This is a genomic window from Cuneatibacter caecimuris (assembly GCF_004216775.1).
GTDB classification, from domain to species: domain Bacteria; phylum Bacillota; class Clostridia; order Lachnospirales; family Lachnospiraceae; genus Cuneatibacter; species Cuneatibacter caecimuris.
The window spans coordinates 916,321-1,147,006 of record NZ_SGXF01000001.1 but is presented as its reverse complement, the minus strand read 5'-3'; the positions used below and the strand labels follow the sequence as shown (position 1 = coordinate 1,147,006).

The window sequence follows — 230,686 nt, the reverse complement described above, 5'->3', positions numbered from 1 at the left end:
AGCTGTACACGGTAGCCGGTATACGGAACAGTGTCTGGGTGATGGAAGCGCAGACTGCAATGGAGGGGTACCGGTATCTGGATGAGTATATCGAGTATTGGTTAGAACAATGCCGTGGGGCAGCCGAGTATTATCACGCCCAGCGCAGCCGGAAATATTCAGCCAATGTGCGAAGGGCTCTGGACTATATTGACCAGCATTATACGGAAGATATTGGGGTGGAACAGGTTGCAGGGGCCATAGGAAAAACCCCCAATTACTTCAGCAGTATCTTTAAACAGGAGGTGGGGATCGCTTTCCGGGAGTATTTGAACCGTTACCGCATTGACCGGGCCAGAGAGATGATCGATCAATCTGATCTGTTGATTTATGAAATAGCGGAAAAGGTGGGATATAAGGACTATACCTATTTTTCCCAGGTGTTCAAAAAATTGACCGGGAAATCTCCCACCAGCCTTCGCGGGAGAAAAGATGAATGATAATAATTACAGGGCTTGACTTGCGGAATAAGTTGTGCTAATATAATCGCACGCAATGCGTGTAAAAACAGGACGGAGGGATTATGGAAACCAGAGAATTTTTGCGAAAACTCAGGGAACAAACCGGTATGAACAGAAGACAATTTGCGGAGTATTTTGATATTCCCTACCGGACAGTGCAGGAATGGGAGCTGGGAAACCGAAGGATGCCTGATTATCTGCTGCGGCTGATGGTATATAAACTTAAAACAGAGCGGCTGATAGAAGAGGGAGCGGAAGAAAGGAACCAGGGAGCCTGACAGGAGCAGCAGTATGAAAACACTTGAAGAGAGGATGGGGAGCATATGCAGGAAGACGTAGTTTTAGAGTATTTGATAAAAATTGATGGTAGGGTGACGAAGCTTCAGGAAGAAATGCAGGGTAGTCTGGGACAGCTTGACGAAAAGGTTGTAAAGTTTCAGGAAGAAATGCAGGGAAATCTGGATCGGCTTGAAGGAAGGGTGACGAAGCTTCAGGAAGATATGCAGAGTATGAGAACAGAACTTTCCGGGTTACAGGAAAGAATTGCGGCTCTGGAGCAGGGGCAGGAGGCAATTCGTCAGGAGCTTCATGTACTACGCGAAATTCAGCAGGGAGTTATTCTGGAGTATGAAGACAGAATTTGGGATTCCATCAAAATTATTGGGGAAGGACATGAGATCTTGAATGAGAAGCTGGACCGGACGGTGGAGGAATGCAGCATCGACGAAATGGACAAGCTTTTTATCAACAAGATTAGGATGGATACGGCATGCCTTAAAAAGAAGGTTCTCCTGGAAGTTGAGGAAATCCGGAAGCAGCTGGAGGATTGGAAGAGGCCCGCATCCTGAAGGATTTTGAGTTAGATAATAGAGGAAATACCGCGCAGCTTTGTGGAAATTGATGTTTTCATGGAGCTGTGCGGTTTTTGTTTCATAGGAAACTGCGTTCCCTATGAAACAAAATCCTCCGGGGGGATCGCACTGCGGCGTAAGGAATCGCGTCGCTAAAGCGACACGCCGCAGGCGGAGAATCCCGCGAGAGAAAACCTCCTCACAGAGGATCGCGCAGAATCAGGTTTTCACCCGCATCGTAGTTTTTTAAATTTTACAGTAGTTTTATAGAATGTTTATAAGCTTTGTTTTTGTTTATGATTACATTACAAAGTAAAACGAGAAACGTTTTGAGAAGGAGGATTAAGTCATGAGGAAAAGAGCGAAACAATTTGTCGCGGCAGCGATGGCAGGAGTAATGGCCCTGGGGATGGCGGCCTGCGGGTCCGGAGATGATTCCAAGACAACGGCAGCCGGAACAGAAAAAGGGACAGAAGCAACCAAAGATGCCGGTACCACAGAAGGAAATTCCGGCGAAGAGGTGAAGCTGGTAACGATCATCGAAGAACCGAATGTGGAATATTATCCGGTATTCTTTGAGAAATTGAAAGAACTGTATCCCAACTATAAGATCACCTCTAAAACCTGGGACCAGGGCCAGGTAGAGAAGACAGTGAAAACTGCATTTGCGGGCGGTGAGTCCATTGATATTGTAAAATGGTTCCCCAATCAGATGGAAAGTTTCCTGAATTCTGATATGGCGCTGGATCTGACCCCTTACCTGGACGATGAATGGAAGAGCATCTGGGTGGACAACGCGCTGGATATCGGAACTTATGACGGAAAGACGTACTGTCTGCCCATCACTACAGTTTATCCTGATATCGACGTGAATGTGGATCTGATGGAAAAAGCCGGTGTTGAGGTGAAAGACGAGTGGACCTGGGAAGAATTCGTGGCAGCCTGCGAGAAGATTAAAACAAATCTGCCTGACGTGTTCCCCTTCGGAATTAAAGATACCCGCTGCGGATGGTTTATGAGAAATGCTTTCCTGCAGATCTGGGATACCAAAGCAGAGATGGAAGATTTTATTGCAGGAAATATTTCCTTTAAGGACGAGAGAGTAGTAGCAGCTATGGATGAAATTACAGACCTGTTTGTAAAGGGTTATGCTTATCCCGGCGAGGGCGCGTTTTCTCAGACAAATGATCAGATCAAAGCTGCATTTACACAGGGTAAGATTGCAATGATGTTTGATGTAAATAACGGCGGACAGCAGATGCATGAACAGATGGCGGAAGCAGGATATAAGAATGTGCGCACAATCGGATGGCCTACCATGGCAAAGGGCGAATGCGAATACGTTCTGGGCGGCTGCGACGGTTACTTTATCCCGGCAAACTGCAAAAATGTGGATGCGGCAGTCAACGTGCTGAAATATCTCACCAGCGAGGAAGCTTTCAAGCTGCAGGTGGAGAGAGGCGATGTGGTGCCTGCCAATGTTTCTGCCGGGGACAATAAGGATGCGGAACAGTTCGCAAGAGATTCCTCTAAGGTATACCCGAAGGAGATCATGCAGCTGTCTTCTGAACTGGGCACCTATGTGGACCTGAGCCTGGCGGCAAACTATTACTATGATAAAGAAAGTACGCTGAACGAGCTGGAGGACCTGAGAGAGGCGGCTCTGGCAGCAAAGTAAACCGCAGGGAAATCAGCGGGACGTGCTTGAAATTTAGGGACTGGCCCGAATAACGGCCAGTCCCTAAAAAAACCCCGAAAGGCGGAGAGAGAGGCGATATTGTGAGTAGGACGACGACAAAACCAGCAAAAAAGAAATATGGCAAGCTGGATAAAAAATTAATGTTCATCGGAATTTTATTTCTGATGCCGGCCACCATCCTGGTAGCCTTTACCACCATTATTCCAGTAGTGTGGAACATTGTGCTTTCCCTCTGCAAATGGAATGGAAATGGCCCCATGGAATTTGTAGGGCTGGAAAACTTCACAAAACTGTTTACAGATACCCCAACGCTGAAAACCATTGGAAACTCGTTGTTTATTGCGGGAGTGTCCACCATCTTTACCATGGTGCTGGGAATTTTGCTGGCGCTGATGATTTACAAGACAGGAAAAAAGGAAGGCGCATTCTTCCGTTTCGTATTCTACAATCCGAACATTATGCCCATGACGGTTGCCGGCCTGCTGTTTGTATTCGTACTGGCGCCGGATGAAGGCCTTTTAAATAACATATTCGCGGCAATGGGGCTGGAAAGCCTGCAGCATGCCTGGCTGGCAGAGCCCGGGCTGGTGCTGTGGACGTTGGCGATCGTAGCAGGCTGGAAAGGCAGCGGCTGCATCATGATGCTGATCTATACCGGCGTTCTGGCTATCCCGGATTCCCTGTTTGAATCCGCCAAACTGGACGGGGCCAATTATTTTAAAGAGGTCAGGATGATCATCCTGCCGCTGATAAAGCCTACAATCTGTATGGTTTTCTCGATGGAGGTGATGTGGTCTTTCAAGACCTACGACATTGTATGGACCATGACCCAGGGCGGCCCGGGCAGTCTGTCCAAGACTGCTCCCATATCTATGATACAGCAGGCATTTACATACAATAAATTCGGCTATGCTTCTGCGATCGGCCTTGTCTTCTCAGTAATCGTGCTGATCTGTATTGGAGTTGTAAGACGGATGTTAAGGAGTGAGACATATGAGTACTAAGGTAAAAGCGGTTACAAGAAGAAAGTGGACGGGAGACAGAACCCTGACCTGGGTAATCCGCGTTATTCTGCTCCTGCTGACAGTAGTATATATTTATCCGGTGATTTTCGCGGCCCTCACCTCCTTCAAGGATCTGACAGAGTTTTACAGCGACATTTGGGCGCTGCCGAAACAGTTCCTCTATATGAACTATGTGGATGCGTTTACTACAGGTAAGATCGGGGAGTATTTCCTGAACAGTGTGATCATTGCAGTGGTTTCCCTGGTGGGAATTCAGATCATCTCTGTAATGGCGTCTTACGCGCTGACCCGCCTGCGCATTCCCCATACCAACATCATCCTGATGGTTCTGTTCGCCCTGCAGATCCTGCCCACAGAAACCATCATCATCCCGCTGTATGTGGAAATGTCCAAAATGGGCTTCCTGCATTTGGAATACGTGCCGATTTTCCTGGCCTATATCGGCTGGTCCATCCCAGGTTCCACGATTATTCTGAAAAACTTTTTCGAGACTGTGCCAAAAGAGCTGCTGGAGGCAGCCCGCATTGACGGCAGCGGGGAAATCAAAAGCCTGTTTCTGATCGTACTGCCTCTGATGAAGAGCGCGATGTGCACTGTGGCAGTGATGAACCTGAACTTCGTATGGGGCGAACTGATGTGGGCGCAGATCACCACGCTTCTGTCTGACAAGGGAATCCCGCTGACAGTAGGCCTGTTGAACTTCAAAGGTCAGATATCCACAAACTGGCCGCAGCTGTGCGCGGCGATCTGTATTGTGATTATCCCTCTGTATATCATCTTTATCTGCATGCAGAAATATTTTATCGCAGGCATGACAGCCGGCGGCGTAAAAGGCTGAGGGGAGGAGCAGAGTGATGGCGGGAAACAGAAGTCTTCAGAAAGATCTGACCCAGGGCAATGTACGGAAATGTATCCTGGCATTTGCTGTTCCGCTGATGATTTCCAATCTGATCCAATCCGCATACAATGCAGTGGATATGTATTTTGTAGGCGCGTACACCGGCACTGCCAGCCTGGCGGCAGTATCGGTGTGCGGCCCCATTCTCAATGTAATGATCATTACACTTTCCGGCATGTCCGCCGGAGTGACTGTTGTGATCGGATCATGGGCCGGAAAAAAAGATATGGAAGAGATCAAAAAGGCCGGTAATACGGCCTTTGCTTTATATGCGCTGCTGGCCCTGGTCACAACTGTGCTGGGCCTGGTCTGTGCGGATTGGATTCTGACAGCGGTACAGACGCCGGCAGAGGCGTTTGAAGAGGCCAGACAATATTTAATGGTTGTATTTGCAGGCCTGATTTTCATGTTTGGTTATAATCTGATCGGAGCCCTGCAGAGAGGAATGGGGGATTCTGCCTCGTCCATGTACTTTGTCATGGTGGCGGCGCTGGTGAATGTGGCGCTGGATTATCTGCTGATTGCGGTTTTCCGGATGGGTGCATTCGGAGCGGCAGTGGCCACAGTGGCTGCGGAAATGGTATCTTTTATGCTGGGTTTATGGCAGTTCCGGAGACAAAAGCATGTGATCCGTTTCGGCATACGAAACCTGAAATTTGATAAAAAACATCTGAAATCCATCCTGTATTTCGGGGTGCCCACGGCAGTCAATGAAGTGATGGTGAATGTGGCGATGCTGACAGTCAGCGGAGTAGCCAATTCCTTCGGCCTGGCCCAGAGCGCAGCCTACGGCGTCGGAGGAAAAATAAACGGGTTTGCGATCTTTTCAGACGGCGCGATGAATCAGACCATGTCCTCCTTTGCTTCCCAGAATATCAGCGCGGGTAAACAGGAAAGAGCTATCAAAGGGCTGAAGGAATCCATGCTGATTTCTGCCTGTATTGCGCTGGCGACAACTGTGGCGGTATATTTTTTTGCTCCCCAGCTGGCGGCGCTGTTCGACAAAAACCCGGAAGTAATCCGCTGGACTGTCCAGTATCTGCATATCACAATTTTATCCTACGTGCTGTTTGCCATGGTGGGCCCGCTGATCGGATTTATCCGGGGCACCGGAAATATTGCAGCCAGCGTGGGCGTGGGCTTTGTGGCCCAGTGCTGCCTGAGAATCCCTTTTTCCTTTATTTTCGGGCATCTCTGGGGCTTCCCAGGGGTGGGAATGGCAGTGCTCATCGGGCCGCTGTCCTCCGTTACTATGTATAGTTTTTATATTTTTACGGGAAGATGGAAACGAGGGCTGGAATATCTGAGAAAAATGTGAGGTGAAATGAGATGGCGCTGGTTCAGAGCAAAATGAAAGCGGCGGACTATATCCGTTTTCTGTTGGGAACGCTGATTATGGCTTTTGCCACAAAAAACCTGTTTGACCCGCTGGGACTTGTAACAGGGGGAGTTTCAGGGTTATCGATTGTTATAAAAGATGTGACAGGCGGACTTTTTGACGGAGGCGTTCCGCTGTGGCTTTCCAATCTGGCGCTGAACATTCCTCTGTTTCTGTTTGCGGCAAAGGTAAAGGGACTGAAAGGGCTGCGCCGCACAGCACTGGTCTGGGCCCTGTTTACAGCGGAGCTGTACCTGATCCCGGAGTTTTCATTGCTCAATGGCAATGTGCTCCTTACCGCTGTCTACGGCGGCGCATGCTATGGCGCGGGAACCGGCCTTCTGCTCCTTGGCGGGGCCACCACCGGCGGCACAGACATGCTGGCGGACACCCTGCATCATTATATCCGCCACTATTCCGTAGCACAGATTCTCCTGGTGCTGGACGGGAGCGTAGTGCTGCTGGGCAGCATTGTCTTCGGCATAGAGCAGACACTGTTTGCCGTGATTTCTGTTTTTATCGCCGCAAAAGTGACAGACGCGATCCTGGGGAGCTGCAAATTCGCCAAGCTGGCCCTGGTCATCTCCGACAGGAGCGAGGAGATCGCGAAAGAAGTGCTGGAAGATATGGAGCGGGGCGTAACCGGGATTTACGCAAAAGGCATGTATTCTGGAGAAGAAAAGAAAATCCTGTTCTGCGTGGTGTCTAAAAAAGAGATTGTGCAGGTAAAGGATATCGTTCATCAGTACGATCCCCGGGCGTTTCTGATCGTCAGTGATGTGCGGGAGGCTCTGGGAGAAGGTTTTTTTGAGCAATAATGTTTGAGTTTTGTTGGCTTTATACGATGCCCTCAGTTTACAGGGGAACATGCCAAACTGCGTATGAGAAATAGCAGTTTAAGCATGAAAACCCTTGTTTACTGGGGGTTTATTATGTTAAAATGAATATATGATTGAGGTGCGGAAAATACAGTGACAGGAGAGGAGAACAGTATGAGATTTGGAATAAACGGAACGCCGGATCACAGGACTCCTGAAGAATGGGGGGACCGCCTGGCGGAGATGGGATTTAACGCAGCAGCTTTTCCGGTGAATTATCAGGCGCCGGTCCACCTGATCGACGGCTACGTGAAAGCGGCGGAAGAACGGGATATTATGATTGCGGAAGTGGGGGTCTGGAAATCCCCATTCTCTTCAGACGCTGAAAAAGCGAAGGAAGCGGCTGTATTCTGTGAAGAGCAGTTCCGGCTTGCGGATTATGTGAAGGCCAAATGCTGCGTGAATGTCTCCGGTGCAGCGGGAGAAACATGGTACGGATGCTACCCGGAAAATTTTACGGAAGAGCTGTATCAGAAAAATGTGGAGTTCATACAGGCTCTCTGCGACAAAGTGAAGCCCAGGCACACCTTTTACACCCTGGAACCCATGCAGTGGATGGCGCCCGACTCCCCGGAACAATATCTCAGGCTTCTGAAGGACGTGGACAGGGAACGTTTTGCGGTACATATGGACCTGACCAATTTTATAAAAGATCCTTACACTTATACCCATAAAAAGGAACTCATCGAGAAATCCTTCCGGTTGCTGGGAGCTCAGACGAAAAGCTGCCATCTGAAGGACTGCCTCCTGGAGGACGGGACCACTGTTGTGATCCGGGAAGTGCTCATGGGAGAAGGGACCATGGAGGTGGCAGAGTATCTGGATGCAATCGCGGGATTGAACGGCGAAATTCCGGTTCTGCTGGAACATCTGCCGGATATGCACGCTTACCAAAAGGCGGCGGAACAGGTCCGGGCAATTTATCCTCCCCTGCGCAGGAGATAGCAGAATCAACTAGGAAGGAAACTGAACCAGGGTGTAGGGGGAGCATATGAAACAAAAAAGAAAGTATGAAATCATCACCAGGCAGCAATGTGACGCAGAATGGGGCCCGCCGCTTTTTGCAGCTGAAATTCCCAAAAAGAGAAAAGATTTATTTCGTAAATACTATTTTACATTCAGAACAAAGAAATTAAATAAGACTTGTATAAAAGGAATTGCTGTATCCGTAATTTCAATTGGCATGTTTTTTTGGCTGGGTAAGTTTCTTTTGTCTTGGATTATGCTGATAGCTGCAATCTTTTTACTTATGCTTTGTTTGTACAAACTGTTGCTGCCATTTGTCCTGGCTTTTATTGTCTGCTGTAGGCTTTGCAAAATGCATGAAACAATGGAGCTGGCGTTTTATCGTGACTGTGTCATCATGTATATTGGCGGCAGGGAATTGGAAACTTTTATGTATGAGAATTTAGAGGAAATCTATAATTTTCCGGATGAGGCATGGCTGTTTTTTAAAAAACGTGGGGTGGTTCTTTTGCCGCAATTTTCGTTCGCTGTGGAAAAGCGGAAGGATATTTTAGAGTATTTACATGAAAAAATGCCGGATGTAGAGATCCATAACAATAAGGAGGTAAGGTGAGGGGGGAATCAGTTATTTATGGTGAGTGAACGTGAAACGGAAAGAAAAGTGAGCGATACTACGAAACAAGACAGGGAGGCGGAATGGGGAAAACCGTTATTTTCAGCTGTAGTGCAGGGGAAAGTAAAGGAAATATTTCGCAGCTTATGTTATACATTTATAAATATCAAAGGAATGAAGGTTGAGATTTTTGGAATAATGTTTTCAATTTATGAGATTATTCGTGCCTCTAGGAGTAATAAAGTTCAATGGATACATTGGCTGGTGCTTTTTTTGGCTATATTTTATCTGATATTAGTATGTGTAAAAACTATTTACCCACTGTCGGTGGCACTTTTTTATTGTCATGTTCTGTATAAATCGAAAGTAAAATTGGAGATAGTATTTTATGCGGATTGCCTCGGCGTGTATCTTGGCGAGCATGAAGTGTGGAATTTCCACTATGAAGATTTGAATGAAGTAAGAGTTAAACCAAAGGAAATATGGTTTATTTTTAAAAAACGAATACAAGTATTACTGCCAAAAAAATCAATTCCGCTGGACCAGCAGAAGTATATTTTGGATTATTTACGTGAAAAGAGACCAGAAGTAGAGTTTACGAATAAAATAAGGTGACCAAGGTATATTTAAGTTGGGAGTAAATATGACACGAAAAAAGAAATATTCAGTTAAAATTACGAAACAAGTACGTGAAGCAGAATGGGGAATACCTATATTTTCTGCTGTTATGCAGAGAAAGGTAAAAGAAATATTTCGTAGCTTGCGTTTTCAATTTTTATCGATGAAAGTTATTATACTTGGAATTGTAGGAATGGTTTTATCGATTGCTGAAATAATTTTTTTCTTGTTATATAAGAAAGATTCTTGGATATACTGGGTCCCTTTTTTCTTGGCAATTCTTTTGATGTTCCTTGTAATAAAAAGAATTATTGTACCACTATTGCTTATGTTTTTAATGGCCTATTTTATTTGCAAATCCCGTCAAGTAGAAGAAATAGAATTTTTCGAGGATTGTGTCAGTGTATTTATAGATGAGCAAGAATTGGAAAATTATTTATATGAAAATTTAGATAAGGTAAGGATTTTACCAAAAGAGACTTGGCTGATTTTTAGAAAGCACAAAGTGCTTTTATTGCCGGAATATTCGATTGTGAAGGACCAGCAAAATATTTTGAATTATTTGCAGGGAAGAAGGCCAGAAGCAACGTTTTATTATGGTGATAAAATAGTTGATTAATTAGTCTCTTAAAGTTTAAGGACACTTTGTTAAAATGTTTTTTCAGGAATACGTTTAATTATATAAGGTGGAATCATGAAACGTAAAAAGAAAGATGTAGTCACTATTACGAAACAGGATCGGGAAGCTGAATGGGGTAAGCCGGTATTTTCTTTTATTATTATGCAAAGAAAGGTCAAAGAAATATTTTGTTGTATGTGTTTTGATTTTTAAAAATGAAAGTAATCAAAGTGGAGATTACAGGAACATTTTTAGCAATTGGTGGAATTGTATTCTTTTCTTTAAGTAATAAGGAATTTTGGGGAATGTGGCTTATGCTAATTTTGGCTATCTTTTTGCTGTATCGCTACTTAAAAGGGACCATACTGCCAATATTATGGATGCTTTACTGTTCTTATATTATTTCTAAATCAAGAGAAACAATAGAAATGGAGTTTTACATAAATAACTTGAGTTTATATATTGGAGGCAGGGAATTTAAAAATTATCCATATGCAGAATTAGAGGAAATAAGTATATTGCCGAAAGAGACATGGTTGATTTTTAAAAACCGGAAAGCTGTGTTATTGCCGGAACATTCCATTACGGCAGGGCAGCGGGAGGATATTCTGGATTTTCTAAGGGGTATAGGGCTCGGCATAAAATTTCATAATAATTAGATGCTTAATGAAAAATAGATTATTTATGCTGAGCAGACATTAAAGCATTCGACTTCTCTGGATAGAGAAAAATTCTTGGGGAATTTTGAGGCCGAGAAGCATGGATATTGAGATTCTTAATAATTTTTGGTAATATAATGGTAACGTATGTAATTTTTGCTTGGGGGTTATATGAAAAAAACAAAAAAAAGAGGAAGTTATATTACCAAACAGGAAAGAGATGCTGAGTGGGGAAAACCGTTATTTTCAGCAGTAGTGCAAGGAAAAGTAAAGGAAATATTTCGAAGCTCATGTTATGTTTTTCCTAATATTAAAGCAATTAATTATGATATTGTAGCTATAGTATTATCAGTTGGTGAAATAATTTTTTTCTCTTTAGTTAATAAGGATCATTGGATACATTGGCTGGCGTTTTCATTAGCTGTTATTTTGTTAGCTTTAATTTTCAAAAAGACTATTTACCCACTATTGGTAATTCTTTATTATTGCCATGTTATCTGTAAATCGCGTAAAATTATAGAATTAGGATTTTATATGGATAGTCTTAGTGTGTATTTTGGGGTGAATGAAGTATGGAACTTTCCCTATGAAGATTTGGATGAAGTGAGTGTTATACCAAAAGAAACTTGGCTTATTTTTAAAAAAAGAAAGGCAGTTTTACTGCCAGAACGTTCTATTACACCGGATCAACAGAAGAGTATTTTGAATTATTTACAGGAAAAGAGACCAGAATTAAAGATTCTACATGAAAAAATAGTGAAATAAAATATAAATGCATGCTAGGAATAGGCAAAGCTAATGTATGAAAAGAAAACATAAAAGTGATACCGGTTGCGAAGTGATTCTGTTGAAAGACTATTTATTATTTTGGAACGGATTGTATCTATTAGCGATTGTCAAAATCACATTTGACCATATTAAACTTATTACTGACGATAAAGACTGATAGGCAGAGGCTGTTAGGATTTAGCCATAACCTATCAGTCCATATACATCAACTATAGAAGTTCCGTTGCAAAACGGTATTCCAGTGCCATGAGAGGATGTGAGCTTGTTACATTTCCTTCCTTAATTTGAACCTTGAGATTATACTTCTTTTAGACAATTATTATGAAAGAAAGAACTTTTTTCTGCTTTAGATAGTGTTGATTTCAGCAATTTATTTTTATAAATAATAACGCTTGTGATTTTGCTTGGAGGTTAAATGAAAAAAACAAAAAAAAGAAGAAGATTTATTACTAAAACGGAAAAAGAAGCCGAGTGGGGAAAACCGTTATTTTCAACTGTTGTGAATGGTAAAGTAAAGGAAATATTTCGTAGTTTATTTTTTGCTTCTGTAAATATGAAAGGAATTATAATTGAAGTTTTAGAAATAATGTTATCAATTGGTGCAATAATTATTTTCTCTTTTAGCAAAAAGGAAAGCTGGGTATATTGGCTTGTGTTTTTTTTAGGGATTTTTTTGTTGGTATTAATATTTATTAAAGATATATATCCAATATTGGTATCTTTTTTTTATTGTTCTGCCCTTTGCAAATCAAAAACACCAATAGAGATGGCCTTTTATATAGATTGTCTCAGCGTGAATATAGGAGAGATTGAGGTGTGGACTTTTGCTTATGAAGATTTAGAAGAAGTGAGTATTGTGCCAAAAGAAACCTGGCTTATTTTCACAAAAAGAAGAGCGGTTTTACTGCCGGAGCGTTCATTTGCGCTGGACCAGCAGAAAGGAATTTTGGATTATTTGAGGGAAAAGAGACCAGAAGTAGAGTTTACATATAAAATAAGGTGATCAAAGTATATTTATGTCAGGAGTAAAATATGAGACGAAAAAAGAAAGATTCAGTCACTATTACTAAACAGGATCGGGAAGCTGAATGGGGGAAGCCGGTATTTTCTTTTATTATTATGCAAAGAAAAGTCAAAGAAATATTTCGTTGTATGTGTTTTGAATTTTTAAAAATGAAAGTAATCAAAGTGGAGATTACAGGAACAGTTTTAGCAATTGGTGGAATTGTATTTTTTTCTTTAAGTAATAAGGAATTTTGGGGAATGTGGCTTATGCTAATTTTGGCTATCTTTTTGCTGTATCGCTATTTAAAAGGGACCATACTGCTAATATTATGGATGCTTTACTGTTCTTATATTATTTCTAAATCGAGAGAAACTATAGAAATGGAGTTTTACGATAATAACTTGAGTTTGTATATAGGAGGCCGGGAATTTAAAAATTATCCATATGCAGAATTAGAGGAAATAAGTATATTGCCGAAAAAGACATGGTTAATTTTTAAAAACCGGAAAGCTGTGTTATTGCCGGAACATTCTATTACGGTAGAGCAGCGGGAGGATATCCTGGATTATCTGAGGAATATCGGGCTCGGCATAAAATTTCATGAAAATTTAGTGATTAATGAAAATAGATTCTTTATGATGAGCAGACATTAAAGCATTCGACTTCTCTAGATAGAGTAAAATTCTTGGGGAATTTTGAGGCCGAGAAAAATGGACATTGAGATTCTTAATAATTTTTGGTAATATAATGATAACGCATGTAATTTTTGCTTGGAGGTTATATGAAAAAAACAAAAAAAAGAGGAAGTTATATTACCAAACAGGAAAGAGATGCTGAGTGGGGAAAACCGTTATTCTCAGCTGTAGTGCAAGGGAAAGTTAAGGAAATATTTCGCAGTTTATGTTTCACATTTATAAACATGAAAGTAATAATGGTTGGGATTTTTGGAATAATGTTGTCGATTTATGAGATTATTCTTGCCTGTAGGAGTAATATAGATCAATGGATAGATTGGCTTGTGCTTTTTTTGGCTATATTTTTTCTGATATTAGTATGTGCAAAAACTATTTACCCACTATTAGTGGTACTTTTTTACTGTCATGTTCTGTATAAATTAAGATTAAAATTGGAGATAGTATTTTATGTAGATTGCCTCGGCGTGTATGTTGGCGAGCATGAAGTGTGGAATTTCCACTATGAAGATTTGAATGAAGTAAGAGTTAAACCAAAGGAAATATGGTTTATTTTTAAAAAACGAATACAAGTATTACTGCCAAAGAAATCAATTCCGCTGGACCAGCAGAAGTATATTTTGGATTATTTACGTGAAAAGAGGCCAGAAGTAAAGTTCTTAATAAAACATAGATAGAGACTTTAAGAATTTAACCAAGCCTATTAGTATTTACCTATCTTTTATAAAATATATTATGTACCAAACCGTATGGGTGGTGTCATGAGAGGATGGGAGGTGCCTATACTCCTTTCAAAAAATCAGAATCAAAGGTAATTTGGATTTATCACTCATTAACCTCTGATTCTGATTTTTGTTAAGTTAGGATCAAAGTCTTTAAACTTTAGATGAAAAAGTTTGGTGTTCCTTTAACCAAAACTAGGAATGAAATATTTTATTGTATCTACAAGTTTTTCCCAAAGGCTGGGCTCAATACGTCCTGTTAACCAAAGAAGTACGATAATCAAGATTACTAAGACTATAAATCCAACGATTTTTTCTAATGCCGCCCAATCAAATCCCGGTGACATGCTGGCATCCAAAATCTCCCAAAGTTCATCATAAGCAACATCAGAGGGATTAAAGTCATCGCTCTTTTTAAACGTAAACCTCAAAATGTAGGTCAGATCGTTGAGCTCATTTGAATAAACCTGAAAGAGGAATGCAATATCAATCTTCTTCTCAATCGGATCATATTTCACCTCAATGCTCATCTCGCCTTCGCCGATTACATGGGTTATTTCTCCAAAATTGATGAGATCAGCGTCCAGGTTCTTTTTTACGAGTTCAATTACCAAAGATGCAAATTGAACCTCAAAAGAAGGATCAGAGAATTCCCCGGCAGTAATAGCAATATTCTTGGTATAAATAAGCTCATCCTGATTCGGAGGGGTATAGTTTGTCTGGACGGAATATTCCAAGCTGATAATCCCCAGATCAATATTGAATAAAGGAACTTCATAAGAAAATCCAACGGACTGATAATCCGGAAGCTCTTTAAAGCAGTTGTAGATCTCGGTAGCCATCAATTTTGCCCGTATCGTCTTATCAGAGAGGCCCTGCACATAGGTTTCCAGAACATATCCGAAATGCCGGTTAGAAATAATAATGCCGTACCAGTTCCGGCCTTCGCTGGTAAATTTCCCCACCACCTGAACCAATTCTCCGTCCGAAACCTTAGGGCAGCTGCTGATATAATCGCTGGCGTAGGTGGGCTGTTCATAAACATATACATAGCCGCCTTTTATATTGGCGAGGATTTCCCCGATCCATTTTTCATAGTGTTCCGGGACTACAGGCCTTCCGTTATCGGTAATGCCGGGCGTACTGACTAAGAGTAAGCTCTTTTTCATATAGCCGGCATAACCTCCGGAAATCGTTACGGAACACCAGGGAGTACCGTCTGAACCAGGCACTTCTCCGGTTACCGTGACCAGTGAACCATTATCCAGGGAAGGCTTTCCTGCAATTTGGGGATATTCCGTTCCCGGGCCGCTGCGCACATTAACATATCCGGCGCCGTTTACGATGCCGGTCCAGGTCTGATAACCGGAATTATCCGGCGCGGCGGTAGCAGGAAGGGTCAAATCGGACCGGACATAACCCTGATAAGTCCCTACGATTAAAATGTGATACCATACATAGCCGTCGGAGCTGTTCACTTCCCCGATAACGGTGAACCGTGCGCCATTATTCAGCCTGGAATAATTCTCAAGCAAGCCGTAGTTGGTGCCGGGGCCGGTCCGGACATTGATATAGCCCGCGCCGTTGGCGATCGCTTCCCATTTCCGATAAGCTGTTCCGCTGTCCCTGATAATTTTGTCGGACCGCATATAACCGGTATACTGATTGCTGATTTTTACCTTATACCAGACAAAGCCGTCAGAACCGGACGCTTGCCCGATAATTGAAATCGAGACTCCGTTATTGACGGTAGGGCATCCGGCAATATTGTCATACTCAATTCCGGGGCCGGAGCGGACATTTACATAACCGTCCCTGCCGTTTGCCTTTCCGGTCCAATTATGATAACCGCTGGGGGAATCGGAGCTTAAAACGAAGTCGGAGCGGACATAACCGCTGTATTTTCTGGCAATCTTAATATTATACCAGATGTAGCCGTCTTTTCCTGCCGCTTCGCCGATCACTTCTACACCGTCTCCCGTATTCAGACGGGGATAGGCGCTCAATGTGCCGTGTTCCGTACCAGGGCCTGTCCGCACATTTACCCAGCCGGACTGGTTGTAAATCTTGGCGTTCCAGACAGGATAACCGGCGCTGCTCTGTCCTTCCTGCAGGACCAGGTCAGAGCGGATAAACCCTTTTTTGCCGTTAATGCTTACCCGGTACCAGCGGAGGCCGTCCGTGCCCTTTGTTTCTCCCACAACGAGAAAGGCGGAGCCGTTATTCAGTGTAGGGCACTCCGGTAACAGGGCATATTCTGTGCCTGCGCCGGTCCGTACGTTGACAAACCCTAACCCATTGGCAATGCCGGTCCATGATGCGTAATAAGAAGCGGTCTGACGGGTGACCAGGTCTCCCCGGACATAACCCTCATAAGCCCCTGCAATTCTGATTTTATACCAGGTATATTGGTCTGTTCCTGCTGTTTCGCCGATCACCTGAAAACTGTTCCCGTTGTTCAGGCGGGGCCAGGCGGACAGGAGATCGTAGTTGGTGCCGGGGCCGGTACGCACATTAATATATCCCGCGCCGTTGGCAATGCCGGTCCAGGCGCTGTATGTATTGGTATAGTCTGGAGAAGAAGGATTGCCCACATAGATTTTTTTCACGTATCCAATATTTTTTCCGGCCAGTTTGACTTTATAGAAAATATTTTCTTCGCCTACAACCAGAAAACTTTCTCCGTTTTCCAGCTGCCTGGTCCCGCTGAGGACGGCGCTGTTTTCAGAGGGATTCATATAAACGGCAGCGTAATCGATGTTGATGATTTTCCCGACCCAAACATTGTAATCGTCCGGGAAAAATGATTCTGCTTTTTTGCCGAAAAAGCAATAGCTGTCTACGGTTCTGGCTTCTTCCGTCAGAAGAAGATAACCGGCTTTCTTGACTGTATCATCGGAACGGCAGTAGTAATAGAGATGATAGTCTGCAAAAGCCCGTTTTCCGAACTGGAAAACTTCATCCACAGCATTTTGACAGCCGGTTGTTGCTGTAATTGCCGGTGCAGGAAACATGGGGGCGCTCAGAACATCGTCTGTGTTGATGCCAAAAGAACCGTTTGCGTCATTGAGACGATTATAAATGACCTGTGCTATAGCCATCTGGGTCAGATAGGATTCGGTTTTTGCAGCGGCTGTGACTACTTTGGCGATCTGATCAGTATGAACAATCGGCGCGCCGCTGTAATCAACTCCCCGGATTAAAAACCAGTTTGTAAATTCAACGGGGTTTGTGCCTAAGCTGCGGATCCGCAGATCCACTTCTTCACTGGACGCTTCCGCTACCTGCCCGGAACCGATGTAGATGCCTACATGTCCGTTTTTCCAGAGCCCGGCGCCGATTGGTATCCGGCTGTAATCCCCCAGAGTCAGAGGATGCTTTTCAGTGGCGTCTGTAAAAAGCTTGGCAGAGCCTGCGTGAGGGATGTTTGCGCAGATGCAGACATATCCGGAACAATCTGTGCAGGGATAACCGGCTTTATTCCTGGCCAGATCGTCATATCCGGGATGCTTGGAGAAATAGGTTGTCCAGTAGGCCTGGATCAGCTGATTGATCCGCGCTAAGCTGCAGACCTCTCCTTTTGCTCCAAATACATACTTGTATTTGGAAATTCCATTGATTGCATTTTGTGCTACTTCTTTTGCTGTTAACAATTATTGTACCTCCTGTAAATTCTATTTGGCAGCTTTATTCCTTGCCGGGGATACTATAACACTTAAACAGTATATCATTCTATTTCATAAGAACATATATTCGAAAAAATAATTGACAAATGCAATATTATGGAGTATATATAATATACATTCGAAATATAAGAAAACAAATGTTCTGCACGGAGGAAGTCATGGAACAGGATATGGAGAGGAAAAAAGACATATTAAAAGGCTGCAGCCGTTATGACCAAGATATGAAGGTATTAGGAAAGCAGCTGGAAAAATTAGAGCAAGACAAGGATTTTCAGGATGGAAAATATAATTCTGCAGATTATTTAAGGACCTATCAAAAATTGAGGAGTGAGATAGAGAAAATACGGGAGCAAAAAATACATCAATACAGTGTAATATTCCAAAGCATAAACCGCCTTATAGATGAAAATGAAAAGCAGGTTCTCTACCTGCATTACATAGAAGGCATGACATGGGAACAGGTATGTACAGAAATGAACTACTGTTGGTGCCAGGTGCACAGATTCCACAGAAAGGCGTTGGGGAATTTATATATTTAACAACCAGTTCGGGAATCAGGCGATTGATGAAGCCCCTGATCTTGACAATCCAACATTTGTATAGTATACTAAAAAAACCGCGCAGCCGGGGAATTAGCGGAGCCTTGTACCTGCAACCCGCTACAGCAGGGGTGATATTCCGTCTGAGGGCTGCCTTCTGTGGGGCTGCCCCTGGTAAGTGGCGTTGAAGCCTGGGTCTTGCGCAACGGAAATCCATGAACCGTGTCAGGTCAGGAATGGAGCAGCACTAAGTGGAACCTTCCGTGTGCCGTGAGGTCGCCTGGGCAGAGTTAACTGCCAGGGTAACGCCTGTGGAAGCAGTTCGAAGCGGAATGCGCGGTAAAAAAGAAAAAGACAGAAGCTGTCTGCAGATGCGGAGGCTTCTTTTTTTGTTACATAGGAAACTGTGTTCTCTATGTAGCAAAACCCTCCGGGGAATAACCTTTCACTTTTGTAATGTTAGGAAGAAAAATGAAAGTCAAAGCAATGGCAGCCCCGGCGCTCCTCTGGTACAATATAGCCATAATGCAGGAGGGATGAAACGATGAGATTAAAAATAAACCTGAAAATGGCCTGGGAAGGCATGACGAAAAACAAAAAGACCTATCTGCCCTATCTGCTGACCTGCGCAGGGATGGTGATGATGTTCTATATCATATCTTTTCTGTGCGCAAGCAGCATTGTGGGAAAAATGCCCGGAGGAAGAACCATGCAGGGAATCCTCCAGCTGGGCCAGGGAGTGATAGGGATATTTGCAGCAATATTTTTATTTTATACAAACTCGTTTCTGGTGCGGGGAAGAAAAAAAGAATTCGGCCTGTACAATATTCTTGGGATGGGGAAAAAGAACCTGGGAGTGATACTGTTTTTGGAGACAGTGATCACAGCAGTATTTTCTCTGGGCACAGGACTGCTCAGCGGCATTTTATTTTCCAAAATATCTGAACTTTGCCTGGCGCATGTGCTGAAAGCAGAGATTGTTTTTGGGTTCAGCATATCCTTTGAATCCGTACAAAACACAGTGCTGATTTTCTGCATAATATTTTTCCTGATTTTTCTGAATGCGCTCCGCCAGATCCATCTGTCAAAGCCGGTGGAACTGCTGCACAGTGAAGTGTCAGGAGAAAAACCTCCTAAAGCCAACTGGATCGCAGCCGCGGCCGGAGGGCTTTTGCTGGCCGGAGCATATTATCTGGCAGTGACGATAGAAGAACCTCTCGCTGCAACCCTGATCTTTTTTGCGGCTGTAATCATGGTGATTGTGGCAACGTATCTGTTGTTTATGGCAGGTTCCGTGGTTTTATGCAGGATTCTTCAGAAGAATAAGCGCTATTATTATAAAGTAAACCATTTTATTCCTGTATCTTTTATGGCTTACAGAATGAAGAGGAACGGGGCCGGGCTGGCTTCCATCTGCATCCTGTCCACAATGGTACTGGTAATGATATCTTCTACGGCCTGCCTTTACATTGGCTCGGAAGACAGCCTGCGCAGCCGTTATCCCAGAAACATTGTGGTGGACGCCCTTACAGATGACCAGAATCATGCAGGTCTTGTCCGGGAGACGATATACGGTGTCCTTCAGGAGCGGGGCGCCGAGGCAGAGAACATTTTACATTACAGGTATTGGGGCAGCCCTGCCTATCTCACCGGCAATCTGCTTCAGTTTAATCATAAGGAGATGAATAATGTCCAGCTTTTATCCACCAGCGAGGTACGTCAGTTATTTATTATTCCGCTTGCTGATTATAATGCAGTGATGAAAACGGATATAGAACTGGAGGAAAATCAGGCCCTGATCCATACAACAAAGGGAGATTATCCCCATGCTGCAATTGAAATAGAGGGGGTGGGCGCAATAGAAGTGAAGAAGGCGGACGCAGGCTTTGTTGACAATGGAGCGGACGCCATGCAGATGGTTTCATCAATTTTTCTGTTTGTGCCGGATATGGAAAAAATAAAAAACAGTCTGCTGCAGGATGTGGGAGGAACAGTTCATGATTACTATGGTTTTGATCTGAAGGCCGAGGATGATGCGCAAAGAGAAATTTCCGGACTGATTCGGGACAGAATCAATCGCCTGAGTTTGGAACATACCGGATTTCCGCCGGTATCTGTAGAAGGAGCCGCGGAGGAAAGAGAAGAATTCTATGGCCTTTACGGCGGGCTGTTTTTCCTGGGAATTCTGCTGGGACTGGTATTTATCTGCGGAGCGGTTTTGATTATGTATTATAAGCAAATTATCGAAGGATATGAGGACCAGGCTAGATTTGAAATCCTTCAAAAGGCGGGCATGACAAAGAAAGAGATCAAAAAGAGCATTAATTCCCAGATCCTTACAGTGTTTTTCCTGCCGCTAGCGGCAGCCGGGATCCACGTTGCCTTTGCTTTCCCAATGATCTCCAGGATACTGCTGCTGTTCAATCTGGTCAATACCGGCCTTCTGATTGCAGTGACTGCGTGCTGTTATATGATTTTTGCTGTCTTTTATGTGGCGGTTTACCTGATGACCTCCCGCTCTTATTACCATATCATCAGCGGGATAAAAACAGACTGAAAGAGAGGAAAAAATGTACGGGATTTCCGGTGAACGCCGGAGGACGGGCACAGGATTTCAGATCATGCTTCTTGTCCTGATGTTTCCGGTATGGATTGTATTTACTGCAGCCAGTGTATTGATTGATGTGTTTTTCGGAAAAATACTTGCCTGCTTTCGGAGCTTGTTATATAATTGATACGTTGGGGAGATTTCCCTGCGTATCGGAATGACAGGGTTCCGGAAGGAGGACAATAGATGAGAATAGGTATGCTTACCAGCGGAGGAGATTGCCAGAGTCTGAACGCTACCATGCGGGGCGTGGCCAAAAGTCTCTACAATATGTTTGACGATGTGGAGATAATTGGATTTGAAGAAGGTTATAAGGGACTGATGTATGCGGATTACCGTATTATGAAGCCCAGCGACTTCTCCGGGATTCTTACTGAGGGAGGCACGATTCTGGGGACGTCCAGACAGCCCTTTAAGCTGATGCGCGTTCCGGATGAAAAAGGCCTGGACAAGGTGGAGGCCATGAAGGAGACATACCGGAAACTGCGGTTGGAATGCCTGGTGGTGCTGGGCGGCAACGGCAGCCAGAAAACTGCTAATCTGTTGTCCGAAGAGGGGCTGAATGTGATCGGCCTGCCCAAAACGATTGACAATGATCTGTGGGGAACAGACATGACCTTTGGCTTTCAGAGCGCAGTGAATATTGCCACAGATGCCATTGACTGCATCCATACCACGGCAGCTTCTCACGGCAGAGTGTTTATTGTAGAAGTCATGGGGCATAAGGTGGGGTGGCTTACACTGCACGCCGGGATTGCCGGCGGAGCGGATATCATCCTGATTCCGGAGATTCCATATGATATTAATATCGTGGCGGAGGCCATCAAGAAACGCGCCAAGGCAGGAAAGCGGTTTTCCATTCTGGCGGTGGCGGAAGGCGCTATTTCAAGAGAAAATGCCAGCCTGAGCAAAAAGGAACTGAAAGAAAAGAAGAAGAACAGCCCCGTGTATCCGTCCATCGCCTATGAGATCGGCGCAGAGATAGAGCAGCTGACAGGACAGGAGATCAGAGTGACGGTACCCGGACATATGCAGAGGGGCGGCAGCCCGTGTCCTTATGACAGAGTGCTGTCCAGCCGGCTTGGAGCATCAGCGGCGAAGATGATCGCGGATGAAAAATACGGCTATCTGGTGGGTATTAAAAATAATGATATCGTGAAAGTTCCGCTTTCTGACGTGGCGGGCAAACTGAAAACCGTATCCCCGGACGCTTCTATTATCAAAGAGGCCAAACGTATGGGGATCAGTTTTGGAGATGAATAATCAAAATGAAACAGGCCCCGGAGGCAGACGCCGCCGGGCTGTTTTCAGGAGGTGAATACATGGCTTATACGGCGCTGTACCGCAAATGGCGTCCGGATACCTTTGAAGCGGTCAAGGGCCAGGAGCATATTGTTACCACATTAAAAAACCAGATGAAGTCCGGGAGGATCGGCCACGCGTACCTGTTCTGCGGAACAAGGGGGACCGGCAAAACTACAGTGGCTAAAATTTTTGCCAGGGCAGTGAACTGCGAACATCCTGTGGATGGGAATCCCTGCAACGAATGTCCTGCTTGCAGGGCAATTCTTTCCGGATCTTCGATGAACGTGGTAGAGATTGACGCCGCGTCCAATAATGGCGTGGATAATATCAGAGAGATCCGGGATGAGGTGCGCTATTCTCCCACAGAAGGCAAATACCGCGTATACATCATTGACGAGGTGCACATGCTGTCGACGGGAGCGTTCAACGCTCTGCTGAAGACTTTGGAGGAGCCGCCTTCCTATGTGATTTTTATACTGGCGACCACGGAAGTCCATAAAATTCCGATCACAGTGCTGTCCAGATGCCAGCGGTATGATTTCAGGAGGATCGGCAGCGAGACTTTGTTCGCCCATCTGAAGCACCTGACGGAAGAAGAAGGGATCGAGGCAGAGGATAAAGCGCTGCGCTATGTAGCCAGGGCGGCGGACGGGTCCGCCAGAGATTCCCTGAGTCTGATGGAACAGTGCATTGCGTTCCATTATGGCGAAAAGCTGACCTATGAAAAAGTACTGGACATACTGGGAGCGGTGGACACGCAGGTATTCAGCCGTTTGCTTCGCTGCATCCTCTCCCGCGATGTGGCAGGCGCTATCCGGCTGCTGGATGAGGTGACAGTCCAGGGAAGGGAGCTGGTGCAGTTTGTCACAGATTTCACCTGGTATCTGCGCAATCTTCTGCTGCTGCAGACAACTGCAGAAGGGGAGGATGCCCTGGAAATGTCCGAAGAGAGCCTGAAAGCTCTGCGAGAAGAAGCGGAACAGGTGGATATTGATTCCCTGATCCGCTATATCAGGATCTGTTCTGAACTGATCGGCCAGGTGCGGTATGCCGCTGCAAAGCGGGTGCTGATTGAAATAGCGTTGATAAAATTGATGAAGCCTGCGATGGAACAGAATTTGGAAAGCCTGCAGGCCAGAGTGTCTGAACTGGAAGCCCGTCTGGACGGAGGGGAGACAGTGCAGCACAGCGCCGCCCGGCCCGGGAATACAGGCGTCGAGCCAGGCAAACAGGAACCGGCGTCAGGAGTTCCCCTAGAATCTGTTGCGGAGCAGCCAGCCGGACCGGTGGTGGAACTGACGGAGGCAGAATATGAGGATTATCAGCAGCTGATCCGGGAATGGGATCAGATCGTTGCAGGCCAGGGCAGGCTGATAGGCAGCCTGCTGCATGGAACCAGGCCAAGTTTTGAAGCAGGAAAGGGATTCTGCATTATTTTCAGAGACGGTTTTGCCTGTGAAATGATGCAGATACAAGAGCGACTGGAAGAATTTTCTAAATCGGTGTCCGAGAGATACGGACATAAATTTACATTCCAGGCAGTATTGTATGCCCAGGGGCAGCAGGAACCGTCCATTGTACGGGGCAGCAGACTGCCGGGAATAGAGATGGAAATACAGGAAGCAGAATCATAACAGGAGGTTTTAATCATGGCAAAAAGAGGCGGTTTTCCGGGCGGCATGCCGGGCAATATGAGCAATCTGATGAAGCAGGCGCAGCGCATGCAGAAGCAGATGGAAGAACAGCAGAAGGAAATGGAAGAAAAAGAATTTACGGCCAGCGCCGGCGGCGGAGCAGTGGAAGTGACTGTGACAGGAAAGAGAGAAGTGACTGCCGTGAAGCTGCAGGAGGAAGTTGTGGACCCAGAGGATATCGAAATGCTCCAGGATCTAATTGTGGCAGCGGTGAATGAAGCCCTTCGCAAGGTGGAAGAAGAGACAACAGCGAATATGAGCAAGCTGACCGGGGGCATGGGCGGCCTGGGCGGAGGCTTCCCGTTCTGATGGATTATTACAGCAGTCAAATCAGCAAGCTCATTGAGGAGCTGGGAAGGCTTCCGGGCATCGGAGCAAAATCCGCTCAGAGACTGGCATTTCATATTATCAGAATGCCCGAGGAGCAGGTGAAGCAGCTGGCAGGAGTTCTGGTAGAAGCGCGGAAAAATGTCCGTTACTGCAGCCAGTGCTGTACGCTCACGGATCAGGAGGTCTGCCCGATCTGCTCCAGCCCCCGCCGGGACCACAGCATGATCATGGTGGTAGAAACCCCCAGGGATCTGGCGGCTTATGAAAAAACAGGAAAATATGACGGCGTGTATCATGTGCTGCATGGAGCCATATCTCCCATGCTGGGCATCGGCCCGGGAGATATCCGCCTGAAAGAGCTGATGCAGCGGCTCCAGTCAGAAGAAGTAAAAGAAGTGATCATTGCAACAAATTCCAGCCTGGAGGGCGAGACTACAGCCATGTATATCAGCAAGCTGATCAAGCCCACAGGGATCAGAGTCTCACGGATTGCCAGCGGCGTACCGGTAGGAGGGGACCTGGAATACATTGACGAGGTGACACTGCTGCGGGCCCTGGAGGGGCGTGTGGAATTGTGAAGCCGCAGAGAAAGCGAGGAAATACACATGACAGAAGAAAAGAAAGAAAAATTGAGCGGCAGCCTGGTCTGGAAGCAGCCTAATATCGGGGACGCCGCACCGGAACAGATAGAAGCCGCGCAGGATTTCTGCGAAGGCTATAAGGCATTTTTAGATGCCGGTAAAACAGAAAGAGAATGCGTGAAAGCGGCAGTGGCAATTCTGAATCAGGCGGGCTATGTGCCTTTTGATCCGGAAAAAAAATATCAGGCCGGGGATAAAATTTATCAGGTGAACAGAGGAAAGGCTCTGATAGCCGCCACAATTGGACAGAAACCAGTGGACGAAGGGGTGCGGCTGAACATTGCGCACATTGACTCTCCCAGGCTGGATCTGAAGCCCAATCCGCTGTACGAGAGCGGAGAGCTGTCCCTGTTTAAAACGCATTATTACGGCGGTATTCGGAAATACCAGTGGGCCGCAATCCCTTTAGCCATGCATGGCGTGGTAATTAAAAAGGGCGGGGAAACTGTAGAGATCCATATCGGCGACAAGCCTGGCGACCCGGTATTCTGTGTAACCGACCTGCTGCCCCATCTGGGCGGAGAGCAGTCCCAGAGAAAACTGTCAGAAGGCATCAAGGGAGAAGAACTGAACGTAGTGGCAGGCTCTCTGCCCTATCAGGATAAGGACGAGGAAAGCCGCATTAAGCTTCAGGTTCTGTCTTTGCTGAACCAGCAGTATGGTATAACAGAACGGGATTTTCAGAAAGCTGAAATTGAAATTGTGCCTGCATATCCGGCAGTGGATGTGGGTCTGGACCGCAGCCTGATCGGCGCTTACGGTCAGGATGACCGTGTGTGCGCATATACCGCGCTGATGGCGGAAAAAGAATGTGTAAATCCGGCATATACCAGCATCTGTGTGCTGACAGACAAAGAGGAAATCGGTTCTGTAGGGAATACGGGTCTGGACTCAGATTACGTATTCCACTTTATGGGATATCTGGCAGAGATGCAGGGTGTAAATGAAAAGACCATGCTGCGAAATACCAAGTGCCTGTCGGCAGACGTGAACGCGGCGTATGATCCCACTTTTGGATCTGTCTATGAACCTGGAAATTCCTGCTATATGAATAAGGGATGCGTGCTGACCAAGTACACGGGCAGCCGCGGCAAAGGAGGCAGCTCTGATGCCAGCGCGGAATTTATTTCTTATGTGGCAGATATTTTTGATAAAGAAAATGTTTATTGGCAGACCGGAGAACTGGGCGCAGTGGATGCCGGCGGCGGAGGAACAGTGGCTCTGTATGTGGCCCGCCACAATATAGACGTAGTGGACCTGGGCGTGCCCATTCTGTCCATGCACTCGCCCTTTGAGCTGGCATCCAAGCTGGATGTTTACAATACATATGCGGCGTTTGGCGCGTTCCTGAAATATTAAGAAGAATAAAAGACAACGGTCCCCGGCCTTTTCCGAGCAGTAATGCAGGAGAAGGCCGGGGAAGTTCTTGAAAAATATTTTTAAATTCAGCGCAATTCAAAATATTTAAAAAACTGTTTTGTTTTCATAATAACCATGAATATTAAAACAATTATAAAAATTTAAACAATTAAAACAGTTTAAACGTCGAAAAAATTAAAAATATTTCAAAAAACCTATTGACAGAGGAAAAAAAATATGATATTCTTTAACCAGAAACAAAGAACAAAAGGAATACAGAAAAACGTCAGAGGTGACGAGAAAGCTTCTGAAACGAATCTGGCCAGTAAAAGAAAAGGAGGTCGAGTCCACTGGATATATTCGAAGGGTCTATGGAACATCAGTATCCGCAGTGCAAGGCTGTATCCTGTGAAGCAGGCCTTATGAGAGGCCGCAGATAAGTAGCCGAGAATCAGTCGATGATAAGCATTCGGAGCAGATGCGTCGGACATGTGAGTGGCAGTACGCACTGCAGATATTGATGAATTCCCAAAAACCATAGATGCCCGAAAGGGACAGGAGCAGAAATCCATCAAAGAACTCCTGAGGGGACAAATTCCGTAAGGAAGTATCCGGACAGGAAAAATGCAGGATGGAATACCTGAAAACCAGTTGCAGTAAAATGAAAGAAACTGATTAGAGCAGTAACAGATGTGTTGTTTGACAATCAAATCAGTTGAAGTAATTTGAAATACAACGATTGTAACAAGCGTGATGACAGGAAATCGACAGTGGGAAGAAGATCGTTTTAAGGCAGCATAGTAAATGCTATTTTGGAAGGGTATATATCCGGGCGGGAGGAGGATCCGCAGGAACGAAACTGTTGAGAGTACAGAGAAAGGGATAGGCCGTTGGGTTTAGAACTTACCTGAAAAGCAGGAAATCACATAAGCAGGCTCCGAGATAAAATATAAATAAAAACTGAATACAAAACAATAAGCTAAGGCGGTTGGAGATATTTCCAGCCGCCTTTTTAAGGTGCTGAAGCGAGCCTGCCCGGTTTACTGAAATGAGATTTTCTAATTGTATGTAAAAGAGATAAAACAGTAATAGAAATTCACACATTCTGACGGGAAGAAAAGAAAATAAGGTAAAAATTGTAAAAAAATGGTGAATCAAGGCTTTTCTTGCGTTTATCTTTGACATTAAATGTAGATTGTGTTACACTGGAAATATTCAATAATAGCGGGAATATGCGCAATTGCAGAGCGAGCATGAGGTGGACACAATGGATAAATATGAATACAGGCTGAAAACAGATCAGATGAAAAAGCTGGCGGACAAAAAGGATACCTTTTCTGCGATAAAAGTGGCCGACACCATTGATTGGCGGAAGGTGCGTGATGTGAAGACTCTGACTTCCGCTGCTGAGGTTTATGTGGCGAACGGCAGATATGATACTGCTATTGATTTGCTGCTCCAGGCTTACGAATATGCTCCGATCGGGAGAAGAATTATGTATCGGCTGACGGAAATTGCCATAGAAGCGGGGAATTTTCAGGATGCCAGGAGCTACTACGAAGAATTTCAGGAGATTGCGCCTCATGATCTGGGACAGTACATTCTGCGGTATCAGTTGGAAAAGGCGAAAGGCGCGCCTGTTGAAGAACTGATCCAAATTCTTGAGGAGTACAGAGTTCAGGATTTTGATGAGAGATGGTCTTATGAGCTTGCTGAGCTGTATCATAAGGCAGGCCGCAGGGAAGACTGCGTGAAACTGTGTGATGATATCATTTTATGGTTCAGCCTTGGCAAGTATGTGGAAAAAGCAATGAAGCTGAAGATGGTGTATGAACCATTGACCGCCAGCCAGAAAGAAAAGGCTGAGAATCAGACAAAATATGCGGAGAAGCTTCGGAAGATTCAGGAGGCTTCTGAGTTTACAGGGAGAAAAGAGGACGCAGCTCCGGCGGCTCCCGCAAACCAGGCAGCGGAAGAAGCGGCTGAAGAGAGCGTGCGGGTCTGGGCAGAACGCGAGGAGGAAGTGGCAACAGCCAAGACAGTAGGAGAACTGGAAGTGGTGAAGGCTGAACCAGCCCGCCAGGAAACAGTTCAGGAAGAACAGGAGCCGGTGGTCAGAATGCCGAAGCCGCCAGTTTTAGCAAGAGAACCAGTGAAGGAGGAGACAGTGGCAGCTCCCGCACAGAATCGGCAGAACAGAGATACAGAGCATACGTTTTTGGATGTGAAGCTGGAGCCGTATACCCATCAGTTTATAGATGGGGCAGGCGAGAAAATCCACGTAAAATCTCTGGATGAAGAAATGCAGAGAAGTGAGTCTGAAACAACCAGCCAGGCTGTTTCCAGAGAAGATCTGGGAGCTGCCAGCCTGAAGCAGAGCACTACCTGGGTTAAGGAGGCTGGGGAAGAAGCAAGGGCCGCCATATTGGAAGGGTTTGAAGCAGAACCTCAGGTTACCGTAGAAGGGGCAGGGATAGCGGAAGAACCGGTATACAGAAACGATTCCGATACGTTACATGATTTTGAAGAAAACATCAGGAGTACGCTGAAAAAAATCGCATCAGAGCCTGAAGCGGCAGATGAAGTAAAAGTGCCTGCAGTTGAAAGTGAGCCTAAAGAGAGAAGTACGGGTTCAGTGGAAGCGGCAGAGAAAACCTATGAAAGAGCCCGCACTCAGTTGAAGAGCTGGAACTTTCTGGTAACTGCCAGAGATGAACAGGCAGGCTTTGATCTGGCGGTGGCGAAGCTGAAATCAATGCCCAAAGAAGAAACTGGTAGGCCTTCCAAGGTAGCGAGGATTGATGGCGAGAAATTAAATAAGCGGGGAATCCTGGCTGTACTGGATAAACTGAGGGATAAAGTTCTGATTGTGGATCATGCAGGAAAGCTTCTGGATTCGATATTAGAGGAACTGGAAAAGGTAGTCAATGATCCTGAAATAAATATTATGGTGGTGCTGATTGACACCCCCAAAGAGATTGACAATCTGATGAATTACAGCGTGCTGCTGTCTTCCAGATTCCCCAACAGATATGACTGCGATGCAGTTACTGCTGATGAGCTGGCTGAATATGCCCTTCAATATGCGGACGAGCAGGAATGTGTGCTGGATGATGTTGCTGTGCTGGCACTGTATGTAAAGATTGACGAGATCATGCAGAACCCGGATGGCCAGGAAAAAGAACACGTTCAGGAGATCATGGATGAGGCGATTGACCGCGCGGAACATAGAGGAGGGCTTTTCCGGGGGCTGTTTGGCAATAAACTGGATGAGCAGGGGCGTCTGGTCCTGAAAGAGGATCATTTTAAATAGGCGGTTCGTATAAGTAATTATTGGCGATAGAGCGGAGAGACTCTGTCGCCTTATTTTATTTAACAGACAGACACGCAGTAGGCAGCCTTCTGCCTGACGGCTTTAATAGGGCATGCAGGAGCCTGGCCTGCAGCTGCACTGTGTTTCTTTGCAGCAGCAATGATTCGGGAGCGCAGATAAAAACCCCAGGAGAATAAAATTCTAAGTCCTCCTGGGGTGATTTGCCTCAAATGAATGCGCTCCTGTCCAATATCATTTCTGGTTGCGGTACTGAAGGGGGGTCAGGCCATAAGCTTTTTTAAATTGGCGGTTAAAATGCTCTACGTTCTGATATCCCACCGACGAAGCCACATTCTCAACAGCAATGCTGCCGTTTTTCAAAATTTTTGCGGCCTGCTCCAGCCGGATTTCTTTCACATGGTCTCCAAAGGTTTTTCCGGTCTGATCCTTGATGTATTTGGACAGATAGGGTTTGGAGAGGAAGTATTTCTGAGATAACTCATCCAGTGATACAGTCAGGTAATTCGTGTGGATGTAATTCAATATATCTGTAATCCGCTCATTTTTTTCTTCTGTACCCTTGGACATTGCCTCCAGCTGGTTCACGGCGGATACCAGGGCGTTGATAGAGGAATTGATGATATCTTCTGCAATGCCCACTCCCCAGTACTGGCGGTCCATGCCCAGGATTCCTACATAAGTCACTGCTTTGGAGGAGGAGCCTGTGGTCAGAGAGTGCTCTTCATAGGTAGTCAGTTCATAGCTGATTCCAAAATAATTTTTGATAGCCACGCTCACCGCATCCAGACGCCCGTTTCCGTTTCCTACTATCACACGGCTTTTGCCGGCGTGCTGAATGGTGACAGAGACCTGGATTCCATCCGGCTGCTGTTTAAAATGGCATTCCGGAACCTGGAAAATATCGCTGCGGTTAATATATTTGTCTGAAAAAATCTGGTATACCCAATCGGGAGACAGTTCTTTATGTTCCTTGTCGGAAACTCCTTTTACAGTATAACCTACCTGCTCCTTCATTTTTTCCGGCAGGGACAGGCCAAAATTCTGCTTCAGGATATAGGCTACGCCGCCCTTTCCGGACTGGCTGTTAATGCGGATCACATCTGAACCGTATTCCCGCCCCACATCTTCCGGATCAATCGGCAGATATGGCACGGTCCAGGTTTTGCACTTCTTTTCCTCTCTCCAGTTCATGCCTTTCGCAATGGCGTCCTGATGGGATCCCGAAAATGCTGTGAAGACCAGTTCCCCCGCATAAGGCTGGCGCATGCCCACCTTCATGCCGGTGAGCCGTTCATAAATGGAAACGATCTCAGGCATGTTGGAGAAATCCAGTTCGGGGTCCACGCCGTGAGAGAACATATTCATTGCCATGGTGATAATATCCATATTTCCGGTGCGTTCGCCGTTACCAAAGAGAGTGCCTTCGATCCTGTCCGCGCCGGCCAGAACGCCCAGCTCGCCGTCAGCCACGCCGGTTCCCCGGTCATTGTGGGGATGAAGGGAAAGCATCACTGCATCCCGGTACTTCAGATGTTTGCTCACATATTCCACCTGGGTGGCAAATACATGGGGCATGGCACATTCCACAGTGGCGGGTATATTGATGATGGCTTTATTCGCTTTTGTGGGTTTCCATATATCCAGGACAGCATTGCAGACATCCACGGCATAATCCACTTCTGTTCCATGGAAGCTTTCGGGGCTGTATTCAAAAGAGAAGTTTCCGCCATCTTCCTCTGCCAGCTCTTTGAGCAAAACAGCTCCGTCAGTGGCAATTTTTTTAATTTCTTCCTTACTCTTTCGGAAGACCTGTTCACGCTGCGCCACAGAGGTGGAGTTATAAAGGTGAATGACAGCATGGGGTGCGCCTTTTACAGCCTCGAAGGTCTTTCGGATAATATGCTCTCTGGCCTGGGTGAGGACCTGAACAGTAACATCATCCGGGATCAGATGATTTTCGATCAGGGTGCGCAGAAAACGGTATTCTGTATCTGAGGCAGCCGGAAAACCTACTTCAATTTCCTTAAATCCGATATCCACCAGAAGCTGAAAGAATTCCAGCTTCTCATCCAGGCTCATGGGTTCGATCAGGGCCTGATTGCCGTCGCGCAGGTCCACGCTGCACCAGGCAGGAGCACGGTCAATAGAATCCTTTTTTACCCAGTCATATGTAATTTCAGGGGGCATATAATAAAGCTTTTCATAATTATTGTAATTTTTCATATGTGGTCTCCTTTAAAGTGATGTTAAAATAGATTCTAACACGATTTGACCAGAAAGAAAAGGGATAAAATTAATCAGTTTTATTGATCTTTTTTAACATTCAAATAAAAATTGCTCTTATAGCAGAAAAATAGATGCATATGGTTTAGAAACAGCTTGCATGGAAACCGTGTTTCCTTTATGATGGAAGAAAACAGAAGAAAGGACTGAGCCAATGTACCAGGCAGATGAAAATAGATATAAAACCATGAAATATAACAGGTGCGGCGCCAGCGGGCTGAAGCTTCCGGCCGTGTCTCTGGGTCTGTGGCACAATTTTGGAAGCAGGGATTGCTATGACAATATGAAGGAAATGTGTGAGACAGCGTTTGACGCAGGAATTACGCATTTCGATCTGGCCAATAATTATGGCCCCGTACCGGGGAGCGCTGAGGAAAACTTCGGGAAGATTCTGAAAGACAGCCTGGCCCCTTACAGGGATGAGCTGGTGATTTCTACTAAGGCAGGGTATGAAATGTGGGATGGCCCTTATGGCAACTGGGGTTCCAGAAAATACCTGACCGCCAGCCTGGATCAGAGCCTGCGGCGGATGGGGCTGGATTATGTGGATATTTTCTATCATCACAGGCCCGACCCGGAAACGCCTCTGGAGGAAACCATGCTGGCCCTGGACGCTGCGGTGCGCAGCGGAAAGGCGCTTTATGCGGGAATTTCCAATTATAACCGGGAGCAGACGGAGTCGGCAGTGAAAATACTGCGGGAACTGAGGACCCCTTTTATTATCAATCAGCGCAAGTATTCAATGTTTGAGCGGAATATTGAAGAGGACGGCCTGAAGGGCTGGGCTGCTTCCAACGGACTGGGCATCATTGCATTTTGCCCCCTGGCGCAGGGGCTTTTGACGGACAAATATCTGAATGGGATTCCGTCGGACAGCAGGATCATGCGGGACGGCCGTTTCCTCAAAGAAGGGGACGTTACTTTGGCGCGTTTGGAGCAGATCCGGGCGCTGAATGAAGTGGCGGCCGGCAGAGGGCAGAGCATGGCCCAAATGGCGCTTTCCTGGGTCCTTCGGGACGGAGAGGTGACCAGCGTGCTGATCGGCGCATCAAGGCCTGCTCAGATTCTGGAAAATATAAAAATAACCGCCGCTCCTGCTTTTACTGCAGAAGAGCTGGACACGATTGAAAAAATTCTCAGGAATTAGCTTTGAGGATCGCTTCCCAGAGACCATTTAAATAGGCGGCGCCCAGGGCCCGGTCATACAGGCCGTATCCCGGCATTGCAGCCTCATTCCAGATCATCCGTCCGTGATCCGGGCGCACAGGCCCCTGAAAACCGATCTCATATAGCGCTTTCATGATTTCGTACATATCGAAGCTGCCGTCTGAAGAGAGATGGGCAGCTTCTTCAAAATCTCCCGGGCAGTTGTGGCGTAGATTGCGCACATGGGCAAAATGGATGCGGCCTTTCAGCGCGCGGATCATGCCGGGAAGATCGTTGTCCGGATTGCTTCCGTAGGAACCGGCGCAGAATGTGACTCCGTTGTGGGGATTATCCACCATCTTCATCAGCCGCTGCAGGTTTGGCAGGCTGGTGATGATGCGGGGCAGCCCGAATACGCTCCAGGCCGGGTCGTCCGGGTGAATGGCCATATTGATGTCATATTGATCGCAGACAGGCATGATGGCTTCCAGAAAGTATTTCAGGTTGAGGAACAGCTTTTCTTCATCCACATCTGCATACATGGCGAACAGCTCTTTTACCCGCGCCATCCGTTCCGGTTCCCAGCCGGGCAGCACAAAGCCGTTGGATTCTTCGGAGAGAGAGTCAAACATGGCAGATGGGTCCGCCCGGTCGATATCTTCCTGGCGATATGCCAGGACAGTGGAACCGTCAGGCCGGACCCTGGCCAGTTCGGATCTGGTCCAGTCAAAGACAGGCATAAAATTATAGCATACCAGGCGGATACCCTCTTGCCCCAGACGTTCAAGGGTCTTAATATAATTGTCAATATACATGTCCCGGTCGGGAGAACCGATTTTAATGGAATCGTGAATATTCACGCTCTCAATCCCGGAAATGTGCAGCCCGGAAGCCGTGACTTCGTCTTTTAAAGCCCCAATGGCTTCTGCACTCCACAGTTCGCCTGGGGCGGTTTCATAAAGCGTGGTAATCACGCCGGTAACGCCCGGGATCTGCCGGATTTGTTTCAGTGTTACAGAATCGGATTTGCTGCCAAACCAGCGGAATGTCATTTCCATAAGAAGCCCTCGCTTATCTAAAAATTTTACCAAACGATATTTATTCTGATTATACCTGACCCGGCAGCTTCTGGAAAGATTAAGATTTGCTTGAAGCATTGCAAATATTGCTGTAAAATAGACAGAAGGAGGCTGAAATGCAAAACAGTTACTCATATTACTGCAACATGGCCTGTCAGTATTTCCCATGCCATAAGGGCCTGGAAGGCGAAGATTTCAACTGCCTTTTCTGTTACTGTCCGCTGTATGCGTTGGGCGACAGTTGCGGAGGAGATTTTAGCTATCTGAAAAACGGAATCAAAGACTGCAGCGCCTGCCTATTTCCGCACAGGCCGGAGAATTACGAGGAGATTGTCCGGCGGTTTGGGGAGATTGCGGCGCTGGCTAAGAAAAGAGAATAAAATGAATCAGGACTTTTTACCGATCAGCCGGGCGGATATGGAAGCCAGAGGCTGGGAACAGGTGGATTTTGCATATGTGACAGGGGATGCCTATGTGGACCATCCCTCTTTTGGCACGGCCATCATCAGCCGTGTGCTGGAAGCCCATGGATATAAAGTGGGGATTATCCCTCAGCCGGACTGGAAGGACGAAAGGAGCGTTCAGGTATTCGGACGTCCCCGGCTGGGATTTCTGGTTTCTTCCGGCAACATGGACTCTATGGTGAACCACTACAGCGTATCTAAAAAAAGGCGGCAGACTGACGCTTATACTCCAGGGGGAGTGACCGGAAAACGCCCGGACTACGCGGTGACAGTGTATTGTAATTTGCTGCGGAGGGTTTATGGGCAGGTGCCTGTGATCATCGGAGGAATTGAGGCAAGCCTGCGCAGGCTTGCTCATTACGACTACTGGTCCGACAGCCTGAAGCGGTCTGTCCTGCTGGATTCACAGGCAGATCTGATTTCTTATGGGATGGGAGAGCGGTCTATCATAGAGATTGCGGAGGCGCTGGACGCCGGAATTGACATAAAAGATATTACTTTTATTGACGGGACAGTTTTCAGGGCCAGTACACTGGAAAACGTATATGATTACGAGCTGCTTCCTTCTTATGATGTAATAAAAGCGGATAAGAGAAAATTTGCGGAAAGCTTTTATACACAATACAGCAATACGGACCCCTTTTCAGGAAAACGCCTGGCTGAACCTTATGGAAAGCATCTTTTTGTGGTTCAGAATCCGGCGGCCAGGCCGCTGACGCAAATAGAAATGGATGATGTTTACGCCCTGCCTTACGCAAGGACATACCATCCTGTGTATGAGGCAGCGGGGGGGATTCCGGCGATCCGGGAAGTGAAGTTCAGCCTGGTGAGCAACAGGGGGTGCTTCGGCGGCTGCAGCTTCTGCGCGCTGACTTTTCATCAGGGAAGGATTGTGCAGACCAGAAGCCATGAATCAATTCTGGAAGAAGCTGCCCTGATGACGGAGGATAAAGATTTTAAGGGCTATATCCATGATGTGGGAGGCCCCACCGCCAATTTCCGCCATCCGTCCTGTAAAAAACAGATGGAAAAGGGCGTATGTCCCGGGCGGCAGTGCCTTTTTCCCAAACCCTGTAAAAATCTTCTGGTGGATCACCAGGATTATCTGCAGCTGCTGCGCAGGCTGAGGGCCCTGCCAAAGGTGAAAAAGGTCTTTATCCGTTCTGGCATCCGTTTTGACTATGTGATGGCGGACCAGGACGATACATTTTTGCGGGAGCTGTGCAGGCATCATGTCAGCGGCCAGCTGAAAGTGGCGCCGGAGCATGTGGCGCCGGGAGTGCTGTCCAGGATGGGAAAGCCGGAGAACAGTGTTTATCAGGCTTTTGTGAAAAAATATCAGAAGGTGAATGAGCAGCTGGGGATGAAGCAGTACCTCGTCCCATACTTGATGTCTTCCCACCCGGGGTCCACGCTGAAAGAGGCGGTGGAGCTTGCGGAATATCTCCGGGATCTGGGCTATATGCCGGAACAGGTGCAGGATTTTTATCCTACGCCCTCCACAATTTCCACGTGTATGTATTACACCGGACTTGACCCCAGGACCATGGAGCCGGTATACGTGCCGAAAAACCCCCATGAAAAGGCCATGCAGCGGGCGCTGATTCAGTACAGGAATCCCAAACTGTATGACCTGGTGAAGGAAGCTTTGATCAAAGCGGGACGTCAGGACTTGATCGGATTTGACAGCCGCTGCCTGATCCGGCCCAGGCAGCTTTCTGGGGAAAAAAGGAGCGGAGAAAAACCGCAGGCAGACAGGCGCAGAGCCGGAAGCCGAAACCGGAAGAGACAAAAACCAGGAAGGTGATTTTGGCTCTGCTGCCCCTAACAGGAGTCAAAGCTTTCTTGCTTTGAAGCATACGGATATGGGAAGCATTTTTGCCTTTTTTGTTTTATCGCTGTTATCTTCAGCAGATTCCATAGTTTTTTGGTCCGTCTGCTCAATCATCTGCTCAATGACAAAGCCTGCCTTGGCTAACGCATTTACGTATGTTGATATTTTCCTGTTGCATAAAATTATCTCGCTTCCACTCCCCACAACTCAGCGGCGTTCCTGTCCGCATGGTATTTTAAGGAATGCCCGCTGCCGCAGCAGATTTCCAGCATTTTTTTGTCGGAAACGTCTCCAAATAGATGCAGGTCGTCCTCTGTGACAAATTTTACTCCGTATGTAGGAAGCGCAGTTGTTCCAAACCATAAATCCGCATTTTCGTTCCAATATGTTTTATTTGTTTTTATAATTTCTTCCTTCTGCATAAAAACCCCTTCTGATTTCTTCTAAGTTGTACTAAAACGCATACTTTGTTCCATGTGAAAGCAACATTCCGTCTGTTAATTCTATACATAAAATTATGGTGTTTTTATCATCAAAGTCATTATGCCCATTGTCAATCCATTCGGCGAAGACATTTTTCAATTTATCAGCAATCATTTTATTTTCTTCTTTTCCGAAATAACCTAAGTTGACACCCTTTCCATGTGCGGTAAACCACTCACTGGCTATCGCGGCAATGGTATTGTTTTGTATATGTTTGATCTTATTAGAATGTGCGTGTGTAATGATATAAAATGCGCCATTCTCATAATAAGCATTTACATACCGCACATACGGTACTCCATTTTCTGCAGTTGCCATGGCAAGAACAGTGTCTTTTCCAAAACGTTTAATCATTATTTTTTCAGCTTCTTGGCTTAATTTTATCATAGGGTTCTCTCCTTAGAGTTTTAATCCTGGTGGGCGTGGTTGTACAGAACCTGTATTTTTGGGGGCAGTTTATCCGGCAGCATCTGGTTCAGGCGGTCTTCGTTTCCGTCGGCGATTGCCTGTTCATAATACCAGCACTTGAACCGGATCATGTCTAAAGTTTTCTGCATCTGCTCAATCTCAGCTTCCATTAACTTCTTCTGCTGCAAAAAGAATTCATATCTCAGGGGATAGGTAGAACTTCCCTGAGAACACCATTCCATGAATTTTTTGATATCCTTAATTTCCGTACCGGATTTTTTCATGCATTCAATAACCCGCAATGCTTCCAGCTCTTTTTCGGAAAATTTCCGGATGCCGGAACTGCGCTCCATATCCGGAAACAGGCCTTCTCTGTCATAATAGCGCAGAGTAGAGACGGGCAGACCGAACATTTTTGATACTTGTCCTATTGTATACATATCAGACTCCTCCTTTGTTAAAATCTTTCAAATAACTATTGACCTGAAGTCAGGTTTATGTCCTACAATGAAATTATCACAGAAGGGCTGCAAAGTCAATGTGCAATTCAAGAACAATATTCAGCAGTTTTCAGGAGGAAAAATCATGGAGCAGGAAAAATTAATTTTAACAGAAGAGTGGGATAAGACTTTTTCGAAAAGTGATAAGGTGGATCACAGTAAGGTGACGTTTCATAACCGTTACGGCATCATGCTCGCAGCAGACCTATATGTACCTAAAAATGCAAATAAAAAACTTCCGGCTGTCGCAGTGTGCGGTCCCTTTGGCGCGGTAAAAGAACAGGCATCCGGCCTGTATGCACAGGCAATGGCGGGGAGGGGATTTTTGACAATTGCTTTTGACCCTTCCTTTACCGGTGAAAGCGGGGGCCAGCCCCGGTACATGGCTTCTCCTGATATAAATTCAGAAGATTTTCAGGCTGCTGTTGATTTTCTTTCTGTGCAGGAAAAGGTGGATCCGGGGAGAGTCGGCGTGATCGGAATCTGCGGCTGGGGAGGCATGGCGCTGAACGCTGCCGCTTTGGATACCAGAATCAAGGCCGCTGTTGCAGCTACGATGTACGATATGGCGCGGGTGAATGCAAAAGGGTATTTTGATTCTGAAGACAGCGCGGAGATGCGTCATGAGAAAAGAAAGGCCATCAGCGCGCAGAGAACACTGGATTATAGAAACGGCTTCTATGCCTTGGGCGGCGGTGTAGCAGATCCGGTGCCGGAGGACGCGCCATTTTTTGTAAAAGATTATTACGATTACTATAAGACAGCCCGAGGCTATCATGTAAGATCTTTGAATTCCAACAGCGGATGGAATGTGACTGGTTGCCAATCATTCCTGAATATGCCGATTTTACAGTATGCTTCTGAAATCCGCAGCGCCGTTCTTTTGATTCACGGAGAAAAGGCACATTCTTGTTATTTTAGCAGAGATGTATACCGGCAGCTTACAGGAGGAAACAAGGAACTGATGATAATTCCGGATGCTGTGCATACAGACTTATATGACAGAATGGATGTAATTCCCTTTGACAAGATGGCGGAGTTTTTTCTGGAATATTTGAGATAAGATCATTTGGAGGGAGGCATTGTTATGGAATACAGAATCAACAAAAAAACGGGGGATAAAATCAGCGTGATCGGGCTGGGTACCAGCTATATATCCGAAGCGGATGAAAAAGAGGCGGTGGAAGCGCTGCAGCTGGCCCATGCCAACGGGATTAACTATGCGGACCTGGCTACCGCGGGCGCAAAAACCTTTGGATATTATGGCAGGGCATTCGCAAAATGCCGTCGGGAGATGTATTATCAGGTGCACTTCGGCGCTAATTATGAGACTGGCGAATACGGGTGGACGATTGAATTGGAGAAGGTGAAAAAGCAGGTTGACTGGATGCTTTGGGAATTGAAGACGGATTATGTGGACTATGGTTTCATACATTGCCTTGACAGCTGTTCGGACTGGCAGGCATACCAGAAAAACGGAGTGCTGGAATACCTTCTGGACATGAAAAAACAGGGCGTGGTGAAACATCTGGGCCTTTCCACCCATACCCCTTCTCTGGCCAATGAGGTATTGGATGCCGGGCTTGTGGAACAGCTGATGTTTTCCATCAATCCGGCCTATGACTACCATCATGGAGAGTACGCCAACGGCAGCGCAAAAGAGCGGATGATGCTGTACAAAAGATGCGAAGCAGAGGATGTGGGCATTTCTGTCATGAAACCATTTTCCGGAGGGCAGTTGCTGGACGAAAAGACCTCGCCTTTTGGAAAGGCGCTGACCAGATACCAGTGCATTCAATATGCCCTGGACAAACCGGGAGTGCTGACAGTGCTGCCCGGCATCCGGAATGCCGGGGACGTTCGGGAGCTGCTGGGATTCTTGGAGGCGGGGACTGAAGAAAGGGATTATTCTGTGCTGGGAACCTTCACGCCCGGGGACGCGGAAGGAATATGCGTTTACTGCAATCACTGCCATCCCTGCCCCATGGGACTGAATGTGGGGCTGATCAATAAATATTACGATCTTGCCGCGGCAGGCGACAGCATGGCCGCAGACCATTATGCGAAGCTGGAAAAACATGCTTCGGAATGCGTCGAATGCGGCCATTGCGAACAGCGCTGTCCCTTCCATGTGAAACAATCTGAAAGAATGAAGCTGATTGCAGATTATTTTGGAAAATAGAAATTGCTGAAAAAGGGCTCAGAAGAGCCTTTTTTTCATACTCAGGAGCACTTTTCCGATCACTGTGGTGAGAACGGCGGCCACCAGGGCTTCAGGAATGCCGTTGGTAAAAATAATGCCCAGAATAAAGGAATAGAGAGTATTAAAGGCCACGTTCTGTGCGGCGGCATAGGACTGGCCGAACAGGAAATAGATCAGGTTCATAACCAAAATTGTGTTTGTGATAGAACCGATCAGGCCGGCGGCGGGAAGGGCGATAAAGTCCCGGAATTTGCCCTTTTCAGGATTGCCGGAGCCGGCTTCCTTTGCGAAAATACGCGCCAGAGCGTTAACGCCTTTATAGGTATATGCAGCAGTAACACCAACCAGTATGCGGGGAACGAAACAGATGATCAGGCTCTGGAAACCGCCGTTTGCCACAAAAGGGGAAAATACAAAGGATGAGAGGCTGAAATTATAGGTGTTGTTGATGAGGCTGGTCAGTCCGAATACGAAGCCGAGAAAAGCGCCGTACTTCGGCCCCAGCAGAATGGCCCCGATAATCACGGGGATGTGGATGGTAGTCGCTTTGATGGCGACGAGATTGATGTACCCCATATAGGGCACAAACGCCATGACCAGGATGATGGCGGAAAAAATACCGGCCAGCACCATGGCGCGGGTCTTCTGAGACCTTGTTTGATTCATTTTTATCCTCCTTGCTACTGTTCTCCCTGTCTGGCGGGAACGCTCCCGCGGAGATACAATGCAATTTTTATTATAGCAACCGGTCTTGAAATGTCAATGATGGTCAGGAGATTTCCTTAAAAGAATATAAAATCGGGCCTACTTTGCTTGACGGGGTAATATTTTCGGAATATGCTAAAAGATATTATGAAAAGTGCTGTCTGACAGGAGGAATTTATGTTATCAAAGTTCAGTGTGAAAAAGCCGTATACAGTGGTGGTGGCTGTGGCCCTGGTTCTGGTGCTGGGAGTGATTTCTTTTACAAGAATGACCACAGATCTGCTTCCAAGCATGAATTTTCCGTATCTGGTGGTGGTGACGACGTATCCGGGAGCCAGCCCTGAAGAAGTGGAGCAGACGGTTACTGTGCCGGTGGAACAGGTGGCCGCGACTACCAGCAATCTGAAATCGCTTAATTCGACATCCAGTGAGAATATGTCCATGGTGATCTGTGAATTCGAGGACGGAGCGAATATGGATACGGTGCTGATCGAAATGAGGGAGAACCTGGACCAGGTGACAGGCTATTGGCCGGATGAGGTGGGATCGCCTCTCATGATGAAAATTAATCCCGATATGCTTCCTGTGATGACGGCGGCGGTGGAGATTGCCGGGCTGGATTCCGCGGCTCTTGGCATTAAAGTGGAAAATGATATTCTTCCGGCAGTGGAAAGCGTGGAGGGCGTGGGTTCAGCCAGCTCTTCCGGCGGAGTGGAACAGTCCGTACAGGTGGTGCTGCGCCAGGAGAAAATTGATGAAATGAACCAGCAGATTGTGGCGAAGCTGGATGAGAAATTTGGCGAAGCCAGACAGAAGCTGGAAGAAGCAAAGGGACAGATAGAAGAAGGCCAGCAGCAGGTGGAGGCAGGCCAGCAGGCGCTGACCCAGCAGATACCAGATGCGGAGAACCAGCTGAATTCAGCAAATACCCAGACTCTGGAGGGGGAGATTGCATTGAATGAAGCTCTTTCGGAACTGCTGGCAAAGGAAGTGCAGCTGGCATATCAGGAGGCTCAGCTGCAGAGTACGGAAACACAGCTGCAGGGGATACAGCTGATCCTGAACGGGGCTTCGGGCAGCATGAAGGACTTGATGGATAAGCTGGAAAAAGCCAGGGCGGAATTGGAGGCGATTAAGAACAACAATACTCTTCCCGAAGAGGAAAAAACGGAACTGATCCGGCAGCTGGAGGAGCAGATCGCCAAGCTGGAGGCTCAGCTCAAGGGAATCAGCGATACTCTGGAAGCTATGGGCATGACCGCGGCAGGCACGCTGGAAGACATGTCTGCCTATGTGCAGCAGAAACAGGAACAGCTGGCAGAAGGAAAAGCAGCTCTGGCCCAGGCGAAGCAGGCGATAGAAACAGGAAAACAAAAGATAGAGGAAAGCCGCGCCCAACTGAAAGAAGGCAGAGGCACTATTTCAGAACAGCTGGCAGTCCTTAACCAGAAAAAAGCAGAGGCGGAGCAGCAGCTGGAGCAGGGAAAGGAAGCCCTGGCGGAAGGACAGAAGGTGCTGGAAGAGCAGACCGCCAATTTTGACGCCCAGCAGCAGGCGGCGTATGACGCGGCTGACCTGAATCAGATCATTACTATTGATATGATTGGAAAAATGCTGACAGCTCAGAACTTTTCCATGCCGGCCGGATATATTTCCGCAGAAGGAGTGGATTACCTGGTACGGGTAGGAGACAAACTGGGGTCCACTGAGGAGATGGAACAGATGGTTTTGTTTGACCTCGGTGTGGAGGGAATGGAACCGATCTGCCTGGGAGACGTGGCCGATGTATCTGTAGTGGATAATTCCGACCAAGTCTATGCAAAGCTGAATGGAAATGACGGGCTGATCCTGACCATGCAGAAGCAGACAGGATACTCCACTGCAGAAGTGTCAGACGCGATCCAGGAGCGATTTGAGCAGCTGGAGAAGACGGAAGAGGGGCTGCATTTTACCATCCTGATGGACCAGGGCATTTATATTGATATGGTGGTGGATTCTGTCCTGCAGAATATGCTGATCGGCGGTTTGCTGGCCATTTTTGTCCTGCTTTTTTTCCTGAAAGATCTGAAGCCCACGGTGATCATTGCATGTTCCATCCCCATCAGTATTTTGTTCGCGATTGTGATGATGTATTTTTCCGGGGTTACCCTGAACATCATTTCACTGTCCGGCCTGGCGCTGGGTGTGGGCATGCTGGTGGATAATTCCATCGTGGTCATAGAGAACATATACAGGCTGCGGTCCCTGGGAGTGCCGGCAAAAGAGGCTGCTGTGCGTGGGGCCAAAGGAGTGGCGTCTGCAATCATGGCGTCCACACTGACTACTGTAGCAGTATTTTTGCCAATTGTTTTTGTGGAGGGAATTACCAGGCAGCTGTTTGTGGATATGGCTCTGACCATCGGATATTCTTTGCTGGCCAGCCTGATTGTTGCCCTGACCCTGGTGCCGATGATGTCCGCAGGAATGCTGGTCAGGGACAAAAAAGTATCCCATCCCTTGCTGGAGAAAATCCAGAATGCCTATGGAAAGAGCGTTGGCTGTGCGTTAAAGCACCGGGCCGCGGTGCTGCTGGCGACGCTGGCGCTTTTGATTGCCAGTGTGTTTGGCGCTTTATCAAACGGCACGGCGTTTATTCCGGCCATGGAGAGCAATCAGATGTCTGTTAAAATCCAGATGCCCGAAGGTTCGGAGTTTGCGGATACCGCGGAGATGGCGGATGCAGTATCAGACGCAGCCCTAGCAGTGGAAGGCGTAGATTCTGTGGGAGCAATGATCGGCGGAGGCGGCATGATGGCAATGATGGGAGGCTCTTCCTCAGGCGGCAGCAGTGCGGCTGACTCAGCCACCCTGTATGTGATTATGAAAGAAGATTATAAAGACGGCCTGGATAAAATAAAAAAAGAGATTGAGGAACGCACCAGGGATCTGGACTGCGAAGTAAAAATAAGCTCTGAGAGTATGGATATGAGCGCTTTAGGAGGTTCCGGCCTTTCTGTGGTGGTCAGGGGGAGAGACCTTGACAAACTGCAGGAGCTGGCAAAACAGGCTGCGGCTGTTGTCACAGAGGTAGAAGGTACAGTTGAGGTATCCGACGGAATTGAGGAAACCACTCCGGAGTACCGGTTCGTGGTGGACCGGGAAAAAGCTGCGGCAAAAGGACTGACAACAGCTCAGGTTTACGCGGCCCTGGCGGCAGAGCTGGCGGATGCCCAGTCCGTAACCACTCTTCAGACAGAAGCCAGAGATTACAGCGTTTATGTGAGCAGCGATTCGGACACAGAAAAATCGTTAGATACGCTGAAGGAGCTGAAGCTTTCCGGCACTGTGCAGGGACAGAAGGAAGAAGTGCAGCTGATGGATGTGGTGAAGCTGGAAAAGGCGGAGGGCCTGTCTTCTATCCACCGGGAAAGCCAGCAGAGAACATTAACAGTTTCCGCGGAGATTGACGATGACCATAATATCGGCCTGGTATCTGCTGAAGTGGAACGCAGGCTGAAAGAGATGGAGGTTCCTGAAGGGTTTTCTGTTCAGATAGAGGGGGAGAGTGAAACCATTAATAGTGCTCTGAATGATCTGATTTTGATGCTGGTGCTGGCAGTAGTGCTGATGTACATGATTATGGTGGCGCAGTTCCAGTCTCTGCTGTCTCCATTCATCATTATGTTTACCATACCGCTGGCCTTTACCGGCGGACTGCTGGCTCTCTTCTTTACCGGCAGTGAGGTGAGCGTCATTGCCATGATCGGTTTCGTAATGCTGGCAGGTATTATCGTAAACAATGGCATTGTGCTGGTGGACTATATTAACCAGCTGAGAGATTCCGGCATGGATCGGCGGGAGGCGATTATGGAAGCAGGCCGCACCAGATTGCGCCCGATTGTAATGACAGCCTTGACAACGATCATGGGATTGTCTATCATGGTATTTAGTCAGGGTATGGGAGCGGATATGACCCGGCCTTTGGCGCTGGTGACCATCGGAGGGCTGATTTACGGCACATTCCTGACGCTGTATGTGGTTCCCTGTATTTACGATCTGTTTGCTCGGCGCAGAAAAGCGCCGGTAGAGATAAATGAAACGGATGGAGGAGAAGAAAGTGAATAAAAAGTACAACAGGCTGTTTCTGCTGGACGCAGTGTACGGGCAGGAAAAATGGCTGAATAAAATGGCGCAGAGAGGGCTGCGCCTGGTATCAGTGAATTATACTGCCTATGAATTTGAAACCTGTGATCCGGGACAGTATGAATACCACATTGAGGTAGTCAAAGGAAAGACAAAGGAAGAAATCCTGGACCGCCAGAGATATCTCGCGCGCCGGGGGATTAAGTCAATTCCCAAAAGCATCAGCAATAACAGGACTGTTGGAAATGCGAAGGCGCATTCCATTGGGTCAGGAGAGAGCCAGGTGGTGATTGTGCCGGATCTGAAGCTTCCGGAGCTGCTGATACTGGAGCGCACGAAGGATTCCAGGGAGTTTGAAATACACGCTGATACAGCAGTGCGGGATAAGTATTATCAGAGGCTGCGCACCGTTGTCACCATGGTGGAATTCTGCCTGATGATTCTGGTGGTCACTGTAGCGCTGACAGCCAACGGGTCTCCGTTCCTCACAGGATTGGTTCTGGTGATGGTGGCGGTGATCCTATGGCTTGCTTTTACCCTTTCCAGGCTGACAGAACAGGCTTTTCATTTTAAAGAGCAGAAGCGTATGAGAAAAGAACAGCTCAGAAAGCAGCAGGAAGAGGAGCAGAAAAGGCAGGGCTGATTAAGAGGGGAGTCGCGAAGAGGCGGCAGATAAAATTCCGGAGGCTCCATGCCTTACGGCTATAGCCTCCTCCGTTTTTTCTGCCGCCTCTTTGCTGAAGCTCCTTCTGGCTGAGGTTGGTGTGTGCTGATCCACCCTCTTTTTACTGGCATGAGGGCAGTTTCTTAATATTATGGACATAAAAAGGAGCTGCGCACTGATTATTTTGGTGCGGCAGCTCCTTGCGATAAACTGATCAATTCCCCCAATGTGTATTATCCCAGATTGATTTGTACCGGTACGAACATCATAGAATCATATGCTGAATTCAGTCTGGCAATATTCGCTTCCTCATCATAGGATTTTTTCGGAACGGAAGCTATGTTCTGTGTGGTCTGGCGTTTCTTCAGCGTTTTCTGTAATGTGTCGCGGTCCAGTGTGGACAACCGGGGAGTTTTACCATATGTGTCCTCTTTCATGGAAACACCTCCTCTATGCTATACAGTATAAAAGGTGACTGTGAACAGCACATGTATAAGATATTAAATAAGAATAAAGTTAAGAACGTTTATGTTCAATTTTTGTATAAAATATGTAATAATTTTGTAAATGGAGGCGGCGTAAATGAGCGGATTGGATTTTATTTACCCGGAGGATCCGGAAGAGTTTTATGACGTTTTGCTGGTACAGCTGAAGAACCTTCTGGAGGGAGAACGTCAGCTGATCGCCGGCCTGTCTAATGCTGCGGCGCTGCTGTACCGGGCTTTGCCGGAAGTGAGCTGGGCAGGGTTTTATCTGTACCGTCAAGGGGGGCTTTTGCTGGGACCGTTTCAGGGCAAGCCTGCCTGTATCCGCATCCCTGTGGGAAAAGGGGTATGCGGCGCGGCTCTGGAGGCTGGGAAAACGCAGCTGGTGGCGAATGTGCTGGAGTATCCGGGACATATAGCCTGCGACAGCGCAGCCAGATCAGAGCTGGTGATTCCGATCTATGCAGGGGGCGGCATCGCGGGCGTACTGGATCTGGACAGCCCTCAGACAGCCAGATTTGATCAGGTAGACGCGGCTCGTCTGAGGGAAGCGGCGGGGATTCTTGCAGAAATGCTGGACTGGCCGGGAAAGGATTATGATGTATACATTTCAGAGCAGAATCAGATACAGTGAAACAGATGAAGACGGCAGGCTGAGGCTGAACGCGCTGATCAACTATTTTCAGGACTGCAGCACCTTTCATTCGGAGGACTGCGGGATAGGATTGGAGTGGCTGAAGCAAAGGAATCGGGTCTGGGTGCTCAACTCCTGGCAGATTTTGATTGACCGGTATCCGGATTTGGGAGAAAATGTATTGATCGGGACAAGTCCCTATGATTTTCGGGGGATGTTTGGATACAGGAATTTTTGGATGACGGATGATCAGGGCAGGTACCTGGCCAGAGCCAATTCAATTTGGGTTCTCTTGGATACGGAAAGCGGCCGCCCGGTTAAAGTTCAGCCGGAGGATGTGGAGCCATATGGAAACGATAAGCCTCTTGTAATGCCTGAAATGGGCAGAAAGATCAGGCTTCCTGAAGGCGGAGAAAAGCAGGAGCCTATTATTGTGAGGCCTTATCAGTTAGATACAAACCATCACGTGAATAATGGGCAGTATGTGGAAATGGCAAGGGACTGTATCCCCCCGGGATTTCAGGTTCAGGAACTGCAGGCGGAGTACAGGAAGCAGGCGGTATTGGGGGACGAATTGACGCCCAGAGTACAGAAAAATGAGAATGGCTGGATTGTGAGCCTTGAAAATGGAGAAGGACTGCCATATGCGATTGTGAAGTTGCTGGGCGGGCATGGTGAATGAGATGATTGAACTGGGAAAAGTACAGAAACTGACTGTGATCAGAGAAAAGAAATTTGGGATTTATCTTGGAGAAAAGGGCAGCGCTGAAGGAGTTCTTCTTCCTGCAAAGCAGGTGCCGGAAGGAACTGTGCTTGGAGATGAGCTTGAGGTTTTTATCTACAGGGATTCAGGAGACCGGCTGATCGCCACTACAAGACGGCCGTACCTGCAGATGGGAGAAACCGCGGTGCTGGAGGTGGCAGACCTGGCCGGAATCGGGGCATTCCTGAATTGGGGCCTGGAAAAGGATCTGCTTCTGCCCCACAGGGAACAGACCAGAGAACTGAAGAAAGGCGACCGGATTTTAGCTGCTTTGTATGAGGACCGGAGCAGGCGGCTGTGTGCCACAATGAGGGTATATGATTATTTGTCAGGGGAGAGCCCCTATCAGCCGGAAAACATGGTTTCCGGAACCGTATATCAGGTTAATCCTCAGGTAGGAGTGTTTGTCGCGGTGGATAACAAGTACTATGGATTGATTCCTGCGGGGGAAGTATTCCGGGAATACCAGATCGGAGATTCTGTAGCTGCCAGGGTTGTCCGGGTGCGCGAGGACGGCAAGCTGGATCTGGCTGCACGCAGGCAGGCATATCTTCAGATGGACGATGATGCTGAAATGCTCTTTGGGGAGATCGAAAAAAGAGGCGGCAGCCTGCCTTTTGGAGAAAAGGCAGACCCGGAGCTGATCCGCTCGGAACTGCATTTGAGTAAGAATGCATTCAAGCGCGCTCTCGGCCGTCTCTTAAAAGAAGAAAAAATTGTTATTGAAGAAAATGGTATCCGAATGATAAAAAAATAAAGTCAGCAGCGCGCGCCGGGCCGGAATTGCGCTTTATCCCGCCGGGCCGTCAGATAGTGGGAGCACATTTGATAAACAGCCATCAGCTCCTCTGGAGAACAGGTGGCGATCAAAACCAGAAGCCGGTGGGAGAGCTCCTGGCGCTGCGCGTCCGGAAAAAGGAGCGCGGGCGGCAGAGGATGACGTCCAGTGATCAGATAATCATAGGAAAGCTGGAAATGCCGGCTGAGCTGTTCCGCCAGGCTGCGGGACAGCGGCCTGACATCCCTTTCTACCGCGCCCAGGTAGCTGACAGATATCCCCAGACAACGGCTGAGCTGGCGCTGCGTCATACCGGCGTTGCGCCGAAGGCGTCGGATGCGCCTGCCTGTGGATTCAATATTTGAATTTTCATATAGTTCCGTTGTGAGCCCTTCTTTCACAAATGGCCGGAAAAAACATAACCACACCAATCATAAGTGGAAACAAGGCGGAAGGTAAGTAACAAATTGTTACATCTGGGCATTTTTCAGGAATGTCCTAAAATAAGGGAAAGTGCCGTGATATCAATGCTTTGCGGCACTTTATTTAATTCCACATAATGTCTAAAAATGCCATATGAAATCGTCTGGATAGTCACAAGTTTGTCACAACGATTTTCTCTATTTCAGTTCGCAGATCGTCCAGCGTCCGATGCCCGTATATCCTGTTGGTAATGTCGGCTCCGAAGCTGTGCCCCAGCATCCGTTTCCGGTCGTTCTCAGCAACCTTATATTCCTCGCACAGCGCAGAAAATGTATGCCGACAATCGTGCGGGGTATGGCGACCTATCTGTAACGCTTCCAAAGCCGCATACATCGATTTTCTGAACGTTGCGGTTGATTCGGGCATCAGCTCCCCATAATCGGACATGCGGCGTTCTACGAGCGGCAGAATGGCAGAGTGAATCGGGACGATTCTCCCTTTACTAGCTGCTGTTTTGATCCCTCCCTTGAAGAACCCTTCCTCCAGATTCGCCTCCAAGGATTTGTATGCCGTCAGGCGGAAGCCTGAATAGCACATTATCAAAATCATAGATATGGTTTCATTGTCTTGATTTTTCCATAGGCTTTCCAACTCTTCTTTCGAAAATGGCGTTCCATGTTCGTCATCCTCTGAAGTATTAATTTGTATGTGCGCAGCCTGGTTTTTTTCCACCAGCTCATATATGATCGCATACCGATAGATCTGTTTCAGAAATGTTACAATAAACTCTTTTGTTGCTGTTCCATGCGGGCAGGCATCAATCACCTTCTGCAGATCGGCATGCTTCAGGTCTGCAAATATCTTTTCATGCAAGGGCTTGCAATTCTTATATCCTTTCGTTGTGGCGTCCTTACTTGATTTTGAGTATTCTTTCCCGGATTCATATTTATACTTCCAAAAATCCTTATAAACCTGAGAAAAAGTCGGCCTCTCCTCCACAGCGTTACCGGTTATGCGGTTATAGTCCGCCAGCAGCCGCTGAATGAGTACATCAGCCTGTTTGCTGTCCGGAACCTCTATTTCCATCCCGGGAGTGTAGGTCCCGGCCTTATAGGCGTTCAGCACCAGAAATCCCCTCGTCCAGCTATCAACGTAGCACAAGGCTTTGGAAGGCTTGAATCCATACGGTGTCCGTTCCGTGGCAGGCGGATGGACCGCATATGGGTTCCTGCGGCCTTCTCCCAAGTATCGGATCGAACCAAATCCGTTAGGAAGTTTTGGATATTTTTTTCGTTTTGCCATTGTATCATCCTCCGAAATGGGTAAAAATGGGTACAAAAAGAACAGGTGATGTTGACACCTGCCCGCATAGGATGATACAATACTATTGTCTATAGGGTGTATCTCCTCTGCGGGATATACTTGCCGTCCTGGTGCTGGTAACACTGGGACGGTTTTTATTTTATGACTTGCGCATTCTTTCACTGATGCGAAATTGTTCAGCGTCTGGAACATCGACAAATTCAACTGTTTTATCAAAGTTTTTCCGTACAACTTCTTTTATTTCGTCAAGCGTAACATGGAAAAATTCACGGCGCTGATTAACCATATTCAATTTACGGTCCTCGAATGCCCGGTGAAGAGCGGCTTCAAGCGCAGGTGCATCATCAGAGAAAATCATTGCGTGGACATCAAAATTAAACGGAACAGAAGCATCCCCCAGCTCATCAACACGATCCTGTGGATCTAATCTCCTGGTCATTCCAATTTTATAAATGTTTTCTCCAAATGCACCAATGTTTGAAATCACATAGACATAGCCTGCCTTCATATTGGCCTGCCGATAATCAATGTCTGTTAGTGCTTTGTCAATAGAATCGATTTGTTTTTCCAATTCTGATTTTTTTGCAAGCAAATCAGGATCATTGGGATTGGCCATCAACTGATCGTTTATTCTCTTGAAGGCTGTTTGGTAATGTGTTTGTTCTTTTTCAATTTTCTTTCTCTGTTCTTCGATTTCTTTTTGAATTTTAGCCTGTTCGCGCTGTTCTGCACGCGCCGCTTTCTGTTCCTCTTTCTCTTCCTGCTTCTTCTGCTGATACTCGAAAGCAAGTCTTAATTCCTTAACCTTAGCTTCGAGATATTGTCCGGTAATTGATATTTCCATTATCGTTCCTAATTTCGAAATCGCTTCGGATGATTTATATATCTTATTTAACGATGCATCAAAGTTAGTGTATTTCACTTTGGATATTAATTCATCGCACTCACTATTAAAAGCCCTCAGAAGCAGTTTTTGTGTATCGGTTACTAATTTGCGACCCTTGGCGGCATTTCCGTTTACTTGCCAGTCTGTTCTTCCAGTAACTGCGTGATTGTTTTTTATAAGATCTTTTTGGCGCATGCGGATTTTTGCAAGTTCTTCTTTGTAATCCAACGCAGAAGCAAAATCAAATTGTGGCTGGTATAATCCAAATTCTTGGACTAAGATCTCATCATCAAGGTTCACGATTTGCTTTGATTTGCCGCGAATGACAGAATCGAGGGAAGATATATTATAATTTTTCTCCTTGATTTTCTCATTTAATTCCAGTATTTGATCGCTTAAATTATTTTTATTCTTCTGAAGTTTTTCAATCTCAGCTTTTAATTTAATTACATCCTGCATTTCCGGGGTCATTAAAGTTTTCAGGTATTCCTATTCTTTTTGCAAAGACTCTAATTCATTTTTGAATTGCTTCCCCTTGAAAGTATCCAATATACTCATAATTTTCCTCCATTCAGCATTTGCTGATAGTATTTTTTTATTCGCAATCGCACACCATATGCAAAAGAGGTGCACGATGAGAATACGAGTAATATATCATTTGTCAGAAATCATGTACGACCGCAACCTATCAGAGCGGGAGTTATCCAGGATGTCCGGCGTTTCAAAAACCACAATTAACAATATCAACAATGGCAGAAAACATCCCAACGGGGAAACCCTGTGTATGCTGGCGTCGGCGCTGAAAATCCCGGTAGGGGACCTTATTTCTTACAAACTGCAATAAGTGGTCACTATAGTGACCGAATATTTCCCCAGATGAGAGAATTTTAAATCACTCCGTATATATGTATGTACCAGATAGAGGTAAATCTGGTAACTATAATACAGAACAGATGTTTGTGCGCAACCCTTGACATATGTTCGATATTGCGCTATTATAATGTCAACGGAACGCCGCAAACAATCTGAGATGGGGAGGTTTACATATGGATTATTTCGAAGAATTCGAAGCGCTGTACAAAAAACTGGACAAAGGAGATATTGCTTTTGTCAAAATTCTCTATACTTTGGTGCTTCGGCATCTGGAGAGGAAGGGGAAGGTCTAACCTTCCTCTTCCTTTATGCGTTCAACAAGACCAGATGTGTATTTCCTTATTACCTGCTTGCTTTTTTCATCCAGCTCATAGTAATATTTCATCGCTTCAAGGATGATCTTATAAAATGAATCATTTTTATTTTCTATAACTTCAGAGATAATATCACCAATCTCATCTGTCGGTAAATGATCAATGAACATTTCTCCCTCTCCATATCTTAGCCATCTCTCATTTACTTTCAATTTTTCGCATATTAAGTTATAAATTGGTTCTTTTTGCTCCGGACGCTTTAATCTGTTATATTCTATGTTACCTATGACATCTCTTGTTGTCCCAAGCATCTTTCCAAACTCAGATTGCGACATTCCCATATTATTTCTTAATAATTTTATGCGCTCATGAATCTCCATCATATTCACCACCTTTTCCTAAATTATATCAGGTTAATCGTCGTTAGTCAACACAAAAAAATAAAAAAATTATGTTAAATTCGTTGACAAACGCATAAATGTGATGTATAATTCGTTTATCAACGATAAATAGAGAGGAGTGATTAATACGAAAACTGTAGATGTACAGGACATTAAGGCCAGAGTAGAAGACCTGAAATATCTGTCAGAGCATGATCCTGTTAATTTTAATGGGGTATGCAGTGCAATTTATCTTATGCGGCTTAGAAGCAATCTTGATGAGCCAGGGAAAGAGGAAGGAGGCAAAGAAAGTGCTCGAAAAATCTGAAAGAGTGCCCGTGCGGAAGGCTGCGGAAATGATTGGGTGCAGGCCATCAGAGATCCATTACCGCATGCTGCAGGGAGAGTGGGATCTGGGAGTGGTTGTCAAGGCTGTTCCGCCGGCGCAGAGAAACAGGTATCTGATATTCAGAGACAAGTTATATCGGTTCATGGGTAAGGAGATAACATGCAGCGACTAAATAAATACATCCTGGCTGGAGCACTGGCCCTGGTTGCGGAAATCGCACTGTTCGCGGTCCTGCCGATTCCGGAACCACAGGAAGCGCCGATCACCCACGCAGCACGCACAGAAGCCCCCACAGAGCCGATAACGGCGAAGGCCACAGAAATCCCCGTGGAGACAGTCAAGGCGGCATACATCGCCACGGAGACAGCCACAGAGACGCCCACAGAGCCAGAGACAATGCCCCCGGAGAGATACGATATCCCCTTACCGGAGGACCTGCAGGATTACCTGATTGCCACGGCCCACAGCTACGGTCTGGACCCGGCGCTGGTGATCGCAGTGATCTGGCGGGAGAGCTGTTACCAGGCGGATGCAGTCGGGGATGCCGGACAAGCAATCGGGCTGATGCAGATACAGCCCCGGTGGCACCAGGAGCGTATGCGCCGGTTGGGAGTAACTGATCTGGCAGACCCGCGCAGCAATATATTGGTGGGGTGCGATATCCTGGCGGAGGTGATCGGGCAGTATGGCGTGACCGGAGGGCTGACGTATTACCGGTGGGGTCGGTCAGAGGGTGATGGAGCGTATGCAGCGGAGGTGCTGGCATATGCAGGAACAATGGAAGGAGGAGAATCAAGATGACATATAAAGAAAAATTGCAGCAGGAACATCCTGATTATGTAGATAAAAAATATAGTGGGGGATGCCTGCTATGCCCGTACAGTTACGGATATGAAAGTTCTGAAAACTCAGAGCATGCCTGTTTGAAATTGAAAGGGGACTGCGAAGCCTGCTGGAACAGGGAAATCCCTGGAACGCAAAGAACCGCTGAGGCGGCAACCCCAGACGGTTCAGAAAACAACTAGATCAACACTATATTATCCGGAAATCCGGCAAAAGTCAAGACTGGCCGCCAAGGAGTATTTAAGGAAGCGGCCAGCCAGAAACTGAAGCACTACTATTATACCACATATCAGAGATAATTCAATATTAAAATTCTTGTAAAAGGAGAAAAACTATGAAAATCACAATCGAAGCAACATCTATGGAAGAACTGCAGGAAGCCCTGCAGCACCTGACGGGGAAAGAAATCACCAGAGAAGCTGTCCTGCAGGATATCGCGCCGGCGGAAGTACCGTTTCCCGCAGCACGGGTACAACCCGCTCCAGTAGCGCAGCCAGTTCAGGCAGCACCGGTGCCGGCAGCGCCTGAACCTGAACCGGAAGCCCCGCAGGCGGAACCCATAGTCTACAGCATGACTGACGTAAGGGGCGTCCTGTCAAACCTGACAAAAGCCGGGAAGAAAGCACAGGTGCAGGAGCTGATCAGAAGCTTCGGCGTGGACAAGCTCTCCCAGATCCCGGAAGACCGGTACCCGGAAGTGATGCAGAAAGCAGGTGAGCTGTAATGCATGCAAAGTTAAGCGCCAGCGGGGCGCACCGGTGGATGGCATGTACGCCATCCGCCAACCTGGAGGAACAGTTTCCGGATAAGTCATCCGAGTATGCAGAGGAAGGGACGCTGGCGCACAGCCTGGCAGAGCTGATCCTGCGATACAACAACAATGAAATCTCCAAAAAAACCTATTCCACGCGGCTGAACAAGCTGAAAAAAGACCCATTATACAGCCAGGAGATGCAGGAATACGTGGAAGATTATGCTCTTCAGGTCTGGGAACAGATCAATGAAGTAAAAGCTGCCTGCCCGGACGCCCAGGCACTGTTCGAACAGAGGCTTGATTTCTCCGATTATGTACCAGAAGGCTTTGGCACCGGGGATGTAGTGATCATTGCAGATGACATGCTCCAGATAATCGATCTCAAGTATGGAAAGGGAGTGGGCGTATCCGCCATCGGCAATCCCCAGCTCAGGCTCTATGGCCTGGGAGCCTGGCTGGAACACTCCATGCTGTACGATATCCGGCGTATCCGGATGACCGTCGTTCAGCCCCGGCTTGAGAATGTTTCCACAGAAGAACTGAGCATCGAAGAACTTCTTGACTGGGCGGAGACAGAAGTGAAGCCCAGGGCCCGTCTGGCTATGGAGGGAGAAGGGGAATTCTGTGTGGGAGACCACTGCCGTTTCTGTAAGGCCTTCGCCACCTGCCGGGCACAGAAAGACCATCAGATGGAGCTGGCAAAGTATGAGTTTGCGGATTCGGAGCTGCTGGATGATTCCGAGATCGGGGAAGTATTATCCAGGGTGGATGCCCTGGCGAAATGGGCGGAAGCGGTCAAGGATTATGCCTTTGACCAGGCCCTGAACCATGGCGTGCATTATGATGGCTGGAAGCTGGTGGAGGGGCGCAGCAACCGCAGATACATAGATGATACCCGAGTGGCTGAAGTGCTACAGAAAGCAGGATATCATGAGATATACAAGCCGAAAGAGCTCCAGGGGATTACCGCTATGGAGAAGCTGATCGGAAAGAAGCAGTTTGCCGATCTGCTGGACGGCCTGGTGGAAAAACCGGAAGGGAAACCTGTGCTGGTCCCACAAACGGATAAACGTCCGGAACTGGACAGCGCTGAGAAAATTAAAAACGAATTTAACGAACTGTAAAAAAGGAGAATAAGATTATGAGCACAAAAGTAGTAACCGGAACAGTAAGATTTTCATACCTGAATGTATTTAAGCCGAAAGCCATTACAGAAGGGCAGGACCCGAAATATTCGGTCAGCCTGTTGATTCCCAAAGAGGATAAAGCAACCCTGCGGAAAATCCGCGATGCCATTGAGGCCGAAAAGAAGGCAGGCGCTGCAGAGAAGTGGAAGGGGAAGGTACCTGCAAACCTGAAAACGCCCTTAAGGGACGGGGATGTAGAGAGAGCGGATGAACACCCGGAATACGAAGGGATGTATTTCCTCAATGCCAGCTCTTCCGAGAAGCCGATCCTTCTGGATGAGACCAAAGAAGAGGTCCTGGATCAGACGGAACTCTACAGCGGCTGCTGGGGCCGGGCAAATGTGAATTTCTATTGTTTTGACGTGAACGGAAACCGGGGGATTGCCGTGGGCCTGAACGCCCTTCAGAAAAAGCGGGATGATGAGCCTCTGGGGGGCATGATCACAGTGGAATCAGCTGCTGCCGATTTTGATGATGATGACGATGATGACGGCATGTTAGGATGATGGCCTATGCACATCATGAATGTAGACATCGAAACCTATTCAGACGTAGATATTAAGACAGCCGGGGCTTACGCATATGCGGAAAGCCCCGCATTCGAAATACTGCTGATCGCCTATAAGATTGATGACGGGCCGGTGGAAGTGATCGATATGACGAAAGACGATATGGAAACAATAAACAGCCATTATTGCTTCCACTCCCTGTTGTGGAATCCCCAATATATCAAGACTGCCTATAACGCCAACTTTGAGCGTACCTGTCTTGCCGCACACTATAAAAAGCCGATGCCGCCGGAGCAGTGGCGGTGTACGGCAGTCCATGCAGCTACCCTGGGGCTTCCGGCAACACTGGGGGCGGTAGGCGAGGCACTGGGGCTGCTGGAGGACCAGCAGAAGGATAAGACCGGCAAAAGCCTCATCCAGTACTTCTGCAAACCCTGTAAACCAACAAAAACCAACGGCGGGCGAACCCGGAACCTTCCTGAAGATGCCCCGGAGAAATGGGCGCAGTTCGTGGAATATAACCGGCAGGATGTGGTGACGGAGAGTGTGATCCGGGAGAAGCTGTCGATCTATCCGATACCAGAGGAAGAACAAAGGCTCTGGGAACTGGATCAGCATATGAATGACCGTGGCATCCGTCTGGACATGCATCTGGTGCGGAATATCCTTGCCTTTGATGTGATTTATCATGAGCGCCTGATCCAGGAGGCCAGGGAGATCACCGGACTGGATAACCCAAACAGCCTGGCGCAGCTGAAAGCCTGGCTTCAGCAGACATATGGAATAAAAATAAAATCCATTACTAAAGATACGATACCTGAAATAATAGAAGACCTGCGGAAACTGCCGAATTCTGGCCCCGGTTTGCGGATGCTGGACATCCGGAAGGAACTGGGAAAGACCTCCACAAAGAAATACGCTGCAATGGAGAATGCGGTATGCCATGACGGATATCTGCGGGGCATCCTGCAGTTCTATGGGGCCAACCGAACCGGGCGGTGGGCGGGGCGCATTGTCCAGGTCCATAACCTGCCCCAGAATAAGATCCCGGATCTGGATTATGCAAGGCAGCTTGTATCGGAAGGAGATTTCGAAACGCTGGAGCTGCTGTTTGAGGGAGTGCCCTTTGTATTCTCTCAGCTGATCCGGACAGCTTTCATCCCGTCTCCTGGCTGCAGGTTCTGCGTGGCGGATTTCTCCGCCATCGAAGCGCGGGTGATCGCATGGCTGGCCCAAGAAGAATGGCGGCTGGAAGTGTTCCGGACCCATGGAAAGATCTACGAAGCATCTGCCTCCCAGATGTTCCATGTGCCGATTGAGAATATTAAGAAGGGCAGTAAGCTGAGACAGCAGGGAAAAGTGGCTGAACTGGCTTTAGGATATGGCGGGGCCTTTGGGGCGATTAAGGCTATGGATAAGGCAGGGAGTATCCCGGATGAGGAAATCCCTATGCTAGTTGCCAACTGGCGGAAGGCCAGCCCCAATATCTGCCGGTTTTGGCGGGATGCGGAAGCCGCGGCGAAAATTGCCATCCGTGAACGCCGGACCGTGAAGCTGAAGAACGGGATCACCTTTTCCTATATTAACCGGATACTCTTCATCCGGCTGCCGTCAGGCCGTAAATTGGCGTACTTTGATGCGCGGGTGGAAGAGACACAGAAAGGGGAATCCATCACCTATGCTGGGGTGAAACAGGACACGAAGCGATGGGGAAGGCTGGAGACCTGGGGAGGAAAACTGGTGGAAAATATCGTGCAGGCGACTGCCAGGGATTGTCTGGCCGTGACCATGATGCGGGTAAGCCAGGCGGGATATCAGATCGTAATGAGCGTGCATGATGAAATAATTGTGGATGTGCCCAAAGAAGATAAAGACGCCCTGCAAAAGATCACGGACATCATGGCAATGGAGATTCCATGGGCGCCGGGGCTGCCGCTCAGAGGCGATGGATACGAGACGGGGTTCTATAAGAAAGATTAGGAGGCACTATGGGGATCGAAAAACCGGAGGACTATAAATTGCATATCGAGCATGACGGTTCCCTCATGATCGCGACTGGAAGAAGCCGGATGGAGAAAGATTGGCAGAACCGGTCATACACCTGGTCAAGGCTGCTGATGAAGCTCAGGAACCCCACCAGAACGCAGGAAACTTATGCGGAGTATATGAAACTGTCCAAAGCGGAGCAGGACAACATTAAAGATGTGGGAGGTTTCATCGGAGGAACCTTAAAGGGAGGGCGCCGGAAAGCGGACAGTGTACAGACCCGGCAGATCATCACTCTGGACGCCGACTTCGCCCCTCCGGGGTTGGCGGAAGAGCTGTTCCTGTACATAGACGGGGCCTATGCGGTGTATTCCACCCATAAGCACTGCCCGGAGAAGCCAAGACTGCGGATTCTGATCCCCCTTGACCGGGAAGTGACACCAGATGAGTATGAGGCTATCGGCAGGAAGCTGGCGGAGATGATAGGCATTGATTATTTTGATGATACCACCTATCAGCCCTGCCGGCTGATGTACTGGGGGTCTGTAGCAGCTGACGGACAATATGTGTTTGATTATGACGATTCTCCCTGGATCAACGCGGACAGCGTGCTGGCGCAATACCCTGACTGGACGGATACCAGCTACTGGCCGGAGAGCAGCCGGGCGGCGGAGGGGCGGAAACGGACGGCCAAAAAGCAGGGAGACCCCTGTGAAAAGAAAGGCCTGATCGGGGCCTTCTGCCGGACATATACCATCGACGAGGCAATAAGGGAATTTCTGCCGGACGTATACATCCCCTGTGCAGTTCCAGGACGTTACACCTATGCAGAGGGCTCTACGGCGGCCGGGCTGGTGATGTATGATGATAAGTTCGCCTACAGCAACCATGCCACTGACCCTGCAGGCGGAAAGCTGTGCAATACTTTTGATCTGGTGCGTATCCACAAATTTGGGGCGTTGGATGAGGACGCGGCGCCAGATACAGCAGGCACGAAGCTACCGAGCTATAAAGCCATGATGGATTTTGTACAGGAGGATAAGGAGACGAAGCTGACTCTGGGAAGGGAACGAAAACAGGAGGCCCTGGAAGACTTTGCAGACGATGACGGGGACGAATGGCTGTCCCTCCTTACCTATGATAAACGGGGGCTGGAAAACAGCCTGAACAATGCTGTCACTATCCTGCAGTATGACGAAGACCTGAAAGGACTGGTGTTCAACCAGATGGCGGATAACTTGGAATTCCGGGAGGACGCCCCGTGGAAGCGGTCGGGAAGATTCTGGCGGGATGCGGATGACGCACAGCTGGAAGCCTATATGGCAAAAAAATATACGGAATTCTCTAAGAACAAACTTATGTCAGCAATCACAAAGGTGGCGGATGACAGGGCATACCATCCTGTTCGGGAATATCTGGACGGACTGCCGGAATGGGACGGGGTCCCCCGGCTGGATACTCTTCTGGTAGATTATTTGGGCGCAGAAGATACAGATTATGTGCGTCAGGTGACACGCAAAACGCTCTGTGCCGCCATAGAACGGGTACGGCATCCGGGATGTAAGTTTGATACCGTGCTGGTCCTGTGCGGGCCGCAGGGGATTGGAAAAAGCACGCTGATCGCCAGGATAGGCGGGGAGTGGTTTTCCGATTCCCTGAATCTGGCGGATACCAAAGATAAGACCGCGGCGGAGAAGCTGCAGGGATACTGGATTATTGAAATTGGCGAAATGGCGGGTATGGGCAGCGCAGGGGTGAAAACCCTCAGGAGCTTCATCACCACCCAGGATGACCGGTACAGGGCTTCCTACGGACGCCGTGTGAGCTCCCATCCAAGACAGTGTATCCTGATCGGGACAACGAATTCCGAAGAGGGGTACCTGAACGATGTGGAAGGCGGGCGCCGGTTCTGGCCTGTGAACACTCCCTGCATCGGTGTTAAGAAAGTATGGGATATCACCCAGGAGGAGATTGACCAGATATGGGCGGAGGCTGTCAGGCGGGTGGAGGAAGGAGAATCCCTCATCCTGTCCGGAAATGTGGCCGAGGAGGCCAAAAAGCGTCAAAAGGAAGCCATGATCAGTGACCCCAGAGAAGAAAAGGTGCGGGAATACCTGGATATCATGCTGCCATCAGACTGGTATGAGCGTGATCTGGATAAGCGCCGGGACTTTCTGTATGGGACAGAACGGCCTGTCCCAGAGACACCTCTTAGAAGAGACTTTGTAAGTGCGCAGGAGATCTGGTGTGAGTGCTTTGGTAACAGTCTCACGAAGATGGAACGAAAAGATGCTTTTTTAGTAAAAACCATCATGGCAAAGCTAGAGGAGTGGGAATATTCGGGAGAGCGGAAACGCCTGGGAGCCGGATATGGGATGCAGAGGTTATACCGGCGTAGTGAGACATTTTTATTGTGACAATCTGTGACAAAGTGGTGTGACAATCTCTGATTTGTGACAATCTCTAAAAATTGAAGCTGTGACAATCTTGTTTTTGTCACAGAGATTGTCACAGGGATTGTCACAAAGAAAAACCAGTAAACATAGGGTTTACAAAGATTTGTGTGACAATGTGACAATCTACTGCTATAGAGATATAAATTAATAGATATATAGAGAATTACATGTACAAACCCGCATATATGTGCTCATACGCGTGCGAGAAGTCACATTGGCACAACGAAAGGATAGGTATGTTAGAGAAAGACATTGAAGCGTGGCTGAACAAAAAAGTGAAAGACCTGGGAGGCATCTCCTACAAGTTTGTATCACCAAATAATCCAGGTGTGCCTGACCGGATTTATATCTTTCCGGAAGGCCGGATTTACTTTGTGGAGCTGAAAACGGAGATCGGCCGTCTGTCCAATATCCAGAAGTGGCAAAGACAGCGGCTGCGGGATATGGGCTGCCGGTTCCATCTGGTGAAAGGGATGAGCCAGGCGAAGGAATTTATTAAGGAGCTGGAAAGTGAAATACATACCGCACGAGTATCAGAATTATGCCAAACAAAAATTAATTGAACTGCCGGAGGTTGGGCTTCTGTTGGATATGGGGCTTGGAAAAACTGTGACGACGCTGACCGCGATTGATGAGCTGATGTATGACAGGTTCCTGATAAGCCGCGTGCTGGTGATCGCCCCGAAGAGAGTGGCGGAAGACACCTGGACAACAGAAGCCCAGAAATGGGATCATCTAAAGCACCTGCGGATTTCCCGGGTACTGGGAGGCAGAAAGGAACGTCTGGCCGCCCTGGAGGAGGATGCTGATATTTACGTCATCAACAGGGAAAATGTGGTGTGGCTGGTGGATCTGTATCGGAATACATGGCCGTTTGATATGGTGGTAGTGGACGAGCTGTCCAGTTTTAAATCCAACCAGGCAAAGCGGTTTAAGGCATTGAAGCAGGTGAGGCCCCTGGTGGAACGGTTCGTAGGTCTGACCGGCACGCCTTCTCCAAACGGCCTGCTGGATCTGTGGCCGCAGATGTACCTGATCGACAGGGGCAAGAGGCTGGGGAAGACCATTACAGGATACCGGGAGCGGTATTTTAACCCCGGAAAAAGCAATGGCTATGTCGTGTACTCCTACGAGTTGAAGCCGGGAGCTGAAGAGGCGATCCAGAAACTGATTGCGGATATCTGCATCAGTATGAAAGCAGAGGATTACCTGCAGATGCCGGAACTGGTGGTGAACGATATCCCCGTAAAGCTATCGGCCCAGGAGCTGGGGAAATACCGGGAACTGGAGCGAGAAAAGCTGATGGAGATAGATGGAGATCAGGTCACAGCCCTGAATGCAGCTACGGTATACAACAAGCTGCTGCAGATGGCCAACGGCAGCGTATACAGCGATGACGGGACTGTGGTGGAGATCCACAAGAGGAAACTGGAGGCCCTGGAAGAGATCTTGGATACAGCAAACGGGCAGCCGGTCCTGGTATTCTATAATTTCCGCCATGATTATGACAGCTTGGTGAAAGCGTTTAGACACTACAAACCCCGGACGCTGAAAGGACAGGAAGATATCCGGGAGTGGAATGCAGGCCGGATTCCCCTTCTTCTGGCCCAGCCCGCCAGCATGGGCCACGGTCTCAATCTGCAGGCAGGCGGGCATATCATTGTCTGGTACGGGCTTAACTGGAGCCTGGAGCTGTATCAGCAGGCGAATGCCAGGCTGTACCGGCAAGGGCAGAAACAGGGAGTGATTATTCATCGGCTTGTAGCAGCAGGAACCGTGGATGAAGAGGTGATCCGAAGATTGGAGAATAAGGATGTTACACAAGAGAGCCTGATGGAGGCGCTAAAAGCAAGGATTAAGAAAATTAGGGAAGGAAAATAGATGATAGTAACCTTTGAATACCGGATTAGTTGGATATGCTGTGGAACTATGACTGTGGATTTAGATAAGTTTTTCCCGAATAGAGTTGGGGAGACCCGAAAGCTGTTTCGGCTGATGGTGCCGAACTTGGACAGCCAGAAGATACGGGAGGTTGAAGCGTGGCTGTCCGAAAAGGAGGTTGAAGCACGGTTGTTCGGAAAAAATGCCAAGAGGTATAAAAAATATTTGGAAATATTCAGGGAGGTACAGAAATGAGAGACAAGAAAAATAAGGCCTTCCGAGTGGTCCGGATGCTGATCGCGAAAGAAGTCGACCGGAATGACATGGAAACCCACTGCAGTCAGCACGCAATGGAGTGGGGCAGGAGACCGGGGTATGCCGGCACGCCGCTGGCACCGGTGGGATACAGAGGCAGATATGAGGAGGAAAAAAAACGTGAAGGGTGGGAGCGGAGCATCGGGGCCAACCGGGAGTACGGATATGCGCTTGGGCGCGGCATGATTATTAGCATGCCACCAGAGGAGGAACAGCTATGACCGATAAACAAAGGAAACTGTTGCAGAGATATTTAGATGACGGTCATATTAAAGTGTTGTCAAGCCGTGGCCCATATACCGTGTCTGATTTTATCAACCTGATTATACAAACAACAGACAAGTCAAGCCGGTATCTGAATCACATACCGGTGCTGGAGAGGCAATACACGGCAGAGGAGTATAAGCGGATAAGTGATATGCTGCACAGGAATAGAGAGAAATTTGGTGCTTTAGAAGGGGAATATCTCGGCACAACAAATGAAGTTAGTTATATCTATAACGGCCCGACATGGTACACGGCATGTATGACATGGAGCAAAGGCTCTGGAAATACGGTAAGCCGCATTCCGTTCAGGGTGACGGAAGAAGGGAAGTGTCCGCTGGGTGTTTATGATATCTTAGTTGATATGGGGATATTTTCAATCGGGTCACTGCTTGACTACTGCAGACAGTCAATGCAGGAGTTGTCAGACGAAAAGCATGCGCCAATAAAACCAGAAAAATGCAATATGGCTACAATGTGTCCGGAGTGCGGGACGAACTGGAAGAGGTGCTATGCTTACTGTCCAGGATGTGGTCGGAAAATAGACTGGGGAGGTGAAACCAATGGAAATGACCAGAGAACGCCTGAAACAATATAAGTCATTGCTCAAGGAAATAGAGAGCCTTGACAGGGACATTGACAAGCTGCGGGACAGAACACTGAATATCCCTACCGTGTTTGGGAAAGTGACTGCATCCAGCCACGATTTTCCGTACATACCAACGCGCCTTACTGTGCAGATGGATGATCCGCGAGAGGCTGATATGATTACCCGCAGGATTAGAATCAAGGAAAAGCGGAAAAGTGAGGCAGAACGGCTGGCGTGGGAAATAGAGCAGTTTATTGCCAGTATTCCGGACAGTACGGATAGGCAGATACTGGACATGGTATTCCTGAAAGGGAAAACCCAGCAAGAAACCGGAGATTCCGTTGGATACAGTAAAGGAAGAATCTCACAGCGAATTACCGATATACTGAAAGATTAAACCAATTAAACAAAAAACCTGCTATAATCTAAACTAGGAGCACCAGACGAAAGGGATAGCGCTGGTGCACACCCCTCCTTTTCGCAATATACGGTCGCCGGGTGTAACAGCCCGGTGGCTGATTGTCCCTGGTATCCGGGGTAAGTCGGCGGCATAATACACTCTAAGCTGCAGCCGTAGGGCAGTAGCACATGCGCCGCGACCCTCCCCGCAGCGGCGCAATAACGGGGTATCCCACCAATGGCAGGTGGACAGGGTAGCGCCCTGGGTTCCGGTTCAATTCCGGATGCCGCCGATTCCCGCAAGGGACAGGTCTTTTTTCATTTTCCCCCCTTTTTATCCACCTGGCTTCGGCTGGGTGGATTTTTATACACATAAAATACACATTTCTGTTGACAAGTGTGTTTTAAATGTGTATAATAGTAGTTAGAAAGGAGATATTATGAAGCAGAGAGACCTGATAAAAAAGCTTGAGGCAGTAGGATTCGTTTTTGAAAGACATGGCGGAAATCATGATGTGTACAGAAGAGAAAACGAGATAGAGAATATTCCGCGACATAAAGAAATTGACGAAAGATTGGCAAGGGCGATTTTACGTAAGTGGGGGATATAAACCTCCACTTACGTAAAATATTATATATCAGGTGGAGCAGATGAAAAGGAGGAAAAATGAAAGCAGTATATCCAGCAATATTTACGCAAACAAACGATGTAGTCTTAGTGGAGGTTCCAGATTTGGGAATTCTTACTGAGGGAAAAGATATGCAGAATGCGATTGAAATGGCAAGGGATGCCATAGGGCTGACTGGGATTTCAATGCAGGATAAAGGGGAGGCAATACCAGAACCCACAAATTTTCGAAAAATAAATATTTTAGAGGGAACCTTTTCAGGGGATGGAGAAAGTTATTTGTCGCTGGTAGATATTGATTTTGATGCATATCGCAGAAAAATTGATGTAAGATCAGTGAGGAGGAATGTGACCTTGCCTAATTGGCTGAATGCCGAGGCGGATGCAGCACACATTAATGTATCAAAGGTTTTGCAGGAAGCGCTAATGGCAAAACTTGGTGTGTGCAGATAAAGCGAAAGTTACGACGATTAAAGAGACAGTGGATGCTGTCTCTTTTTGATTGCAGAAAGTGAGGTGAGCCTAAATGGAATTAGCCGAAAAACAGAAAGTCTTTGCGGATGAATACCTGATCGACCTGAATGCCACGAGGGCTTACAAGGTAGCTTATCCGAGAGTCAAGAAAGATGAGGTGGCCGCTGTAAACGGCAGTAAGTTGCTAAGAAATACTAAGGTTGCGGCTTATATCGCCGAACGCATGCAGGAGCGCCAGAAACGTACTGAGGTCACACAGGACAGAGTTGTAAGGGAACTGGCTGCGATCGCTTTTGCACGGGCAACGGATTATGCGGAAGTCATTGGCGGGGCAGTGCACATCAAGGACACCAGCGAATTGGATGATGAGCAGGTTCGGGCAATCGCCGGGATTAAAGAGGGCGCAAATGGCATTGAAATTAAACTAAACGACAAAGAAAAGGCCCTGGAGCTGCTGGGGAGGCATTTGGGGATGTGGAATGATAAGCTGGATGTAAAAGGAGTAGAAGGCGTGGTGATAGTCGATGATATCCCCAAAACAGACAACACAGGTTAGGCTTACAGATTTAATTGCTCCATCCTTTTATGACCTGCATCATGATATATCAGGACACAGGCACACGCATTATAAGCTTGCAGGTGGCCGCGGTTCTACAAAGTCATCCTTCATCAGTATTGAAATCATTCTGGGAATGATGCAGGACCCGAATGCAAATGCAATCGCAATGCGTAAGGTTGGACGGTTTCTTGAAGAATCCGTGTTTGAACAGTTGCGGTGGGCAATAGACGTGCTGGGCGTTTCAGACAAATGGAAGATAAGGCTTTCGCCGCTGGGACTTACATACATTCCATTTGGTAATAAAATTATATTCCGTGGAGCAGATGATCCGAAGAAAATAAAATCGGTAAAACTGTCCACAGGATATTTTAAATATATCTGGTTTGAAGAACGGGCAGAGTTTGACGGGCCAGAGGAAGAGCGTACAATACTCCAATCACTCATGAGAGGCGGATCGGAGTTTTTTGTTTTCTACAGCTGGAATCCTCCAAAATCCATGAACAGTTGGGTGAACCAGGATGTATTGGATGAGAGGGAAGATACAGTTGTCAGCCATACTGATTACCGTACAGTCCCCCGTGATTGGTTGGGAGAGCAGTTCTTCATTGAAGCGGAGCACCTGAAAGAAATAAAGCCAAAAGCCTATGAACATGAATATTTGGGAGTCGCAACAGGCACAGGCGGGGCGGTATTTGAAAACGTCACTGTCAGAACAATTTCAGATGAAGAAATCGCAATGTTTGACCGGATCAAACAGGGTCTTGATTTTGGCTACGGTGCTGACCCGCTGGCTTATATTAAGATGCACTATAACAGTAAGCAAAAGCGCTTATATTTGTTTGGTGAGATATATGCAGTGAAGCTAGGAAATACAAAAGCTGCGCGGGAAATCAGAAAGTTTAACCCACTCAATAAGGTCATTACGGCAGACTCCGAAGAACCGCGTGCAATCGCTGCCCTGAATGAATTGGGTCTGAGAATCGTCGGAGCAAAGAAAGGCCCTGGTTCAGTGGACTATGGAATGGAGTTCCTTTCTGATGAGTTGGAGGAAATTATCATTGATCCGAAGCGTTGCCCAAATGCTACGAGGGAATTTATGGGTTATGAGCTTGAAAGGGACAAGGACGGTAATTTCAAGGGCAGCTATCCGGATAAAAATAATCATACTATCGATGCAGTGCGCTATGGGATGGAAGATGACATGACCAGACGGAGGGCGTCGATCAAGGACAAGAAAAAATACGGTTTCGGCTAAGGGAGGTGAGAGTCATGTACAAGTTTATGATGCCGGCAGAGAGCTGGGATGAATTAAGTCCGAATAAACGGGCGATCAGAAATCTGATCTGCAAGCACCGGATTATAGCGATGCGTCTTGCGAACAACAAGAAATATTACGAGGGCGCCCACAAGATATTGGATGAAGAGAACAGAAAGAATAAGCTGGTATGCAATCATGCGAAAGACATCGCGGATACGGCATCCAGTTATTTTATTGGCAATCCAGTCAGCTACAAAGGCCCTGAAGATATCAAAATCCTGACCGATGCGCTGGAGCAGGCAGGGGCTGACGAAACTGACGGAGACAATGGGCTGGATCTGTCCATCTATGGCCTGGCGTTCGAGTACTGCTATGTTAAGCAGAATGAGACAGAACTGACGGTCAAAAACCTCTCTGCGGAAAACACGTTCATGGTCTATGATGACAGCATTGAGGAAAATGAGCTGTTTGCGGTATATTACAGCGTTAGGAAAGATGATGCGCGAAACACCAAGGTTACATTTGCCGCAACCGTGCTGACTGCGAATTATCGGTATGTCCTTAATATACAGGACATTGATGGACCGCAGGCACTGCTGGAGGAACCAGAAGCCCATTACATGGGTGAGGTCCCGATCATTGCGTACCAGAACAATAAATTAGGGATCGGAGACTATGAGCTTCAGATCCCCCTGATTGATGCCTATAACGCCCTGATGTCTGATCGGATCACAGACAAGGAACAGTTCATTGACGCGATACTGGCCCTGTATGGATTCATGCTGGGGGACGATGATGGGAAAGATTCTGATGGGAGAACCGCAGCGCAGCGCCTGAAAGAGGACCGGATCATGGATGGTCTCCCGGAGGATGCGCGGGCAGAATATATCACCCGTACTTTCGATGAATCCGGTGTGGAAATCCTGCGGAAAGCGATTGAGCAGGATATTCATAAGTTTTCCCACATCCCCTGTATGTCTGATGAGAACTTCGGGGGCAATGTCAGCGGCGTGGCAATGGAGTTTAAGCTGCTGGGGATGGAGAACATCACCAAAATTAAGACCAGGTACTATAAAAAGGGGTTGCGAAAACGGCTCCGCATTTTTGCTTACTTCCTTTCCATGAAAGGGATTGTTGTGGATGTAGCCGGTATTACTCCGACATTTACGCGGGCGCTACCGAAAAACCTGTTGGAAATCAGCCAGATCATCGCGAACCTGTGGGGAAAGGTCAGCAGGAAAACGCTGCTGTCTCAGATCCCGTTTGTGGACGATGTGGACGCAGAGCTGGAGGCGGTGGAAAAGGAAACAGAAGAAGCTGTGAAACAGCAGCAGGCAATGTTCGGGCTGGGCAGCAATCCTCCGCCTGATGATGAGGATGATGATGTAGATGAGTGATTACTGGACCCGCCGAAAAGCACGAGAAATGCACCAGTACATGGAGCAGGCGGAAAGCGTATCAGATCAAATCGCGAAGCTCTACCAAAAGGCGTCTGGTTACGTCAGAAATCAGGCGGATCAGATCTTTGGCCGGTTCAGGCAGAAGCATCACCTGTCAAAATCTGAGGCCTACAGGCTCCTAAATACGCTGCAGGATAAAACATCACTGGACGAACTAAAAGAAGCTCTGAAGGCCTCTGGTGATGATACAGAGCATGCTATGCTTCTGGCGGAGTTGGAGAGCCCGGCGTACCGGGCCAGGTTGGAACGGCTGAAGCAGCTGCAGAACCAGATGGATCTGTTGATGCGGGATGTGTACCACAAAGAAAAGGCATTTTCCACCAGCCATTATGTAGACCTGGCAAACGAGGCATATTACAGGTCGATCTTTTTCGTTCAGCAGCAAACCAGTCTGGGATTTAGTTTTAATTTGGTGGATCGGGATCTGATTGACAAGGCATTGCAAAAACGCTGGTACGGGGCCAACTACTCAGAGCGCATCTGGCACAATACCCAGTCGCTGGCGCGCAGCCTGAAGGAAGAACTGCTGATTAATCTGGTCACCGGCCGGACCGACCAGGAGGCTGCAGATATCATAGCGAATAAGTTTGCCTCCGGCGCCAGTAATGCGCGCCGGTTGGTCCGGACGGAAAGCTGTGAGCTGGCGAATCAGATGGAGATGCAGTCTTATGAGGAGTGTGGGATTGAGACCTATATTTTCGTGGCAACCCTGGATCTTCGCACATCCCCCGCCTGCAGGGAGAGAGATGGGAAACGCTATTCGGTAGCAGAGCAGCAGCCTGGCGTGAACAGTCCCCCCATGCATCCCTGGTGCAGGTCTACGACTGTCTGCGACATATCCAACAAGGAGCTGGCCAGAATGAAACGGGCTGCCCGCGATCCAGTGACTGGCAAGGTAGAGATGGTTCCGGCGAATATGACTTACGAACAGTGGCACAAAAAATATGTGCAGGGCAGGCCAGAGGCAGAACTGAAAGAGAAGATGCTGAAAAACCGCGGGGAGGACCGCCGCGAATACGAAGTTTACAGGGGGATTTACGGGAAGGAAATGCCGGATACTTTTGACAAATTCCAGGATTTGAAGTATAATGATAGTAGGAAATGGGATGAGTTGAAGTCCGGGAAGCAAGACCGCATCAACCAGATGGAATTCCAGGATATGCAGGGCCTTGTCGGAAAACTGGGAGACCGGGAAGTGAGGATCTGGTATAAAACCCATGATGAAAAAATCCCGGAATTAATTGATGCCAGCCTTCCGCTGGAGGAACAAGCGAAACAGGCCTGTCAGTTGAGAAATGAAAACAGGACCAATGCGCGGGACCTTATGCGTGATCAGAAAAAGAGAAGGGAACTGGACAAGACAGATCCCAATAAAACTTTTGAACAGCTGATTGATCATAAGATGGAAGATAAGGGACTGTCTTATGATGATGCGGTAGAAGATATTTTAAAAACAGCTACAAAAACCAGAGAATCTGTCAATAAAATGCTTGGATTGGAGTGAGGATATGTTCCGATATGCTGTGTGTAATCAGAGTGATGAGGCAATATTTGAGAAACAATGTAAAGCACTGGAAAAAGCAGTTCCGGGGCTTGTAAAAAAAGAGCTATTACATGACGTAGATGATTCTAAGACACAGATTTACATGCTGAATCAGAACAGGGTATATGTGCATAACAGCATTTACCTTGATGAGGTGTATGTGGAATCGGACGTTGATCTATTGCAATTTTTCCCCAAAACCACCAGTCAGTGATCAGTGATGGCCGGTGGTATTTTGTTGCGGTATCGCAACGGAAACTTATTAGAAGCAAGCACGCAGGCATGCCCTGGGTGTTATTTTTATGGCCCGAAACGGCCTAAAACTATGCAACGGCCTGGACGTGGATGGGCTGGGGCTGAAAGGAGAACCATGAAATATAGGACAAAGCGATTTTTCGGAAACTGCAGAATCCCAATGGATCTGCAGTTTTTTGCAGAAGGCGGAGACGATGGCGGGGCTGGCGGCAACGGCGGCGGATCCGGCGAGGGCGAAGGAAACGGTACTGGAAATGAGGGTGGCGAAAACCAGCCTCCATCATTTGACGAGCTCCTGAAAAACGGGCATCAGGCAGAGTTTGACCGGCGCGTCCAGAAAGCGATAAATACGGCGCTTGCGAACGCCCAGGAAAAATGGCAGGCTCTGACGGACGATAAACTGTCCGAGGCTGAGAAGCTTGCGAAGATGACGAAAGAAGAAAAATCCCAGTATCTGGCGCAGAAACATGAAAAGGAGCTGGCAGACCGCGAAGCAGCGCTTACCCGCAGGGAACTGATGGCGGAAGCGAAGAATACGCTGGCGGAAAAGAAGCTGCCTGTAAGTCTCGCAGAGGTGTTAAATTACACAGATGCGGATTCCTGCAGCAAATCTATCGCAGCGGTTGAAAAAGCCTTCCAGGAGGCCGTACAGGCAGCCGTGGAAGAAAAGCTCAAAGGCGGAAAGCCCCCGAAGAAAGCACAGGATGCAGGGGTTACGAAAGAAGAATACGCCAAAATGGGCTATTCGGAGCGGCTGAAACTGAAAACAGAAAACCCGGAGCTGTATAAGCAGCTGTCCGGCGTATAAGAAAGGAGAAAATAACAATGGCAGGAACAATTTTTGGGATTCCTTTTGACGAGGAATTATTCATGCAGATGTGGGCGGAGGCTCCGGACCCGTATCTGACCGCGATGATCGAATCCGGCGCCGTGGTGCAGGATTCACTGATTGCTGAAAAAATCGCAGGGAACGGAAATATCTATACAATTCCCTTCTACAACATCTTAGACGGCGAAGATCAGAACTATGATGGTCAGACGGATATTACCGTAACTGAGGTTGGTGGCGGTTCCCAGACCGGCGTTGTATACGGGCGTGCAAAAGGATTCTTCGCCCGGAATTTTACAGCTGAATTATCCGGCGCAGACCCTATGGGACATATTGTCGCAACTATTGCTAAGTACTGGCAGAAGCGCCGCCAGAAGCGCCTGATCGGTATTGCTGATGCAGTATTTTGCGTAACAGGGGCAAGCGGCAACGCAAAGACATGGGGAGAAACGCACAGCCTGGACCTGGGATCTGCTACCGCGCAGGCAAGAGAAATCCGGGAGACGGATCTGAACGACCTGGCAACGCTGGCCTGTGGAGATCACAAGGATCAGTTCCGCCTGGCGATCATGCACTCCAATGTAGCCAAGACCCTGGAGAACAAGCAGCTGTTGGAGTACTGGAAGTACACTGACGCCAATGGCATCCAGCGTCCCATGAACATTGCAAGCGCCAACGGATATACCGTAATTGTGGATGATGGAGTACCCTGCGTGGCCACTGGTGGAAGCGGAGACAATAAGGACCTGAAGAAGTATACAACCTATCTCTTCGGAAACGGTGTGATCCGCACAGCCAAGGGGCGCGTGGATGTTCCAGTGGAAACCAATCGCGACCCGAAGAAGAACGGCGGCCAGGATGAACTGATTACCAGAATGCGTGAAACTCTGCATCCAAACGGATTCAGCTTCAAGATTCCCACATCCGGATGGACAGAATCCCCTACGGATGCGCAGCTGTTCGCAAAAGCCAACTGGGATATCAAGTTCGACCCCAAGGCGATCCCGATGGCCCGCCTGATCACGAACGGATAAGGAAGTGGTCTCAGATGACTGAGCTTGAGAAGCTGAAAAAAATCACTGGAGAAAAGGACGAAGCGCTGCTGCAGATCCTCATGGAAGATGCGGAGCAATTCGTCCTTTCCTATACGGGGAGAACGATTCTGGTGGGCGGCCTGACAAAGGCCGTCCGGGACCTGGCAGTGATCGCCCTGAACCGGTTGGGAACCGAAGGGGAATCCGGGCGCAGCGAGGCCGGGGAATCATACAGCTTTTCTGAAGTCCCCCGGCAGGTCTATGATGAGCTGAACCGGTACCGCCTGGCAAGAGTTGGAGGAACCCGATTTGAGAATGAGAAAAAATAGAGTTCAGAAATTCTCCCTGCGAAACCGGATAACGGAGAAGGACCGGGAAGGTATCACCGTAGAAAAGTGGGGCCCTGATGCGGAGATACCCGGGGAACTGTGGCCGGCCGGTGGAAAAGTGCAGGCCGAAGTATACGGCCAGCGCCTGGCCTATATCCTCAACGGAAAGATCCAGGGAGATTATACGATTGCCGTGGATGAAAAGGGGGGCATATCGTATCAATTCAATGGCTTTTCCGTCCGGGAGGGAGACGGCATCTGCTTTCATGTGCCGGCGCAAAGCGATCCGGATTATAAGATAATCTCTATTAAGCCTTACCGCCCGCTGTACATGGAACTGGAGAAAAGGCTATGAGCGCGGAGATAGACCGGCTGGACAGCCTGATGCGGAAATTTGGTCAGCTGGCTGAAGTGAACGCGAAGGAAAATATGCCCCGTGCAGTGCAAAATGCCATGAAGATTATTCAGGGAGAGGCCAAACTGCGTTGCCGGGTAGATACCGGGGAATTGCGCAACAGCATCAGGACCTCAGTCGAGGTGACAGACGAAGGCTGCCGGGGCGTGTGTTATACAAACAAGGCATATGCCCCGTATGTAGAATTCGGGACCGGTCCGCGTGGTGCTGCAAAGCACAGCGGGATTTCCCCGGCAGTGACACCGGCATACTCGCAGCAGGGCTGGTACATTCCGGAAGATAAGATTGACGCTGCGACTGCGGAGAAGTACCATTTCCGGGAGTATACTTACCATATGGACGGGTATTTGGGATATGAAAAGAAGTTCTATTACACGGAGGGGCAAGCCGCCTCTCCGTTTCTGTATCCGGCGCTGAAGGACAATGAAACGCGCGTGACCAGAAACATCAGGAACCATCTGGCGCGGCAGATCAAGAAACAAGTGGGAGATTGAAATGATTAATGTAAAAGACCAGGTATACAGCGCAATCAAAGGGATCTGCGAGCAGGTGACTGACTTATACCCGGGAAACTGGGCGCAGCTCCCGGCAATACAATACACTGAAGAAGAGAACCGCGTCCAGGAATGGACAGACGGTGAGGAGCAGAAGGCATATCTGCGGTACCGGATTGACGTGTGGAACAGCGGCAGTACATCAGTAGCCACTCTCGCGGTGGACCAGGCAATATCGGCACTGGGGCTGATGCGAACCTCCTGCTCAGACGTGCCGGATCCCAGTGGCCTGCGGCATAAGCAGATCCGCTATGAAGGCGTGATCGATGTGCACACGGAGCAGGTCTACAACAACGATATCTATTAAGGAAGGAGACTAACCATGTTAGCAAATGGAGCAAAATTGGGATATAAGAAGTCCGGAGGAAGCACCTATACGGACCTGAAGGGCCTGAAGGAAATCCCCGAGATGGGAGTGGATCCGGAAAGGGTGGAAAACACCACCCTGACTGATAAGGTAAAGCAGTACGAAAACGGAATCGGTGACGCCGGGGAGCTGCAGTACAAATTTAAGTACGATAACCGGGAAGCTGACAGCCCTTACAGGGTGATGCGCGCTGCGCAGGATACCGGTGAGACACTGAGCTTTCAGGAAACTCTGTCTGACGGAACTATGACTACCTATGATGCCCAGGTGTCCGTGAAACGTACAGGCGGCGGCGTAAATGGTGTAATTGAGTTTACGCTGACAATGGCTCTGCAGAGTGGTCTGACAGTGACAGATCCTGTAGTATCCGGATCTTAAGGAGGAGAAAAGAGATGGAAGTTATGGAAGGAAAGAAACCCTATGCTGAGTGGGAAGTTGGTGGGGAAATATACAAACTGAAACTGACTACTGCAGCAGTAACGGCTTTGGAAGCACAGTACAATGGAAATCTGATCCAGATGATGGATAGCGGGATTCCTTCGCTGGGGAATATGCTGAACGTGGTCCACAGGGCTGCCAGGGCCTATAAGCCCAGCTTGAAGCTGAATGATATTTATAATCTTTTTGACCAATATGTGGAGGAAGGCGGCTCACAGGTGGAATTCATGACCAACGTATTCATCCCTGTATTCCAGGTATCCGGTTTTTTCTCCCGCAATCAGACAGAGGCGATGGGAGAGAAAATCGACGGTCTGAAAGAAAAACTCCTGTAAAACCGAAAGACCTTGTCTCCGAACTGTACGGCGCGGCTCTGAGAGCAGGGCTGCTGCCGGACCAGTTCTGGGACATGAGCATCGGAGAGGTGAAAGATTATCTGGATGCCTGGACGGCCAGCCAGCGGCGCCAGTTCCGGGAACAGATCATGATACAGAATTACGCCGTTGTGGATCTGTCACAGCGGATCGGGGCAATGTTCGCGGAAAAAGGCCAGAAGCAGGAGATCCTGCATTTGTGGGATTTCTTCCCGGATCTTTTCGATGCTGAACGAAAACAGTTTGAGGACGGCCAAAAAGATGAAGAACTGGAACGGTTCAAGGCGGACCGTGCACGCTTCGTCCAGAGGCACAACGAACGATGGAAAAATCAGGAGAAAGGAGGGGAAACTTGAGCAATGCAATGACATTAGAAACCCTGCAGGTCGTTCTGGATGCCTATACCCGGCCATACCGGGAAGAAATGGCGAAGGTCAAGCAGGAAACCCAGAAGGTCACTGACCAGATCAAGCAGCAGACACAGAAAGTCACGAAAGAGACGCAGGAAACAGCCAGACAGGTGTCCGTACAGACACGGAAGATGGAAAACTCCTGGAAGTCTGTGAAGCGGGTGATCGGATCTGTGGTGAGCGTGGCTGCAATCGTCAGCTTCACAAAATCCTGCCTGGAACTGGGCAGCGATCTCGCAGAAGTACAGAACGTGGTGGATGTTGCCTTTGGGAGCATGTCCGGCGCTGTGAATGCTTTTGCCGCTGATGCCATCGAGCAGTTTGGAATGTCCGAACTGGCGGCCAAGAAATATATGGGTACCTATGGCGCGATGGCAAAGTCGATGGGCCTTAACGCGCAGGAAGTGTATGATATGTCGGCTGCCATAACGGGACTGACGGGGGATGTATCATCGTTCTATAATATCGCGCAAGACGAAGCATATACAAAATTGAAGAGCATCTTCACGGGCGAAACTGAAAGCTTGAAAGAGATTGGCGTCATAATGACCCAGACAGCACTGGATCAGTACGCACTGAATAATGGCTTCGGCGAGACCACAGCCAAAATGACAGAGCAGGAAAAAGTCATGCTGAGGTATCAGTATGTCATGAGCTCGCTGTCAGATGCTTCTGGGGATTTTTTAAGAACCCAGGATTCGTGGGCAAACCAGACCAGAATCCTCTCACTGCGATTCCAGCAGCTGCGGGCTACTATGGGTCAGGGGCTTATCAATGCCTTCCTGCCGGTCATTAAGATCATCAATACGGTTCTTGCCCGCCTGCAGGTATTTGCGCAGTATTTCAGCGCCATCATGGGGCAGCTGTTCGGTGCTAAGAGCAGTGGAGGCGGCGGTTCCGGGATTGCAGATATCTCTGTGGCGACCGCAGGAATTGCCGACAATATGTCAGGAGCGGAAAGCGCTTCTGGCGGGATGGCGAAGAACGCCAAAGACACAGCGAAGGCAGCGAAGGAAATCAAGAATGAACTGCTGGCCTTTGATGAAATGAACCGCCTAAGCGATAATTCCGCCTCGGACGGCGGTGCAGATGGCGGCGGAGGTTCCGGCGGCGGGATTGGCGATCTGGGGGATCTGGATGTAGGCTCTGGCCTGCTGGCAGATATGAACCAGCAGCTGGATGAATACAGCGAGAAGGCAGCAAAGTATGCGGAGATGATCCGAAAGGCCTTCCAGGACCTGAAGGACGCATGCAAGCCTACCACAGACGCACTAAAGCGCCTCTGGGACGAAGGACTGTCCAAGCTGGGCAATTTTACCTGGACGGCAATCAAAGACTTCTGGGAGGCATTTTTGAAGCCCCTGGGCGCATGGACACTGGGAGAAGGCCTGCCGGAGTTTCTGGATATCACCAATGATCTCCTGAACGAAATCAACTGGAAGAAGCTAAATGAATCCCTGAAGAACTTTTGGGGGCAGCTGGAGAAACTGGCAAAATTCGCGTTTAAAAACCTGTTGAGCTTCTATCGGGATTTCTTGAAACCCGTAGGCGTATGGGTAATGAATGATGCCCTGCCTGCACTGGTGGATGTGATCTCGAACCTCCTGAGCGCTATTGACTGGGACAGGCTGAACAGCGCGATCAGCGAGTTTTGGGAGGCACTGTCACGGTTTACCATTGGAATCGGCCGGGGTATCGTGAAATTTTTTGAGGACATCGGAAAGGTATTGTCACCGCTTATCGCGGATCTTGTCAATGCGTTTTCAGCGGCTATGGAAGGGCTGGCAGATATCATAAACAGCATTCCCACGGAAGTCCTTGAGGCAATAGGAGAGGGGATTGGCGTGCTGCTGGGAGCATTCCTGGCGTATAAGGCTGCAACAGGCATAGCGTCTATTGTGAGTGGAATCGGGAGTGCTTTTGGGGGGCTTATTTCGGGGTTAGCCGCTCATCCATATATAGCCATTGCAGGGGGGATAACGGGTTTAGCCACGGCATTAGGGAGCCTGGCATCAGACGGATTCTTTTCTGATGATGAAACCAGAGCAATGTGCGGCCGTGTGGATACACTGATTGAAAAATCAGAAGAAGGCAGGAGACAAACGCAGGAATTCCTGGATACACTTGAAGGAAAATATTCTAATATAGAATCCAGCTATGGGGCATTAGAGGACATTGCTGATCGTTACTTCGATCTTTCTGAAAAGATTGAAAGGACTAATGAAGAACAGACTGAACTCGATTCCTTGCGCCAGACGCTGGAAAGGGAACTTCCGGGATTTGGTGACATAATTAAGGACCAGACGAAGGATTATGAAGATCAGAAGGAAGAAATCCAGAGGCTGATTGAAAAGACCAAAGACTACTATATGGCTCAGGCAGCCCAGGAATCTTTGGTTGATATTTATACAAAGGTATTCGAGAGCCAGAGGAAAATAAGTGAAGCGCAAGAGGAAAGAAATAACCTAGAAGATAAGTATAAAGAGCAATTAGACTTCTATAAAGATTGGGTGCCATTTGGTGAAACAGTGGCAAGCTGGCTGGACCCTACAATTAAGCGCTATGACGATCTGAACCAGTATATAGCCCAGCAGCAGAGTGAGCAGGAAGAACTGCAGGCTCAGCTGGAAAATGCCTACGGAATCATTGATGAGTATAACGGCAAGGTTGGCGAGACCAGTGATTGCATATCTTCTGTAGTTGACGCGACACGGGATCTGGACTTCTCAGGAGTTGCAACGAAATCCGCTCAGGCCATAGACGAAGCGCATGGAATATGGGTGGATGGAAAGCAAGTAATGTCCACGGATGCGCTTGAGCTCTATAATGCCATTATGACCGGGGAACTAAGCAAGCTTCCGGACGGAACATATAAGACAGCTGAAGGCGCAATCGTAGCAATGGGAACGGCCTTTGAGGATGGGAAACCCGAGTTTCTGAGCACTGTGGAGTCCTTGCAGAATGAATCCATTGGTACTCTGAAGAGTTTTTACGACCAGTACAAGAAATCTGGAATATTCATTGTCGAGGGAGCAATCGAAGGCATAAACGATAAATCCTCTGCTTTCGGGGGCACGATGAGAAACCTGTTCGATCTGGCATATGAGCAATTCAAGCTGGAAGCCGCGATCCACTCTCCGTCAAGGAAAATGTATGAAAGCGGCAGCAATATCGGACAGGGAGCTATAGACGGTGTCAACAGCCGGAAAGGCAATCTGCTTACTCTGATGGGAGACCTTCCCAATGAGATGCAACGCGCGTTGGGCGACCTGAAGTATATGTTCTCCAGCAGCGGTATCAAGATTGCAGAGGGCCTTGGAAAAGGTTTTGATGATGCCTGGAACCAGGGAGTAAACCTGACGTTTGCGACGATCCCGAGACGTATTGCAGATGCGATTGGCAGCTTGTATCATATCGGAGTAAATGCTGCGCAGACACTTGCAGATGGATTCAGGGCAGTACATATCCCGGCCCCGCATTATCGTGTAAGCACGGCTTACCAGTGGGCTGCAGGCCAGCGTCTGGCGTTGCCGGATGTTAATGTGAGCTGGTATGCTCGCGGTGGTATCATCGACAGTCCTACTCTCGCCATGATGGGTGAGGCCGGGAGAGAGGCGGTGGTGCCTCTGGAACGGACAGAATGGATTGATACGCTGGCAGACCGGATCTCCGAAAGGACAGGTGGAAACGGAGAAGCGCCGATAATCAATGTCTATGTGGGTGGAAAGAAGGTGACGGATGTTGTAGTGGAGGAAATCAATAAGAGGACGATCCAAAACGGGAAAAGTCCTTTATACATCTAAGTAATTTACAAACCCCTCCCGGCGTGGTATAATATGGTAAAATACCGGGAGGGGGAATTTTAAAATGGCATTATTTAAGTGTCCAGAATGTGGAAAGGAAATATCAGATAGGGCATCGACATGTCCGAATTGTGGCTGCCCTATAGAAACAGAGGAAAAGAGAACTAAAATCGAAATAGAAGAAAAGGCAGAGCAAAATCTGGTCCCCTGCACTAAATGCGGATGTTGGAATGAGGCAGGGACCACATACTGCGAAAAATGCGGAAACATATATACATACAGGGAATATCAGAAATTAGATGAGATGCTGGGGAGAAATACTAACAGTAATAAAGTAAAAGATAAAACTGATTCTTTGAGAACGTTAAAATTGGTTACTGGCATAATTGGGATCGTGGCTTCTCTTGGTCTGGCCTGGATCGTAGGAGTGGCATACTTTATCGCTGGCGAAGGTGTAGCGCGGGAACTGGTGGGGACTGCATTGATGTTTGCGGCGTCCTTAATCTGCCTGGTGAACTTTAACAACAAAAATCACTCCGCATATCAATTAGCCGGGATAATGTATGTAGTCTCAATGTTTTTAGGAATAATTTTCAGTACTGTATTTGTAGTACTGGATATAGTGATACTTGTAAAAATGGCAAAAAACAAATCGGTTTGATAAAAATACATCAAACTATTTTGCTTTTGAGGCATCGCATTAAATATAAAAGGTTATCCTTCGCGAGAATGGATAGGGTATACAGGAAGTAAATTACAAAGCAAGACAGAACGTCCTTCAGCAGAGGGGCGTTCTTCTTATTATAAAGAAAGAAGGTGATGCTTATGCTATGGATCGGCGGAGTGCTGATGCCGGAGCCTAAGGTTGGTGGGCTGACGGTTACAAAAAACAAGATCTGGTCAAAGAATGCCGGGAGAGCAGCTGATGGAAACATGGTAGGTGATATTGTAGGGATCAAGTATAAACTGGATATCCAGTGGTCCTATTGTAAACCGGCAGACGTACAAAAGATTGATGCAGCAGTAAGCGGCGCTGCCTTTTTCTCGGTCAGGTTTGTTGACCCCGGAACCGGACAGGAGGTAACCAGAAATTTTTACGCGGGCGATCCTAAATACCCTGTACACACCTACGCAATGGGCGGAGGGCGCTATAAGGGCGTGTCGGTCAGCCTGATCGAACAATAATGGAGGATTTCATAATGAAAATGAAGAACATTGAAGTTATCAACACCCTGCAGACGCTGGCGGCCCTGGCTGAAAAACGCCTGCCGGTGAAGGTGAGCTATGCTGTAGCCAGGAATATTTCTGAGCTGCAGAAGATCAGCGCCGACATTGAAAAGGAACGCCAGAAGCTGATCCAGGAGTACGCTGTCCTGGGAGACGATGGGAAGCCCAGGACAAAAAAGAACGAAGATGGACAGGATGCTTACGAGCTCCGGGACGAAGCGGCCTACAAAGAGGAATATGTACAGCTCCTGGAGGCGGAAAACGATTTTGAGCCGCATTACATATCAGAGGCAGAGTTGGAAAGCCAGTCAGACAGGTATGATGTGCTGACCGTGGCGGAGATGATGTCCCTGGCGTTCATGATCCAGTAAGATTGGAGGTGCGGGAATGTACAACGGAAGTACAGAACTTAATACAGCGATTGCCGGGCAGTCCCGTACATTTTCGGCCCGGATCACTGCCGGGGAAACGGTGATCACGTCCGGGATTAAGTCAATTAAGTGGATGGGCGGCGGGAACGCTGGCGGCACGTTGACCATTGGCAGCACAGTGGCTGCCCGGGTAGAAGTGGAGATGGCGGCACCGGGCGTCTTGTTGGAAAATAAGGAAATCTCCGTTGAGGTCGGGGTACGGATGGAATCCGGCGTGGAATACATCCCGATGGGCAGGTTCACAGTGGAAAAGCCGGAAAAGTCTGCAGGGAATATCCGGTTCTCGGCCCATGACCGGATGATTTCGAAGGGGGAGCTGGCGTATTTCTCAGGCCTGATATATCCTTCAGACAGTCTGAAAGTCCTGGAGGAAATTTGCGGGAAGATGGGAATTACTTTGGCGACCGCGGGTCTGAAAGCAATCGCCATCCCAGCCAAACCAGAAGGGTATACCTGCCGGGAGGTGCTGGGGTATATCGCAGGGATGAATGGCAAGTTTGCCGTAATCAACCGGACCGGCCAACTGGAGCTGCGCTGGTATGAGGCTGCGGGGACAGTGGATTTTGACCGGGCAGATGAGCCGGAAGTGGCGGAGTATGATTTCACGGTGGGGAAGATCACCTGCGCTGTGGACAAGGAAACCACGCTGACTGCCGGGAGCGGACCAACTGGAATCCAGTGCAGCAATCCTCTCATGACCCAGACGGTGCTTGATACAGCCTACAAGGGCTTGGACGGATTCTCTTACCGCCCAGGAACAGTGTCCCTGCGCCTGGGAGATCCCAGGATAGACCCCTGGGATATGCTGCAGGTGACCCGGGACGGGGAAGCCTATCTGCTCCCCTGCATGGCGCTGACGCATGATTTTGACGGCGGCATTATTACGGAGGTCACAGCGGCCGGCGAAAGCCAGACAGAGGCAGAATACAACTACCAGGGGCCGACAGCACAGCGTCTGGACCGGGTGTACACGGAACTGTTGATGGTCCGGGACCTGGTGGCGGATAGCGTGACAGTGGAATATCTGAAAGCCAACTACGCCACTATACAGGACCTGACGGCAGTGAGCGCCAAAGTGGGGAATCTGGAAGCGGACGTAGCGAAAATCGGGGAATTGACCGCAAACATGGTCACCACAGAATATCTGGAAGCCAATTACGCACAGATCGACCTGGCCAACATTAAGGAAGGCTGTATCACCACGGCCATGATCGGTACCGGCGTGATCGGAACGACCCAGATCGCAGATGGCTCTATTACTGACGCTAAGATCGTGGGCCTGACTGCCAACAAGATCACTGCCGGCACGCTGGACGCAGCTGAGATCGATGTGGTCAACCTAAACTGCGCCAACCTGACGGTAGGAACGATCAACGGCCAGCAGATTGCCCCGGGAGCTGTTGATATGGATAAACTGGGGCAGGATGCAGCCGGCGCGATAACAGGGGCAGCCAGCGATGCGGCGCAGGCCTTGGAGGACGCCGCCGCAGCCTTTCAGGCAGCGCAGAATGCGACAACAGCAGCAGGAGCCGCGCAGGCGAGTGCTGACGGGAAGAATACAGTCTACTATCAAGAGGGTCTTCCGCCGCCCTATGGGCACAAAATTAATGACGTGTGTTTTGATACGAGTGAGGACAACTGTATCTTTTATTGGGCGGGAGAATCGTGGACGCAGGTGCAGTTTGGTACAAACGCGATTGCCAATGCGTCCATTACGAACGCCCTGATCGCTGACGCGACCATCCAGTCAGCAAAAATAGCGTTTCTGGACGCTGCAAAGATTACTACCGGTACACTCAGCGCGGGCCGGATCGCCGCCAACAGCATCACCGCAGACAAGATTGCCGTGGGAGATTTTACGAACTACGCAACGATAAGCGAAGCAATCCCGGAATCCGAAATTATAAATAACCACCCTTTTGGAAGTAGAGGATCAATCATCAAGGCAGGATATGTCGTCAAGCAGATGCCCGGCTATACGTATCTCCCCTTGACACAATACCGGACAAACGCATTCGAAGATGGCGATGAGCTCTATTTTTCGCTATCTATAAGAGGGGATACATCAGGATCTTTTCGATTTTGCGTGCGTTTTTATGGGGATGGTTCTGCGGACGATAAAACTTACAAGACATATTTTGCGGTATCCGGCCTGAGCTATACGGGAACGGAGCAGACTTGCACCGGGTCGATTAAACTTGGGACGTGCAGATCATACAGCTATTATGTAATAGTCCTGGAAGATGCCAACTCAGCCCTTGGACAGATATACGTGCGCAATATACAGGTGCGCAAAAAGAGCCAGGGTGCGTTGATTGTGGATGGCGCGATCACTGCGGTAAAGATTGCCGCGAATGCGATCACTGCGGACAAAATCTCGTCCAATGCCATCACGGCGGTTAAGATTGCTGCCAATACCATTACCGGCGATAAGATCGCAGCCAGTACCATTACCGCAAAAAACCTTGCAGCCGACTGCATCACGTCTGATAAGATCGTGGCGGATGCCATCACCACCGGGAAGATCGCGGCCAGGGCGGTGACCGCGAACGAAATCGCAGCCAATGCTATTTCTGCAGAAAAGATAGCCGCGGGGGCGATCAGCACAGATAAGCTGGCGGCCGGCGCAGTGACGGCTGGAAAGATCAACGTGACCTCCCTGCAAGCTATTTCAGCAAATATCGGTGGTTTTCAAATCGGTGGGTCTTATATTGCTAAAGGGACAACCTCTCTCGCAGGGGCAGCTAACAGCGTATACCTTGGGACTAATGGCATCAGCTGCGGAACGGCATTCAAAGTAACCTCCGCAGGAGCGCTGACCTGTACAGACGGGAGCTTTACGGGGACGGTTAAGAGCAGCAATGCAACGATTACCGGCGGGACTATTAATATTACAACTGTTTCAGAGACTATTAGTGTAATTATGATAAATTATGGTAATTATAGCAATCAAATGTCACCATACAGATCAGTATATAAATATGGAAATGCAGCGACCTTAGTACAAGCAAACGCTATATATTTATACAAAGTATTTAATTCAAATGGCTCAGGTACTCCATCAGTTTATTTAACTAATGAAGGCACAGTATGCGCGGGGCTATTTGAAACAACTATTGGCGGGATGGTAAAAAGTAGAATAATTAAAAGCCCCAGTAACACTCCCTCTGAGGCCGTGCAGGTCCACACCAATTACGCCCTCTACGTCAAAAACTACGCTGGTACAGACCCCCAGGAAATCATAGCCGGAAAGTATACCACCGCATCTTCGGAGCGGTTTAAGGACAATATTTCTCCCTACCTGGAAAATGCGTTGGACCTGATCCGCAGATCCCCAGTCTATTCCTACAACCGTAAAATCGACCTGGAAAAAGGAATCAGTAAAAAAGAAATCGGTTTTGTAATCGAGCGGGGCGCGCCAGACTGTATTGTCAATGAAACCAGGGATGCGGTGAATATGTACAGCATCAGCGGAATCCTGTGGAAAGGGATGCAGGAGATTGACAGCCGAATGGCCATGTCGGAATCGCGGGAGATACAACTGGAACAGCGCGTGGAATACCTCCAGCAGCAGCTCACAAAAGCCTATACGCTGATGGCGGTGCATGGGATTAAAGAAGATGTACAGTAAGATGAAACAGATGGATAGCGGCAGGGCAGACAGCCTTGCCGCTTCTGGTTACGGCGTGGGTGCCGGGAATGGAGGATTAAAATGTTGACAACAAAAAAGTATGTAACCCTGGAGGGAAGCAGCACGGTAGATGGTGTAGAGGTGGAGCATTACACCGCCCGGATCAATACGGACGCTCTGGATAGGGGACCGGAGTATACAAGCTATATCGTGGATGGATCTACATATCGCAGCAGCCGGTCTACCTGCGCGCAGGATCGTGCTGCATTTGAGGATGTCATGTATGCTGCCTATGATGCGATAGTCGCGGAGGCACAGTAATTAGGAGGGCGTTAAATGGCGTTTGCGAATGATTTTCTTGAACATGAAATAATTCTATCGGTCGTAGATCTCTCCTGGAATCCGAGTATTGAGGTCTCACAGAACGATACTGGAAGAAAGCTGCGCTGTAAGATCAGTGGTATGGACATACCGGCCGGAGCAACGGCGCGCATATGGGCGTCCAAACCGGGCGGCATCGTCTACAATGACTGCGAGGTGTCGGGTAATGATGTATTAGTGGCACTGACCAATCAGATGCTTGCAGAGTGTACACGCATCCCAGCGCAGATCATGATTATATACGGAGACGGCAAGATCATTAAGACAAATAGATTTCGTCTGGATGTAAAAGAAGAAGTTGGTCATACTGGCACGGAGAGCAAGTCAGAGTCAACGTACCTGGACAAGATCCTTCAGGAGCAGTCTGAGAAGCTGGATGCCGCAATCGCCAAAATAGATATCAATGAGATAGTGCAGCAGGTCATAGCCGCGCTGCCAGATGCGGCGGAAGGGAGGTACTAATGGCAATTAAGACCATTGATGATACATATCTGATTGAGATCGCCGATGCCATACGGTCCAGAACTGGAAAAACAGATCAACTCACGCTAGAGCAGATGGTTTCGGAGATACAATCATTGGGTGACACGGAACCAGAGTATTATGGATTCGTTGAGCACATGGACGTGCTACAACCAGGCGAAAGAATTGAGTACACAGGCATCAACAAGGATTACACAGCCATGACCTTAGATCTTAATCAGCACACCACAGATTATGGATCATGGAGCACTTTTCCATCTCTTGTCGAAAATAAGCCTTATATGGTTAAGCCAACGGGAGAGGCGGACTATCAGCTAAATGAGAACGATTATACCTTAAAGATGGACGGAACTGCATCTGACATAAGCAATGTTTCTTATGACGGTGGAGCGTTTTCTAAGTTTGTAAAAGTATATGTCAAACGCTGGATTGATGGAAACGATAGACATGTTAGATTTTCATACACGCCATTAGAAGGTTATGAACCATGCGGCTTTATAGATACCGATGGCAGTGAGATGGATTATGTGTGGATTCCTATGTTTTATGGATCAACAGTAGACGGAAAGACGAGGTCGTTGAGCGGTATATATCCTGACATAAACTTGAACACAGATACGGAACACACTAATATTATGGCTTTTTCAAACAGAGCTGCATTTTTTGCCGGCCCAATTATCGAGACCATACGTGATATGCTCTATATGTTGTTTAAAACTACAGAGTTACAAGGGGCTTGCGGAAAAGGCAATAGAGGTGGTTTTAGCGCCAGCAATCCTCCTTATTACGGGGTTCTACCAAATGCCGTGGTAGGAAGTGGACAATTCTATGGAAACTTAGATAGTGTAAGTTTAAATAAAATTTTTCATTCAATTGTCTTGGGAAGCTATAATCAAAATCAACGAGATCCATATTATCTCGTTGTGAATGGACGCTATAAAGTAAGTGTCGATTATACGTTCGATATTACCGGAGAAAGTTATATTGATACTGGTATTGATTCCGAAACGGTCGACGCTAATAAATGGTTGTGTCCAAGTGTTTCTACAGTAGTCGACAAATATGGGAGTATACCAATAGCTCCTTTCGGAGGTTCTACGGATACAGGTTATTGTGATGGTGTACGTCATCCTGCAAACAAGGAAATCACGGCTGTTGTGCAACGTTTTGGCCGGCCCGGCGACACGAAGTATGCTGGAATCGCATCTTTGAACTTAGAAAAAAATGCTAATGAAGCCAATTGGACCGATTCGGCCTCTGTACTTCTAAGGCCGCCGGCAGGGGCGACCGACCGAAAACCGGCAGAAGAGTAGGAGGGTGCACATGGAGATCAGAGCAAGACCGGCGCATAGTCGCACCATTGATAAGCACAACGGGAGGTATACATGGATCCAGAGATCATTGTGGCGCTGATCGCATTCGGAGGCAGCGCACTGGGAACCCTCACGGGGATAACAATCAACTCAAAATTAACCAACTACCGGCTGGAACAGCTGGAATCAGAGGTGCGTATGCACAACAACTTCGCGCGCCGGATGCCGGTAGTAGAGGAACAGATCAAGGTGATTAATCACCGCATATCAGACCTGGAAAGCCAGGAGAAGGAGAAATGATGAATAAAGCAAATGTAGTCGCTTTCACAGACAAATGCAGGTTAATCCTCGCAAAACACTTAGATGAAAAAGGGGAAGAAATATCCTCATCGGATATATTCCTGGAATGGGAAGTCAGCGGAGAACAGGGAGACAAGGCGCTACTGAGAGTACGCGGGAACGAAACAACATATTATGAAGCCACGCGCCCGGAAGGAACGGAAAGGGTGACAGTAGAAATATTTAAAAAATGCGGTGAGTTCACATCGAAAGGAGAATGATTATGGATTTCGGAATTGCAGGAGTGGCAGGAATTACAGTAATTTGTTATCTGGCCGCACAGACGGCCAAAGCTACGACACTGGACAATAAGTGGCTGCCAGTGATTTGTGGAGTATTAGGAGGCATCCTGGGAGTTGTAGGGATGTATGCCATGCCAGACTGGCCCGTAGGGGATATCTTAACCAGCATTGCAGTGGGTATTGTATCCGGATTTGCAGCGACCGGAATTAACCAGGTATATAAGCAGCTCAAGGACCAGGCCGAGGAATAACCCCGGCGAAAGGAGAAAAAATGTATATAGAAGAAAGATGGGCCAAGGAAAACGAGTATTTTGATCGCGGGAAAATGAAGGTAGAAAAGCTGGTACTGCACAGCCCGGGAACCGCGCAGCCGTCCGCAGATGTATTCTACAACAATTACAACCGCACGGGAGCCAATGCGCTGCCTCATGCGTTTCTGGAACGCTCCGGGCGCGTGCTGCAGTTAATGCCCTGGGACAATGTGGGCTGCCATGTGGGGGCTGGGCCAAAGGGAGGATGGAACGGCCTGTCAATCGGGGTAGAGGTCTGCGAACCGGCCGGCCACACGTATCAGCCAAACAGCGGAACCATGATCGGGTATGACGCGCAGAAGAACGCCGCATATTTTGCCGATATCTATGAGCAGGCGATCCAGTTATTTGCGTATCTCTGCGAAAGATACGGGCTGACAGAGAGAGATATCTACTGTCACGCCGAGGTGCACCGCCTGGGGTACGGAAGCAACCACATCGATATCGAGCACTGGTGGCCGAAGCACGGGAAGAATATGGACACCTTCCGGGCGGATGTGGGGGCCAGGCTGCGGGGAGAAACCGTGCGGCCAGCAGAACCGGAAACAGAATATACGTCAGGCATGTATAAGGTGTTGGCAGACAACCTGACCATCCGGCGCGGCCCCGGGACCGACTATGAGGCGGTGGGATACATCACAGATCACGGCTGCTATACCGCCACGGAGATCGTCAACGGTCACTGGGGCCGCCTGAAATCTGGAGCAGGTTATATCTCCGTACATAAGGCATACTGCCGCCGCGTGGGAGATACAGACCATAAGCTGCCGTACATGGTCAAGGTCCTGGACGGCGCGTTGAACATCCGCAGCGGTCCGGGAACTGACTATCCTGTAATGGGAGTGATCCGGGATCAGGGCAGCTACACGGTGACAGAGACGTCAGAAGGAACGGGCGCCGACCTCTGGGGCAAGCTCAAGAGCGGGGCCGGATGGATCGCCCTGGGAGGGGCCTTTACCAGCCGTCCAGAATGATTAAAAAAGAGGGTCGGGATTATCTCCCGGCCCTCTTAATGCAAATACATAATCATTTGTTGTAAAAAGTTTCCGTTTACACCAAGTTCATCTCGATCACGTTGTCTTTCTCCGCATCGCACAAACCCATTATCTTCATAAAACTTAATTAGCTTCGGCTCGTTCTCACATTCCAGAAAAACGAATTTACCTCCAATTTCTTTTTGAATAATCTGAATTCTATTTAGCGCCATCTGCAAAATATCACTTCCAGAAATCAGTAAATTATTCCCGTCGGCAAAATTTTTGGATAACTGGCCGATTAATATTGCAGGAATTGTATGTATCCGCTTACTGGTATCGTATGTACCATGCCTAAATAAGCGCTTAGACATTGTTTTACTAATTGAATCTTGACATACATTTAAAAATTTATTCGCAAGCGTATAATATCCAACCAGATATTTCTCTTTTTCATCCTCAGACATCCAGTAAATTAGTGTAGTTTTTGATAAAGCCTGCTTTGAAAATTCGATTGCTTTATTTCGAATGAAGTCCTGCACATCGGCGTTGTTCGGGGACGAAAAAGTGGAGAGAATGGATTTTGCCACATTCTCTCCCAATTCAGATATCATGTCTTCTAATTTGATCTGAATAAATTCTGCCATGTCTATTATTTTTTCTCAAAGAAGTCTTTGATTTTATCTCCTGATAATTCTGTGCACTTCCTACTGATTTGCGCCGATTCATATTTTTTCTTTTTTGCAGCATCTAACGCATCAATAAATGTATGGGCAAGCCGTCTATCTTTGATATTAACATCCTTGAGAATGCTTTTTGTTGCCATACATATCACCTCCATAAAATGTGACACCTTAAAATTAATTAATCTCTTGTACCCTTATTATATCCAATAACAGAAAAAATGCAATAGAAAATATTGCGAAAATGAACATAATTTTATTCGAGTAAAAATGGGTAACTCTATGTATGCAGAAATACATGATTATATATAGAAATATATGAGCATCCTTAGAACTTACAAAAATCACGCTGCTCCATATTTGCAATATTCCGTATCTAAAATTTCCATAAATATCAAATTGTACACGCGCATACAAAGTGATATAATTTAACTGCCTGGAAACAGGTAGCGGTCACGCCCATATCCCCCTATCATGTGACTGCTATATTTCGAAAACGTAAGGCCGTCTTACCAACATGGCAAGGCGGCCTTACTAAAATTTAAAAATATGTTTCAATCCACTCCCTTGTTATTGGAAGACAATATTATTATAACATATTCTCGCCCAAAGTCAATACAGGTACTGGAAATTCTTAATGTATTCAAATGAATCAACACTATTATTAGTGTTGACATATTTCGGAAAGTATTGTATGATTATGCCAGAAAATAAGGAGGGCGTAAAATGCTGAAATATAAAATCGATGTTATGAAAGCCCTGGCGGAGCGCGGATACACGGCCAACAGGATGCGCAGGGAAAAGATATTGTCAGAATCCACAATGCAGAGGCTCCGACACGGGGAAAACATTAATACGGAGACGCTTAATGCGATATGCGTTATCCTTCGGTGCCAGCCATCGGACATTATTGAGGTCGTTCCGACAGACGAAGAAAAGATAAAATATTTTTAAAAACACCTTAAAAGGTGTTGACAAACACCCTGAAAAGTGGTATTCTATATATAGAAAGAAACGAACCACAGAAAGGGGAAAAAATGATGAACGTACAGTATCTTTTGAATAAAGTTAATGAAGAGGGATACGAAGTAGTTGCCATTAGACACTTGGCAGGCGATGAAGAATATGAAGTGGGAGATATGTGCCGCGATAGCTATGACTGGGATGTGGAAAACGATCAGTCAAGTTATTACTCAGAAGAACCGGTTATGCTGGACGGGACCTGCGGATTTCATATTGAAGGCTTCAGGGATCTGGATACGGACGAAATAGAAGAAGCAACAGAGATCTTTGAAAGGGCCCGCAAAGAAGCCAGATACCAGGGCAAGATGGTAGTCATTGCTGGACACAGATTCACGTACGGGAATGACGAACACGAAGTCATTATCAGAGACGCAGAAGTGATCGCGATAGAAGATTAATAATCAGTATGAGGCAGGAACACAGGGAAGAGCTGCTTGTGAGGCGCAGAAAATATTTTTCTGAATATTATCAAAAAAAAATAGAGAAAAAATTATAGAAAGACAGAAAACGCGAAAAAAAGAGGGGATAAAGTGAACAGAAGAACATTAAGAACCTGCTCACGATGCGGGAAAGTATTCCAGGGAGACATTGATTCCATCATGTGCCCGGAATGCGCGAAGGAATCACGGCAGAAGAGCACGATACGGGACCGGATCTGTATTGATTGCGGCAGATCATTTCCGGGAGGACCGCGCGCCAGAAGATGCCCGGAATGCCGGGCCAGCAGGAAAAAGGAAATGGACAGGCTGCGCAGGCAGTCTGGTGGCCCAAAGAGGAAGCTCGGAAGCGTGGATATCTGCCAGCGCTGCGGGAAAGAGTATACAGTAGAGAGTGGCCGGCAGAAGTATTGTCCAGGATGCCAGAGGGATGCCGCCCTGGAGTGGCAGAGAGGACGGAAGGCGGCATATAATAAGCGGCCGGAGGTCGAACAGAAGAGGAAGGAGCGCAGGAAAAAGCGCATGAAGGCTTGCGTATATTGCCTCCGCCCGTTCTGGTCCAGCGCGGCCACGAATCTATGTTCCGATTATTGCCGGACGGAGGCAGAAAGAATTAGCCAATGTCGGGCAGATGAGAAACGCGGACAGGGCCGCAACCTACAGAAGTTGCTGGATCGGAGAGAGGAATACCGTGAGAGGATAAAATCAGAGATGTTGCAATAGGGCCTGGAGCGATCCTGGCCCTTGATTATTGTCTTTTTTTCTGATAATATTGCCCTATGAATCCCGGTTGCGAACGAGCCGTTAGTAACACGTTAGTAACAAACAGTTTGTAGAAAAACCTTATTTTAAGGGATTTCTTAATATAATAGACGTAACAAATTGTTACATGAAAGGAGAAAAAATGCATAGAGAGAAAAAGGAAAGCGCCTTCAGAGATTTTATATTAATTGTAGCGGGCTGCACACTTCTGGCGTTTGGGGTGAAATCTATTTTTGATCCCAGCGGCCTGGTGACAGGGGGTATATCCGGCCTTTCTATCCTGATCAAAGACCTGACGTCAGAGTGGATACCGGGAGGCATTCCTCTTTGGGCGACAACTTTGTGCCTGAATGCGCCTCTGTTTTTGGCCGCTTTTTTTATGAAAGGATTTCGCTATATTAAAAAAACGCTGTTTGCCACGGTGTTCCTCTCTCTGGTGCTGGCGGTGCTGCCTCCCTGGGGCGGCGTTTCGGACGACCCGCTGCTCACTGCCGTGTTTGGGGCTCTGTTCTGCGGCGGAGGAATGGGACTGGTATTTTTGGCCCGGGCCACCACCGGAGGCACTGATATGCTGGCTGACCTGATCCATCAGAAACTTCCTCATTACAGTATCGCCCAGATCATGCAGGTGCTGGATGGGCTGATTGTTCTGGCAGGGGCGTATGTATTCGGGATTCATACTGCATTGTACGCAGCAATGGCTATTTTTTTGATGGCCAAAGTGGTGGATGCGATTATTGATGGTCTGAAATTCTCCAAGCTGGCATATATTATATCTGACAGATACGAGGCGATCGGACAGGCTGTGAACCAGGAGCTGGACCGGGGGGCTACCGGTCTGTACGGAAGAGGCGTCTACTCCCAGGCGGACAAGAAAATCCTGTTCTGCGTGGTATCTAAGAAAGAGATCGTGGATTTAAAGGAGCTGGTGTACCGTTATGATCCGCAGGCCTTCGTGATTGTCAGTGATGTCAGAGAGGTTTTAGGAGAAGGATTTATACAGTACCGGTGAGAAAATCTGCAATATTTGTGCTGCTCAGGGAGAAAACCAAAGAATTTTCCGACAGTATACAAAATAGACAAAAACGCCGGCACAAATTTGGGACGGTTGCCTATAGCAAATGATAGTTAAATGACGTATAATAGGCACATACAAACGGGAGAGCCATCCCTGGCATGACATTTTGATTAGGAGGAGTAAATAAATGGCAGGATTATCACTGAAAAACGTATGTAAAGTGTACCCGAATGGTTTTGTGGCAGTTAAGGATTTTAACCTTGAAATTGAAGATAAGGAATTCATCATCTTCGTAGGACCTTCCGGATGCGGTAAGTCTACAACACTGCGTATGATCGCAGGTCTGGAAGAAATTTCTTCCGGCGAGCTGTGGATCGGCGACAGACTGGTAAACGATGTAGAGCCCAAGGACAGAGATATCGCAATGGTATTCCAGAACTACGCTCTGTATCCTCATATGTCCGTATATGATAATATGGCGTTCGGCCTGAAGCTGAGAAAGGTTCCCAAGGCTGAAATCGAAAAACTGGTTCGCGAGGCAGCAAGAATTCTGGATATCGAGCATCTGCTGGATCGTAAGCCCAAGGCTCTGTCCGGCGGCCAGAGACAGCGTGTTGCTATGGGACGTGCTATCGTTCGTCATCCCAAGGTGTTCCTGATGGATGAGCCTCTGTCCAACCTGGACGCGAAGCTGCGTGTACAGATGAGAATTGAGATTTCCAAACTGCATCAGAGACTGGGCACAACCATTATCTATGTAACCCATGACCAGACCGAGGCTATGACGCTGGGTACCAGAATCGTAGTTCTGAAGGATGGTATTATTCAGCAGGTAGATTCTCCTCAGAATCTGTATGATAAGCCCTGCAACAAGTTCGTTGCCGGATTTATCGGTTCCCCTCAGATGAACCTGATCGATGCTTCTCTTGTGGAAGAGGGCGGCGCTGTAGTTGTGAAGTTTGCGGACAATGCGATCAAACTGCCGGAAGCAAAAGGCAAGGTTCTGAAAGAGAAGGGCTATGTTGGCAAGGAAGTTGTATTCGGTATCCGTCCTGAGGATATTCATGATGATGAGATGTTTATCTCCACAACTCCTGACAGCGTAATTGAAGCAGACATCAGAGTATATGAGATGCTGGGTGCTGAAGTATTCCTGTATTTTGATATCGCAGAGGCTAACTTTACTGCAAGAGTAAATCCTCGTACAACTGCAAGGCCTGGTGATACTGTGAAGTTTGCTCTGGATCTGTCCAAAATACATATCTTTGATAAAGAAACAGAACAGGTGATCCTGAACTAATCAATGTTAAAAGTGAGAGGAAATGTATAAATTTTATACATTTCCTCTTTTTTTTTTTCGAAAAATGCTATAAGATATAAGAGTAGGGGTTTTACAACAAAAATTTACCAAAGGAGTGAAGAAGGCATGATTTCCAATCAGATACTTCAGAGTACGATAGAGGGGCTGAAAAGTATTACGAGAATTGATTTGGCTGTCAGCGATACAGAGGGAAAGATGCTGGCCAGCACCATACCGGATATGGATATGAACCATGAGGCCGTGGAGACCCTAGAGGATTCCATTCTCGCTTTCGTGGATTCCCCGGCGGACAGCCAGGTAATTTCCGGGTATCAGTTTTTTAAGGTTTTTGATGAGAACCAGCTGGAATATGTCCTGCTGGCCCAGGGCAGCAGTGATGACGTCTATATGGTGGGTAAGATTGCCACATTCCAGATTCAGAACCTGCTGGTAGCTTATAAAGAACGTTTTGATAAAGATAATTTTATCAAGAATTTGCTGCTGGATAATCTGCTGCTGGTGGATATCTATAATCGGGCCAAGAAGCTGCATATTGATATTGCGGCAAAACGCGTTGTGTTTGTGATTGAGACAAAGCATGAAAAGGACGCAAACGCCCTGGAGACCGTGCGGAGCCTGTTCTCCACCAGGACGAAGGATTTCATCACCGCTGTGGATGAGAAAAATATCATTCTGGTGAAAGAACTGAAACCAAATGAGGGGTACGAGGAACTGGACCGCACTGCCCGGGTAATTCTGGACATGATGAACACTGAGGCTATGACGCAGGTACACGTAGCATACGGAACGATTGTTAATGATATTAAGGATGTTTCCCGTTCCTACAAAGAAGCAAAGATGGCGCTGGATGTGGGAAAGATCTTCTACAGCGGACAAAATGTGGTGGCATATTCTTCTCTGGGTATCGGCCGTCTGATTTACCAGCTGCCGCTGCCGCTGTGCCGCATGTATATTCATGAGATTTTTGGTGATCAGTCCCCGGACAGCTTTGATGAGGAAACCCTTGCCACGATCAATAAATTTTTTGAAAACAGCCTGAATGTATCTGAGACCTCCAGACAGCTTTATATTCACCGAAACACCCTGGTTTACCGTCTGGATAAGCTGCAGAAGCAGACCGGGCTGGATCTGCGTGTGTTTGAAGATGCAATTACGTTTAAAATCGCGCTGATGGTAGTGAAGTATATGAACTATATGGAGTCCATGGATTACTAAGGAGTATTTTGTGATTATTTTTGAGAATGTTTCCAAAACATATGAGAAAGGAACCCGGGCGATTAAGAATATGAACCTGAAGATCAGGCCGGGGGAATTTGTATTTGTATGCGGCAGGAGCGGTTCCGGGAAATCTACTTTCCTGAAGCTGCTCCTGAAGGAAGTGGAGCCCACTTCCGGCCGCATTCTGGTGGATGACCAGGACTTGGGGAAAATGAAGAGGCGGGGAAAAGCGGTGCCCCTGTACCGGCGCAAGCTGGGGGTGGTATTCCAGGATTTCCGGCTGCTGAAGGACCGCAATGTCTATGAAAATGTGGCGCTGGCCCAGCGGGTTGTGGCCGCGCCGGCAAAAGATATCAGGAAAGAAGTAACATCAATCCTGACAACGGTAGGACTTTCATCTAAATATAAGAGCTACCCGGCCAATCTGTCCGGAGGGGAGCAGCAGAGAGTGGCCATTGCAAGAGCGCTGGTGAACAAGCCGGAAATCCTGCTGGCGGACGAACCTACAGGAAATCTGGACCCGTCCAACTCACAGGAAATCATGAACCTGTTGGAAAAGGTGAATGAGATGGGGACCACAGTGATTGTGGTCACTCATAATGCTGAGCTGGTCAACCGGATGAAAAAGCGGGTGATCACCATGCGCCGGGGCGTGGTGGCAGGCGATGTACAGGAAGGCGAATATCAGGATGAAAGCGAATAGGATTATTTATTGTATCAGGCAGGGGGTTCAGAGCATCAGACGAAATGGCCTGTTTTCATTGGCGTCGGTGGTGACTATCGCTGCCTGTGTTTTTTTGTTCGGCATTTTTTTCTCCATTGTGCTGAACCTGCAGTATATGGTTAAGCAGGCGGAGAGTACAGTGGGAATTTCAGTGTTTTTCGACGACAATTTAACTGAAGATGAAATTATGGGACTGGGGGAAACGATCCAAAGGCATGACAGTGTGGCGCAGATCGTATATGTCAGCCCGGAAGAAGCATGGGAGCGCTATAAAGAGAGATATTTTGCGGACTATCCCGAGCTTGCGGAAGGATTTGAAAATGATAATCCGCTGGCTGATTCTGCTTCCTATGAGGTGTTTGTTACAGAAGTGGAGCAGCAGGATGCTGTCGCGCAGTGGCTGCAGTCCCTTCCGGGGATCAGGAGAGTGAAATATTCGGAACTGGCGGCAGGAGGGCTGGAGAAAGCGAATCAGCTGATCAGCCTGGTATCAGCGGGCCTGATTCTGATTCTTCTCGTGGTTGCTGTTTTCCTGATCAGCAATACGATTTCCCTGGCCTATGCGGTGCGGCGGGAGGAAATCGAGATCATGAAATGGCTGGGTGCGACGAACGCCTTTGTCCGGGCCCCTTTTGTAGTGGAAGGTCTGATGATTGGCCTGGTGGGGGCGGCAATACCGCTGCTGGCAGTATTTTTCCTATACCAGACAGTGGTGCGTTTTGTGATGGACAGATTTGGGATACTGCTTTCAGTCCTGAAATTTTTGCCGGCGGAACAGGTAATGGCTTTGCTGATCCCGGTGGGGCTTTTGCTGGGAGCGGGGATTGGGTTTATGGGCAGCTTTTTTACCATACGGAAACAGTTGAAGGTTTGAGGAGGCGCGCTGATGAAAAAAAGAAGGTACATACGTTTTCTTGCTGCAATACTGGTGGGAACGCTGGCGTTTCCCGTTTGGGCGGAGCCTGTCAACCGGCAGGACCTGGAAGAAGCAGAAAAACAGAAAAGTATTTATGAGCAGGAGCTGCAGAAGGCACAGGACCTCATCAGTTCTCTTCAGGGTTCCAAAACGGATATAATTTCCTATATTCAGCAGCTGGACGGCGGAATCAATGATCTGATGGGCCGGGTACAGGAACTGGAAGCGGAAGAGGAAAAGAAGAAGCAGGAAGTGAAGGCGGCGCAGGATGAGCTTTCCAGAATTACAGAGGAAAAAGATCAGCAGTATGAAGCCATGAAGCTGCGGATAAAATATATGTATGAAATGGGAGAGTCTGATTATCTTGAAATTTTATTTTCGTCAGGATCTCTGACAGATCTGTTCAACCAGGCGGAGTACATCTCTCAGATTTCGGCTTATGACCGCAGAATGCTGGAAAAGTATCAGCAGACTGTGGAGCTTGTGGAAAACTCCGCCACAGCGCTGATGCAGGAGCAGCTGCAGCTGGAAAACCTTCAGGCGGAGGAGCAGGCAAAGATGGCTTCTATGCAGGTGCTGCATGATGCAAAATCTAAGGAACTGTCCGGCATCGAGAATATGCTGGCTGATAACGAAGAACTGCGGGAAAAGTACCAGCAGGGATTAAAAAACCAGGAATATACCATTGAAAAGTTGGAACAGGCCATGCGGGAAGAAGAGGAGCGGGCGCTGCAGATGGCGCTTCAGGCCAGCAGAGAGGCGGAGGCGGCCAGCATTGCGGCATCTAAAAGCGAAGCAGAGTCCATTTCTCAGTCCATTGAAGAGTCTATCGCCCAATCCATTGCCCAGGCACAGAGCAGTTCCGGCTCCGGTTCGGGGGAGAACCAGGTGGACCCGGACAGCCCGGGAACCACTTCTCCAACGCCCGCCCCGACAGTTACAGATCCTGCGCCGACAGAGCCGTCCGCCACGGCTCCTTCAGGAGATACTTCTGAGTTCGGCAGCAGGCCGGGAGGCGCTTTTTATCTGAAATGGCCCTGTCCCAGCAGCAGGAGAATCACAAGTCCTTTTGGACCCAGACCGAATAAACCGGTAGAGGGGGTATCCGATTATCACAATGGGATTGATGTAGGGGCAGCTTATGGGGCGGAGATTGTAGCGGCTGCGGACGGCGTTGTAACGTCTACGGAATATAATATTGCCGGTGGAAATATGATTTATATATCCCATGAGAATGGAAAATTCATCACATCCTATCTCCATATGAGCAGATATATCGTCAGTCCCGGTCAGACAGTAAAAGCCGGTCAGGTAGTAGGCTATGTGGGCAGCACCGGCTATTCTACAGGCCCCCATCTGGATTTTCGCCTCATCACAGGAGGCCAGCATATTAACCCGCTTGGCAGCAATATATCTTATCAATATTAGGAGCAGACATGGAGAACGATTTCGAGAATGACAATGTGACAGAAGAGGCGCAGACACAAAACCCTGTGCCGCAGAATGGAAAACATCCCTTTGCTAAGGGAGTATTTGCCGGGGTGGTGTTGTCAGTTGCGGCGGCAGCTGTAATGATTCTGGTAATGGTACAGACCGGGAGGCTGACCATTGACAGGGGGGAAGAGGCGCAGACAGTGTCCTCAGGGGAGGAACAGTTTCTGACAAAGAAGAAGCTGGTGGACAGCTACATCCAGAATGGTTTCCTGTTTGATTACAGCCAGCAGGACTTGGAAGATATGATGTTCAGAGGTTTGGCGGCAGGACTGGAGGACCCTTATGCGGCTTACTATTCTGCAGAGGAATATCAGTCCATGCAGGAAACGGCCAAGGGTGTCTATTATGGTATCGGGGTGCTGGCGCAGCAGGACAGGGAAACCAAAGAGATTTCCATCGGCCAGGTCTATGAAGGGGGCCCGGCGGAGGAGGCAGGAGTCCTGAAGGGAGATGTGCTACTGGGGGTCGCTGGTGTGGATATTACCGGCATGGATTTATCCGACGTGGTGGATAAGATTAAAGGAGAATCAGGGACTACTGTTCATTTGAAATTCCGAAGGGGAGAAGATGAGATCCTGGAATTGGATGTGGAGCGTAGGGATGTAAAGACCATTGACGTGAAATGGGAAATGCTGGAGGATAATATTGCGTATGTGCAGATCCTTAAATTTGACAGCATCGCAAAGACTCAGTTTCAGGAAGCGTTGAAAGAGCTGCAGGCTCAGGGCGCAGAAAAGATTGTATTTGATGTTAGAGACAATCCCGGCGGAGGCCTGGATGTTGTGGTGGATATCCTGGACAGACTGCTGCCGGAAGGGCTGATCACTTATATGGAAAACAAACAGGGGCAAAGGATACAGGAGATCAAATCGGATGCAGAGCATTTTGTGGACCTGCCCATGGCGGTGCTTGTGAACGGCAGCAGCGCCAGCGCGTCTGAAGTATTTACCGGAGCACTGAAGGATTATGGGATGGCTGAGGTCGTAGGAACGAAGACCTACGGCAAGGGAATTGTGCAGACGATTTTTCCTCTGGGAGACGGTTCTGCCATAAAAATGACTACTTCCAGGTATTTTACACCTAACGGAGTGTGCATTCATGGCACCGGGATTGAGCCTGATGTCACTGTGGAGCTGGATGAAAGCCTTCAAGGCAAAGAGAAAATATCCCATGAGGAAGATAATCAGCTGCAGAAGGCGCTGGAAATACTCAAGGAGAAGTGAGGGAGGAAAATACAGTGAAATTTTCGGAATGGCCTTATGAGAGGGCGGATATTCAGAAGGCGGAGAGAGAACTGGAACAGCTGATGGAAGATTTCCGGGCTGCGGACAGCGGCGAAGAGCAGTTTGAAGTACATCGCCGTTACTATGCTCTGGAGGGCCGGGTCAGGACGCAGGAGGTCATTGCAAGAGTCCGTTTTGACGGCGATATGACCAATGCTTTTTATGAAAAGGAACGGCAGTATTATGATGAAATGATGCCGGGCTTCCGGGCTTTACAGGCGAAATACCAGAAGCTGCTGTATGAATCCCCTTATCGGGACGAGCTGGAGAAGAAGATCAGCCCGGCCAGATTTCATGCGATGGAATTGAAGTTCCGCGCCAATGATGAGCGGCTGATTCCTCTTAAAAAAGAGGAGAATGAGTTAACAAACCGCTATATGAAGCTGATTGCCGCAGCCAGAATTCCTTTTGACGGCAGGGAACTGAACATTTCCCTGCTCAGGCCCTATATGGTGAATTCCGACAGGCAGGTTCGTTTTGCCGCACACAAGGCGCTGGCAGAATATTTTGATTCGGTAACAGGTGAGATCGACGAAATCTATGACGGCCTGGTAAAAAACAGGACAGCCCAGGGCAGACTTTTAGGCTATAAAAATTTCACCCCACTAGGGTATGAGCGCATGGGGCGGGCCTGGTACGGGCAGAAGGAAGTGGAACAGTTCCGCAATGAAGTGAAAGAATGGCTGGTTCCTTTTATTGGGAAGCTCAATGAAAAAAAGAGAAAAAGGCTGGGGCTGGAAAAGCTTAGTTATGTGGATGAAAATGTCTATCTGCCTCAGGGAGATCCGGCCCCTGTGGGGACAGCGGAAGAAATTTTGAAGGCCGGACAAACACTGTACCGGGAACTGTCACCGGAAACCGGAAAGTTCTTTGATTTCATGCTGGAACATGAACTGTTCGATGTGGAAGGGCGGAAGAATAAGCGCTCCGGCGGATATATGAACTATATGCCAGATTACAAAGCGCCGGTGATTTTTGCAAATTTTAACGGGACCAGCGGAGATGCGGATGTGATCACCCATGAATGCGGACACGCATTTCAGGGATATGTGATGAGAGACGAGGAAGTGCGGGAGCTTACCGAAAATACTATGGACTGTGCGGAGATCCATTCCATGTCCATGGAGTTTTTTACCGGCAAATGGATGGAGCTGCTGTTTGGGGACAGGGCGGAGGAATACCGCCAGGTGCATTTGGAATCTTTCCTTCAGTTCATTCCCTATGGCTGTACTGTGGATGAATTCCAGCATATTGTATATGAGAATCCTGAAATGACGCCTGCCGGGCGCAAAGCGGCATGGGCCAGGCTGGAAAAGGAATATAAGCCCCATCTGGATTACGGAGAGGATTCGTTTTTTGCAGAGGGCGGTTTCTGGCAGAAGCAGCACCATATCTTTGGCCTGCCTTTCTATTATATAGATTATTGTCTGGCGTCTGTATGCGCGCTGCAGTTCAAGGTGCAGATGGACGAGGATTTTGAAGATGCCTGGAGCAGATATCTGAAGCTTTGCCGCCTGGGAGCGGGACTGCCTTATACAGAGCTGCTGCATGCGGCGGGATTGAAAACGCCCTTCGAAAAGGGATGCGTAAAGGAACTGGTGGAAAAGCTGGAACAAAAGCTTTTTTGACGGGAAATAGTGCTTGACATTCCGGGTAAGTGCAGTTATACTTCTTACCATAAACTGAATATCATACAGGAGTTGAGAGAAACGCCTGCATGAAGAGGGAGTAGTTTAGACGCATTGTCAACATACGCGGCCGGAAGGTCTGGTGGTGCGTGCCGGAGTATCGGTTACAAGACTTTTCATGTATCAGAAGCAGGGATTATTTGCATACTGATACATGAAAAGTCTTTTTTAATAGGGTGGAAAATTTCCAGAACTGCCCTATTTTATAAAACCGCTCCATGGTGAAACGCGCTGCGGCAATGTACTACTGAAGGAGGATTCTATGAAGGAATGGTATCAGAAAACATCGGAAGAGGCGCTGACAGAACTGCAGGCAACCCGAGAGGGGCTGACAGAAGAAAAAGCCCGGGCTCTGCTGGCGGAAAAAGGGGAAAACGCCTTACAGGAAGGGAAGAAGAAAAAGGTCTGGCAGGTATTCCTGGAACAGTTCTGTGATCTTCTGGTGATTATCCTCATCGCAGCAGCAGTGATTTCCATGTTTTCGGGAAATCTGGAAAGTACAATCGTCATTATTGCAGTAATCATTATGAATGCGGTTTTGGGAACTGTCCAGCACCAGAAAGCGGAGAAGTCTCTCGACAGCCTGAAGTCCATGTCGGCTCCAACTGCAAAGGTGATGCGGGGAGGAAGAAAGACAGAGATTCCGTCAAGAGAGGTGGTGCCGGGGGATATACTGCTGCTGGAAGCAGGTGACCTGGTCGTGGCGGACGGACGTATCCTCAATAATTACTCCCTTCAGGTGAATGAAAGTTCGCTGACAGGTGAATCCACCAATGTGGATAAAACGGAAGGGGTGCTGGAAGGTGAGATGCCTCTGGCAGACAGGACCAATATGGTATATTCCGGCAGCCTGGTGACCTATGGACGGGCGGTGGCAGTTGTCACAGATACAGGTATGGGGACTGAAATTGGGCGCATTGCGGGGCTGATGAACGCCACACAGGAAAAACGGACCCCCCTGCAGGTCAGCCTGGACAATTTCAGCAAAAAGCTGGCAGTGGTGATCATGATTATCAGCGCTCTGGTGTTTATTCTGGGCCTGTACCGCCAGATGCCTGTGCTGGATTCTCTGATGTTTGCGGTGGCTTTGGCTGTGGCGGCCATTCCCGAGGCGCTCAGTTCTATTGTGACCATTGTCCAGGCTATGGGAACCCAGAAGATGGCCAGGGAGAATGCAATTATCAAACAGCTGAAGGCAGTAGAGAGTCTGGGATGTGTGTCTGTAATCTGCTCAGATAAAACAGGAACGCTGACCCAGAATAAAATGACAGTACAGCAGATCTATATTGATGGAAAAGTATTGAAACCAGAAGAGTTGGATCTGAAACAGCAGCTGCACAGATACCTGCTGTATAATGCTATTCTCACCAATGATTCTTCCCTGGTGGACGGAAAAGGGATCGGGGACCCAACGGAATATGCCCTGCTGGAAATGGCGAGGAAGGCCAATGCGCAGGACGAGGTATTGCGGGAAGTCATGCCCCGGGTAGAAGAAATTCCCTTTGACTCAGACCGCAAGCTGATGAGCACAAAATATCTGCTGCACGGGCAGCCTACAGTTTTGACAAAAGGGGCTTTGGACGTTCTGCTTCCGCGGTGTACAAAGATCCGTGATTCAGAGGAGATCCGGCCGATGGCGGAGGCGGACAGGGAACAGATTCTGCATCAGAATCTGATGTTCTCAGAAAACGGGTTGAGGGTGCTGGCTTTTGGGTATAAAGAAGTGGAGCACAGCGACGAGCTTTCCCTGGAATCGGAAAATGATTACATTTTTCTGGGCCTGATTTCCATGATCGATCCTCCCAGAGAAGAATCCAGACTGGCAGTTGCGGATGCCAAACGCGCGGGGATCCGTCCGGTGATGATCACAGGAGACCACAAGATTACAGCTACAGCTATTGCAAAGCAGATCGGCATTTTTGAAGAAGGTGATCTGGCTGTGACGGGAACAGAGCTGGACGCCATGACAGATGCGCAGCTGGATGAAAAGATTGCTCAGATCTCCGTTTATGCCAGAGTTTCTCCGGAGAATAAAATCCGCATCGTGGATGCCTGGCAGCGCAGGGGCAATATTGTTTCTATGACCGGAGACGGTGTGAATGACGCGCCTGCGCTGAAAAAGGCGGATATCGGCGTGGCCATGGGGATTACTGGTACAGAGGTTTCCAAGGATGCCGCTTCCATGATTCTGGCGGATGATAATTTTGCCACCATTATAAAAGCTGTTGCCAATGGCCGGAATGTGTATCGGAATATTAAAAATGCCATTCAGTTTTTACTGTCCGGCAATATGGCGGCCATTCTGGCGGTGCTTTATACCTCTTTGCTGGCTCTGCCTGTTCCTTTTGCGCCGGTGCACCTGCTGTTTATCAACCTGCTGACAGACTCTCTTCCCGCCCTGGCCATCGGCATGGAGCCTCCTGAAAAGGATCTGCTGTCTCAGAAACCCAGGGATCCCAAAGAAGGCATCCTGTCCGGGAAATTCATGCTTCGTCTTCTGCTGCAGGGCGGATTGATTTCAGTATGTGTGATCGCTGCGTTCTATATCGGGCTGAATACTCAGGGGGCGGCGGTTGCCAGTACAATGGCCTTTGCTACGCTTACCCTTGCAAGACTGTTTCACGGATTTAACTGCAGGAGCGAACACTCTATTTTCCGTCTGGGCTTCAAAGGAAACTGGTACAGCCTGGGGGCTTTTGCAGCAGGGGCGCTGCTGCTGGCCTGCGTGATTTTCCTGCCTTTCCTTCACGGACTGTTTGAGGTTGCGGACCTGACCGGGGCTCAGATGGGATTGGTGCTGCTGCTGGCGGTCATCCCTACGGCAGTGATTCAGCTGGTCAAGTTCGTGAAAGAGCATTAAATGAGATGCGGTAAGAGAACCGGCCCTGCAGAGTGCAGTTGCGCTTTGGACAGAAATATGATATAATTTATAGGTGCTGCATCAAAACCAGATGCAGCGCCTTTTATAATTTAGCGGGAAAGAACGCCTTTAGATCGGGTAAATGTTTCTCGGAATAAAAACGCTCTGGGAGGAAAGTTCCGCATCAGTAAGGAATGATGTGCGATGCGCGCAGGAGAAGAATTTTATGAAGAATTACAGGATGCTTATACAATATGAAGGAACCAGATATAACGGATGGCAGCGCCAGGGCAACACTCAGAATACGATCCAGGGCCGCCTGGAGTCAGTCCTGAGCAGGTTAACAGGCGCAGAAGTCCAGATTCAGGGCTCCGGCAGGACTGATGCGGGGGTTCATGCTCTGGGGCAGACTGCGAATGTGCTGCTGCCGGAGGGGTGGCATATTTCGGGGGAGGCGCTGCGGGGCAGCGGCCTGCCGGGGTTGGATGACCTGCCCGGGTGTGAGGCTCTGCGCAGGGTTATGAATCATTATCTGCCGGAGGATATAGACGTGACGGAGTTAGAAGAAGCGCCGGAGCGTTTTCACAGCAGGCTGTCCGCAGCGGGAAAAACGTACCAGTACCGAATCGGAATTGATGATTATAAAAATATAGAGGGCCGGCAATTTCGCTACCGGGTGGGGAGACCGCTGGATGTGGAAGCAATGGGAGAAGCGCTGGGCGCCCTGCGGGGTACCCATGACTTCGCAGCATTCTGCGGGAATCCCAGGATGAAGAAATCTACGGTACGTACCATATCCGCTGCAGAACTGGAAGAAGTTTCCCATGAAATCAGGCTGCGGATCACAGGCAACGGATTTTTGCAGAATATGGTGCGCATTATTGTGGGAACTTTGATAGAAATCGGGCTTGGAAGCAGGCCGGTTTCTGATATGAAACGTATTCTGGACAGCAGAGACCGGTCTCAGGCGGGGCCGGCAGCTCCTGCAGGAGGGCTCTGCCTGCTGCGGGTCTATTACGATTGAGGGGACATATGACGGATTTTCTTGTAAGACATTTTGTAAAAAATTCTGAGAAGGTGAATGATATCCATGTGCGTACAGCTTACGGGCAGCTTGCTGGTATTGTGGGAATCATCTGCAACCTTACGCTTTTTACGGCAAAGCTGGTGATCGGTGTTTTGCTCAGGAGCATTTCAGTCATGGCAGATGCGTTTAACAACCTATCTGACGCGGCTTCTTCTATTATTAGTTTTGTAGGGGCAAAATTGGCCGGAAAACCTGCAGATGAGGACCATCCTTTCGGCCATGGACGGATTGAGTATATTTCAGCGTGTATCGTAGCTTTTCTGGTAATCCAGGTTGGATTTACATTATTCCAGCAGTCAATTGGGAAAATCCGGGAACCGGAGGACATGAGTTTTTCTCTTATATCGCTGGCAATTCTGGCGCTTTCCATTGGCGTGAAGCTGTGGATGTCTGTTTTTAACCGGAAGCTGGGGAAAAGAATTCATTCTTCTGTAATGAAAGCGACTGCCGCAGATGCTCTTGGAGATGTGTGTACTACTGCGGCTACCGTTTTTTCGTTGGCAGTGTATGGAATCTGGAATGTGAATCTGGACGGAATCGTGGGTCTGGTTGTGTCCGTAGTGGTAATGATTGCAGGAGTTAATATTGCCAGGGAGACCCTGGCGCCTCTGATCGGTGAGGCGATCAGTCCTGACGTTTATAAGAAGATTACATCTTTTGTGGAGAGCTATGATGGGATTCTGGGCAGCCATGATCTGATTGTACATAATTACGGACCTTCCCGCAGCATGGCGTCTATTCATGCGGAGGTATCCAACGAGGAGCCTATTGAGGTATCTCATGAGATTATTGACCGGATTGAGCGGGAGGCCATGAGGGAATTCGGCATGACATTGGTGATCCATATGGACCCGGTGGCAGTAAACGATGAACATGTTCTTCAATACCGGAGGATAGTGGATAAGGTGGTGAAGCAGGTAGACCAATCAATTTCCATCCATGATTTCCGTATGGTAAACGGGGAAGATAATATTAACTTGATTTTTGACGCGGTGGTGAGCTACCGCTACGATGGAAAACAGCTGGCCCTGCTTCGCAGACAGATTATTGACGGTGTAAAAGCAGAAGACCCCAGGCTGAGCTGTGTAATAACAATTGACCGGAGCTATATGGGAGAAGAAAACGGGTAAAATGGATGAAAAGCGGCATTTCTCGGCAGAAAAATGCCGCTGGAAATTCTGGAAAAATTTTTTTATAAAAAATTGAAAAAAGGGCTTGCCAAAAACAAAATCATCGGTTATAATACAATCCGTTGCAAAACAATGGGCTATCGCCAAATGGTAAGGCACTGGACTCTGACTCCAGCATTTCAAGGTTCGAATCCTTGTAGCCCAGTTGACAGGCAGTCGGGAAACCGGCTGCTTTTTTGTTTTATAGGAAACTGCGTTCCCTATGAAACGAACCCTCAGGGGGGATCGCACTGCGGCGTAAGGAATCACGCTCGCGGGATTCTTTTTCATTTCATAGGAAAGAAATTCTGTGAAGTAAAACCGCTGTGCGCTGAAAGGAAAATTGATTGACAGGCCTTTCCCATCTTGCTATGATAAAACGAAGAAGAATAAGGAGGATGGAGAAATGTTTCGTTTAAATGAAAATTACCTGAAGCTGCCCGGCAGCTATCTTTTTTCTACGATTGGGAAAAAAGTCGCCGCATATATTGCAGAAAACCCTGAAAAAAAGGTAATCCGCCTGGGGATTGGAGATGTGACGCAGCCGCTGGCTCCTGCAGTGATCAGGGCCCTGCATACGGTGGTGGATGAAATGGCTAATCCGGAAACCTTCCACGGTTACGCGCCGGATTTGGGCTATGAGTTTCTGCGCAATGCGATTTCCGGGGAGTATAAGCGGTTCGGTGTGGATGTGCCTGCTGATGAGGTGTTTGTCAGCGATGGCGCAAAGAGTGACTGCGCCAATATCCAGGAGATTTTCAGCGCGGACAGCAGTATTGCGGTCTGCGACCCTGTTTATCCTGTATATGTGGACAGCAATGTGATGGCAGGGCGTACTGGGGAATACGACGCTGTGACCGGACGCTGGAGCAATGTGGTATATATGCCCTGCACAATGGAAAATGATTTTGTCCCGGAACTGCCGGAAGAGGCGCCGGATTTGATTTATCTTTGCTATCCCAATAATCCCACAGGCTCCACGCTTACCCGCGATCAACTGCAGGTGTGGGTGGACTATGCCAACAAAAATGGCAGTGTGATTCTGTATGACGCGGCGTACGAGGCTTATATTACGGAAGAAAATGTGCCTCATACCATATTTGAATGTCAGGGTGCGAGAACCTGCGCCATTGAATTTAAAAGTTTTTCGAAAAACGCAGGCTTTACCGGGGTCCGTTTGGGATATACGGTGATTCCCAAGGAATTGAAATGCGGGGACGTGGCGGTGCACAGTCTGTGGGCAAGACGTCATGGTACAAAGTATAATGGGGCTCCTTATATCATTCAGAGGGCTGGGGAAGCAGTGCTTTCAGAAGAAGGCAGAGCGCAGACCAGAGAGCAGGTGGCGTATTATATGCGCAACGCGCGTATGATTTACGACGGTTTGAAAAAGGCTGGCTATAGTGTGGCAGGAGGTGTAAACGCTCCTTATGTATGGATGAAGACCCCTGAAAATATGGATTCCTGGGAATTTTTTGACTTTTTATTAAAAGAGGGGAATGTAGTGGGAACTCCTGGTTCCGGGTTTGGCCCCAGCGGAGAGGGATATTTCCGGCTGACAGGTTTCGGAACTTATGAAAATACCGTGGAAGCAGTGAAAAGAATAGGCCTTTTGTAAAAGAAGTAAATAATGACGTAAAATCACAGTTTGTAGGAATTCCTTTACGGAACCCCAGGGGTGTGATATAATTAAAGTATTATCCCTAAATTGGGGAGTGAGGAAAGGGGTATTGCGTTCTGTGATGAATAGAAAAATTGGAGCGGCAGCCATCTCTGCGGCGGCATTGGCTATGGTGTTTTCAGGATGTGGGAAGAGCGAGCATGGTCTGAACCCGGACCATCCTGTAACGATTACAGTGTGGCATTATTATAATGGAGTCCAGCAGCAGGCTTTTGACAGGATGATTACGGAATTTAATGAGACTGTTGGTAGTGAAAAAGGGATTGTGGTGCAGGCATTCAGCCAGGGCTCGGTAAACGAGCTTTTAACAAAAGTCACAGATGCCGCCAACGAGAAGCTGGGTTCTGAGGATATGCCTGACATATTCGGGGCCTATGCGGATACTGCGTATGAATTGAACCAGCTGGGCCGTGTGGCAGATATCGGCCAGTATCTGACCAAAGAAGAACAGGATGAATATGTGGACGCTTATATGCGGGAAGGCGCTTTTGACGGAGAAGACAGCAGAAAAATGTTTCCCATTGCAAAATCCACAGAGATACTCATGCTGAACAAGACAGACTGGGATGCCTTCTCCGCCGGCACAGGCGCTTCTGAAGATAAGCTGCAGACCTGGGAAGGAATTGCGGAGCTGGCGGAGATGTATTATAAATGGACGGATGCGCAGACACCGGAGCCGGAGGACGGAAAGGCATTTTTCGGGCGGGATGAAATGGCTAATTATATTTTGATCGGCAGCAAACAGATGGGCCATGAGGTATTTCAGGTAAAGGACGGGCAGGTTACATACAATTTAGACAAGGAAACCATGCGCCGGCTTTGGGACTGCTATTATATTCCCTATATCAATGGGTATTTTGCGGCGGAGGGCCGTTTCCGCAGCGATGATATGAAGACAGGAGATATCATCGCCATGGCTTGTTCCAGTACCGGAGCCACATATTTCCCGCTGGAAGTCACAAGGAACGACGGCACCACCTATCCAATCGAAGGAGCCGTTTATGCTCTGCCGAACTTTGCGGGAACAGAACCTTGCGCGGTGCAGCAGGGGGCGGGAATGGTAGTGGCAAAATCCACGGAAGAAAGGGAGTATGCGTCTGTGGTATTTCTTAAGTGGTTCACGGATGTGGAGCAGAATGCCCAGTTCGCCACAAATTCGGGATATCTTCCTGTTAAAAAAGCGGCAAATCAGATTCCTGTTCTGGATGAGGCGCTGGACGCTTCCGGCCAGAACAGCAGCAGCTTGATGAAAGACTCCCTGCACATCGGCGTAGAAATGACGAACCGGTACGAATTATATACGAATCAGGCTTTCCGTCAGGGTACCCAGGCCAGAAATGTGATTAAGGCCAGTATGCAGGACTGGGCGGCGCGGGATGCGCAGGCGGTGCAGGATGCTGTAGCGGGAGGGGCTTCCAGAGAGGCGGCCGCAGAGAAATTTGATACAGATGAGAATTTTGAAGCATGGCTGGCAGAGCTGCAGGGGCTGCTGAACGACTTGAAGTAGCAGATCAGGAGGATGCGATGCGCAGGTGGTGGAACAGTAATAAAAAGAAGATGTTTGTTAAAATACTGATTCCCATTGTGATCACTGTGCTGGTCCAGGTGACTATTTATATTACGCTGCTGATTCAGGGAGGTACAGTAAGCCTGATCAAAACGAACGCCCTTGATATATTTGAGGAACAGACGCTGAACCGGGCGCAGAGCATGGAAACTGACATGGTGAGAAAGTGGGCGAACTTGTCAGACGTGGGTGACGCGATTGAGCAGACGATCAGCAGTATCCTTCAGGAACGAGGATTGGAGCCCGGGGCGATTGCGGATCATGCAGAACTGAACCAGGAGATAATTGACCAGACCTTTGACAGGGTGGAGTATCTACTGCGCAGAAATTCTGTTACGGGAGCCTATCTGATTCTGGACGGCGCGGCAGTACAGGGGAAATCCAGCGAAGAAGAGCGGGCGGGACTGTATCTGGAGGACCAGGACCCGGCAAGCTATTCCAGCGATAACAGCGATATACTGGCATTGCGGGGGCTTCCTGCGGTGCTGAAAAAGCGTGGGGTTTCCTTTGACAGTTACTGGAAGGCCGGCTTTGACTGTACTGCGGAGGAAGAAAACGGCAGGGATGCGTATTTTTTTCAGCCAATGAAGGCAGCCGAAAAAAACCCGGAAGCAGACACGAAAAATCTGGGCTATTGGGGGAAAGCAGTCCGCCTGGACGGATTCCGCCATGTGATTACCTATTCCATTCCTTTGATGCTTCCAGAGTATGGGCCGGTAGGCGTTCTGGGCATCGATATCTCTGCGGATTATCTGCGCTCCATGCTGGGAGGCGCCCAGGATAAGGCATATGCCCTTGCGTGGTCTGAGGATGGGGAGACCTACTATATCAATGGTTTTGGCGGAGCGCTTTACAGCAGGCATTTCGGTGATTCTCTGGAAGTGAAAAAGGCAGGAGAGGTAAATGAAAGTTTGATTTCTGTACTGTCTCCGAGAGACAATAAAACGGAGCTGTATGTGAACATTCAGCCCCTGCAGGTGTATGGGAATAATACGCCGTTTGAAAACCAGAAATGGGTCATCCTGGGTATTCAGGAAAAACAGGTGCTGCTGTCCCACTATAATATGCTTTATGGCAGACTTCTGGCTGTTTCTGTGCTTTTTGTGCTGTTGGGAGTCGCATGCGCGCTTCTGATCAGCCGTGTGATCACCCATCCCATTGCCCGTGTGATGGCAACTCTCCGGGAATCTGACGGGAAAGGGAGGATACACCTGGAACAGGTTGGCATAGAAGAAGTGGATGAGCTGACAGAGCTGATCGAGGCGCAGAGCAACGCGCTTCTGGAAAATGCGTCCAAGGTTTCCAGAATCATTGATTTGAATCACCTTCCTCTGGGAGTGCTGGAGTATATAAAAGGTTCCAACCAGGTTTTCTGCAGCAAAAATGTTTCGTCGCTTTTGGGCTGGGAAGAGGAAAGAGAAAAAGATTTTTATCTGGAGATGGATGAGTTTGACCGCAGAATGAGGGAATTCAGCAGAGAATTTGAAAAGACAGGGGACAATGAATATGTTCTCAGCGCCAGAAGAAACGGAAGAGAATGCTGGCTTCAGCTGCATTACTGGCTGAAAGACGGTAACATGACAGGCTCCATTCTGGATATAACCAGCGATGTGGAGGAGAGGAAACGGATTGAGCATGAACGGGATTTTGACGCGCTGACAGAGATCTTTAACAGGCGGGCGTTTCTTGCAAAGCTTGCGGATCTGGAACGGGAAGGAAAAGACAGCCTGAAGTCCGCGGCGATGATTATGTGGGATTTGGATAACCTGAAAAGGGTGAATGATACATATGGGCATGAATATGGTGACTTTTATATCCAGAGAATGGCGGAGTGCCTCGGCAGATTTCCACTGAAGCATGCGCTGGTGGCAAGAAGATCAGGGGACGAATTCTATACTTTCCTTTATGGATTTCATTCCGGCGAAGAGCTGATGCAGGCAGTACAGACTGTTTGGCAGGAGATTCAGGAGACTTCTATTGAAGTGCCGGAGGGCTGCTGCCGGCTGAGCGTTTCCGGCGGTATCGCCTGGTATGCGGAAGACTCGGATAAAATGGATGACTTAATTCGTTATGCGGATTTTGCTCTTTATGAAGTGAAAAAGTCCGGTAAAAACCGGCTTAACCGTTTTGACAGAGAGATTTGGAATAAAACTAATACAGAAGAATGAAACAGCTCCGGCGGAATACATATTTCTGCCGGAGCCTTTTATTTATGTAGCAGATTATATTAGCTCAGCATTCCGCCGAGCATCCCTCCGCCTGCGCAGATCAGGAGAGACATCATCAGCCCTGGGAAGCTGTGGTTCAGCGAATGATGGACACAGAATGACAGCAGGAGCAGAAGTACAAAATAGAGAATGCCGAACAATAACCCCCACAGGAACCGGCGTTTGCTCAGAACCCGCCCTGAGAGAAAGCCGCCCAGAAAGCAGGAAGCCAGATAAATAAACATAATCCCCATATTTACCTGATTTTCATTGAGATGCAGGCGGTATAACAGGAATGCCAGCCCCAGCAGCAGGATGGCCGTGAGCAGATAGGCAAAAAAAATGTTGCGTAAAAAAGACAGAACCTTGGAACGTGTATTCATGGAATTCCTCCCGGTGACCTGCCGGCAATGCGCTGACAGGCTGTTTTACTGCATTTTATGCTGTATCTGCCTGGATTATGTTTGAAGAACTTGACAACATTCAAGTTTTCAGGTACAATTTTTTCCGTATACAAAAAAATAATTAGGAGTGATGAATTTTGGATTTAGACCCAAGTGGTGTCATACAAATCGTATGTATACTTGTATTGGTACTGCTGTCCGCCTTTTTTTCGTCCGCGGAGACCTCTCTTGTTACAGTGAACAGGCTGTGGCTGAAATCTCTGGCTGATCAGGGGCATAAACGGGCGGGGACAGTTCTGAAGGTAGTGGAGGATCAGGGCAAGATGCTCAGTGCAATCCTGATCGGCAACAATGTAGTAAATCTGGGCGCGTCTGCGCTGATGACAGTGTTCGTAACACGTTTGTGGGGCGAGGCTGCTGTGGGGCTGGCAACTGGTGTGCTGACTCTGTTGATTCTGGTTTTTGGTGAGATATCACCCAAAACGCTGGCGACTGTTTATGCGGATAAATTGTCCATGGCCTATGCGCCGGTGATTTACGGCATGATGAAGGTTCTCACCCCGGTGATATTTGTTGTCAATAAGGTAGCAAACGGCTTTCTGAGGCTGCTGCGGGTGGATTTGAACCGGAAAACCCACGCGATCACAGAAGACGAACTGCGTACATTGGTGGATGCGGGCCACGAAGAGGGCGTAATTGAGAGTGAGGAGCGCAGGATGATCAACAATGTGTTTGATTTCGGCGATTCTATGGCAAAAGACATTATGGTCCCCAGAATTGATATGTCCTGTGTGGACATTGACGCTACTTACGAAGAACTGATGAAAACGTTCCGGCAGGATATGTTTACAAGGCTGCCTGTTTACGAGGACACCACGGATAATGTAGTAGGAATTATCAATATGAAGGATATCTTGCTGTACCGCCAGGGAGACCCGTTTTCTATCCGCGATTACATGCGCAAACCCCATTATACCTACGAGTTTAAAAAGACTTCGGAGCTGTTGATGGAAATGAAGGAGTCCCCGGTGAATGTGACCATCGTGCTGGATGAATACGGCGCAACCGCCGGCATGATCACATTAGAAGATATGCTGGAAGAAATTGTCGGTGAAATCCGCGACGAATATGATGAGGATGAGCAGGACAGCGTTCAGAAGATCAGCGAGAGAGAATATGTGATTGAAGGAAGTATTAAACTGGACGATCTGAATGAACTTCTGGAGCTGGAGCTGGATTCGGAAGATTATGATTCACTGGGCGGCTTTATCATCGAACGTCTGGACCATCTTCCCCAGGCGGGTGAGTCCATAGAATACAACAATATGAAGTTTGTAGTGCAGCAGGTGGATAAGAAGCGGATAGAGAAGGTACACCTGTATCTTCCTGAGGAAGAGGACAAGGAAGAGAAGGAAGAAAAAGGCTTCACATAAAAGCCGTTCTGTGCTATAATCCATAAAGAAAACAAAGCAGGAGGAAAATAAAATGCAGAGAGTAAAGACTTTGACCAGCAAGACGCTGAAAAATACCATGAAGAAAGGCGGCTGCGGAGAATGCCAGACATCTTGTCAGTCTGCCTGCAAGACATCTTGCACCGTAGGGAATCAGACCTGCGAGAACCAGAACAGATAATCGGGCTTGAAGGTTACAAAGCGGGTGTTGCAGAAGGGTCCTGCTCAGCGGGATTTTCTGCAGCACCTGATTTATGTTGACCTCGTAGGGTTCGGGGTGATTTTGGGAGGTATACTGTGATTCATCAATATAAAAGCAACGGTTACAACATCGTAATGGATATAAATTCAGGCGCCGTCCATGTGGTGGATGATGTGGTATACGATGTGGTTGCCGATTATGAGTCCTGCAGCCGGGACGAGCTGATTGACAAGCTGTCCGGCATCTATGCGCTTTCGGACATTCAGGAAGCTGTTTCTGAGGTGGAGCGTCTGAAAGAGGCGGGAGAATTGTTCGCAGAGGATGAATATCAGGACTATGTGATAGATTTTAAAAAGAGACAGACCGTAGTAAAAGCGCTTTGCCTCCATATAGCTCACGACTGTAATCTGGCCTGCAGGTACTGCTTTGCCGAAGAGGGAGAATATCATGGCCGCCGGGCTCTGATGAGCTTTGAGGTAGGGAAGAAAGCGCTGGATTTTCTGATCGCCAATTCGGGCAGCAGGCGCAATTTGGAAGTGGACTTTTTTGGCGGAGAACCTCTGATGAACTGGGAGGTGGTAAAGCAGCTTGTAGAATATGGCCGTTCCCAGGAAAAAGAGCATAATAAGAATTTCAGATTTACACTGACCACCAATGGCGTGCTGCTGAATGATGAGATTATGGAGTTCTGTAACCGGGAGATGAGCAATGTGGTGCTCAGCCTGGACGGGCGCAGGGAAGTGAATGACCGGATGAGGCCTTTCCGCAGCGGGAAAGGCAGCTATGATCTGATTGTGCCGAAATTCCAGAAATTTGCTCAGAGCCGCGGGACAAAAGATTATTATGTGCGGGGCACCTTTACGAGAAATAACCTGGATTTTTCCCGGGATGTTCTGCATTTTGCGGATCTGGGATTTGATAAAATGTCTATTGAGCCTGTGGTGGCGTCTCCGGACGAGCCCTATGCGATCCGTGAAGAGGACCTTCCTCAGATCATGGAGGAGTATGACAGGCTTGCCAGGGAATACATAGAGCGGCAGAAAGAGGGCCGGGGATTTACCTTCTTCCATTTTATGATTGATCTCGACCAGGGGCCCTGCGTGGCCAAGCGCCTGTCCGGATGCGGGTCCGGCACAGAGTATCTGGCGGTTACTCCATGGGGGGATTTCTATCCCTGCCACCAGTTTGTAGGGCAGGAAGGTTTCCTGCTGGGTAATGTGGAGGAAGGGATTACAAATACTGCGGTGCGCGACGAGTTTAAAATGTGCAATGTGTATGCAAAAGAGAAATGCCGCAACTGTTTCGCCAGATTTTACTGCAGCGGAGGGTGTGCCGCCAATTCCTACAATTTCCACGGTTCTATTACAGACGCATATGATATTGGCTGCGAAATGCAGAAAAAGCGGATTGAGTGCGCGATCATGATCAAAGCCGCTCTGGCAGATGAAGAATGAAACAGCCTAGCTGTTCAATAAATGAAAGAGGAGAACAAAGTCATGAAGAAAAATGGTATAATCCGTATCGTGATTGCAGCGGCAGTCACGGCGCTGATGGTACTGGTGGCCGTTCTGGGAATGGGGCCGGATGGTTCCGGATCAGTCGGAGACATCAAGCTGGGCCTGGACCTGGAGGGCGGCGTCAGCATTACCTATCAGACAGTGGAGGAAAACCCGTCCAAACAGGATCTGGATGATACGGCCTACAAGCTTCAGCTGCGTGTGGCAGACTTTTCCAATGAAGCGGAAGTCTACACGGAGGGCAGCAACCGGATCAATGTGGACATTCCCGGCGCGAAAAATGCCGAGGAAATTCTGAAGTCCCTGGGAACGCCCGGTACCTTGAGCTTTAAGGACCCCAGCGGAAACGAGATCATTAACGGCGACGATATTGTGGACGCCCAGGGAGGCGCGGTTCAGAATCAGACCACCGGAGCCAATGATTATCAGGTGAGCATGACCCTGAACGACGCGGGCAGCAAAAAGTTTGCCGAAGCTTCAGAAAAGCTGGTGGGTAAAAATATTTCTATTTACTATGACGGAAAAGTGGTCAGCAGCCCTACAGTGCAGTCTGCAATCACCGGCGGCCAGGTTGCCATTGAACATATGGAGAGCCTGGAAGCGGCGAGAACCCTTGCTTCCACCATCAGAAGCGGCGCGCTGCCTCTGGAAATCACGGAACTGCATTCCAAGGTGGTTGGGGCGAAGCTGGGGGCTGAAGCAGTGAATACCAGCCTGATTGCAGGCCTCATTGGTTTTGTGCTTGTTATCATTTTTATGTGCCTGTATTACAGAATTCCCGGCGTGGCTGCCAGCCTGGCGCTGATCATCTATACCGCGCTGGATGTGATAATCATCAGCACGCTGCAGATTACCCTGACTTTGCCGGGAATTGCGGGTATTATACTGTCCATTGGTATGGCCGTGGACGCCAATGTAGTTATTTTCGCCCGTATCCGGGAGGAGATCGGCGCAGGCAGCGGCGTGAAGGATGCGATCAAGACTGGTTTCCAGAAGGCGCTGTCCGCAATTCTGGATGGAAATATCACAACAATGATCGCGGCGGCAGTGCTGTATTTTATTGGGTCAGGAACTGTCAGAGGCTTTGCTCAGACCCTGTTCATCGGTATTGTGATTTCACTGATTACTGCGCTGGTTGTGACCAGATTTATCCTGAATGGTTTTTACAGCGCAGGGCTGCAGGATGAGAAATATTATGGAAAGACGCTGCGCGTGAAGAAGATTAATTTCCTGGGGCGCAAGGCTATATTCTTTGCCATCTCTGTGGCGGTGATTCTGGTTGGCATGGGCACCATGGTGTTTAACGGCACCAAAGGGGATGCGCTGAATTACAGCCTGGAATTCAAGGGCGGCGCGTCCACCAATGTGACGTTTAATGAGGAACTGAGTACAGAACAGGTCCAGAAAGAGCTGGCGGTAAAAGTGCAGGACGCCATTGGGGACAACAATGTGCAGACCAGTAAGGTGACTGGCTCCAATGAAGTGATCATCCGTACCCGTACACTGACTCAGGAAGAGAGAGAAGCATTTTCCGATATGCTGAAGAAGGAATACGGCGTGGAGGAAGACAATATCCAGGTGGAAAATATCAGCGCCACCATCAGTGATGAGATGAGAGCGGATGCGGTTAAAGCCATTGTTATTGCGACGATCCTGATGCTGATTTATATCTGGATACGGTTTAAGGACGTGCGTTTTGCGGCTGGATCTGTAATGCCGCTGATCCATGACGTGCTGGTGGTTTTGGGATGCTATGCGGTGTTCCGCTGGTCAGTGGGCAGCACATTCATTGCCTGTATGCTGACTATTGTGGGTTATTCCATCAATGCCACGATCGTAATATTTGACCGTATCCGTGAGAATATTGCGCTGAAGAAGGGCAATGAGACTTACGCGGATGTGGTGAACCTTTCTATCAGTCAGACATTGTCCAGAAGTATTAACACTTCTCTGACCACCTTTGTGATGGTAGCGGTGCTGTTTATCCTGGGCGTGACCAATATCAGGGAGTTTGCTCTTCCTCTGATGGTAGGTATTGTGTGCGGCGGCTACTCTTCTGTCTGCCTGGCCGGAGCACTGTGGTATGTAATGAAAACCAAGATCGGAAACAAAGAAAGAGTGAAGTGATCTTTGAATAATTTGGAAGCGCTGCAAAATGGAACCTAACATTTTGCGGCGCTTTGCGTCGTGAAGTGATTGATCAGCGGTTACTTTTAGGAATATAATAAAAAAACCTTGCAAATAAGGAATTTTTCGTATATAATGTGTCCAGACTTATAGTAACGTCTGCGATGATGAAAACATAAGCTGTGAAATCCTGCAGAGAGCCGGTGGCGGGTGTGAACCGGCGGAGGCAGCAGCTGATCCAGTTTCTGAGCAGCCGGCAGCAGCCGGAGGGCGGCAGCCTTTATCCTGCCATAGAGAGGCCGCATTATGCGGCAAATTGGGTGGCAACGCGGAGCTTCTTCGTCCCATGAGGGGAAGGGGGACCGTGTTTTTTATTTCACAGGAAAGAGCGCCTGTGAAATAAAACCGCTCCGCGGAGGAACGCACTGCGGCGGAAAGGAATATGCCGCTTGCGCGGCCCGCCGCAGGCGGGGAAGTCCGCAAGCGGACTTCCGTTTCCCAGGAAAGAGCGCCTGTGAAATAAAACCGCTCCGCGGAGGAACGCACTGCGGCGGAAAGGAATATGCCGCTTGCGCGGCCCGCCGCAGGCGGGGAAGTCCGCAAGCGGACTTCCGTTTCCCAGGAAAGAGCGCCTGTGAAATAAAACCGCTTCGCGGAGGAACGCGCTGCGGCGGAAAGGAATATGCCGCTTGCGCGGCCCGCCGCAGGCGGGGAAGTCCGCAAGCGGACTTCCGTTTCCCAGGAATGAGCGCCTGCGAAATAAAACCCCGCCAATCATTACAGATATCAATGATATAGGAGGCTGAAAATGCTAGATTTAAGGTTTGTGAGAGAAAATCCGGAAATTGTGAAGCAGAATATCCGTAATAAGTTCCAGGACGCCAAGCTGCCGTTGGTGGACGAGGTGCTGGAACTGGATAAAAAGGCCCGCCAGACAAAACAGGAGGCGGATTCTTTGCGGGCAGAGCGCAACAAGATTTCTAAAAAGATCGGCGGGCTGATGGCTAAGGGCCTGAGGGAGGAAGCGGAAGAACTGAAGAGGCAGGTGACTGCTGATTCTGACCGTTTGGCTGTCCTGGAGGAAGAGGAGACTGTACTGAACGAAAAGGTGCGCAAAATCATGATGACCATTCCAAATATCATTGATCCCAGCGTGCCAATTGGTAAGGATGACAGTGAAAATGTGGAGGTTCAGCGCTATGGCGAGCCTGTAGTGCCTGATTTTGAAGTCCCCTACCATACAGATATTATGGAACGTTTTGACGGAATTGACCTGGATAGCGCCAGAAAAGTGTCGGGCAATGGTTTCTATTATCTGATGGGGGACATTGCCAGGCTGCATTCTGCGGTGATTTCTTATGCGAGAGATTTTATGATTGACAGAGGCTTTACTTATTGCATTCCTCCGTTCATGATCCGCAGTGATGTGGTCACAGGCGTGATGAGCTTTGCAGAAATGGACGCTATGATGTACAAGATCGAGGGGGAGGATTTGTACCTGATCGGCACCAGCGAACATTCCATGATCGGTAAATTTATTGATACGATTTTACAGGAAGAAAAGCTTCCCTATACGCTGACCAGCTATTCTCCCTGCTTCCGAAAAGAAAAAGGTGCACACGGCCTGGAAGAACGCGGCGTATACCGGATTCACCAGTTTGAAAAGCAGGAAATGATTGTTGTGTGCCGCCCGGAGGAAAGTCCGGTATGGTTTGATAAGCTGTGGCAGAATACAGTGGATCTGTTCCGCTCCATGGATATTCCCGTGCGCACGCTGGAATGCTGTTCCGGGGACTTGGCGGATCTGAAGGTGAAATCCATTGACGTGGAGGCCTGGTCACCGCGCCAGAAGAAATATTTTGAGGTGGGAAGCTGCTCCAACCTGGGAGACGCCCAGGCCAGAAGGCTGAAAATCCGCGTGACCGGGGAAAACGGCAAATATTTTGCCCACACGCTGAACAATACGGTGGTGGCCCCTCCGAGAATGCTGATCGCTTTCCTGGAAAACAATCTGCAGGCTGACGGCAGCGTAAAAATTCCCGAAGCGCTGCGTCCTTATATGGGCGGAAAAGATAAAATTGTGCCTCAAGTATGAAAATCCTATTAAAATCGCTTTTTTCGGTTGAAAAAGTTCCGCCGATTCAGTATACTGGAAAAGTGAATGGATGAAAATAAGGCGGTAATTATGTATCAGATTATTACAGAGGACGGGCGGGCGAAGCGCGCTGTCTTTGAAACAGTGCACGGAACCGTGCAGACACCGGTTTTTATGAATGTGGGAACAGCCGCAGCAATTAAGGGAGCGGTAGCTACCACGGATTTGCAGCAGATCGGCACACAGATCGAGCTGTCCAATACGTACCATTTGCATGTCCGTCCGGGTGATCAGGTTGTGCGGCAGCTGGGCGGGCTGCATCGGTTTATGGTCTGGGACAAGCCGATTCTCACAGATTCCGGCGGGTTTCAGGTGTTTTCCCTGTCAGGGCTGCGCAGGATCAAGGAAGAGGGCGTCTATTTCCAGTCCCATGTGGACGGCAGGAAAATATTCATGGGCCCTGAGGAGAGCATGCAGATCCAGTCGAATCTGGCCTCTACCATTGCCATGGCTTTTGATGAATGCCCTTCATCTGTGGCGGAACGGAGCTATATAGAAAATTCTGTGGCCCGCACCACCAGGTGGCTTGTCCGGTGCAAGGAGGAGATGGCGCGGCTGAATTCACTGCCGGATACGATCAATCCCAGGCAGATGCTGTTCGGCATCAATCAGGGAGGCGTATGCGAGGATATCCGGATCGCCCATGCCCAGGAGATTTCCGGTTTGGATCTGGATGGGTACGCAGTGGGCGGCCTTGCGGTGGGTGAAAGCCATGAAGAGATGTACCAGGTTCTGGACGCGGTTGTTCCCCACCTTCCCAGAAATAAACCCACCTATCTGATGGGAGTGGGAACCCCGGCCAATATTCTGGAGGCTGTGGACCGGGGAGTGGATTTCTTTGACTGTGTTTATCCCAGCCGCAACGGGAGGCACGGACATGTCTATACGGCTTTCGGCAAGCTGAATTTGTTTAACGCCAGATATGAGCTGGATCCCAGGCCTATTGAAGAAGGATGCGGCTGTCCTGCCTGCAGGAATTACAGCCGGGCGTACATCAGGCATCTGCTGAAGGCAAAGGAGATGCTGGGCATGCGGCTCTGCGTGCTGCATAACCTGTATTTTTATAACCACCTGATGGAAGAGATTCGGGAAGCCATTGAACAGCGCCGATACGGCGAGTATAAGAAGCAGAAGCTGGCCGGGCTGCTGTCAGGAGAACAGAATTGATCTTGTGGAAACACAGTTCAAGTAATAAATAGGAGGAAATAATATGTCAAATTTTTTAGCTGCAACAGCTGAAGGCGGCGCGATGGGATGGGGATTCTGGATCATTTACATTGTGATTATTCTGGGCGCTATGTATTTTATTGCAATTCGTCCCCAGAGAAAACAGCAGAAGAAACAGAACGAGCTGCAGAACAGCCTGTCCATTGGCGACAGTGTGCTGACGTCCGGCGGTTTTTACGGTGTGATCATTGATATTACAGAAGATACTGTGATTGTAGAGTTCGGCAACAATAAAAACTGCCGTATTCCGATGCAGAAATCTTCCATCATGGCGTCTGAGAAGCCTGATACAGAGCAGAGTGCAGAGAAGTAATGTGGTGGCAAAGGATGTCCTGAAACGGGCATCCTTTTTCAATCCACGGGAAGCTGCGTTCCCTATGGAACAGATCTCACTGCTGCGTAAGGAATGATGTCGTTAAAGCGACACGCCGCAGGCGGAGAATCCCGCGAGCAGGATTCTTTTTAATTAAAGAAACAGACATGGAGCGGGTTGACAATAAAACCGTGAAATGTTACAACTAATATATCCGAAAGAAAGGGGATAATGAGATGGCTATTTTAGTGAGCGGCGGCGCCGGATATATCGGCAGCCATACCTGTGTTGAACTGCTGAACGCTGGATATGAGGTGGTGGTTTTTGACAACCTGTATAATGCCAGCAAAGAATCACTGAAGCGTGTGGAGGAGATCACCGGAAAACAGGTGAAATTCTATGATGCAGACATGAGAGACCGGGAGGCGATGGAGGAAATCTTTTCCGCGGAGAAAATTGATTCCGTCATCCACTTTGCGGGCCTGAAGGCAGTGGGAGAGTCAGTTCAGAAGCCTTTGGAATACTATGAAAACAATATTAACGGAACTCTGGTGCTTCTGGATGTGATGAGAAAACATGGAGTGAAGAACTTTGTGTTCAGCTCTTCGGCCACTGTTTACGGAGACCCTGCTGTAATTCCGATCACAGAAGAATGCCCCAAGGGACAGTGCACCAATCCTTATGGATGGACGAAATCCATGCTGGAGCAGATTCTCACCGATCTGCAGAAATCAGATCCGGAATGGAATGTCATTTTGCTGCGGTATTTCAACCCCATCGGGGCTCATAAGAGCGGACTGATCGGTGAGGACCCTGCCGGGATTCCCAACAATCTTCTGCCCTATGTGGCGCAGGTGGCAATCGGCCGGCTGAAATGCGTGGGCGTGTTCGGTAATGACTATGATACGCCTGACGGTACAGGAGTCCGGGATTACATCCATGTGGTGGATTTGGCTGTAGGCCATGTAAAGGCGATTCAGAAGATTGAGAAAATGGAAGGCGCTGTTGAAGTATATAATCTTGGTACTGGCAAAGGCTACAGTGTGCTGGATGTGATACATAATTTCAGCAAGGCCTGCGGCAAGGAGATTCCTTACGAGATCAAGCCCCGCCGGGCGGGAGATATTGCAACCTGTTACGCCGACCCTGCTAAAGCATATAAGGAGCTGGGATGGAAGGCGGAGTATGGTATTGCGGAGATGTGCGAGGATTCCTGGAGATGGCAGTCCATGAACCCTCAGGGATACGGAAGCAAATAAGTATTAAAGTGTAGATTGGCACTGCGGCGGAAACAGCGGCCTGTAAAGACCGCTTAACTGCAGAGACAGGGAATGGTGCAGAGTGTTTTTGCAGCATTCCCTTGTGCTTTATATATAACCAACAGAGATGAAAAGGAAGGAATTATGGCACAGACAAAGATTTTAGTGGTGGATGACGAAAAGGACATTGCAGACCTGCTGGAAATCTATCTGGTGGGAGACGGCTATGCGGTGGCAAAAGCCAACAATGCCCGGGAAGGGCTGGATATCCTGGAAAAAGAAGAGATTTCCCTGGCCCTTTTGGATATTATGATGCCCGGGATGGACGGCCTGGAGATGTGCCGCCGGATTCGCGAAAAACATAATATCCCCATCATCATGCTCAGTGCGAAATCCGCGGATCTGGACAAAATTATGGGGCTTGGGAACGGCGCGGACGACTATGTGACAAAACCCTTTAATCCGTTGGAGCTGATCGCCCGGGTGAAGGCCCAGCTGAGGCGGTATACGGAATTGAATCCAGGCAGCGCGGACGCTTCCCAGCCCAATGAGATAGAGCTGCGGGGGCTTTCAATCAATAAAGAAAATCACCGGGTCACGGTTTATGGGGAGGAAGTCAAGCTGACGCCTATTGAGTTTGATATCCTGTATCTTCTGGCATCCAATCCGGGAAAAGTGTTCAGCACAGACGAAATTTTTGAACGGGTATGGAATGAAAAGGTATATGAGGCCAATAATACTGTGATGGTGCACATACGCCGTCTCCGGGGTAAAATGAAGGAAGAAACCCGGCAGGATAAGATCATCACTACAGTCTGGGGAGTGGGGTATAAGATTGAAAAGTAAGTTCCGGCAAAGCTATCACGGGCAGATGCTGCTGCATGTTCTGATCAGCGGAGCAGTGACCTGCGCGGCAGAAATTATTCTTGTGGTGAATTTCTGGATGATCTTGGGGCTTTTGGAGCAGAACGGATATTCCGGCACCTTCCTGGGGGAAGATATGCCTTCAGTTATTTTTCAGGTGATCTTCTGCACTCTGGCGGGCATCATCCTGTTCACTCTGTGCTTCGGTCTCCTGCAGCGGCGGTCCATCCGTTATGTACGGGAGCTGTCTGAGGCGGTGAGGGACATTGCCGACGGAGACCTGACCAGGACTGTAAAAGTAGACGGAGATGATGAATTTGCGGAAATGGCCTCCCTGCTGAACCGGATGGCAGAGGAGATCAAAGTCCTGATGGCTAAGGAAAGGGATGCGGAGCGTACCAAAAATGAGCTCATCACAAATGTGGCTCATGACCTCAGAACTCCTTTGACTTCAGTAATCGGTTATCTGGAACTGCTCACCTGCGGAAACGTGCGGGATGAGGAGACAAGAAATAAATATCTGGAAATTGCCTGCCAGAAATCCAGACGGCTTCAGAACTTGATTGAAGAGCTTTTTGGGTTTACAAAGCTTACCTACGGAACAATAGCGGTGAAAGTGGGGCGCGTGGATCTGGTAAAGCTTTTGGAACAGTTGCTGGATGAGTTCTATCCTCAGTTTACTGCCAGCGGGCTTACTTATGAATATAAAACAGACGTCCCCTCATTGATGATGAACGGAGACGGGAATTTGCTGGCAAGGCTGTTTGACAACCTGATCAATAATGCTATTAAATATGGCGCGGATGGAAAACTGGTCAGGGTAGTCCTGCGCCTGGAGGACCAGACGGTAGCGGTCCAGGTAATCAATTTTGGCTATGTGATTCCTCCGAAGGATCTGGCGCAGATATTTAATAAGTTCTACAGAGTGGAACGGGCCAGATCGTCGCAGTCAGGAGGAACGGGCCTGGGCCTGGCGATCGCGAGGAATATTGCAGAGCTTCACGGAGGAAGTATTGACGTCAGCAGCGATATCAGGGGCACAGTATTTGAAGTGAAGCTGCCCACAGACTATAATTTCCGTAAGGAAGGATTTGAGGCAGAAAATGAGCTGGAGCAGGTTTGACAGAATTAAGAAACAAATAGTTTTTGCCGGCGCGCTGCTGTTTTGCCTGACAGCGCCGCTGTCTGTCTGGGGCAGCGTAAATGTGAAAGAACAGGCTGCCGCACAGGTTCTTACGGCAGATATAGAATGTGGGTATGGAGGCTTGACCGGAAGCGACAGGTATGTACCGGTACGTATTACGATAAAAGCGGAGGAGGCGTTCCGCGGAACAGTATCGATTTATTTGATGGACGAGCTGTCAGAAAATTATATATATCAAAAGGATCTGGAGCTGAGAAAAGGGCAGGAGAGGAGGGTTTCATTTACTGTACCAGTGCTGAAAGGGGAAGGCACCCGGGTGGTAATTCAGGAAGACGGAGGGGAAATTGTTTATGAAAAAGCCCTGGAACCCACCGGACTGGACAGCAATCTGTTCTACGTGGGTATTTTGTCAGACGAAGAAAACTCCCTGAAATACCTGGATGCTTATCCCATGTATTCCGGTTCCAGCATGCAGTGTGAAACGTATCATTTATCCATGTCTGAACTCCCCTATAAGGCCAAAGACCTGGACTTGTTTGATATGATCATAATTAATAATATGGATACGGAAAAAATCAGCCTTAACAGAAGAGAAACGCTGCTGGAATGGGCCAGAAACGGCGGATGGCTGATTTTTGGCGCCGGGGATCAGGCAGTGAAGACACTGTCCGGTTTTTCAAAGGACCTAGGAATCAAAGTGGAGGAAGTAATGACGTCAGAGGATGATTATTCTCTGGCTAAGGTCTCTATGGATCAGTCGGACCAGATCAGCGTGGATGAGAACGGCTGTGCGATTTATCAGCGGCGCCGTCTGGGGAATGGCTGGGTGGGAATTGTAGCCTATGATATGGAGGCTGTGGCAGAATCCTCCAGATGGGAGGAGGAGGCTACCAGTCTGATGTTTTCCAGACTGATCAGCAAATCTGCCCTGGATGATTCCTTGTCTGGAAGGAGTGCGGGCAGCCAGATATATTATCAGCTGGCCGGAGTTCCCGAAACCGGACAGATGCCTTCTGTATTTTTGTATGGAGGGATTCTGACGTCTTATGTTCTGATTGTGCTGCCGGGACTGTACCTGCTGCTGAAGAAGAAAGACAGACTATTTTATTTCAGAAGCGGGGTAGCTGCGTCTGCGGTAATTTTTGCGATTTTGATTTATGCAGCCAGCAGCAATACCAGATTTTCTTCCCCCTTCTGCAATTATGTGATGTACCGTGAGATTGATGAAGAAGTTCAGAGAGATCAGATTTTAACCAGCATCCAGTCCCCCGGAAACTGGCGGTATGAAGCAGAGATTGCCGGGACTGTTGAGTTAAAGCCCATTCTGGATATCAGCATGGGGAATTCCTCCAGAAGTTCCAGCCGGACGGTGATCGGAGGAGAAGCCGGAAAAAATGTGATCAGTTTTCAAAAAATGGTTGCTTTTTATCCCAGATACTTTGAACTGGAACAGAAGAGAAGAGAAACGGACCAGAGGATTGACTCGGAAATCACCTCAGGGCCCGGCGGGCTGACGGGTACGCTGACCAACCATTTGGGCATTAACCTGGAGCAGGCTGCAATTTTCTGGTATGGAAATGTTGTTCCGCTGGGATATGTGGCAAAGGATCAGACCATTGATCTGTCCTCTTATAAATGCTACAGCTATCAGGAGGAAAGTATCTGGGAGGCCGCGGTCAAAGTGGCAAATGGAAAGCTGACAGGTTCTTACCGTGTGGGAGACAGCAGGACTGCAGCCCAGCGGGCGGATATTCTGAGCAGTTATCTGGGCAGGCGGTTCTCGAATTACAGTGAGGACGTATGTATTGTGGGATTTGCCAGCCGTGTGCCGGAAGGGCCCGAGTCAATTATTAATTACGAATCCCATGGGACTACGCTGGTAGCCGCATCTCTGGATGTTTCTAAAAAAGGGGAAGGCGGCATCTATCAGAGCGTGCTTCAGGATGAGCCGGTGCCCGTGGTGGGCGGATATTACGGCGACGGAACGCCCTATGCGGAGAGTACGGTTCTGGATTATCAGATCCGGCCGCACATGAAACTTCGCCGGCTGATGCTGCGGGACTGCAGCCTTGGAGGAAAAAGCCCTCAGGGGGAAATGTATTTTTATAATTGGCAGACCAGGGAGTTTGATCTGGCGGCCAGCGGCCAGACCAGCTGGAGCGCGGAGGAACTTATGCCCTATCTGCTTGACAGCTCTTTGCGGGTAAAATGGACTTCAGGAGAAAACACCGGAAAGATTCCCAGTTTTTCGATGCTTTGGGAGGAATGAGAATGCTGGAAATAAGAGATCTTCGCAAGGATTATGGAAAAATCTGCGCTCTGGACGGCCTGAACCTGACGCTGCAGCCCGGGGAGATTCTGGGGCTGGTGGGACCAAACGGGGCCGGGAAGACCACCCTCTTAAAAATTTTGGCAGGACTTTTGCGTTCAGAATCGGGAAAGATCCTGATCGAAGGGAAGGATATGGCCAGGACGCCGTCAAAGCTGAGAGAGCACATCGGGTACGTACCGGATTTTTTTGGCGTGTATGATAATTTAAGAGTGGAAGAATATATGGAGTTTTACTGCAATGCCAACGGGATTTACGGTTTGCTGGCACGGCAGAAGGGGCAGGAGCTGCTGGAGCGGGTGGATCTTCTGGAGAAAAAGGAGCAGCCGGTGGACAGCTTGTCCAGGGGGATGAAGCAGAGGCTCTGCGTGGCCCGGGCACTGGTGTCAGAGCCGGCTTATCTGGTTCTGGATGAACCGGCCTCGGGCATGGACCCATCCATCCGGGCCGAGCTGAAAGAGATCCTTCAAGGGCTCTCAGAACAGGGAACCGGAGTGCTGATCAGTTCCCACATGCTGACAGACCTGAGTCAGTACAGCACCAGCGTCGGGCTGATACGAAAGGGAAGGATTATCCTCCAGGGCAGCCTGGAGGAGGTGATCCTGCGGATGTCCGGCGACCGGCCGATTGTGATGACAGTACAGGGGCCGCTGGAAAGGGCAGTGCGGCTGCTGAAGGAACATCCATTAGTGGAAACGCTGTCAGTTTCTCCTCCGGCTATCATGGTTACCTGGAAAGGTACAGTACAGGAGGAACCGGCATTGCTGAGAACTCTGGTGGAAGCCGGTGTTGCAGTTTCCTCCTTCGGGCGTGAAGCAGGCAGTCTGGAGGACGTGTTCTGGCAGATGAACGGAAAGGAGGGGCAGAAGAAATGAAAGCCAATCCGGTGTATTTAAAAGAGAGCCGCAGCTCGCTGCGGTCGGTTCGTACAATTGTTATTCTGATGGCTTTTAACGGTCTGCTGGCAGCGGCGGGGATTCTGAGCCTGTACATTATTGTGGAACAGCGCAGAGGTACAGGTGTAATTTATTATTCTGAATTTCTTCAGATGTATGTGGTGCTGGCCTATATGGAAATGCTGTTTTTGCTGTTTATCATGCCGGCGCTGACAGCCACCAGTATTTCAGGAGAACGGGAACGCCAGACTCTGGACATCATGCTGTGTACGAAAATGAAGCCGGTGGCTATTGTGATCGGAAAACTGCAGGCGGCGGTGGCAACCACGTTTTTGATTCTCCTTTCCAGTATGCCGGTGCTGGCTCTCGTATTTATTTTTGGAGGAGTACAGTTCATAGATCTGCTCTATCTGATGATGGTGATGTTTGTGATCGGATGCCTTGTGGGAAGCGCGGGAATACTTTTTTCTGCCCTGACGAGAAAAAATATTCTCTCCATGGCGGCATCCTATCTCTGGATGATTTTTATTACTGTGGGTACGCTGACGATTGTATATATCATCCGCTATGCATGGGCGGCCACGCACCAGGGGATGGTGCCGGCATGGCCGTCCTACCTCCTGCTGTGCAACCCGGCCGTGACATTTTATATTGTGGTCAATGAGCAGGCAGGAGACAGGGGGGCTCTCCCAACGCTGCTTCAGAACCTGGGCGCGGTGCCAAATGGATGGATAACGGAACAGTGGGTACCGGTGAGCCTGGTGATACAAATGCTGATTGCCATGCTGCTGCTGTGGATGGCAGCCAGGCTGATCGACCCTCTGTCAGGGAAAAGCCGGAAAAGAGGGGAAGAATTATGAGATTCTCAGGGAAAGGGCTTGCAAAATACGCATTTTCCTGTAAAATAAACATGTTGACTATAGTAAGAACCTGATGAAAGGGTTATGCAGAAATGATTAGTGCCAATAATGTAACGCTGAGGGTCGGCAAAAAGGCCCTGTTTGAAGATGTGAATATTAAATTTACGGAAGGAAACTGCTATGGCCTCATTGGAGCCAACGGCGCGGGTAAATCCACCTTCCTGCGGATTCTTTCCGGCCAGCTGGAGCCCACAAACGGTACTGTAGTGATTACGCCGGGCCAGAGGCTTTCTGTGCTGGAACAGGATCATTTTAAATATGACGAATGCGTGGTCCTGGATACAGTGATGATGGGCAATGCCCGTCTGTTTGAGATCATGAAGGAAAAGGACGAAATTTATGCCAAGCCCGACTTTTCCGATGAAGACGGTATCCGCGCCAGCGAACTGGAAGCGGAGTTCGCAAATATGAACGGCTGGGAAGCGGAGTCTGACGCGGCCACGCTGTTAAACGGCCTTGGAATTGAAACGGAGCTGCATGCAAAGCTGATGAAAGATCTGAACGGCAGCGACAAGGTGAAGGTGCTGCTGGCCAGGGCCCTGTTTGGAAATCCTGATATTCTGCTGCTGGACGAGCCTACAAACCATCTGGATCTGGCTGCCATTAACTGGCTGGAGGAGTTTCTGATTAATTTTGAAAACACTGTGATTGTAGTTTCCCATGACCGGTATTTTCTGAATAAGGTCTGTACGCATATTGCGGATATCGACTATGCAAAAATCCAGCTGTATTCCGGCAACTATGATTTCTGGTATGAGTCCAGCCAGCTGATGGTCAAGCAGATGAAGGAAGCCAACCGGAAAAAAGAAGAAAAAATCAAGGAGCTGCAGGAATTCATCCAGCGTTTCTCTGCCAACGCGTCTAAAAGCAAGCAGGCTACTTCCAGAAAACGGGCTCTGGAAAAAATCGAGCTGGATGAGATCCGTCCTTCCAGCAGGAAATATCCTTACATTGATTTCCGGCCGGAACGGGAAATCGGCAATGAGGTTCTGGCAGTGGAAGGGCTGACGAAGAGCATCGACGGAGTGAAAGTGCTGGACAATCTGACCTTTACCCTGAATCATGAGGATAAGGTGGCTTTTGTAGGCGCCAACGAGCTGGCCAAGACTACGCTGTTCCAGATCCTGATGGGTGAGCTGGAGCCGGACGCCGGAACCTACAGATGGGGAGTGACTACCTCCCAGGCTTATTTTCCAAAGGACAGCACAAAAGAGTTTGACAATGACTATGTGATCTATGACTGGCTGATGCAGTATTCCCCGGTAAAGGATATCACCTATGTGCGCGGTTTCCTGGGCCGCATGCTGTTTGCCGGAGAAGACGGTGCCAAACAGGTGAAGGTTCTTTCCGGCGGCGAGAAAGTGCGCTGCCTGCTGTCTAAAATGATGATCAGCGGGGCTAACTGCCTGATTTTCGACGAGCCCACCAACCATCTGGATATGGAATCCATCACTGCCCTGAACAATGGCATGATCAAGTTTCCTGGGGTGATTTTGTTTGCTTCCCATGACCATCAGATCGTGCAGACTACGGCGAACCGGATTATCGAACTGCTGCCGGGCGGATATATCGACAAGATTACTACCTATGACGAATACCTGGAAAGCGACGAGATGGCAATGAAGCGGCAGATCTATACTGTGAGTGAAGAACAAGAGGCGGATGACTGATGAAAAAATTGATTTCCTGGAATGTGAACGGCCTGCGGGCCTGTCTGAACAAAGGGTTTCTGGATTATTTTCATGAGGCGGACGCAGATGTTTTCTGCCTGCAGGAGACCAAGCTGCAGGCAGGCCAGGTGGAACTGGATCTGCCGGGCTACCGCCAGTTCTGGAATTACGCAGAGAAAAAAGGATATTCCGGCACAGCTATTTTTACAAAAGAAGAGCCTTTGTCAGTGGCTTATGGCATTGGCGCCGAAGAGCATGACAGGGAAGGACGGGTAATTGCAGCTGAATTTCCGGATTATTATGTAGTGGTCTGTTATACGCCCAATTCCCAGAACGAGCTGGCCAGACTGCCTTACAGGATGGAGTGGGAAGACGCTTTCAGGGCTTATCTGAAAAAGCTGGAAGAGCATAAGCCGGTGATCCTCTGCGGCGACCTGAATGTGGCTCATCAGGAAATTGACCTGAAGAATCCGAAAACCAACAGAAAGAACGCCGGCTTTACGGATGAAGAAAGAAATAAAATGACAGAGCTTCTGTCCGCCGGATTTGTGGACACTTTCCGCCATTTTTATCCGGATCAGAAGGATATTTACTCCTGGTGGTCTTACCGGTTCCGGGCCAGGGAGAAAAATGCCGGATGGCGTATTGATTATTTTATCGTGTCTGAAAGCCTGAAGGAACGGCTGGCGGATGCCAAAATCCATACTGAAATCCTGGGCAGCGACCATTGCCCGGTGGAACTGGATCTCATATGAGGGGGCTGAGTGCACAGGCTCTCCGGATTACTGCGGCGCTTTCTATGGTTATTGACCATGTGGGCGCTGTTTTTTTTCCAGAGGCGGTCTGGATGACTGCCGTCGGGAGAATCGCATACCCTTTGTTTGCATTTCTGATTGTAGAAGGCGCAGTGCATACCCGGGACTGGAAAAAATACGCGCTGCGGCTGCTTCTGCTGGCAGTAATTTCTGAACTGCCCTTTGACTGGCTCACGCTGGAGGCAGGGATCTGGACAGAGGAGGCATGGCATATAGGGATATTTTCACTGGAGAGGCAGAATACGGTGTTTACGCTGCTGGCAGGGCTGCTGGTGGCGGAAGCAGCCGTGCGGGGAGACGCCAGACAAAATCCATATATCGGATTTCTGGCTGCTGTGGCAGGAGCGGGAGCAGCCTGGCTTCTGCAATTTGATTATGGTGGAGCGGGAGTCCTGTTGATTTATTTCTTCTACCTGTTCCGGGGCAGCTTCTGGCTGCAGGCACTGTCTCTGGGGCTCCTCTCTGTTTTGGCAATGGGGGGACTGCAGGTTTTCGCCCTGGCTGCAGCTGTTCCTATTTTCCTTTACAGCGGCAGAAACGGGAGAGCGGGAAGAGCTGCTCAGGCAGGAATGTATCTGTTTTATCCTCTGCATTTGATTGTCATCAGCATGATTGGAGCATTACTGTAAAAAATAGCGGCATCCAGCGGTACTAATTGCAGAAGGAGATGGTCAAGTATGAATTCCCAAAAAAGTTTCACAGTAAAAAACCCGCCGTTGATTTTCTGGCTATGTATATGTATCCTGGTGTTTTTTGTCATTCTTGTATCAGTGTATACTATATTTTCATCTTCCCCGCATACGGGACTGTATGTTTGCACAGCAATTTTAGTGTTTATTCCTGGAACATTCATTACTCTGTGGACAAAAATGTTCAGAATAGAAGTGAGAGGCACCATGGTTTCAGCCAGAAAAGGCCTGGGGTTAATTAACTTTAACTTTGATGTATCGGACATTGCAAAAGTAGAATGGAAAATCATAGAAACAAAGTATGGTAAAAATGAGAAAATTACTGTTTTTACGTCAAAAGGTAAAAAAATATCAATAGAGCCAATTATGGTTAATTCGGGGAAAATGATAAAATTTATTGAAGAAAATGTTGATAAAACCAGAATAAAAAAGACTTACAAGGATTTCACATCTTAGTAAAGAGTATTATTATGAAAAAGAATCCCGTTCGAGGGATTCTTTTTCATCCAATAGAATTTCTCCTGTATTTACTTTGTAGGGTCCATTCTGGATTCCAGATCGTTGACGCCGCTTTCGATTGCATTGCCGGCGTCCTCCAGACCTTTGCTGATATCGTCGCCGATGTTTGTGCTGCTGTCGTTTCGTTCATCTGTAGTAGTCACTTCTCCGGGCATTTTTTCGGTGGAATCTTCGGAAGATTCATCCATAGCGCTGGTATGGACCTCTGTCCCAGCCTCAGTAGTGCCTTTCCCTGAGCTGGCAGAAGAACTGCCGGCGGTATCTTTTTTGTCGTCTCCGCCGCAGCCGGCCGCCATTGCGAACACCAGAACCATTGCGAGCATAACTGCCCATTTTTTCATGTGCTTCATAACGCTCTCTCCTTTTCTTGCATAGAAATCATACTGAGCGGCATCATGCAGAATGCTTTGGCCTCTCATACAAATATTCTGTACAATACCTGAGGAAAACAGGCAGGGAATTTATGGAAAAAATAGAAAACAGCGGATTCGGGTTTGTATACATTGGATATTGCTTTCTAATATCAGATGTATTATAATTCTGGTGTAATGGAGATTCCGCCCATTTGGGCAGATAATAATGGACAAGGACAGGTGGAGACGAATGAAGAAGTTAGAGCAGCTCTATGAAGGCAAAGCGAAAAAAGTGTTCAAAACAGATGTGGAAGATGTTTATATCGTATCCTACAAGGATGACGCAACTGCGTTCAACGGCCTGAAGAAGGGGACCATTGCCGGAAAAGGCGCGATCAACAATATGATGACCAACCGCATTTTTAAAATGCTGGAAGAAAAGGGCATTCCCACACATCTGGTAGAAGAGCTGAGCGAGCGTGAGACTGCTGTTAAAGCCGTGGAGATCGTGCCGCTGGAAGTGATCGTGCGCAATGTGGCCGCGGGCAGCTTCTCCAAAAAACTGGGTATTGAAGAAGGCACAAAACTTCTGGCCCCCACACTGGAATTCAGTTATAAAAATGATGAGCTGGGCGACCCTTTTATCAATGATTATTATGCAATCGCTCTGGGACTTGCGACCCGTGAGGAGATTGAAAAGATTACCGAGCTGGTGCTCAAGGTAAATGAGATTCTGAAAGAGTACTTTAAACAGGCCAATATAGATCTGATTGACTTCAAAGTGGAGTTTGGCCGTTATCACGGTGAAATTGTTCTGGCGGACGAAATCTCTCCTGATACCTGCCGTTTCTGGGACAGTGAAACTCATGATCATCTGGATAAGGACCGCTTCAGAAGAGATCTGGGCAATGTAGAGGACGCTTATATGGAAGTGGCAAAACGTCTGGGAATCCAGTGAGCAGGAGGAATAGGAACTATGTCAACTGACCGCTATCAAAGCCCTTTGTCTGAGAGATATGCCAGCAAAGAGATGCAGTATATTTTTTCGCCGGATAAAAAGTTCCGCACCTGGAGGCGTCTCTGGATTGCGCTGGCGGAAACCGAACAGGAACTGGGGCTGCCTGTCACGGATGAACAGATTGAGGAACTGAAAGCCCATAAGGATGATATCAATTATGATGTGGCGAAAGAAAGAGAAGCACTGGTGCGCCATGACGTGATGTCTCATGTATACGCCTATGGGACGCAGTGCCCTAAGGCGAAGGGGATTATCCATCTGGGAGCGACCTCCTGTTATGTGGGGGACAATACAGACATTATTGTTATGACAGAAGCGCTGAAGCTGGTGAAGAAAAAACTGGTGAATGTTATATCCGAACTGGCCGGATTCGCCGAACAGTATAAGGATCAGCCCACTCTGGCGTTCACCCATTTTCAGCCTGCGCAGCCTACTACAGTGGGCAAGAGGGCCACGCTGTGGCTGATGGACTTGAAACTGGATCTGGACGATCTGGATTATCTGATCGGTTCCATGCGCCTGCTGGGGTCTAAAGGAACCACCGGTACCCAGGCCAGTTTTCTGGAATTGTTTGACGGCGACCATGAAAAATGCCGCAGAGTGGATCAGAGGATCGCTGAAAAGATGGGATTTCCCGGCTGCTATCCTGTTTCCGGGCAGACCTATTCCCGGAAGGTGGACAGCCGTGTGCTCAGCGTTCTGGCCGGAATTGCACAGAGCGCCCATAAATTTTCTAATGATATCCGCCTGCTGCAGCATCTGAAGGAAATTGAAGAGCCTTTTGAGAAAAATCAGATCGGTTCTTCTGCCATGGCTTACAAAAGGAACCCTATGCGCAGCGAACGCATCGCTTCTCTGGCAAATTATGTCATGGCGGATATGATCAATCCCATGATGGTAGCTTCTACCCAGTGGTTTGAGCGGACACTGGATGATTCTGCGAATAAGCGGCTGAGTGTGCCGGAGGGATTTCTGGCAGTGGATGGTATTCTGGATTTGTATATGAACGTGGTGGACGGCCTGGTGGTGTATCCAAAAGTGATCGAAAAACGCCTGATGTCCGAGCTGCCTTTTATGGCAACTGAAAATATCATGATGGATGCGGTGAAAGCCGGCGGTGACCGCCAGGAGCTGCATGAAAAGATCCGTCAGCTTTCTATGGAAGCCGGAAAGAATGTGAAGGTGAACGGCGGGGACAATAACCTGCTGGAGCTGATTGCAGCTGATCCTGCCTTTAATTTGTCTTTGGAAGACCTGAAAAAGACCATGGACCCTTCCCGGTATACAGGACGGGCAAAAGAACAGACTGAAGAATTCCTGCGGGATGTGATTGCTCCGCTGCTGGAAGAAAATCAGGAACTGTTGGGGCTGAAGGCTGAGATTAATGTTTGATCAGCCGTAAATCTGACAGAAAAAAAGAGATCCTGTTTCCGGGAAATTTCTGGAAAACAGGATCTTTTATAATACAGCGCTATTGGTGGATATCAGCAATGGCTGCGGAAATATCCCATAATCCGGGTCTCCGGACACAGAGGATCTTCCCGGGAACAGTTCTCTAATGGAGCCAGCCGTTCCCAGCAGCCGAAGCACAGGCTGACCCGGGGCTGATTGTAAATATCCGCATTGCAGCAGCGGCACTTCTCATGGCTGAACACAAACCCACCATGCTGTTCATTATAAAAATGCAGATAGAAAGCACGGTCAACAGAATTCATGCGAAAATGAACGTGGCATTCCCATTGCCTGCAGTCCTCCAGCACATAACCCGATGCCTCTCTGGTGATCAGAAACAGCCGGGCCACGCTGGCGGCGGTCTGGCACCTGGCATAATGGACAGCCATACGGGGGGCCAGCAGATGGCTGGCAAAATAATTGGCTTCTGCTTCAAACTCAGGAGTTTCCCGGTCATGGCCGAGCAGGATATGTCCTAATTCGTGCATCAAAGAAAAACGTACCCTGCCGCTGCAGCCTGCCTCATTGTAATAGACGGAGTTCCCATAACGGCAGGCATCCTCTGTGAAACGCAGGATCTCCCGGTACAGGATGGGATTGGTTTCCCGAAGCTCCTGATATGAAAACAGCCTGATGCGGTAATGCTCCAAAATCTCAAAACAATCCACCGGAAAAGTCTGTATGCCGCAATGCCGGTATACTTCTAATATTTTTTGCTGGATATAGTTTTTATCCAATGCGAATCACTGCCTTATTTTTCATTTTCCGACAGCAGTTTAATCAGATGCATCCTCTCTTCTGTGGTCAGTTTTTTTCCATTACGGGCGATGAGAATTTCCATCTGCTCGTAGGATACGGACTGCTTGTCCTGTTCCGCCATCTGGTTCAGATCCTCCACACGGATTCCAAGATTCTGGCAGACCAGCACCACGTTATTGACACTGGCCCGGCCAACTCCGTTTTTCAGAATCGTATAAAGCGTACTTTCCGGTATTCCGCATTTCAAAGCAAATGACCGGATGGAATATCCGCTTTCTTTTATCAACCGTTCCAATATTTTTGCTTTTTCCATCACTGCTCTCCTTTGCTTTTTTCTTTATTATAAGGGAAAAGATTCCGGTTGTAAAGTGAAAGCTGCGGGAATTTCCTGTTTTACGGATAATCGTAAAACAGTGGCTTTTCAAGCACTACAAATAATAAAAAAAATAAAAATATCAGGGCACTGACAAAACTGATGTTCGGTAAAAATAGTATATATGAACTGGTAAATAATGTCAATACTATATATGACTATTTCGGAAAGAAATGAATCATTTTGGTAACAACAAAACAGACGGACTGCCAAGGATAGATTATCAGTCCATTTATTATTGCTAACATTGACCCCATTAGCTCTTTTCAGCTTGCAATCCCCCATTATACTGTCATTCATAAAAATTTCTGCTTCATTGGGATTAGAAGAGTTTTAGAAGCACTTCAGGCAGAACGTTCTCAAAGTACAAATGAAAGTTCCTGTAGACACGCCCGTACAAGGAGGGCGCAGAATAAAAGGCCGGGCTGCCGGCAGCAGTCCTGAGTTATTCAAAGGTAACATCCACACATTTCAGCGGCGTCTTTTTTTTTAGAAGCTCATACTGGTGTTTAATAATACGCAGTACGAGCTTTTGATCCTGCAGGCTGAGGGCGCTGTACATCATCATCAGCTGATTGAATTCCTCAGGAATTTTGTGGAAAGGGAAGGAATTGCCTGTGCGTCCCAGGATATAGTCCACACTGACTCCATAAAAATCTGCCAGAATCAGCAGCATCTCCACTGATGGCTGCCTCCTTCCGTTTTCGTAAAAAGAATAGGCTTCACGGCTGATATTTAACCGGTCAGCAACATAGGCCTGAGTATATTGGGATTGAACTCGAAGCTGTTTCAGGCGTTTCGCCAGGGAATCCAGCATAGTATATCTCCTTTCGGAATCCAGAGGTTAAAATAACCATCATTTTTAATCATTATAACCCCAAAACAAACTTTTTGAAAGATATTCCGTAAAATGTGACAAAATGTTACATTATTCGCCACGAGGAAGAAACCGATGAATTATTTTTTGCCGGTAAGGGGCAATCTATAAAAAATATAGATTGCAGTTGATTTTCAGTAGATTTTCCTTTATACTGAGAAATGGTTTTTTTATAATTAATAAGAAGCTTTGCAGAGACAGGAACCCGTGCGCGAAGAATAGCTGCCTGACAGGGCGCGGAGGAGAGCTGATGCTGAAACGGCAGGCAGGTTTTAGCACCTAAAATGATTTTCAGGAGGACAAACTATGGTAAGAGCAATCGTAGGCGCCAACTGGGGTGACGAAGGAAAAGGCAAAATAACAGATATGCTGGCGGAAGAATCTGATATTATTGTACGGTTCCAGGGAGGCAGCAATGCCGGACACACTATTATCAATGATTATGGCAGATTTGCACTGCATTTGCTGCCGTCCGGTGTGTTTTACCGTCATACCACCAGCATTATCGGCAATGGTGTGGCTTTGAATATTCCCTATCTGTTCAATGAAGTGAAATCACTGACGGATCAGGGAGTTCCGGCTCCGAAAATTCTGGTATCCGACCGCGCCCAGATCCTGATGCCTTACCATGTGGATTTTGATAAATATGAAGAAGAGCGTTTGGGAGGAAAATCCTTTGGCTCCACAAAATCCGGTATTGCTCCTTTCTATTCCGATAAGTATGCGAAGATTGGTTTCCAGGTCAGCGAGCTGTTTGAGGAAGACGTGCTTCGGGATAAAGTGTACCGGGTTTGCGAAATGAAAAATATTATGCTGGAGCATTTATATCATAAGCCTGCCATCAATCCGGTAGAATTGCTGGATACCTTGCATTCCTACCGGGAAATGGTGGCTCCTTATGTATGCGATGTTTCCGCTTACCTGTATCAGGCTTTGAAGGAGGGGAAGAAGGTCCTGCTGGAAGGCCAGCTGGGATCCTTGAAAGATCCAGATCATGGGATTTACCCCATGGTGACTTCTTCTTCCACTCTGGCCGCTTACGGCGCGATCGGCGCGGGCATACCGCCCTATGAAATCACGAATATCACGACAGTGGTGAAAGCGTACTCCAGCGCGGTGGGTGCGGGAGCGTTTGTCAGTGAAATTTTCGGTGAAGAGGCGGAAGAACTGCGCAGGCGCGGCGGGGATAAAGGAGAGTTCGGGGCTACGACAGGCCGCCCCAGGAGAGTGGGCTGGTTCGACGCGGTTGCCAGCCGCTACGGCTGCCGCATCCAGGGCGCTACGGAAGTGGCTCTGACCGTATTGGACGTGCTGGGCTATCTGGACGAACTGCCCATCTGCGTGGGGTATGAAATTGACGGTCAAGTGACAAAGGATTTCCCTGTGACGGTGAGGCTGGAAAAAGCAAAGCCGGTCTGGAAAGTTCTGCCCGGCTGGAAATGCGATATCCGGGGAATAAAGAAATATGAGGACCTTCCGGAGAACTGCCGGAGGTACATTGAAACGATTGAGGAAGAACTGGGCGTGCCGGTTACTATGGTTTCCAACGGTCCGGAACGCCATGAGATCATCAGACGCTCATAATAATTAAGAAGCAGCAGGCCCGCCGGGAACGGGCAGCGGCAGAAACGGTTAGAAGACTAGATTGCAGGAGGAGATTCCTTTGAACAGAGAAATGGTGATAGTTTTGGACTTTGGCGGACAGTATAATCAGTTGATTGCCCGCCGGGTCAGAGAGTGCAGCGTATACTGTGAGGTACTGCCTCACACAACAAGTCTGGATGAGATCCGGGAAAGAAATCCCAGGGGGATTATTTTCACCGGCGGCCCGGCCAGTGTATATAAAGAAGATTCTCCTACCATCAGCCCTGAAATTTTTGAGCTGGGTATTCCTGTTCTTGGGATCTGTTATGGATCTCAGCTGATGGCGCATCTGCTGGGAGGCCGTGTGGAAACAGCGCCAGTCAGTGAATACGGCCATACAGAGGTGGAGGTGGATGTTTCCTCCAAACTCTTTCAGGGGATTTCCTCAAAAACAGTCTGCTGGATGAGCCATACAGATTATATTGCGGCAGCCCCGGAAGGATTCCGCATTACCGGATATTCGCCGGTATGCCCGGTAGCCGCTATGGAATGCGAATCCAGGAAGCTGTATGCGACCCAATTTCATCCTGAAGTGCTGCACACCAAAGACGGGAAGCAGATGCTTTCTAATTTTGTATACAATGTCTGCGGCTGCAGCGGGGACTGGAAGATGGATTCTTTTGTGGAAAGCGCTATTCAGGCAATGCGGGAGAAAATAGGTTCCGGCAAGGTCCTCTGCGCCCTGTCCGGCGGCGTGGATTCCTCAGTAGCTGCGGTTTTGCTCTCCAAGGCGGTGGGCAGACAGCTGACCTGTGTGTTTGTGGACCATGGCCTGCTGCGCAAGAACGAAGGGGATGAAGTAGAGGCAGTATTCGGCCCCAACGGTCCTTATGAACTGAATTTTATCCGCGTCAATGCACAGGAACGTTACTATGAAAAGCTCAAAGGCGTGACAGAGCCGGAAGAAAAGCGGAAAATTATCGGCGAAGAGTTTATCCGGGTATTCGAAGAAGAGGCAAAAAAAATCGGGGCAGTGGATTTCTTAGTGCAGGGCACCATCTATCCGGATGTGATTGAATCCGGTCTGGGCAAATCTGCTGTGATCAAGAGCCACCACAATGTGGGAGGCCTGCCTGATTATGTGGATTTTAAGGAAATTGTTGAGCCTTTGCGTCTGCTGTTCAAGGATGAGGTGCGTGCGGCGGGGCGTGAACTGGGCATTCCGGAATATCTTGTGAGCCGGCAGCCTTTCCCCGGCCCCGGCCTGGGAATCCGGATTATCGGCGAGGTGACTGCGGAGAAGGTGCGCATTGTTCAGGACGCGGACGCTATCTACCGGGAGGAGATTGCCAAAGCGGGAATTGAAGGTCTGGGCCAGTATTTTGCGGCGCTGTCGAATATGCGGTCTGTGGGTGTTATGGGGGACGAGAGAACTTATGATTATGCTGTGGTTCTGCGGGCCGTGATGACCAGCGACTTCATGACCGCGGAGGCTGCGGAAATTCCCTGGGATGTGCTGCATAAGGTTACCAACCGGATTGTGAATGAGGTTAAGGGCGTGAACAGGGTGTTTTATGATTGTACTGGGAAGCCTCCGGCTACGATTGAGTTTGAGTAAATAGGAAAATCGCTATAAAGCTAGAGTTTATAAGCTTTGTAGCGTTTTTTCTTGCCAAAATTGGATACGGGTTGGATAGCGATATGCCGCTGCAGTTGACTTCAAATCTCTTTTTTGGTATAATGAAAGTGTTCACTTGCATGGAGGTGATAACTTGGATGATACAAGCCAGAAAATAGTGGATGCGGCAATGCTGCTGATCAGGGATAAAGGATATGTTGCTACCACTACAAAAGAGATTGCTAGGGTGGCGGGCGTAAATGAATGTACTCTGTTTCGAAAATTCCAAAATAAGAAAGATATTGTTTTGCAGGGAGTTAACCAGGCAGAGTGGCGGGCCAATATCACACCGGAGATTTTTCAAAATGTCAAATGGGAGTTACAATCAGATCTTGAAATGTTTCTGCGGGCATACATGGACCGGATGACGCCGGATTTTGTAAATCTTTCGATTGGCCTGCGCGCTCCGCAGATATATGAGGATACGGCTTCCTTTATTATGAAGGTACCGCAGGCGTTTCTGGCGTCTTTTACAGAGTACCTTAAAAAAATGTATGAACGGGGAAAGATACCCAAAGCGGATTTTGACGCTTTGGCAATGACTGTTTTTTCTGCCGCATTCGGATACACATTTTTAAGCGCATCTTTCGGGAAGGAACTATCGCAGGTGGAGAAGGATACATACATAAAAAGCAGTGTAAAAATGTTTATACAGGGGTTAGAATAGAGGAATCGGCGCTGCCTATGGCGGCGCCAAAAAAACAGATCTAATGCAAGCAAGTGCACGCATGTTTGGTGGGAGGAGGATTTTATGGAAATCACAGGTGCAGAATTATTTGTGAAAGCTTTAAAAGAAGAAAATGTAACGACGCTGTTTGCGTATCCAGGCGGGCAGGCCATAGATTTATTCGACGCCCTTTATGGGGAGAAAGAAATAGATGTTATTTTACCCCGTCATGAGCAGGGATTAGTACATGCTGCGGATGGGTATGCACGTTCTACGGGAAAAGTAGGCGTATGTCTTGTGACAAGCGGGCCGGGAGCGACTAATCTTGTTACTGGGATTGCCACTGCAAATTATGATAGTGTCCCTCTGGTATGCTTTACGGGACAGGTGCCGGTACATTTAATTGGGAATGATGCTTTTCAGGAAGTGGATATTGTTGGGATTACCAGAAGTATATGTAAGTATGCAGTAACAGTGAGGAAAAGGGAGGACTTAGCGGAAACGATTAAAAAGGCTTTTTATATTGCCCGAACAGGAAAGCCGGGGGTTGTTGTTGTAGATTTACCAAAGGATATTCAGAAAGCTTCTGGCAGTGGTTTATATCCGAAAGAAATATCCATCAGAAGCTATAAACCTAATACCACCGTACATACCGGGCAGATAAACAGGGCGATAGATATATTAAATCATGCCCGTAAGCCTGTTTTTTTGGTGGGCGGCGGAGTCAATATCGCCCATGCTAATAAAGAAATGACACAGCTGGCAGAATTGACGGGCGTTCCAGTTATTACGACTATTATGGGGAAAGGAGCGGTTCCCACCTCTCATGATTTATATATTGGAAACATTGGCATTCACGGAAGCTATGCGGCTAATTCTGCAATCAGCAGCTGCGATGTCCTGTTTTCTATAGGCACAAGATTTAATGACAGGATCACGGGTAAGATTGAAACGTTTGCAGCTAATGCTAAAATAATCCACATTGATATTGATGCCGCATCTATTTCCCGGAATATTGTGGTAGATGTACCTGTCGTGGCTGACGCAAAAAAAGCAATTAGTGTATTGCTTGAAAAGGCAAAACCACTTTCTGTTTTAGATTGGGTAACACAAGTCCGCCGATGGAAAGAAGAATATCCTCTCACGATGGGAGAAGATGGTTTAACGCCGAAAAAGGTGTTAGATGTTGTTAACGGACTTTTTACGGATGCAGTAATCACCACTGACGTAGGGCAAAACCAGCTATGGACAACACAATTTCTTGAGGTTGACGATAAGAAGCAAATGCTGACCTCTGGCGGATTAGGCACAATGGGATATGGTTTTCCTGCGGCGATCGGGGCAAAACTCGGCAATCCACAGAAAGATGTTATTGTGATCACAGGCGACGGCGGCATACAAATGAACATCCAGGAACTGGCAACGGCGGTTGTTTATGAACTTCCTATTATAATCTGCATTTTAAATAACGGGTATTTGGGGAATGTGCGGCAATGGCAGGAAATGTTTTATGACAGGCATTATTCCAGTACCTGTATGAGATTCCGCAGGAGCTGCGGGCTGGGATGCAGCAAACCGAATAGCGGCTGTCCCGAATATACGCCTGATTTTATCCGACTGGCAGACAGTTATGGAGCGAAAGGCATCCGCGTTTCCAGGCCTGAGGATATAAAAGCAGCATTTGAGATTGCAAAACAGAATACCAAAGTTCCTACGGTGATTGAGTTCATCATAGACAGGGAGATGAATGTCATGCCTATTGTTCCGCCGGGGAATGCTCTGAGCGATATGATTTTGGAAAGGGGAGAAGACAGAGAATGAAAAAAAGATGGATATGTTTATTTGTAGAAAATGAAATCGGCGTGCTTGCCCGTATCGCAGGCTTGTTTTCTGGAAAATCTTATAACCTGGACAGCCTGACGGTTGGAACTACCGAGGACAGTGCCATATCGCGGATGACGATTGGCCTGACCAGCGATGATAAGACCTTTGAACAGATTAAGAAACAGTTGAACAGGAGTATAGAAGTAATTAAGGTGGTAGATTACACGGATACGCCTATCCACATGAAAGAAATCCTGTTTGTGAAAGTGAATTGCCGCTCGGAGGAAGATGTCGCGGAACTGTTCAGAATTTCAAATGTATATGGGGTTTCGGTTATTGACTATGACACTACAGCCGTTCTGCTGGAATGTACCCAGACAGAAAACAGGAATAACGATATAATTGCTTTGTTAAAGAGAAAATTTATTAACAGAATTGAGATTGTGAGAGGGGGAAGCGTTGCGGTGGAGGCTGTCAGCATCTGCGAAAGATAATGTTTGGCAGTATAAAAGAAGCTTTGAAGATAACAAAACTGAAGTGGTGATAGAATGGGTTCATTTGTTGCTGCACTGAAAAGTGCTTTGGATGAAATTATGTATCGTGAGTTATGTCAAGAGTAAGGTCCTGATCGTCAGCCTGATTTATGAGAATTGGAATAAGTGTAATCGTGTATTAGCTTCAGAAAAGAAATATGGTGTTTGAGGAAGAACATGAAACATAAAACACGTAAACAATAGTTGTATATTTTAATGCCGTGAGTGGATACTGGAAGGAATCGAGATAAAGTTTGATGTAACAATTTGAAGCAAAGGCTTTATGTAAGTTGTGCCATTCGCCTATACTATTACATTCCGCCTAAAAAGGCAACGATAATAGGTGAAAATAATCCAAATCTCCTTGCAATTCGCCTAAAAATGTGTTGCTATTAGGCGAACAGAAAGGTTGTGTAGGCGAATGCGGCAATTTGATTACAGTAAACTTAAGAGTGCGGCATGGGCAGTGAGGTGCTTTCTCTGGTGGCACAGATTCATGAGTTCAAGGGCCGTCAGGAGATGTATCTGGCACAAAAGCCTGCGGCTCTGGAACGGCTGATAGAGACCGCTGAGGTGCAGAGTACCGAGGCGTCCAATAAAATTGAAGGTATCGTAACGACCAGGGCCCGAATCAAGCAGTTGTGCGATGAGAAGACCACCCCTCGAAATCGGGATGAAGAGGAAATCAGCGGCTATCGAGATGTGCTGAATACCATCCACAAGAGCTATAAGTATATTCCGCTGACCCCAAACTATATTTTGCAGCTTCATGAGATGCTTTATCACTATTCTGGCCGCTGTATCGGCGGGCGGTTCAAAAATGTCCAGAACTATATCAGCGAACCCCGGGCTGACGGCACAAGTTTCGTTCGTTTCACACCGTTGCAGCCCTATGAAACACCAGATGCCATTGCGACCATCTGTGAAAGTTACAGCAAGACGATTGATGATGGCGTCATTGATCCGCTGCTTCTGATTCCTATTTTCATCAATGATTTTCTGTGTATTCATCCCTTCAATGATGGTAACGGCAGAATGAGCCGACTGCTGATCACACTTCTTTTGTACCGCAGTGGCTATGTGGTGGGACGGTATGTGAGTTTGGAAGCAAAAATTGAGCGAAACAAGAACGCATATTATGATGTTCTGCAGACTGCATCTACCCGTTGGCACGAAGAGGATAACGATTTTGTTCCGTTTATCAAATATCTTCTAGGGACGATCCTTTCTGCCTACCGGGACTTTGAAGATAGGATACAGCTGGTCGGTGAGAAGTTGCCTGCTGTGGAACTTGTTCGCCGGGCTACGCAGAAGAAAGTCGGTAAATTTACCAAGAGTGAGCTCATGGAGCTGTGCCCGTCTATTAAGAAAGCGTCAGTGGAAAACTCCCTAAAGAAGCTGGTCGATAATGGAGAAATCACTCGGCATAGTAGTGGCAAGAATACCTTCTACACTCGAAATGGCTGAGTAAAATTATGGCAACACCAGGGCAACAAAACTAAATCTCGCTAGCAAATATGTTTAGAAAATTGCTAACAGGAGTGAATTCGAATAGACACCACTCCTCTGCAAAGCTTTGTTTTATGAGCTTTTCAGAGGAGTTTTGTGTTGGCTGCAAACTAGGAGAGAATGGCATCGGCTACACGATAGGCGAAGATGGATTGTATTCTCCAGACTAAAAACTGCAAAAGGGAACAAATTATACGGTTGGCAAATATGGAAGGATGATGTTAGCCAGTGGCAGTAGGTAAGGATTTTTGCAGAGGGGATAGACCCCTCTATAATTTTATGATGGCAACTGCAAATTGCGAAAAAGCACTTTGAAATTGGTGGTAAAAGTAATAAAGGTCTTGTAAAATGAAATCAATAATTGCAGGAGGTAATCTTTCATGAAGCTATCTGAAAAAATAATAAAATTAAGAAAAGTGAACGGAATGACTCAAGAGGAACTTGCATCAAAATGTAATGTAAGCAGGCAATCCATATCTAAGTGGGAAGCAGATATTGCATTGCCGGAAACAGAAAAGTTGTTAATATTGGGAGAGCTATTTCATGTTTCCACGGATGTGCTGTTAAAGGATCAATTGACATTAAGTGAAGTTAAGGAAGCGCATAGTTGCGGAAATAATGCAATTCAAGGGAAAAAACAGGAAATATATGAGGGAGTATTGATTAAAGAAAGTGTAACAGATGATACCATTATTGACTTGCTGAATGTACATAAGATTGAATTATGGAACACCGATGGAAGGCCGAAATATTGGACGGTATTGTTTTTTACCAGTGATAAAAAAAATTTCCCGGAGCAAGTATCCAGGGTAATGGGAGTTGACACAGATAATGGAAAAAATTGGTTTGTTGATTTTAAGGCTGGGAATGTAAAGTATATTGTCTTTAAAGATAAAATATTGAAATATCAGATTGGCAATCAGCCAGAAAAAGATTATGTATGCAACGAGTGTCGGAAAATGGGCATTTCCGATGGAGAAATGAATTGGTCAGAATAGGAGCAGATATGAGAGTATTATTAACATCAGCAGGTTTGGAAACAGAAGAAATCAGAGAATATTTTTTGAAGATGTTAGGAGTAGGTGTGTCAGAGGCAAAGGCGTTATTTATTCCTACAGCAGCAATAGATGCAGGGGCGATAGAGATGCTGCCTGAATGCATGAATGATTTGTTAAAGTGTGGTATCCAAAATAAAAATATTAAAGTTTTTGATTTGCATACAGGAATGGAAATAGCTGAACTGCAAAAATATGATGTGGTATATCTGTGTGGCGGGGATACAAATTATTTGCTTGAAAGAGTAAATGCTACTGGATTTAATGCGACTTTGATGGAATATATTAAGGGAAATGGAATGGTAGTGGGGGTGAGTGCCGGAAGTCTTCTTTTTTCTAATAATTTGGCGGGTAACTTAGGATTGATAAATTCAAGATTGGATGTGCATTGTCCAGATGGAGAGGCGAGAGGTAAGGTAGAATATCCGATAAAGGATAATATGAGATTAACCAATACCTGTGCCCTTGTCATTCGAGAATTTCCGGATGGATTAGAAATAATCGGCGAATAGGAAGATGAACGGTTTTTGAAGGTTTTAATGAGTCTGCTATATGGTATGATAAAGCAGATTTACTGAAAGCACGAGGAGAAAAAATAAAAAATATTTGGCGTGGCGGTTGCCATGCCCTTATTTTTTAGTGGTAAATGCGGAACGGAAGTGATATAATTAAATGAATAAATTGAAATTTTGCATTCGGAAGGCTGACGCTCTAATTTTGGCGGAAAGCAACGTAGCGTATTACAAAAAACAGGTTCAGGAAATGCTGAAATATTAACCATTGGCAACGCCAAAGATATATGTCAGTCTGTTTAGAAACTGTGAATGTTATTATGAAAAGCTGTATGGAGAAAGCTGCGCGTACGGATCAGTGAGGGGCTTATATCGTGCGATGTAATTTACTCGACTGAAAGGAGATATTATTGATTAAAAAAGTTAAACCATTTATTATTCCTGCCTTATTGTTGGTTTTAATAGACCAAACTATTAAAATAGTAATTTCCAATGTGTTCATGCAGTACAATTTTGACATAATACCTAAAATTTTAAGATTTAATCCCAACTTAAATACTCATTTATCTTATGCAGGGAATTTTATTGATATATTGTCAAGTCCATTTGTTGCGATTTTATTGAATATTCTTGCTTTATTCCTCTTTCTCTCAGGATATATGCTATATCTGACAAAAAGACCATACACAAGCTTTTCGGTTAAAATGATAATGATTTGTGGCATAGCCGGTAGTTTATGCAGTCTGTCGGATAAGCTGTTTTGGGCCGGAAGTTTAGACTATTTACAGATACCATCCCTTTTTATTTTTGATTTAAAAGACTGTTATCTTACGGTTGCAGAAGTTATGTTTGTTGTTATTGGAATTTTGCATAGCAGAGAAATATCTGTTAAAGAGTATCTGCATTTTTTAAAAAATAAATTTAGATTGTAAAATTACAGCTTGCAGGGAAGCAGAGAGAAAATATTGTTACCCTTTAGGAGATTTCAGATGCTTATTTTATAAGGGGTTGTGGGGACATGTGTGATAAAAATGTCCTCTGTCTTTTTCCCGGCGGTGGGGAAACCTGTTATGGCAATCATCGCGTCCCTGACCCATGATATAAATTGTTTTGAACCGCTGGTGATACTGTTTCCCGCAATTTTTGAAGGAAATAAAACGGGCAGCGGTATTAAAGGAATTTGCACCCGAAGAATACCGTATCCTAAAGGCGATGGAAATGTACGGCGGTACAGAAGCTGCCGTCAGCCTAATATATGATTAAAGAGGATGCGAAATTGAACTTTACAAGAAGAGTATGAATAGCAGACAAAGAGCCGGGAAGCCTCTTTAACAGCGGGCTTTCCGGCTCTTGATTTATTTAAGAAAAATTGTATGGAAAGAAGTGACAGTATTTGATACAATGACTAGATAACAGAAAGAGACCAACCGGAATTCATGGAGGTAAGACAGATGAAAACAATTCGGCTATTATATCCCGACCATGTGAGCGGAGGCTTGGAGACCTACTATTTTGGAGCAAACCTGATGGCTCATATTCTGCCCCAGAATGAGAATCAGAAACTTGTCACAGTGGGAATTAAACCGCCGGGTGGTGGCGAAATGGCTGTGACGGATGGCATATATGGCAAAGAGGAGGTTCTGGGCGGCATTCAAGATGCCATGAGAAAAATTGCTGCTGAGAATCCGGACAGAATTATCACTATCGGCGGTAACTGCATGGTATCGCAGGCCCCCTTTGATTATCTCCATGGAAAATATGAAAATACCGGTATCATCTGGATTGATGCGCATCCGGACGTTTCTTTGCCAAAGGACGGATACCCGAACGCCCATGCAATGGTATTGAGTTCATTGCTGGGACATGGCGATCCTGCGCTGTCCGGCCTTATGAAAAATCCAAAGTTCAAGCCAGAGGAGATTCTTTATGTCGGTTTGCAGGAGCTGCACGATTATCAGCAAAAGTTTCTGGACCATATGGGCGTGAATTATAAAGTACAGACAGAATCTTTTATTTCCGCCAAAGAGATCAGAGCATTTGCCGGTCAGTTTGCTCATATCCTGGTTCATTTTGACATTGATGTGTTGGATGAGAGGTTCTTCCATTCCACATATTTCGCAAATCCCGAACTGGTGGGAGACGGCGCGGGCGGAGGGAAGATGAGGATGGATATGCTCTCACAAGTATTCCAATGCATTCAGGATTGTTCCGACATTGTGGGGTTTACGATTGCAGAGTATCTTCCGTTTGATGAATACCGTCTGCACAGGGCATTGTCAAAAATCAAATTGTTCACAGAGTGAAGAATTTTTAGACAGGGCATTTTGTTGGAAGGGAACAGGAAGATAATGCAAAGTATTTGGAGGAGAAAATAATGGACCATAAACGCAGTGGGATGCAGTCAAAAAGAATTACTTTAGGATTATTCATATTTTATTTAATTGCTTTAACATGGATTATTATTTTCAAAGCGCAGCTTTCTTTTGAAAGCTTGCCTCATATCAGAAATATTAATTTGATCCCTTTCAGCGAGCCGGTGATAATAAATGGGAAACCATATTTAAAAGAAATCTTTCTTAATGTGTTGGCGTTTATACCTCTCGGTTTATTTATTCATGTTTTATGGGAGCAAAAGTCATTACTAATACGGATTTTGCCTATTATAAGTACCAGCCTCTTGTTTGAAGCAATACAGTATACTTTTGCGATTGGGGCAAGCGATATTACAGATGTTATATCAAATTCTTTGGGCGGAATAATAGGTGTTATTATTGCTGTTGTTCTCTCAAAAATATCAAGCAAAAACTGGATAAAAATAATAAATATTCTCAGTCTGATTGGAGCAGTTCTTTCAAGCCTGTTTTTTGCAATATTAATTTTTGCTAATCTGTAATGATTGGTGTATTGATGAAACAGGGGAGTGAAAATTCCGGATTGTTTATTCAGACAGACGGAAATATGGAAGGTATTTTCAATACTGACAAAAGGGAACCGCTATAAAGTTGAAGTTTATCAGCTTTATAGCGGTTTTTATTTTCCAAACTTCCAAGCATATTCCAGCCTTTGCCCCCTGATTTCTATAGAAAAAATAGTTTTCCCATGGTAAAATCAAAACACAGAGATAAAAACACAACGTAAGAATATCCGCTTACAGAGCCGGTAGGTAGTCCGGCCGCGCTGTTCAGGCGTAAGTAACCCTCCCTCCTTGGGCCGTCCGTTCTCTGTGCATTACAATTTGCGCGGGTACAGTTTAATACCACGCCTGCCATCAGGCATTAAGGAGGAATTGTCATGGACAAAGTAACAGGCAGACTGACAGTATTTTTTGAGGACCCTTTCTGGGTAGGAGTTTTTGAACGAATTTCAGAGGGAAGGCTATCGGCAGTTAAGGTAACATTCGGGGCGGAGCCAAAAGACTATGAGGTCTACGATTTTATTCTGAAAAATTACTGCCGTCTGCATTTTAGTCCGGCTGTGGCAGCTGCCGTAAAGGAATCAAGCCGCAATCCAAAACGGATTCAGAGAGAAGTGCGGAAACAAGTACAGAGTACGGGGATCGGCACAAAATCCCAGCAGGCATTGAAAATGCAGCAGGAGCAGTTAAAAACTGAACGCAGGACTGTGGGACGGGAACACCGGGAAGCAGAGAAACAGCGCCAGTTTGAGCTGAAACAGCAAAAACGGAAGGAGAAGCATCGGGGCAGGTAGCGCCTGCCAAAAGGAGAACATCAATGAAAGAATGGTTCACCATCAATCAGATTGACACGGCCACCTATATCATCAGCGAATACCGGCACTGGGAAGAGACCCACTGCTATCTTCTGAATGGTTCCCGGCGCAGCCTGCTCATCGACACGGGCTTAGGGATCAGCAATATTTATAATGAGGCCGTAAAACTTACGGATAAGCCCATAGCCGCGGCTGCGACGCACATTCATTGGGACCATATCGGCGGGCATCAATATTTTCCGGAGTTTTATGCCCACGGACAGGAAGTGAGCTGGCTGAACGGAGAGTTCCCGCTTCCTCTCGGGGCGGTCAAAGGGATGGTAACAGACCGCTGCGACCTGCCGGAGGGTTATGATGTAAATACATATCAACTGTTTCAGGGGAAGCCGGCAAAAGTATTGGGAGACGGGGACCGGATTGAGCTGGGAGGAAGGAATATTCAGGTTCTTCATACCCCAGGCCATTCGCCGGGGCATATGTGCTTCTGGGAACCGGAGCGCGGCTATCTCTTCACCGGGGATCTGATTTATAAAGATACGCTGCTTGCTTATTACCCTTCCACCGATCCGGCCGCTTATTTGTCTTCCCTGGAAAAAGTTTCAGGGCTTCCGGTGAAAAAAGTGTTTCCGGGACATCATACACTGGAGATAGAACCGGAAATTATCGGTAGAATGCGCGATACTTTCCGGCAGTTAGACCAGGAAGGAAAGCTGCATCATGGCAGCGGAGTATTTGATTATGGAGATTGGGGAGTGTGGTTATAAATTATGGGCAGAACATTATATGTAACGGATTTGGACGGCACCTTGTTAAATAAACAGGACAGAATCAGCCCTGAAAGTATTGAAATCATCAACAACCTGATCCGGCAGGGGATGCTTTTTACTTACGCCACTGCCAGATCCCTGGTTTCGGCATCCGTTGTTACAAAAGGTCTGTCCGCGGATATTCCGGTTATCGCATATAACGGCGCCTTTATTTTCCAGCCCTCCACCGGGGAAATCCTGTCTGAAGAAAGTTTTTCCGCAGAAGAAATGCGGAAGGCGCAGGAGCTTTTGGAAGGGTATGGGATGAGCCCGCTGGTCTATTCCTTTATTGATGGGGATGAGAAGGTTTCCTGGATATCCCAGAAAGAAAATGAAGGAATCAGAAGATACCTGGGCCAGAGACAGGGGGACAGAAGGCTGCGGCCGGTTTGTGACAGCGGGGAGCTGTACCGGGGAAAAATGTTTTACTTTACCTGCATTGGCGAATTAGAAGAGCTGCGCCCGGTATATGACATATTTTCAAAGGATGAGAGATTCCGCTGCACGCTTCAGCAGGAGCTGTACAGGCCGGAGTATTGGTGTGAAATCATGCCTGCAAAGGCGACAAAAGCCCATGCGGTTCAGAAGCTAAGGCAGCAATGGGGCTGCGGCAGGGTTGTGTCTTTCGGGGATGCAATCAACGATATTCCCATGTTTGAAATATCCGATGAATGCTATGCGGTAGAAAACGCGGTGGAAGAATTGAAGGCCATTGCTACCGGAGTGATCGGCAGCAATGAAAATGACGGGGTGGCGGAGTGGCTGCGCGCTGAATTTGTCCCTTGCCCGACAGAAAATTTGAGGTAATGCAATATGGATAAAGATTATTTGGAACTGAAAAAATGGCTTGAGGACACCAGAGATGTGCCGTTAGAGGCGATGGCAGGCTTTTTTGACGCTCGAATCGGCTCTTATGAGGAGCATATGGCCCGTTGGCGCGGGCATTATAAATGGATGTCAGAGCTGCTGCCGGAGGATACAGAGACGCTGCTGGATTTAGGCTGCGGCACCGGGCTGGAACTTGATAATATTTATTCCAGATTTCCTGGCCTGCAGGTGACGGGAGTGGATTTATCGGGGCAGATGCTTGAGAAACTGCAGGAGAAGCATGGCCATAAAGGGATTCATCTGATCCTTGAAGATTATTTCCTTTTTGAACCTGAAGAAAACAGCTATGATGCTGTAGTAACGTTTGAAACGCTGCATCATTTCCCCGCGGCCAGGAAGCTTTCATTATTTCAGAAAATCTGTCATTGCCTGAAGCCAGGCGGTATTTATCTGGAATGTGATTATATCGCCACATCTCAGGAAATCGAGGATTTGACCTTTGCAGAGTGCGCCCGCAGGCGGATCAGAGACGGGATTTCGGAGGATGCTTTCGTCCATTTTGATACGCCCCTGACCCTTGAACATGAGATGGCAGCCATAAAGGCGGCGGGTTTTACAACAGTTGAGTGCGTGGGATTCCTGAGCGGGGATAACCATACGGCGATGATCCGAGCTATAAAATGACGGATCAATCAGGCTGCATTTATTGGGCGGAAGATGGAGTAAGAGATGGCAAGAAAAATTGAAGTAACGGAATATAATCCGGAATGGCCGAAGCTTTTTAAACAAGAAGAGAAATTGATCAAACAGGTTTTGGGTAAAAACTGTAAAGCAGTATACCACATTGGATCTACCGCTGTAAAAGGGATGAAGGCGAAACCGGTGATTGATATAATGCCGGTGGTGAAGGATATTTCTCTGGTGGATCAGCATGATGCTGAATTTGAAGCTTTGGGGTATGAGTGCAGAGGGGAATTCGGTATTCCGGGGCGCCGTTTTTTTGTAAAGGGAGGGGATAACCGCACGCATCATATTCATATTTTTGAAAACACCAATCATGCAGATATTGAACGCCATCTGGCGGTGAAGGATTATCTTCTGAGCAATCCTGAAGACGCCAGAGAATACGCTGAATTGAAGGTGAAGCTGGCGGCAGAATATACATATGATAATGATGGATACTGCGAAGGGAAATGCGCATTTGTGCAGGATATGGAGCAAAAAGCGCTGAAATGGAAGAAAAAGCAGGAGCATCAGTCCTTCTGCATGTCTTTGGGAATGTGTTTCGGTGTTGCGGTAGGTTATGGAATTGGTTCCGCATTTGGCAAGGGGGAAATCGGGATGTGCTTTGGAATTTGCATGGGGATGTGCGCGGGACTTGCAATCGGCTCCGCAAAGTCATCAGAAAGGGGAAAAAATGACTTGTAAGATCAGAGAATGGAAATTAGAGGATGCGGAAGATCTGGCTGCGGTTATTTCTGATAAGGATGTTCAGGATAACCTGCGGGACGGAATCCCTTATCCCTATACAAGGGAGGACGCGGAAGAGTTTATTTCAGCAATGCTTTCGGCTGACAGGAATAAAGTTTTTGCATTCGCCATTACGGCGGATGAAAAAGTAGCGGGCAGCATAGCGGTATTCCGGCAGGAAAACATTCACAGCCGCACCGGGGAATTAGGTTATTATCTGGCTCAGGATTATTGGGGTAAGGGTCTGATGCCAGAGGCGGTGAAGCAGATCTGCGATTATGTATTTTGCAATACAGATATGATCCGTATTTTTGCGGAACCCTTCGCGCAAAACATCCGTTCCTGCCGCGTGCTGGAGAAAGCGGGATTCCAGTATGAAGGGACTCTGCGCTGCAACGCGGTAAAAAATGGTCTTGTAATGGATATGAAAATGTACGCAAGGCTCCGGGACAGATAATTTTTTGCAAAAAATATTGTGAAGGATCTTCCCTAATCTTTCGGTTTATACTATAATAAAGTGTAGTTTATCCATGGGCACAGGGATTTTATATGTCTTGTACTGAAGATAATCTATGGAAATCATGAATGCATAGGAAGGCAGGAGACGTACATAATGGAGAGAAAAGTAGGCACCGTATCAAGAGGAATCCGCTGTCCGATTATCAGGACAGGAGACGATCTGGCAGAAATTGTTGTGAACAGCGTTTTAGAAGCCGCTGACAGCGAGGGGTTTGAGCTGAGAGACCGCGACGTAATTGCGGCGACAGAATCTATTGTTGCCAGAGCGCAGGGAAATTACGCGGGAGTAGAAGCCATCGCGGAAGATGTGAGAGCCAAACTGGGAGGGGAAACCATAGGCGTGATCTCTCCGATCTTATCCAGGAACCGCTTTGCGATCTGCCTGAAGGGAATCGCCATGGGGGCGAAAAAAGTGGTGCTCATGCTGAATTATCCCAGCGATGAAGTGGGCAATGAACTGGTGACTCTGGATCAGCTGGATGACGCAGGAGTAAATCCTTACAGCGATGTGCTTACCCTGGAGCGCTACAGAGAACTGTTCGGAGAGAACAGGCATCCATTTACCGGCGTGGATTATGTGGCGTATTACAGCGACCTGATCAGAGCGGCGGGAGCGGATGTTGAGGTGATTTTTGCCAACAATCCAAGAGAAATTTTAAAATATACAAAGAATGTCCTTACCTGTGATATCCACACCCGTTTCAGGACCAAGAGGATCTTAAAAGAAGCGGGAGCCGAGAGAGTCTGCGGTCTGGATGATATTTTGAACGCGCCGGTAAACGGCAGCGGCTGCAACGAGAGGTTCGGCCTGCTGGGTTCCAATAAATCTACAGAAGATACAGTGAAGTTATTCCCCAGGGACTGTCAGGATCTGGTGCTGGATATTCAAAAGCAGATTTTAGATAGAACCGGCAAACGGGTAGAAGTAATGGTATATGGAGACGGCGCTTTTAAGGATCCCGTGGGCCGCATCTGGGAGTTGGCTGATCCCTGCGTATCCGTAGCGAATACGGAAGGGCTGGAAGGCACTCCCAACGAGCTGAAGCTGAAATATCTGGCGGACAATGACTTTAAGGACCTGTCCGGCGACGCGCTGAAAGACGCGATTTCTCAGCGCATTAAAGGAAAGAAAGAGAACCTGGTGGGGGACATGGCGTCTCAGGGTACGACGCCCAGAAGGATCACAGACCTGATCGGTTCCCTCTGCGATCTGACCAGCGGTTCCGGGGACAAAGGAACTCCGGTTATTCTGGTTCAGGGTTATTTTGACAATTTTACGAGCTGATATTCCGTACCATACATTGAAAGCGCAAAGAAAAGGAGATACGCAATGAAGCAGGATATGATCGTTATTCTGGACCTGGGCAGCACGGAAAATACCGTAGTTGCCAGAGAGATCCGCAGGCTGGGCGTGTACAGTGAGATTCATCCCCATGATATTACTCCGGAAGAACTGAAAGCTCTGGATAATGTAAAGGGAATAATTTTAAACGGCGGCGAAAACAGGGTGGTGGACGGAAAGCCCGTTGAAGTGGATTCCAATATTTATGAGCTGGGCTGCCCGGTGATGTCCATCGACCATCCCACAGCAAAATGTGAGCAGCAGCTCTCCCAGCTTCCTGATGAAAAAACTCTGAGGCAGTTTGTCTTTGACCAGTGTAAGGCAGAGCCCAACTGGAATATGAAGAATTTCATTGAAGACCAGGTAGAGCTGGTGCGCCGCCAGGTTGGAGACCGGAAGGTGCTGCTGGCGCTGTCCGGCGGTGTGGATTCCTCCGTAGTCGCGGCTCTGCTGCTGAAAGCCATCGGCCGGCAGCTGGTGTGCGTGCATGTGAACCATGGACTGATGCGCAAAAATGAATCAGAGAGCGTGGTAGAGGTATTCCGCAACCAGCTGAACGCAAATCTGATCTATGTGGACGCCACAGAACGTTTCCTTGGAAAGCTGGAAAATGTGGCGGATCCCGAGGAGAAGCGCAAGATCATCGGCGGTGAATTCATCCGCGTATTTGAGGAAGAAGCCAGAAAGCTGGAAGGGGTTGATTTCCTGGGACAGGGCACCATCTATCCGGATATTATTGAAAGCGGCACAAAGACCGCTAAGATGGTAAAATCCCATCATAATGTCGGCGGCCTGCCTGAAGATCTGAAATTTGAACTGGTAGAACCGTTAAAGCAGCTGTTTAAAGATGAGGTGCGGGCCTGCGGCGTGGAGCTGGGCCTTCCCGCTAATATGGTATACCGCCAGCCCTTCCCCGGACCCGGCCTGGGCGTGCGCTGCCTGGGTGCGATAACGAGAGAACGCCTGGAAGCCGTGAGAGAATCCGACGCCATCCTCAGAGAAGAATTTGAGAAGGCCGGGCTGGATAAGAAAGTATGGCAGTATTTTACTGTGGTGCCTGATTTTAAATCCGTTGGCGTGAAAAATAATGCCAGATGCTTTGAGTATATGGTGATCCTCCGCGCCATCAATACCATTGACGCTATGAGCGCCACCATTGAGCTGGTGGATTATCAGGTGCTTCAGAAGATCACTGACAGGATTTTGAAGGAAGTGGAGCATGTAAACAGGGTGTGCTTTGATCTTTCACCGAAGCCGCCGGCTACGATTGAATTCGAGTAGAGGGTTAAAACCCCGCAAGCCAGTAATTACAAGGCTTGCGGGGTTTTCTGCTACCCGAAAAGTAAGATTTTAGTAAGACTTTCTGTAATATCCATATGTGCAATGCATTTTATGATGAATTATTTTCGCCTGTTTATTGCTATGCTTTCAGGAAAAGTATCTTTCCAGTGGGCATATTCTTCTTTGGTCATTTCTCCAGCTTGATACTTCTTATTTGCTTCGCCCCATTCAATAACAAGATCTGATATACTGGCTTGTCCTCTCTTTTTGGGAGCAGCCTGTAAGCAATAGATTCCATTTTCTTCAACCACTTTCAGATTGTAGTTTTCTTCCATTTCAAATAAAGCGTGCATAACACCGAGTTCACTGTTTAGATTCGGTTCAGAAATAGCGAAAACACTCACCCCAAGAGCAGAAGCAATAACCTCAAGGTGTTTCGGGCTGGGGGTGCGGTTGCCTAATTCGTAGTTTCTTATAGCGGATTCGCTCATGCGGCACTTTTGCGCCAAATCCTTTTGTAGTAGATTCTGTTCCGTTCTGAATTTTCTGATTTTCTCACCAACAGTCATCACTTATCATCCTTTCAAGATATATGTACATTTCCTAAGTATAACCAGTATACCACACACATTTCAAAAATGAAATGAAAACTATTGACATTTCAGAAATGAAATATTATAATGCAGATATACATTTCGATAATGAAATGTTAGCAAATAAAATGAAAGGCGGATAATGTATGGAGAAAAACTTATTTATTAATGCAAGCGAAGTGGTGGATATGCTGGATGTGTCAAAACCCTATGCCTATAAGCTAATCCAGCAATTTAACAAAGAACTTGCCGAAAAAGGCTATCAGATTATTCCCGGCAGAGTCAGCAGGAAGTATTTCAAGGAAAGGATGTATGGATTAAATGAGTAGGGGGTGTGGATATGTCGGTTCATAAAAATAAAGTAACGGGTAAGTGGGATGCATATAGCTATTACTACGATTATACCGGGAAACGAAAACAGAAGCATAAAAGCGGTTTTGAGAAGAAGAGAGATGCACAGGAATGGGAACGGCAGTTTGATTTAAAGAAGGACCGCAATCTGGATATGAATTTTGGCGTGTTTGTAGAAATGTATATGGCAAATGAAGAAAAAAGAGTGAAGAAAAGTACGTTTCTGACAAAGCAGCATATTGTCGAGAAGAAGATTCTCCCTTACTTCAAGGATAGAAAACTCAAAGAGATTGCAGCAGCAAACGTTATAGAATGGCAGAATGAAATGATTTCTTTCAAAAATGGAAAGGGGAAAGGTCATTCACAGGATTATCTTCGTACCATCCATGCACAGTTAAGCGCAATCTTCAATCATGCGGTGAACCTTTACGGTCTTTTTGCTAATCCGGCCAGACAGGCGGGGACGATGGGAAAACAGTTTGACAAAGAGATGAAATTCTGGACAAAGGAAGAGTTTCAGCGATTTATTGAAGCAGTAGCAAATAAACCGAGGTCATACTATGCGTTTGAAATGCTTTACTGGTGCGGAATGAGAGAGGGGGAACTGCTGGCTCTTACAAGAGAAGACTTCGATTTCGCAAAACAGACGGTACGAATTAATAAGACATTTCAGAAGTTAGAGGGAAAAGACCACATAGGAACACCCAAAACGCAAAAGAGTAACCGAACAATTATTATGCCGGATTTTCTGGCAGAAGAAATGGAGATGTATATAGAAAGTTTGTATGGGTATCGCCCCACAGACAGGATATTCCAGATTAGCAAGAGTTTTCTCCACCATGAGATGGACAGGGGAGCAAAAGCGGCAGGAGTGCCGGAAATCCGCATACATGACTTGCGGCACCCTTATGTCAAGGCCACGACAAAATCTATTTTAATAATAAATGACTTTGAAACGATACATCAACCGTTCCAAAGTCATTATGAAAGTTACGTTAACTTCTTAATTATTTTCTTATCAAAAGTAGTTTCAGCAAATAATAAAAGTCCCTTAACCACAACTTCTTTTTTCTCACATATTACCTCATCTAAAAAGCTAATAATTGCATTCGATATTTTTATCCGATCTACTTTATAAACAGATTTTAGAACATATACGGCCTCAGCAATTATCTCCGGATAAACAGAACAGTCACCATGCATTATATTATTACATGCAATTTCAAACATATCCGATACATCTTTTAATAAATACCTTAAAACAAAGTTCGTATCAAGAATTCTCTTTGACTTCTCTAACAGTCCTTTCCCAAGCTCCATCTTCCAAAGGAATTAAATTTGGATTAGCTTACTTTGCCAAAGAACCTGCCGCATTTATTTTTTGTCTGTTGTTATCAAGCTCTATCTCTTCATCTAACAGAGTAATGATAACACGTTGATTTTTTCTTGCATTTAGTTTTTCCAAAGTCTGTACCACTTCCATCAAAATATCCATTAACCGCAATCAAAATATTCGCGCCTTCCTATTTTTAAATGGCAATACTATGAAAATATACCCTGTATTCGTTATATCCGAAAATATCCCACTATACAACCTCTACATATTTTAGCTACCCTATTCCCTAGCTACCCTATTTTCATTTATTCGACACATTTTCTTATCCGATTGTGTCTTATTTCATCGTACTTTGCCGAATCTTGTCGCCACCACCTCCATCACTCCCACGTTTCTCTACTGATTAACATGGGATATTCCGCATTGGCAATCGGAGAACGGTTAGGACATGAGAGTATAAAAGTCACATATCGCTATGCACATCTTTTCCCAACGGTTCAGACAGAGATGGCAAAAAAATTAGGAGCAGAAAGAGAGGAAATATTAGATGTCCCAAAAGAAGAAAGATGATAAAAATAGGTGGCGCAATCTTACCGTTGCTTTTCGGGTATCGCCCGAAGAAAATGAAGAATTGAATATGAGAGTGAAGCTATCCGGCGCAGAGACTAAGCGGGAATATATTATTCAAAGCGTTCTTCATCAACAGGTGATTGCAAAGGGAAATCCGCTCATGCTTGTAACTTTCCGAAGAGAACTGCAGCATATTGAAAGGGAACTGGAACGGCTGACATCTATTGACCAGATGGATTCTGAACTTTTGACACCGATCAGGAGTATGTTAGAAATATTAGAGGGATTTCGTAAAGATAGTACAGAGGATAAGAGCAATGAGCGTTAAAAAAGCCCTTGCATCCGTAAATACAAGAGCCTTAGAAATGCACAATGCATCTCTGGACAAGAGTATTGTAGCACGAAGAAAAGGCAGATACAATCAAAAATTCAATACAGAAAGGGGGCGGTGACTTGGCAATCTGTTCCTCTCAGAATACTATCGTAGACCAAATGGCAAACATTGTAATTACGGGAAATGTGATTCCTCAGAATTGGTACAGGGCAATCGTCAAGCCAACTGGGAAACCATATGTAGAAGCGATTATGATATTGGCAGATATTGTCTATTGGTATCGCCCCACAGAGGTCAGAGATGAAATGACCGGGCAGACAACAAGATTACAGAAGAAGTTTCATGGAGATTTACTGCAAAGAAGCTATCAGCAAATATCCGACCAGTTTGGAATCTCAAAGAGACAAGCGGCAAGGGCAGTTGTTGCATTGGAAGAATTGGGAGTTATACGCAGAGAATTTCGTGATCTAAAAATCAATGGGCGAAGTGTGAATAATGTAATGTATCTGGAATTGATACCGGGGAGATTGCAGGAATTAACCAACCCAATACAAGGTGATAATGAATCCATGTCACCAATTTTGGAGACACCTGATGCCAAAAACGATGATAGAACCATAGGGAAAATGGAGACAGATCATTCCGGGAAGTGTGATACAAATACAAAGATTTCTCCAGAGATTAACAACAAAGAGTATTCAATCCTATCATATCAGGAAGAACTGGAACATTTTAAAAAGCAGATTGATTATGATGCGATACGATTGGATATGCCATATCAGGCAGAGCAGTTAGATGAAATTGTCTCTCTGGCAGTAGAGGTTTTGACAACAACAAAGGAAACCATACGGGTAAACAAAGAGGAACGGCAGACTTATCTGGTTCAAGCACAGTTTCGGAAATTGAATATGGGGCATATACGCTATGTATTAGACTGTCTGGCTCATAATACAACCGAGGTAAGGAACATTAAGGCAATGCTGATAACGAGCCTATATAACGCTGTATTGACTATGGGCAGCTATTATATGGCAAGGGTACAGCATGACATGTATGGCAATTGAATTTTGCCCGGTAACGGGCATATAAAGCGGCGGACACGCCGAAAAAGAAATAAGCCGTGGCATCTCTCATCAATAAGAAAATACTTTGTCTAAGCCCTCGGCGTTTGAGAGCGAAATACACCCTACGCACAAAACTTCGTTTTGTACTTCGGGTATTTCGCCCTTGCAGGGGGCAGATTGCCCGGTAAAGGGCATAAGTTCGTAAACGGGTGCCTATGCACCCACTCACAAAGGCAAGGGAGGAGGGAACGCCTATTGCAAGACACTCATTTATACAGATGTCGAAACTGACAAATCTAAAAGGCAGAATTAATTATATATCCAGCTATGCCAGGCAAGAAAATTTGTATGCAGTATATGATACTACAGAACGGAAATTTTGGAGTGAGCTGGCGAAGTGTAATCAAGAAGAGTTCGAGAAAAGTGGAACAGGCGGTAAATGTATTGAAGCAAGAGAACTGATTATCGCCCTGCCGGAGAGTTTTGTGGACTATGAGCCGGATATGCTGCTGAAATTATTTGTAGAGCATTTTAAGAGGAATTATGAGGTAGAATGTGTTGGGGCATTGCACCATAATAAGCGAAAGACGAATTATCATATCCATCTTATTTTTTCAGAGCGCAGATTGTTGGAAGAACCGATTGAAAAAGTAGCATCCAGAAATATGTTCTACGATGAGAATGGAAAGCATGTACGCACTAAGAAAGAGATTATGGATGAAGCAGGACAAGTAAGAAAAGGATGTAAGATTGTTCCTAAAGGTGCTGTATATGAACGGAAAATTTTCACTACAAAGGATTCAAAGTTTAAGAATGAAATATTTCTGAATGAGGTTAAATGCTCTTTTGCAGAACTGATGAATATCTATGTGAAAGATAAAAAAGAAAAACTGCAGGTGTTTGATAAGAGCAGTCCATATTTGGCGATGAAAAAGATCGGTAAAAATAACCCGAAAGCAGAGCAGATAGAATCAGATAATAGAGTTCGGCAAAGATGGAATCAGACAGTGGACAGGGCAATGGTGGGCGGGATTGCGGAAGAAAAAATTATGAGCATTAAGCAGACAGAAATTGCAGATAAGGTAAAAAGTTCTATTCAAAAGCAGGGCAGACAGCCACAGCTTTTTATGGCAATCGTCCAATTAGCGATTGTCGCTCTACAGATTTTGGTTTCTCAAATATTGAAGCAGATTTATCAGGAGCGTGATGATACAGAGAGAGCATTGCCACCTATTATTTCAAGTGGGAAAACCGGAGATATTCAGGTGGTAGACGATAAAAATATCAGGGAAACGGAACGGTCGTTGCCAGCCCCGCCAGTAAAGCCAGCGTTAGCTGAACAATATCCGAACTTAAGTGTTATTTACCGCAAATTGGATAATCAAAATCATGCAATCTATCTAAAAGAACAAAAACTTGCCGGGGTAAAAAAGGAGTTGGAGAATACAAAAGGTTTATTTAAGGGAAAGCGGCGTAAGGAATTGCAGGCTGACATTAATGAATTAGTTCCTTTGGTTGACACTTTGAAGCGGCAGTTATCAGGAATTGTGCAGGATTATGGGTATAAGAATGTAAAAGAATTTCTGGAAAAATATGTGGCGGCTCAGGCTGCATATGGGGAGTATCAGAGGGCAGTTAAGGCATGGAAAAACAGTATTGAGCGTAGGGAAGACCCGGTCAGTGTATTAGCTAAATTGGAAAGGAACAAACAAAAAATCAAAGAGCGTGATAAAAAATCAAAACGCACACATTCCCGTTCCAGAGATCGGGATGCGAGATAAGGAGAAACGCATGAAAAAACATATTTATGATAAGAAAAATGGATTGTCTTACACTTTAACAGGAGATTATTATTTGCCAGATTTACTTCCGCCACAAGAAGAGACACCAGACTATGGGAAATATGGTTCTCTAAGGCTTAGATATTTGAAAGAGTACAAGAGGGGTATGTACATTTCCCTGTTAACACAAGGAAAACTGGTGAAGCATTTGAATACTGTGGACAAAGAAGCAAGCGAGAGAATGGAATATTTGATTCAATTAATGAAACGCCAGCATGGGATTACCGAACAACTAAAGGCGGAGGATCAAATGAAATGGGTGGGTTTAATGAATAATATCAAGAGTGCTGCTGAGGAAATCATATTGAAAGAATTAGTGTATATATAAACGGAGTGTACGATGCTGATTTGGCATAATCCAAAGATGCATACAAAAATGACCCTAGACTGCAGAAATCCTGTAATCAGGGTCATTTTTTATAGGTCAGACCGTCAAATATCGTATTGTAATCTGTGTGAAAAATTTCAGCCAATGCAATCAACTCACTAATGCGAATGTTATATGTACCGGCTTCTATTTGAGAGTAGGCACTTCTGGAAATAGAGAAGTTACGAAGCTGTAATTGTGCGATAACCTGTTCTTGTGTTAAGCTTGCACTGTTTCTTAATTTTCTAAGATTATTTCCCAGAGAAATATCCTGTGTTTGTTTTAGTTTTTGCGGCATAATTGACTACCAGCCTTTCGCTCGACATATCGTATGTTTATATTGATTCTAGTATAAAATGTCTGTATAATTGCAATTAATAGATTGCAAAAGGAGGCGAAATATAAAGCTATGAGAAAAAGAAAATTTAATAAGGTGATGAATACTATCGGAAAAGGAGAGGGGATCAGTTCAAAAGAGGTAGAAAAGGAAATACAAATTGCCATTGATTCTGGTTTTGACAATCCTGATCCAGTGATTAGAGCAGAGTGGGAAAAAGTACCTTTTAAGGGGGAACGCCCGACACCGCAGGAAGTGATTGAGTATCTTTGTAAGGAAATGAAAAGGAACCAATAAAAGAGTATTAGGTAATACGCTTATTTTTTTAATTTGATACTACTCAAGTATAAAGTAATATACTTCTTGATTGAAAATCTAATAATATCCAATCATACCGGGTAAAATGAAAGCAACATATATCGGAAGTGGGGTGTAGGTTGCTTGTTAGATGAGAAGTATATTGCGAATCGAATAGAGGAACTCTGTGATAAAAAGCAGATGTCTATGTATGCGCTATCTAAAAAGACGGGCATTAGCCAGTCCTCTTTATCGAACCTGAAGAAAAGAGGAAGCACACCTACCTTTTATACATTGGACAGGATTTGTGACGGATTGGGGATCACGCTGCCACAATTTTTTTCTGATGATATAGGAAAACTGGAATTATCTTCAGAACAAAAGAAAGTGCTAGAAATTTGGGAATCCTTGACGGATAAAGAGAAAGAAGCGGTTGAAATCTATGTGAGGGGTATGAAATTGAAGTAGAGCAGTCTGGTTTAGGCTGCTTTTTGCGTATTTGCCGGAAAGGCAAATGATGAAGAAAATAATATTTTTAGTTATGGTGTTGATACTTACAGGATGTGCCCGGGCAGAAGAAAAGGAAGAGGGACATTCATCAATGATTATTACAGCGGATGGTGAGGTTGTATCGGCTTATCGTGATGGAGAGGATGTGACGGACGAGAGGAAAGCGTTGGAAGAGCAGACAGAAGAAGCAATCAGTAAGTTTTTGAACCGGAACAGGGATGTGTTGGAGTTTAATATGTTCTGTATGCTGGAAGAGGATGGAATGACGGTAGAGGTTATGGTGGATGGGGTGTCGTATACGTTTACTTGCAGTATGTACGGGGATATAATTGGTATGGGAAGGACTGATGGGAATCGGTTTGATTTAAGGGGGAAGTAAATTTAAAGTTTTGGCCATTAGTCTGAAAGTTGTATAGAGCAATGCATTAAAATATGTTAAAATTAAAGAAACATAATTGGTGTGAGGAGGTAGTATTTTGTGTTAAATGATAGAATGATTAATAAATACTATCTCAATCAAAAAGTATATATAGTTATGGAGTATCCAATATTTGAATTAGTAAAGATACGCTATCAAGATAGTATGCGGGAGGAAATAGTTGATTCGAGGCTTGTAACTGATAAATTGAGGATTCAAAATACTATATCACTAAAAATGTTTTGCGGAGGGAAATGAAATGGTAATAGATTACATAGGAAACTATATGGAGGGGGATGCTTGGGAAGGATTGTGTGATGAATGGTACAGAGAAAGGTATCAAAGCGAAGGATACCAAAAGATTCCGTCCATTGCTGGAGGAGATGCAGGGATTGAGGGATTCACGCATACAGGTATTGTGTATCAGTGCTATTGTCCTGAAAGAGGTTATGCGGATAACGAGTTGTATGAGCATTTAAGGAAAAAGATGACAACAGATATAAATAAACTTATTGATGGCAAATATAAGGAGCGATTAATTAGTTTAGGTGTTCCAAAGATTCAGGAGTGGCATTTTGTTACTCCAGAGTATAAGGACAGTAAGATATTAATACATGCAAAAAACAAAACTGATTTAGTATTACAGAAAAAAGCTGATTCGCCAAAAGATTTCGACTATATAGCAGATAATTTTAAAATTATCGTGAAGGTGGCGGAAGACTTTAAGTTGGAATTTACCCGTTTATTTAGAAGTAAGTGTTCTGATGTAAAGCTGGATTTGACGCTAAAGAATACATCAGAAATTGACTGGGAAAAGTGTGATTCAGAAAAGGCAGAAAATATTAAGAGAAAAGTTAGGGCAGTAATGGGGAATATCTCAGTTGATGACATGAACTATAAGGATATTGTTAGAAGATACATAGAATATTATATGCGTGGGCGAGAAATATTATCCGATCTACATGTTTCTTTTCCTAGAATATATGAGGAAATACAGGAATTAGAATCTACTTGTAAAAATGAAGTGGAAATACGTACAAAAATGAATGTAGATAAATCAATCAATGGTAAGCTGTTTAGCGAGTTAATTAAAGAATTTGGGGATAGATTAGAATCTGAATTTGATAATTTGTCGTTTGCCTCGGTTAGTGAGTTGAAACAAGATATGGTAGGAAGCTGGTTAGCAGATTGTTCAATGGAGTTTAGGTGATTATTTATGGAGAGAGAGATACTAATATCAGATACAATTGTTTTTGATGCAAAGCCAGATGCAGTTCCTTATAATTATCGAATAAGTTATAAATTAGGTCAGATTTGCCTTATTCTTTTTCTGTGTGGTGGACGGAAGAGTTGTTCGTTTCTAAAAATACAGATGATAGCAAATGCGATGAATGACGAGAAAGGTAAAACAAGGTTATTGAGTTTCTGCAATAAAAACAAAATGAGTTATACTTCCGTGCGTTTTGATCCAGCTGTGAATCGTGCAATTAAGTATGCTATGGCAGATCAAATGATTACGCAATTAGCTCAGGGAAATTTTAAGCTAACAGAAAAAGGAAAGAACTTTGTGCGAAAAATACAAAGAGATAATTGTTTGTTAAAAAATGAAAAAGAGTTTTTAAATAAAATAGGAAAACAATTAACTGAAGAAAAGATTGCAGATCTAATGGAAACATGGAGGTATATAGATGCTACAAGTTAATCGACTAAAGATAATAATAAACACGGATAATGGTGAATACGGTTTTGATGAGGAATTTAGTCGTGGTTTGAATTTTATTGCAAGTCCCAATAATACTTGTGGGAAAAGTTCAGTTATAGCAGGCATATATTATTGTTTGGGATTTGAACAGATAATCGGCGGGGAAGGCGAAAAGGTTCTAACAGATGCCTATAAGAGCTATATTAAAGATGGGCAAAATGTATATGCTGTGTTGCAGTCTAAAGTATATATGGAAATATATAATGGAGTTGATTGTATTACTATTTATCGTGCAGCGAAAATGGATAATAGACAGAGTAAATTAGTGACAGTTTATTTTAGTGATATGGACAACATTAATAATAAAGACACCGAATTAGAAGATATGTATGTTTTGTCTAAAAACGCTGCTGTACATGAAAAAGGGTTTCATGCATTTTTAGAAAAGTTCTTAGGTTTATCGCTACCTATAGTGCCGACCTCTGATGATAAAGAAAGAAAACTTTATTTACAATTATTATTTTCAGCAATGTTCATTGAGCAAAAAAGAGGATGGGCAGATTTGTTTTCAGCAATGCCATATTTAGGTATAAAAGAGGCGAAAAAAAGAATTGTTGAATATTTAATAGGATTAGAAACAATTACAAATGAACGAAATAAGAATGAATTAGCATATGAAGAAAAGTGTATTAAAGATAAATGGAAAAATGTTCTTTCGGCTATTTATACTGAATCTAATAGGGTATGCTGTAAAGTGCAGGGGCTACCATTGCAAGCGGAAATATTAGACGAAGGGTTTCAAAACGGTGTTCACCTGGTAAAAGGAACAGAAGATAACAATTTGGTTGAAATTTACATTAAACAACTTAAAGATGAGTATAAGAGTTTATCTGCTGTTACGCCTAAAATAGTTGATAATTATGATGAAATAGAGGAGGAGCTTGAGAAAACACAGGAATGCATAGAAGACATGTATAGACAACAGGCAGAGATTAGGCGACAGTTTTCGATTGAAAACATTTCTATTAAAAAGTTACAAGAAGAGTTAGATAATATTAATACGGATATAATCAATAATAAAGATGCAAAAAAATTACGGGATTTAGGATCTGATCTTGATAGTGAGGTTTTAAAGGACATATGTCCAGTCTGTCACCAAACTATTCAAGACTCTTTATTGCCTAATCAGAACAAGTATACTTATATGAGTATAGATGATAATATCAAACATCTTAATGCACAAAAGGAAATGTATGAATTTGCAATAAATGGTCATAAACAGAGAAAAATGGAATTAGATGAAGCGTTACAGCAATCAATGAGTAGAGTGAATACAATGACAAGATTGGCAAAATCGTTAAGGAATGATATCTCTTCTGTAGATGAAAACATTTCGGAAGCTATTGTTTTCAAGAAATTTGAGATTTCAAAAGAAATAGAGGATTTAGAAAATTATGTGGATTTTATTGAACAGCAGTTACAGAAATTACAGGAGTTATCTGATGAATGGAAAGAGTATTTAATTAGGGTAGAAAAGTTACCTAAAAATAAATTTACCAATAATGATTATAGCAAATTGAATTGCCTGCAAAGGAATTTTATTAGTAACCTAGAAAGTTACTCCTATTCTAGTATAGATTCATTAGACAAGGTTGAAATATCCAAAGATACTTATTTACCGGTAGTTGAGAATTTCGACATGAAATTTGGTTCATCAGCTAGTGATGGAATTCGTGCTATTTGGGCTTTTGCTATGGCATTGATGCAAACATCAATCGAAAAACTGGGTAATCATGTAAATATGCTTATATTTGACGAGCCAGATCAGCATAGCATTGTGATGAAAGACTTGAAAGCATTTATTGACAGTATAATTTTGCTAAAAGAGAAAAGTCAGGTGATTTTGGGTATCACAATTAAAGACCAAGATACAAGAGAGGTGATTGAAAATCTAAATGCGGAAGACTATCGGATGATTGAGATTGAAAATAAAGCATTTGTGAAAATATAAGTATACTTAGATATGTATAGTATTTAAATTAATAAGAAAGGCGTCAACTGGATGTAAGATTTTAGTAATACAAAGTATTAGGAATTTATATAATATGTATAAAACCGTTCGATATTGAAATGAAGTAGCACGAAAAATTAACCAAAATACTAACCAACAACTTGAAATTTAGGAATTCGAGTAAGTAATGTTAAAGGGCAACGGCCGTTATCCTGTAAAGGGCAAAAGTGACTATTTAAAGAAATAAAAAAATCAGACCTTGAGGAAGAAAATTCCTTGAGGTCTTTTTTGCCCTTTCATATCCGAAAAGCTGTGAAAAATAAGCATTTTTTTAAAATAATACAACTCCACCTGATCATGGACCCCGATCTCAGCCGCGATCTAATCCGCCAGTTCCGCCGTACTGGAAATCCCGGGCCCTCTCATGCGATTTGACAAGATCGCCGCAAGATTCCATTGTACGTTGGCAACCGTGTCCGCCGTAAAGACCACATGTACAGAGATCTCTGTCATGTAAGGGGCACGCTCCTTGTAAATTTCCCGCTCCAGAGAACGGTAGAACAAAAACGTTAACAGGATGACAATTAAAACCGCAATACAGCCCATAATGCCTGGTATACTGGTATTAACGCCGCGTCTTTATGCGTCACTCCTCCAGCTCCCGGATCAGTTCCCGGAGCCTTGACTTAATCTTCGTTCGGTGAATACCCTTGTATCCCACTTTCTCAGCCAGGCGAAGCAGGTACTCCCGATATAGGGCTACGATCTCAGGCTGAGAAATCTCAAAGACGGTAAAGGGCTCTGAGGTATGCACAAGAAGAGCTCTGTGATTTTCCTTGACCATAAGGGAACTTTCCTGTTCAACAGATCCTTCCAGAGGGACAAAATGATAATTTTCATGGGTGTCCAAAATATGCAGGATCTTCTTCAGGTGCAGGGTATAGGTCTCCGGGGTATAGTAAAGGGCGCCGACTGACCAGCAGGTGGCGGTGATAGGCACTGTGCCGGCACGGACCTGGTCAGCGCTGGCCAGGTGAACGATATCGATCAGATTGTACTGGTCCTGCTCCTGTTCCAGCCGCTGCATCTCCTGGAGGTAAAGTTCGCCCAGGCGTTTCTGCTCGGGGTCTTCTCTTTTTCCGATGGAGTCCGCGATAAGTTCAAAGGGCGCGGTCACTGCGGACAAGGAGATCAGCTTTTGTATGCGGAAGCCCTGGGGCGATAGGAATTTCATAAAGCACTGGAACAGCTTTTGAGGTTCCGAGTAGGTATTCAGCATAGGCCGGCACAGGGCGAGGTAGGCCTGAAACTCCGCTTCTGTCGCCCGGAGCACCCCTGGGTCTGTGGTCATCATTGTGGCGTAGCTGGTGGGATCGCCCGCCATGGAATGTGACGCAATCGCGATTTGTCCGGGCATCATGATGATGGTGTGCCGGTAAAGGCGGTCGCGGATATGAGGATAAAAATAGGCTTTTACCTTGCCTGTCATATAGAGCGGGATCCAGCGGGCCAGGGATTCCAGAATCTGTTCGCCCGAGTAGATCGGAGGTATGATGTGGCAGATCTGACACCCCCGTCGGATACAATCCAGCAGCCAGGCCTGCATTTGGGAGGTGAAATCATAATCCTCCATCAGCCAATCGTCGGTCTCATCGGCAAGAATGCAGATTGTACCCGGTTCCTGCCGGGCCAGCAGGTGTTGGTACATGGAACGTACAGCGGCACGCTTTCCCTCATTTCCAAAATGAATAAAATTCCCCTTACGGCTGATGGTTGTGGCTTCTAAGGTGGAGTTAGACGCAACCCCCTTAATGGTCAGCGATTCAAAGCTTCGCATGAAGCGGTCCACTCCGTCATCGTCACCGCACAGCCAGCAAAATAAAAATTCTGACAGCTGATCCTGCTTGTCCATGAGGATCCGCCTGACCCCCGCCATCTCAGACAAAGCTCTTCTCTGATATTCGCCGGTACAGCGTTCGGCAAGGAAATCCGCCATGCCGCGCAGCAGATCCAGATTCCGCGGGAGACCTCTCTTCCCGCTGCGGAATCGGCTGATGATGGAGGGGTCTACCTGCGCGGCCAGGGCCAGCTCCCGGTTCGTTGTCTGAGTCAAATTCATAACAAAAATTAGTTTTTCATAGAACTGCACAGTCTGATCCTCCTTTTTTATATCAGTATACCGTAAAATGATTAAGTTTGCAACAAAATTTATATAGTTTGTCATTTGAAATGACACTTAAATATCATTGTCAATTACGGATAATCCCTTGAATTTTGCTTAAAAAAGAAGTATTCTATTATATAAGGATTTTACAGTTTGGAATTTGTCATTCAAAATGACAAATATGCGTCATTTGCAATTTGAATAATATACAAATATTTTTATGCAGACTATTAAAAGGATTGAGTGTGAGAAATGGTATTTGAGAGAAAAATTTTAGTGGTAGAAGACAATGAAATCAATCGGGCGGCGCTGTGCGTCATCCTGTCTTCTCAATACACGGTTCTGGAGGCAGAAAACGGAGAGCAGGCCCTGTCGCTGCTGGAAAAATACAGGGAGGGAATCTCTCTGATCCTGTTGGATATTGTTATGCCGGTTATGGATGGCTATACCTTTATGAAGCATCTGAAAGCAGATCACAGGCTGAATTCGATCCCGGTCATTGTCACAACGTCCAACAACAGCGAGGCGGATGAGGTGGCCGCGCTTTCCCACGGGGCCACAGACTTCATCACCAAACCTTACCGCGCCCAGGTCATTTTACACCGGGCAGCCAGCATCATCCGCCTGCGGGAGACCTCCGCCCTCATCCATCAGATCCAGTATGACCGGATCACCGGGGTGTACAGCAAGGAATATTTCTGCCAGCAGGTCAGGGATATCCTGTTTCGAAATCCTGATGTGAAATATGATGTCCTTTGTTCCGACATTGAGGATTTCAAACTGATCAACGATACCTTTGGCATGGCCGCGGGCGACCGCCTGCTGCGGCAGGTGGCGGAGCTCTGTACCCAGCGGCTGGGGGATCACGGGATCTGCGGCCGCCTGAGCGCGGACCAGTTCGCCTGTCTTCTGGAGCACCGCGAGGACTATGCGGACGAGATGTTCACCCAGTCCGACAGCAGGATCAACAGCGGCTTCGGTGATCAGAACGTGATTATGAAATACGGCATCTACACGGTGGAGGACCGGGAGGTTTCCGTAGAGCAGATGTGTGACCGGGCGCTGCTGGCGGCTCACAGCATCAAGGGAAAGTATGGCAAGCACTTTGCCCTCTACGACGATAAGCTTCGGGGCACGCTGCTGCGCCGGCAGGCCATCACGGACGGTATGGAAACGGCCCTGGCCACGGGACAGTTTGAGGTCTACCTGCAGCCCAAGTACCAGATCCGGGACGGCCGGCTGGCGGGGGCCGAGGCGCTGGTGCGCTGGAACCACCCGGAATGGGGCCTGCAGCCGCCTGGGGAGTTTATTCCCATCTTTGAGCGCAACGGCTTTATCACTAAGCTGGACCAATATGTCTGGGAGCGGGTCTGCGCTCTGCTTCAGGAATGGGACCAAAAGGGCTATCCCGGCATCAACATATCTGTCAACGTCTCCCGGATGGATATCTACAACGCGGATCTGGCTGACGTCCTGACGGGTCTCGTCCGGCGGCACGGACTTTCCCCCTCCCGCCTGCACCTGGAGATCACGGAGAGCGCGTACACGGATACCTCAAGACAGCTCATCGAGACCCTGGGCGCTTTGCGCAGGCTGGGCTTCGTCATTGAGATGGATGATTTTGGAAGCGGCTACTCTTCGCTGAATATGCTCACGGAAATGCCCATCGACGTACTGAAGCTGGATATGAAGTTTATCCAGACTGAGATTACGAGGCCCACCGGCCAGGGTATCCTGCGCTTTATCGTGGACCTGGCCCGTTGGATGAAATTGAGCGTAGTGGCGGAGGGTGTGGAAACCCGGGAACAGTTGGAGAGGCTCCAAAACGACGGGTGTGACTACGCCCAGGGCTATTATTTTGCCAAGCCCATGCCGGTGGAAAATTTTGTTTCCGTCTTGACAGCGCAGGCCCCTCCCGCAGACATGGAAAACAGCCGGTCTGCCGGTTCTGTGGACGGCATGGACAGGGCTCTGCTGGTGGCGGATGAGGACGAGCAATACCGTGCTCAGGTGCACAGGACCTTCTCCGATTGCTACAAGGTACTGGAGGCGGCCAACTATGAGGAGGCAGTTAAAATCCTGGGAAGCCATCCGTATCAGATGTCAGCTGCGATTCTTAGCTTAACACTCCAAGGAGGCGCTGATATCCTCACTGCGATTCAAAAGGAGCGGGGCATCTGGAAGACGCCGTGCATCGCCACGGGACCGCTGGATATGGAACTGGAGCGCAGTGCCATGGAGCTGGGCGCCGCCGACTATGCGGCTAAGCCCCACAATCAGGAGTCGCTGCGCAGGCGGGTCCTGCAGGCGATGAGTACCCACACGCTTCAGTTGCGGATGCGTTCCCTTCAAGATGAGGCCTGCAGAGACACCATGACGGGCCTGCTCAACCGCCGGGGGCTGTATACCATCGCCGGATCACTGCGGCATGAGTCTTCCTCCGCTGTTTATCTGTTTGAACTGGACGAATTAAAAAAATTTAACGAGAAGTACGGGTATGTGGAGGGCGATCATTTGATCTTCCACTTCGCTTCCCTTCTGCGTGCCCACACCCGGGCGGACGATGTGCTGGTCCGGCTGGGCGGGGATGAATTTCTGGTTGTAATGCGCCACATAAGCTCCATGGAAGCTGCCCATAAGAAAGAAACAGCTATTCTCCGGGCTTATGATGAGAGCCGATACGCGGATCCGGATTCGGTGGCCTGCTTTGCGGGCACAGTGCTCTGGAATGCAGAGGAGCCTTTAGATGAAATCATACGCCGGGCCCGGGAGATCATGTATACTGCAAAGGCCGGCGGTAAGAAAGTGTGCCTTTCACGAAAGGGGTGAGCATGTGATGTGTCAATATACGAATTTAGAAGTGATATATCTTTCTCCGTCCAGCAAGCTGCTGCGCGGAAAGGACGCCAGCACCGGCAGCCGGGTAGTACTTAAGACCGGAGGCCAGGAGCCCGCGACTCAGGAAGAAGCAGCGCGGCTGCAGCGGGAATATCAGATCATGCAGCGGATAGACAGCCCTTATGCGGTAAAGGCGCTTGGCGAGGTCACGCTGGAAGGGCGCTGCTATCTGGTGGAGGAATTCTGCCCGGGGATCACGCTGAGCAGGCTGCTGAAACAGGGCGCCCTGGAGATGCCGGATTTCTACCGGATCGCGAAACAGCTGGTGATGGGTTTGCGTGACATACATAAGGCAGGCGTCATCCACAAAGATGTGAACCCCTCCAATATCATGTATGACGCGGAGTCCGGCCGGGTGGCGCTGCTGGACTTCGGTATCTCCTCCATGTTTATACATGAACAGATGTCGGGAACCAGACTTGAAAATATCGAGGGAACCCTCCGCTATATCGCCCCGGAGCAGACCGGACGAATGAACACGGAGCTGGATTATCGCGCGGATTTTTATTCACTGGGTATAACATTGTATCAAATGCTGACGGGGCGTCATCCATTTGACGCGGAGACCCCCACAGAGCTGATTTTTTCTCATATTGCGAAGACGCCGCCGGATCTTCGCGTGATCTTACCCAATGTGCCGCCTATGCTTGCGGCCGTCATAGACAAGCTCCTGGCCAAGATGGCAAAAGACCGCTACTTAAGCAGCGAGGGCCTTCTTTATGATCTGATGCGGTGCCAAAGGGAAAGGGAATTTATCCTTGGCGAAAAGGATTTTAGCCGGCGCTTTGAATTCGCCCATCGGCTGTATGGGCGGGAAGATGAAATCGCCCAGCTGAAGAGTGACTTCAAGGAAGTGGCGTCCGGTTCCAAGATTCTTGTCTCCATCAGCGGCTATTCCGGCATTGGAAAGACCTCGCTGGTCAATCAGCTTCAGGAGGAGGCTCTGCGGACCAGCGGTATGTTTCTGCAGGGGAAGTTTGACCAGTATCACTCCAACGTACCCTACTTTGCCTTCTTCGAGGCCATCAAACAATTTTGCAGCATAGTCTTGATGGAGCCGGAGGAGAGTATGGGCAAGTGGAAGCAGACATTGTCGGAGCACTTGGGCGGCGACGCGGCTTTGCTGACCGGTAAGGTGGCGGAACTGTCCCTGCTGACCGGCAATCAGCCAGCCCCTGAGGACATGGGGCCGCTGGAGGAACGGACCAGGTTCAAATCCGTGCTGGAAAAATTCCTGTCCCTGCTGGCTGCGCCGGAGCATCCCCTGGTTCTGTTTTTGGACGATGTGCACCGGGCGGATATGGGCTCCCTGGAAATGCTGGAAGAGCTGTTCAAAAATGAGGATATCCAGAATTTAATGATTATTGTGTGCTATCGCGACAATGAGGTGAGCAGCGAACATCCGCTCACCCTCAGCCTGAATAAAATCATACAGCGGGGCGGCCGGGTCACGCAGCTCAACCTGAAAGGGCTGAACCTGGAAAGCACCGCACAGATGCTGGGAGACATATTAAAAAAGGAAGCGGACACGACTTGTGCGCTGGCGGAGATCCTTTATAGGAAGACCAAGGGAAATCCGTTTTACATCAAGCAGTTTCTGCGGCTGTGCCATTCAAAAGGCTATCTGAATCTGGATATGGACACCGGAAGCTGGAGCTGGAAGGAAGCGGAGATCCGGGCCTGCCCCGCTCAGGAGAATGTAGTGGATTTCCTGACGGAAAACCTAAACCAGTTTTCGGAGGAGACAATATCACTGCTGTCCTTTGGCGCCTGCATCGGTCAGAGCTTTTCTGTGGAGGATTTGTCCGCTGTCTGCGGCTTGCCGGAACGTGAAATCAACCGCAGGCTGATTACGGCAGTGGCGCAGGAGGCGGTATATCCCATGGAGAAGGATGGGAAAACCGGCCTGCAGACCATGTATCAGTTTGCCCACGACCGGTTCCAGCAGGTGTTCTATACGACCCTGTCTGAGAAGGCGCGGGCAAGTGTCCATTACCTGCTTGGAAAGCGGTATGAGGAACACTCCCGCGCCGCAGGTGATCTGGACGAACGGGCGTTTGATATTGCGGACCACTACGCAAGGGGGCTTGGGGAGGCGGAGGGTCAGGAAGAACGGCGCCGGATTCAGGAATTCCTGCTGGGTACGGCGCGCCGGTGCGGGCTGGTTTCCGCCTTCGACACAGCGGAGCGGTACCTTAATCTTCTGCTCTCCCAGCCGGAGCCTAAGCGCCCGGAAAACCGCCGGTTTCTCACAAAAATCTATATGGAATATCATTCGGCGCTGTGCAATTTAGTGAAAGAGGAAGAATGTGACCGGATCTATGGGATGCTCTGTAATCTGGTGACGGAGCCCACTGAGCTGGTAGACAGCTGCCGCCTGCAGATATCAAGTTTCTCCAACCGGGGCCGGTACGAGGACGCCTTTGAGATAGGACTCGCCCTGCTTGGACAGCTGGGAGTCACCTTCCCCAGGGAAAATATCAAGCTGACCCTGGAGCGGGAGATCGCATCCTTTTATCGGGAGCGGGAGGCCCTTGGAGCGGAGGATATCCTGAACCTTAAAGAAGCCAAAGACCCGGTGGAAGCCGGAATCAGTAAGTTGCTCTGCCGCCTGTGCGGTCCGACCTTTTTCTTTCATCCAGATTATTCCTACTGGACGGTATTTACGGCTGTGCGGCGCATGTTCCGGCATGGCTATACTCCTCATGCCCTGCAGATGTATTCCAATCTGATGATGCCTTTGGGAGAACTGCGCAGGGATTACCGGACGTCTTACGCGGCCGTCAGGTCGGCTATGCGTCTGGCCGAAAAGCACCAGTACAAGGAGGTGATCCACTCCATCTATTGTATGTTTGCTCTCCATACCGGCCATTGGTTCGAGGATGTGGTCAATGAGATTCCCTATGCAAAGGAGTCCATCAAGGGCAACGCCCAGATGGGAGACTTTGAGTATGCCTGCTATGGCTATTATGGGCTCATGATGGCGGTCATGGAAAGCGCGGTTCATGTGGAGGAGCTGTGGAACGAGGTTCAGGCCGGAGTCAAGTTTGCGGAGAAGACCGGCAGCGACCATGCTTTGGGAAGCTTTTTGAGCTTTCAGCAGTTGTGCAGAAGTATCCGGGGGGATCTCTCCCTCACCGGAAGCTTTGACGGGGACGGATTTTCCGAACAGGCCCATTTGGAGCGGTTTTCCCATAACCTGCAGGCAATCAGCTATTATCATGTTATCCGGGCGCTGTCGGCAGTGATCTACCGGGATTATTCCACGGCCTGCCGGCTGTGCAGGGACGCTGTGCCCCTGCTCCCGTATGTCTCCAGCTTTTACAACGTGGCGCTCCACAATTTCCTGTATTCCCTGTCCATCTGCCAGGTTCTGGAGACAGGGGACTATGAGCCTGAGGCAAGGCCCGGCTTGTTGCGTGTCCTGGAAGAAAACCAGGATTGGCTGAAGGAACGCAGCAGCGACGCGTTCTGCAATTATGGCCATCTTTATCTTGTGATTGAGGCGGAACGAAAAGCGGCGGAAGGCTGTACCGGAGAGGCCCTGCGGCTTTACGAAGAGGCCCTGAAGGCCGCGAAAAAACATGACCGCAGCCTTCATCATGCCATCCTCTGCGATGTGGCCGCGCTGCGCTATGAGAGGCTGGGGATCAAGTCGGCGGCCAGTCACTATCTGACGGATACATACCGGCTGTACGGCCATTGGGGGGCGGAGGGCAAGTGTGCCCGGATGCGTCAGGACTACCCGGATCTGGCGGGCCTGTGGAAGAACGACAGCCGGCAGGGCGCCCTGTCTGAAGATTCCGTACGCACCACCGCTTCGCTGGATATGCGCTCTGTGCTGAAGGCATCCCAGGCCATTTCGGAGGAACTTGAGCTGGAAGGCCTACTGGAAAAGCTGATCCATAGTCTCCTGGAATGCGCGGGAGCACAGCATATCTACTATCTGAGCCTGACGGATTCCGGGTATGAGATCCAGGCGGAGGGCCATTCCGGGGCCAAGGACGTATGCATCGTATCAAAGCGGCAGGCAAAGGACCGGGATATTCCGCTGAACATCGTATCGTATGTAGAAAAAACACTGGATGCAGTGATCCTGGAAGACGGAGAGAACTCCAGAGTCTTCGGGAAGGACATCCATATCAAAGAGAACCACTGCAAATCGGTTCTGTGCATGCCCATCCTCAATAAGGGGGAGCTAAAGGGTATTCTCTACTTGGAAAACAACCTGGCCGCGGGCGTCTTTGACCAGCGGAGAAAAGAAAACCTCCTGCCCATTGCGGCACAGCTGGCCATCTCTCTTGAAAACGCCTATTTATATGAGCATCTGCGCTTTCTGGTAGACGAGCGGACGAAGGCGCTGCTGGAGGAGATCAAGGTGCGCAAGCGGGCGGAGGAAAAGTTGGCCCATATGGCAAACTACGACGCGCTCACCGGACTTCCCAACCGCAGGCTGTTTCACAAAATCTTGTCCCGGCTGCTCCTGGAGGCGGAAACAAGCGGGCAGCTGCTTGCTGTCCTCTACATGGATCTGGATGGATTCAAAGAGGTCAACGACACCTATGGCCATGAAAAGGGCGATCTGGTATTGGAGGAGACAGCCAGACGGCTGATCCGTGCCGTGCGCGGCAGCGATATTGTTTCCCGTATGGGCGGCGACGAGTTTGTTCTGTTGTTGAGCAGGATTATGGCGGACGAAGAAATCCGGCACGTCTGCGAACGGATTCTCTCTGAGATCCGGCAGCCTTTCCGGCTCTCAGAGGACCTGTTTGTTGAAATGACTGCAAGCATCGGGGTCAGCGTCTATCCCAGGGATGGCCAGGACGAAAAGGAACTTCTTTCCCGCGCCGACCAGGCCATGTACAGGATCAAAAAAAGCGACAAAAACTTTTACTCGTTTACAGAGACTCTATCTGAAACGCAGGAGAAGCCTTAAAAGAAAATACCATACCCAGCGGCGGCCGGCGTAAGCAAGACCATTGTTGGTCATGGAAAGGATGAAATTGATGGAAAAAACAATGACAGCCTGGGAGACGTTTCAGGCTTTTTGCAGCGCCTGGTTTGAGCGGAGAAACGCCGAAGAGGTTTATGGCTTTTTAGGCGATGAATTCTGTTTTGTGGGCACCGGGGAAGATGAGTTTGCCCACAGCCCCCAGGAGATGAGAGATTACCTGATCCGGGACATCCAGGAGATCCCTGAGCCCTTCACGATGGAACTTACACTCTTTCAGGAGCAGGAGATCGATGCGGATATCCGCAACCTGTCCGTGGGATTGGTCCTCAAGAATACCCAGTACCGCTGGCGGCTGCGGGGATTCTTTACCCTGGTCCGGCGGCAGACATCCTGGCGGCTGCGCACCCTGTGGTTTTCCGAGCCCGGCAGCAGCCAACGGGGCGGGGAACATTATCCTCGCACCCTGGTGATGGAGCACGCCGCCAGGCAGAGGCAGGAGCTGCTCAACGATTCCCTGCCCGGCGGTATGATGGGCGGGTATATCGAGGAGGGGTTCCCCTTCTATTTTGTGAACAACCGGATGCTGGAGTACCTCGGCTATGCCGGCGAGGAGGAGTTTGTTGCAGATATCCAGGGCATGGTCTCCAACTGTATGCATCCGGACGACCGGGCCATAGTGGAAGGGGAGGTGGCCCGCCAGATGGCGGAGCGCGGGGAGTATGTGGTGGAATACCGCATGAAGCGCCGGGACGGCACCTATCTTTGGGTTCACGACCTGGGACGAGAGGTCATAGCAGAAAACGGTAAGCCGGCCATCATCTCGGTGTGCATTGACATCACGGCGCAGAAAAAGGCCCAGGCCGAGGTCGTGCATCTCTATAACAACGTGCCCGGCGCGGTATTCCGCGTCAGGTGTGACGCGGATTTTACAGTCGCGGACGCCAACGACGGATTGTATGAGCTGCTGGGCTATTCCCGTGAGGCGTTCGCCGCACAGGGCAACGGGATTGCCGCCGTGATCTATCCGGATGACCTGGAAGCGGTGCGGGACAAGCTGTTGGCAGAGGAAAATCGCGGAGAGACCATACAGGATGAGCATCGCCTTGTCTGCAGGGACGGAAGCATTAAATGGATTTCGTTTAAGACCCAAGTGATGCCGGGAGACGACGGAACACCGTATTTCTATGGGTTTCTGGTGGACATCACAGAAGAGAAGCTTGCCCAGGCGCGTGTCAGGGAGCTTTACGAAAAGGAGCTGGCATATTTTGCCCAGGCCGCTTCGTTGGATGGCAGCATCCAGGGCCGGGTTAACGTCACCCAGGACCGGGTCGAGAGCTATCAATCCACAGCCGACTGTTCCATCGCACGGACGGGAGATACCTACGAGCAGGCGGTTAGTCAACTGGCAGACTCAGCCGTAGATGCGGCATATGGGGAAAACCTGCGTAAATCACTTGAAAGAACACAGGTACTAAATGAATTTTTCGCCGGTAAGACAGACCTCCATTTTGAATTTCTGCGAAAGCGAACCGGCGGCAGCGCTTTTTGGAGCAGGACGAGTTTCAGGTATCATCAAAATCCCGAGAGCGGCGATGTGATCGCATTTTTCTACACCATCGACGTCACGGAGCAAAAAATACAGGAGCAGCTCCTGAGCAGAGTGACCGAGCTGGACTATGAGGTTCTGTCCGACATTGACATCCGGCGGAACACCTTCCATGTGGTCTCCTACCACGCCGGCATGGAGACCCTCATGCCGGCGAAAGGGTGTTTCCAGGCGGAGGCACAAGCTATCGCGGCCGCTACGATGGAGCCCGAGGCGGGGCAGGAGTACCTTGCCAAGCTGGACCCCGCTTACATGGAGCGTGAATTGGCTGAGCATAGCAGCTACAGCTTTATGGCGGAGGCCAGTGACGGGCACGGGAATACCCGGGTCAAGCGGTATCAGGTCTTTTACATCAGCCGGGAGCTGGGTCGGGTGTGCATCGCGCGCACCGACGTAACTGACATCATCCGCCAGGAGCAGCAGCAGAAGGAGGCCCTGGCCGCCGCCCTGGCTGCGGCGGAGCAGGCAAATGCGGCCAAGACGGACTTCCTCTCCCGCATGAGCCACGAGATCCGCACCCCCATGAACGCCATCATCGGCATGAGCGCCATCGCCGCCCAGTCCATCGACAATGAGGAGCGCGTGGCTGACTGTATCTCCAAAATCGGCATCTCCTCCCGCTTTCTGCTCTCCCTCATCAACGATATCCTGGACATGAGCCGGATCGAGAGCGGCAAAATGCTGCTGAAAAATGATAAGATCCCTATGGAGGACTTTCTCAACGGCCTCAACGCCATCTGCTACGGCCAGGCAGCGGCAAAAGGCGTGGAATACGAGTGCATCGTGGACCCCACCCTGGACGACTTTTACATTGGGGACGCCATGAAGCTCCAGCAGGTGCTGCTCAATATCCTGTCCAATGCCATCAAGTTCACCGGCGAGGGCGGCAAGGTCACCTTCTCTGCCGCGGCCCATAGAAAGGGCAAGGGTGGCGCTGCCCTCCGCTTTATCGTCAACGATACCGGGATCGGCATCAGCGAAGATTTTCTCCATCACATGTTCGAGCCCTTCGCCCAGGAGTCCATGGGCACCACGGCTGTGTACGGCGGGACCGGGCTGGGACTGGCCATCTCCAAGAACATCGTGGATATGATGGGCGGAAAGATCGCCGTACGGTCCATCAAGGGCATTGGGTCTGAGTTCACAGTGGATGTACAACTGGGCATTACGGAAGAGGAGCTTCTACGACACAAAAGGAAAAAGGCGCTTCCCAATTTTTCCGCTCTGAAGACTCTGGTGGTGGATGATGATGTGGCGGTATGCGAAAGCGCTGTGGATACGCTCAAGGAGATGGGAATCACCGCCGAGTGGGTGGACAGCGGCCGCAAGGCCATCGAACGGGTCCGGGCCCTGCGGGAGACCGGCCGGCATTTCGACATGATCCTCATCGACTGGAAGATGCCCGAAATTGACGGTATTGAGACTGCCAGGCGCATCCGTGCTATCGTGGGGCCAGAGGTTACAATCATTATAATAACAGCCTATGACTGGGCTTCCATCGAGCATGAGGCAACGCTGGCTGGCGTCAATATGCTGATGAGCAAGCCCATGTTCAAGTCCTCTCTGATCTCCGCCTTCTCCAAGGCGCTGGGCGAAAAAGAGGAAGTCAATACAGGGAGTAAGCCTGCGGTCTTTGATTTTACCGGACGCCGGATCCTTTTGGTAGAGGATAACGCTATCAATACCGAAGTGGCTGCAGCCCTGCTTGAGAGCAAAGGCTTTGCCGTGGACACAGCGGAAAACGGGCTGCGGGCAATCGAACTGTTCAGCAAAACCGAGGCAGGCTTTTATGACGCCATTTTGATGGACATCCGAATGCCGCAGATGGACGGCCTGACGGCGGCCAATAATATCCGCCACATGAGCAACGCCGACGCCAAAACCATCCCCATCATCGCCATGACCGCCAACGCGTTTGACGACGACATGGAAAAGAGCAAGGCGGCCGGCATGAACGCGCATTTGGCCAAACCTATTGAACCGGAGAGGCTGTATCAGATCCTCTGCGACTTTATTTTAAGCCAGGAGGAGGAATAGAAAATGGCAGATCTAAAAGAAGTCCTTCAGAAATACGGCGCTGACTATGATACCACAATGTCCCGGTTTATGGGCAGCGAACAGATGTATTTGAAAATACTAGCCATGCTGCCGCGGGTCTGGTGGAACTGCTGAAAGAGGTGGAGTAAAATGGAACTGACCAACGAATTGAGATCGATCCTCGACAGCATCCCCAGCGGTTTATGTATTTATGAGGTGCACGGGGGGCGGCTTTACCCGCAGTACCATAACCCCGCGTTTTATGAAGTGCTGGGGTATAACAACACGCATATTGCTCAGGTCAAGGAGCAGGTGACCTTTATCGGCATCCATGAGGATGACCGCGCCGCGCTTCTGGAAACCCTGAACCACCTGCTGAACGGCGGCGGGGAGATGATGCGGCATACCTGCCGGGTTTTCCACGACGGGCTGGGAGAATACCGGTGGATCCAAATAGAGGGTTCCCGGAGGGTGCGGCCTGATGGAAACGAGTTCCTGTACGTGGCATACAGTGACGTGACCGAACAGCGCCGTTTGGAGCAGTACTTTCAAAACACTCTGAAAAACCTCCCCGGCGGCGTGGTGGTGGTCCGCTATGAAGCGGACGGGAGCATCATCCCTGAGTATATATCGGAAGGGCTTGCGGCAACCACGGAGATGCCGCTGGAAGAAACCTGGAAGCTGTATCGTGAAGACGCCCTGACAGGAGTCCATCCGGAGGACCTGGAGCGCGTCCGGACGGAGCTGGAGAAGTACTTTGCCAGCGGGAAAAACCACTGGGAGATCGAATACCGTCTTTTGAAAGGCTCGGGGGACTATGTATGGGTCAAGAATACGCTATCCCTAATCGAACATGAGGGCGGAGAGCGGAAAATTTATTCCGTGTACAACGATATGACAAAGGAGCGGGAGGAGCGCGCCCGCGTCCGGCAGCAGTACAACGAGCTGCTGCTGCGCCACCACCAGAGGACCGACCCCAACGTGTTGGTGACGGGCCACTGCAATATTACCCAAGACCGCATCATTCAGATCAGCGACCAGACCGGCACAGGGCTTTTGGAGACCTTCGGCGCTGTCCGCGAGGCATTTTTTGCCGGTCTTTCCACCCTGGTCGTGGACGAGAATGAGCGGCGTATATTCCGGGACACCTACCTGCAAGAGCCTTCCCTGGCTGCTTTTCAACGTGGCGAAACCAAACAGGTAAAGAATTTTTTTGTCCAGCTTCCCAATGAGGATACTGGCCGGTATGTGCAAATTGAGATGAATATGGTGTCAACCCCGGACAGCGGCGACGTGACAGGGATCCTCACGGTGATTGATATCACCGAGCAAGTCGTTGCCGACCGCATCGTCCATCAGCTCTCTGTCACCGGTTATGACTTTGTAGCGGATTTGAATCTGAAGAGGGACACTTATCTCATACTCTCCCAGGATGAGAAAGCAAACTGTGTTCCCCCGCGCCAGGGCGTCCACTCGGCTTGGGTGACCGGAATGCTGGAATCCAGAGTCGTGCCCCGGGACCGGGAGCAGTACCGGGAGCATTTGGACACCCGGCGTATGTTGGCGCTGCTTCAGCATGGACAGCCCTATACGTTTGCGTTCTCCATGGTGGACGATGCAGGCGATGTCCGGACTAAAAATGTGACTGTATCCCCCATCGACCTGCGGCTGGGCCGGGTGTGTCTGTCCAGGACGGACATCACGGATTCCATCCGGGAGCAGCAGCGGCTGCTCCGGGTGATAGCCTATACCTGTGAGCTGGCCTGCTTCATCGACGCCGCCACGGGGGAGTTTTCTATGTATACCAGGCAGATGGTTCTGGAAAACCTGCCTCCCCACACAGCTCTGGACTATAACGCAGTGCTGGACAACTTAGCGGGGTATTTTGAGACGGCTATGAGCCGCGAGACGGTGAAACGGCAGTTTAACCTGCAGACTCTGCTCCGCAGTCTGACGCAAAAGCCAGGGGGCTATGATTTTGTGCTGCCCTACCGCTCGCAGGACGGCTTGCGGTACAAGCAGGTCAACGTATTGTGGGGCGATCAGAACCACAAGACGGTCTGTTTGGTGCGCTCCGATGTGACCGATATGCTGGCCGCTGAGCGGACGGCGAAGGCGGAGTTAGAGCGGGCCCTGGAACTGTCCCGGGAGGCCAGCCGGGCCAAGAGCGATTTCCTTTCGGCCATGAGCCACGATATCCGCACGCCCATGAACGCCATCATGGGGATGACCACGCTGGCCAGGGCAAACATCGGCGACAAAGGACGGGTCCTGGACTGTTTGCAAAAAATATCGGTCTCCTCCAATCACCTGCTCAGTCTGATCAACGATATTTTGGATATGAACCGGATCGAACGGGCCCAAATCACGCTGAACCGGGAGAAAATTTACCTGCCGGACCTGGTGAAGCAGATCGGAGCCATCATCGCGCCTCAGGCCGACCGGGCCGGTCTCCGATATGACATTCAGCTCAGCGAGATCAAGAATTCCTTTATTTACGGAGACGCCCTGCGCATCAGCCAGATTTTGATCAACATCCTGGGCAACGCGGTCAAATTTACGCCGCCGGGCGGTACGGTGCGGTTATCCGTGGAGGAACTTCCTGCACAAGGAGACATGCATTGGGCGCGGTATCGCTTCACCATCAGCGACACAGGGGTTGGAATGGCAAAAGATATCCAGGCCCATCTCTTTGAACCCTTTGTCCGCAGCAACGCCGTGTCCCGCGTGGAGGGGGCCGGCCTGGGCCTGAGCATCGTCAAAGGATTGGTGGACTTGATGGAGGGCGAAATAGAGGTGCAGAGCGCGCCGGGAATGGGCTCCACCTTCCTGATCGAGTTAATGTGTGAGATCTCGCCTGCCGACGAAGGGCGGGATACTCCCGAACCACAGCCGCCGGGCGGTATTGAGGAGGGCCTTTTTGCCGGTCGCCGCTTTTTAATCGCGGAGGACAATGCAATCAACTCGGAGATTATTTGTGAGATCCTGCAGATGTGCGGGGCGGAGACTGTGGTAAGGAGCGATGGGGCCCTGGCTGTAGAGGCGTTTTTCTCTGCGGCTCCCGGGACTTACGATGCCATCCTGATGGACATTCAGATGCCGGAGATGGACGGCTATGCGGCCGCCCGGACCATACGGTCAAACAAAAGGCCCGATGCGAAAACAATTCCCATTATCGCCATGACCGCAAACGCATTTGTGGAGGATGTTGAGGCCGCACTTGAGGCAGGGATGGATGCACATATTGCAAAGCCTCTGGATATTGGCATACTCTGTTCAACGCTGGGCAAGTTGAGGGGTAAGTAAACATCGGCTCTGAAAACAAAGCGCGGCAGGTGTTAATTTGATTTGCGGCGGCCTGTGCCCTGGGGACACTTGAGACGGAACAAGAGTTTTTTGTACTTGAGATCCAGCTATAGGCGTTTCCCGCTGACCTTAACGGTCCAAATCAAAAACTGGCTTCGGAGAATTGCGCTTCACATATCGGCTCAAGCACTTGCAGAATACCCTGCTGAATAAGCCTATCCCATATGCAGGGAATACCCAGAGGGCGTGTTTTTCCATAGGGGGTCGGTATTTCTTTTCTTCGTATATTGCTGGTAACGTAGTTTTTAAGGATATTTCTGTTTTGCCGCAGACTTCGTCGGGTCCCACCTTTTGACATCCAATGCAAAATGAGGTATAGTGAATATAAGTACAATGACTTGTGGCCAATCCACGCTTTGACCGCTTCTTTTCAGCACCGGTTCAGCAGCATATATGTTTCGACAGGAGCAAACAAATTATGAAAATGCCCAAGGAAAATATTGATACGATTATGTTTGCCCCCTGTGGAATGAATTGTAAAGTTTGTTATAAGCACTGCTGCTACAAAAAGCCGTGTGCAGGTTGCTTGAACAACGATAAAGGTAAACCGGAACATTGTCGCAAATGTAAAATCAAAGACTGTATTAGAGAAAAATCTCTGTCCTATTGCTTTGAATGCCCAGAGCATCCATGCAAGTTGATTAAAAACCTTGAGAAAAGTTATAACAAACGGTATCAATCAAGCCTGATGAAAAATAGTTGTTTTGTCCAAGCGCATGGCTTAGAGTGCTTTATGGAACAGCAGAAAGCAAAATATACTTGCCCCCAATGTGGCGGTATCGTTTCCATTCATGATAAAGAATGTAGTGAATGCCATGAAAATAGCTGCTGTGGTAATGAATAATCAGGCGATTTAACAGGACAAAAATAAAAAGAATTCAGAATCAGAAAGTGATTGGTATGAGAAGGAGAAGATGCTGAAATAAAAGCAAAAGCGTATTATGAAGCGTTCTCTATGCCTGTTTTTCCTGCGACAGCGGATTATACTTTGATAATTTAGAGGATTCCCTATAGCCTGGAACTCATACGAGAAGAGTGAACGGAAAGGAATTGACAGATGAAGAAATGATACAATATTTTTCTGATCTGGCAGGGAGGCACCAGAATCGGTTAGTAGGAAGGTACAGAAACGCTATTTATTTTATCCTGGATGAGACTACCTGTTTTTCCGGCATGGACGAGTCCCTGATGACAGAGCCATTTCTGCTGGTCAGTAGGCCTCATCATAAGCGTGCAGCCGGATTTCCGCTGAATTCCTTGTCTGTGGACCAATCGGCCATTGAGCTGAGTTTTAAGGCTTTCTTTGAAAAAGCGCTTTCCAGGCCGGAAGGTATCTGCCGGATGGATGCAGGCCGCAGAAAACCGGCTATTTAAAACACATTGAAATAATGGAGGACAATATGGAAAATTGCATGGTCTGCGAAAGAATTGGCTGAATCAGAAACGAAAAAACCCGTATTTTGTCAGAGAATTAAATACAGGATATGTGGTGATTGGAGATCACCAGCGTATAAAAGGATACACACTTTTCCTCAGAGCTTAATAAGTTGAAAGCTAAATTGAATGCAGAACTGGATAAATTACTGAGGTGAAAAGGCGTTCTCCTCAAAGAATAACCGTTGACGGCAGTCAGCGGGAACCGACAATGCGTAAAAACTCGTCCGCCATTGCTTCCGGGGTTTCTTTTGCGCCGCTTTCCAGCCAGCAAAGCATCATGTTATAAAATGCGCCGGAAAAAAAGTACAGCTCATATCTGGAAATGGAATGAACCGGCATATCTCCGAAGGCCTCGATCTCACAGTCCGTGATCACGTCCAGCAGGGTGGTGGAAACCTTGGCGCGGTGGAATGCCAGAATGAGGTCTGCATATTTTTGGTAAAATGTAAATTTATAGAGCATCACTTCTCTGCTGTGAAAATCTTCTTCAGAAAAAGTTTTTCCTCCATGATAACATCTGGCCATCTCCTGAATTCCATATTCAATGATCTCTTCTACGGATTTGAAGTTACGGTAAAAGGACGCCCGGGCAACGCCGGACTTTTCAATCAGTTCAGTCGCTGTCAGAGTGGACCAGTCTTTCTTTCCGGCAAATTCAATCAGCGCATGCAGCAAACGGTCTTTTACGGTCTGCTTTACTATCTTCTGTTTGTCCATGATACATTTCTCCTGTTTTTGTCCCGGGCCTGCAGTTGACAATGAAATTTTGTATGATACAATATGTATCATAAAATAAATTTTATGTCAAGGGGAGGGTACCATGGTTTTATATTTCAGCGGAACCGGAAACAGCCAGTGGGCGGCGCTGCGGCTGGCAGAGCTCATTGCAGATGATGAAGTGGTTTCTATGAACCAATATCTGAAAAACGGAAAGAAAATAGATGTTCAGTCCCAGGGACCATTGGTATTTGTGGCGCCCACCTATTGCTGGAGGCTGCCCAGAAGCGTAGAACACTGGATTTTGGAAAGCAGCTTTCCGGCGGGCCGGGATACCTATTTTGTACTGACCTGCGGAGGCAGCTGCGGAAATGCGGCGGCGTATGCAGAAAAATTATGTGAGAAAAAGGGCCTGCGGTTTTGCGGTTTGGCTCCGGTAATGATGCCGGAGAACTATCTGGCTTTATATCCCACGCCCAGCGAGCCAGAGTCCCGGGTCATGATGGAAAACGCGGGAAGATGTGTTGCATTGCTGGCGAAACAGATAAAAGCCGGGGAAAAACTGGATGCAGCAGCAGTATCCTTTGGTGATAGAATAAAAAGCGGCCCGGTCAACCCATTATTCTATAAGTTTATTGTACGCGATAAAGGATTTACAGTTTCAGAAAGCTGTGTTTCCTGCGGAAAATGTGCGATGAGATGTCCAATGAACAACATTGATCTGAAAGAGGGCAAACCGGTATGGAAGGGGAACTGCACCCATTGCATGGCGTGTATCGGCGGGTGCCCCACAGGCGCGATTGACTATAAATCCAATACAAAAGAACGCAGGCGTTATTATATTATGGACGATTCTCTGAATCAGAACGGAGGAGGCGGGAGGGGATGAAAAAAGAACATACCATTCAGATTGATCCTGAAAAATGTATTGGCTGCGGACTTTGCAGGAAGGACTGCCCCACAGGAAATATTGTACTGGAAAACAAAAAGGCAAAGATTGTGACACAGGACTGTATAATGTGCGGGCATTGTGTGGCGGTCTGTCCCAGGGCCGCGGTATCTATAACCGGGTTTGACATGCAGCCGGAAGAGATTGATAAGCCTGTACGGCTGGATTATCAGGAGCTGCTGGGCGCGATCAGAACCAGAAGAAGTATCCGGCAGTTTAAAAACCGTCCGGTAGTTCCGGAAATTATCAGCCGGATTATTGAGGCGGGGCGCCTGACGCCCACGGGCGGGAATGCCCAGGATGTTTCTTATATTGTATTATCAGAAAACATAGAACGTTTTGAAAAACCGGCTGTCCGATTATTCAGGCGGCTGCAGCCAGTTATGAAGCTGTTCAATCCGGCGGCCAGGCGAGTAGCTGTTGATGATCATTTTTTCTTTAAGAAAGCTCCTGCTGCAATTGTGATAGTCGCCCGGAATCAGGTTAACGGCGCACTGGCTGCAGCGAATATGGAGCTGATGGCGGAAGCCTGCGGCCTGGGCGTGCTGTACAGCGGATTTTTCTCCATGGCGGTAAACCATTCACGGCGGCTTCGCAGGATGCTGGGGCTTAGGAGAGGAGAGAAAGCGGTAACCACTTTGGTATTGGGGTATTCCGGTGTGACCTATTATCGGACGGTGCAAAAGGAAAGGGCTTCTGTGAGAAGAATGTAGGAGCACAGGGAAAAATTGCGAGGAGATCATGAAATGAAGATTGATGACCATATTGTGAAAGCGTATCTGGAAGGGAGGAAGTTGACTGGCTGCGGAGAGGAATGGTACTTTACCCGTTCAGAGATAGCGGAAGCCGCAGGTAAGAATATCTTTACTGAACCGGAGAACAGCGCCGTTATGAAGGAGAAAGTAAAACAGGTGTATGATGAAATATGCACTTCAGTGAAAAACTTTACGCCCGGGAATGTGGAAATCTGGGACGCTCTGTTTCATGATTGGAGGGCGGCGCTGGAAGAGTCTGCTCTGGATTTAATCGTCGGCCTTCCCGAACCCTACGACGCTACAGCGTTGTGCGATACGTCTGGAAATCAGCACATGATTTTTGACCTGGTTTGCTGGACAAAATATTTAGAAAATTATGACCTTTCACAGCTGGTTCAGAACCTGTTAACCCATGAACTGTGCCATGTGCTGCTTTATCAGCAGGCAGAACAGCTGGAAAATGCTCTGGCGAGCGGGGATTATTTGACAAAACTGGACGCCGTGACTTTTGACGAAGGTTTTGCGCATCTGGTCTCATACAAGGGTAAAAATATTTCTGAGATTTCTTGGAAAGATGACAAATTGGCTGAGGTTTGGAGAAAAAACAGCCAAAGAATGAAAGAGGCCCTGGCAGAAAGAGAGCCTGTAGAACAGAATAGAAAACTGGACGAGGCTGTCTGTGGGAAGTACAATGAAAAATTTGCCTGCATGTGCGGCATGCTTTATCTGGCGGATTTGCGGCAGAGTGGCGGAATACAGGCGCTTCAGGAGGTATATGCCGCAGGGTTCAGAGGGTTTGCGCAGAAAGCTGTGTATCAGGATAAAAACGTTTTTCATTGATTGACCCAATAGAAATGATTTTATATAATAGAGATGGAAAGGCGGTGAATGCATATGCAGTTTGTTCGAGGTAATTACTCGGTGCAGTTTTAAATCTGATAACAGGTTGCATCGAGGTTATGAATATTTATGTTATCAGTAACTGCACCGAATCGTAAGAAATCAAAAATACGAAAAGGAGTAGTTAATTAATGAATAGAGATGAATTATTGAATAAGTGGCTGGAGGAAGAAAAAGCAGCGCATATATATGGATGGGATTTTTCTCACATAAGGGGGAGATATGAAGAAGAAAACGATCTGCCCTGGGATTACGGCCAGGTGGTGAAAGAATTTCTGACGCCTGACATGAAATTGCTGGATATTGATACAGGCGGCGCAGAGTTTTTGCTCTCCCTGGGCCATCCCCATCAGAATTTAAGCGCCACTGAAGCCTATCCGCCGAACGTGGAACTGTGCGGGAACAAACTGATCCCGCTGGGGGTGGATTTCAGGCAGGCGGACGGCGGCGGTTTACTGCCTTTTCGCAGCCAGTCTTTTAACATGGTGATCAACCGCCATGGAGATTTTAATGCAAATGAAATCCGGAGGGTGCTGAAGCCTGGCGGCTTTTTTATCACAGAACAGGTGGGCGCGGAAAATGACCGGGAACTGGTTGAATTGCTGCTGCAGGAGACGCTGCCTCTTCCCTTTCCGGAACAGTTTTTAAAAATTGTGCAGGAGAAGTTTGAATCAGCCGGATTTGTTACTTTACGGGCGGAGGAGGTGTACCGCCCGATCAAGTTCTGGGATGTAGGCGCACTTGTCTGGTTTGCTCGTATTATCCAATGGGAATTTCCGGGATTTTCTGTAATAGATTGCCTGCCTGGCTTGTACCGGGCCCAGGAAGTGCTGGAACGGCGCGGGGTAATTGATGGAAGGATTCACAGGTTTCTGCTGGTTGTGAGGAAGGTATAAACATATTGACTTTTTTACAAATGAGGTGGGAAAAAATGTAACAAGCACTAGCAGCAGTTTCTCGGCAGTGGGATCAAATGCGACAATAGAGCAGACAATCCTGATTTTTGAACGCTGCATTAGAAAAGGGATGTGATAAGCTGTTGATGAAGCAGAACTGTCACGGCCAGCCAGATTATAATCTATAACTATATAAGATATAAGCGGTCTCTGGGCAATGATTGTCATGGCTCCGGAAGACCGCTTTATTCGTATTTCACTTTACATAAAATAAAACAGGAGCTATAATGTGAGCATATATTCTGCCTGTGCTGTATTGGAGGAACAGGCAATTATTACTTTGGAAGAATCCTGAGGCTGATCTTAGGACATACTGCATTTCAGAGACAGAGTAAACATGGGAAGGAGGCGGCTTATATGGAGACGGTGTATCTGACATTATTTTTCATATCACTATTCTGGCTGGGAATATTCTGGGCAGTAAAAAAGAAAACCAATACAGGGCTGGGGGCAGGATTCCTGTTTTGTTTATTCCTGGGCACATTTGGGACGCTGCTGTTGCTGCTGGGGCTGAAGGATTCCAGCGAGTGGGCTTATGTGCTCCTGGCAGGTATTGCCCTGCTTGCTGCAGTGCTCCTTTTGTTCGGGATTTATATTCTCATCGCTTTTCTCATAGGAAACAGTATCATAATGCTGAAGAGAGAAAAGTTCAGGCTTTCCCATATATTGACGCTGCTGTTTGCAGTTGGGATCGTTGGATTTATAGCTGCGGCCGCTTATATTGGGAGGCTGCGTCTTTCGCCTGTGGCTGCAGCCCTGTGGTCAGGCGTACTGGGCGTTGTCGTGTTTTTCGCGTTCCATGTTTTTTTATTTATGGAAACGTTGCTGCTGCACAATATATTCCGTCCGCGGAAAAGAGCGGATTATATTATTGTGCTGGGAGGAGGGCTGAAGAACGGGAAAGTTACGCCCCTGCTGGCGGCCAGGGTGGATGCTGCCCTGAAATTTGCCTGGAAGCAGAGCAAAACAGGGCGGAAACCTCCGCTGCTGATTATGTCCGGAGGCCAAGGGGAAGACGAACCTCTTTCAGAAGCGGAGGCCATGAAAGAATATGCTATGGAACAGGGCTATGATGAGAGCCGGATTCTGCTGGAGGACCAGTCCGGGAATACTGCAGAAAATATGAAGTTTTCCAGAGAGATTATGGAAGAACACAGCGAAGGAAAACCTTACAGGTGCGTCTATGCGACCAGCAGCTATCATCTGCTGCGGGCCGGGATTTACGCCAGGCGGGCCGGGATGCTCATGGGCGGAATAGGCGGGAAAACTGCATTTTATTATTTGCCTAATGCTGTCCTGCGGGAGTATATCGCATATTTGGTCATGCACAAAAAGAACTGTATTGCCGCGGCAGGGGGAGTCTTTTTGCTGTGCATGATTGTATCAATAATTTTATACGTGATTTCTATGTGATAAGGAGGGATTCTGATGCCCTGGGGACCGGAGTTCCCTGGCACATTTCCTCACGGCATGCCGGGGACTGCCTTTTCCAAAACTGAAAAAACTCCTGGAAAAATCAGAAAAACACTTGACCCTCACGCTGCGTCATGGCCTACACTAAAGCCATCAGGAACAGGAGGTTCCCAGGATGAGAACGGTAAAAGAAGTATCAGAAATCACAGGTATCAGCGTGCGCACGCTTCATTATTACGATGAGATCGGGCTGTTCAGGCCTGCGGCAGTGAGTGAGGCGGGATACCGGCTTTATGACGGTAAGGCCCTGGAAACATTGCAGCAGATATTATTTTTCCGGGAATTTGATATGCCGCTGAAGGAAATCAAAGCCATCATGGAAAATCCTGATCTTGACAGAAACCAGATTCTGCTGAGTCAGAAGAGGATGCTGGAACAAAAGAAAGAGCGCCTTGAAAGGCTGATTTCCAGCATGGAGGATATTCTGAAAGGAGAGAACAGGATGGATTTTAAAGTATTTGACAAAGAGGATATTGAGGGGCTGTATCAGGCAATGGTCTCCAACATGACAGAAGAAACAAAGCGGGCTATTGCAGAAGAATACGGAGATATGGAAAAATTTCATCAGCACTATACGGATCGCGCATTGGGAGAACAGGCACAGAAAAATTTCAGCAAAATGATAGAATGGTATGGGGATAAGGAAAGCGCTCTGGATTCTGCGGCAAACCCGCCGGGCGCGGAGCTGCTTGAAACTTACCAGAAGCGCCTGGATGCAGTGATGAAGAAGCTGGCACGGAAGAGGGGCAGGGATGCGGATTCCTTTGAAGTAAAGGAAATCATTGGCGAATATGGCTTTGTATTTGGACAGCTGTATCAGCTGCAGGATGAAAAAACGCTGCTGTTGGAAGTGGCGGCTTCCTACAGGGATGAGGAGAAGATGAGAGCAGCATTGGATGAACAATATGGGCCGGGAACTGCTGAATTCTTTGCAGAAGCTGTGGAATCCTTTTATGGAAAACTTGGAGATTAAGTTTATAAAAAATTTATTATTGTGCAAAAAACCCTTGATTTTTTAAAGCTAAAGTGGTAAAACGTTAATAGCACAAATGGAAATGCTGAGAACGGGATACGCTGCACAGGCAGTCTCATTTCAGAGAGCCGCCGGAAGGTGAAAGGCGGTATGGACACCTATGTAACATCACCTGGGAGCATCCTGCTGAACGTGTAGTAACAAGTAGGCCAGGACGGGTTCTCCCCGTTAAAAGAGATGCTGTTTGAAGACAGCGAAGAGCGGCTGCGGATGTGCAGCAAGCAGAGTGGTACCACGGAAGCGTATTTCGTCTCTGCAGTTGAAAAACTGCAGGGACGTTTTTTTCATAGGAAACTATGTTTCCTATGAAAAACCCTCCGGGGGGATGCGCACTACGCGCTAAGGGAATATGGCCGCTAAAGCGACCGCGCTTCGGCGCGGGAGTCCGGGGAGCCGGACTCTTAATTGTTCATGGAAACTATGTTTCCTGTGAAAACCCCCTCCGGGGGGATGCACTGCTCATTTTCAGATATTCCGGCTGTGACTAAAAGGGAGGAGAGAATGTAGGATGAATGGAATTATGATGATGGCGATCGCCATCGTGGTGTTGGGAGGCGCTTATCTTATATATGGGCGCTACCTGGCTAAAAAATGGGGAATCGACCCGAAGGCCAAAACGCCGGCCTATGAACTGGAGGATGGAGTGGACTATGTGCCTGCAGATACGAATGTGGTGTTTGGCCATCAATTCGCGTCAATTGCGGGAGCCGGCCCGATTAACGGCCCGATCCAGGCGGCGATTTTCGGCTGGCTGCCTGTGCTGCTGTGGCTGCTGATCGGAGGCGTGTTTTTCGGCGCTGTGCAGGATTTTGCTTCCATGTACGCTTCCGTGAAAAATAAAGGCCGCACAATCGGTTATATTATTGAGGAATATATTGGAAAACTGGGAAAAAAGCTGTTTCTGCTTTTCTGCTGGCTGTTCTGTATCCTGGTAGTCGCAGCGTTTGCTGATGTAGTTGCAGGAACGTTCAATGGTTTTGTAACTGACGCTTCCGGCGCAGTGGCCTCTTCTGCCACCAACGGTGCGGTAGCCATGACTTCCCTGATTTTCATCGTGGAAGCTGTCGCGCTGGGCTGCATACTGAAATACGGAAAGCTGCCCAAATGGATCAATACAGGAATCGCTGTTCTGATGCTTGTGGGCGCAGTGGCGCTGGGCATGAATTTCCCTGTGCTTTTGAGCAGAAATGTGTGGCATATTATTATTTTTATTTACATACTGATTGCCTGTGTAGTTCCGGTGTGGGCGCTGCTTCAGCCAAGAGATTACCTGAACAGCTATCTGCTGATTTTCATGATTGTGGGCGCGGTAGTGGGCGTATTTGTGGCAAACCCCCAGTGCAATCTGGAAGCGTTTACCAGCTTCAACGTGGATGGGCAGTATCTGTTTCCGATTTTATTTGTAACCATTGCCTGCGGCGCCGTTTCCGGATTCCATTCCCTGGTTTCTTCCGGTACTGCCTCTAAGCAGATTAAAAATGAGAAAAATATGCTTCCGGTATCTTTCGGAGCTATGCTGATGGAAACAATGCTGGGTGTAATTGCTCTGATTGCGGTGGCGTCATTTGCAAAAGGGGAAGCAGCGGCCCAGGGGCTGACAACGCAGCCGCAGATTTTTGCGGGAGCCATCGCCAACTTCCTTTCTGCGGCGGGCCTGCCTCATGAGATGGTCTATACGCTGATTAACCTGGCGGTTTCCGCTTTTGCGCTGACTTCTCTGGATTCTGTAGCCAGAGTCGGCAGGCTTTCTTTCCAGGAATTTTTCCTGGATGATGATGTGGATGAAAAGAATATGACCATGTTCCAGAAAGTGGTGACCAATAAATATTTTGCCACAGTGATTACCCTGGTACTGGCATATCTGCTGGCGAAAGTGGGATATGCGGAAATCTGGCCGCTGTTTGGTTCAGCCAACCAGCTTCTGTCTGTGCTGGCGCTGGTTGCCTGTGCGGTATTCCTGAAGAAAACAAAGCGTCAGGGCGCAATGCTGTGGATTCCCATGGTCTTTATGATGGCCGTAACCTTTACTGCCCTGGGAATGACGATATACAAGCTGAGCAACGCGCTTATGAGCACTGGCCTGAGCCTTGGCAATACGCTGCAGCTGATCTTCGCGGTTCTTCTGCTCATTCTGGGCGTGATCGTTGCGCTGCAGGGAATCAAGAAGCTGACCGAAAAGTCAGGAAAACAGCAGGCAGGGGAGCCTGCAAACTGACAGATAGCAGCCGGGATGCCTGACTCTTTATTTTAAATCGCAAGCTGGAAAAGGAAAGAGAGCAGCATGATGACAAAACTCAGAGCAAAAGGGCAGATGTCGGAATCCATGGCGCTGGCAGTATTCCTTACACTGGCCGGCGGTTTTCAGGACGCTTATTCTTATAACTGCAGGGGAAAAGTATTTGCAAATGCCCAGACAGGCAATATTGTGCTGCTGGGTCAGAATCTGGCCCAGGGGAATTTGGGCGCAGCCCTGCGCTATCTGGTGCCGCTGGCCGCTTTTCTCCTGGGCGTATATGTGACAGAATGGGTCCGCCATCTGTGCAGGAATAACGAAAAAATCCACTGGAGACAGATTGTGCTTCTGGCAGAGTGCATTTTGATGGTAATTGTAGGCTTTCTCCCCCAAGCGTTCAACATGGAAGCAAATGCAATGATGTCTTTCGCCTGCGCTATGCAGGTGAACAGTTTCCGGAAATTCAGGGGAATTCCCTGCGCTACCACCATGTGTATCGGCAATATGCGCAGCGCCATGGAACTGCTCTGCAGATATCATATCACCAGGGACAGGCAGCTGATGAAGAAAAGCATGCATTATTTTCTGGTGATCTTTATCTTTGCCGTTGGCGCGGCAGGGGGAGCATTGGCCGGCATCTGGCTCAGGGAACCAGCGATCTGGGCGGCGGCGGGGCTTCTCACTGTAGGGGTTGTGCTGATGTTTATAAGAGAAGGGACAGAAGACTTCTGATGTTTTTTGAACAGCAGTATATTTGGAAGGCCGGGGGAACAGAGGGTAATTATTCTCTGTTCCCCTGTTGATTTGAATGCTCTGGCATATCAGATGGCGAGGAAACAAACCCATCTTCGCTATCGGCAGGTTTTCTCCGAATCTCGCCGGACAATTCCTCGGTCAGCCTCTCAAGAAGTTCCCGGGCTTCCTCGGCGCGTTTCAGAATCTCCTCCGGCGCCGGAATCTCTATATCATGGATCAGCACATTGCGAAGTTTGCGCAGAGAGGCGATCTGGCTGATGCAGTCCTGCTTCAGAATCCCCATTCTTTTAAGCGTATTAATGTTGAAAGCGCCCCGCGTTTTTGGGGAATTGCGGTATGTAAGCCGGTTAAGCAGAGCTTCCAGGGGAACCCAGCTTGCAAAAAAGCTGCTGACAGCGCGGGCGGCAGTCTTTTCGGCCTTTACGCCGCCGCTGCGCAGCTCTTGATAAGTTTTATACCGTTTTTCACTGCCGGTAATGATCTGATCGATAATCTGCTGGGATATATTCCGGCGGTCTTTTTCAAATTTCACGGATTTCAGTACCGGTTCAATCTCCTTTACGCTGTTCATCTGCAGCCGGCTGATCAGCTTGAAGAGCAGCTCAATATTACCCATGCGCAGTTCCACGTCTTCCCGGCGGAAATTGCTGCTGAGGTAATTGTACAGATAAGAAGCCAGATCATACTGGCTGCTGAAAGTGGCGTTTTTGTTGATAACCCGTTTGTTGCCTGCCAGCTGGAGCTGTTCCAGGGCAATTTCGCCCGTCAGTACCAGGCCGTTCAGTTCATCGATGATGGCCAGCTCCTCGTCGGAAAGATTTCCCTGCATTGGTTTATAGACCAGATCATGCTCCACCTCAGACCAGGCGTGCATCAGAAGGGAGGCAACCTGGATTTCAATCCGGACTCCCGCAAATTTCTGCTGAGTCCTGTTCAGAGAATCTTCTTTGAGATGGGCCCGGTAATGGGTCGCCCAGTAGCCGGAAAACCGCTTGTTATAAGTGGGCGTTTTGGACTGTTCAGGAAACCGCCGGATTTCCTGGACCTGAAACAGATCCTGTACCAGGTCGCCGGCCTTTCCGCGGTCCCCCGGGAAATACAGCGATATTCTTACGCCGCAGAGATCTGCGATATCTTCGTAGATTTCTTTCATATTTTTGTAGGGAATGATGCGCTCCGCGTTGCGGCGCAGGACTTTGACCTTGAGCCTGACCGGGTTTTTAGCCCGGGAGGTCACCATGGCGCGGATACCTGCTGCCTGAAGGGCAGACTCCACCTGACTGGCAGCCAGACGTCCGGCTGTTTCGTAAAAGGATATTTTCTTTTTGTAATTTTCCATGAACTGACTGATTAAATCCATCCCGCACGCCTCCTGTCATTGATCGTTCTATTATATCATTTTTTGCCTGTTAATGGAAGTCATTTCAGCGGCGTGGAATGTTTTTCCTGATATTTCGTCTTTCTGACGTATATTAAGATAAAGGCGGAAATTCATTGAACTCATTAATGTGGGCCAGCTTTCCCAGGGAGACTGGTCTTTTAATTTTATCTGCCTGGAAGACAGATTCCCTGGTGAGTCCGGCGGTACTGATACGGAAATGATCATAAGTTCTGAAGTAATATTTAATTTCATAAGTATTGATAAATGCTGTGTATTGAGTAAAATCACAGGTTCCTCTGTCAGTTACCACAATCCCCTTTGGGATTGAAACGCTTTCCATAATGTGAAAACATGTGTTGACTGCTTCCCTGCAATCGGCAGGAGCCGGGACATGCGCTTTCTGAAACGCGGTTCTGACAAAACGTGCGGGAGGCGTGTAGCCTCCGGGAAGACAATAAGTGCCGGCACCCTGGCCGAAAGGAGCGAGGGCAAAACTTCCCCAGAGAGATTGAGAGGGCTGTTCCGGGGAAGCGTCCATATAATTCCGGAGATTTTCCACATGCCAGGGATAGTCCGGGCTGTTGGACAGGACGCCCAGCGGGTTATCAAAGAGGTGCATGCCGCTTTTCGTCTGCTCCACCACCAGACACTTGCCCGTTTGATCTGCGAGAATCCAGTGGAGCGGAGCCACTGACCTTGTGACAGAATCCTCGATTCCAATGATACGGACCGTTGGAAGAAGCCTGCGGGCCTCTTCGACAGAAGAGCATGAGCCCAACAGAAAGCGGACTAAATCAATAGAACCAACAGAAATACTGCCCGCCCCCTTGGAGGAATAATGGGCATAACCGGGGAAATATAGGGCGGCTGCGGTAAACCCGGCTTCATTAACCCCGTCTGCAAAAGCGATCTGGGAAATATCCTGCCCGATACCAATAAAGGAATAACGGTCCCGGATTCTGGAAGTTTTGAGGACGCTGTCCCACTCGCAGCCTGCGGCGGAGACAAAAAGCTGAGGTTCGAGAAGATAGGAAAAATCCATTGTCCGTCCAAAGAAGGTTTCACCCTGAGCTGTTTTTAACATCATGGCAGTGCACATTATTCGCCTCATTTCCGCCTGCGGCAGGCAGTATTTTACTTATCTCTATTACCCAAAGAAACAATTTATGCATCCGTCCGGAAACTGAAAGAAACTATAGTTCCACGCCCTTTTCTGCTGCTGATTCTCACAGCTGCCTCCGGGCCGTAAGTCAGAACCAGCCGCAGATTCGTATTGTAGATTCCGATGTGAGAGTTATCTGACAGATCCTGGCGCCGCAGGTCCCGGCGAAGGACTTTCAGCCGGTCCGCTGAAATCCCTGTTCCATTGTCTATGACGTACACATGAATCTTCCCTTCCCTGCGGTAAATCTTTATTTTAACCAGCCCTTTACGGGGAAGCTCTTTGATCCCGTGGTGCAGGCTGTTTTCCAGCAATGGCTGCAGCACCAGGTGAATGATGGGAGCTCCCAGCACGTCTTCGTCATAATCCCAGTAAAGTATAAACGGATTTTTGTAGCGCAGCTTCTGTATTTCCGCATAGGTTTTACAGATTTCAATTTCATCCCGGACGCAGACCAGCCGGGAGGTGTTGGCCAGGGAATATTTCAGGATATCGGAAAGGTTGTGCACCAGCAGGCTGGCATTTTGTCCCTCCGGCTGTGCTTTCAGGATTTCCAGATCCAGGGTCTGCAGAGTATTGAAGATAAAATGAGGGTTCAGCTGCAGCTGCAGCGCGGCCAGCTGGGCGTCTTTTTGCCGCACCTCTGACGCTGCCAGATTCAGCTTCAGCAGATTATTGGAGACAAACGTAGAAACAATATTGTTGAAAATCAAATCATATTCATTGCGGGCCACCGGATGAACGCTGGCCGGAAGCTCGCGTCCCTGTTCCGCCAGAGAGAACAGCTCCAGCAGATTGTTCAGCTGGCGGAAATTGCTGAGCGTTCCGGTCCAGCTGAGACTGATGCTCAGGAGGATGCTGAACAGGATGATCACAGTGAAAGCCAGAACCATGGTGTGCACAGACCGGAACACCTCGGATGTGGGGAGCAAGGAAATCATTACCAGCCCATAATCTGGTATTTCAGAAGTATAATAGACATAGCCTATTCCGGCGATAGAAGCGGATTCATAAGGGGATTCACTCTTTCCTGCCGGCTGCAGGAGCTGTTTGGGGACGGACTTTTCCTCCAGCTGGTTTTCCCAGCCGGGGCTGCCGAAGAGAACGTTACCCTGAGGATCTGCAACCAGAGTGCAGGATCCCTGATAAATCTGGCTGGAATCCAGCATGTGAGCCAGCCTGCCTGCGTTGAGATTGAGAACCATCACGCCGCTCAGATAGTCAAAGCGGCGAAAAACAGAAACAGTTGCGGTTTCTGCTTCGAAGGAATAATTTCGTACATTTCTTAATGCAAGCCATTGCTTCATCTCTGAAGGGGCGCTGAGGTAGAGGTCCAGCCATTGGCTGTCCGTGCTGTTGGGCGCATCAATAGAGGTATAGCTTTTGGAGCTGCTGAAATAATTTCCATAGGGATTATCGTAGTAAATATAAACAGAATCTACATAGGCGCTGATATTGGAAGTGGTGCTGATAATCGTGGGGATCAGAGAACGGTAGACATTATTTCTGTAATCCAGGGACTGCTCGTTCAGAAGCCTGTAGATGGACAGGGCCATAGTGGGCGTAGTGGAAAACAGCGCCGTTTCTTCGGCAAAGGTATTCAGCACATCGGTGACATTGTAAAGTATATAATTCTTGGACCGTTCCGCATAGACGGAGAGCTCTTTCTGCAGGCGGCCGCGGTAGTACATGGTCAGCAGGCAGCCCAGTATCAGGACCGGCAGAGTGATGATGATCAGATGGTGTACCAGCTGACGGAAGAAATATTTCTGCTGCATATGATTGTGTTTGATCATGGAAGTTTTCCGCCCCCTTCACGGTATTCCCTGGGAGATAGGTGGTAGTAATTCCGGAACGCCCGGGAAAAGTTCTTAGGATTGTCATAGCCGATGGCATCTGATATCTCGTAGATTTTATGACGCGCATCAGTCAGCATGGAACAGGCCCGTTCCATACGCTTCTGCAGCAGGTAGTCAGAGAAAGACTGGCCGGTCTGCCCGCGGAACAGGCGGGACAGATAGCTGCTGCTTAAATGGGTCAGAAATGCGGCTTCCTCCAGGGTGGCTGTCCGCAGATGGTCCATCACATAGGCTTTCACAGCGCGGATAATCTGGTCATAATACTGGTTGGAGCGCTCCGTTTCTGAAGCAGGGGCGCATATCCTGTCCAGCTCCTCCTTCAGCTTCAGGAAAGTGAGCATCAGCATATGATGGCGCAGCGGCTTGACCAGAAAATCCCTGACATGGTAGCGCAGGGCGGTCTGGGCGTAAGTAAAATCCTGATAGCCGGAAATCAGAAATACCTGAATATCCGGGAAATTTTCAAAAAGCCTTCGGGTCAGCTCCAGCCCGTCCATCACCGGCATCCTCACATCAGTGAGGACTGCCGTGGTGTCAGGATGCTCTTTTATGTAATTCCAGGCTGCCTGCCCGTTGGAAAAATCCCGGATCACAGTGAATCCCGTTTCTTCCCAGGGAAACAAATGAACCAGCCCACTTCGGATATTATCATCATCTTCTGCAATAATCAAGGAATACATGCGCTCACCTGTCCTTTTAATGAAACGATATGTCATATAAAGATACCTTTTGCCCAATGTTAGCATATGATGATAAGTTTTGTCAATGGAAAGAACTGTGCGGAAAATGATGAAAATGCTAGAATTTAGTCAACAGAATACAAATGCCGCAAAAGGAGGTATACGATGAGAAAAAGGGGATTAGCTGTATTGATGGCAGCAGTGCTGGGAACGACTTTGGCAGCCTGCGGGAACACACCGGACAGCAAAACGACAAAAGCGCCGGAAAATACTGTGAAGACCACGGAAGAACGGACGACAGAAGACGGAAATGATAAGACTTCAGAAGCCGGCGGTCAGGAAGGGGAATTATCCCTCAGGTTTTCCTGGTGGGGCGGAGACGCGAGGCACGAAGCCACATTAAAAGCAATCGAAGTTTACGAAAAAGCAAACCCTGGCATCAAGATCGAACCGGAATATTCCAGTTTTTCCGGATATTATGAAAAACTGGTGACGCAGCTGGCTTCCGGCAACGCGCCCGATATTTTCCAGGTGGATCAGGGCTGGGTGGCGGAACTGTACGCCAGGGGAGACGCATTTGCGGACTTTTCTGACTACAAGGACAGCATTGACCTTGCGCAGATTCCGGAATCTATGATGACAGATTACTGCACTATAGACGGGCAGGTAATGGTCTTGCCCTTCGGGTACAACGGAACGGTTTTCCTTTATAATAAAACCCTGCTTGCAGATTGGTGCGACGCAGAGGGCAATCTGGAAGTAAAGACCTGGGACGATTTCCTGGAGATCGGAAAAGCCCTGCATGAAAAAGATCCGGAGAGCTATATGACCACTGCAGTGACAGACGGTTATCTCCGCTATATTCTGAAACCCATGCTGGAACAGATTACCGGCAAAATCGATGTGCAGGATGATTTCACGCTGGGATTTGGGCCGGAAGAGCTGGCGAAAGCTTATGACAGCTTTATGAAGATCTTTACTGAACAGGTGTCCCAGCCTTATGAAGAAGCAGTGCTGTATGATTCCATGCAGAATAATCCGCTGTGGCTGAACGGCAAGATCGGAGGGATATTCCTGTTTTTCTCCAACATCGACACAGAGATCGCGGGTCTCGATTATGATTACGGCGTGACCGCGATGCCCATGTTCCAGGACGCAAAGGTATCCGGCCAGGAGTGCTGCCCGTCCCTGATGGTAGCCATCAACAAAAATATTGACGGCGCCCATAAGAAGGCAGCCGCAGAGTTTTTAGACTGGTTCATCAACAGCGAAGAAGCGTCTTTGATCCTGGGTACAGTCCGGGGAGTTCCCGGCAGCGCCAGCGCGCTGGAAGCCCTGGAAAAGAACGGAATGCTCAGCGATCTGATGAGCCAGGGCATCAAGATTTCCAATGATACGCTGTCTCTGAAAAATGGAGCGTATGAATTAAATGCATCTGTAAAGGCCGTATTTGTGGAATACATGGAGAAGGTGATTTATGGCGTATCCTCCCCGGAGGACGCGGCCCAGGGCATGACAGAGGATCTGGAATCTGTTCTGGCTGAGCTGGGAAAGAAATAAAGCTGTGACGCTGCCGCAGGCCGGTCCATCTGCCTGCGGCAGAATTGGCAGAGGGGAAAGAGGGAGACATATGTATAAAAAAGACAAATACCTGGGGTATTGTTTTATCGCGCCCTGGCTTCTGGGGTTCCTGGTTCTGACGCTGTATCCGTTTGTAGTCTCGTTTGTCTATTCATTTACAGATTACGATATGTTTAAAATGCAGTTTGCAGGCCTGCAGAATTACATAGATATATTTACAAAAGACAAGATCTTCATGGGATCTCTTGGAAAAACCCTGCTCTATACTGCTGTTTCTGTGCCTTTAAAATTGCTGGTGGCGCTGCTGGTGGCCATGATGCTGAACAAACTGAAGCGCGGGCGGGCAGTGTACTATACGATTTTTTACCTGCCTTCTATTCTGGGTTCCAGCGTGGCGCTGGCAGTTTTGTGGAAATATGTGTTTAAAAAGGACGGGCTTCTGAATCTGCTGCTGGGAGCGGTGGGGATCAGCGGAGCGAACTGGCTGGGAGACCCCAACCTGGTGCTGTATGTGATGATGCTGCTGCCGCTGTGGCAGATGGGAGCGCCCATGGTGCTGTTTCTGGCAGCTCTGAAAAATGTGCCTGTGGATCTCACGGAAGCAGCGCGCATCGACGGGGCCAGGCCCTTTCAGGTTTTTAAAAGCATCACCCTGCCCATGATCTCCCCCATTATCTTTTTCAATGCGATCATGCAGACCATTGAAATTATTCAGATCTTTACGCCGGCTTATCTGATCACCAAAGGCGGACCGGTGAAGCAGACCTACCTCTATTCGCTGTACCTCTATGATACGGCGTTCCGGGATCTGAGGATCGGCTACGCCAGCGCGCTTTCCTGGATTCTGTTTGCGGTCATCATTACCTTTACACTGGTATTTTTCGCATTGTCTAAAAAATGGGTCTATTACGGGGACGAAAAATAACCGCCCCCGGGATCAGAGAGGAACGGGAGATAAATGATAAAAAGAAAGACAAAAAAGGCGGGAATGTACCTGATTGTCACATTGGCGGCAGTGATTGTGGGTTACCCTCTGCTGTGGCTGTTTTTCGCGGCCTTTAAAGAAAATTCAGAGATATTTACTTCTATCCGGCTTCTGCCGGAGGACTTCACAGTGGAAGGCTTTTTAAACGGCTGGAAATCCACGGCCGCGGTTCCTTTTTCCACGTTTCTGATTAATTCCTGCAAAATGGTGATCCCCACTGTTTTGTTGACCGTGGGATCGGCCTGCCTGGTGGCCTACGGGTTTGCCAGATTTGAGTTCAAAGGAAAAAAGCTGCTGTTTACAGCCATGCTTTCCACAATGATGCTGCCCAATACTGTCATTATGATTCCGCGGTACATTCTTTTCAACGAATTTGGATGGCTGAACAGCTACCTTCCCTTTTATGTGATGGCGGCGCTGGCGGCGAACCCGTTTTTTACATACCTGCTGCTGCAGTTCTTCCGGGGAATTCCAAAGGACCTGGACGAAGCAGCCTATATTGACGGCGCGGGGAGATGGAAGATTCTCACAAAGGTGATTTTGCCCCTGGCAAAAGCCCCTATTGTTTCGGCAGCGCTGTTTCAGACAGTATGGACCTGGAACGATTTCTTCAATCCGCTGCTGTATATTGACCGTGTGAAATCCTATCCGGTTTCTCTGGGGCTTCGCCTGGCTATTGACGCGGATTCCGTGGTAAACTGGAACAGCATTATCGCCATGTCCTGCGTGAGCCTGCTGCCGGTGATTATTTTGTTCGTCTGCATGCAGAAATATTTTGTGCAGGGAATTGCCACTACAGGTATGAAAACCTGATAAGAGAGGAGCAACGATGAAAGAAGTAAAAATAATAGCAAAGACTGATGTGCTGGTCTGCGGCGGCGGGTGCGCAGGCTGCGGCGCCGCCCTTGGTGCGGCAAAGGCTGGTGCGGATGTGATCCTGCTGGAACGGAACGGGTTTCTGGGAGGGATCGCCAGCTCCAGCATGATTTCCAATGTGTACAATCACTTTGTGACCAGGGACGGCAGGCTGGTGATGAAGGGCGTGGGCCTGGAATGGATGGAAAAAATGGTGAAAAAAGAGGCCGCCACTCCGGAATGGAAGTTTCCTGACGGCAGGCTGGTCCATGACCCGGAACAGATGAAAACTACATTTGACGAAATGATGGCGGAAGCCGGCGTAAGGGTGCTGTTCCGGACCATGGCTCTGGAACCCTTCATGGAAGGGGAGAAAATCGCGGGCGCTTATGTGAACACCGGAGACGGCAGAGCGCTGATCCTTGCAAAACAGGTGGTGGATACCACCGGGGAATGCGATATGGCAAGCAAAGGAGGCGCGCCCACCAGATATGCCTGCGGCATGGCCACGCTAACGTTTAAATTTGCTAATGTAGACCTGGAGGAGCTGTATCTGCACTTTAAAAACCACCCGGAAACATTTCCGGTGGGTATAGACGCCATGAAGAATTTTCAGGAATTTGAAGATGTATGGCTGAACCGGGGAGTGCTCTATTTTCCCCATTCCGGCGGAGAGGACTGGGATCTGTTTCAGGACGCCATTCAAGAAGGGAGATTCCAAAAGGAGCTGGGAGACATTTTCTCCATGGATTCCTGCTGCATCATTGGCATGAAGGGCTCTGATACTGCGGTGGTCAATTCACAGATGTGGAGAGTCCGGTCGCTGGATCCTTTTATTCTGTCTGACGCGGAAGCCAGAGCCCATGAAGCCGTATATTATGTGGCGGATTTTATGATTCAGAATATACCTGGTTTTGAACATGCTTATGTAGCCCAGATTTCCGACGAACTGGCTGTCCGGGTGAGCCGGGGAATTGAGGGAGAGGTGACTTTTGACAAAGATGAGCGCGTGGTGCACGGTGCGATCACATCGGATGATCCCACGGCCAACGGCACGGATATTGAATACAATATTCTGCGGGGGCTGACCGACGACCCGCGGTATGCGAAATCCGCTGACAGCTCAGAAGAAGACATATATGCGGAAGATGTGATTGCCTGCCGGCCCAGACAGATGAACTTCCGGCAGACAGGGGAATTTGTGAGCCGGGCCACAGTTGACATCCCTTTCCATGTAATGGTGCCTGAAAAAATTGAAAATCTGCTGGTAGCCAGCGGAAAAAGTGTTTCTGCAGTACCGCAGACCATGCTGCGCTATCAGTCCGCAGGGATGGCTCTGGGACAGGCGGCAGGAGCGGCGGCGGCTCTGGCAGCCAAAAGCGGGATACTGGTGAGAAACACGGATATACAGAGGCTGCAGCAGGAGCTGCTGAGGCAGAATGTATACCTGGGCAGTGAAGAGCGGTTAGAGGAACTGGGACTGGCCGTTACAGGAAAGGAGGCATGAGGATGTGCGGGGACAGATTAATATATGACGCGCTGATCGCGGGAGGCAGTCTGGAAGGATGTATTGCTGCCGTAGAGCTGGCCGGCAGGGGAAGAAAGGTGCTGCTCACAGAGGAAAACGGTTCTCTAGGCGGGATGTGCACGAACGGGCTGGAAGTTTGGCTTCCGGCGGAATCGGAAGAAGAGGAAAAGGTCAGGCAATACAGGGAGCGGATTCTCAGGGAAGCAGGGGCAGAGGAAGGACTTTCAGGACCGTTGTATCAGGATCAGAAGCTGAAGGCAGTGCTGAAAAAAATGCTGGATGAGGCCGGGGTGACGGCGCTGACCCATATCTTTCCGGAAGAGGTGGGGGTAGGTGAAAGCGGAGTATCTGCCAGGATGGCGGTAAAAACCGGGACGCTGGAAATCAGCTCCAAAATCCTGCTTGACGGTACCGCAGATCTGGAACTGGCCGGAGCCGCCGGTCTGGAAAGAACGGCAGCAAAAAGCCGGGTCAGCGCTGCGGTAAAATGGAACGGAGTTTCAGAAGAAACCTGGAGACAGAGAATAGAAACCGTTACGGGAGAGGGCGAAGGCTGGCTGACAGGAAAGATGTCCTCAGGCCTTTCCATGGACTGGAAGGGAATCCATTTTACGGCGGATCATCTCTTCTGTTCCTGGAGCAGCCGCTTTGGAGAGCTGATCATGACAGGGCTGACTGCAGACCTCCCGGAGCTCAGCAGATTTACACTCTCTGACGCCCAGGCCGGCCTGAGATTATTTTCTTACAGGCTGCGGGATGACCTTCGTAAAAGCGGGCCGGGAATGGAAAAGGTCTCAATTATCCAGACAGCTCCGGTGATGAATCTGTACGGGACCAGGAAAGCCTCTGGCAGAATATATGAAAACAAGCTTTTTCTGATGAATCAGGAAACAGAAAGATACTCCAATCTGGAAGCCATCAGGCTGGGAATCCGTGTTGCCCAAGAAGCGGAGGCGGCGCTGCAAAAGATGCCGGAGGCGGCAAAATGACGGTTTCCGGAAGCGGCCGCCTGCTCCATGGAGCAGATTATTATCCGGAACAGTGGCTGGACAGGCCGGAAATTCTGGAAGAAGATATCCGCCTGATGAAAAAAGCCCATATCAACGTGGTTACACTGGGGGTGTTTGCCTGGTCGGCCCTGGAACCGGAAGAGGGGAAATACGACTTCTCCTGGCTGGATGAAAGAGTGGACCGGCTGTGGGAAAACGGTATTTCTGTAATTATGGCCACCCCCAGCGGAGCCAGGCCGGCCTGGGCAGCGGCAGCGTATCCGGAGGTGCTGAGGGTTGCGGAGGACAGAAGAAGAAATCTTTACGGAATGAGAATGAATCACTGCTATACTTCTCCAAAGTACCGGGAACTGGTGCAGCGCATGGACCGGGCGCTGGGCAGGCGGTACGGCGGGCATCCTGCTCTGGCAGCCTGGCATATTTCCAACGAATATCATGGGGAATGCCACTGCCCTCTGTGCCAGGAGGCCTTTCGGAATTTTCTCAGGGAAAAATACACTGCTCTGGATAAACTGAACCAGGCCTGGTGGACCGCCTTTTGGTCTAAAACTTACACAGACTGGGAGCAGATTGTTTCCCCTTCCTCCGTCGGAGAAAGAGCGCTGCAGGGGCTTGCATTGGACTGGAAACGGTTTGTGACGAAACAGACCCGGGAATTTATGAATCTGGAAATCGCAGCTGTCCGGGAAGGCTCCCCGGATGTGCCTGTGACCACCAATATGATCGGAACACTGATTGAAGTGGACTATCCCCGGCTGGCGCAGGATTTGGATGTGGCGGCGCTGGACACTTATCCCGAATGGGGAAAGGGGCCGGACGCTGAAACAGCTCTGGGCGCAGGGATGGAATATGATGTGACCCGGACGCTGAAGAAGGCGCCTTTCCTGCTCATGGAAACCACGCCCTCCATGACAAACTGGACAGAAGCAGCCAAACCGAAACCTCCCGGCATGCATGCGGCCGGCTGTCTGCAGGCGATCGCCCACGGGGCGGATTCCATACAATATTTCCAATGGAGAAAAAGCCGGGGCGGATTCGAAAAGTTTCACGGCGCAGTGATCGGTCACAGCGGCCATGAACACACCCGGGTGTTTCGGGAAACGGAAGAACTGGGGGCCCTTTTAAAGAGGGCGGAAGAAATTGCCGGAGCGGAAAATCCCTGTAAAACAGCAATTCTATATGACTGGGAAAACCGTTGGGCTGTGGAAGGGTCCATTGGCCCCAGAAAGGAAAAAGGATATGAGGAAACTGTTCGGGAACATTATGCAGGCTTGCGCCGGTGGGGAGTGAACGTGGATTTTATCGACGAGGAACAGCCTCTGGACGGCTATCAGCTTCTGGCCGCTCCCATGCTCTACCTGCTGAAAGCGGGGATGGATGAAAAACTGGAACAGTTTGTAAATCGGGGAGGAATTCTGGTGCTGACCAGTCTTTCAGGGATTACGGATGAAAACGATCTGTGCTTTCAGGGTGGTTTTCCCGGGCCGCTGCGCCGGCTGGCCGGAATCTGGGAAGAAGAGCTGGACGTGCTGTATCCAGAGGAGGTGAATGAAATCTGCTGTCTTTCCGGGAACAGCCTGGGGCTGTCAGGGAAATGGCCCTGCGCCCGTTACTGCGGGCAGATCAGGCCGGAGAAAGCCGTAACAGAGGCGGTGTACGGAAAAAGCTGGTATGCAGGCGCGCCTGCTTTGACCAGAAACAACTGGGGAAAAGGTACGGTCTGGTATCTGGCTGCCGGAGCCGGGCGGGATTTCCTCACAGGACTATACGGCAGCCTTTTGAAACAGTCAGATTTGGCATGCAGGAGAGAACCGCTTCCTGTAGGTGTGGAGCTGTCGGTGCGCCGGAAAGGGGAGGTTACCTACTGGTTTTACAGCAATTTCTCCGGAAAAAAAATAGAGCTGGAAGCGCCTTTTGGCCATGCGCTGTTCAGGGACAGGCCATCGGAAGGAATGCTCCTGCTCGCCCCTCTGGAAACAGAAATTATCAGATGCGGCAAATGATATTTTGACATTTCTTACTAATTCCATTATACTGAAAACAAACCCCAAAAGGGGGTGCGGTGAAACGGAAAAATGCCTGTTTCGCCGCATCCCCTTCCCTGTATGTCCTGGGGTATGGGGACAAATTGAAAGAGTATCGTTCTGCAGTAAATTACGGCCTTCGGTCCCGCAGTTGCGATCACGTATCTGTTTTGGAAAAAAGATAATTAAAAATAGGAGTCTTTATGGAAATTTTGTGGATTGTACCTGGGGTTCTGGCATCAGTAATTCTGGCGCTTCTGGCAGCGACGCTGGTGCGCGCCTGTTTGTGCAGGCCTACGGAAGCCCTGAACGCGGAAATCAGCTATCAGGAACCGGAAAGGGCGCAGGCCTATGCCGAAAATCTTTCCCGGATGGTGCGGCATGAAACCATATCCAGCCGGTTCAGTGAGGACAAGACGAAATTTTATCTGTTCCATGAGCTGCTGGAGAAACTTTACCCAGGTGTATTCCAGACCTGCGAAAAATATGTGTTTAACGGCAGCCTGCTGCTGAAATGGAAGGGGAAGGGGGAAAACGAGCCCATTCTGCTGATGAGCCACAGCGATGTGGTGGAAGCAGGAGGGAGGTGGAAGGAACCTGCGTTTTCCGGGACTATTAAAGACGGTGTGATCTGGGGCAGAGGGACCGTGGATACCAAAGGCAGCCTGAGCTGTATTTTCAGCGCAGTGGAAGAGCTGATTGCAGACGGCTTCCAGCCGGACGGGGATGTTTATATCGCCAGCAGCTGTACGGAGGAATTCAGCGGGGAAGGGGCTCCTTTAACCGTTCAATATCTGAAGGAGCAGGGAGTAAAGCTGAAACTGCTGGTGGATGAAGGGGGCATGATCCTGAAGGAACCCATCGGCGGCGTGCGCGGCACCTACGCTATGGTGGGCGTGCTGGAAAAGGGGTATGGGGATATGAAATTCACGGCCAGAGGCTCCGGCGGCCATGCCAGCGCCCCGGGGAAAAATACCCCTGTGCCCAGGCTGGCTTCTTTTATCAGGGATGTGGAGGAACATGATCCGTTTAAAGTGGATTTTAATGAAACGGTGACAGAGATGTTTCGGCGGCTGACTCCCAACATGACCTTCCCTATGAAATTAATATTTGCAAATATGTGGCTGTTTCAGCCCCTGCTGAAGAAACTTATGCCCTCTATCAGTTCTGCCGGGGCGGCCATGCTCCGGACGACCATAGCTTTTACGATGATGCAGGGCTCCGGCGGCCTGAATGTGCTGCCTCAGGAGGCCTATGTGACCGCAAACCTTCGTTTTATCCCTCATCAGCCCACAGATGAAAGCATTAAGCTGATCACAGAGATAGCAGAAAAGCATGGCCTGGAGGCAGAGGTGATTTATAAAGATTACCCCTGCCCGGCGGTTAATTACAGAGGCAGGGAATTCCGCCTGGTGGAAGAAGTGATCCATGAGCTGTTTCCGGGAATCGGGGTGGTGCCTTATGTGATGACAGGGGGAACTGACGCGAAGTATTATAAAGATATCTGTGAAAACTGCATCCGCTTTGCGCCGCTGTATATCAATGAGCAGCAATATGAAAGTATTCATGGCCTGAATGAAAACCTGAATATCAATACGCTGACCAAAGGTGTGGATTTCTATAAGGCAGTGATCAGAAAAAGCCAGGGATAAAAGGAAAAAGTTACACAGGGAAGGGAAGGAACAACAATGTACATTGCAGATTTGCATATCCATTCCAGGTATTCCAGAGCCACCAGCAAGGACGGCAGCCCGGAACAGCTGGATTTATGGGCCAGAAAAAAAGGAATCCAGATCGTGGGGACAGGCGATTTCACCCACCCGGCCTGGAGAGAAGAGCTGAAAGAAAAACTGGAGCCGGCTGAGGACGGCCTTTATACGCTGAAAAAAGAATACCGGATAGAAGATGCATCGGCCCGCACAGCGATGCAGCCGCGTTTTGTTATAACGGGAGAAATCAGTTCTATCTATAAGAAAAATGGGAAAGTAAGAAAGGTCCACAGCCTGATTCTGCTTCCAGGCCTGGAGAACGCGGAAATTCTGTCCAGGAAGCTGGAAACCATCGGCAATATCCATTCGGACGGACGGCCGATTCTGGGCCTGGACTGCCGCGACCTGCTGGAAATCACGCTGGAACAGAGCCTGCATTCTATTTTTGTTCCCGCCCATATATGGACGCCGCACTTTTCGCTGTTTGGCGCTTTTTCCGGCTTTGACAGCACAGAAGAATGCTTTGGGGATCTCACGCCTCACATTCATGCCATGGAGACAGGGCTTTCCTCAGATCCGCCCATGAACTGGCGGATTTCCGGCCTGGACAGATATAATCTGATCTCTAATTCTGACGCCCATTCTCCTGCCAAACTGGGCAGGGAAGCAAATCTTTTTGATATCGAGCTGTCTTATTCCGGAATCGAAGGTGCGATCCAGAGGGGACTGGGGCTTTCCGGGACCCTGGAGTTTTTCCCGGAGGAAGGAAAATATCATTATGACGGGCACAGAAAATGCAATCTGTGCCTGTCGCCCAGGGAAGCGGAGGCATGCCGCGGAATCTGCCCTGTCTGTGGGAAAAAGCTGACAATAGGCGTATCTCACCGGGTGGAGCAGCTGGCGGACAGGGAGGAAGGTTATGTTCCTAAAGGGGCGAAAGCTTTTGAAAGCCTGGTGCCCCTGCCGGAAGTGATCGGAGCATCCATCGGGCATTCATCTTCCGGACGCAAGGTTCAGGAGGAATACTGCAGGATGCTGAAAACTTTAGGCGCAGAATTTGATATCCTGAGGAAGGTCCCCCTGGAGGATATCCGGAAAGTCTCCGGCCGCCTGGTGGCGGAGGGGATTGGCAGGCTGCGGGACAAGAAGGTGGACAGACTGCCCGGTTTTGACGGGGAATACGGCACGATCCGGCTGTTCGACCCTTCTGAAATCTCGAATACCGACGGCCAGATCAGCTTTTTAGACTGTCTGGGCATGCAGGGAGGACAGAAGGAGGACAGACAGAGCGTGTCCGGGCCTGGAACATTTTGCGGGAAAGGTGTCTTGGACAGCTCTGTTCAGAAGAATTACAAGGCTGATTTAGCTGAAAAGGAGTCGGCTGCGGCTGCTGAGACAATTTCCAAAGCGCCTCCTCAGGCTTTCGGGCTGAACGATGGACAGCAGCAGGCGGTGCGCAGCCAGGCCCGGGTGACGGCGGTGATCGCCGGGCCTGGGACGGGAAAGACAAAAACTCTGATTTCCCATCTGGGCTATCTGCTTCAGGGCAGGAAGGTGAAGCCCTCCATGATCACGGCCGTAACCTTTACAAATAAAGCGGCGGCAGAATTGAAAGAGCGGCTTTGCCGGGAACCTGGCTGCAAAAGTGCGGCGGGCAGGATACAGACAGGTACTTTTCATGGAATCTGCCTGAAAATGCTGCAGGATTCGGGTATGGATTCGATTCTGGCAGAAGAAGGGGTACAGCAGGAACTGGCTGGCCAGGTAAAAAAGGAATATGAATGGGCTGGCAGCGTCCAGGATTTTCTGCTGCAGGTTTCTCTGGCAAAAACAGGAGAAAACAGGGAGAGCTGTCCGGCCATAGAGGAATACTGCCGGAGAATGAGAGAACTGAAACTGATGGATTTTGACGATCTGCTTGTGGAAGCACTTAGGCTGGCGGAAAACAGAGAATTTCAGAGTAGCCGTTTTTCGTATCTTCTGGTGGATGAATTTCAGGATATCAGCCCGCTGCAGTACCGCCTGATTCAGGCATGGAACAAGTTTGGCAGAGAACTGTTTGTGATTGGCGATCCGGACCAGTCCATTTATGGTTTCCGCGGGTCTGACGCCAGGTGCTTTGACAGGCTGCAGTCAGACTTCCCGGATATGCAGGTGATCCGGCTGACGGAAAACTACAGGTCTACAGGCGCGGTTCTGAGGCCGGCCCTTCAGGCTATATCTGAAAACCCCGGGCCAAAGCGGAAGCTGACGCCAAATAAAGAGTCCGATATCCCCGTGCGGGTGGTAAAGGCCGGGAGCGGTCTGGCGGAAGCTATTTTTACAGCAAAAGAGATTAACCGGCAGGTAGGGGGGATGGACATGCTGGAAGCCCATGGAAAGTACGGCGGTAAGGAGAACAGAAAGGTCAGAGGCTTTTCAGACATCGCAGTGCTTTACAGGACCCACAGGCAGGCGGAGCTTCTGGAAAAATGCCTTCAAAAGGAGAGCATTCCCTATATTGTTGCAGGGAGGGAGGATTATCTGCAGGAACAACAGGTTCAGGAGGCTCTATGCTTTTTCAGATACCTGTGCTGCGGAGATTCTGCAGCTGGTAAGCAATACCTGAAACTGGCCTGGGATCTGGAGGGAAACCAGCTGTCAGAAGCTGTGCTGGCGGAGCAGGCAGAGAGATACAGGCCCTTGCTGAAGAAAAAACCAGCCGTGATTCTGGGGGAATGGATGAGAGAAAAAAGACTGGAAAATCATCCGGCGATGCAGAAACTGTCCGGTATGGCAGTATTTTATAAAAATATTGCCGAACTACTGGATGCGGTGCGCCTGGGTGTGGAAAGTGATTTGAAGCGGTGCGGAGGGAAAAATTATTCGGCAGACGCGGTGACATTGATGACACTGCACGGGTCCAAGGGCCTGGAATTTCCCGTGACGATCCTATATGGGGTGAATAAAGGTGAACTTCCCTTTGAGGGGCGAAAGGGGACGGCTGATGTGGAGGAAGAGCGGAGGCTGTTTTATGTGGGGATGACCAGGGCGAAGGAAGAACTGATCCTCACTGCTTCAGGGGAGCCTTCCATATTCCTGGAAGGCCTGGAAGAGGCCGGCGTGGTATGGGAAGAAGCAGGCAGGAAAAAGAACGGCGGGGAATCAGTCCAGCTCAGCCTGTTTGACTTTATGCCGGAGTAAACTCCCGGACCGCAGAGGGGAAAGCTGAAAGCTTTTATCAATAAAGGAGAAATTTAAAAATGCGTACGAAGATGCTGGCGTATCAGAAGGTATATGAAAAAATTAAAGAAGAGATCCTGGCTTCCCGTTATGGGATCGGCACATTGATGCCGACAGAGGCAGAGCTGGAGAAAGAATACGGTGTAAGCCGCTCTACAATAAGAAAGGCAATGGAGCTGCTGGCAGGTGACGGCTATGTGGATATCCGGCAGGGCCGGGGAACAATGATCCGGGATTTTTCGGCAAAACAGGATTACACCCATGTGACGTCAGTGACGGAATCCCTGAAAAAGAAAGGCTATCTGGTCTCCACCCGTAAGCTGTATATTGAAAAAAACCGTGCCCCGGAACGGATAGCGGGCTTGCTGGAACTTCAGCCTTCTGAAGAAGTGGCACATGTACAGAGGATTCAGGAAGCCGACGGAAAACCGGTTTGTATTATGGAGAATTATATTCCTTATCGGCTTGTACCCGGAATTGAAAAAGAGATGGGGATTGTCTCTTTGTATCAGCATCTGGAAGAAAATTATCAGTTTGAAATTGAGAGGACAAAAGATACGATATCAGCGGTAACAGCAAATTTTTTTGAAGCAGAAATACTGGGCGTCCCGGTAGGAGCCGCGCTGCTTCATGTGGACAGGGTATGCTACAGCCCCGCGGGGAATCCTGTATGCTGTGACAGGGTGAAAATTTTGGGCAGTTATTATCAGATTGAGGTAGAGGGGTTCGGAAGGATGCGCTGAGGAGGATTTTATGAAGGATCAGGACTTAATCAGAATGCTGGATATCAGTTGCGTGAGACAGATCCACACAGTGGAGGAGGTTCGGCTTGCCTGCCGGCTGGCGCTGGAACATGAGATGGCCGCGGTATTTGTCATGCCATCTCATCTGCCGGAAGCAGTAAAGCTGCTGGAAGGCCAGAAACTGGTGAAACCGGCCAGTGTGATTGGCTTTCCGTCAGGCGGGGAAAGCACAGCGGGAAAAATTTACCAGGCAGAGGAGCTGCTGAGAACCGGCTGCCGGGAATTTGATATGGTAATGAATCTTTCCTGGCTGCGGGATAAAAGATATGGTGAAATCAGCAGGGAAATCAGGCTGGTGAAGCAGGCTATAGGACCCTGGCAGTTAAAAGTGATTATTGAGGCTTCTCTGTTAAGCCGGGAAGAAATCACAGCCGCCAGCAGCACTGCTGCGGAAGGCGGAGCGGATTTTGTGAAAACCGGCACAGGATGGGCGGGCCCATCCACCTGCGAGATGATTTCAGGGATTCGGGAGGGACTTAAGGCGTGGCCGGAGGTCCGTATAAAAGCGGCAGGCGGAATCAGGAGCCGCGCATTAATGGAGCAGATGTATGATCTGGGCTGCACAAGATTTGGAATCGGTATCCAGACCTGGAAAAGTATCTTTGAAAAGGAAACTTAAAAGATATTGCAAAGAGGACTAAAACATACCTAAAAATATACAAATACCTGTTGAAAATATGATGTTTGTATGATATAATGACTCTATGTTAAAATAATAACAATAGAGGAGGTTTTTGTATGAAGGGTTATGCAATGCTGGAAATTGGGAAAACAGGGTGGATTGAGAAGGAAATGCCTGCCTGCGGCCCTCTGGACGCCATCGTGAAACCGATTGCGGTTTCGCCATGCACATCTGATATCCATACGGTTTGGGAAGGCGCTATCGGAAACCGTCATGACATGATTCTTGGCCATGAGGCAGTGGGAGAAGTGGTAGAAACAGGCGCTTTGGTGAAGGAGTTTAAGCCTGGAGACCGGGTAATTGTTCCTGCCATTACACCTGACTGGGGGTCTCTGGAAGCGCAGAAGAATTTTTCCATGCATTCCGGTGGGATGCTGGCCGGCTGGAAATTTTCCAACTTTAAAGACGGCGTGTTCGCAGAATATTTTCATGTAAACGAAGCAGATGCGAATCTGGCGCTGCTGCCGGACTGCCTTGATCCTGCGGCCGCTGTTATGCTGTCGGATATGGTTCCCACAGGCTTCCACGGCGTAGAGCTGGCGGACGTGCAGTTTGGAGATTCGGTGTGTGTGATCGGAATCGGTCCTGTCGGTTTAATGTCAGTGGCAGCGGCTGCCCTCAGAGGGGCGTCCCGCCTGTATGCGGTAGGTTCCAGAACAAAATGTGTGGAAGCAGCAAAGGCATACGGCGCTACGGACATCATTGATTACCGCAATGGAGACCTGGTGGAACAGATTATGGAAAAGACCCATGGCGCCGGCGTGGACCGGGTGGTGATTGCCGGCGGAGATGTGGATACTTTTGCACAGGCAGTGCAGATGCTGAAGCCGGGCGGAGTGATCGGCAACGTGAATTATCTTGGCGCAGGCGACTATGTAAGGATCCCCCGTGTGGACTGGGGCTGCGGCATGGGACATAAGACGATCAGAGGCGGACTGATGCCCGGCGGCCGTCTGCGGATGGAAAAACTGGCTTCTCTGATGGAAACCGGCCGTCTGGATACCTCCAGGCTGATTACTCATAAGTTTAATGGCTTTGAGCACATGGAAGAGGCCCTGCTGCTGATGAAAGATAAGCCCAGGGATCTGATTAAGCCTGTTGTAATGATCTGATGAAAATCCTGAAATCTGAAAATTGGCAGGCAGCTTAATTTTATACCGGTTTTCCGGGGGGACTGAGGTTTCCAGGAAAACCGGTATTTTTATGTGATTTACTTACCCAATATATTATGGTAAAATGAAAATATTAATCCAGGTATGAATATACTCGTGTATGGAAAAGGAGTATCTATGAATATAGCGCGGAAAATTCCGGGAAAAATATTCTCATTTTTTTTAATAGCAGTAATTTTGACAGTTTTTTTGCCGCCTGTTCTCGTTGAATCAGCAGAAAAGGAATCAAAAGTGCTCAGAGTGGCATTTCCGGAGACTCCGGGATTTACGGAGATGGATGAAAAGGGCGTCCGGAGCGGGATTGTGGTGGATTATCTCAATGAGATAGCAAAATATACGGGATGGACTTATGAGTATGTAGAGTCCACTGCTGAAGAAGTGGTGGATGATTTTCTGGCAGGGAAATTTGACTTGATGGGCGGAACTTATTATATACAGGGATTTGAAAAGTATTTTGGATATCCTGAATATAACTGCGGCTACAGCAAGTCTGTTCTGCTGGCCCGTAAGGATGATGATTCGGTGAACAGCGTCAGTCTGGAGAGCCTGAACGGTAAGGTGATCGGCGTATATGACCGGGCGGTAGAAAATGTGCGGAGGCTGAAGGAATTCCTTGCCATGAACGGGCTGGACTGCACCATACAGGAATATGGACTGGAAGACTTGTCAGAGGATGGCAATCTGTACAGGTTTCTGAGAGAAGGCCAGGTGGATCTGCTTCTGGGAAACGGCCAGGAGCTGTCTGATGGCTTTAAACAGGTGGCGTCGTATGACTCTCAGCCGCATTATATTGTGACGCAGCCGGGAGATCAGGAAACTCTGAATGAGCTGAATATGGCGCTGGAAAAAATCATGGAATCTGATCCGGATTTTTGGGAAAATACCTATGAAGCAAATTTTCTAAATGTTCAGACTGATGTTTTTCAGCTGAATAAGGAAGAAATTGCCTATGTACAGGAAAAAGAAAGCATCGTGGTGGCGGTGGTGGATAAGTGGCATCCGCTGTTCTGTGAAAATATTCTGGAGGATGTGCACAATGGTGTGATCCCTGACATTCTGGACAAGGTAACAGAATTTTCGGGGCTGAAGTTCACATATCTTTTCGCAGAGAGTTATCAAGATTCTATTAAGATGGTCCAGGAAGGAAAAGCCGATATGCTGGGATTTTTTCTGGGATCAGAAGATGACGCGGCTCAGATGGGGCTGGCGCTGACAAAGCCATATGCGGCGCTGAACGGTATTGTGGTGAGAAATAAAGCAGTCAGTTATCCGGGAGAAAACCTGATTGGGGGCGTGCTGAAAGGGAGGAAGGGACCGGAATCAATTGAGGCAGCTGAAATCAGAGAGTTTGATACGATCAGGGAGGCCCTGGACGCAGTCAATGCAGGGAAAATTGATTTTGTATATGGTATTTCTTCTCATATGGAACAGTATATCCAGCAGGGGGACTATACAAATCTGGTGCCAGTCGCCTTGCTCAATGACCGCAGTGAAATAAGCTTTGCCCTGCAGAGGCCTGTGGAGCCGGAATTGCTAACGATTATCAATAAAGCGGTCAATCAGATCCCTGAAGATGAAAAGAGCACGATTCTCAATAAGAATGTTGTTTTAATGGGTTTCAACAGAACTCCTTTATCAGAATTAATCCATTCAAATCCGGTATTCTTTGTATGTGTGGTAGCTGTATTTGTATTGTCTCTTGCGGCGGCAGCGCTGGCAGTGATGCGTTCCCGGATGCGAGCCGCTTCAATTCAGAATGAACTGGAAAAGGCAGAGGCGGAGAGCAGGGCGAAGGGAGAATTTTTATCGCGTATGAGCCACGAGATCAGGACGCCCATGAACGCGGTGGTGGGGCTGACGGATATTACCAGTATGATGCAGGACGTGCCGGAGCCTGTTCGTAAGAATTTAGAAAAAATTAAGTCCTCTTCCCGCTATTTGCTCAGCCTGATCAGCGATATCCTGGATATGAGCCGGATAGACAGCGGTAAAATGACAGTCAGCCGGGAGCCGTTTTCCATGGGAAGAATGTTAAATGAGCTGGAAAGCATGATGGCGTCGGAAGCGGAACGCCGGGGATTGGAATTTTGCCTGAAAAAAGAAATGCAGCATGATGGTTTTACCGGAGATGAACTGCGACTGCGCCAGGTGCTCACCAATCTGCTATCCAATGCGTTTAAGTTCACTCCTGCCGGCGGACATGTGCTGTTAGAGGTAACAGAATCAGAAAATAAGGAGAGCGGTTCCCGGTTTTTGTTTCGGGTGAAAGATGATGGCATTGGTATTTCAGAGGAAGCCCAGGAAAGAATTTTTGAGGAGTTTGAGCAGTCCGGCACCAGCTCTTCAAAATCTCAGGGAACGGGTTTGGGCCTGCCGATCAGCAAAAATATTGTGAGCCTGATGGGAGGAGAGCTGCGCATGAAGAGCAGCCCCGGAAAGGGCAGCGAATTCTATTTTACAGTGGAGTTCCCCTATGGGGAAATTTCCATGGCACAGCCAGAAGTGAAATCGCCTTCGGATATGCTCAAGGGGATGAAGGTTCTGCTGGCGGAGGATAATGACCTTAACGCGGAAATTGCCCAGGGACTTTTGGCGATGCAGGGCGCGTCAGTAATACGGGCGGAGAATGGAAGGCAGGCCGTGGATTACTTTATGAACAGCAGACCGGGGGAATACCAGGCGGTCCTAATGGATATTCAGATGCCTGAAATGAACGGGCTGGAAGCTGCGAAAAAAATCAGGTCATCAAGCCATGAAGACGCCGGAAAAATCCAGATCATTGCAATGACGGCCAACTCTTTCAGAGAAGACCAGGAGGCCGCCAGGGCCGCCGGGATGAATGCCTTTGTGGCGAAGCCGCTGGATGTGGAATATCTGTACACTGTATTGAAACGTGTTTCAGATTTTGGCTGAGGAAAGTAAAAGAATGTTTACGAAAGATAAAAATTTCTATAGGACGCTGGCGCGGTTGATGGTTATGGTAGTGTTGCAAAATGTGATCGCATACAGCGTGAACATGGCGGATAATCTGATGCTGGGCGCTTACTGCCAGGATGCGCTGTCAGGTGCCGCTGCGGTAAATATGATCCAGTTTATGGTCCAGCAGCTCACTATGGCCATAGGTGACAGTATGATTGTGATTAATTCCCAGTATTGGGGCGCCAGGAACACATCCCCGATCCACAAGTTTACCGGCCTGGGGGTCTTGGCAGGGCTTTTGCTTGGCGGCCTGGTTTTTGTACTGACAACGTCCTGCCCCTATTGGATTTTGGGCCTGTTCACTGGGGATGAAGCAATTATAGCTCAGGGCCTGGCCTATCTGGAATTGATCCGTTTTACTTACCCGATTTATATTCTGACTACTGTGCTGATGGCAGCGCTGCGCAGCGTGGAGACAGTGGGAATTTCTTTTGCAGTGTCGCTGCTGTCCCTGGCGGTGGATGTGGGGATCAATTATACCTTGATTTTCGGGCATTTTGGGTTTCCGGAAATGGGAATACGGGGAGCTGCTGTTGGAACGCTGACGGCCCGTATACTGGAATTGGCTGTGATTTTGCTCTATCTGGGCTTTCGGGATCAAAAGCTGCGGCTGTCCGTATCCAGAATGTTTCGTATCAGAGCGGAATATTTCCGGGATTTTTTCAAGGTTCTCTGCCCTCTTTTCTTTACGCAGATATTCTGGAGCATTGCCACTCCCATTCAGACCGGAATTTTGGGACGTCTGTCATCTGATGCGATAGCGGCAAATTCCGTTTCCACAACCATGTTCCAGTATCTGAAGGTGGTGACAGTAGGAGAGGCTTCTGCGTCGGCTGTTCTGATGGGGAGAACCGTAGGCAGCGGGGATATGGATAAAATAAAATCCTATAGCCGTACGCTGCAGGTGATGTATCTGATTTTCGGCCTGCTCCTGGGGCTGGGCCTGTTTTTGATGAGAAAGCCTTTCCTGAGTATCTATACTCTGACGGACGAGGCAAGAGTGATGGCGGATCAGATATTGATACTGATGAGTTTCATCATGGTGGGAATGGCCTATCAGATGCCCACTGGTTCAGGCATCATAAAGGGAGGGGGAGATGTGAAATTTTCACTGGTAGTCAATCTGATTTCCACCTGGGGAATTGTGATGCCGCTGTCTTTCCTGGCGGCATTCTACTGGAAACTTCCGGTGGTGGCGGTGGTGGCGCTGCTGAACTCAGATCAGATTTTTAAATGTATTCCAATTGCAGTGCGGGCAAACCGGTACCGTTGGATCCACAGGTTGGCGAAACCGTCAAAATAAACGGAGGGTTTTGCTGCATAGGGAATGCAGTTTCCTGTGCAATGAAAAAGCCGGTATTATGAGCTTTAGAGCTGCTGATACCGGCTTTATATTGCGAGAACCTGAATTTTTCGGCAATTACATCTGCCATCTTCCGGAAGAACCGCAGGGAAGCGTCAGTCCCGTTTCCTTTACAGGGAGGCCAACCTCGTCAGATTGGACAGTACCCCCAAAGCGGGAGACCACCTCTGTACCCAGCAGATAACTGAGAACAGAAGGGGCAAAGCCTGTTGTATAGGAGTTGATGAGGAAAAAAAGCGGGGCAGGCGAAAGAATAGCAGCACATGCCTTTACGAGAGGATGTATGGCGTCCTCAATTTTCCATATTTCTCCCTTGGGGCCGCGGCCGTAAGAGGGGGGGTCCATGATAATTGCGTCGTAGGTGTTTCCCCGGCGGGCTTCCCGCTCCACAAATTTCATACAGTCATCGACGATCCAGCGGATTGGAGCATTTTCCAGGCCGCTGGATTTCGCGTTTTCCCGGGCCCAGGTCACCATGCCCTTGGATGCGTCTACATGAGTGACAGCCGCTCCTGCCTGGGCTGCGGCCAGAGTAGCGCCGCCGGTATAAGCAAACAAATTCAGAACCTTTACCGGCCTGCCTGCCTGCCGGATCAGGCTCCCGAACCAGTCCCAGTTGGCGGCCTGCTCCGGGAACAGCCCGGTATGCTTGAAGCTGAAGGGCTTTAACTGGAAGGTGAGGCCTTTATAGCTGACGCTCCACTGTTGCGGCAGATCGAAAAATTCCCACTGACCGCCGCCCTTGGAGCTGCGGTGGTAATGTCCGCTGCATTTTGTCCAGCCCTTGTGTGTTTTAGGCGTATTCCAGACCACCTGCGGGTCAGGGCGAATCAGCAGATAATTCCCCCAGCGCTCCAGTTTTTCTCCCTGAGAGGTATCTATCACTTCATAATCTTTCCATTCAGATGCGATCCACATTTCTATTCCTGCTTTCCTCAGCGCGCGGCTGATTATTGTCCCTTTATTATAGAGGTATTCTGGTTTTTTTGTCAATCAGTTTCAAGAAACCGATGCAGTTGAAAAATGAATATAAATTTGGTAGAATAAAAACAGTTTTGTTCAGGAGGAAAAGAAATGGAATGGAAACGGGAAAGTACCGCCCGGTATGCGGAAATTCTGAAAAGCGGGCTTGGACGCGATTACATAAAGATGTTTCGTGAAGCGGAAGGAACCTTGAAATATCCTTATTTAGTTCCGGGAAGCAGACAATACGCCGCTTGTCTTTGGGATTGGGATTCCTGGCTGACGGATATGGCTATCCGCCAGATCATGAGAAACCTGCCGGAAGAGAAAAGAGATGCGGCCAGGACGCAGGCGCTGCCTTATGAGAGGGGATGTATTCTGAATTATTTGGATCACTGTGATGAAAGCGGCTGGATTCCATTTATTATTGAGGGAGTCCCTTCGGGCATGAAAATTCTGGATAAACCGGAGAATATTTACCGGGAAAATATGCATAAGCCCTGTCTTGCGCAGCATGCCGCGCTTTTGGTGCGGGAGGATGGAGGAGACGCAGGCTGGCTGCTTCCTCAATTTGAGAAGCTGACGCGTTTTTTGGATAATTATTACAGCCATCATCGGGATGCAGAAACAGGTCTGTATTACTGGCAGACAGATCTGGCTATTGGCGTGGACAATGATCCATGCACATTTTTCCGGCCTGCCGGAAGTTCTGCTTCCATCTATCTGAATTGCATGATGTTCCGGGAACTGCAGGATGCTGCTTATTTGGCCGGCCGGCTGGGAGAAGAGGGGATTGGAAGGATATTCCTGGAGCGGGCGGAAGAACTGAAAACTGCCGTGCAGAAATACTGCTGGGATGAGCGGGACGGATTTTTTTATAGCGTAGACCTTAATCTGCGTCCCGTGAACCCGGGAGCGGAGCTGCATTGTGGAATGCCCAGGCACTGGCCCTGTCTGATTCAGCGTATTGATGTCTGGTCCGGTTTCCTGGCCATGTGGTCCGGGATTGCCACTGACGATCAGGCGGAAAGAGTTTGTTCCCGCTATTGGGAGGAGGATACCTTTTGCGCACCCTATGGGATACGCACGCTTTCCAGGCTGGAAAAAATGTACTGTGTCAAGGCGTCTAACAATCCCTCTGACTGGCTGGGCCCGGTATGGGGCGTATCCAATTATATGACTTTTGCCGGGATGGCGCGTTACGGCAAGGTCAGGGAGGCTCTGGACATGGCAGAGAAGACGGTGCAGCTGTTCGGGCGGGATCTGGAAAAGACAGGAGTGCTTCATGAATATTATGAGCCTGAAACGGGAGAACCAGTGATCAACCCTGGTTTTCAGAACTGGAATTATCTTGTGCTCAATATGATTGAATGGAAAGAAGGTTTCGATCATGTCCAAAAGTGACTCAGTGCGGATGACGGAAGGATCTGTCAGCGGAAGGATTCTCCGGTTTGCTTTTCCTGTGTTCTGCGGAAATCTGTTCCAACAGCTGTATAATGTGGTAGATTCCGTTGTAGTAGGCAATTTTGTGGGAGAAGACGCTCTGGCTGCGGTCAGCTCAGCCGGAAACCTGATTTTCCTGATGGTGGGCCTGATTACGGGGATATTCATGGGAGCGGGAGTGGTGATTTCCAGATACTATGGAGCCAGGCAGGAGAAGATGGTGGAGCGGGCGGTGCACACATCTGTGGGTTTTGCTGTTGCCGCCAGCGCGGTGATGACTGCAGCAGGGCTGATATTTGTTCCGCCTATTCTGCGCATGATGGGGACGCCGGATTCGGTGCTGCCAAACTCCATTCTTTATTTCAGAATTTATTTTGGCGGAATCGGCGCAGTGATGCTGTATAACGCCGCAAACGGAATTTTTCAGGCTGTGGGTGACAGCCGCCATCCCTTATATTACCTGGCGGTATCATCTGTGGTGAATGTAGTGCTTGATCTTTTGTTTGTAGCTGTATTTCAGATGGGAGTAGGTGGGGCGGCTCTGGCTACAGTACTCTCTCAGGCTGTGTGCGCTGTCCTTGCTTTTGCCAGATTGGGGAGGATTCAGGAAGAGTACAGGGTGCGGTGGTCAAAAGTCCGTATGGAGTGGGCTATGCTGAAGGAAATTCTGAGGATGGGCCTGCCCAGCGGCGTGCAGAATTCTATAATCGCATTTGCCAATATCATTGTCCAAACCAATATCAACGCATTTGGAGCGGGCGCGGTGGCCGGGTGCGGCTCCTATTCCAAGCTGGAGGGCTTTGCATTTTTGCCAATTACTAGTTTCTCTTTGGCGATGACTACCTTTATAGGCCAAAACCTGGGCGCGGGTGAATATGAAAGGGCAAAGAAAGGAGCGCGCTTCGGGATTTTGCTGTCTGTGCTGCTGGCAGAAGCGGTGGCGGTGGTCATGTACGTATTTGCGGGGCCGCTGATCGGGATATTTAACAGCAGCCCGGATACGGTAGCATATGGCGTCCTGCAGATTCATACTATTTCCATATTTTATTTCCTGCTTTCATACTCCCACTGCGTATCCGGCATCCTGCGGGGAGCCGGGAAAGCAGTGATCCCCATGCTGGTAATGATTGCCAGCTGGTGCGTGATCCGGGTGTCCTACATCACAGTGATCACCAGGTTTATTCATGAGATTCAGGCAATCTTCTGGGCATTTCCCATCACCTGGAGCATCAGTTCCCTGATTCTGATGATTTATTATTTTAAGGCTGACTGGATTCATGGCTTTGCAGTGAAAAAATAAGCGGCGGAATTTAAAGGGTAAAGGGCGCCGGACAGCGGATAGTCTGTCCGGCGTGTAATTTTTTGCGCATGGGAAACGGCAGTTCCTATGCAACTAAACCCTCCGGGGGATCGCGCTTCGGGTAAGAAATGATGCCGCTTGCAGAAAGCACTTGACAGCACGAACTGTACATGATATAGTTACAGTATAACTGAAACAATTTCGGTAACAGTTGGAAAATATGAACAGAGGCAGAGGGGAGAGAGATGAACAGTGAATTTAATGTGGCGGTACACGCATTAGTGTATCTGGATCACAAAGGAGATTTTGTATCTAGTGAAGAACTGGCGGACAATATCTGTACGAATCCGGCCCGGGTTAGAAAAATTTTGTCCAGGCTGAAGCAGGCAGGCCTGGTGGAAGCCCGTGAGGGGAGCGTGGGCGGATTCCGGTTCATCGGTGATGCGCGGGCTGTGACGCTGGCTGAAGTGGCTGAGGCGCTGAAAACGCGCTTTGTATCCACAAACTGGCGGAGCGGGGATGTGGATAAAGAGTGCCTGGTTTCTTCCGGTATGGGGAGAATGATGGACGGAATAATGGAAGAATTGAATGCAGGATGTTATGAACTGATGAAGAAAAGGACCATCGCAGGGATTGAAGAACAGATTTTTCAAAATAAAAAGGAGGAGTAAAGATGAGGAGATTTAAACATATTGTTATTGGATTCGGTAAGGGCGGCAAAACATTATCAGCAATTCTGGCAGCAGCAGGAGAAGATGTGGCGCTGGTGGAACGCTCCGCTATGATGTACGGCGGGGCATGCCCAAACGTGGCCTGTATACCTACAAAGATGCTGGAACACAGCGCGAGGCTTTCGGCTGTTCAGGGAGGCGGCTTTGAAGACCGGGCGGCTCGTTATCGGGATGCGGTGGAGGAAAAGAGGCGCCTCACAGCAGGGCTTCGTGAAAATAATTACAAGAAGGCCGTAGGAGCAGGGGTAACGGTAATCACCGGAGAGGCTTCCTTTCTGGATCCTCACAGAATACAGGTAAAGCTGGCGGAGGGAGGAATCCAGGAGCTGTATGGGGAATACTTTTATCTGGATACAGGGGCTGTTCCGGCAGTTCCCCCTATTGAAGGCCTGAAACAGAGCAGCCATGTGTATACCAGTGAAACGATGATGGAGCTGGACCGGCTCCCGCGCAGGCTGGCAGTGATCGGCGGCGGATATATCGGATTAGAGTTTGCCTCCTTTTACGCAAATTTCGGTTCAGAAGTAACAGTTTTGCAGCATGGCAAAGCCTTTATGCCTAAAGAGGAAGAAGAAATTTCGCAGGCTGTACTGAAGGAGTTTGCCGAGCGGGGGATCCGTGTGGTGAATGAAGCAGAAACACTGTCTGTGCAGGATGAAAACGATGGGACGGTTCTGACAGTCAGGACATCAGAGAAAATCGTGAACCTGAAAGCAGACGCGGTTCTCATAGCGGCCGGCCGCCGTCCGAATACCGATATGCTGAATCTGGAGGCGGCAGGGGTGGAACTGAACGGCCGGAATGCTGTGCGTGTGGATTCTCAACTGAAAACTTCAGTACCGCATATCTGGGCGATGGGAGATGTGAAAGGCGGACTGCAGTTTACTTATATTTCTCTGGATGACAGCAGAATCATCAAATCCCAGCTTTTAGGGAACGGCGGCCGGACGACTGAAAACCGCGGCGCCATACCATACAGCATTTTTCTAGACCCGCCGGTATCCAGAGTAGGGATGACGGAAAAGGAAGCCAGGGCAGCCGGGCTGGATATAAAGACAGCTGTTCTTCCTGCAGCCGCGATTCCCAAAGCCAAAGCGCTTGGAAAAACAGCAGGGATTTTGAAAGCGGTGGTGGACCGGCAGACTGGCTTGATTTTGGGAGCGCATTTATACTGTGCGGAATCCCATGAAATGATTAACTTGTTTAAAATAGCAATAGACGCGGGGATACCGTATACTGTTTTGCGGGACGGTATCTATAACCATCCCGTGATGAGCGAAGGGATCAATGACCTTTTAGCGGAGCTGTAATATGGGAACAAAAAATCCGGGCAGAAGTTACTCGCTTTGCCCGGATTTTTTCAATTACAAGGGATACTTCTGAATCAATATCTGTAAGGCGGGATCAATCTTCATCCACATAGGTGGAATAGGATTCGTACAGCTGTTTCACCGTTTCATAGGACAATTTTCTGCGGCGGTATTCATCTACAATCCCCTTATTGTTCATGGAACGGGGGCGGTTGCTGAACCATTCGTTGCTGACGCGCACATCACAGAACTGCCAGATGTAGATGCCGCTGCAGCCGGGCTGGGAGAGCACTGCTGTGATCTGCTTTTCCAGGGTATCCGCCTGATATTCTTCGCTCCATTTGCATTTAGTGGGAGTGCGGTATCCGTAGATGGCGCCGGCGCCGATTTCCGTGATCAGGAAAGGCTTTCCGGAACCTTCCGTTTCATCCTGAACCCACTGATAAAGATCGGCCAGATATTCATCTACCGGAGCATCATGATACCACTGAGGGTAAATGTTATAGGAAACCACCTCAGGGAATCCGAAACAAAGATCAGTTTTGAACTTGCAGCTGGAAGACGAACGGGGTCTGGAACTGTCCAGCTCTTTGATCAGCGCGTACTGTTTGCTGTAGCACTCTTTCCCATATTCTGTTTCGCTGGCGCATTCATTAAGGATTCCCCAGATATAAATACAGGGATGGTTATAATGGGCGGGAATCATTTCACGGATACAGTCTTCGGCCTGGCGTTCAAAGTTCGGGTTCTGCATGTGTTCCAGGGTAAGGCCGCGGGCATGGTTTTCTTCCCACACCAGAATACCCTGCTCATCACAGAGATCCAGGAAAATTTCATCATTGGGATAATGGGAGGTACGCATGGAGTTCGCGCCCAGGTGCTTTGCGGTTTCCAGGTCAGCGGCGATGGCCTGGTAGGGCAGAGCGCAGCAGAACTGGGGATGGTCCTCATGGCGGCAGAATCCTTTGATGCGGATAGCGCGGCCATTGAGCAGGATTTTCTTCCCTTCGATCTTTACTTCGCGAAAACCTGTCCTATCAATCAGATCGTCGATAACAGCGCCGTTTTCCGATACGGTTACAGTAACATGATACAGTACGGGGCTCTCAGGCGCCCAGGTCTCCGCGCCGGGGAAAGCGGATTCAGCGGACAGCACGATTTCCTGGCCTGCGGGAACCGTCTGGTTTTCCCAACACAGTGTCTGGCCGGCCAATTCAGTTTCCGCATTCACGGTATGTTCTCTGTCTGAAATATTGGTCAGGCAGACTTCAATTTTTGCATTCCATTCGCTGCCGCAGCGGCAGGGGGTTACATGAACCCACTTCACATATACATCAGCAACCTGCTCCAGAACGACGGGGCGGTTGATACCGCCGTAGGTCATGTAATCGTTGGGGATATGCAGGGCGCTGTCCTCACTGAAACGATTGTCCGCCTTGATTTCCAGAACATGCTCGCCTTCCTCCAGCCCCGGTACGTCGGCGTGGAACATGGTAAAGGCATTATAATGAGAAGCAATTTCTTTTCCGTCCAGAGTAACAACGGCAGTATGGCTTACCCCCTTGAATTCCAGACGGATATTGCCGCCTGCACGGAAAATGGTGCGGTATACGCCTTCCCCGCGGTAAGCTGTGAAATCCGGATAGCTTTCCCAGCAGCTGGGGGTGGGAACCTGATAAGTCTTGCCTGAGAATTCTCCCTGACAGGGAGTGAACTGCCACAGGCTGCCCGTAAGCTCCTTTTGGGGACGGATGTTGTGGGTGTTGAATGTACGGATCATTTTTTTCTCTCCTTAAAAGAATTTATGTACATAGCGGTGGTCAAACCGCTGTGCCTTCCGGAAAAAATTCAGTGCTCCTTCTCTCGGGAACCTGACTGCTGCTCCTGGGAGACTGCAGTAAATTCTGACGGACTGTAACCGGTATACTTTTTATATACTTTACTGAAATACTGGGGATTATCAAAGCCCAGCTTTTCGCTCACCTGATAGATCTTCAGATGTTCTGTAGCCAGAAGCTTCTGAGCCATTTTAATCTTCAGGCTTGCCACATAATCCGAAAACCCGAGATCATTATAAAGCTTGAAAAGAGAGGACAGATAGTTCTGACTGATCCCGATGGCGGAGGCAACTTCGCTCAGAGAAAGCTTATTATAAATGTGCTCCTGAATATAGGCTTTTGCATCCATTGTGATCTTATATTTTGGATCATTGAGCTGTTTCTGCATCACCCCGCGGACCAGCTGGGAAATTTTGCTGAGATAAGCGGATATTTCAGTGCGGGAATGATAGGTGTACAGCACCTGGTATCCCCGCGGTTCTTTGGCAAAAGCGTCTGCAAGCAGCTGTTCGCCGTTGCTCAGACAGTTGATGATCCAGTGAATCAGGCAGGATATCATATTAATTACTGTCTCCGGGCTGGATTGATCCAGCTGGGCGCTCAGCGTTTCTATGGTTTTATCGAACAGCAGGATATCATTATGCTCCAGAGCCGTGATCAAATTATGATTCAGCTCGCTGATGCTGAAATTAGGATCGGCATTCTGATGCAGGTGGTGGTTAACGCTGTAAAATATAATATCGTCTGCACCGGCGGCGTCATTCAGAGCACGGCGGGCGCAGGAAAAACTGGAGGCAACATCTACAACAGAGCCGGACTCCATCCCCACGCCGGAACAAAGCTTGATATTGAAATACTGTCGGCAGAGGTTCCCGGCGTCGGACAGCGCGTGATTACAGATACTCTTCATATCCGCGTCCTTGTCCAGGAGCAGGATTATACCGATTGTCTGGTGATTATACGCCACCATGATACATCTTGTATAGCGGCTGATCACAGTTTTAACGGCATTCAGGATATTCATATACATGCTGTACTGCGTTTTCTGTCCTGCGATTTTATCAGTGTATCTGAGCTGCAACGCGATTGTCTGATATCTGTCAGCGCTGAGATCCTGATGATAGTCCCTGGCAATATCTAAAACCTGTTCCTCGGAATAATAACCTCCGCTGAGCAGATGGTACAGAAAGCGGTTAATAAATAGATTTGTATTGGCCTGTTCATCAGATTCCGCCGCGCGGGCATATTTTTTTCTCTCTTCATCAACTTTCAGAAAAGCGCGTTCCAAAACCTGGGTGAGGATTTCTTTATTAAACTCCATTTTTACCAAATAATCATATGCTTCCAGCTTCAGCGCTGTCCTTACATACTGAAAATCTTCGTAACTGGTCAGAAAAATAAAGAGAGGAACCGGCGGTTCAAAGTGCTCATGTACATATTGAAGCAGCTCCAGCCCGTCCATAACAGGCATTTTAATGTCGGTGATAATAATATCAGGCATGTTCTGCTGGATGGCTTCCACTGCTTCCTGCCCGTCCCGGACACTTCCTGTCAGCTCTACCTGGTCGAAAGCAGAACTGATCATCGTTGACAGGCCAATTCTCGCCAGCGGTTCATCATCTGCAATTAAGATTTTATACATAAAAGTCTCCTTATTGTTTTACAGTCTGTACCGCCGCGGCTGCCTCCGGCTGCTCTGCCAGCAGGGGCATCCTGATATGGATACAGGTGAACTCATTTTTAACGCTTTCAATCTCCAAACCATAGGGGGCTCCAAATTCCATAAAGATCCGCTGATGGATATTGCGTATGCCGATGCCGGAAATCTGATCCGTATGTCCGGGATGAGACATCAGATTCTCCAGTTCCGTCTGATCCATTCCGATGCCATTGTCCCGTACGTCCAGCACTAGATCGCCGCCGTCCCGGAAAATGCGAATCTGGATAACGCCCCGCCTTCTGGATGGCTCAATGCCATGAAATATTGCATTTTCCACAAGCGGCTGAAGAGTAAATCGCAGAATCCAGACATCATACAAGCTTTCATCTTGAATGTCATATTCCATCCGGAACGTATCGCCGTAGCGGAAGGACTGCAGGTGAGCGTATTCCCGGATAAACGCAACTTCTTCGCTCACGGTGGTCCATTCAGAAGAGCTGCGGAATACTTTTTTCAGCATGCTGGAAAGGGAGGTGGTCATATCCACAATACTGGGAAGCCCGTTTAGTTCGCCCAGCCAGCGTATTGAATTCAGCGTATTGTAAATAAAATGCGGATGGATTTGATTTTGCAGCAGACGAAATTCATAATTACGTTTATTTGCCTCCTCTGCCTGCAGCTGCAGGATCATTGCAGACAAATCCCTGGATACCTGGTCCAGCTGTACGAAGATCTCTGTAAATTCCCGGATGCCGCCCCGGTCCCCGGCATCCCCGGGCAATGAAAAATCTCCTCTGGATATCTGCTGCAGCTGCCGCTTTATTTCCCTTACCGGCCTGGTAATAAACTTCTGCATCATTAAATAGAAGAAAAAGAAGATGAACATCACAATGCCCAGAATCAGGAGCCCGTCCAGAAGC

213 protein-coding genes, 1 tRNA gene, 1 other RNA gene, 3 pseudogenes and 2 other annotated features (2 of these 220 running past the window's edge) are annotated in these 230,686 nt (G+C 48.2%); of the genes and pseudogenes, 182 read left to right on the top strand and 36 right to left on the bottom strand.

Annotated elements, in window-relative coordinates; translation table 11 throughout:
• The 18 genes from EV209_RS05490 to EV209_RS05410 form a co-directional block, all read left to right on the top strand.
• On the top strand, positions 1-479 hold the end of the coding sequence (locus EV209_RS05490) for a response regulator (RefSeq protein WP_130433804.1). The gene continues 1,069 nt to the left of window position 1, outside the view; only the last 479 of its 1,548 coding nucleotides appear in the window; the start codon falls outside the window, past its left edge; the stop codon is at positions 477-479.
• An 83-nt stretch (positions 480-562) separates the two neighbouring features.
• Entirely contained in the window at positions 563-778 is a 216-nt protein-coding gene (locus EV209_RS05485; RefSeq protein ID WP_130433802.1) for a helix-turn-helix domain-containing protein, read from the top strand.
• Positions 779-823: 45 nt separating this feature from the next.
• Complete coding sequence (locus tag EV209_RS05480) at positions 824-1,348, top strand: hypothetical protein (protein ID WP_130433800.1); 525 nt, start codon at positions 824-826, stop codon at positions 1,346-1,348.
• 352 nt (positions 1,349-1,700) lie between these two features.
• A complete protein-coding gene (locus EV209_RS05475; RefSeq protein WP_130433798.1) occupies positions 1,701-3,029 on the top strand; it encodes an ABC transporter substrate-binding protein in 1,329 nt (442 codons plus the stop codon).
• Between the two features lie 101 nt (positions 3,030-3,130).
• Positions 3,131-4,054, top strand: coding sequence for a carbohydrate ABC transporter permease (locus tag EV209_RS05470; protein ID WP_130433797.1), 924 nt, complete (start codon positions 3,131-3,133; stop codon positions 4,052-4,054).
• Positions 4,044-4,913, top strand: coding sequence for a carbohydrate ABC transporter permease (locus EV209_RS05465; RefSeq protein ID WP_130433795.1), 870 nt, complete (start codon positions 4,044-4,046; stop codon positions 4,911-4,913). Before EV209_RS05470 ends, EV209_RS05465 begins: the two co-directional genes overlap by 11 nt.
• Positions 4,914-4,929: 16 nt before the next feature.
• The gene (locus tag EV209_RS05460; protein ID WP_130433793.1) at positions 4,930-6,291 is read left to right on the top strand and encodes an MATE family efflux transporter; all 1,362 of its coding nucleotides are present in this window, start codon (positions 4,930-4,932) and stop codon (positions 6,289-6,291) included.
• Between the two features lie 11 nt (positions 6,292-6,302).
• A complete protein-coding gene (locus EV209_RS05455) occupies positions 6,303-7,169 on the top strand; it encodes a YitT family protein (RefSeq protein ID WP_130433791.1) in 867 nt (288 codons plus the stop codon).
• Between the two features lie 174 nt (positions 7,170-7,343).
• Positions 7,344-8,174 carry a sugar phosphate isomerase/epimerase family protein gene (locus EV209_RS05450; RefSeq protein WP_130433789.1) on the top strand — a complete coding sequence of 277 codons (831 nt, stop codon included), beginning with the start codon at positions 7,344-7,346 and terminating at the stop codon, positions 8,172-8,174.
• 46 nt (positions 8,175-8,220) lie between these two features.
• Positions 8,221-8,808 (top strand): hypothetical protein, encoded by a 588-nt coding sequence (locus tag EV209_RS05445; RefSeq protein ID WP_130433787.1) that lies wholly within the window; start codon positions 8,221-8,223, stop codon positions 8,806-8,808.
• Positions 8,809-8,826: 18 nt separating this feature from the next.
• Complete coding sequence (locus EV209_RS05440) at positions 8,827-9,423, top strand: hypothetical protein (protein WP_130433785.1); 597 nt, start codon at positions 8,827-8,829, stop codon at positions 9,421-9,423.
• A gap of 28 nt (positions 9,424-9,451) precedes the next feature.
• On the top strand, positions 9,452-10,045 hold the full coding sequence (locus EV209_RS05435; RefSeq protein WP_130433783.1) for a hypothetical protein: 594 nt from the start codon (positions 9,452-9,454) through the stop codon (positions 10,043-10,045).
• Between the two features lie 75 nt (positions 10,046-10,120).
• Positions 10,121-10,258, top strand: coding sequence for a hypothetical protein (locus EV209_RS16255; RefSeq protein WP_165388818.1), 138 nt, complete (start codon positions 10,121-10,123; stop codon positions 10,256-10,258).
• A 2-nt stretch (positions 10,259-10,260) separates the two neighbouring features.
• Positions 10,261-10,704, top strand: a complete 444-nt coding sequence (locus EV209_RS05430) for a hypothetical protein (RefSeq protein ID WP_130433781.1) — start codon at positions 10,261-10,263, stop codon at positions 10,702-10,704.
• A 171-nt stretch (positions 10,705-10,875) separates the two neighbouring features.
• On the top strand, positions 10,876-11,469 hold the full coding sequence (locus tag EV209_RS05425; protein ID WP_130433779.1) for a hypothetical protein: 594 nt from the start codon (positions 10,876-10,878) through the stop codon (positions 11,467-11,469).
• A gap of 439 nt (positions 11,470-11,908) precedes the next feature.
• Complete coding sequence (locus EV209_RS05420) at positions 11,909-12,496, top strand: hypothetical protein (RefSeq protein WP_130433777.1); 588 nt, start codon at positions 11,909-11,911, stop codon at positions 12,494-12,496.
• Between the two features lie 29 nt (positions 12,497-12,525).
• Positions 12,526-13,152, top strand: coding sequence for a hypothetical protein (locus tag EV209_RS05415; protein ID WP_130433776.1), 627 nt, complete (start codon positions 12,526-12,528; stop codon positions 13,150-13,152).
• Positions 13,153-13,280: 128 nt separating this feature from the next.
• Positions 13,281-13,868, top strand: coding sequence for a hypothetical protein (locus tag EV209_RS05410; RefSeq protein ID WP_130433774.1), 588 nt, complete (start codon positions 13,281-13,283; stop codon positions 13,866-13,868).
• 230 nt (positions 13,869-14,098) lie between these two features.
• Here the strand turns inward: EV209_RS05410 and EV209_RS05405 are convergent, their stop codons facing one another.
• Complete coding sequence (locus EV209_RS05405) at positions 14,099-17,566, bottom strand: SH3 domain-containing protein (protein WP_130433772.1); 3,468 nt, start codon at positions 17,564-17,566, stop codon at positions 14,099-14,101.
• Between the two features lie 191 nt (positions 17,567-17,757).
• On the opposite strand from EV209_RS05405, the gene EV209_RS05400 reads away from it, so the two are divergent.
• From EV209_RS05400 to EV209_RS05360, 9 genes are all read left to right on the top strand, one after another.
• The gene (locus EV209_RS05400; protein ID WP_165388817.1) at positions 17,758-18,138 is read left to right on the top strand and encodes a DUF1492 domain-containing protein; all 381 of its coding nucleotides are present in this window, start codon (positions 17,758-17,760) and stop codon (positions 18,136-18,138) included.
• Positions 18,139-18,215: 77 nt separating this feature from the next.
• Positions 18,216-18,478, top strand: an RNA gene (ffs, locus tag EV209_RS05395) — signal recognition particle sRNA large type.
• Between the two features lie 204 nt (positions 18,479-18,682).
• Positions 18,683-20,695 carry an FtsX-like permease family protein gene (locus EV209_RS05390; protein ID WP_130433768.1) on the top strand — a complete coding sequence of 671 codons (2,013 nt, stop codon included), beginning with the start codon at positions 18,683-18,685 and terminating at the stop codon, positions 20,693-20,695.
• 237 nt (positions 20,696-20,932) lie between these two features.
• Positions 20,933-22,009, top strand: a complete 1,077-nt coding sequence (locus EV209_RS05385; protein ID WP_243647500.1) for a 6-phosphofructokinase — start codon at positions 20,933-20,935, stop codon at positions 22,007-22,009.
• A gap of 59 nt (positions 22,010-22,068) precedes the next feature.
• The gene (gene dnaX, locus EV209_RS05380) at positions 22,069-23,685 is read left to right on the top strand and encodes a DNA polymerase III subunit gamma/tau (protein WP_130434203.1); all 1,617 of its coding nucleotides are present in this window, start codon (positions 22,069-22,071) and stop codon (positions 23,683-23,685) included.
• A gap of 15 nt (positions 23,686-23,700) precedes the next feature.
• The gene (locus tag EV209_RS05375; RefSeq protein ID WP_130433766.1) at positions 23,701-24,054 is read left to right on the top strand and encodes a YbaB/EbfC family nucleoid-associated protein; all 354 of its coding nucleotides are present in this window, start codon (positions 23,701-23,703) and stop codon (positions 24,052-24,054) included.
• Positions 24,054-24,653: a recombination mediator RecR gene (recR, locus tag EV209_RS05370; RefSeq protein ID WP_130433764.1), complete on the top strand. Its 600-nt coding sequence runs from the start codon at positions 24,054-24,056 to the stop codon at positions 24,651-24,653. The genes EV209_RS05375 and recR overlap by 1 nt, the downstream gene beginning before the upstream one ends.
• Positions 24,654-24,680: 27 nt before the next feature.
• Positions 24,681-26,075, top strand: coding sequence for an aminopeptidase (locus EV209_RS05365; RefSeq protein ID WP_130433762.1), 1,395 nt, complete (start codon positions 24,681-24,683; stop codon positions 26,073-26,075).
• A gap of 1,267 nt (positions 26,076-27,342) precedes the next feature.
• Entirely contained in the window at positions 27,343-29,388 is a 2,046-nt protein-coding gene (locus EV209_RS05360; RefSeq protein WP_130433760.1) for a tetratricopeptide repeat protein, read from the top strand.
• A 252-nt stretch (positions 29,389-29,640) separates the two neighbouring features.
• Here the strand turns inward: EV209_RS05360 and EV209_RS05355 are convergent, their stop codons facing one another.
• A complete protein-coding gene (locus EV209_RS05355) occupies positions 29,641-31,632 on the bottom strand; it encodes a 2-isopropylmalate synthase (RefSeq protein ID WP_130433758.1) in 1,992 nt (663 codons plus the stop codon).
• A gap of 214 nt (positions 31,633-31,846) precedes the next feature.
• Here EV209_RS05355 and EV209_RS05350 point away from each other — a divergent pair, with 214 nt between their 5' ends.
• Positions 31,847-32,839, top strand: a complete 993-nt coding sequence (locus tag EV209_RS05350) for an aldo/keto reductase (protein WP_130433756.1) — start codon at positions 31,847-31,849, stop codon at positions 32,837-32,839.
• Here the strand turns inward: EV209_RS05350 and uxuA are convergent.
• Positions 32,829-33,896: a mannonate dehydratase gene (uxuA, locus tag EV209_RS05345; RefSeq protein ID WP_130433754.1), complete on the bottom strand. Its 1,068-nt coding sequence runs from the start codon at positions 33,894-33,896 to the stop codon at positions 32,829-32,831. The two genes, EV209_RS05350 and uxuA, sit on opposite strands and share 11 nt — an antisense overlap.
• A gap of 137 nt (positions 33,897-34,033) precedes the next feature.
• On the opposite strand from uxuA, the gene EV209_RS05340 reads away from it, so the two are divergent.
• Both EV209_RS05340 and EV209_RS05335 read left to right on the top strand, forming a co-directional pair.
• Positions 34,034-34,297 carry a cysteine-rich small domain-containing protein gene (locus tag EV209_RS05340; protein WP_130433752.1) on the top strand — a complete coding sequence of 88 codons (264 nt, stop codon included), beginning with the start codon at positions 34,034-34,036 and terminating at the stop codon, positions 34,295-34,297.
• Between the two features lies 1 nt (position 34,298).
• Positions 34,299-36,188 (top strand): YgiQ family radical SAM protein, encoded by a 1,890-nt coding sequence (locus EV209_RS05335; protein WP_130433750.1) that lies wholly within the window; start codon positions 34,299-34,301, stop codon positions 36,186-36,188.
• 209 nt (positions 36,189-36,397) lie between these two features.
• On the opposite strand, the gene EV209_RS16620 is transcribed toward EV209_RS05335, so the two are convergent.
• Genes EV209_RS16620 through EV209_RS05320 form a run of 3 tightly spaced genes read right to left on the bottom strand, consistent with a single transcriptional unit; the run spans position 36,398 to position 37,546 of the window.
• Complete coding sequence (locus tag EV209_RS16620; protein WP_243647499.1) at positions 36,398-36,637, bottom strand: hypothetical protein; 240 nt, start codon at positions 36,635-36,637, stop codon at positions 36,398-36,400.
• Positions 36,638-36,668: 31 nt separating this feature from the next.
• Positions 36,669-37,085: a pyridoxamine 5'-phosphate oxidase family protein gene (locus EV209_RS05325; RefSeq protein ID WP_130433748.1), complete on the bottom strand. Its 417-nt coding sequence runs from the start codon at positions 37,083-37,085 to the stop codon at positions 36,669-36,671.
• A gap of 20 nt (positions 37,086-37,105) precedes the next feature.
• Positions 37,106-37,546: a MerR family transcriptional regulator gene (locus EV209_RS05320; RefSeq protein WP_130433746.1), complete on the bottom strand. Its 441-nt coding sequence runs from the start codon at positions 37,544-37,546 to the stop codon at positions 37,106-37,108.
• A 145-nt stretch (positions 37,547-37,691) separates the two neighbouring features.
• Between EV209_RS05320 and EV209_RS05315 the strand changes: the two genes are divergently transcribed.
• Together EV209_RS05315 and EV209_RS05310 are read left to right on the top strand one after the other, a co-directional pair.
• On the top strand, positions 37,692-38,669 hold the full coding sequence (locus EV209_RS05315) for an alpha/beta hydrolase (RefSeq protein WP_130433744.1): 978 nt from the start codon (positions 37,692-37,694) through the stop codon (positions 38,667-38,669).
• A gap of 24 nt (positions 38,670-38,693) precedes the next feature.
• Positions 38,694-39,788, top strand: a complete 1,095-nt coding sequence (locus EV209_RS05310) for an aldo/keto reductase (RefSeq protein ID WP_130433742.1) — start codon at positions 38,694-38,696, stop codon at positions 39,786-39,788.
• Between the two features lie 18 nt (positions 39,789-39,806).
• On the opposite strand, the gene EV209_RS05305 is transcribed toward EV209_RS05310, so the two are convergent.
• Positions 39,807-40,475, bottom strand: a complete 669-nt coding sequence (locus EV209_RS05305) for an ECF transporter S component (protein WP_130433740.1) — start codon at positions 40,473-40,475, stop codon at positions 39,807-39,809.
• A 216-nt stretch (positions 40,476-40,691) separates the two neighbouring features.
• On the opposite strand from EV209_RS05305, the gene EV209_RS05300 reads away from it, so the two are divergent.
• A complete protein-coding gene (locus tag EV209_RS05300; protein ID WP_130433738.1) occupies positions 40,692-44,618 on the top strand; it encodes an efflux RND transporter permease subunit in 3,927 nt (1,308 codons plus the stop codon).
• Complete coding sequence (locus EV209_RS05295) at positions 44,587-45,279, top strand: DUF2812 domain-containing protein (protein ID WP_130433736.1); 693 nt, start codon at positions 44,587-44,589, stop codon at positions 45,277-45,279. The genes EV209_RS05300 and EV209_RS05295 overlap by 32 nt, the downstream gene beginning before the upstream one ends.
• Positions 45,280-45,533: 254 nt before the next feature.
• Here the strand turns inward: EV209_RS05295 and EV209_RS05290 are convergent, their stop codons facing one another.
• Positions 45,534-45,737, bottom strand: coding sequence for a hypothetical protein (locus EV209_RS05290; RefSeq protein ID WP_130433734.1), 204 nt, complete (start codon positions 45,735-45,737; stop codon positions 45,534-45,536).
• A 145-nt stretch (positions 45,738-45,882) separates the two neighbouring features.
• Here EV209_RS05290 and EV209_RS05285 point away from each other — a divergent pair, with 145 nt between their 5' ends.
• Genes EV209_RS05285 through EV209_RS05275 form a run of 3 tightly spaced genes read left to right on the top strand, consistent with a single transcriptional unit; the run spans position 45,883 to position 47,939 of the window.
• Positions 45,883-46,419 (top strand): free L-methionine (R)-S-oxide reductase MsrC, encoded by a 537-nt coding sequence (locus EV209_RS05285; RefSeq protein WP_130433732.1) that lies wholly within the window; start codon positions 45,883-45,885, stop codon positions 46,417-46,419.
• The gene (locus tag EV209_RS05280) at positions 46,385-47,101 is read left to right on the top strand and encodes an acyl-[acyl-carrier-protein] thioesterase (protein ID WP_130434201.1); all 717 of its coding nucleotides are present in this window, start codon (positions 46,385-46,387) and stop codon (positions 47,099-47,101) included. The genes EV209_RS05285 and EV209_RS05280 overlap by 35 nt, the downstream gene beginning before the upstream one ends.
• Before the next feature lies 1 nt (position 47,102).
• Positions 47,103-47,939, top strand: a complete 837-nt coding sequence (locus EV209_RS05275; RefSeq protein ID WP_130433730.1) for a CvfB family protein — start codon at positions 47,103-47,105, stop codon at positions 47,937-47,939.
• A gap of 2 nt (positions 47,940-47,941) precedes the next feature.
• On the opposite strand, the gene EV209_RS05270 is transcribed toward EV209_RS05275, so the two are convergent.
• From EV209_RS05270 to EV209_RS05260, 3 genes are all read right to left on the bottom strand, one after another.
• Complete coding sequence (locus tag EV209_RS05270; RefSeq protein WP_279387332.1) at positions 47,942-48,361, bottom strand: helix-turn-helix domain-containing protein; 420 nt, start codon at positions 48,359-48,361, stop codon at positions 47,942-47,944.
• A gap of 193 nt (positions 48,362-48,554) precedes the next feature.
• The gene (locus EV209_RS05265) at positions 48,555-49,685 is read right to left on the bottom strand and encodes a tyrosine-type recombinase/integrase (RefSeq protein WP_130433726.1); all 1,131 of its coding nucleotides are present in this window, start codon (positions 49,683-49,685) and stop codon (positions 48,555-48,557) included.
• A 160-nt stretch (positions 49,686-49,845) separates the two neighbouring features.
• Positions 49,846-51,051, bottom strand: coding sequence for an SNIPE associated domain-containing protein (locus EV209_RS05260; protein ID WP_243647498.1), 1,206 nt, complete (start codon positions 51,049-51,051; stop codon positions 49,846-49,848).
• A gap of 175 nt (positions 51,052-51,226) precedes the next feature.
• Between EV209_RS05260 and EV209_RS05255 the strand changes: the two genes are divergently transcribed.
• Entirely contained in the window at positions 51,227-51,436 is a 210-nt protein-coding gene (locus tag EV209_RS05255) for a helix-turn-helix domain-containing protein (RefSeq protein ID WP_243647497.1), read from the top strand.
• A 318-nt stretch (positions 51,437-51,754) separates the two neighbouring features.
• Here the strand turns inward: EV209_RS05255 and EV209_RS05250 are convergent, their stop codons facing one another.
• Complete coding sequence (locus EV209_RS05250) at positions 51,755-52,162, bottom strand: helix-turn-helix domain-containing protein (protein WP_130433724.1); 408 nt, start codon at positions 52,160-52,162, stop codon at positions 51,755-51,757.
• A gap of 308 nt (positions 52,163-52,470) precedes the next feature.
• Between EV209_RS05250 and EV209_RS05245 the strand changes: the two genes are divergently transcribed.
• From EV209_RS05245 to EV209_RS05040, 42 genes are all read left to right on the top strand, one after another.
• Complete coding sequence (locus tag EV209_RS05245; RefSeq protein ID WP_130433722.1) at positions 52,471-52,680, top strand: hypothetical protein; 210 nt, start codon at positions 52,471-52,473, stop codon at positions 52,678-52,680.
• Positions 52,668-53,309 (top strand): transglycosylase SLT domain-containing protein, encoded by a 642-nt coding sequence (locus EV209_RS05240; protein ID WP_130433720.1) that lies wholly within the window; start codon positions 52,668-52,670, stop codon positions 53,307-53,309. The genes EV209_RS05245 and EV209_RS05240 overlap by 13 nt, the downstream gene beginning before the upstream one ends.
• A complete protein-coding gene (locus EV209_RS05235; protein ID WP_130433718.1) occupies positions 53,306-53,533 on the top strand; it encodes a hypothetical protein in 228 nt (75 codons plus the stop codon). Before EV209_RS05240 ends, EV209_RS05235 begins: the two co-directional genes overlap by 4 nt.
• 152 nt (positions 53,534-53,685) lie before the next feature.
• Positions 53,686-54,075 carry a hypothetical protein gene (locus EV209_RS05230; protein ID WP_130433716.1) on the top strand — a complete coding sequence of 130 codons (390 nt, stop codon included), beginning with the start codon at positions 53,686-53,688 and terminating at the stop codon, positions 54,073-54,075.
• The gene (locus EV209_RS05225) at positions 54,075-55,229 is read left to right on the top strand and encodes a DUF2800 domain-containing protein (protein WP_130433714.1); all 1,155 of its coding nucleotides are present in this window, start codon (positions 54,075-54,077) and stop codon (positions 55,227-55,229) included. The genes EV209_RS05230 and EV209_RS05225 overlap by 1 nt, the downstream gene beginning before the upstream one ends.
• A gap of 17 nt (positions 55,230-55,246) precedes the next feature.
• Complete coding sequence (locus EV209_RS05220; RefSeq protein ID WP_130433712.1) at positions 55,247-55,798, top strand: DUF2815 family protein; 552 nt, start codon at positions 55,247-55,249, stop codon at positions 55,796-55,798.
• 6 nt (positions 55,799-55,804) lie between these two features.
• Positions 55,805-57,781: a DNA polymerase gene (locus EV209_RS05215; protein WP_130433710.1), complete on the top strand. Its 1,977-nt coding sequence runs from the start codon at positions 55,805-55,807 to the stop codon at positions 57,779-57,781.
• A gap of 8 nt (positions 57,782-57,789) precedes the next feature.
• On the top strand, positions 57,790-60,204 hold the full coding sequence (locus tag EV209_RS05210) for a virulence-associated E family protein (protein ID WP_130433708.1): 2,415 nt from the start codon (positions 57,790-57,792) through the stop codon (positions 60,202-60,204).
• 275 nt (positions 60,205-60,479) lie between these two features.
• Positions 60,480-60,806 (top strand): VRR-NUC domain-containing protein, encoded by a 327-nt coding sequence (locus EV209_RS05205; RefSeq protein WP_130433706.1) that lies wholly within the window; start codon positions 60,480-60,482, stop codon positions 60,804-60,806.
• Positions 60,754-62,124, top strand: a complete 1,371-nt coding sequence (locus tag EV209_RS05200) for an SNF2-related protein (RefSeq protein WP_130433704.1) — start codon at positions 60,754-60,756, stop codon at positions 62,122-62,124. The genes EV209_RS05205 and EV209_RS05200 overlap by 53 nt, the downstream gene beginning before the upstream one ends.
• A complete protein-coding gene (locus EV209_RS05195; protein WP_130433702.1) occupies positions 62,125-62,379 on the top strand; it encodes a hypothetical protein in 255 nt (84 codons plus the stop codon).
• The gene (locus EV209_RS05190; protein WP_130433700.1) at positions 62,376-62,660 is read left to right on the top strand and encodes a hypothetical protein; all 285 of its coding nucleotides are present in this window, start codon (positions 62,376-62,378) and stop codon (positions 62,658-62,660) included. Before EV209_RS05195 ends, EV209_RS05190 begins: the two co-directional genes overlap by 4 nt.
• Positions 62,657-63,301, top strand: a complete 645-nt coding sequence (locus EV209_RS05185; RefSeq protein ID WP_130433698.1) for a hypothetical protein — start codon at positions 62,657-62,659, stop codon at positions 63,299-63,301. The genes EV209_RS05190 and EV209_RS05185 overlap by 4 nt, the downstream gene beginning before the upstream one ends.
• Positions 63,267-63,689, top strand: coding sequence for a sigma factor-like helix-turn-helix DNA-binding protein (locus tag EV209_RS05180; protein ID WP_243647496.1), 423 nt, complete (start codon positions 63,267-63,269; stop codon positions 63,687-63,689). The genes EV209_RS05185 and EV209_RS05180 overlap by 35 nt, the downstream gene beginning before the upstream one ends.
• Before the next feature lie 442 nt (positions 63,690-64,131).
• Entirely contained in the window at positions 64,132-64,302 is a 171-nt protein-coding gene (locus EV209_RS05175) for a type II toxin-antitoxin system HicA family toxin (RefSeq protein ID WP_130433696.1), read from the top strand.
• A 56-nt stretch (positions 64,303-64,358) separates the two neighbouring features.
• Positions 64,359-64,772 (top strand): type II toxin-antitoxin system HicB family antitoxin, encoded by a 414-nt coding sequence (locus EV209_RS05170; RefSeq protein WP_130433694.1) that lies wholly within the window; start codon positions 64,359-64,361, stop codon positions 64,770-64,772.
• Positions 64,773-64,845: 73 nt separating this feature from the next.
• A complete protein-coding gene (locus EV209_RS05165; RefSeq protein WP_130433692.1) occupies positions 64,846-65,349 on the top strand; it encodes a terminase small subunit in 504 nt (167 codons plus the stop codon).
• A complete protein-coding gene (locus tag EV209_RS05160) occupies positions 65,318-66,607 on the top strand; it encodes a PBSX family phage terminase large subunit (RefSeq protein ID WP_130433690.1) in 1,290 nt (429 codons plus the stop codon). Before EV209_RS05165 ends, EV209_RS05160 begins: the two co-directional genes overlap by 32 nt.
• 14 nt (positions 66,608-66,621) lie before the next feature.
• A complete protein-coding gene (locus tag EV209_RS05155; protein ID WP_243647495.1) occupies positions 66,622-68,007 on the top strand; it encodes a phage portal protein in 1,386 nt (461 codons plus the stop codon).
• On the top strand, positions 68,000-69,574 hold the full coding sequence (locus EV209_RS16615; protein ID WP_243647494.1) for a minor capsid protein: 1,575 nt from the start codon (positions 68,000-68,002) through the stop codon (positions 69,572-69,574). Before EV209_RS05155 ends, EV209_RS16615 begins: the two co-directional genes overlap by 8 nt.
• A 4-nt stretch (positions 69,575-69,578) precedes the next feature.
• Positions 69,579-69,827, top strand: a complete 249-nt coding sequence (locus EV209_RS05145; protein ID WP_130433688.1) for a hypothetical protein — start codon at positions 69,579-69,581, stop codon at positions 69,825-69,827.
• Positions 69,828-69,983: 156 nt separating this feature from the next.
• Positions 69,984-70,676, top strand: a complete 693-nt coding sequence (locus tag EV209_RS05140; RefSeq protein WP_130433686.1) for a DUF4355 domain-containing protein — start codon at positions 69,984-69,986, stop codon at positions 70,674-70,676.
• 17 nt (positions 70,677-70,693) lie between these two features.
• On the top strand, positions 70,694-71,731 hold the full coding sequence (locus EV209_RS05135; protein ID WP_130433684.1) for a major capsid protein: 1,038 nt from the start codon (positions 70,694-70,696) through the stop codon (positions 71,729-71,731).
• Between the two features lie 14 nt (positions 71,732-71,745).
• Positions 71,746-72,060 carry a phage head-tail connector protein gene (locus tag EV209_RS05130; RefSeq protein ID WP_130433683.1) on the top strand — a complete coding sequence of 105 codons (315 nt, stop codon included), beginning with the start codon at positions 71,746-71,748 and terminating at the stop codon, positions 72,058-72,060.
• Positions 72,047-72,415: a hypothetical protein gene (locus tag EV209_RS05125; RefSeq protein ID WP_243647493.1), complete on the top strand. Its 369-nt coding sequence runs from the start codon at positions 72,047-72,049 to the stop codon at positions 72,413-72,415. The genes EV209_RS05130 and EV209_RS05125 overlap by 14 nt, the downstream gene beginning before the upstream one ends.
• The gene (locus tag EV209_RS05120; RefSeq protein ID WP_130433681.1) at positions 72,412-72,969 is read left to right on the top strand and encodes an HK97-gp10 family putative phage morphogenesis protein; all 558 of its coding nucleotides are present in this window, start codon (positions 72,412-72,414) and stop codon (positions 72,967-72,969) included. Before EV209_RS05125 ends, EV209_RS05120 begins: the two co-directional genes overlap by 4 nt.
• A 1-nt stretch (position 72,970) precedes the next feature.
• A complete protein-coding gene (locus EV209_RS05115; protein ID WP_130433679.1) occupies positions 72,971-73,336 on the top strand; it encodes a hypothetical protein in 366 nt (121 codons plus the stop codon).
• A 15-nt stretch (positions 73,337-73,351) separates the two neighbouring features.
• Complete coding sequence (locus EV209_RS05110) at positions 73,352-73,774, top strand: phage tail tube protein (protein ID WP_130433677.1); 423 nt, start codon at positions 73,352-73,354, stop codon at positions 73,772-73,774.
• A 14-nt stretch (positions 73,775-73,788) separates the two neighbouring features.
• On the top strand, positions 73,789-74,169 hold the full coding sequence (locus EV209_RS05105; RefSeq protein ID WP_130433675.1) for a hypothetical protein: 381 nt from the start codon (positions 73,789-73,791) through the stop codon (positions 74,167-74,169).
• A 74-nt stretch (positions 74,170-74,243) separates the two neighbouring features.
• Complete coding sequence (locus EV209_RS05100; RefSeq protein ID WP_130433673.1) at positions 74,244-74,564, top strand: hypothetical protein; 321 nt, start codon at positions 74,244-74,246, stop codon at positions 74,562-74,564.
• A gap of 8 nt (positions 74,565-74,572) precedes the next feature.
• Positions 74,573-78,421, top strand: coding sequence for a phage tail family protein (locus tag EV209_RS05095; protein WP_456298267.1), 3,849 nt, complete (start codon positions 74,573-74,575; stop codon positions 78,419-78,421).
• A gap of 64 nt (positions 78,422-78,485) precedes the next feature.
• Positions 78,486-79,082 carry a zinc-ribbon domain-containing protein gene (locus EV209_RS05090; protein ID WP_130433669.1) on the top strand — a complete coding sequence of 199 codons (597 nt, stop codon included), beginning with the start codon at positions 78,486-78,488 and terminating at the stop codon, positions 79,080-79,082.
• A gap of 164 nt (positions 79,083-79,246) precedes the next feature.
• The gene (locus EV209_RS05085; RefSeq protein ID WP_130433667.1) at positions 79,247-79,606 is read left to right on the top strand and encodes a DUF6711 family protein; all 360 of its coding nucleotides are present in this window, start codon (positions 79,247-79,249) and stop codon (positions 79,604-79,606) included.
• A 14-nt stretch (positions 79,607-79,620) separates the two neighbouring features.
• Complete coding sequence (locus tag EV209_RS05080; protein ID WP_130433665.1) at positions 79,621-80,019, top strand: hypothetical protein; 399 nt, start codon at positions 79,621-79,623, stop codon at positions 80,017-80,019.
• Between the two features lie 16 nt (positions 80,020-80,035).
• Positions 80,036-83,710 carry a tail fiber domain-containing protein gene (locus EV209_RS05075; RefSeq protein ID WP_130433663.1) on the top strand — a complete coding sequence of 1,225 codons (3,675 nt, stop codon included), beginning with the start codon at positions 80,036-80,038 and terminating at the stop codon, positions 83,708-83,710.
• 81 nt (positions 83,711-83,791) lie between these two features.
• Entirely contained in the window at positions 83,792-84,031 is a 240-nt protein-coding gene (locus EV209_RS05070; RefSeq protein WP_130433661.1) for a hypothetical protein, read from the top strand.
• Positions 84,032-84,046: 15 nt separating this feature from the next.
• Positions 84,047-84,553 (top strand): hypothetical protein, encoded by a 507-nt coding sequence (locus EV209_RS05065; protein WP_130433659.1) that lies wholly within the window; start codon positions 84,047-84,049, stop codon positions 84,551-84,553.
• The gene (locus tag EV209_RS05060) at positions 84,553-85,887 is read left to right on the top strand and encodes a hypothetical protein (RefSeq protein WP_130433657.1); all 1,335 of its coding nucleotides are present in this window, start codon (positions 84,553-84,555) and stop codon (positions 85,885-85,887) included. The genes EV209_RS05065 and EV209_RS05060 overlap by 1 nt, the downstream gene beginning before the upstream one ends.
• 72 nt (positions 85,888-85,959) lie before the next feature.
• A complete protein-coding gene (locus EV209_RS05055; protein ID WP_130433655.1) occupies positions 85,960-86,187 on the top strand; it encodes a hypothetical protein in 228 nt (75 codons plus the stop codon).
• Positions 86,184-86,447 carry a DUF6275 family protein gene (locus EV209_RS05050; protein ID WP_130433653.1) on the top strand — a complete coding sequence of 88 codons (264 nt, stop codon included), beginning with the start codon at positions 86,184-86,186 and terminating at the stop codon, positions 86,445-86,447. The genes EV209_RS05055 and EV209_RS05050 overlap by 4 nt, the downstream gene beginning before the upstream one ends.
• Before the next feature lie 2 nt (positions 86,448-86,449).
• The gene (locus EV209_RS05045; RefSeq protein WP_130433651.1) at positions 86,450-86,719 is read left to right on the top strand and encodes a phage holin family protein; all 270 of its coding nucleotides are present in this window, start codon (positions 86,450-86,452) and stop codon (positions 86,717-86,719) included.
• Between the two features lie 20 nt (positions 86,720-86,739).
• Complete coding sequence (locus EV209_RS05040) at positions 86,740-87,753, top strand: N-acetylmuramoyl-L-alanine amidase (protein ID WP_130433649.1); 1,014 nt, start codon at positions 86,740-86,742, stop codon at positions 87,751-87,753.
• Positions 87,754-87,788: 35 nt separating this feature from the next.
• On the opposite strand, the gene EV209_RS05035 is transcribed toward EV209_RS05040, so the two are convergent.
• Both EV209_RS05035 and EV209_RS16250 read right to left on the bottom strand, forming a co-directional pair.
• A complete protein-coding gene (locus EV209_RS05035) occupies positions 87,789-88,400 on the bottom strand; it encodes an N-acetyltransferase (RefSeq protein WP_130433647.1) in 612 nt (203 codons plus the stop codon).
• Between the two features lie 5 nt (positions 88,401-88,405).
• Entirely contained in the window at positions 88,406-88,579 is a 174-nt protein-coding gene (locus EV209_RS16250; protein WP_165388816.1) for a hypothetical protein, read from the bottom strand.
• A gap of 583 nt (positions 88,580-89,162) precedes the next feature.
• Here EV209_RS16250 and EV209_RS05030 point away from each other — a divergent pair.
• Positions 89,163-89,390 (top strand): helix-turn-helix domain-containing protein, encoded by a 228-nt coding sequence (locus EV209_RS05030; RefSeq protein ID WP_130433645.1) that lies wholly within the window; start codon positions 89,163-89,165, stop codon positions 89,388-89,390.
• A gap of 83 nt (positions 89,391-89,473) precedes the next feature.
• Entirely contained in the window at positions 89,474-89,857 is a 384-nt protein-coding gene (locus EV209_RS05025) for a hypothetical protein (RefSeq protein ID WP_130433643.1), read from the top strand.
• A 92-nt stretch (positions 89,858-89,949) separates the two neighbouring features.
• Here the strand turns inward: EV209_RS05025 and EV209_RS16245 are convergent, their stop codons facing one another.
• Entirely contained in the window at positions 89,950-90,468 is a 519-nt protein-coding gene (locus EV209_RS16245; protein WP_165388815.1) for a hypothetical protein, read from the bottom strand.
• 332 nt (positions 90,469-90,800) lie between these two features.
• Here EV209_RS16245 and EV209_RS05015 point away from each other — a divergent pair, with 332 nt between their 5' ends.
• From EV209_RS05015 to EV209_RS04945, 15 genes are all read left to right on the top strand, one after another.
• Positions 90,801-91,670: a YitT family protein gene (locus EV209_RS05015; protein WP_130433639.1), complete on the top strand. Its 870-nt coding sequence runs from the start codon at positions 90,801-90,803 to the stop codon at positions 91,668-91,670.
• A 193-nt stretch (positions 91,671-91,863) separates the two neighbouring features.
• Complete coding sequence (locus EV209_RS05010; RefSeq protein WP_130433637.1) at positions 91,864-92,976, top strand: ABC transporter ATP-binding protein; 1,113 nt, start codon at positions 91,864-91,866, stop codon at positions 92,974-92,976.
• A 126-nt stretch (positions 92,977-93,102) separates the two neighbouring features.
• Positions 93,103-94,212, top strand: coding sequence for a PucR family transcriptional regulator (locus tag EV209_RS05005; RefSeq protein WP_130433635.1), 1,110 nt, complete (start codon positions 93,103-93,105; stop codon positions 94,210-94,212).
• Positions 94,213-94,222: 10 nt separating this feature from the next.
• Positions 94,223-94,918 (top strand): cell division ATP-binding protein FtsE, encoded by a 696-nt coding sequence (ftsE, locus tag EV209_RS05000; RefSeq protein WP_130433633.1) that lies wholly within the window; start codon positions 94,223-94,225, stop codon positions 94,916-94,918.
• The gene (gene ftsX / locus EV209_RS04995; protein WP_130433631.1) at positions 94,905-95,813 is read left to right on the top strand and encodes a permease-like cell division protein FtsX; all 909 of its coding nucleotides are present in this window, start codon (positions 94,905-94,907) and stop codon (positions 95,811-95,813) included. Before ftsE ends, ftsX begins: the two co-directional genes overlap by 14 nt.
• A gap of 12 nt (positions 95,814-95,825) precedes the next feature.
• Entirely contained in the window at positions 95,826-97,283 is a 1,458-nt protein-coding gene (locus EV209_RS16785) for a M23 family metallopeptidase (RefSeq protein ID WP_130433628.1), read from the top strand.
• Positions 97,284-97,291: 8 nt separating this feature from the next.
• Entirely contained in the window at positions 97,292-98,572 is a 1,281-nt protein-coding gene (locus EV209_RS04985) for a S41 family peptidase (RefSeq protein ID WP_130433626.1), read from the top strand.
• Positions 98,573-98,586: 14 nt separating this feature from the next.
• Complete coding sequence (locus EV209_RS04980) at positions 98,587-100,260, top strand: M3 family oligoendopeptidase (RefSeq protein ID WP_130433624.1); 1,674 nt, start codon at positions 98,587-98,589, stop codon at positions 100,258-100,260.
• 322 nt (positions 100,261-100,582) lie between these two features.
• Positions 100,583-103,180 (top strand): cation-translocating P-type ATPase, encoded by a 2,598-nt coding sequence (locus EV209_RS04975; RefSeq protein WP_130433622.1) that lies wholly within the window; start codon positions 100,583-100,585, stop codon positions 103,178-103,180.
• 226 nt (positions 103,181-103,406) lie between these two features.
• Positions 103,407-104,204, top strand: a complete 798-nt coding sequence (gene truA, locus EV209_RS04970) for a tRNA pseudouridine(38-40) synthase TruA (protein WP_130433620.1) — start codon at positions 103,407-103,409, stop codon at positions 104,202-104,204.
• An 8-nt stretch (positions 104,205-104,212) separates the two neighbouring features.
• On the top strand, positions 104,213-105,397 hold the full coding sequence (locus tag EV209_RS04965; protein ID WP_130433618.1) for a cation diffusion facilitator family transporter: 1,185 nt from the start codon (positions 104,213-104,215) through the stop codon (positions 105,395-105,397).
• A 133-nt stretch (positions 105,398-105,530) separates the two neighbouring features.
• Positions 105,531-105,602, top strand: a tRNA-Gln gene (locus tag EV209_RS04960).
• 240 nt (positions 105,603-105,842) lie between these two features.
• Entirely contained in the window at positions 105,843-107,054 is a 1,212-nt protein-coding gene (locus tag EV209_RS04955) for an LL-diaminopimelate aminotransferase (protein WP_130433616.1), read from the top strand.
• A gap of 124 nt (positions 107,055-107,178) precedes the next feature.
• Positions 107,179-108,624 (top strand): extracellular solute-binding protein, encoded by a 1,446-nt coding sequence (locus EV209_RS04950; protein ID WP_130433614.1) that lies wholly within the window; start codon positions 107,179-107,181, stop codon positions 108,622-108,624.
• Entirely contained in the window at positions 108,582-110,852 is a 2,271-nt protein-coding gene (locus tag EV209_RS04945; RefSeq protein WP_130433612.1) for a sensor domain-containing diguanylate cyclase, read from the top strand. Before EV209_RS04950 ends, EV209_RS04945 begins: the two co-directional genes overlap by 43 nt.
• A 59-nt stretch (positions 110,853-110,911) precedes the next feature.
• Here EV209_RS04945 and EV209_RS04940 read toward each other — a convergent pair whose 3' ends face one another.
• The gene (locus EV209_RS04940; RefSeq protein WP_130433610.1) at positions 110,912-111,274 is read right to left on the bottom strand and encodes a TIGR04086 family membrane protein; all 363 of its coding nucleotides are present in this window, start codon (positions 111,272-111,274) and stop codon (positions 110,912-110,914) included.
• A 155-nt stretch (positions 111,275-111,429) separates the two neighbouring features.
• Between EV209_RS04940 and EV209_RS04935 the strand changes: the two genes are divergently transcribed.
• The 17 genes from EV209_RS04935 (at position 111,430) to EV209_RS04855 (ending at position 131,329) form a co-directional block, all read left to right on the top strand.
• A complete protein-coding gene (locus EV209_RS04935; protein WP_130433608.1) occupies positions 111,430-112,728 on the top strand; it encodes an HlyC/CorC family transporter in 1,299 nt (432 codons plus the stop codon).
• Between the two features lie 52 nt (positions 112,729-112,780).
• The gene (scfA, locus tag EV209_RS04930; RefSeq protein WP_130433606.1) at positions 112,781-112,927 is read left to right on the top strand and encodes a six-cysteine ranthipeptide SCIFF; all 147 of its coding nucleotides are present in this window, start codon (positions 112,781-112,783) and stop codon (positions 112,925-112,927) included.
• Between the two features lie 116 nt (positions 112,928-113,043).
• Complete coding sequence (scfB, locus tag EV209_RS04925; RefSeq protein ID WP_130433604.1) at positions 113,044-114,402, top strand: thioether cross-link-forming SCIFF peptide maturase; 1,359 nt, start codon at positions 113,044-113,046, stop codon at positions 114,400-114,402.
• A gap of 21 nt (positions 114,403-114,423) precedes the next feature.
• Positions 114,424-116,592, top strand: a complete 2,169-nt coding sequence (gene secD / locus EV209_RS04920) for a protein translocase subunit SecD (protein WP_243647492.1) — start codon at positions 114,424-114,426, stop codon at positions 116,590-116,592.
• 155 nt (positions 116,593-116,747) lie between these two features.
• Positions 116,748-116,942, top strand: a binding site (T-box leader).
• 458 nt (positions 116,943-117,400) lie between these two features.
• Positions 117,401-118,687 carry a serine--tRNA ligase gene (gene serS, locus EV209_RS04915; RefSeq protein ID WP_130433600.1) on the top strand — a complete coding sequence of 429 codons (1,287 nt, stop codon included), beginning with the start codon at positions 117,401-117,403 and terminating at the stop codon, positions 118,685-118,687.
• A 90-nt stretch (positions 118,688-118,777) separates the two neighbouring features.
• The gene (tgt, locus tag EV209_RS04910) at positions 118,778-119,914 is read left to right on the top strand and encodes a tRNA guanosine(34) transglycosylase Tgt (protein ID WP_130434189.1); all 1,137 of its coding nucleotides are present in this window, start codon (positions 118,778-118,780) and stop codon (positions 119,912-119,914) included.
• Between the two features lie 82 nt (positions 119,915-119,996).
• Positions 119,997-120,287: a preprotein translocase subunit YajC gene (gene yajC, locus EV209_RS04905; RefSeq protein WP_334295317.1), complete on the top strand. Its 291-nt coding sequence runs from the start codon at positions 119,997-119,999 to the stop codon at positions 120,285-120,287.
• 236 nt (positions 120,288-120,523) lie between these two features.
• Positions 120,524-121,546 carry a UDP-glucose 4-epimerase GalE gene (gene galE, locus EV209_RS04900; protein WP_130433596.1) on the top strand — a complete coding sequence of 341 codons (1,023 nt, stop codon included), beginning with the start codon at positions 120,524-120,526 and terminating at the stop codon, positions 121,544-121,546.
• 144 nt (positions 121,547-121,690) lie between these two features.
• Complete coding sequence (locus EV209_RS04895) at positions 121,691-122,392, top strand: response regulator transcription factor (RefSeq protein WP_130433594.1); 702 nt, start codon at positions 121,691-121,693, stop codon at positions 122,390-122,392.
• A 25-nt stretch (positions 122,393-122,417) separates the two neighbouring features.
• A complete protein-coding gene (locus EV209_RS04890) occupies positions 122,418-123,533 on the top strand; it encodes a sensor histidine kinase (RefSeq protein ID WP_330520820.1) in 1,116 nt (371 codons plus the stop codon).
• Positions 123,514-125,823 carry a DUF8725 domain-containing protein gene (locus EV209_RS04885; RefSeq protein WP_130433590.1) on the top strand — a complete coding sequence of 770 codons (2,310 nt, stop codon included), beginning with the start codon at positions 123,514-123,516 and terminating at the stop codon, positions 125,821-125,823. Before EV209_RS04890 ends, EV209_RS04885 begins: the two co-directional genes overlap by 20 nt.
• 2 nt (positions 125,824-125,825) lie before the next feature.
• On the top strand, positions 125,826-126,758 hold the full coding sequence (locus EV209_RS04880) for an ABC transporter ATP-binding protein (RefSeq protein WP_130433588.1): 933 nt from the start codon (positions 125,826-125,828) through the stop codon (positions 126,756-126,758).
• Positions 126,755-127,639, top strand: a complete 885-nt coding sequence (locus EV209_RS04875; protein WP_130433586.1) for an ABC transporter permease — start codon at positions 126,755-126,757, stop codon at positions 127,637-127,639. Before EV209_RS04880 ends, EV209_RS04875 begins: the two co-directional genes overlap by 4 nt.
• Positions 127,640-127,731: 92 nt before the next feature.
• The gene (locus tag EV209_RS04870; RefSeq protein WP_130433584.1) at positions 127,732-129,369 is read left to right on the top strand and encodes an ABC-F family ATP-binding cassette domain-containing protein; all 1,638 of its coding nucleotides are present in this window, start codon (positions 127,732-127,734) and stop codon (positions 129,367-129,369) included.
• Complete coding sequence (locus tag EV209_RS04865; RefSeq protein WP_130433582.1) at positions 129,369-130,124, top strand: exodeoxyribonuclease III; 756 nt, start codon at positions 129,369-129,371, stop codon at positions 130,122-130,124. The genes EV209_RS04870 and EV209_RS04865 overlap by 1 nt, the downstream gene beginning before the upstream one ends.
• Positions 130,121-130,813, top strand: coding sequence for a TraX family protein (locus EV209_RS04860; protein WP_130433580.1), 693 nt, complete (start codon positions 130,121-130,123; stop codon positions 130,811-130,813). Before EV209_RS04865 ends, EV209_RS04860 begins: the two co-directional genes overlap by 4 nt.
• Before the next feature lie 48 nt (positions 130,814-130,861).
• Entirely contained in the window at positions 130,862-131,329 is a 468-nt protein-coding gene (locus EV209_RS04855) for a hypothetical protein (protein ID WP_130433578.1), read from the top strand.
• A gap of 71 nt (positions 131,330-131,400) precedes the next feature.
• Here the strand turns inward: EV209_RS04855 and EV209_RS04850 are convergent, their stop codons facing one another.
• Entirely contained in the window at positions 131,401-131,742 is a 342-nt protein-coding gene (locus EV209_RS04850) for a hypothetical protein (RefSeq protein ID WP_130433576.1), read from the bottom strand.
• Positions 131,743-131,995: 253 nt separating this feature from the next.
• On the opposite strand from EV209_RS04850, the gene purC reads away from it, so the two are divergent.
• Both purC and purB read left to right on the top strand, forming a co-directional pair.
• A complete protein-coding gene (purC, locus tag EV209_RS04845; protein WP_130433574.1) occupies positions 131,996-132,703 on the top strand; it encodes a phosphoribosylaminoimidazolesuccinocarboxamide synthase in 708 nt (235 codons plus the stop codon).
• An 18-nt stretch (positions 132,704-132,721) separates the two neighbouring features.
• A complete protein-coding gene (gene purB, locus EV209_RS04840; RefSeq protein WP_130433572.1) occupies positions 132,722-134,155 on the top strand; it encodes an adenylosuccinate lyase in 1,434 nt (477 codons plus the stop codon).
• Here the strand turns inward: purB and EV209_RS17065 are convergent.
• From EV209_RS17065 to EV209_RS04825, 4 genes are all read right to left on the bottom strand, one after another.
• Positions 134,116-134,232, bottom strand: a complete 117-nt coding sequence (locus EV209_RS17065; protein ID WP_408609005.1) for a hypothetical protein — start codon at positions 134,230-134,232, stop codon at positions 134,116-134,118. The genes purB and EV209_RS17065 overlap by 40 nt on opposite strands.
• Before the next feature lie 15 nt (positions 134,233-134,247).
• On the bottom strand, positions 134,248-134,952 hold the full coding sequence (locus EV209_RS04835; protein ID WP_130433570.1) for an ImmA/IrrE family metallo-endopeptidase: 705 nt from the start codon (positions 134,950-134,952) through the stop codon (positions 134,248-134,250).
• Between the two features lie 14 nt (positions 134,953-134,966).
• Positions 134,967-135,287, bottom strand: a complete 321-nt coding sequence (locus tag EV209_RS04830) for a helix-turn-helix domain-containing protein (RefSeq protein WP_130433568.1) — start codon at positions 135,285-135,287, stop codon at positions 134,967-134,969.
• Between the two features lie 505 nt (positions 135,288-135,792).
• Positions 135,793-136,164 (bottom strand): helix-turn-helix domain-containing protein, encoded by a 372-nt coding sequence (locus EV209_RS04825; RefSeq protein WP_130433566.1) that lies wholly within the window; start codon positions 136,162-136,164, stop codon positions 135,793-135,795.
• Between the two features lie 366 nt (positions 136,165-136,530).
• Here EV209_RS04825 and EV209_RS04820 point away from each other — a divergent pair, with 366 nt between their 5' ends.
• The 19 genes from EV209_RS04820 to guaA (EV209_RS04730) all read left to right on the top strand — a co-directional run bounded on the left by EV209_RS04820 (position 136,531) and on the right by guaA (EV209_RS04730) (position 155,561).
• Positions 136,531-137,808 (top strand): adenylosuccinate synthase, encoded by a 1,278-nt coding sequence (locus EV209_RS04820; RefSeq protein WP_130433564.1) that lies wholly within the window; start codon positions 136,531-136,533, stop codon positions 137,806-137,808.
• 79 nt (positions 137,809-137,887) lie between these two features.
• On the top strand, positions 137,888-139,426 hold the full coding sequence (gene guaA / locus EV209_RS04815) for a glutamine-hydrolyzing GMP synthase (RefSeq protein ID WP_130433562.1): 1,539 nt from the start codon (positions 137,888-137,890) through the stop codon (positions 139,424-139,426).
• A gap of 154 nt (positions 139,427-139,580) precedes the next feature.
• A complete protein-coding gene (locus EV209_RS04810) occupies positions 139,581-140,153 on the top strand; it encodes a TetR/AcrR family transcriptional regulator (RefSeq protein ID WP_130433560.1) in 573 nt (190 codons plus the stop codon).
• 84 nt (positions 140,154-140,237) lie between these two features.
• Positions 140,238-141,974 (top strand): biosynthetic-type acetolactate synthase large subunit, encoded by a 1,737-nt coding sequence (ilvB, locus tag EV209_RS04805; protein ID WP_130433558.1) that lies wholly within the window; start codon positions 140,238-140,240, stop codon positions 141,972-141,974.
• Positions 141,971-142,471 (top strand): acetolactate synthase small subunit, encoded by a 501-nt coding sequence (gene ilvN, locus EV209_RS04800; RefSeq protein ID WP_130433556.1) that lies wholly within the window; start codon positions 141,971-141,973, stop codon positions 142,469-142,471. Before ilvB ends, ilvN begins: the two co-directional genes overlap by 4 nt.
• Before the next feature lie 498 nt (positions 142,472-142,969).
• Positions 142,970-143,977 carry a Fic family protein gene (locus tag EV209_RS04795; protein ID WP_330520819.1) on the top strand — a complete coding sequence of 336 codons (1,008 nt, stop codon included), beginning with the start codon at positions 142,970-142,972 and terminating at the stop codon, positions 143,975-143,977.
• A 422-nt stretch (positions 143,978-144,399) separates the two neighbouring features.
• Positions 144,400-145,017 carry a helix-turn-helix domain-containing protein gene (locus tag EV209_RS04790; protein ID WP_130433554.1) on the top strand — a complete coding sequence of 206 codons (618 nt, stop codon included), beginning with the start codon at positions 144,400-144,402 and terminating at the stop codon, positions 145,015-145,017.
• An 8-nt stretch (positions 145,018-145,025) separates the two neighbouring features.
• Positions 145,026-145,586 (top strand): Type 1 glutamine amidotransferase-like domain-containing protein, encoded by a 561-nt coding sequence (locus tag EV209_RS04785; protein ID WP_165388814.1) that lies wholly within the window; start codon positions 145,026-145,028, stop codon positions 145,584-145,586.
• A gap of 410 nt (positions 145,587-145,996) precedes the next feature.
• Complete coding sequence (locus tag EV209_RS04780; protein WP_243647491.1) at positions 145,997-146,518, top strand: signal peptidase II; 522 nt, start codon at positions 145,997-145,999, stop codon at positions 146,516-146,518.
• A gap of 519 nt (positions 146,519-147,037) precedes the next feature.
• Complete coding sequence (locus EV209_RS04775) at positions 147,038-147,889, top strand: arginase family protein (protein WP_130433550.1); 852 nt, start codon at positions 147,038-147,040, stop codon at positions 147,887-147,889.
• 71 nt (positions 147,890-147,960) lie between these two features.
• On the top strand, positions 147,961-148,479 hold the full coding sequence (locus EV209_RS04770) for a VanZ family protein (protein WP_330520818.1): 519 nt from the start codon (positions 147,961-147,963) through the stop codon (positions 148,477-148,479).
• A 398-nt stretch (positions 148,480-148,877) separates the two neighbouring features.
• A complete protein-coding gene (locus EV209_RS04765; RefSeq protein ID WP_130433548.1) occupies positions 148,878-149,294 on the top strand; it encodes a YjdF family protein in 417 nt (138 codons plus the stop codon).
• Between the two features lie 23 nt (positions 149,295-149,317).
• Positions 149,318-150,079 (top strand): MBL fold metallo-hydrolase, encoded by a 762-nt coding sequence (locus EV209_RS04760; RefSeq protein WP_130433546.1) that lies wholly within the window; start codon positions 149,318-149,320, stop codon positions 150,077-150,079.
• 3 nt (positions 150,080-150,082) lie between these two features.
• Positions 150,083-150,928, top strand: coding sequence for an HAD family hydrolase (locus EV209_RS04755; RefSeq protein WP_130433544.1), 846 nt, complete (start codon positions 150,083-150,085; stop codon positions 150,926-150,928).
• Between the two features lie 6 nt (positions 150,929-150,934).
• Complete coding sequence (locus EV209_RS04750) at positions 150,935-151,633, top strand: class I SAM-dependent methyltransferase (RefSeq protein ID WP_130433542.1); 699 nt, start codon at positions 150,935-150,937, stop codon at positions 151,631-151,633.
• 45 nt (positions 151,634-151,678) lie between these two features.
• On the top strand, positions 151,679-152,377 hold the full coding sequence (locus EV209_RS04745; protein ID WP_130433540.1) for a GrpB family protein: 699 nt from the start codon (positions 151,679-151,681) through the stop codon (positions 152,375-152,377).
• Positions 152,367-152,876: a GNAT family N-acetyltransferase gene (locus EV209_RS04740; RefSeq protein WP_130433538.1), complete on the top strand. Its 510-nt coding sequence runs from the start codon at positions 152,367-152,369 to the stop codon at positions 152,874-152,876. The genes EV209_RS04745 and EV209_RS04740 overlap by 11 nt, the downstream gene beginning before the upstream one ends.
• Before the next feature lie 156 nt (positions 152,877-153,032).
• Positions 153,033-154,223, top strand: a complete 1,191-nt coding sequence (locus EV209_RS04735) for a coenzyme F420-0:L-glutamate ligase (protein WP_130433536.1) — start codon at positions 153,033-153,035, stop codon at positions 154,221-154,223.
• A gap of 45 nt (positions 154,224-154,268) precedes the next feature.
• Positions 154,269-155,561: a glutamine-hydrolyzing GMP synthase gene (gene guaA / locus EV209_RS04730; RefSeq protein WP_130433534.1), complete on the top strand. Its 1,293-nt coding sequence runs from the start codon at positions 154,269-154,271 to the stop codon at positions 155,559-155,561.
• A 119-nt stretch (positions 155,562-155,680) separates the two neighbouring features.
• On the opposite strand, the gene EV209_RS04725 is transcribed toward guaA (EV209_RS04730), so the two are convergent.
• Positions 155,681-156,130 carry a helix-turn-helix domain-containing protein gene (locus EV209_RS04725; RefSeq protein WP_130433532.1) on the bottom strand — a complete coding sequence of 150 codons (450 nt, stop codon included), beginning with the start codon at positions 156,128-156,130 and terminating at the stop codon, positions 155,681-155,683.
• A 170-nt stretch (positions 156,131-156,300) separates the two neighbouring features.
• On the opposite strand from EV209_RS04725, the gene EV209_RS04720 reads away from it, so the two are divergent.
• Both EV209_RS04720 and EV209_RS04715 read left to right on the top strand, forming a co-directional pair.
• On the top strand, positions 156,301-156,483 hold the full coding sequence (locus EV209_RS04720; protein ID WP_130433530.1) for a DNA-binding protein: 183 nt from the start codon (positions 156,301-156,303) through the stop codon (positions 156,481-156,483).
• Positions 156,484-156,494: 11 nt separating this feature from the next.
• Positions 156,495-157,643, top strand: a complete 1,149-nt coding sequence (locus EV209_RS04715) for a site-specific integrase (protein WP_130433528.1) — start codon at positions 156,495-156,497, stop codon at positions 157,641-157,643.
• Positions 157,644-157,853: 210 nt separating this feature from the next.
• Here the strand turns inward: EV209_RS04715 and EV209_RS16240 are convergent, their stop codons facing one another.
• Positions 157,854-158,000 carry a hypothetical protein gene (locus tag EV209_RS16240; protein WP_165388813.1) on the bottom strand — a complete coding sequence of 49 codons (147 nt, stop codon included), beginning with the start codon at positions 157,998-158,000 and terminating at the stop codon, positions 157,854-157,856.
• Between the two features lie 210 nt (positions 158,001-158,210).
• Here EV209_RS16240 and EV209_RS16605 point away from each other — a divergent pair.
• From EV209_RS16605 to EV209_RS04690, 5 genes and pseudogenes are all read left to right on the top strand, one after another.
• A pseudogene (locus tag EV209_RS16605) lies at positions 158,211-158,411 on the top strand (site-specific integrase); the annotation flags it as partial.
• Positions 158,389-158,739: a plasmid mobilization protein gene (locus EV209_RS04705; RefSeq protein ID WP_130433526.1), complete on the top strand. Its 351-nt coding sequence runs from the start codon at positions 158,389-158,391 to the stop codon at positions 158,737-158,739. The pseudogene EV209_RS16605 and the gene EV209_RS04705, both read left to right, overlap by 23 nt.
• A 164-nt stretch (positions 158,740-158,903) precedes the next feature.
• On the top strand, positions 158,904-159,809 hold the full coding sequence (locus EV209_RS04700; RefSeq protein ID WP_130434183.1) for a DUF6017 domain-containing protein: 906 nt from the start codon (positions 158,904-158,906) through the stop codon (positions 159,807-159,809).
• A 278-nt stretch (positions 159,810-160,087) separates the two neighbouring features.
• Positions 160,088-161,590 (top strand): MobA/MobL family protein, encoded by a 1,503-nt coding sequence (locus EV209_RS04695; RefSeq protein WP_130433524.1) that lies wholly within the window; start codon positions 160,088-160,090, stop codon positions 161,588-161,590.
• Between the two features lie 10 nt (positions 161,591-161,600).
• Positions 161,601-161,978 carry a TnpV protein gene (locus tag EV209_RS04690; RefSeq protein WP_130433522.1) on the top strand — a complete coding sequence of 126 codons (378 nt, stop codon included), beginning with the start codon at positions 161,601-161,603 and terminating at the stop codon, positions 161,976-161,978.
• Between the two features lie 82 nt (positions 161,979-162,060).
• Here EV209_RS04690 and EV209_RS04685 read toward each other — a convergent pair whose 3' ends face one another.
• The gene (locus tag EV209_RS04685; RefSeq protein ID WP_130433520.1) at positions 162,061-162,315 is read right to left on the bottom strand and encodes a helix-turn-helix transcriptional regulator; all 255 of its coding nucleotides are present in this window, start codon (positions 162,313-162,315) and stop codon (positions 162,061-162,063) included.
• 111 nt (positions 162,316-162,426) lie between these two features.
• Here EV209_RS04685 and EV209_RS04680 point away from each other — a divergent pair, with 111 nt between their 5' ends.
• The 7 genes from EV209_RS04680 (at position 162,427) to EV209_RS04650 (ending at position 167,292) form a co-directional block, all read left to right on the top strand.
• Complete coding sequence (locus tag EV209_RS04680; RefSeq protein WP_130433518.1) at positions 162,427-162,651, top strand: sporulation initiation factor Spo0A; 225 nt, start codon at positions 162,427-162,429, stop codon at positions 162,649-162,651.
• Positions 162,652-162,795: 144 nt separating this feature from the next.
• Complete coding sequence (locus EV209_RS04675) at positions 162,796-163,119, top strand: helix-turn-helix domain-containing protein (protein ID WP_130433516.1); 324 nt, start codon at positions 162,796-162,798, stop codon at positions 163,117-163,119.
• 133 nt (positions 163,120-163,252) lie between these two features.
• Positions 163,253-163,540: a hypothetical protein gene (locus EV209_RS04670; RefSeq protein WP_243647490.1), complete on the top strand. Its 288-nt coding sequence runs from the start codon at positions 163,253-163,255 to the stop codon at positions 163,538-163,540.
• A 99-nt stretch (positions 163,541-163,639) separates the two neighbouring features.
• Positions 163,640-163,837 carry a hypothetical protein gene (locus EV209_RS04665; RefSeq protein WP_130433512.1) on the top strand — a complete coding sequence of 66 codons (198 nt, stop codon included), beginning with the start codon at positions 163,640-163,642 and terminating at the stop codon, positions 163,835-163,837.
• A gap of 1 nt (position 163,838) precedes the next feature.
• Positions 163,839-164,789: a hypothetical protein gene (locus tag EV209_RS04660; protein WP_130433510.1), complete on the top strand. Its 951-nt coding sequence runs from the start codon at positions 163,839-163,841 to the stop codon at positions 164,787-164,789.
• Positions 164,790-164,795: 6 nt separating this feature from the next.
• Positions 164,796-165,281 carry a hypothetical protein gene (locus tag EV209_RS04655; protein WP_130433508.1) on the top strand — a complete coding sequence of 162 codons (486 nt, stop codon included), beginning with the start codon at positions 164,796-164,798 and terminating at the stop codon, positions 165,279-165,281.
• A complete protein-coding gene (locus EV209_RS04650) occupies positions 165,268-167,292 on the top strand; it encodes a hypothetical protein (RefSeq protein WP_130433506.1) in 2,025 nt (674 codons plus the stop codon). The genes EV209_RS04655 and EV209_RS04650 overlap by 14 nt, the downstream gene beginning before the upstream one ends.
• A 381-nt stretch (positions 167,293-167,673) precedes the next feature.
• On the opposite strand, the gene EV209_RS04645 is transcribed toward EV209_RS04650, so the two are convergent.
• A complete protein-coding gene (locus EV209_RS04645; RefSeq protein ID WP_130433504.1) occupies positions 167,674-167,898 on the bottom strand; it encodes a hypothetical protein in 225 nt (74 codons plus the stop codon).
• A gap of 40 nt (positions 167,899-167,938) precedes the next feature.
• A complete protein-coding gene (locus EV209_RS04640; protein WP_243647489.1) occupies positions 167,939-169,411 on the bottom strand; it encodes a hypothetical protein in 1,473 nt (490 codons plus the stop codon).
• A 297-nt stretch (positions 169,412-169,708) separates the two neighbouring features.
• On the opposite strand from EV209_RS04640, the gene EV209_RS04635 reads away from it, so the two are divergent.
• The 5 genes from EV209_RS04635 to EV209_RS04615 are packed head-to-tail and all read left to right on the top strand — an operon-like array spanning position 169,709 to position 184,257.
• Entirely contained in the window at positions 169,709-172,285 is a 2,577-nt protein-coding gene (locus EV209_RS04635) for an EAL domain-containing protein (RefSeq protein WP_130433500.1), read from the top strand.
• Positions 172,286-172,292: 7 nt separating this feature from the next.
• Complete coding sequence (locus EV209_RS04630; protein ID WP_243647520.1) at positions 172,293-177,290, top strand: diguanylate cyclase domain-containing protein; 4,998 nt, start codon at positions 172,293-172,295, stop codon at positions 177,288-177,290.
• A gap of 52 nt (positions 177,291-177,342) precedes the next feature.
• Positions 177,343-180,951, top strand: a complete 3,609-nt coding sequence (locus tag EV209_RS04625; RefSeq protein WP_330520817.1) for a response regulator — start codon at positions 177,343-177,345, stop codon at positions 180,949-180,951.
• A gap of 3 nt (positions 180,952-180,954) precedes the next feature.
• Positions 180,955-181,086, top strand: a complete 132-nt coding sequence (locus tag EV209_RS16780) for a hypothetical protein (RefSeq protein ID WP_279387331.1) — start codon at positions 180,955-180,957, stop codon at positions 181,084-181,086.
• Positions 181,087-181,101: 15 nt separating this feature from the next.
• Positions 181,102-184,257, top strand: a complete 3,156-nt coding sequence (locus EV209_RS04615; RefSeq protein ID WP_130433494.1) for a PAS domain-containing hybrid sensor histidine kinase/response regulator — start codon at positions 181,102-181,104, stop codon at positions 184,255-184,257.
• 145 nt (positions 184,258-184,402) lie between these two features.
• Here EV209_RS04615 and EV209_RS17110 read toward each other — a convergent pair.
• Positions 184,403-184,543: pseudogene (locus EV209_RS17110) on the bottom strand (reverse transcriptase domain-containing protein); the annotation flags it as partial.
• Positions 184,544-184,735: 192 nt separating this feature from the next.
• On the opposite strand from EV209_RS17110, the gene EV209_RS04605 reads away from it, so the two are divergent.
• The 3 genes and pseudogenes from EV209_RS04605 to EV209_RS17060 all read left to right on the top strand — a co-directional run.
• Positions 184,736-185,161, top strand: a complete 426-nt coding sequence (locus tag EV209_RS04605) for a DUF3795 domain-containing protein (RefSeq protein WP_130433490.1) — start codon at positions 184,736-184,738, stop codon at positions 185,159-185,161.
• Positions 185,162-185,352: 191 nt separating this feature from the next.
• The gene (locus EV209_RS04600; RefSeq protein ID WP_130433488.1) at positions 185,353-185,691 is read left to right on the top strand and encodes a hypothetical protein; all 339 of its coding nucleotides are present in this window, start codon (positions 185,353-185,355) and stop codon (positions 185,689-185,691) included.
• A gap of 26 nt (positions 185,692-185,717) precedes the next feature.
• A pseudogene (locus EV209_RS17060) lies at positions 185,718-185,851 on the top strand (HIT family protein); the annotation flags it as partial.
• A gap of 95 nt (positions 185,852-185,946) precedes the next feature.
• Here EV209_RS17060 and EV209_RS04590 read toward each other — a convergent pair.
• Positions 185,947-186,471, bottom strand: coding sequence for a TetR/AcrR family transcriptional regulator (locus EV209_RS04590; RefSeq protein ID WP_130433486.1), 525 nt, complete (start codon positions 186,469-186,471; stop codon positions 185,947-185,949).
• 103 nt (positions 186,472-186,574) lie between these two features.
• Between EV209_RS04590 and EV209_RS04585 the strand changes: the two genes are divergently transcribed.
• The 8 genes from EV209_RS04585 to EV209_RS04550 all read left to right on the top strand — a co-directional run bounded on the left by EV209_RS04585 (position 186,575) and on the right by EV209_RS04550 (position 195,502).
• The gene (locus EV209_RS04585) at positions 186,575-187,360 is read left to right on the top strand and encodes an EFR1 family ferrodoxin (RefSeq protein WP_130433484.1); all 786 of its coding nucleotides are present in this window, start codon (positions 186,575-186,577) and stop codon (positions 187,358-187,360) included.
• Positions 187,357-188,133 carry a nitroreductase family protein gene (locus EV209_RS04580; RefSeq protein ID WP_130433482.1) on the top strand — a complete coding sequence of 259 codons (777 nt, stop codon included), beginning with the start codon at positions 187,357-187,359 and terminating at the stop codon, positions 188,131-188,133. Before EV209_RS04585 ends, EV209_RS04580 begins: the two co-directional genes overlap by 4 nt.
• A 33-nt stretch (positions 188,134-188,166) precedes the next feature.
• Positions 188,167-189,015, top strand: coding sequence for a DUF5700 domain-containing putative Zn-dependent protease (locus EV209_RS04575; protein ID WP_130433480.1), 849 nt, complete (start codon positions 188,167-188,169; stop codon positions 189,013-189,015).
• A gap of 191 nt (positions 189,016-189,206) precedes the next feature.
• Complete coding sequence (locus EV209_RS04570) at positions 189,207-189,971, top strand: class I SAM-dependent methyltransferase (RefSeq protein ID WP_130433478.1); 765 nt, start codon at positions 189,207-189,209, stop codon at positions 189,969-189,971.
• A gap of 417 nt (positions 189,972-190,388) precedes the next feature.
• Complete coding sequence (locus tag EV209_RS04565) at positions 190,389-191,444, top strand: YdcF family protein (RefSeq protein WP_130433476.1); 1,056 nt, start codon at positions 190,389-190,391, stop codon at positions 191,442-191,444.
• A gap of 175 nt (positions 191,445-191,619) precedes the next feature.
• Entirely contained in the window at positions 191,620-192,477 is an 858-nt protein-coding gene (locus EV209_RS04560) for a MerR family transcriptional regulator (protein ID WP_130433474.1), read from the top strand.
• Positions 192,478-192,555: 78 nt separating this feature from the next.
• Positions 192,556-192,795 (top strand) — a binding site (T-box leader).
• A 250-nt stretch (positions 192,796-193,045) separates the two neighbouring features.
• The gene (locus EV209_RS04555; protein ID WP_130433472.1) at positions 193,046-194,752 is read left to right on the top strand and encodes a carbon starvation CstA family protein; all 1,707 of its coding nucleotides are present in this window, start codon (positions 193,046-193,048) and stop codon (positions 194,750-194,752) included.
• Between the two features lie 66 nt (positions 194,753-194,818).
• Positions 194,819-195,502: a YoaK family protein gene (locus EV209_RS04550; RefSeq protein WP_243647488.1), complete on the top strand. Its 684-nt coding sequence runs from the start codon at positions 194,819-194,821 to the stop codon at positions 195,500-195,502.
• A 49-nt stretch (positions 195,503-195,551) separates the two neighbouring features.
• On the opposite strand, the gene EV209_RS04545 is transcribed toward EV209_RS04550, so the two are convergent.
• The 4 genes from EV209_RS04545 to EV209_RS04530 form a co-directional block, all read right to left on the bottom strand.
• Positions 195,552-196,886, bottom strand: a complete 1,335-nt coding sequence (locus EV209_RS04545) for a RelA/SpoT domain-containing protein (protein WP_130433470.1) — start codon at positions 196,884-196,886, stop codon at positions 195,552-195,554.
• 112 nt (positions 196,887-196,998) lie between these two features.
• Positions 196,999-197,994 carry a choloylglycine hydrolase family protein gene (locus EV209_RS04540; protein ID WP_243647487.1) on the bottom strand — a complete coding sequence of 332 codons (996 nt, stop codon included), beginning with the start codon at positions 197,992-197,994 and terminating at the stop codon, positions 196,999-197,001.
• 77 nt (positions 197,995-198,071) lie between these two features.
• Positions 198,072-199,847 (bottom strand): cache domain-containing sensor histidine kinase, encoded by a 1,776-nt coding sequence (locus EV209_RS04535; RefSeq protein ID WP_165388810.1) that lies wholly within the window; start codon positions 199,845-199,847, stop codon positions 198,072-198,074.
• 14 nt (positions 199,848-199,861) lie between these two features.
• Entirely contained in the window at positions 199,862-200,608 is a 747-nt protein-coding gene (locus EV209_RS04530) for a response regulator transcription factor (RefSeq protein WP_165388809.1), read from the bottom strand.
• 165 nt (positions 200,609-200,773) lie between these two features.
• Between EV209_RS04530 and EV209_RS04525 the strand changes: the two genes are divergently transcribed.
• From EV209_RS04525 to EV209_RS04465, 13 genes are all read left to right on the top strand, one after another.
• A complete protein-coding gene (locus EV209_RS04525; RefSeq protein ID WP_130433464.1) occupies positions 200,774-202,168 on the top strand; it encodes an ABC transporter substrate-binding protein in 1,395 nt (464 codons plus the stop codon).
• A 70-nt stretch (positions 202,169-202,238) separates the two neighbouring features.
• Positions 202,239-203,114: a carbohydrate ABC transporter permease gene (locus EV209_RS04520; protein WP_130433462.1), complete on the top strand. Its 876-nt coding sequence runs from the start codon at positions 202,239-202,241 to the stop codon at positions 203,112-203,114.
• Positions 203,115-203,147: 33 nt separating this feature from the next.
• On the top strand, positions 203,148-203,987 hold the full coding sequence (locus tag EV209_RS04515; RefSeq protein WP_207220570.1) for a carbohydrate ABC transporter permease: 840 nt from the start codon (positions 203,148-203,150) through the stop codon (positions 203,985-203,987).
• 16 nt (positions 203,988-204,003) lie between these two features.
• Entirely contained in the window at positions 204,004-205,536 is a 1,533-nt protein-coding gene (locus tag EV209_RS04510) for an FAD-dependent oxidoreductase (protein WP_130433460.1), read from the top strand.
• 2 nt (positions 205,537-205,538) lie between these two features.
• Positions 205,539-206,546: an FAD-dependent oxidoreductase gene (locus tag EV209_RS04505; RefSeq protein ID WP_165388808.1), complete on the top strand. Its 1,008-nt coding sequence runs from the start codon at positions 205,539-205,541 to the stop codon at positions 206,544-206,546.
• Entirely contained in the window at positions 206,543-208,570 is a 2,028-nt protein-coding gene (locus EV209_RS04500) for a beta-galactosidase (protein ID WP_130433458.1), read from the top strand. Before EV209_RS04505 ends, EV209_RS04500 begins: the two co-directional genes overlap by 4 nt.
• Before the next feature lie 224 nt (positions 208,571-208,794).
• Positions 208,795-210,243 (top strand): M20/M25/M40 family metallo-hydrolase, encoded by a 1,449-nt coding sequence (locus tag EV209_RS04495; protein WP_130433456.1) that lies wholly within the window; start codon positions 208,795-208,797, stop codon positions 210,241-210,243.
• A 36-nt stretch (positions 210,244-210,279) separates the two neighbouring features.
• On the top strand, positions 210,280-213,483 hold the full coding sequence (locus EV209_RS04490; RefSeq protein ID WP_130433454.1) for a UvrD-helicase domain-containing protein: 3,204 nt from the start codon (positions 210,280-210,282) through the stop codon (positions 213,481-213,483).
• Positions 213,484-213,542: 59 nt separating this feature from the next.
• Complete coding sequence (locus tag EV209_RS04485) at positions 213,543-214,265, top strand: GntR family transcriptional regulator (RefSeq protein WP_130433452.1); 723 nt, start codon at positions 213,543-213,545, stop codon at positions 214,263-214,265.
• 10 nt (positions 214,266-214,275) lie between these two features.
• Positions 214,276-214,944 carry a deoxyribose-phosphate aldolase gene (gene deoC / locus EV209_RS04480; RefSeq protein ID WP_130433450.1) on the top strand — a complete coding sequence of 223 codons (669 nt, stop codon included), beginning with the start codon at positions 214,276-214,278 and terminating at the stop codon, positions 214,942-214,944.
• Between the two features lie 119 nt (positions 214,945-215,063).
• Positions 215,064-216,119, top strand: a complete 1,056-nt coding sequence (locus tag EV209_RS04475) for an NAD(P)-dependent alcohol dehydrogenase (protein WP_130433448.1) — start codon at positions 215,064-215,066, stop codon at positions 216,117-216,119.
• A gap of 237 nt (positions 216,120-216,356) precedes the next feature.
• Positions 216,357-219,092, top strand: coding sequence for an ATP-binding protein (locus tag EV209_RS04470; RefSeq protein ID WP_243647486.1), 2,736 nt, complete (start codon positions 216,357-216,359; stop codon positions 219,090-219,092).
• A gap of 13 nt (positions 219,093-219,105) precedes the next feature.
• Positions 219,106-220,461 (top strand): MATE family efflux transporter, encoded by a 1,356-nt coding sequence (locus EV209_RS04465; RefSeq protein ID WP_130433444.1) that lies wholly within the window; start codon positions 219,106-219,108, stop codon positions 220,459-220,461.
• A gap of 117 nt (positions 220,462-220,578) precedes the next feature.
• Here the strand turns inward: EV209_RS04465 and EV209_RS04460 are convergent, their stop codons facing one another.
• Positions 220,579-221,439, bottom strand: a complete 861-nt coding sequence (locus tag EV209_RS04460) for a class I SAM-dependent methyltransferase (RefSeq protein ID WP_130433442.1) — start codon at positions 221,437-221,439, stop codon at positions 220,579-220,581.
• Positions 221,440-221,595: 156 nt separating this feature from the next.
• Between EV209_RS04460 and EV209_RS04455 the strand changes: the two genes are divergently transcribed.
• The 4 genes from EV209_RS04455 (at position 221,596) to EV209_RS04440 (ending at position 226,268) form a co-directional block, all read left to right on the top strand.
• Complete coding sequence (locus EV209_RS04455) at positions 221,596-222,888, top strand: MGH1-like glycoside hydrolase domain-containing protein (protein WP_207220569.1); 1,293 nt, start codon at positions 221,596-221,598, stop codon at positions 222,886-222,888.
• Positions 222,875-224,227 (top strand): MATE family efflux transporter, encoded by a 1,353-nt coding sequence (locus EV209_RS04450; RefSeq protein WP_207220568.1) that lies wholly within the window; start codon positions 222,875-222,877, stop codon positions 224,225-224,227. The genes EV209_RS04455 and EV209_RS04450 overlap by 14 nt, the downstream gene beginning before the upstream one ends.
• 245 nt (positions 224,228-224,472) lie before the next feature.
• Positions 224,473-224,898 (top strand): RrF2 family transcriptional regulator, encoded by a 426-nt coding sequence (locus EV209_RS04445; RefSeq protein WP_130433440.1) that lies wholly within the window; start codon positions 224,473-224,475, stop codon positions 224,896-224,898.
• A gap of 2 nt (positions 224,899-224,900) precedes the next feature.
• Positions 224,901-226,268 carry an FAD-dependent oxidoreductase gene (locus EV209_RS04440; RefSeq protein ID WP_130433438.1) on the top strand — a complete coding sequence of 456 codons (1,368 nt, stop codon included), beginning with the start codon at positions 224,901-224,903 and terminating at the stop codon, positions 226,266-226,268.
• 94 nt (positions 226,269-226,362) lie between these two features.
• Here the strand turns inward: EV209_RS04440 and EV209_RS04435 are convergent, their stop codons facing one another.
• The 3 genes from EV209_RS04435 to EV209_RS04425 all read right to left on the bottom strand — a co-directional run.
• Positions 226,363-228,048, bottom strand: a complete 1,686-nt coding sequence (locus EV209_RS04435) for a glycoside hydrolase family 2 protein (RefSeq protein ID WP_130433436.1) — start codon at positions 228,046-228,048, stop codon at positions 226,363-226,365.
• A 68-nt stretch (positions 228,049-228,116) separates the two neighbouring features.
• Positions 228,117-229,748, bottom strand: coding sequence for a response regulator transcription factor (locus tag EV209_RS04430; RefSeq protein ID WP_130433434.1), 1,632 nt, complete (start codon positions 229,746-229,748; stop codon positions 228,117-228,119).
• Positions 229,749-229,758: 10 nt separating this feature from the next.
• Positions 229,759-230,686, bottom strand: the 3' portion of a protein-coding gene (locus tag EV209_RS04425; protein ID WP_130433432.1) for a sensor histidine kinase. 869 nt of this gene lie beyond the right edge of the window; 928 of the gene's 1,797 nt are visible here — the last part of the coding sequence; its start codon lies off the right edge, out of view; the stop codon is at positions 229,759-229,761.

Excerpts from the sequence above, each read along its gene's own strand:
- EV209_RS05485 (WP_130433802.1), top strand. The coding sequence starts at position 563 with ATGGAAACCAGAGAATTTTTGCGAAAACTCAGGGAACAAACCGGTATG.
- EV209_RS05480 (WP_130433800.1), top strand. The coding sequence starts at position 824 with ATGCAGGAAGACGTAGTTTTAGAGTATTTGATAAAAATTGATGGTAGG.
- EV209_RS05475 (WP_130433798.1), top strand. The coding sequence starts at position 1,701 with ATGAGGAAAAGAGCGAAACAATTTGTCGCGGCAGCGATGGCAGGAGTA.
- EV209_RS05465 (WP_130433795.1), top strand. The coding sequence starts at position 4,044 with ATGAGTACTAAGGTAAAAGCGGTTACAAGAAGAAAGTGGACGGGAGAC.
- EV209_RS05460 (WP_130433793.1), top strand. The coding sequence starts at position 4,930 with ATGGCGGGAAACAGAAGTCTTCAGAAAGATCTGACCCAGGGCAATGTA.
- EV209_RS05455 (WP_130433791.1), top strand. The coding sequence starts at position 6,303 with ATGGCGCTGGTTCAGAGCAAAATGAAAGCGGCGGACTATATCCGTTTT.
- EV209_RS05450 (WP_130433789.1), top strand. The coding sequence starts at position 7,344 with ATGAGATTTGGAATAAACGGAACGCCGGATCACAGGACTCCTGAAGAA.
- EV209_RS05445 (WP_130433787.1), top strand. The coding sequence starts at position 8,221 with ATGAAACAAAAAAGAAAGTATGAAATCATCACCAGGCAGCAATGTGAC.
- EV209_RS05440 (WP_130433785.1), top strand. The coding sequence starts at position 8,827 with ATGGTGAGTGAACGTGAAACGGAAAGAAAAGTGAGCGATACTACGAAA.
- EV209_RS05435 (WP_130433783.1), top strand. The coding sequence starts at position 9,452 with ATGACACGAAAAAAGAAATATTCAGTTAAAATTACGAAACAAGTACGT.
- EV209_RS16255 (WP_165388818.1), top strand. The coding sequence starts at position 10,121 with ATGAAACGTAAAAAGAAAGATGTAGTCACTATTACGAAACAGGATCGG.
- EV209_RS05430 (WP_130433781.1), top strand. The coding sequence starts at position 10,261 with ATGAAAGTAATCAAAGTGGAGATTACAGGAACATTTTTAGCAATTGGT.
- EV209_RS05425 (WP_130433779.1), top strand. The coding sequence starts at position 10,876 with ATGAAAAAAACAAAAAAAAGAGGAAGTTATATTACCAAACAGGAAAGA.
- EV209_RS05420 (WP_130433777.1), top strand. The coding sequence starts at position 11,909 with ATGAAAAAAACAAAAAAAAGAAGAAGATTTATTACTAAAACGGAAAAA.
- EV209_RS05415 (WP_130433776.1), top strand. The coding sequence starts at position 12,526 with ATGAGACGAAAAAAGAAAGATTCAGTCACTATTACTAAACAGGATCGG.
- EV209_RS05410 (WP_130433774.1), top strand. The coding sequence starts at position 13,281 with ATGAAAAAAACAAAAAAAAGAGGAAGTTATATTACCAAACAGGAAAGA.
- EV209_RS05400 (WP_165388817.1), top strand. The coding sequence starts at position 17,758 with ATGGAACAGGATATGGAGAGGAAAAAAGACATATTAAAAGGCTGCAGC.
- EV209_RS05390 (WP_130433768.1), top strand. The coding sequence starts at position 18,683 with ATGAGATTAAAAATAAACCTGAAAATGGCCTGGGAAGGCATGACGAAA.
- EV209_RS05385 (WP_243647500.1), top strand. The coding sequence starts at position 20,933 with ATGAGAATAGGTATGCTTACCAGCGGAGGAGATTGCCAGAGTCTGAAC.
- dnaX (WP_130434203.1), top strand. The coding sequence starts at position 22,069 with ATGGCTTATACGGCGCTGTACCGCAAATGGCGTCCGGATACCTTTGAA.
- EV209_RS05375 (WP_130433766.1), top strand. The coding sequence starts at position 23,701 with ATGGCAAAAAGAGGCGGTTTTCCGGGCGGCATGCCGGGCAATATGAGC.
- recR (WP_130433764.1), top strand. The coding sequence starts at position 24,054 with ATGGATTATTACAGCAGTCAAATCAGCAAGCTCATTGAGGAGCTGGGA.
- EV209_RS05365 (WP_130433762.1), top strand. The coding sequence starts at position 24,681 with ATGACAGAAGAAAAGAAAGAAAAATTGAGCGGCAGCCTGGTCTGGAAG.
- EV209_RS05360 (WP_130433760.1), top strand. The coding sequence starts at position 27,343 with ATGGATAAATATGAATACAGGCTGAAAACAGATCAGATGAAAAAGCTG.
- EV209_RS05355 (WP_130433758.1), bottom strand. The coding sequence starts at position 31,632 with ATGAAAAATTACAATAATTATGAAAAGCTTTATTATATGCCCCCTGAA.
- EV209_RS05350 (WP_130433756.1), top strand. The coding sequence starts at position 31,847 with ATGTACCAGGCAGATGAAAATAGATATAAAACCATGAAATATAACAGG.
- uxuA (WP_130433754.1), bottom strand. The coding sequence starts at position 33,896 with ATGGAAATGACATTCCGCTGGTTTGGCAGCAAATCCGATTCTGTAACA.
- EV209_RS05340 (WP_130433752.1), top strand. The coding sequence starts at position 34,034 with ATGCAAAACAGTTACTCATATTACTGCAACATGGCCTGTCAGTATTTC.
- EV209_RS05335 (WP_130433750.1), top strand. The coding sequence starts at position 34,299 with ATGAATCAGGACTTTTTACCGATCAGCCGGGCGGATATGGAAGCCAGA.
- EV209_RS16620 (WP_243647499.1), bottom strand. The coding sequence starts at position 36,637 with ATGCAGAAGGAAGAAATTATAAAAACAAATAAAACATATTGGAACGAA.
- EV209_RS05325 (WP_130433748.1), bottom strand. The coding sequence starts at position 37,085 with ATGATAAAATTAAGCCAAGAAGCTGAAAAAATAATGATTAAACGTTTT.
- EV209_RS05320 (WP_130433746.1), bottom strand. The coding sequence starts at position 37,546 with ATGTATACAATAGGACAAGTATCAAAAATGTTCGGTCTGCCCGTCTCT.
- EV209_RS05315 (WP_130433744.1), top strand. The coding sequence starts at position 37,692 with ATGGAGCAGGAAAAATTAATTTTAACAGAAGAGTGGGATAAGACTTTT.
- EV209_RS05310 (WP_130433742.1), top strand. The coding sequence starts at position 38,694 with ATGGAATACAGAATCAACAAAAAAACGGGGGATAAAATCAGCGTGATC.
- EV209_RS05305 (WP_130433740.1), bottom strand. The coding sequence starts at position 40,475 with ATGAATCAAACAAGGTCTCAGAAGACCCGCGCCATGGTGCTGGCCGGT.
- EV209_RS05300 (WP_130433738.1), top strand. The coding sequence starts at position 40,692 with ATGTTATCAAAGTTCAGTGTGAAAAAGCCGTATACAGTGGTGGTGGCT.
- EV209_RS05295 (WP_130433736.1), top strand. The coding sequence starts at position 44,587 with ATGAAACGGATGGAGGAGAAGAAAGTGAATAAAAAGTACAACAGGCTG.
- EV209_RS05290 (WP_130433734.1), bottom strand. The coding sequence starts at position 45,737 with ATGAAAGAGGACACATATGGTAAAACTCCCCGGTTGTCCACACTGGAC.
- EV209_RS05285 (WP_130433732.1), top strand. The coding sequence starts at position 45,883 with ATGAGCGGATTGGATTTTATTTACCCGGAGGATCCGGAAGAGTTTTAT.
- EV209_RS05280 (WP_130434201.1), top strand. The coding sequence starts at position 46,385 with ATGTATACATTTCAGAGCAGAATCAGATACAGTGAAACAGATGAAGAC.
- EV209_RS05275 (WP_130433730.1), top strand. The coding sequence starts at position 47,103 with ATGATTGAACTGGGAAAAGTACAGAAACTGACTGTGATCAGAGAAAAG.
- EV209_RS05265 (WP_130433726.1), bottom strand. The coding sequence starts at position 49,685 with ATGGCAAAACGAAAAAAATATCCAAAACTTCCTAACGGATTTGGTTCG.
- EV209_RS05260 (WP_243647498.1), bottom strand. The coding sequence starts at position 51,051 with ATGCAGGATGTAATTAAATTAAAAGCTGAGATTGAAAAACTTCAGAAG.
- EV209_RS05255 (WP_243647497.1), top strand. The coding sequence starts at position 51,227 with ATGAGAATACGAGTAATATATCATTTGTCAGAAATCATGTACGACCGC.
- EV209_RS05250 (WP_130433724.1), bottom strand. The coding sequence starts at position 52,162 with ATGATGGAGATTCATGAGCGCATAAAATTATTAAGAAATAATATGGGA.
- EV209_RS05240 (WP_130433720.1), top strand. The coding sequence starts at position 52,668 with ATGCAGCGACTAAATAAATACATCCTGGCTGGAGCACTGGCCCTGGTT.
- EV209_RS05235 (WP_130433718.1), top strand. The coding sequence starts at position 53,306 with ATGACATATAAAGAAAAATTGCAGCAGGAACATCCTGATTATGTAGAT.
- EV209_RS05230 (WP_130433716.1), top strand. The coding sequence starts at position 53,686 with ATGAAAATCACAATCGAAGCAACATCTATGGAAGAACTGCAGGAAGCC.
- EV209_RS05225 (WP_130433714.1), top strand. The coding sequence starts at position 54,075 with ATGCATGCAAAGTTAAGCGCCAGCGGGGCGCACCGGTGGATGGCATGT.
- EV209_RS05220 (WP_130433712.1), top strand. The coding sequence starts at position 55,247 with ATGAGCACAAAAGTAGTAACCGGAACAGTAAGATTTTCATACCTGAAT.
- EV209_RS05215 (WP_130433710.1), top strand. The coding sequence starts at position 55,805 with ATGCACATCATGAATGTAGACATCGAAACCTATTCAGACGTAGATATT.
- EV209_RS05210 (WP_130433708.1), top strand. The coding sequence starts at position 57,790 with ATGGGGATCGAAAAACCGGAGGACTATAAATTGCATATCGAGCATGAC.
- EV209_RS05205 (WP_130433706.1), top strand. The coding sequence starts at position 60,480 with ATGTTAGAGAAAGACATTGAAGCGTGGCTGAACAAAAAAGTGAAAGAC.
- EV209_RS05195 (WP_130433702.1), top strand. The coding sequence starts at position 62,125 with ATGATAGTAACCTTTGAATACCGGATTAGTTGGATATGCTGTGGAACT.
- EV209_RS05190 (WP_130433700.1), top strand. The coding sequence starts at position 62,376 with ATGAGAGACAAGAAAAATAAGGCCTTCCGAGTGGTCCGGATGCTGATC.
- EV209_RS05185 (WP_130433698.1), top strand. The coding sequence starts at position 62,657 with ATGACCGATAAACAAAGGAAACTGTTGCAGAGATATTTAGATGACGGT.
- EV209_RS05180 (WP_243647496.1), top strand. The coding sequence starts at position 63,267 with ATGGAAATGACCAGAGAACGCCTGAAACAATATAAGTCATTGCTCAAG.
- EV209_RS05175 (WP_130433696.1), top strand. The coding sequence starts at position 64,132 with ATGAAGCAGAGAGACCTGATAAAAAAGCTTGAGGCAGTAGGATTCGTT.
- EV209_RS05170 (WP_130433694.1), top strand. The coding sequence starts at position 64,359 with ATGAAAGCAGTATATCCAGCAATATTTACGCAAACAAACGATGTAGTC.
- EV209_RS05165 (WP_130433692.1), top strand. The coding sequence starts at position 64,846 with ATGGAATTAGCCGAAAAACAGAAAGTCTTTGCGGATGAATACCTGATC.
- EV209_RS05160 (WP_130433690.1), top strand. The coding sequence starts at position 65,318 with ATGATATCCCCAAAACAGACAACACAGGTTAGGCTTACAGATTTAATT.
- EV209_RS05155 (WP_243647495.1), top strand. The coding sequence starts at position 66,622 with ATGTACAAGTTTATGATGCCGGCAGAGAGCTGGGATGAATTAAGTCCG.
- EV209_RS16615 (WP_243647494.1), top strand. The coding sequence starts at position 68,000 with ATGAGTGATTACTGGACCCGCCGAAAAGCACGAGAAATGCACCAGTAC.
- EV209_RS05145 (WP_130433688.1), top strand. The coding sequence starts at position 69,579 with ATGTTCCGATATGCTGTGTGTAATCAGAGTGATGAGGCAATATTTGAG.
- EV209_RS05140 (WP_130433686.1), top strand. The coding sequence starts at position 69,984 with ATGAAATATAGGACAAAGCGATTTTTCGGAAACTGCAGAATCCCAATG.
- EV209_RS05135 (WP_130433684.1), top strand. The coding sequence starts at position 70,694 with ATGGCAGGAACAATTTTTGGGATTCCTTTTGACGAGGAATTATTCATG.
- EV209_RS05130 (WP_130433683.1), top strand. The coding sequence starts at position 71,746 with ATGACTGAGCTTGAGAAGCTGAAAAAAATCACTGGAGAAAAGGACGAA.
- EV209_RS05125 (WP_243647493.1), top strand. The coding sequence starts at position 72,047 with ATGAGAAAAAATAGAGTTCAGAAATTCTCCCTGCGAAACCGGATAACG.
- EV209_RS05120 (WP_130433681.1), top strand. The coding sequence starts at position 72,412 with ATGAGCGCGGAGATAGACCGGCTGGACAGCCTGATGCGGAAATTTGGT.
- EV209_RS05115 (WP_130433679.1), top strand. The coding sequence starts at position 72,971 with ATGATTAATGTAAAAGACCAGGTATACAGCGCAATCAAAGGGATCTGC.
- EV209_RS05110 (WP_130433677.1), top strand. The coding sequence starts at position 73,352 with ATGTTAGCAAATGGAGCAAAATTGGGATATAAGAAGTCCGGAGGAAGC.
- EV209_RS05105 (WP_130433675.1), top strand. The coding sequence starts at position 73,789 with ATGGAAGTTATGGAAGGAAAGAAACCCTATGCTGAGTGGGAAGTTGGT.
- EV209_RS05100 (WP_130433673.1), top strand. The coding sequence starts at position 74,244 with ATGAGCATCGGAGAGGTGAAAGATTATCTGGATGCCTGGACGGCCAGC.
- EV209_RS05095 (WP_456298267.1), top strand. The coding sequence starts at position 74,573 with ATGACATTAGAAACCCTGCAGGTCGTTCTGGATGCCTATACCCGGCCA.
- EV209_RS05090 (WP_130433669.1), top strand. The coding sequence starts at position 78,486 with ATGGCATTATTTAAGTGTCCAGAATGTGGAAAGGAAATATCAGATAGG.
- EV209_RS05085 (WP_130433667.1), top strand. The coding sequence starts at position 79,247 with ATGCTATGGATCGGCGGAGTGCTGATGCCGGAGCCTAAGGTTGGTGGG.
- EV209_RS05080 (WP_130433665.1), top strand. The coding sequence starts at position 79,621 with ATGAAAATGAAGAACATTGAAGTTATCAACACCCTGCAGACGCTGGCG.
- EV209_RS05075 (WP_130433663.1), top strand. The coding sequence starts at position 80,036 with ATGTACAACGGAAGTACAGAACTTAATACAGCGATTGCCGGGCAGTCC.
- EV209_RS05070 (WP_130433661.1), top strand. The coding sequence starts at position 83,792 with ATGTTGACAACAAAAAAGTATGTAACCCTGGAGGGAAGCAGCACGGTA.
- EV209_RS05065 (WP_130433659.1), top strand. The coding sequence starts at position 84,047 with ATGGCGTTTGCGAATGATTTTCTTGAACATGAAATAATTCTATCGGTC.
- EV209_RS05060 (WP_130433657.1), top strand. The coding sequence starts at position 84,553 with ATGGCAATTAAGACCATTGATGATACATATCTGATTGAGATCGCCGAT.
- EV209_RS05055 (WP_130433655.1), top strand. The coding sequence starts at position 85,960 with ATGGATCCAGAGATCATTGTGGCGCTGATCGCATTCGGAGGCAGCGCA.
- EV209_RS05050 (WP_130433653.1), top strand. The coding sequence starts at position 86,184 with ATGATGAATAAAGCAAATGTAGTCGCTTTCACAGACAAATGCAGGTTA.
- EV209_RS05045 (WP_130433651.1), top strand. The coding sequence starts at position 86,450 with ATGGATTTCGGAATTGCAGGAGTGGCAGGAATTACAGTAATTTGTTAT.
- EV209_RS05040 (WP_130433649.1), top strand. The coding sequence starts at position 86,740 with ATGTATATAGAAGAAAGATGGGCCAAGGAAAACGAGTATTTTGATCGC.
- EV209_RS05035 (WP_130433647.1), bottom strand. The coding sequence starts at position 88,400 with ATGGCAGAATTTATTCAGATCAAATTAGAAGACATGATATCTGAATTG.
- EV209_RS16250 (WP_165388816.1), bottom strand. The coding sequence starts at position 88,579 with ATGGCAACAAAAAGCATTCTCAAGGATGTTAATATCAAAGATAGACGG.
- EV209_RS05030 (WP_130433645.1), top strand. The coding sequence starts at position 89,163 with ATGCTGAAATATAAAATCGATGTTATGAAAGCCCTGGCGGAGCGCGGA.
- EV209_RS05025 (WP_130433643.1), top strand. The coding sequence starts at position 89,474 with ATGATGAACGTACAGTATCTTTTGAATAAAGTTAATGAAGAGGGATAC.
- EV209_RS05015 (WP_130433639.1), top strand. The coding sequence starts at position 90,801 with ATGCATAGAGAGAAAAAGGAAAGCGCCTTCAGAGATTTTATATTAATT.
- EV209_RS05010 (WP_130433637.1), top strand. The coding sequence starts at position 91,864 with ATGGCAGGATTATCACTGAAAAACGTATGTAAAGTGTACCCGAATGGT.
- EV209_RS05005 (WP_130433635.1), top strand. The coding sequence starts at position 93,103 with ATGATTTCCAATCAGATACTTCAGAGTACGATAGAGGGGCTGAAAAGT.
- ftsX (WP_130433631.1), top strand. The coding sequence starts at position 94,905 with ATGAAAGCGAATAGGATTATTTATTGTATCAGGCAGGGGGTTCAGAGC.
- EV209_RS16785 (WP_130433628.1), top strand. The coding sequence starts at position 95,826 with ATGAAAAAAAGAAGGTACATACGTTTTCTTGCTGCAATACTGGTGGGA.
- EV209_RS04985 (WP_130433626.1), top strand. The coding sequence starts at position 97,292 with ATGGAGAACGATTTCGAGAATGACAATGTGACAGAAGAGGCGCAGACA.
- EV209_RS04975 (WP_130433622.1), top strand. The coding sequence starts at position 100,583 with ATGAAGGAATGGTATCAGAAAACATCGGAAGAGGCGCTGACAGAACTG.
- truA (WP_130433620.1), top strand. The coding sequence starts at position 103,407 with ATGAAGAATTACAGGATGCTTATACAATATGAAGGAACCAGATATAAC.
- EV209_RS04965 (WP_130433618.1), top strand. The coding sequence starts at position 104,213 with ATGACGGATTTTCTTGTAAGACATTTTGTAAAAAATTCTGAGAAGGTG.
- EV209_RS04955 (WP_130433616.1), top strand. The coding sequence starts at position 105,843 with ATGTTTCGTTTAAATGAAAATTACCTGAAGCTGCCCGGCAGCTATCTT.
- EV209_RS04950 (WP_130433614.1), top strand. The coding sequence starts at position 107,179 with ATGAATAGAAAAATTGGAGCGGCAGCCATCTCTGCGGCGGCATTGGCT.
- EV209_RS04945 (WP_130433612.1), top strand. The coding sequence starts at position 108,582 with ATGGCTGGCAGAGCTGCAGGGGCTGCTGAACGACTTGAAGTAGCAGAT.
- EV209_RS04940 (WP_130433610.1), bottom strand. The coding sequence starts at position 111,274 with ATGAATACACGTTCCAAGGTTCTGTCTTTTTTACGCAACATTTTTTTT.
- scfA (WP_130433606.1), top strand. The coding sequence starts at position 112,781 with ATGCAGAGAGTAAAGACTTTGACCAGCAAGACGCTGAAAAATACCATG.
- secD (WP_243647492.1), top strand. The coding sequence starts at position 114,424 with ATGAAAGAGGAGAACAAAGTCATGAAGAAAAATGGTATAATCCGTATC.
- serS (WP_130433600.1), top strand. The coding sequence starts at position 117,401 with ATGCTAGATTTAAGGTTTGTGAGAGAAAATCCGGAAATTGTGAAGCAG.
- tgt (WP_130434189.1), top strand. The coding sequence starts at position 118,778 with ATGTATCAGATTATTACAGAGGACGGGCGGGCGAAGCGCGCTGTCTTT.
- yajC (WP_334295317.1), top strand. The coding sequence starts at position 119,997 with ATGGGATGGGGATTCTGGATCATTTACATTGTGATTATTCTGGGCGCT.
- galE (WP_130433596.1), top strand. The coding sequence starts at position 120,524 with ATGGCTATTTTAGTGAGCGGCGGCGCCGGATATATCGGCAGCCATACC.
- EV209_RS04895 (WP_130433594.1), top strand. The coding sequence starts at position 121,691 with ATGGCACAGACAAAGATTTTAGTGGTGGATGACGAAAAGGACATTGCA.
- EV209_RS04890 (WP_330520820.1), top strand. The coding sequence starts at position 122,418 with ATGCTGCTGCATGTTCTGATCAGCGGAGCAGTGACCTGCGCGGCAGAA.
- EV209_RS04885 (WP_130433590.1), top strand. The coding sequence starts at position 123,514 with ATGAGCTGGAGCAGGTTTGACAGAATTAAGAAACAAATAGTTTTTGCC.
- EV209_RS04880 (WP_130433588.1), top strand. The coding sequence starts at position 125,826 with ATGCTGGAAATAAGAGATCTTCGCAAGGATTATGGAAAAATCTGCGCT.
- EV209_RS04875 (WP_130433586.1), top strand. The coding sequence starts at position 126,755 with ATGAAAGCCAATCCGGTGTATTTAAAAGAGAGCCGCAGCTCGCTGCGG.
- EV209_RS04870 (WP_130433584.1), top strand. The coding sequence starts at position 127,732 with ATGATTAGTGCCAATAATGTAACGCTGAGGGTCGGCAAAAAGGCCCTG.
- EV209_RS04865 (WP_130433582.1), top strand. The coding sequence starts at position 129,369 with ATGAAAAAATTGATTTCCTGGAATGTGAACGGCCTGCGGGCCTGTCTG.
- EV209_RS04860 (WP_130433580.1), top strand. The coding sequence starts at position 130,121 with ATGAGGGGGCTGAGTGCACAGGCTCTCCGGATTACTGCGGCGCTTTCT.
- EV209_RS04855 (WP_130433578.1), top strand. The coding sequence starts at position 130,862 with ATGAATTCCCAAAAAAGTTTCACAGTAAAAAACCCGCCGTTGATTTTC.
- EV209_RS04850 (WP_130433576.1), bottom strand. The coding sequence starts at position 131,742 with ATGAAGCACATGAAAAAATGGGCAGTTATGCTCGCAATGGTTCTGGTG.
- purC (WP_130433574.1), top strand. The coding sequence starts at position 131,996 with ATGAAGAAGTTAGAGCAGCTCTATGAAGGCAAAGCGAAAAAAGTGTTC.
- purB (WP_130433572.1), top strand. The coding sequence starts at position 132,722 with ATGTCAACTGACCGCTATCAAAGCCCTTTGTCTGAGAGATATGCCAGC.
- EV209_RS04830 (WP_130433568.1), bottom strand. The coding sequence starts at position 135,287 with ATGGAAAAAGCAAAAATATTGGAACGGTTGATAAAAGAAAGCGGATAT.
- EV209_RS04825 (WP_130433566.1), bottom strand. The coding sequence starts at position 136,164 with ATGCTGGATTCCCTGGCGAAACGCCTGAAACAGCTTCGAGTTCAATCC.
- EV209_RS04820 (WP_130433564.1), top strand. The coding sequence starts at position 136,531 with ATGGTAAGAGCAATCGTAGGCGCCAACTGGGGTGACGAAGGAAAAGGC.
- ilvB (WP_130433558.1), top strand. The coding sequence starts at position 140,238 with ATGGAAATCACAGGTGCAGAATTATTTGTGAAAGCTTTAAAAGAAGAA.
- ilvN (WP_130433556.1), top strand. The coding sequence starts at position 141,971 with ATGAAAAAAAGATGGATATGTTTATTTGTAGAAAATGAAATCGGCGTG.
- EV209_RS04795 (WP_330520819.1), top strand. The coding sequence starts at position 142,970 with ATGGGCAGTGAGGTGCTTTCTCTGGTGGCACAGATTCATGAGTTCAAG.
- EV209_RS04790 (WP_130433554.1), top strand. The coding sequence starts at position 144,400 with ATGAAGCTATCTGAAAAAATAATAAAATTAAGAAAAGTGAACGGAATG.
- EV209_RS04785 (WP_165388814.1), top strand. The coding sequence starts at position 145,026 with ATGAGAGTATTATTAACATCAGCAGGTTTGGAAACAGAAGAAATCAGA.
- EV209_RS04775 (WP_130433550.1), top strand. The coding sequence starts at position 147,038 with ATGAAAACAATTCGGCTATTATATCCCGACCATGTGAGCGGAGGCTTG.
- EV209_RS04770 (WP_330520818.1), top strand. The coding sequence starts at position 147,961 with ATGGACCATAAACGCAGTGGGATGCAGTCAAAAAGAATTACTTTAGGA.
- EV209_RS04765 (WP_130433548.1), top strand. The coding sequence starts at position 148,878 with ATGGACAAAGTAACAGGCAGACTGACAGTATTTTTTGAGGACCCTTTC.
- EV209_RS04760 (WP_130433546.1), top strand. The coding sequence starts at position 149,318 with ATGAAAGAATGGTTCACCATCAATCAGATTGACACGGCCACCTATATC.
- EV209_RS04755 (WP_130433544.1), top strand. The coding sequence starts at position 150,083 with ATGGGCAGAACATTATATGTAACGGATTTGGACGGCACCTTGTTAAAT.
- EV209_RS04750 (WP_130433542.1), top strand. The coding sequence starts at position 150,935 with ATGGATAAAGATTATTTGGAACTGAAAAAATGGCTTGAGGACACCAGA.
- EV209_RS04745 (WP_130433540.1), top strand. The coding sequence starts at position 151,679 with ATGGCAAGAAAAATTGAAGTAACGGAATATAATCCGGAATGGCCGAAG.
- EV209_RS04740 (WP_130433538.1), top strand. The coding sequence starts at position 152,367 with ATGACTTGTAAGATCAGAGAATGGAAATTAGAGGATGCGGAAGATCTG.
- EV209_RS04735 (WP_130433536.1), top strand. The coding sequence starts at position 153,033 with ATGGAGAGAAAAGTAGGCACCGTATCAAGAGGAATCCGCTGTCCGATT.
- guaA (WP_130433534.1), top strand. The coding sequence starts at position 154,269 with ATGAAGCAGGATATGATCGTTATTCTGGACCTGGGCAGCACGGAAAAT.
- EV209_RS04725 (WP_130433532.1), bottom strand. The coding sequence starts at position 156,130 with ATGACTGTTGGTGAGAAAATCAGAAAATTCAGAACGGAACAGAATCTA.
- EV209_RS04720 (WP_130433530.1), top strand. The coding sequence starts at position 156,301 with ATGGAGAAAAACTTATTTATTAATGCAAGCGAAGTGGTGGATATGCTG.
- EV209_RS04715 (WP_130433528.1), top strand. The coding sequence starts at position 156,495 with ATGTCGGTTCATAAAAATAAAGTAACGGGTAAGTGGGATGCATATAGC.
- EV209_RS16240 (WP_165388813.1), bottom strand. The coding sequence starts at position 158,000 with ATGGATATTTTGATGGAAGTGGTACAGACTTTGGAAAAACTAAATGCA.
- EV209_RS04705 (WP_130433526.1), top strand. The coding sequence starts at position 158,389 with ATGTCCCAAAAGAAGAAAGATGATAAAAATAGGTGGCGCAATCTTACC.
- EV209_RS04700 (WP_130434183.1), top strand. The coding sequence starts at position 158,904 with ATGGCAAACATTGTAATTACGGGAAATGTGATTCCTCAGAATTGGTAC.
- EV209_RS04695 (WP_130433524.1), top strand. The coding sequence starts at position 160,088 with ATGTCGAAACTGACAAATCTAAAAGGCAGAATTAATTATATATCCAGC.
- EV209_RS04690 (WP_130433522.1), top strand. The coding sequence starts at position 161,601 with ATGAAAAAACATATTTATGATAAGAAAAATGGATTGTCTTACACTTTA.
- EV209_RS04685 (WP_130433520.1), bottom strand. The coding sequence starts at position 162,315 with ATGCCGCAAAAACTAAAACAAACACAGGATATTTCTCTGGGAAATAAT.
- EV209_RS04680 (WP_130433518.1), top strand. The coding sequence starts at position 162,427 with ATGAGAAAAAGAAAATTTAATAAGGTGATGAATACTATCGGAAAAGGA.
- EV209_RS04670 (WP_243647490.1), top strand. The coding sequence starts at position 163,253 with ATGATTATTACAGCGGATGGTGAGGTTGTATCGGCTTATCGTGATGGA.
- EV209_RS04660 (WP_130433510.1), top strand. The coding sequence starts at position 163,839 with ATGGTAATAGATTACATAGGAAACTATATGGAGGGGGATGCTTGGGAA.
- EV209_RS04655 (WP_130433508.1), top strand. The coding sequence starts at position 164,796 with ATGGAGAGAGAGATACTAATATCAGATACAATTGTTTTTGATGCAAAG.
- EV209_RS04650 (WP_130433506.1), top strand. The coding sequence starts at position 165,268 with ATGCTACAAGTTAATCGACTAAAGATAATAATAAACACGGATAATGGT.
- EV209_RS04645 (WP_130433504.1), bottom strand. The coding sequence starts at position 167,898 with ATGGGCTGTATTGCGGTTTTAATTGTCATCCTGTTAACGTTTTTGTTC.
- EV209_RS04640 (WP_243647489.1), bottom strand. The coding sequence starts at position 169,411 with ATGAATTTGACTCAGACAACGAACCGGGAGCTGGCCCTGGCCGCGCAG.
- EV209_RS04635 (WP_130433500.1), top strand. The coding sequence starts at position 169,709 with ATGGTATTTGAGAGAAAAATTTTAGTGGTAGAAGACAATGAAATCAAT.
- EV209_RS04630 (WP_243647520.1), top strand. The coding sequence starts at position 172,293 with ATGTGTCAATATACGAATTTAGAAGTGATATATCTTTCTCCGTCCAGC.
- EV209_RS04625 (WP_330520817.1), top strand. The coding sequence starts at position 177,343 with ATGGAAAGGATGAAATTGATGGAAAAAACAATGACAGCCTGGGAGACG.
- EV209_RS16780 (WP_279387331.1), top strand. The coding sequence starts at position 180,955 with ATGGCAGATCTAAAAGAAGTCCTTCAGAAATACGGCGCTGACTATGAT.
- EV209_RS04615 (WP_130433494.1), top strand. The coding sequence starts at position 181,102 with ATGGAACTGACCAACGAATTGAGATCGATCCTCGACAGCATCCCCAGC.
- EV209_RS04605 (WP_130433490.1), top strand. The coding sequence starts at position 184,736 with ATGAAAATGCCCAAGGAAAATATTGATACGATTATGTTTGCCCCCTGT.
- EV209_RS04590 (WP_130433486.1), bottom strand. The coding sequence starts at position 186,471 with ATGGACAAACAGAAGATAGTAAAGCAGACCGTAAAAGACCGTTTGCTG.
- EV209_RS04585 (WP_130433484.1), top strand. The coding sequence starts at position 186,575 with ATGGTTTTATATTTCAGCGGAACCGGAAACAGCCAGTGGGCGGCGCTG.
- EV209_RS04580 (WP_130433482.1), top strand. The coding sequence starts at position 187,357 with ATGAAAAAAGAACATACCATTCAGATTGATCCTGAAAAATGTATTGGC.
- EV209_RS04575 (WP_130433480.1), top strand. The coding sequence starts at position 188,167 with ATGAAGATTGATGACCATATTGTGAAAGCGTATCTGGAAGGGAGGAAG.
- EV209_RS04570 (WP_130433478.1), top strand. The coding sequence starts at position 189,207 with ATGAATAGAGATGAATTATTGAATAAGTGGCTGGAGGAAGAAAAAGCA.
- EV209_RS04565 (WP_130433476.1), top strand. The coding sequence starts at position 190,389 with ATGGAGACGGTGTATCTGACATTATTTTTCATATCACTATTCTGGCTG.
- EV209_RS04560 (WP_130433474.1), top strand. The coding sequence starts at position 191,620 with ATGAGAACGGTAAAAGAAGTATCAGAAATCACAGGTATCAGCGTGCGC.
- EV209_RS04555 (WP_130433472.1), top strand. The coding sequence starts at position 193,046 with ATGAATGGAATTATGATGATGGCGATCGCCATCGTGGTGTTGGGAGGC.
- EV209_RS04550 (WP_243647488.1), top strand. The coding sequence starts at position 194,819 with ATGATGACAAAACTCAGAGCAAAAGGGCAGATGTCGGAATCCATGGCG.
- EV209_RS04545 (WP_130433470.1), bottom strand. The coding sequence starts at position 196,886 with ATGGATTTAATCAGTCAGTTCATGGAAAATTACAAAAAGAAAATATCC.
- EV209_RS04540 (WP_243647487.1), bottom strand. The coding sequence starts at position 197,994 with ATGATGTTAAAAACAGCTCAGGGTGAAACCTTCTTTGGACGGACAATG.
- EV209_RS04535 (WP_165388810.1), bottom strand. The coding sequence starts at position 199,847 with ATGCAGCAGAAATATTTCTTCCGTCAGCTGGTACACCATCTGATCATC.
- EV209_RS04530 (WP_165388809.1), bottom strand. The coding sequence starts at position 200,608 with ATGTATTCCTTGATTATTGCAGAAGATGATGATAATATCCGAAGTGGG.
- EV209_RS04525 (WP_130433464.1), top strand. The coding sequence starts at position 200,774 with ATGAGAAAAAGGGGATTAGCTGTATTGATGGCAGCAGTGCTGGGAACG.
- EV209_RS04520 (WP_130433462.1), top strand. The coding sequence starts at position 202,239 with ATGTATAAAAAAGACAAATACCTGGGGTATTGTTTTATCGCGCCCTGG.
- EV209_RS04515 (WP_207220570.1), top strand. The coding sequence starts at position 203,148 with ATGATAAAAAGAAAGACAAAAAAGGCGGGAATGTACCTGATTGTCACA.
- EV209_RS04510 (WP_130433460.1), top strand. The coding sequence starts at position 204,004 with ATGAAAGAAGTAAAAATAATAGCAAAGACTGATGTGCTGGTCTGCGGC.
- EV209_RS04505 (WP_165388808.1), top strand. The coding sequence starts at position 205,539 with ATGTGCGGGGACAGATTAATATATGACGCGCTGATCGCGGGAGGCAGT.
- EV209_RS04500 (WP_130433458.1), top strand. The coding sequence starts at position 206,543 with ATGACGGTTTCCGGAAGCGGCCGCCTGCTCCATGGAGCAGATTATTAT.
- EV209_RS04495 (WP_130433456.1), top strand. The coding sequence starts at position 208,795 with ATGGAAATTTTGTGGATTGTACCTGGGGTTCTGGCATCAGTAATTCTG.
- EV209_RS04490 (WP_130433454.1), top strand. The coding sequence starts at position 210,280 with ATGTACATTGCAGATTTGCATATCCATTCCAGGTATTCCAGAGCCACC.
- EV209_RS04485 (WP_130433452.1), top strand. The coding sequence starts at position 213,543 with ATGCGTACGAAGATGCTGGCGTATCAGAAGGTATATGAAAAAATTAAA.
- deoC (WP_130433450.1), top strand. The coding sequence starts at position 214,276 with ATGAAGGATCAGGACTTAATCAGAATGCTGGATATCAGTTGCGTGAGA.
- EV209_RS04475 (WP_130433448.1), top strand. The coding sequence starts at position 215,064 with ATGAAGGGTTATGCAATGCTGGAAATTGGGAAAACAGGGTGGATTGAG.
- EV209_RS04465 (WP_130433444.1), top strand. The coding sequence starts at position 219,106 with ATGTTTACGAAAGATAAAAATTTCTATAGGACGCTGGCGCGGTTGATG.
- EV209_RS04460 (WP_130433442.1), bottom strand. The coding sequence starts at position 221,439 with ATGTGGATCGCATCTGAATGGAAAGATTATGAAGTGATAGATACCTCT.
- EV209_RS04455 (WP_207220569.1), top strand. The coding sequence starts at position 221,596 with ATGGAATGGAAACGGGAAAGTACCGCCCGGTATGCGGAAATTCTGAAA.
- EV209_RS04450 (WP_207220568.1), top strand. The coding sequence starts at position 222,875 with ATGTCCAAAAGTGACTCAGTGCGGATGACGGAAGGATCTGTCAGCGGA.
- EV209_RS04445 (WP_130433440.1), top strand. The coding sequence starts at position 224,473 with ATGAACAGTGAATTTAATGTGGCGGTACACGCATTAGTGTATCTGGAT.
- EV209_RS04440 (WP_130433438.1), top strand. The coding sequence starts at position 224,901 with ATGAGGAGATTTAAACATATTGTTATTGGATTCGGTAAGGGCGGCAAA.
- EV209_RS04435 (WP_130433436.1), bottom strand. The coding sequence starts at position 228,048 with ATGATCCGTACATTCAACACCCACAACATCCGTCCCCAAAAGGAGCTT.
- EV209_RS04430 (WP_130433434.1), bottom strand. The coding sequence starts at position 229,748 with ATGTATAAAATCTTAATTGCAGATGATGAACCGCTGGCGAGAATTGGC.